General features: G+C 66.2%; 200 protein-coding genes, 12 tRNA genes, 2 other RNA genes and 2 pseudogenes (1 of these 216 cut by a window edge). 141 read left to right on the top strand and 75 right to left on the bottom strand.

Going from position 1 to position 213,312, the window contains the following annotated elements; translation table 11 throughout:
• Positions 1-99 precede the first annotated feature (99 nt).
• From BMW54_RS07710 to BMW54_RS07695, 4 genes are all read right to left on the bottom strand, one after another.
• Positions 100-390, bottom strand: a complete 291-nt coding sequence (locus BMW54_RS07710) for a GIY-YIG nuclease family protein (protein WP_090054351.1) — start codon at positions 388-390, stop codon at positions 100-102.
• A 58-nt stretch (positions 391-448) separates the two neighbouring features.
• On the bottom strand, positions 449-1,837 hold the full coding sequence (locus BMW54_RS07705; protein ID WP_090054349.1) for a PhoH family protein: 1,389 nt from the start codon (positions 1,835-1,837) through the stop codon (positions 449-451).
• Between the two features lie 82 nt (positions 1,838-1,919).
• The gene (locus BMW54_RS07700; RefSeq protein ID WP_090054347.1) at positions 1,920-2,381 is read right to left on the bottom strand and encodes a peroxiredoxin; all 462 of its coding nucleotides are present in this window, start codon (positions 2,379-2,381) and stop codon (positions 1,920-1,922) included.
• 31 nt (positions 2,382-2,412) lie between these two features.
• Entirely contained in the window at positions 2,413-2,973 is a 561-nt protein-coding gene (locus tag BMW54_RS07695) for a glycine cleavage system transcriptional repressor (protein ID WP_090054345.1), read from the bottom strand.
• A 178-nt stretch (positions 2,974-3,151) separates the two neighbouring features.
• Between BMW54_RS07695 and dapA the strand changes: the two genes are divergently transcribed.
• Positions 3,152-4,045: a 4-hydroxy-tetrahydrodipicolinate synthase gene (dapA, locus tag BMW54_RS07690; protein ID WP_090054343.1), complete on the top strand. Its 894-nt coding sequence runs from the start codon at positions 3,152-3,154 to the stop codon at positions 4,043-4,045.
• Positions 4,046-4,074: 29 nt separating this feature from the next.
• Complete coding sequence (locus BMW54_RS07685; RefSeq protein ID WP_090054341.1) at positions 4,075-4,668, top strand: hypothetical protein; 594 nt, start codon at positions 4,075-4,077, stop codon at positions 4,666-4,668.
• A 62-nt stretch (positions 4,669-4,730) separates the two neighbouring features.
• Here the strand turns inward: BMW54_RS07685 and BMW54_RS07680 are convergent, their stop codons facing one another.
• From BMW54_RS07680 to BMW54_RS07665, 4 genes are all read right to left on the bottom strand, one after another.
• On the bottom strand, positions 4,731-5,708 hold the full coding sequence (locus BMW54_RS07680) for a hypothetical protein (protein ID WP_090054339.1): 978 nt from the start codon (positions 5,706-5,708) through the stop codon (positions 4,731-4,733).
• Between the two features lie 78 nt (positions 5,709-5,786).
• Positions 5,787-6,740 carry a hypothetical protein gene (locus tag BMW54_RS07675; RefSeq protein ID WP_090054338.1) on the bottom strand — a complete coding sequence of 318 codons (954 nt, stop codon included), beginning with the start codon at positions 6,738-6,740 and terminating at the stop codon, positions 5,787-5,789.
• A gap of 227 nt (positions 6,741-6,967) precedes the next feature.
• Positions 6,968-7,291 (bottom strand): ferredoxin FdxA, encoded by a 324-nt coding sequence (gene fdxA, locus BMW54_RS07670; protein ID WP_090054336.1) that lies wholly within the window; start codon positions 7,289-7,291, stop codon positions 6,968-6,970.
• A gap of 27 nt (positions 7,292-7,318) precedes the next feature.
• Positions 7,319-7,394 (bottom strand) — tRNA-Glu (locus BMW54_RS07665).
• 184 nt (positions 7,395-7,578) lie between these two features.
• On the opposite strand from BMW54_RS07665, the gene pcnB reads away from it, so the two are divergent.
• The 8 genes from pcnB to BMW54_RS07625 all read left to right on the top strand — a co-directional run bounded on the left by pcnB (position 7,579) and on the right by BMW54_RS07625 (position 15,650).
• Complete coding sequence (gene pcnB, locus BMW54_RS07660; protein ID WP_090054335.1) at positions 7,579-8,943, top strand: polynucleotide adenylyltransferase PcnB; 1,365 nt, start codon at positions 7,579-7,581, stop codon at positions 8,941-8,943.
• A complete protein-coding gene (gene folK / locus BMW54_RS07655) occupies positions 8,940-9,425 on the top strand; it encodes a 2-amino-4-hydroxy-6-hydroxymethyldihydropteridine diphosphokinase (RefSeq protein ID WP_090054333.1) in 486 nt (161 codons plus the stop codon). The genes pcnB and folK overlap by 4 nt, the downstream gene beginning before the upstream one ends.
• A 58-nt stretch (positions 9,426-9,483) precedes the next feature.
• Complete coding sequence (locus BMW54_RS07650; RefSeq protein WP_090054331.1) at positions 9,484-10,569, top strand: GlcNAc-transferase family protein; 1,086 nt, start codon at positions 9,484-9,486, stop codon at positions 10,567-10,569.
• Positions 10,570-10,624: 55 nt separating this feature from the next.
• Positions 10,625-11,452, top strand: a complete 828-nt coding sequence (gene panB, locus BMW54_RS07645; RefSeq protein ID WP_090054328.1) for a 3-methyl-2-oxobutanoate hydroxymethyltransferase — start codon at positions 10,625-10,627, stop codon at positions 11,450-11,452.
• 10 nt (positions 11,453-11,462) lie between these two features.
• On the top strand, positions 11,463-12,308 hold the full coding sequence (gene panC, locus BMW54_RS07640) for a pantoate--beta-alanine ligase (RefSeq protein WP_090054326.1): 846 nt from the start codon (positions 11,463-11,465) through the stop codon (positions 12,306-12,308).
• A 137-nt stretch (positions 12,309-12,445) separates the two neighbouring features.
• On the top strand, positions 12,446-12,826 hold the full coding sequence (gene panD / locus BMW54_RS07635; protein WP_090054324.1) for an aspartate 1-decarboxylase: 381 nt from the start codon (positions 12,446-12,448) through the stop codon (positions 12,824-12,826).
• 129 nt (positions 12,827-12,955) lie between these two features.
• Positions 12,956-14,590 (top strand): glucose-6-phosphate isomerase, encoded by a 1,635-nt coding sequence (gene pgi / locus BMW54_RS07630; RefSeq protein WP_090054322.1) that lies wholly within the window; start codon positions 12,956-12,958, stop codon positions 14,588-14,590.
• Between the two features lie 184 nt (positions 14,591-14,774).
• Positions 14,775-15,650, top strand: coding sequence for a hypothetical protein (locus BMW54_RS07625; RefSeq protein WP_090054320.1), 876 nt, complete (start codon positions 14,775-14,777; stop codon positions 15,648-15,650).
• 297 nt (positions 15,651-15,947) lie between these two features.
• On the opposite strand, the gene BMW54_RS07620 is transcribed toward BMW54_RS07625, so the two are convergent.
• Entirely contained in the window at positions 15,948-16,154 is a 207-nt protein-coding gene (locus tag BMW54_RS07620; RefSeq protein WP_090054318.1) for a hypothetical protein, read from the bottom strand.
• A gap of 163 nt (positions 16,155-16,317) precedes the next feature.
• Between BMW54_RS07620 and BMW54_RS18915 the strand changes: the two genes are divergently transcribed.
• The 6 genes and pseudogenes from BMW54_RS18915 to BMW54_RS07590 all read left to right on the top strand — a co-directional run bounded on the left by BMW54_RS18915 (position 16,318) and on the right by BMW54_RS07590 (position 20,035).
• The gene (locus BMW54_RS18915; protein ID WP_139206065.1) at positions 16,318-17,568 is read left to right on the top strand and encodes a hypothetical protein; all 1,251 of its coding nucleotides are present in this window, start codon (positions 16,318-16,320) and stop codon (positions 17,566-17,568) included.
• Positions 17,568-18,041 carry a hypothetical protein gene (locus BMW54_RS07615; RefSeq protein ID WP_090054316.1) on the top strand — a complete coding sequence of 158 codons (474 nt, stop codon included), beginning with the start codon at positions 17,568-17,570 and terminating at the stop codon, positions 18,039-18,041. Before BMW54_RS18915 ends, BMW54_RS07615 begins: the two co-directional genes overlap by 1 nt.
• A 29-nt stretch (positions 18,042-18,070) precedes the next feature.
• Positions 18,071-18,277 carry an MbcA/ParS/Xre antitoxin family protein gene (locus BMW54_RS07610; RefSeq protein ID WP_175472803.1) on the top strand — a complete coding sequence of 69 codons (207 nt, stop codon included), beginning with the start codon at positions 18,071-18,073 and terminating at the stop codon, positions 18,275-18,277.
• Between the two features lie 121 nt (positions 18,278-18,398).
• Positions 18,399-18,740, top strand: a complete 342-nt coding sequence (locus tag BMW54_RS07605) for a hypothetical protein (protein ID WP_090054313.1) — start codon at positions 18,399-18,401, stop codon at positions 18,738-18,740.
• 225 nt (positions 18,741-18,965) lie between these two features.
• A pseudogene (locus tag BMW54_RS07595) lies at positions 18,966-19,576 on the top strand (IS3 family transposase); the annotation flags it as partial.
• A gap of 102 nt (positions 19,577-19,678) precedes the next feature.
• Positions 19,679-20,035: a hypothetical protein gene (locus BMW54_RS07590; RefSeq protein WP_090054308.1), complete on the top strand. Its 357-nt coding sequence runs from the start codon at positions 19,679-19,681 to the stop codon at positions 20,033-20,035.
• Here the strand turns inward: BMW54_RS07590 and BMW54_RS07585 are convergent.
• The 3 genes from BMW54_RS07585 to BMW54_RS07575 all read right to left on the bottom strand — a co-directional run bounded on the left by BMW54_RS07585 (position 20,025) and on the right by BMW54_RS07575 (position 24,490).
• Positions 20,025-20,498 carry a lytic transglycosylase domain-containing protein gene (locus tag BMW54_RS07585; protein ID WP_090054305.1) on the bottom strand — a complete coding sequence of 158 codons (474 nt, stop codon included), beginning with the start codon at positions 20,496-20,498 and terminating at the stop codon, positions 20,025-20,027. The two genes, BMW54_RS07590 and BMW54_RS07585, sit on opposite strands and share 11 nt — an antisense overlap.
• 108 nt (positions 20,499-20,606) lie before the next feature.
• Entirely contained in the window at positions 20,607-22,496 is a 1,890-nt protein-coding gene (gene parE, locus BMW54_RS07580; RefSeq protein ID WP_090054303.1) for a DNA topoisomerase IV subunit B, read from the bottom strand.
• A 194-nt stretch (positions 22,497-22,690) separates the two neighbouring features.
• Positions 22,691-24,490: an aminopeptidase P family protein gene (locus BMW54_RS07575; protein ID WP_090054301.1), complete on the bottom strand. Its 1,800-nt coding sequence runs from the start codon at positions 24,488-24,490 to the stop codon at positions 22,691-22,693.
• 240 nt (positions 24,491-24,730) lie between these two features.
• Between BMW54_RS07575 and BMW54_RS07570 the strand changes: the two genes are divergently transcribed.
• From BMW54_RS07570 to truD, 8 genes are all read left to right on the top strand, one after another.
• The gene (locus BMW54_RS07570; protein WP_090054299.1) at positions 24,731-26,410 is read left to right on the top strand and encodes a CTP synthase; all 1,680 of its coding nucleotides are present in this window, start codon (positions 24,731-24,733) and stop codon (positions 26,408-26,410) included.
• 118 nt (positions 26,411-26,528) lie between these two features.
• Positions 26,529-26,912, top strand: a complete 384-nt coding sequence (locus BMW54_RS07565) for a hypothetical protein (protein ID WP_090054296.1) — start codon at positions 26,529-26,531, stop codon at positions 26,910-26,912.
• A gap of 10 nt (positions 26,913-26,922) precedes the next feature.
• The gene (eno, locus tag BMW54_RS07560; protein ID WP_090054294.1) at positions 26,923-28,221 is read left to right on the top strand and encodes a phosphopyruvate hydratase; all 1,299 of its coding nucleotides are present in this window, start codon (positions 26,923-26,925) and stop codon (positions 28,219-28,221) included.
• A 23-nt stretch (positions 28,222-28,244) separates the two neighbouring features.
• Positions 28,245-28,574 carry a cell division protein FtsB gene (gene ftsB / locus BMW54_RS07555; protein WP_090055805.1) on the top strand — a complete coding sequence of 110 codons (330 nt, stop codon included), beginning with the start codon at positions 28,245-28,247 and terminating at the stop codon, positions 28,572-28,574.
• Positions 28,574-29,263, top strand: coding sequence for a 2-C-methyl-D-erythritol 4-phosphate cytidylyltransferase (gene ispD / locus BMW54_RS07550; protein WP_090054292.1), 690 nt, complete (start codon positions 28,574-28,576; stop codon positions 29,261-29,263). The genes ftsB and ispD overlap by 1 nt, the downstream gene beginning before the upstream one ends.
• Entirely contained in the window at positions 29,263-29,736 is a 474-nt protein-coding gene (gene ispF, locus BMW54_RS07545; protein WP_090054290.1) for a 2-C-methyl-D-erythritol 2,4-cyclodiphosphate synthase, read from the top strand. Before ispD ends, ispF begins: the two co-directional genes overlap by 1 nt.
• Positions 29,733-31,160, top strand: a complete 1,428-nt coding sequence (gene mgtE, locus BMW54_RS07540; protein ID WP_090054288.1) for a magnesium transporter — start codon at positions 29,733-29,735, stop codon at positions 31,158-31,160. The genes ispF and mgtE overlap by 4 nt, the downstream gene beginning before the upstream one ends.
• Before the next feature lie 8 nt (positions 31,161-31,168).
• A complete protein-coding gene (gene truD, locus BMW54_RS07535; protein ID WP_090054286.1) occupies positions 31,169-32,185 on the top strand; it encodes a tRNA pseudouridine(13) synthase TruD in 1,017 nt (338 codons plus the stop codon).
• 129 nt (positions 32,186-32,314) lie between these two features.
• On the opposite strand, the gene BMW54_RS07530 is transcribed toward truD, so the two are convergent.
• Positions 32,315-32,857 carry a Smr/MutS family protein gene (locus BMW54_RS07530; protein ID WP_090054283.1) on the bottom strand — a complete coding sequence of 181 codons (543 nt, stop codon included), beginning with the start codon at positions 32,855-32,857 and terminating at the stop codon, positions 32,315-32,317.
• 166 nt (positions 32,858-33,023) lie between these two features.
• On the opposite strand from BMW54_RS07530, the gene surE reads away from it, so the two are divergent.
• The 4 genes from surE to BMW54_RS07510 are packed head-to-tail and all read left to right on the top strand — an operon-like array spanning position 33,024 to position 36,157.
• Complete coding sequence (gene surE / locus BMW54_RS07525; RefSeq protein WP_090054281.1) at positions 33,024-33,806, top strand: 5'/3'-nucleotidase SurE; 783 nt, start codon at positions 33,024-33,026, stop codon at positions 33,804-33,806.
• 4 nt (positions 33,807-33,810) lie between these two features.
• Entirely contained in the window at positions 33,811-34,491 is a 681-nt protein-coding gene (locus tag BMW54_RS07520; protein ID WP_254779251.1) for a protein-L-isoaspartate(D-aspartate) O-methyltransferase, read from the top strand.
• Positions 34,492-34,520: 29 nt separating this feature from the next.
• Positions 34,521-35,129, top strand: coding sequence for a YqaA family protein (locus tag BMW54_RS07515; RefSeq protein WP_090054279.1), 609 nt, complete (start codon positions 34,521-34,523; stop codon positions 35,127-35,129).
• Positions 35,130-35,158: 29 nt separating this feature from the next.
• The gene (locus tag BMW54_RS07510) at positions 35,159-36,157 is read left to right on the top strand and encodes a peptidoglycan DD-metalloendopeptidase family protein (protein WP_090055802.1); all 999 of its coding nucleotides are present in this window, start codon (positions 35,159-35,161) and stop codon (positions 36,155-36,157) included.
• Between the two features lie 13 nt (positions 36,158-36,170).
• Here the strand turns inward: BMW54_RS07510 and panE are convergent, their stop codons facing one another.
• From panE to BMW54_RS07495, 3 genes are read right to left on the bottom strand one after another with little or no spacing between them, the layout of a single operon-like run.
• The gene (gene panE / locus BMW54_RS07505; protein WP_090054278.1) at positions 36,171-37,109 is read right to left on the bottom strand and encodes a 2-dehydropantoate 2-reductase; all 939 of its coding nucleotides are present in this window, start codon (positions 37,107-37,109) and stop codon (positions 36,171-36,173) included.
• A gap of 11 nt (positions 37,110-37,120) precedes the next feature.
• Positions 37,121-37,492 (bottom strand): Mth938-like domain-containing protein, encoded by a 372-nt coding sequence (locus tag BMW54_RS07500; RefSeq protein ID WP_090054276.1) that lies wholly within the window; start codon positions 37,490-37,492, stop codon positions 37,121-37,123.
• 4 nt (positions 37,493-37,496) lie between these two features.
• Positions 37,497-37,793: a YhbY family RNA-binding protein gene (locus BMW54_RS07495; protein ID WP_090054274.1), complete on the bottom strand. Its 297-nt coding sequence runs from the start codon at positions 37,791-37,793 to the stop codon at positions 37,497-37,499.
• Between the two features lie 84 nt (positions 37,794-37,877).
• Between BMW54_RS07495 and rlmE the strand changes: the two genes are divergently transcribed.
• From rlmE to BMW54_RS07450, 9 genes are all read left to right on the top strand, one after another.
• The gene (gene rlmE / locus BMW54_RS07490) at positions 37,878-38,528 is read left to right on the top strand and encodes a 23S rRNA (uridine(2552)-2'-O)-methyltransferase RlmE (protein WP_090054272.1); all 651 of its coding nucleotides are present in this window, start codon (positions 37,878-37,880) and stop codon (positions 38,526-38,528) included.
• Positions 38,525-40,456: an ATP-dependent zinc metalloprotease FtsH gene (gene ftsH / locus BMW54_RS07485; RefSeq protein WP_175472802.1), complete on the top strand. Its 1,932-nt coding sequence runs from the start codon at positions 38,525-38,527 to the stop codon at positions 40,454-40,456. The genes rlmE and ftsH overlap by 4 nt, the downstream gene beginning before the upstream one ends.
• Positions 40,457-40,754: 298 nt before the next feature.
• Positions 40,755-40,831 (top strand) — tRNA-Arg (locus BMW54_RS07480).
• Positions 40,832-40,970: 139 nt separating this feature from the next.
• Positions 40,971-41,047, top strand: a tRNA-Pro gene (locus BMW54_RS07475).
• A gap of 24 nt (positions 41,048-41,071) precedes the next feature.
• Positions 41,072-41,148, top strand: a tRNA-Arg gene (locus BMW54_RS07470).
• Between the two features lie 14 nt (positions 41,149-41,162).
• A tRNA-His gene (locus BMW54_RS07465) sits at positions 41,163-41,239 on the top strand.
• Between the two features lie 21 nt (positions 41,240-41,260).
• Positions 41,261-41,336 (top strand) — tRNA-Lys (locus BMW54_RS07460).
• 157 nt (positions 41,337-41,493) lie between these two features.
• Positions 41,494-43,161 carry a phosphoethanolamine transferase gene (locus tag BMW54_RS07455; protein WP_090054270.1) on the top strand — a complete coding sequence of 556 codons (1,668 nt, stop codon included), beginning with the start codon at positions 41,494-41,496 and terminating at the stop codon, positions 43,159-43,161.
• A gap of 60 nt (positions 43,162-43,221) precedes the next feature.
• Positions 43,222-43,306, top strand: a tRNA-Leu gene (locus BMW54_RS07450).
• A gap of 4 nt (positions 43,307-43,310) precedes the next feature.
• On the opposite strand, the gene BMW54_RS07445 is transcribed toward BMW54_RS07450, so the two are convergent.
• Both BMW54_RS07445 and BMW54_RS07440 read right to left on the bottom strand, forming a co-directional pair.
• On the bottom strand, positions 43,311-43,529 hold the full coding sequence (locus BMW54_RS07445) for a hypothetical protein (protein WP_139206063.1): 219 nt from the start codon (positions 43,527-43,529) through the stop codon (positions 43,311-43,313).
• Between the two features lie 203 nt (positions 43,530-43,732).
• Positions 43,733-45,112: an MFS transporter gene (locus BMW54_RS07440; RefSeq protein ID WP_090054267.1), complete on the bottom strand. Its 1,380-nt coding sequence runs from the start codon at positions 45,110-45,112 to the stop codon at positions 43,733-43,735.
• A 92-nt stretch (positions 45,113-45,204) separates the two neighbouring features.
• Between BMW54_RS07440 and soxR the strand changes: the two genes are divergently transcribed.
• From soxR to fabV, 10 genes are all read left to right on the top strand, one after another.
• On the top strand, positions 45,205-45,639 hold the full coding sequence (gene soxR, locus BMW54_RS07435) for a redox-sensitive transcriptional activator SoxR (RefSeq protein ID WP_090054265.1): 435 nt from the start codon (positions 45,205-45,207) through the stop codon (positions 45,637-45,639).
• 177 nt (positions 45,640-45,816) lie between these two features.
• Complete coding sequence (gene tig / locus BMW54_RS07430) at positions 45,817-47,109, top strand: trigger factor (protein WP_090054263.1); 1,293 nt, start codon at positions 45,817-45,819, stop codon at positions 47,107-47,109.
• Between the two features lie 47 nt (positions 47,110-47,156).
• Positions 47,157-47,789 carry an ATP-dependent Clp endopeptidase proteolytic subunit ClpP gene (gene clpP / locus BMW54_RS07425; protein WP_090054261.1) on the top strand — a complete coding sequence of 211 codons (633 nt, stop codon included), beginning with the start codon at positions 47,157-47,159 and terminating at the stop codon, positions 47,787-47,789.
• Positions 47,790-47,892: 103 nt separating this feature from the next.
• Positions 47,893-49,188, top strand: coding sequence for an ATP-dependent Clp protease ATP-binding subunit ClpX (gene clpX, locus BMW54_RS07420; RefSeq protein WP_090054259.1), 1,296 nt, complete (start codon positions 47,893-47,895; stop codon positions 49,186-49,188).
• A gap of 183 nt (positions 49,189-49,371) precedes the next feature.
• Complete coding sequence (gene lon / locus BMW54_RS07415; protein WP_090054257.1) at positions 49,372-51,879, top strand: endopeptidase La; 2,508 nt, start codon at positions 49,372-49,374, stop codon at positions 51,877-51,879.
• Between the two features lie 342 nt (positions 51,880-52,221).
• The gene (locus tag BMW54_RS07410) at positions 52,222-52,494 is read left to right on the top strand and encodes an HU family DNA-binding protein (RefSeq protein ID WP_090054255.1); all 273 of its coding nucleotides are present in this window, start codon (positions 52,222-52,224) and stop codon (positions 52,492-52,494) included.
• A 16-nt stretch (positions 52,495-52,510) separates the two neighbouring features.
• Positions 52,511-52,585 (top strand) — tRNA-Val (locus BMW54_RS07405).
• A 9-nt stretch (positions 52,586-52,594) separates the two neighbouring features.
• A tRNA-Asp gene (locus BMW54_RS07400) sits at positions 52,595-52,671 on the top strand.
• An 84-nt stretch (positions 52,672-52,755) separates the two neighbouring features.
• Positions 52,756-54,666 carry a SurA N-terminal domain-containing protein gene (locus BMW54_RS07395; protein WP_090054253.1) on the top strand — a complete coding sequence of 637 codons (1,911 nt, stop codon included), beginning with the start codon at positions 52,756-52,758 and terminating at the stop codon, positions 54,664-54,666.
• Between the two features lie 117 nt (positions 54,667-54,783).
• On the top strand, positions 54,784-56,001 hold the full coding sequence (gene fabV, locus BMW54_RS07390) for an enoyl-ACP reductase FabV (protein WP_090055798.1): 1,218 nt from the start codon (positions 54,784-54,786) through the stop codon (positions 55,999-56,001).
• A gap of 19 nt (positions 56,002-56,020) precedes the next feature.
• Here fabV and BMW54_RS07385 read toward each other — a convergent pair whose 3' ends face one another.
• Together BMW54_RS07385 and gloB are read right to left on the bottom strand one after the other, a co-directional pair.
• Positions 56,021-57,283 (bottom strand): transglycosylase SLT domain-containing protein, encoded by a 1,263-nt coding sequence (locus BMW54_RS07385; protein WP_090054251.1) that lies wholly within the window; start codon positions 57,281-57,283, stop codon positions 56,021-56,023.
• Entirely contained in the window at positions 57,280-58,047 is a 768-nt protein-coding gene (gloB, locus tag BMW54_RS07380; protein ID WP_090054249.1) for a hydroxyacylglutathione hydrolase, read from the bottom strand. Before gloB ends, BMW54_RS07385 begins: the two co-directional genes overlap by 4 nt.
• Before the next feature lie 168 nt (positions 58,048-58,215).
• On the opposite strand from gloB, the gene BMW54_RS07375 reads away from it, so the two are divergent.
• The 3 genes from BMW54_RS07375 to dnaQ are packed head-to-tail and all read left to right on the top strand — an operon-like array spanning position 58,216 to position 60,092.
• The gene (locus BMW54_RS07375) at positions 58,216-58,908 is read left to right on the top strand and encodes a methyltransferase domain-containing protein (protein WP_090054247.1); all 693 of its coding nucleotides are present in this window, start codon (positions 58,216-58,218) and stop codon (positions 58,906-58,908) included.
• Positions 58,909-58,911: 3 nt separating this feature from the next.
• A complete protein-coding gene (gene rnhA / locus BMW54_RS07370; RefSeq protein ID WP_090054245.1) occupies positions 58,912-59,373 on the top strand; it encodes a ribonuclease HI in 462 nt (153 codons plus the stop codon).
• Entirely contained in the window at positions 59,370-60,092 is a 723-nt protein-coding gene (gene dnaQ, locus BMW54_RS07365) for a DNA polymerase III subunit epsilon (protein ID WP_090054243.1), read from the top strand. Before rnhA ends, dnaQ begins: the two co-directional genes overlap by 4 nt.
• A gap of 74 nt (positions 60,093-60,166) precedes the next feature.
• Here dnaQ and BMW54_RS07360 read toward each other — a convergent pair whose 3' ends face one another.
• The gene (locus BMW54_RS07360) at positions 60,167-60,871 is read right to left on the bottom strand and encodes a PP2C family protein-serine/threonine phosphatase (RefSeq protein WP_090054241.1); all 705 of its coding nucleotides are present in this window, start codon (positions 60,869-60,871) and stop codon (positions 60,167-60,169) included.
• A gap of 146 nt (positions 60,872-61,017) precedes the next feature.
• On the opposite strand from BMW54_RS07360, the gene BMW54_RS07355 reads away from it, so the two are divergent.
• A tRNA-Ser gene (locus tag BMW54_RS07355) sits at positions 61,018-61,107 on the top strand.
• A gap of 86 nt (positions 61,108-61,193) precedes the next feature.
• Here BMW54_RS07355 and BMW54_RS07350 read toward each other — a convergent pair.
• A complete protein-coding gene (locus tag BMW54_RS07350; RefSeq protein WP_090054239.1) occupies positions 61,194-61,436 on the bottom strand; it encodes a hypothetical protein in 243 nt (80 codons plus the stop codon).
• 153 nt (positions 61,437-61,589) lie between these two features.
• Between BMW54_RS07350 and BMW54_RS18790 the strand changes: the two genes are divergently transcribed.
• The 4 genes from BMW54_RS18790 (at position 61,590) to BMW54_RS07335 (ending at position 64,573) form a co-directional block, all read left to right on the top strand.
• A complete protein-coding gene (locus BMW54_RS18790) occupies positions 61,590-61,751 on the top strand; it encodes a hypothetical protein (RefSeq protein ID WP_175472801.1) in 162 nt (53 codons plus the stop codon).
• A gap of 106 nt (positions 61,752-61,857) precedes the next feature.
• On the top strand, positions 61,858-62,769 hold the full coding sequence (locus BMW54_RS07345; protein WP_254779147.1) for a YihY/virulence factor BrkB family protein: 912 nt from the start codon (positions 61,858-61,860) through the stop codon (positions 62,767-62,769).
• Between the two features lie 45 nt (positions 62,770-62,814).
• Positions 62,815-64,104 carry an Nramp family divalent metal transporter gene (locus tag BMW54_RS07340; protein ID WP_090054237.1) on the top strand — a complete coding sequence of 430 codons (1,290 nt, stop codon included), beginning with the start codon at positions 62,815-62,817 and terminating at the stop codon, positions 64,102-64,104.
• Between the two features lie 64 nt (positions 64,105-64,168).
• Complete coding sequence (locus tag BMW54_RS07335; RefSeq protein ID WP_090054235.1) at positions 64,169-64,573, top strand: DUF6165 family protein; 405 nt, start codon at positions 64,169-64,171, stop codon at positions 64,571-64,573.
• An 88-nt stretch (positions 64,574-64,661) separates the two neighbouring features.
• On the opposite strand, the gene BMW54_RS07330 is transcribed toward BMW54_RS07335, so the two are convergent.
• On the bottom strand, positions 64,662-65,687 hold the full coding sequence (locus BMW54_RS07330; RefSeq protein WP_090054233.1) for a glycosyltransferase family 9 protein: 1,026 nt from the start codon (positions 65,685-65,687) through the stop codon (positions 64,662-64,664).
• Between the two features lie 97 nt (positions 65,688-65,784).
• Here BMW54_RS07330 and BMW54_RS07325 point away from each other — a divergent pair, with 97 nt between their 5' ends.
• The 8 genes from BMW54_RS07325 to BMW54_RS07290 all read left to right on the top strand — a co-directional run bounded on the left by BMW54_RS07325 (position 65,785) and on the right by BMW54_RS07290 (position 70,934).
• Positions 65,785-66,513: a 3-deoxy-D-manno-octulosonic acid kinase gene (locus BMW54_RS07325; protein ID WP_090054231.1), complete on the top strand. Its 729-nt coding sequence runs from the start codon at positions 65,785-65,787 to the stop codon at positions 66,511-66,513.
• The gene (locus BMW54_RS07320; protein WP_090054230.1) at positions 66,510-67,268 is read left to right on the top strand and encodes an MBL fold metallo-hydrolase; all 759 of its coding nucleotides are present in this window, start codon (positions 66,510-66,512) and stop codon (positions 67,266-67,268) included. The genes BMW54_RS07325 and BMW54_RS07320 overlap by 4 nt, the downstream gene beginning before the upstream one ends.
• A gap of 151 nt (positions 67,269-67,419) precedes the next feature.
• Positions 67,420-67,510, top strand: a tRNA-Ser gene (locus BMW54_RS07315).
• 274 nt (positions 67,511-67,784) lie between these two features.
• Positions 67,785-67,881, top strand: an RNA gene (gene ffs, locus BMW54_RS07310) — signal recognition particle sRNA small type.
• 76 nt (positions 67,882-67,957) lie between these two features.
• Positions 67,958-69,628: a DNA polymerase III subunit gamma/tau gene (gene dnaX, locus BMW54_RS07305; protein ID WP_090054228.1), complete on the top strand. Its 1,671-nt coding sequence runs from the start codon at positions 67,958-67,960 to the stop codon at positions 69,626-69,628.
• On the top strand, positions 69,625-69,948 hold the full coding sequence (locus tag BMW54_RS07300) for a YbaB/EbfC family nucleoid-associated protein (protein ID WP_090054226.1): 324 nt from the start codon (positions 69,625-69,627) through the stop codon (positions 69,946-69,948). The genes dnaX and BMW54_RS07300 overlap by 4 nt, the downstream gene beginning before the upstream one ends.
• Before the next feature lie 19 nt (positions 69,949-69,967).
• On the top strand, positions 69,968-70,570 hold the full coding sequence (recR, locus tag BMW54_RS07295) for a recombination mediator RecR (RefSeq protein ID WP_090054224.1): 603 nt from the start codon (positions 69,968-69,970) through the stop codon (positions 70,568-70,570).
• Between the two features lie 19 nt (positions 70,571-70,589).
• Positions 70,590-70,934, top strand: coding sequence for a histidine triad nucleotide-binding protein (locus BMW54_RS07290; RefSeq protein WP_090054222.1), 345 nt, complete (start codon positions 70,590-70,592; stop codon positions 70,932-70,934).
• Between the two features lie 77 nt (positions 70,935-71,011).
• Here BMW54_RS07290 and BMW54_RS07285 read toward each other — a convergent pair whose 3' ends face one another.
• The 4 genes from BMW54_RS07285 to BMW54_RS07270 are packed head-to-tail and all read right to left on the bottom strand — an operon-like array spanning position 71,012 to position 75,540.
• The gene (locus tag BMW54_RS07285) at positions 71,012-71,614 is read right to left on the bottom strand and encodes a Slp family lipoprotein (RefSeq protein ID WP_090054221.1); all 603 of its coding nucleotides are present in this window, start codon (positions 71,612-71,614) and stop codon (positions 71,012-71,014) included.
• Between the two features lie 43 nt (positions 71,615-71,657).
• Positions 71,658-73,646 (bottom strand): transglutaminase TgpA family protein, encoded by a 1,989-nt coding sequence (locus tag BMW54_RS07280; RefSeq protein ID WP_090054219.1) that lies wholly within the window; start codon positions 73,644-73,646, stop codon positions 71,658-71,660.
• On the bottom strand, positions 73,643-74,599 hold the full coding sequence (locus tag BMW54_RS07275) for a DUF58 domain-containing protein (protein ID WP_090054217.1): 957 nt from the start codon (positions 74,597-74,599) through the stop codon (positions 73,643-73,645). Before BMW54_RS07275 ends, BMW54_RS07280 begins: the two co-directional genes overlap by 4 nt.
• On the bottom strand, positions 74,599-75,540 hold the full coding sequence (locus tag BMW54_RS07270; protein WP_090054215.1) for an AAA family ATPase: 942 nt from the start codon (positions 75,538-75,540) through the stop codon (positions 74,599-74,601). The genes BMW54_RS07275 and BMW54_RS07270 overlap by 1 nt, the downstream gene beginning before the upstream one ends.
• 5 nt (positions 75,541-75,545) lie before the next feature.
• On the opposite strand from BMW54_RS07270, the gene BMW54_RS07265 reads away from it, so the two are divergent.
• On the top strand, positions 75,546-77,159 hold the full coding sequence (locus BMW54_RS07265; RefSeq protein WP_254779144.1) for an ArnT family glycosyltransferase: 1,614 nt from the start codon (positions 75,546-75,548) through the stop codon (positions 77,157-77,159).
• 4 nt (positions 77,160-77,163) lie between these two features.
• Here the strand turns inward: BMW54_RS07265 and BMW54_RS07260 are convergent, their stop codons facing one another.
• Together BMW54_RS07260 and BMW54_RS07255 are read right to left on the bottom strand one after the other, a co-directional pair.
• A complete protein-coding gene (locus tag BMW54_RS07260) occupies positions 77,164-77,748 on the bottom strand; it encodes a Maf family protein (protein ID WP_090054214.1) in 585 nt (194 codons plus the stop codon).
• Position 77,749: 1 nt separating this feature from the next.
• Entirely contained in the window at positions 77,750-78,196 is a 447-nt protein-coding gene (locus BMW54_RS07255) for a hypothetical protein (RefSeq protein ID WP_254779140.1), read from the bottom strand.
• Positions 78,197-78,353: 157 nt separating this feature from the next.
• On the opposite strand from BMW54_RS07255, the gene BMW54_RS07250 reads away from it, so the two are divergent.
• From BMW54_RS07250 to BMW54_RS07100, 31 genes and pseudogenes are all read left to right on the top strand, one after another.
• Entirely contained in the window at positions 78,354-78,872 is a 519-nt protein-coding gene (locus tag BMW54_RS07250) for a YceD family protein (protein ID WP_090054212.1), read from the top strand.
• Positions 78,873-78,890: 18 nt separating this feature from the next.
• Complete coding sequence (gene rpmF / locus BMW54_RS07245; protein ID WP_090054210.1) at positions 78,891-79,085, top strand: 50S ribosomal protein L32; 195 nt, start codon at positions 78,891-78,893, stop codon at positions 79,083-79,085.
• A 136-nt stretch (positions 79,086-79,221) separates the two neighbouring features.
• The gene (locus tag BMW54_RS07240; protein WP_090054207.1) at positions 79,222-80,190 is read left to right on the top strand and encodes a beta-ketoacyl-ACP synthase III; all 969 of its coding nucleotides are present in this window, start codon (positions 79,222-79,224) and stop codon (positions 80,188-80,190) included.
• Between the two features lie 208 nt (positions 80,191-80,398).
• Entirely contained in the window at positions 80,399-81,346 is a 948-nt protein-coding gene (fabD, locus tag BMW54_RS07235; protein WP_090054205.1) for an ACP S-malonyltransferase, read from the top strand.
• Positions 81,347-81,369: 23 nt separating this feature from the next.
• Complete coding sequence (gene fabG, locus BMW54_RS07230; RefSeq protein WP_090054203.1) at positions 81,370-82,113, top strand: 3-oxoacyl-ACP reductase FabG; 744 nt, start codon at positions 81,370-81,372, stop codon at positions 82,111-82,113.
• 169 nt (positions 82,114-82,282) lie between these two features.
• Complete coding sequence (gene acpP, locus BMW54_RS07225) at positions 82,283-82,522, top strand: acyl carrier protein (protein ID WP_090054201.1); 240 nt, start codon at positions 82,283-82,285, stop codon at positions 82,520-82,522.
• A 149-nt stretch (positions 82,523-82,671) separates the two neighbouring features.
• Positions 82,672-83,961, top strand: coding sequence for a beta-ketoacyl-ACP synthase II (gene fabF / locus BMW54_RS07220; RefSeq protein WP_090054200.1), 1,290 nt, complete (start codon positions 82,672-82,674; stop codon positions 83,959-83,961).
• 25 nt (positions 83,962-83,986) lie between these two features.
• On the top strand, positions 83,987-85,315 hold the full coding sequence (locus tag BMW54_RS07215; protein ID WP_090055788.1) for an aminodeoxychorismate synthase component I: 1,329 nt from the start codon (positions 83,987-83,989) through the stop codon (positions 85,313-85,315).
• Positions 85,312-86,148, top strand: a complete 837-nt coding sequence (gene pabC, locus BMW54_RS07210) for an aminodeoxychorismate lyase (RefSeq protein WP_090054198.1) — start codon at positions 85,312-85,314, stop codon at positions 86,146-86,148. Before BMW54_RS07215 ends, pabC begins: the two co-directional genes overlap by 4 nt.
• Complete coding sequence (mltG, locus tag BMW54_RS07205) at positions 86,145-87,173, top strand: endolytic transglycosylase MltG (protein ID WP_090054196.1); 1,029 nt, start codon at positions 86,145-86,147, stop codon at positions 87,171-87,173. The genes pabC and mltG overlap by 4 nt, the downstream gene beginning before the upstream one ends.
• On the top strand, positions 87,164-87,814 hold the full coding sequence (gene tmk / locus BMW54_RS07200; RefSeq protein WP_090054194.1) for a dTMP kinase: 651 nt from the start codon (positions 87,164-87,166) through the stop codon (positions 87,812-87,814). The genes mltG and tmk overlap by 10 nt, the downstream gene beginning before the upstream one ends.
• Positions 87,811-88,746: a DNA polymerase III subunit delta' gene (gene holB / locus BMW54_RS07195; protein ID WP_090054192.1), complete on the top strand. Its 936-nt coding sequence runs from the start codon at positions 87,811-87,813 to the stop codon at positions 88,744-88,746. The genes tmk and holB overlap by 4 nt, the downstream gene beginning before the upstream one ends.
• A 59-nt stretch (positions 88,747-88,805) precedes the next feature.
• Positions 88,806-89,768, top strand: coding sequence for a PIG-L deacetylase family protein (locus tag BMW54_RS07190; protein WP_175472800.1), 963 nt, complete (start codon positions 88,806-88,808; stop codon positions 89,766-89,768).
• A gap of 34 nt (positions 89,769-89,802) precedes the next feature.
• A complete protein-coding gene (locus tag BMW54_RS07185; RefSeq protein ID WP_090054189.1) occupies positions 89,803-90,162 on the top strand; it encodes a PilZ domain-containing protein in 360 nt (119 codons plus the stop codon).
• A gap of 282 nt (positions 90,163-90,444) precedes the next feature.
• Positions 90,445-90,801 carry an NADH-quinone oxidoreductase subunit A gene (locus BMW54_RS07180; RefSeq protein ID WP_090054187.1) on the top strand — a complete coding sequence of 119 codons (357 nt, stop codon included), beginning with the start codon at positions 90,445-90,447 and terminating at the stop codon, positions 90,799-90,801.
• Complete coding sequence (locus tag BMW54_RS07175; RefSeq protein WP_090054185.1) at positions 90,792-91,346, top strand: NuoB/complex I 20 kDa subunit family protein; 555 nt, start codon at positions 90,792-90,794, stop codon at positions 91,344-91,346. Before BMW54_RS07180 ends, BMW54_RS07175 begins: the two co-directional genes overlap by 10 nt.
• Positions 91,347-91,359: 13 nt before the next feature.
• Positions 91,360-92,088, top strand: a complete 729-nt coding sequence (locus BMW54_RS07170) for an NADH-quinone oxidoreductase subunit C (RefSeq protein WP_090054183.1) — start codon at positions 91,360-91,362, stop codon at positions 92,086-92,088.
• A gap of 27 nt (positions 92,089-92,115) precedes the next feature.
• Positions 92,116-93,345: an NADH-quinone oxidoreductase subunit D gene (locus BMW54_RS07165; protein WP_254779249.1), complete on the top strand. Its 1,230-nt coding sequence runs from the start codon at positions 92,116-92,118 to the stop codon at positions 93,343-93,345.
• A 21-nt stretch (positions 93,346-93,366) separates the two neighbouring features.
• Positions 93,367-93,894, top strand: coding sequence for an NADH-quinone oxidoreductase subunit NuoE (gene nuoE / locus BMW54_RS07160; protein ID WP_090054179.1), 528 nt, complete (start codon positions 93,367-93,369; stop codon positions 93,892-93,894).
• Between the two features lie 10 nt (positions 93,895-93,904).
• On the top strand, positions 93,905-95,248 hold the full coding sequence (nuoF, locus tag BMW54_RS07155; protein ID WP_090054177.1) for an NADH-quinone oxidoreductase subunit NuoF: 1,344 nt from the start codon (positions 93,905-93,907) through the stop codon (positions 95,246-95,248).
• Entirely contained in the window at positions 95,245-97,560 is a 2,316-nt protein-coding gene (gene nuoG, locus BMW54_RS07150) for an NADH-quinone oxidoreductase subunit NuoG (protein WP_090054175.1), read from the top strand. Before nuoF ends, nuoG begins: the two co-directional genes overlap by 4 nt.
• Positions 97,561-97,563: 3 nt before the next feature.
• Positions 97,564-98,586: an NADH-quinone oxidoreductase subunit NuoH gene (gene nuoH, locus BMW54_RS07145; protein ID WP_090054173.1), complete on the top strand. Its 1,023-nt coding sequence runs from the start codon at positions 97,564-97,566 to the stop codon at positions 98,584-98,586.
• A 6-nt stretch (positions 98,587-98,592) separates the two neighbouring features.
• A complete protein-coding gene (gene nuoI / locus BMW54_RS07140) occupies positions 98,593-99,084 on the top strand; it encodes an NADH-quinone oxidoreductase subunit NuoI (protein WP_090054171.1) in 492 nt (163 codons plus the stop codon).
• A 19-nt stretch (positions 99,085-99,103) separates the two neighbouring features.
• A complete protein-coding gene (locus tag BMW54_RS07135; protein ID WP_090054169.1) occupies positions 99,104-99,757 on the top strand; it encodes an NADH-quinone oxidoreductase subunit J in 654 nt (217 codons plus the stop codon).
• Complete coding sequence (gene nuoK / locus BMW54_RS07130) at positions 99,754-100,059, top strand: NADH-quinone oxidoreductase subunit NuoK (RefSeq protein ID WP_036112219.1); 306 nt, start codon at positions 99,754-99,756, stop codon at positions 100,057-100,059. Before BMW54_RS07135 ends, nuoK begins: the two co-directional genes overlap by 4 nt.
• Before the next feature lie 4 nt (positions 100,060-100,063).
• Positions 100,064-102,118, top strand: coding sequence for an NADH-quinone oxidoreductase subunit L (nuoL, locus tag BMW54_RS07125; protein WP_090054167.1), 2,055 nt, complete (start codon positions 100,064-100,066; stop codon positions 102,116-102,118).
• A 14-nt stretch (positions 102,119-102,132) separates the two neighbouring features.
• Positions 102,133-103,644, top strand: a complete 1,512-nt coding sequence (locus tag BMW54_RS07120) for an NADH-quinone oxidoreductase subunit M (RefSeq protein WP_090054165.1) — start codon at positions 102,133-102,135, stop codon at positions 103,642-103,644.
• 12 nt (positions 103,645-103,656) lie between these two features.
• Positions 103,657-105,117 (top strand): NADH-quinone oxidoreductase subunit NuoN, encoded by a 1,461-nt coding sequence (nuoN, locus tag BMW54_RS07115; protein WP_090054163.1) that lies wholly within the window; start codon positions 103,657-103,659, stop codon positions 105,115-105,117.
• A gap of 836 nt (positions 105,118-105,953) precedes the next feature.
• Positions 105,954-106,030, top strand: a tRNA-Met gene (locus tag BMW54_RS07110).
• Positions 106,031-106,092: 62 nt separating this feature from the next.
• Positions 106,093-106,338 carry a hypothetical protein gene (locus BMW54_RS07105; RefSeq protein ID WP_090054161.1) on the top strand — a complete coding sequence of 82 codons (246 nt, stop codon included), beginning with the start codon at positions 106,093-106,095 and terminating at the stop codon, positions 106,336-106,338.
• Positions 106,339-106,381: 43 nt separating this feature from the next.
• Positions 106,382-107,214, top strand: a pseudogene (locus BMW54_RS07100) (SulP family inorganic anion transporter).
• A 50-nt stretch (positions 107,215-107,264) separates the two neighbouring features.
• On the opposite strand, the gene BMW54_RS07095 reads toward BMW54_RS07100, so the two are convergent.
• Positions 107,265-108,356: a glycosyltransferase family 4 protein gene (locus BMW54_RS07095; RefSeq protein WP_090054159.1), complete on the bottom strand. Its 1,092-nt coding sequence runs from the start codon at positions 108,354-108,356 to the stop codon at positions 107,265-107,267.
• A 332-nt stretch (positions 108,357-108,688) separates the two neighbouring features.
• Here BMW54_RS07095 and BMW54_RS07090 point away from each other — a divergent pair, with 332 nt between their 5' ends.
• Together BMW54_RS07090 and BMW54_RS07085 are read left to right on the top strand one after the other, a co-directional pair.
• Positions 108,689-109,276, top strand: a complete 588-nt coding sequence (locus tag BMW54_RS07090) for a YccF domain-containing protein (RefSeq protein ID WP_254779137.1) — start codon at positions 108,689-108,691, stop codon at positions 109,274-109,276.
• Positions 109,277-109,278: 2 nt separating this feature from the next.
• Positions 109,279-110,082, top strand: a complete 804-nt coding sequence (locus BMW54_RS07085) for a hypothetical protein (RefSeq protein WP_090054155.1) — start codon at positions 109,279-109,281, stop codon at positions 110,080-110,082.
• Here the strand turns inward: BMW54_RS07085 and BMW54_RS07080 are convergent.
• Complete coding sequence (locus tag BMW54_RS07080) at positions 110,079-111,575, bottom strand: GGDEF domain-containing protein (RefSeq protein ID WP_090054153.1); 1,497 nt, start codon at positions 111,573-111,575, stop codon at positions 110,079-110,081. The genes BMW54_RS07085 and BMW54_RS07080 overlap by 4 nt on opposite strands.
• Positions 111,576-111,770: 195 nt before the next feature.
• Between BMW54_RS07080 and BMW54_RS07075 the strand changes: the two genes are divergently transcribed.
• A complete protein-coding gene (locus BMW54_RS07075; protein ID WP_090054151.1) occupies positions 111,771-112,658 on the top strand; it encodes an AraC family transcriptional regulator in 888 nt (295 codons plus the stop codon).
• A 37-nt stretch (positions 112,659-112,695) separates the two neighbouring features.
• Positions 112,696-113,217, top strand: a complete 522-nt coding sequence (locus tag BMW54_RS07070) for a 2'-5' RNA ligase family protein (protein WP_175472799.1) — start codon at positions 112,696-112,698, stop codon at positions 113,215-113,217.
• Here the strand turns inward: BMW54_RS07070 and BMW54_RS07065 are convergent.
• Positions 113,214-113,846, bottom strand: coding sequence for a GIY-YIG nuclease family protein (locus BMW54_RS07065; RefSeq protein ID WP_090054147.1), 633 nt, complete (start codon positions 113,844-113,846; stop codon positions 113,214-113,216). The genes BMW54_RS07070 and BMW54_RS07065 overlap by 4 nt on opposite strands.
• A gap of 378 nt (positions 113,847-114,224) precedes the next feature.
• Between BMW54_RS07065 and rimP the strand changes: the two genes are divergently transcribed.
• The 12 genes from rimP (at position 114,225) to gyrA (ending at position 129,869) form a co-directional block, all read left to right on the top strand.
• Positions 114,225-114,767, top strand: coding sequence for a ribosome maturation factor RimP (gene rimP, locus BMW54_RS07060; RefSeq protein WP_090054145.1), 543 nt, complete (start codon positions 114,225-114,227; stop codon positions 114,765-114,767).
• A gap of 46 nt (positions 114,768-114,813) precedes the next feature.
• Positions 114,814-116,328 carry a transcription termination factor NusA gene (gene nusA, locus BMW54_RS07055; RefSeq protein WP_090054143.1) on the top strand — a complete coding sequence of 505 codons (1,515 nt, stop codon included), beginning with the start codon at positions 114,814-114,816 and terminating at the stop codon, positions 116,326-116,328.
• A gap of 133 nt (positions 116,329-116,461) precedes the next feature.
• Positions 116,462-119,338 carry a translation initiation factor IF-2 gene (gene infB, locus BMW54_RS07050; protein WP_090054141.1) on the top strand — a complete coding sequence of 959 codons (2,877 nt, stop codon included), beginning with the start codon at positions 116,462-116,464 and terminating at the stop codon, positions 119,336-119,338.
• A gap of 171 nt (positions 119,339-119,509) precedes the next feature.
• Positions 119,510-119,881, top strand: coding sequence for a 30S ribosome-binding factor RbfA (gene rbfA / locus BMW54_RS07045; RefSeq protein WP_090054139.1), 372 nt, complete (start codon positions 119,510-119,512; stop codon positions 119,879-119,881).
• 16 nt (positions 119,882-119,897) lie between these two features.
• Positions 119,898-120,815 (top strand): tRNA pseudouridine(55) synthase TruB, encoded by a 918-nt coding sequence (gene truB, locus BMW54_RS07040; protein ID WP_090054136.1) that lies wholly within the window; start codon positions 119,898-119,900, stop codon positions 120,813-120,815.
• A gap of 143 nt (positions 120,816-120,958) precedes the next feature.
• The gene (rpsO, locus tag BMW54_RS07035; protein WP_090054134.1) at positions 120,959-121,228 is read left to right on the top strand and encodes a 30S ribosomal protein S15; all 270 of its coding nucleotides are present in this window, start codon (positions 120,959-120,961) and stop codon (positions 121,226-121,228) included.
• 30 nt (positions 121,229-121,258) lie between these two features.
• The gene (pnp, locus tag BMW54_RS07030; RefSeq protein ID WP_090054132.1) at positions 121,259-123,364 is read left to right on the top strand and encodes a polyribonucleotide nucleotidyltransferase; all 2,106 of its coding nucleotides are present in this window, start codon (positions 121,259-121,261) and stop codon (positions 123,362-123,364) included.
• A gap of 254 nt (positions 123,365-123,618) precedes the next feature.
• Positions 123,619-124,509: a poly(R)-hydroxyalkanoic acid synthase subunit PhaE gene (locus BMW54_RS07025; protein WP_090054129.1), complete on the top strand. Its 891-nt coding sequence runs from the start codon at positions 123,619-123,621 to the stop codon at positions 124,507-124,509.
• Entirely contained in the window at positions 124,506-125,573 is a 1,068-nt protein-coding gene (locus tag BMW54_RS07020) for a class III poly(R)-hydroxyalkanoic acid synthase subunit PhaC (RefSeq protein ID WP_090054127.1), read from the top strand. Before BMW54_RS07025 ends, BMW54_RS07020 begins: the two co-directional genes overlap by 4 nt.
• Positions 125,574-125,679: 106 nt before the next feature.
• The gene (gene mtnA / locus BMW54_RS07015) at positions 125,680-126,693 is read left to right on the top strand and encodes an S-methyl-5-thioribose-1-phosphate isomerase (protein WP_090055785.1); all 1,014 of its coding nucleotides are present in this window, start codon (positions 125,680-125,682) and stop codon (positions 126,691-126,693) included.
• A complete protein-coding gene (locus BMW54_RS07010; protein ID WP_254779135.1) occupies positions 126,690-127,103 on the top strand; it encodes a GtrA family protein in 414 nt (137 codons plus the stop codon). The genes mtnA and BMW54_RS07010 overlap by 4 nt, the downstream gene beginning before the upstream one ends.
• Positions 127,104-127,241: 138 nt before the next feature.
• Complete coding sequence (gene gyrA, locus BMW54_RS07005; RefSeq protein WP_090054125.1) at positions 127,242-129,869, top strand: DNA gyrase subunit A; 2,628 nt, start codon at positions 127,242-127,244, stop codon at positions 129,867-129,869.
• 53 nt (positions 129,870-129,922) lie between these two features.
• Here the strand turns inward: gyrA and BMW54_RS07000 are convergent, their stop codons facing one another.
• Complete coding sequence (locus BMW54_RS07000; RefSeq protein WP_090054123.1) at positions 129,923-130,405, bottom strand: peroxiredoxin; 483 nt, start codon at positions 130,403-130,405, stop codon at positions 129,923-129,925.
• A 160-nt stretch (positions 130,406-130,565) separates the two neighbouring features.
• Here BMW54_RS07000 and BMW54_RS06995 point away from each other — a divergent pair, with 160 nt between their 5' ends.
• Positions 130,566-131,015, top strand: a complete 450-nt coding sequence (locus BMW54_RS06995; protein ID WP_090054121.1) for an Hsp20/alpha crystallin family protein — start codon at positions 130,566-130,568, stop codon at positions 131,013-131,015.
• Positions 131,016-131,108: 93 nt separating this feature from the next.
• The gene (locus BMW54_RS06990; protein ID WP_090054119.1) at positions 131,109-132,020 is read left to right on the top strand and encodes a DnaJ C-terminal domain-containing protein; all 912 of its coding nucleotides are present in this window, start codon (positions 131,109-131,111) and stop codon (positions 132,018-132,020) included.
• A gap of 122 nt (positions 132,021-132,142) precedes the next feature.
• Here BMW54_RS06990 and pilH read toward each other — a convergent pair whose 3' ends face one another.
• From pilH to purB, 9 genes are all read right to left on the bottom strand, one after another.
• Positions 132,143-132,508: a twitching motility response regulator PilH gene (pilH, locus tag BMW54_RS06985; protein WP_090054116.1), complete on the bottom strand. Its 366-nt coding sequence runs from the start codon at positions 132,506-132,508 to the stop codon at positions 132,143-132,145.
• Between the two features lie 178 nt (positions 132,509-132,686).
• On the bottom strand, positions 132,687-133,679 hold the full coding sequence (locus BMW54_RS06980; protein ID WP_090054114.1) for an acrylyl-CoA reductase family protein: 993 nt from the start codon (positions 133,677-133,679) through the stop codon (positions 132,687-132,689).
• Positions 133,680-133,702: 23 nt separating this feature from the next.
• On the bottom strand, positions 133,703-134,305 hold the full coding sequence (locus BMW54_RS06975) for an LOG family protein (RefSeq protein WP_090054112.1): 603 nt from the start codon (positions 134,303-134,305) through the stop codon (positions 133,703-133,705).
• A 223-nt stretch (positions 134,306-134,528) separates the two neighbouring features.
• Positions 134,529-135,956 (bottom strand): dihydrolipoyl dehydrogenase, encoded by a 1,428-nt coding sequence (lpdA, locus tag BMW54_RS06970; RefSeq protein ID WP_090054110.1) that lies wholly within the window; start codon positions 135,954-135,956, stop codon positions 134,529-134,531.
• Between the two features lie 110 nt (positions 135,957-136,066).
• Positions 136,067-137,275: a 2-oxoglutarate dehydrogenase complex dihydrolipoyllysine-residue succinyltransferase gene (odhB, locus tag BMW54_RS06965; RefSeq protein WP_090054108.1), complete on the bottom strand. Its 1,209-nt coding sequence runs from the start codon at positions 137,273-137,275 to the stop codon at positions 136,067-136,069.
• A gap of 7 nt (positions 137,276-137,282) precedes the next feature.
• Entirely contained in the window at positions 137,283-140,135 is a 2,853-nt protein-coding gene (locus tag BMW54_RS06960) for a 2-oxoglutarate dehydrogenase E1 component (protein ID WP_090054106.1), read from the bottom strand.
• A gap of 132 nt (positions 140,136-140,267) precedes the next feature.
• Positions 140,268-140,759, bottom strand: a complete 492-nt coding sequence (locus BMW54_RS06955; RefSeq protein WP_090054104.1) for a DUF7931 domain-containing protein — start codon at positions 140,757-140,759, stop codon at positions 140,268-140,270.
• Positions 140,756-141,958 (bottom strand): cupin domain-containing protein, encoded by a 1,203-nt coding sequence (locus tag BMW54_RS06950; RefSeq protein WP_090054102.1) that lies wholly within the window; start codon positions 141,956-141,958, stop codon positions 140,756-140,758. Before BMW54_RS06950 ends, BMW54_RS06955 begins: the two co-directional genes overlap by 4 nt.
• 5 nt (positions 141,959-141,963) lie before the next feature.
• The gene (gene purB / locus BMW54_RS06945) at positions 141,964-143,331 is read right to left on the bottom strand and encodes an adenylosuccinate lyase (protein WP_090054100.1); all 1,368 of its coding nucleotides are present in this window, start codon (positions 143,329-143,331) and stop codon (positions 141,964-141,966) included.
• Positions 143,332-143,534: 203 nt separating this feature from the next.
• Between purB and BMW54_RS06940 the strand changes: the two genes are divergently transcribed.
• Positions 143,535-144,932 carry a class II fumarate hydratase gene (locus BMW54_RS06940; protein WP_090054098.1) on the top strand — a complete coding sequence of 466 codons (1,398 nt, stop codon included), beginning with the start codon at positions 143,535-143,537 and terminating at the stop codon, positions 144,930-144,932.
• Positions 144,933-145,128: 196 nt separating this feature from the next.
• Here the strand turns inward: BMW54_RS06940 and BMW54_RS06935 are convergent, their stop codons facing one another.
• From BMW54_RS06935 to BMW54_RS06905, 7 genes are all read right to left on the bottom strand, one after another.
• On the bottom strand, positions 145,129-146,331 hold the full coding sequence (locus BMW54_RS06935; protein ID WP_254779132.1) for a serine hydrolase domain-containing protein: 1,203 nt from the start codon (positions 146,329-146,331) through the stop codon (positions 145,129-145,131).
• 55 nt (positions 146,332-146,386) lie between these two features.
• On the bottom strand, positions 146,387-147,361 hold the full coding sequence (locus BMW54_RS06930; protein WP_090054096.1) for a hypothetical protein: 975 nt from the start codon (positions 147,359-147,361) through the stop codon (positions 146,387-146,389).
• Positions 147,358-148,215, bottom strand: a complete 858-nt coding sequence (locus BMW54_RS06925) for an ABC transporter ATP-binding protein (RefSeq protein ID WP_090054094.1) — start codon at positions 148,213-148,215, stop codon at positions 147,358-147,360. The genes BMW54_RS06930 and BMW54_RS06925 overlap by 4 nt, the downstream gene beginning before the upstream one ends.
• Complete coding sequence (locus BMW54_RS06920; protein ID WP_029213371.1) at positions 148,212-148,586, bottom strand: GntR family transcriptional regulator; 375 nt, start codon at positions 148,584-148,586, stop codon at positions 148,212-148,214. Before BMW54_RS06920 ends, BMW54_RS06925 begins: the two co-directional genes overlap by 4 nt.
• A gap of 5 nt (positions 148,587-148,591) precedes the next feature.
• Positions 148,592-148,927: a hypothetical protein gene (locus BMW54_RS06915; RefSeq protein ID WP_090054092.1), complete on the bottom strand. Its 336-nt coding sequence runs from the start codon at positions 148,925-148,927 to the stop codon at positions 148,592-148,594.
• A 35-nt stretch (positions 148,928-148,962) separates the two neighbouring features.
• On the bottom strand, positions 148,963-149,145 hold the full coding sequence (locus BMW54_RS06910) for a hypothetical protein (RefSeq protein ID WP_090054091.1): 183 nt from the start codon (positions 149,143-149,145) through the stop codon (positions 148,963-148,965).
• Positions 149,146-149,412: 267 nt separating this feature from the next.
• On the bottom strand, positions 149,413-151,680 hold the full coding sequence (locus BMW54_RS06905; protein ID WP_090054089.1) for a TonB-dependent receptor: 2,268 nt from the start codon (positions 151,678-151,680) through the stop codon (positions 149,413-149,415).
• A gap of 295 nt (positions 151,681-151,975) precedes the next feature.
• Between BMW54_RS06905 and BMW54_RS06900 the strand changes: the two genes are divergently transcribed.
• Positions 151,976-153,382, top strand: coding sequence for a porin (locus BMW54_RS06900; RefSeq protein WP_254779129.1), 1,407 nt, complete (start codon positions 151,976-151,978; stop codon positions 153,380-153,382).
• A 211-nt stretch (positions 153,383-153,593) separates the two neighbouring features.
• Here the strand turns inward: BMW54_RS06900 and BMW54_RS06895 are convergent, their stop codons facing one another.
• On the bottom strand, positions 153,594-155,342 hold the full coding sequence (locus BMW54_RS06895) for a M28 family metallopeptidase (RefSeq protein WP_254779126.1): 1,749 nt from the start codon (positions 155,340-155,342) through the stop codon (positions 153,594-153,596).
• 407 nt (positions 155,343-155,749) lie between these two features.
• Here BMW54_RS06895 and BMW54_RS06890 point away from each other — a divergent pair, with 407 nt between their 5' ends.
• Both BMW54_RS06890 and BMW54_RS06885 read left to right on the top strand, forming a co-directional pair.
• Positions 155,750-156,730, top strand: a complete 981-nt coding sequence (locus tag BMW54_RS06890) for a helix-turn-helix domain-containing protein (RefSeq protein WP_175472798.1) — start codon at positions 155,750-155,752, stop codon at positions 156,728-156,730.
• Positions 156,731-156,851: 121 nt separating this feature from the next.
• Entirely contained in the window at positions 156,852-157,811 is a 960-nt protein-coding gene (locus BMW54_RS06885; protein ID WP_090054085.1) for an LD-carboxypeptidase, read from the top strand.
• A 58-nt stretch (positions 157,812-157,869) separates the two neighbouring features.
• Here BMW54_RS06885 and BMW54_RS06880 read toward each other — a convergent pair whose 3' ends face one another.
• Positions 157,870-158,211, bottom strand: coding sequence for a hypothetical protein (locus tag BMW54_RS06880; RefSeq protein WP_139206062.1), 342 nt, complete (start codon positions 158,209-158,211; stop codon positions 157,870-157,872).
• A 232-nt stretch (positions 158,212-158,443) separates the two neighbouring features.
• Here BMW54_RS06880 and BMW54_RS06875 point away from each other — a divergent pair, with 232 nt between their 5' ends.
• The 3 genes from BMW54_RS06875 to BMW54_RS06865 are packed head-to-tail and all read left to right on the top strand — an operon-like array spanning position 158,444 to position 160,789.
• Positions 158,444-159,685, top strand: coding sequence for a sensor histidine kinase (locus BMW54_RS06875; RefSeq protein ID WP_090054081.1), 1,242 nt, complete (start codon positions 158,444-158,446; stop codon positions 159,683-159,685).
• Complete coding sequence (locus BMW54_RS06870; RefSeq protein ID WP_090054079.1) at positions 159,678-160,445, top strand: LytR/AlgR family response regulator transcription factor; 768 nt, start codon at positions 159,678-159,680, stop codon at positions 160,443-160,445. Before BMW54_RS06875 ends, BMW54_RS06870 begins: the two co-directional genes overlap by 8 nt.
• Positions 160,446-160,459: 14 nt before the next feature.
• Positions 160,460-160,789: a hypothetical protein gene (locus BMW54_RS06865; protein WP_090054078.1), complete on the top strand. Its 330-nt coding sequence runs from the start codon at positions 160,460-160,462 to the stop codon at positions 160,787-160,789.
• A gap of 142 nt (positions 160,790-160,931) precedes the next feature.
• Here the strand turns inward: BMW54_RS06865 and BMW54_RS06860 are convergent, their stop codons facing one another.
• On the bottom strand, positions 160,932-162,926 hold the full coding sequence (locus BMW54_RS06860; RefSeq protein ID WP_090054076.1) for a CocE/NonD family hydrolase: 1,995 nt from the start codon (positions 162,924-162,926) through the stop codon (positions 160,932-160,934).
• Positions 162,927-163,101: 175 nt separating this feature from the next.
• Between BMW54_RS06860 and BMW54_RS06855 the strand changes: the two genes are divergently transcribed.
• Both BMW54_RS06855 and BMW54_RS06850 read left to right on the top strand, forming a co-directional pair.
• Positions 163,102-164,697, top strand: coding sequence for a Na+/H+ antiporter (locus BMW54_RS06855; protein ID WP_090054074.1), 1,596 nt, complete (start codon positions 163,102-163,104; stop codon positions 164,695-164,697).
• A gap of 22 nt (positions 164,698-164,719) precedes the next feature.
• Positions 164,720-165,415 (top strand): glutamine amidotransferase, encoded by a 696-nt coding sequence (locus BMW54_RS06850; protein WP_090054072.1) that lies wholly within the window; start codon positions 164,720-164,722, stop codon positions 165,413-165,415.
• A gap of 33 nt (positions 165,416-165,448) precedes the next feature.
• Here BMW54_RS06850 and BMW54_RS06845 read toward each other — a convergent pair whose 3' ends face one another.
• The gene (locus BMW54_RS06845; RefSeq protein WP_090054070.1) at positions 165,449-166,618 is read right to left on the bottom strand and encodes a Fic family protein; all 1,170 of its coding nucleotides are present in this window, start codon (positions 166,616-166,618) and stop codon (positions 165,449-165,451) included.
• 173 nt (positions 166,619-166,791) lie between these two features.
• On the opposite strand from BMW54_RS06845, the gene BMW54_RS06840 reads away from it, so the two are divergent.
• Entirely contained in the window at positions 166,792-167,493 is a 702-nt protein-coding gene (locus tag BMW54_RS06840; protein ID WP_090054068.1) for an SOS response-associated peptidase, read from the top strand.
• A gap of 400 nt (positions 167,494-167,893) precedes the next feature.
• On the opposite strand, the gene BMW54_RS06835 is transcribed toward BMW54_RS06840, so the two are convergent.
• Positions 167,894-169,663: a sensor domain-containing diguanylate cyclase gene (locus tag BMW54_RS06835; RefSeq protein ID WP_090054066.1), complete on the bottom strand. Its 1,770-nt coding sequence runs from the start codon at positions 169,661-169,663 to the stop codon at positions 167,894-167,896.
• A 157-nt stretch (positions 169,664-169,820) separates the two neighbouring features.
• Here BMW54_RS06835 and BMW54_RS18785 point away from each other — a divergent pair, with 157 nt between their 5' ends.
• The gene (locus tag BMW54_RS18785; RefSeq protein ID WP_175472797.1) at positions 169,821-170,324 is read left to right on the top strand and encodes a PAS domain-containing protein; all 504 of its coding nucleotides are present in this window, start codon (positions 169,821-169,823) and stop codon (positions 170,322-170,324) included.
• Between the two features lie 217 nt (positions 170,325-170,541).
• Here the strand turns inward: BMW54_RS18785 and kdsA are convergent, their stop codons facing one another.
• Entirely contained in the window at positions 170,542-171,387 is an 846-nt protein-coding gene (gene kdsA / locus BMW54_RS06825) for a 3-deoxy-8-phosphooctulonate synthase (protein ID WP_090054062.1), read from the bottom strand.
• A gap of 169 nt (positions 171,388-171,556) precedes the next feature.
• On the opposite strand from kdsA, the gene BMW54_RS06820 reads away from it, so the two are divergent.
• The 3 genes from BMW54_RS06820 (at position 171,557) to BMW54_RS06810 (ending at position 174,846) form a co-directional block, all read left to right on the top strand.
• Entirely contained in the window at positions 171,557-173,176 is a 1,620-nt protein-coding gene (locus BMW54_RS06820) for an NAD-dependent malic enzyme (RefSeq protein ID WP_090054060.1), read from the top strand.
• 2 nt (positions 173,177-173,178) lie between these two features.
• A complete protein-coding gene (locus BMW54_RS06815) occupies positions 173,179-174,429 on the top strand; it encodes a threonine/serine exporter family protein (protein WP_090054058.1) in 1,251 nt (416 codons plus the stop codon).
• Positions 174,430-174,495: 66 nt separating this feature from the next.
• Positions 174,496-174,846 carry a hypothetical protein gene (locus BMW54_RS06810; RefSeq protein ID WP_090054056.1) on the top strand — a complete coding sequence of 117 codons (351 nt, stop codon included), beginning with the start codon at positions 174,496-174,498 and terminating at the stop codon, positions 174,844-174,846.
• A 10-nt stretch (positions 174,847-174,856) separates the two neighbouring features.
• On the opposite strand, the gene BMW54_RS06805 is transcribed toward BMW54_RS06810, so the two are convergent.
• The 5 genes from BMW54_RS06805 to BMW54_RS06785 all read right to left on the bottom strand — a co-directional run bounded on the left by BMW54_RS06805 (position 174,857) and on the right by BMW54_RS06785 (position 180,262).
• Positions 174,857-175,633, bottom strand: coding sequence for a molybdopterin-binding protein (locus BMW54_RS06805; protein WP_090054055.1), 777 nt, complete (start codon positions 175,631-175,633; stop codon positions 174,857-174,859).
• Entirely contained in the window at positions 175,630-176,502 is an 873-nt protein-coding gene (locus BMW54_RS06800) for a cytochrome b/b6 domain-containing protein (RefSeq protein WP_090054053.1), read from the bottom strand. Before BMW54_RS06800 ends, BMW54_RS06805 begins: the two co-directional genes overlap by 4 nt.
• Positions 176,503-176,551: 49 nt before the next feature.
• Positions 176,552-177,175 carry a hypothetical protein gene (locus tag BMW54_RS06795; RefSeq protein ID WP_090054051.1) on the bottom strand — a complete coding sequence of 208 codons (624 nt, stop codon included), beginning with the start codon at positions 177,173-177,175 and terminating at the stop codon, positions 176,552-176,554.
• Between the two features lie 74 nt (positions 177,176-177,249).
• On the bottom strand, positions 177,250-177,705 hold the full coding sequence (locus tag BMW54_RS06790) for a PaaI family thioesterase (protein ID WP_090054049.1): 456 nt from the start codon (positions 177,703-177,705) through the stop codon (positions 177,250-177,252).
• A gap of 130 nt (positions 177,706-177,835) precedes the next feature.
• Positions 177,836-180,262 (bottom strand): glycosyl hydrolase family 95 catalytic domain-containing protein, encoded by a 2,427-nt coding sequence (locus BMW54_RS06785; protein ID WP_090054047.1) that lies wholly within the window; start codon positions 180,260-180,262, stop codon positions 177,836-177,838.
• 293 nt (positions 180,263-180,555) lie between these two features.
• On the opposite strand from BMW54_RS06785, the gene BMW54_RS06780 reads away from it, so the two are divergent.
• Positions 180,556-183,447 carry a TonB-dependent receptor gene (locus BMW54_RS06780; protein ID WP_090054045.1) on the top strand — a complete coding sequence of 964 codons (2,892 nt, stop codon included), beginning with the start codon at positions 180,556-180,558 and terminating at the stop codon, positions 183,445-183,447.
• A 20-nt stretch (positions 183,448-183,467) separates the two neighbouring features.
• Positions 183,468-184,646, top strand: a complete 1,179-nt coding sequence (locus BMW54_RS06775; protein WP_254779123.1) for a glycoside hydrolase family 27 protein — start codon at positions 183,468-183,470, stop codon at positions 184,644-184,646.
• A gap of 123 nt (positions 184,647-184,769) precedes the next feature.
• On the opposite strand, the gene BMW54_RS06770 is transcribed toward BMW54_RS06775, so the two are convergent.
• Positions 184,770-185,867 (bottom strand): sterol desaturase family protein, encoded by a 1,098-nt coding sequence (locus BMW54_RS06770; protein WP_090054041.1) that lies wholly within the window; start codon positions 185,865-185,867, stop codon positions 184,770-184,772.
• A 236-nt stretch (positions 185,868-186,103) separates the two neighbouring features.
• Here BMW54_RS06770 and BMW54_RS06765 point away from each other — a divergent pair, with 236 nt between their 5' ends.
• The gene (locus BMW54_RS06765) at positions 186,104-186,688 is read left to right on the top strand and encodes a hypothetical protein (protein ID WP_090054039.1); all 585 of its coding nucleotides are present in this window, start codon (positions 186,104-186,106) and stop codon (positions 186,686-186,688) included.
• A gap of 33 nt (positions 186,689-186,721) precedes the next feature.
• Here the strand turns inward: BMW54_RS06765 and BMW54_RS06760 are convergent, their stop codons facing one another.
• A complete protein-coding gene (locus tag BMW54_RS06760; RefSeq protein WP_090054037.1) occupies positions 186,722-188,050 on the bottom strand; it encodes an XVIPCD domain-containing protein in 1,329 nt (442 codons plus the stop codon).
• A 9-nt stretch (positions 188,051-188,059) separates the two neighbouring features.
• Positions 188,060-188,737 (bottom strand): hypothetical protein, encoded by a 678-nt coding sequence (locus tag BMW54_RS06755; protein WP_090054035.1) that lies wholly within the window; start codon positions 188,735-188,737, stop codon positions 188,060-188,062.
• Positions 188,738-189,352: 615 nt separating this feature from the next.
• Between BMW54_RS06755 and BMW54_RS06750 the strand changes: the two genes are divergently transcribed.
• From BMW54_RS06750 to BMW54_RS06735, 4 genes are all read left to right on the top strand, one after another.
• The gene (locus BMW54_RS06750; protein WP_090054033.1) at positions 189,353-191,140 is read left to right on the top strand and encodes an ATP-dependent nuclease; all 1,788 of its coding nucleotides are present in this window, start codon (positions 189,353-189,355) and stop codon (positions 191,138-191,140) included.
• Positions 191,141-191,310: 170 nt separating this feature from the next.
• Entirely contained in the window at positions 191,311-193,053 is a 1,743-nt protein-coding gene (locus BMW54_RS06745) for an Eco57I restriction-modification methylase domain-containing protein (protein WP_254779119.1), read from the top strand.
• Positions 193,050-193,781: a PaeR7I family type II restriction endonuclease gene (locus BMW54_RS06740; protein WP_090054029.1), complete on the top strand. Its 732-nt coding sequence runs from the start codon at positions 193,050-193,052 to the stop codon at positions 193,779-193,781. Before BMW54_RS06745 ends, BMW54_RS06740 begins: the two co-directional genes overlap by 4 nt.
• A gap of 865 nt (positions 193,782-194,646) precedes the next feature.
• Positions 194,647-196,383 carry a MobA/MobL family protein gene (locus BMW54_RS06735; protein ID WP_175472796.1) on the top strand — a complete coding sequence of 579 codons (1,737 nt, stop codon included), beginning with the start codon at positions 194,647-194,649 and terminating at the stop codon, positions 196,381-196,383.
• A 153-nt stretch (positions 196,384-196,536) separates the two neighbouring features.
• On the opposite strand, the gene BMW54_RS06730 is transcribed toward BMW54_RS06735, so the two are convergent.
• Together BMW54_RS06730 and BMW54_RS06725 are read right to left on the bottom strand one after the other, a co-directional pair.
• Entirely contained in the window at positions 196,537-197,418 is an 882-nt protein-coding gene (locus BMW54_RS06730) for a hypothetical protein (protein WP_090054025.1), read from the bottom strand.
• Between the two features lie 32 nt (positions 197,419-197,450).
• Positions 197,451-197,792, bottom strand: a complete 342-nt coding sequence (locus tag BMW54_RS06725; RefSeq protein ID WP_090054023.1) for a hypothetical protein — start codon at positions 197,790-197,792, stop codon at positions 197,451-197,453.
• A 166-nt stretch (positions 197,793-197,958) separates the two neighbouring features.
• Between BMW54_RS06725 and BMW54_RS06720 the strand changes: the two genes are divergently transcribed.
• The gene (locus BMW54_RS06720; protein ID WP_090054022.1) at positions 197,959-198,309 is read left to right on the top strand and encodes a helix-turn-helix domain-containing protein; all 351 of its coding nucleotides are present in this window, start codon (positions 197,959-197,961) and stop codon (positions 198,307-198,309) included.
• 85 nt (positions 198,310-198,394) lie between these two features.
• Here the strand turns inward: BMW54_RS06720 and BMW54_RS06715 are convergent, their stop codons facing one another.
• The 3 genes from BMW54_RS06715 to BMW54_RS06705 form a co-directional block, all read right to left on the bottom strand.
• Positions 198,395-199,078, bottom strand: coding sequence for a DUF6988 family protein (locus tag BMW54_RS06715; protein WP_139206059.1), 684 nt, complete (start codon positions 199,076-199,078; stop codon positions 198,395-198,397).
• Between the two features lie 8 nt (positions 199,079-199,086).
• Positions 199,087-200,469 carry a hypothetical protein gene (locus BMW54_RS06710; protein WP_090054018.1) on the bottom strand — a complete coding sequence of 461 codons (1,383 nt, stop codon included), beginning with the start codon at positions 200,467-200,469 and terminating at the stop codon, positions 199,087-199,089.
• A gap of 113 nt (positions 200,470-200,582) precedes the next feature.
• A complete protein-coding gene (locus BMW54_RS06705; RefSeq protein ID WP_175472795.1) occupies positions 200,583-201,758 on the bottom strand; it encodes a site-specific integrase in 1,176 nt (391 codons plus the stop codon).
• A gap of 930 nt (positions 201,759-202,688) precedes the next feature.
• Here BMW54_RS06705 and BMW54_RS18495 point away from each other — a divergent pair.
• On the top strand, positions 202,689-203,336 hold the full coding sequence (locus BMW54_RS18495) for a hypothetical protein (protein WP_139206058.1): 648 nt from the start codon (positions 202,689-202,691) through the stop codon (positions 203,334-203,336).
• A 216-nt stretch (positions 203,337-203,552) separates the two neighbouring features.
• Here BMW54_RS18495 and BMW54_RS06695 read toward each other — a convergent pair whose 3' ends face one another.
• Positions 203,553-204,137 (bottom strand): hypothetical protein, encoded by a 585-nt coding sequence (locus BMW54_RS06695; RefSeq protein WP_139206057.1) that lies wholly within the window; start codon positions 204,135-204,137, stop codon positions 203,553-203,555.
• A gap of 110 nt (positions 204,138-204,247) precedes the next feature.
• Here BMW54_RS06695 and BMW54_RS06690 point away from each other — a divergent pair, with 110 nt between their 5' ends.
• The 4 genes from BMW54_RS06690 (at position 204,248) to BMW54_RS06680 (ending at position 206,972) form a co-directional block, all read left to right on the top strand.
• Positions 204,248-204,583 (top strand): ankyrin repeat domain-containing protein, encoded by a 336-nt coding sequence (locus BMW54_RS06690; RefSeq protein ID WP_090054010.1) that lies wholly within the window; start codon positions 204,248-204,250, stop codon positions 204,581-204,583.
• A 212-nt stretch (positions 204,584-204,795) separates the two neighbouring features.
• Positions 204,796-205,167 (top strand): hypothetical protein, encoded by a 372-nt coding sequence (locus BMW54_RS18490; protein WP_139206056.1) that lies wholly within the window; start codon positions 204,796-204,798, stop codon positions 205,165-205,167.
• Positions 205,164-205,622 (top strand): hypothetical protein, encoded by a 459-nt coding sequence (locus BMW54_RS06685; protein WP_090054008.1) that lies wholly within the window; start codon positions 205,164-205,166, stop codon positions 205,620-205,622. Before BMW54_RS18490 ends, BMW54_RS06685 begins: the two co-directional genes overlap by 4 nt.
• 648 nt (positions 205,623-206,270) lie before the next feature.
• Complete coding sequence (locus BMW54_RS06680) at positions 206,271-206,972, top strand: hypothetical protein (protein WP_090054006.1); 702 nt, start codon at positions 206,271-206,273, stop codon at positions 206,970-206,972.
• Positions 206,973-207,102: 130 nt separating this feature from the next.
• Here BMW54_RS06680 and BMW54_RS06675 read toward each other — a convergent pair whose 3' ends face one another.
• Positions 207,103-207,378 carry a hypothetical protein gene (locus BMW54_RS06675; protein ID WP_090054003.1) on the bottom strand — a complete coding sequence of 92 codons (276 nt, stop codon included), beginning with the start codon at positions 207,376-207,378 and terminating at the stop codon, positions 207,103-207,105.
• 13 nt (positions 207,379-207,391) lie between these two features.
• Complete coding sequence (locus tag BMW54_RS06670) at positions 207,392-208,414, bottom strand: hypothetical protein (RefSeq protein ID WP_090054001.1); 1,023 nt, start codon at positions 208,412-208,414, stop codon at positions 207,392-207,394.
• A 377-nt stretch (positions 208,415-208,791) separates the two neighbouring features.
• Here BMW54_RS06670 and BMW54_RS06665 point away from each other — a divergent pair, with 377 nt between their 5' ends.
• The gene (locus tag BMW54_RS06665; protein ID WP_139206055.1) at positions 208,792-209,490 is read left to right on the top strand and encodes a hypothetical protein; all 699 of its coding nucleotides are present in this window, start codon (positions 208,792-208,794) and stop codon (positions 209,488-209,490) included.
• Between the two features lie 114 nt (positions 209,491-209,604).
• On the opposite strand, the gene BMW54_RS06660 is transcribed toward BMW54_RS06665, so the two are convergent.
• The 4 genes from BMW54_RS06660 to smpB all read right to left on the bottom strand — a co-directional run.
• Positions 209,605-211,068 carry a hypothetical protein gene (locus tag BMW54_RS06660; RefSeq protein ID WP_090053997.1) on the bottom strand — a complete coding sequence of 488 codons (1,464 nt, stop codon included), beginning with the start codon at positions 211,066-211,068 and terminating at the stop codon, positions 209,605-209,607.
• A gap of 53 nt (positions 211,069-211,121) precedes the next feature.
• Complete coding sequence (locus BMW54_RS06655) at positions 211,122-212,651, bottom strand: site-specific integrase (RefSeq protein ID WP_139206054.1); 1,530 nt, start codon at positions 212,649-212,651, stop codon at positions 211,122-211,124.
• A 78-nt stretch (positions 212,652-212,729) separates the two neighbouring features.
• Positions 212,730-213,083, bottom strand: a transfer-messenger RNA (tmRNA) gene (gene ssrA, locus BMW54_RS06650).
• 81 nt (positions 213,084-213,164) lie between these two features.
• On the bottom strand, positions 213,165-213,312 hold the 3' end of the coding sequence (smpB, locus tag BMW54_RS06645) for an SsrA-binding protein SmpB (protein ID WP_090053994.1). It continues 353 nt past the right edge of the window; only the last 148 of its 501 coding nucleotides appear in the window; the start codon falls outside the window, past its right edge — the gene reads right to left on this strand; its stop codon occupies positions 213,165-213,167.

The raw sequence follows: 213,312 nt of genomic DNA, 5'->3' as shown, positions 1-213,312 counted from the left end.
GTCGCCGTGGATACCGGCGTTCGCCGGTATGACGACACTTCACCGTCGTACCGGCGTGCGGCGGTACCCACGTCCCCGGTTCATGGCAGGCGGGCTTTCTCACAAGAGGCTTTCGTACAGATCGGCCCACGCGGGATTTTCCGCTTCGATCAGTTCCAGCTTCCATGCGCGCCGCCAACGCTTCAATGCCTTTTCGCGGCGGATGGCCGATTCCATCGTCACGTGCGGCTCGAACCAGACGAGCCGGGTCACCCCGTAGCGACGGGTGAACCCGTCGACGTCGGCGTGTCGATGCTGCCAGATGCGTTGGACGAGCCGGCTGGTGACGCCGACATACAGGGTTCCGCGGTATCCGCTCGCCAGTACGTACACACAAGGATGCCGTTCCACGTCTTGCTGCCTCCATGCAGTGCGGCGCGGGCTTCATGCCCGCGCCGTGGCTTTCCTTTTACAACGCTTCGGACGCGAAATCCGCCAGCCTGGACCGCTCGCCGCGCTTCAGCGTGATGTGCCCCGAGTGGGCCCACAGCTTGAAGCGATCGACCGCGTAGGTGAGGCCGGAGGTGGTTTCCGTCAGGTAGGGCGTATCGATCTGCTCCACGTTGCCGAGACAGACGATCTTCGTTCCCGGGCCGGCGCGCGTGATCAGCGTCTTCATCTGCTTCGGCGTGAGGTTCTGCGCCTCGTCGATGATGAGGTAGCGGCTGAGGAACGTGCGGCCGCGCATGAAGTTCAGCGAGCGGATCTTCACGCGCGACGCGAGCAGGTCGTTCGTCGCCTGCCTTCCCCACGAGCCGCCTTCTTCCGGATTGGCGAGCACTTCCAGGTTGTCGGTCAGCGCGCCCATCCAGGGCGTCATCTTTTCTTCCTCCGTGCCGGGGAGGAAGCCGATGTCCTCGCCGACGGACACGGTGGCGCGCGTCATGATGATCTCGCGGTAGCGCTGCTGGTCCATCACCTGGGCGAGACCGGCCGCGAGCGCGAGGAGCGTCTTGCCGGTGCCCGCGGTGCCGAGCAGGGTGACGAAGTCCACGTCGGGATCCATCAGCAGGTTCAGCGCGAAGTTCTGCTCGCGGTTGCGCGCCGCGATGCCCCAGACGCCGTGTGCCGCGTGGCTGTGGTCGTCGAGCAGCACGAGCTTCGCCTTGCGCGCGTCCTCGTCGCCACGGATCTCCAGCACCCGCAATTCGACGTCGTTCTCGCCCGGCATGTACAGGCACTGGTTCGGATACCACTGCTCGTCGTCGTGCACGTCGAGTTCGTAGAACGTGCGACCGCGCTCGTTCCACGAGCGCACTTCGGGATGCCTGTTCCAGAAATCCTCGGGGAGCGCATCGGAGCCGGTGAAGAGCAGGGCGAAATCGTCGAGCGCGCGATCGTTCTCGTAATCCTCGGCGGTGATGCCGTAGATCGACGCCTTGATGCGAAGGTTGATGTCCTTGGTGACCAGGATGACCGGGCGGTCGGGGAACTGGTCGCGAAGGTCGATGACGGAAGCGAGGATCTGGTTGTCGGCCTTGCCGTTGCCGTGGCTCGTGCGCTGCTGGAAGAACAGGCGCCCGACCGCGCCGCGCTTGAGCTTGATGCCTTGCGGGTTGACCAGTTCGAGGCCGTCGCGGATGCCCTGGCCGCCGCCGCGCTCGATCAGTTCGTTGAGGAAGCGGCTGACCTGTCGGCCGTTGCGCGAGACTTCCGAGCCGCCTTTCTTCTTCTCGTCCAGTTCCTCCAGCACCGTCATCGGTATGAAGACGTCATGCTCCTCGAAACGGAACAGCGACGTCGGGTCGTGCAGCAGCACGTTGGTGTCGAGGGCGTAGATGCGTTTGCTTCCGGTCATGCGGAAGTGACCTCATGGTGAGGTTGCAAAACCCGGCCGCACGGCGACGGCCGGGGGAGGGAGCCGCGGGACGCGGTATCCGTCACGCGGTGGGAACACTCTCTAGCACCGCCTGCGCGTGGCCGGGGATCTTGATGCCCCGCCACTCCGCGGCGAGCCTGCCGTCGGGATCGATCAGGAAGGTGCTGCGTACGACGCCCATGTAGCGCTTGCCGTAGAGCACTTTTTCGTGGATGACGTCGAACGCCTCGCACCACGCCTCGTCGGCATCCGAGACGAGCGGGAAGGGGAGTTCGTGCTTCGTGGCGAAGTTCGCGTGCGAGCGCACGGAGTCGCGGGAGACGCCGATCACCTCGGCGCCGCGGGCCTGGAACGCCGCGTACAGATCGCGGAAGTCCTTCGCCTCGTTGGTGCAGCCGGGCGTGTTGTCCTTGGGATAGAAGAACACGACGACCCATCTGCCTTTCAGTGACGACAGCGACAGCGTGCCGCCGTCGCCGAGCGCGCCTTTCAGATTCGGAACCTTCTTGCCCTTGCCGGTCATGCGTTGCGTCCGCTCCTCCTTGCCGGGGTGTTCAGAACTTGACGGGATCCATGATGGCGTCGAGGTTCAGGCCATCGCACAGTTCGAGGAAATCGTCGCGCAGGGCGGCGATGTGCGTTTCCGCGGGGATGCCGATGGTGATCTGCGCCTGGAACATCTCGGCGCCGGTCTGCATCGCCTGGTAACGCATCGACGAGAGCTGCTCCACGCTGATGTCGCGGCGCGAGAAGAACTCGATGATCTTCACGAGGATGCCCGGCCGGTCGGCCGCGATCACCTCGACGAGGTAGGGCAGCAGGTGCGCCGTCGGCTCGCGCGGCGTGGTCCGGTAGTGGACGATCTGCAATTCCTCGTCGCGGGCGAGCTTGCCCAGCGAGGTTTCCAGCTTCGCCACGGCGTCCCAGGCGCCCGCGGCGAGCAGCATCACGGACGTGTCGTTGCCGATCGTGGAGACGCGCGCGTCGGCCAGGTTGCAGCCCGAATCGGCGATCCGCTTGGCCAGCGCGAGGATGGGCGCGCGGTGCGCCGGCGACAGCGTCGATATGAGGAGCTGGTTATCGGTGGCGGCGTTGCGTGCTGCGGAACGATTCAAGGCGTACTACCCATGGCGCGTCCCGCGGGGCGCGGAACCAACGCTTCGGGGGCAGCTTACTTGCCCGTATCGCGGACAGGCAAGACGCCGACGCCCGGAGGCGGCGAATCCTGCCGAATGGACTCCCCGGAAACGCCCCGGTAACATGCGAAGGGCTGATTTCACAACGGGTTCCACCTTGGATATCTCAGGAAGCATCACCGCGCTGGCGACGCCGTTCGCCGCCGACGGGTCCCTCGACCTGGACGCCTTCGGGCGCCTGCTCGACCAGCAGCTGGCCGGCGGCACGCAGGCGGTGGTCGTCGCGGGTTCGACGGGCGAATCGCATTTCCTGGAGCACGACGAATACGACCGCCTGCTCGCCTTCGCCGTGAAGCATGTGAGCGGCCGCATACCGGTCATCGCCGGCACGGGCGAGGCGGGCACCGCGAAGACGATCGCCGCGACGCGCCGCGCGAAGGCGCTGGGCGCGGACGCCGCGCTGGTCGTGGCGCCGTTCTACGTGCGTCCGACGCAGGAAGGCATGCGCCGGCACTTCGTCGCCGTGGCCGACGAGGGCGGCCTCCCCGTCATCCTCTACAACGTGCCCCCGCGCACCGGCTGCGACATCGCGCCGGAAACGGTGGCGGTGCTGCGCGACCATCCGGGCATCATCGGCATCAAGGAAGCGCGTGGCGACGCCGGCCGCATCGCGGCCCTCGCGGAACTTATCCGTGCCGATTTCGTCTACCTCAGCGGCGACGACGGCTCGGCCCACGAGGCCATGCTGGCGGGCGCCGCGGGGACGATCTCCGTCGTGTCGAACCTGGTGCCCGGTCCGTTCCGCGCGATGTGCGATGCCGCCCGTTCGGGCGACGCGCAGCGCACGGCGATCGAGGTCGCCCGTCTCGCGCCGTTGATCGAGGCCCTGAACTGCGCCCCGAACCCCATCCCGGTCAAGGCCGGCCTGGCCGCTCTGGGGCTGGGTTCGGCCGCGCCGCGGCTGCCGCTGGTCGAGCTGGAATCCGGCCCGGCGCTGGCGACGCTGCGCGAAACCCTCGCGGCTCTGGCACCATTGGCCTCCGCTGCCTGAAACAATCTTCCCAACGGAACCGAAAGTTCATGAAGAAAACCTCGTACGCGCTGGTCGTCCCGGCACTGCTCCTCTCCGTCCTGGTCGTTTCCGGTTGCGGCGCGTTCCGCTCCAAGAAGGATTGGGAAAGGGCACAGCAGGAAGCTCCGCTGGAGATCCCGCCGGGCCTCGATACCCCGTCGACCAGCGCCGCGCTCGTCATCCCCGATGTCGGTTCCGGCGCGGCCGGTGGCGCGTCGACCGCTCCGGCGGCCGCGCCCGTCTCGGACGGCTTCGTGCTCGCCGACGACGCCGATGCCGCCTACCGCCGCATCGGCGAACTGCTGAGCGTCGGCGACCTGGGCAAGGTCACCGCCCATGACGACGCGACGCACACCTATCAGCTGGCCGTGAACCGCGGCAAGCCGGAAGGCCGTCCGGGCCTGTTCCGTCGCATGTTCGGCGGCGGCAAGAATGCGCCGCAGGATGCCGGCAACGGTTCCTCGGCGACGCAGGGCGGCACGCATGCGGTCGTGCTCACGATCAACGCCAGCGGCACGGGCAGCGAAGTGCGCGCACAGGGCGATGCCGATGGCGTGCGTCGCGTGATCGACGCGCTGAAGTCGCGCTTGGGTAGCAAGTAAGCGCCGCGTCGTTCGTCGCGCGACGAAAACGCCGCCTTCGGGCGGCGTTTTCGCGTCAGGGGTCATGGAAGGTCGGGGTTCTGGTCCGATGGCTCGTAGTGAAAAGTCGCGCGCGCGTCGATCGATTCGGGCATGTCGAAGCGAATGATCGGCAGCCACTTGCCGGACGCCTCGCGGAAATCGGCCTGATCGAGGCGGGCGCTGTCGCGTCCCGATGTTCCGGACTGGTAGAAGAAGGCCTCCAGCGGGATCGTCGTGTGGATGTCCTGCGGCCACTGGCGGATGAGCAACTCGTTCCACTGGTTGAACGACGTGTCGCCAAGGCCGCGGATGGTGTCGATGAACATCGTGAAGTTCGCCGAGGTGTTCGCGTCGCCGATCGCGACAGGGATGCTGCACGAATACGCGTAGGGCGGCTCCGCCCGATAGTGCTCCACGTAGTCGGCAGCGGAATCGATCCCTATCTCGAAGCAGGGTGCGCTGGTGTCTGGATAACTGACATGCGCGCCGCAGCCGTTCCGGTCGCGGCGATCCGTCTGCGCATCGATCGGGTAGACGCATACGACCTCCATCTTGTGGTACGGATCGAGACGCGCCGCGCGGTCCGCGTAGAACAACGGGATCAGAACGAAACCGTGGGTGTAGCGGGCGAGAAAGAGGCTATGGAACTGCGCATCGTGTCGCAGCCATGAGAAAGACACCGTGCCCTTCGGGTTGTTGGGGTTCGGATTCCAGGCGTGATAGTCCGGGCTGTACACCGTGGCCCGGAACAGTATTCCCGAGCAAAGGACCACGGGGCGGCTCGGCCCGCCACAGTCGATCTGCGAGTCGTCGTAACGCTCCTGGAGATCGGTGGCGATTTTCTCGCCATAGGCATCGTCCTGGCTGACCGGCTCGTCGCCGTTGGCTCGCACCCAGCCGGGGTGAATTCGCTCGGCCGCGTGCCGGGGCAGGCAGCCCGACGTGGCAAGGGCGGTGACGAGGATGGCGAGCAGTAGCGGCGTCGCCGACCACAGCGAGCGAAAGCGCTTCCGTGACATGACTCCTCCCTGAGTGTCGTCTCGTCCGATCGGGCATCCGTGCCCTCGGCGCGTTTCCGGCGCGCCGCCCTGGCCGGATCACGGGATCGCCTGATCCGATTCGTAGTACTCGAAATGGGCTTCGCCGTTCGGCTCCCGCGGAAGGGTGACGCGGATGATGGGTCGCCAGATGCCTTTGCTGGTGACATAGAAGTCGTTCTGGTCGCCTTTCGAGTCCAGATGCCCATCCGTCCCGGCGAGGAAGATGAAGGACTCCAGCGGTATGGTCTTTTCCAGTCCGGTCTCCCACGTGGCGATGATGGCCTCGTCCTGACTTTCGAAGAACGCCCCGCGGTAGAGGTGCTGGACGTGCATCGCCTCCTTGAACAGGGCCGCCGAATTCGAGGTGCCGCTCACCATCGTGAATCCGCACGACTGATCGCGCTTGCTCGTCCCGGCGGGCGCGTCGTTGTAGTCGGCGAGCCACGCCGCACCGGTCAGGATCGGCGGATCCTTCTGCTGGCAAGGCACGCTTTCGGTCGGATGGTCGCGGTGCGGTCCGCAGCCGGCATCCGAGCGCAGGTCCGTGGCGCCGTCCATGGGGAAGTAGCACAGCACTTCCATCTCGAACTTGCCCTGGGGCAGGTGGAAGACCGGCCACACCGTGAACCCATGGTTGTAGCCGTACGCAAGCTTTATGTACGACGCGTCCCGACGAAGGAACGAGAATGAAACGCCACCCGGTTTGGTGCTGTTCGGGTTGGGATTCCAGGCATGGTAGGCCTCGCTGAATTTCCCCGTGCCTCGCAGCAGGATGCCGCTGCACAGGAAGACCGGCGTTCGCGGTCCGTCACAACTGGCGTTCAGTGGATCGCTGTCCAGCACGGCATCGAAACGTGCCTGCATCGCCGCCGCGGTGGCCTCTCCCTCAGCCGTGTGCGCGGCGCGCACCTCCTCCGACGGCGTCCGTCGCGGGTTCACGGCGCATCCCGCGGACGCGATGCAGAGCCCGAACAGAAATATGCGAGCGATCCGGTAAGTGGGCGAATTCATCGTGGCCTCCTGGCGGACGAACTTCCTTGCGGGTGCGGGTCGGCGGCTGGCGGTTCAGACGCTGCCACCCACCGACCTCCGTCCCGGGGGAGCGGATTCAAACCCCGGTGACTGCGCGCAGCTTCGCGCAGGAGCCCTCATGACCCAATAGCCCCTACGGTGTAGGGTGCTCATAAGCGGCCAGGATACGAACGGGAGAGCGGGCGAACATCACCCCGTGAGGAGCATCAGCGCTGGAGCAGGTCGATCTTGCCCGGCTTGTTTTCCCATTCCTTGGAATCCGGCAAGCCGTCCTTGCGCTCGGTGATCACCGGCCACTCCTTCGAGAGTTCGGCGTTAAGCGCCACGAACGACTCCTGGCCCGCGGGGACGTCGTCCTCGGGGTAGATCGCGTTGATGGGGCATTCCGGTTCGCAGAGGGTGCAGTCGATGCACTCGTCCGGATTGATCACGAGGAAGTTGGGGCCCTCGTGGAAGGCGTCCACCGGGCAGACCTCGACGCAGTCCGTGTATTTGCACTTGATGCAGTTGTCGGTGACGACAAAGGTCATGCGAACGGTTCGGCGCCGGGGGAAAGATGGCGCTCCCTACGAGGTTCGAACTCGTGTTCCCGCCTTGAGAGGGCGGTGTCCTGGACCACTAGACGAAGGGAGCGGGTCGTACTGGATGTACGGAGCGCGCTAGTATATCCAAATTCGGACGCTCGGCAACGGTTTTGCGCGCCGCTCGTCGAATTGGGTCGAATTCGTTACATTTGGCCCATTCATCCCGACACCGGCCGTCCGGTGGGGGCAGCCACTTGAACGAGCGCCGGAGCGCTCGCCAGGATCCCGACCGCTTGAATCCCGAAACCAGGAGTGAGCTCTCGCCGGCAGTGCGTATCATCCCGCGCGATCAGCACTCCATTTCCCGCAAGAACATCAGCAAGGCCGCCCTGCGCGTGCTGTATCGCCTGCACGACGCCGGTTTCGCCGCGTACCTCGTCGGCGGCGCGGTGCGCGACCTGCTGCTGGGCGGGCATCCGAAGGACTTCGACGTGGCGACCAACGCCACGCCGGACGAAGTGAAAGGGCTGTTCCGCAACTGCCGCCTGATCGGCCGGCGTTTCCGTCTCGCCCACGTCGTGTTCGGGCCCGAGATCATCGAGGTCGCCACCTTCCGCGGCACGGGGGAAGACAACGGCGAGGGCGACCGCCACATCGTCGAGGGCCGGATCGTCCGCGACAACATCTGGGGCACGATCGAGGAAGACGCGGTACGCCGCGATTTCCGCGTCAACGCGCTGTATTACGACATCGCCGACTTCAGCGTGCGCGACTACGTCGGCGGCATGCAGGATCTCGAAGACCGCACGATGCGCCTGATCGGCGACCCGGAAACGCGTTATCGCGAAGATCCGGTCCGCATGCTCCGCGCGGCGCGTCTCGCGGCGAAGCTCGGCTTCACCATCGACCCGGAGACCGCCGCCCCGTTCGCCACGCTGGGCCACTTGTTGGGTGAGGCGGCGCCTGCGCGCCTGTTCGACGAGTCGCTCAAGCTGTTCCTTGCCGGTCACGGCCTGAAGAGCTTCAAGATGCTCGAGGCCTGCGGGCTGCTCAGGTTCCTTTTCCCGGCAACGGCCCGCGCCCTCGAGCGTGGCGATCACGCGCTGCGCGCGCTGGTCGAGCAGGGTCTGGCCAACACCGACGCGCGGATCGCCGAGGGCAAGTCCGTCACCCCGGCCTTCCTGTATGCCGTGCTGCTGTGGGGCGAAGTGCGCGATCAGGCGCATGGCTGGATCGCGCAGGGTTACGACGCGAACGAGGCATGGCAGCGCGCCGCGGTGCACGTCGTCGGCGAGCAGTGCCAGCGCGTCGCCATCCCGCGTCGTTTCACCTTCACGATGGAAGAGATCTGGGCGCTGCAGCCACGCTTCGAGCAGATCCATCGCAAGCGTGTCTTCCGCCTCATGTCGCACCCGCGTTTCCGTGCGGCTTTCGATTTCCTGCTCCTGCGCGCGCACGAATCGGCGCGCATGCGCGAACTCGGCGAGTGGTGGGCGCACGCCCAACAGCTCCCGCCCGAGATGCTCGCCGCCGCCCTGGGCGGCGGTGGCGTCCCGCCCCACGAAGCGGCGCCCGCGGCCGGCGGCCCTCCGGCCCGCAAGCGCCGCCGGCGGCGCAAGCCGGCCGGACGCGGCAAGGGCGACTCGGGCGGCGCGTGAGCGTTCGCGCGTTCATCGGGCTGGGTGGCAATCTCGGCGATACCCGGGACATCCTTGAAGCAGCCATCGCGCGGCTGGACGAGCACCCGGACATCACAGTGCTGGCGCGCTCGCGGTTCTACCGGACACCACCGTGGGGTCCAGTGCCGCAGCCGGATTTCGTCAATGCCGCCATCGCGGTCGACACCTCGCTGCCGCCTCACGACCTGCTCGACGTGCTCCTCGCCACGGAGCGCGCGTTCGGCAGGGTGCGCGACGGCGAGCGCTGGGGGCCGCGCACGCTCGACCTCGACCTGCTCGTTTATGGAGACGCCCGGATCCACGACGAACGGCTCACCGTGCCACATCCGCGCATGGCCGAACGCGCCTTCGTGCTGCTTCCGCTGGCCGATCTCGATGCGGACTTTGTCGTGGACGGACAGCGGACTGTGTCCCTGTTGCTGGAAACGCTCGATACCCGCGATTGCACGGTGCTTCCTTAAGCCGGACAGCGCGGCGTAGCATCGTCTCCGACGCCAGGACGGCGATCGATGGACACCCATGGACGGGGAGCGCTACGACACGATCTTCGTGCAGATTCCCGCGTATCGGGATCCCGAACTCGTCCCGACGCTGGTCGACCTGATCGAGAAGGCGCAGGCGCCACGACGCCTTCGCGTGGGCGTGTGCTGGCAGCATGACGAGGGGGAGGGGGCGGAGCTGTTCTCCCACGCCGGCTTCAGGGTCGACACCGGCGTGCTGGGTGGACGCCTGCGTCATCGCCTCGCCCTGCGCGGCGCATCGGTGAGGGTCTTCGACTACGCCATGGGCGAGTCGCGTGGGTGCGGCTGGGCCCGCGCGATCGCGCAGCAGGCGTTCCGCGACGAAGCTTATACGCTGCAGCTCGATTCCCATCATCGGTTCGCGCCGGATTGGGACGCCGAACTCATCGCGCAGCTGGAGGCGCTGCGCGAGCGCAGTCTCCGGCCGGTGCTCGTGGCACACCCGCCGGCTTACGAACCCGGCCAGCCGGTGCCCGGGCGATGCGAGGAGGGTTACCAGATCGATTTCGTCGCCTTCGGCGGCCCCGGCGTGGTCGCGACGCGATCCACGACCATCATGTATCCGCCGGGTCCACCGGCACCGATCCGCGCGCGCTTCTTCAGCGGCGGATTCGCGTTCGCCGACGGAAGTTTCGTCCGCGACGTCCCCGCCGATCCCGATCACTACTTCAACACCGAGGAGATCACGCTCGCCGTCCGCGCCTATACCCAGGGGTACGATCTGTTCCACCCCCACCGCCACGTCGTCTGGCACTACTACGGCCGGCCGACGGCTCCGAAGGTCTGGGAAGATCAGGCGGCGGCGTTGGCGCGCGGCGAAACGACGCTCGACGGAGCGAAGCTCGGCATGCGGGCACTGGCCGACGCCCGGCAGGCGCTGGGTATGGAGGGCATCCCCCGGGTGGTCCACTGGATGGGCCGGCGACGCAGCCTCAACGAGTACGAACGCTTCGCGGGGCTCAGCTTCGCCCGTCGCGCGGCCACCGCGGAGGCGCTTTGCCACATCGAGCCCTGCGACGACGACCTGCGGCTGGACGAGGCGGCCTGGGTGGCCCGGCTTCTGCCGGCTCCGCGAATTCCTTGAGATACCGCTCAGACAGGGGGACAATTCCGGTTTCACCCAACAAGGCGACTTGAGCGTGTACGTCGAAAATACGAGTGCGCCGGCGCGCAAGCCGGTGACCGTGCCGGGCCTGAAGGCGATGAAAGCCGACGGCCGGAAGATCGTGATGCTCACCGCCTACGACGCGAGTTTCGCCGCGCAACTGGAAGCCGCCGGGGTCGACGTGGCCCTCGTGGGCGATTCGCTCGGCATGGTGGTGCAGGGGCGTTCGAGCACGTTGCCCGTCACGGTCGGCGACATGGTCTACCACACCGCCGCCGCGGCCCGCGGCCTCTCCGCGACGCTGCTGGTGGCGGACCTGCCCTTCATGAGCGACCGCGACGTCCCGTCCGCCCTGGCCGCGGCGACGCGGCTCGTGGCCGAAGGCGGTGCCGCCATGGTCAAGATCGAGGGCGCGGGCCGGATCTGCGAGGTGATCTCGGCGCTGGCCGAACGCGACATCCCGGTCTGCGCGCACCTGGGCCTGACGCCGCAGTCGGTCAACAAGTTCGGCGGCTACAAGGTGCAGGGCAAGACGCAGGAAGCGGCCGAAAAGCTGCTTGCCGACGCGAAGGCCGTCGAGGCCGCCGGCGCCGACCTGCTCGTGCTCGAATGCGTGCCCTCGGCGCTCGCCGCGCGCATCACCGCCGAGCTTTCGATCCCGACCATCGGTATCGGCGCCGGCGTCGACTGCGACGGTCAGGTACTGGTGGTCTACGACCTGCTGGGCCTGACCCCGGGCAAGCGACCGAAGTTCTCCAAGGACTTCCTCGCCGGACGCGATTCCATCCAGGGCGCCATCGGCGCCTATGTCGGCGACGTGCGCGAGAAGCGTTTTCCCGCCGCCGAGCACAGCTTCACCTGAGGGCAGCACGATGCAGACCGTCACCGACGCCGCGGCCCTCCGGGCCACCATCCGCGGCTGGCGCAGCGCCGGCCAGAACGTCGGCTTCGTGCCGACCATGGGCAACCTGCATGCGGGCCACCACTCGCTGCTGAAACTCGCCCGTGCGCGTGCCGATCGCGTCGTCGCGAGCGTCTTCGTGAATCCGACGCAGTTCGGCCCGGGCGAGGATTTCGAGCGCTACCCCCGCACCCTCGCGCAGGACCAGGCGGGGCTGGCCGAAGCCGGGTGCGACATCCTCTTCGCGCCCGAGGTGGCCACCATGTACCCGTTCGGGCCGGCCGCCAGCGTCAGCATCCACGTGCCGGTGATCACCGATACGCTGGAAGGCGCCCATCGCCCCGGCCATTTCGACGGCGTGGCGACGGTCGTCGCCAAGCTCTTCAGCCTGGTCCAGCCGGACATCGCCGTGTTCGGCCAGAAGGATTTCCAGCAGCTGAAGGTGATCGAGCGGATGGTCGCCGACCTCTCGCTCTCGGTGAAGGTGATGTCCGCGCCGACCCTACGCGACGAGGACGGCCTGGCCATGAGTTCGCGCAACCAGTACCTGTCGCCGCAGGAGCGGGCGAGGGCGCCGCAGATCTACGCCACGCTGACCCAGATGCGCGAGCTGTTCCGCCAGGGGCACGCCTGGCAGGCGCTCGAGCAGGCCGCCAGGGCGCGCCTGGAGCGGGCGGGATTCGTGCCCGACTACGTCGCGATCCGGCGCGCCGACGACCTGGGCGAACCGGCCGGCGACGAGCGCGAAGGCCTGGTGGCCCTGGTCGCGGCCCGACTCGGTTCGACGCGGTTGATCGACAACCTGCCGTTCGACTGAATCCCTTCACGAACGGGGACTTGCGTTTCCCCGCGCCGTCCCCCATAAAGCGCACCGACGGAAGGAGCCCACGCGACGGACGGGCCTGCCTCCGTTAGAATGGGCGTTTTTGCAACCCGCACACCCCAGAGACCGCCATGCACCTCAACATGCTCAAGTGCAAGATCCACCGGGCCACGGTGACTCACGCCGAGCTGAACTACGAAGGTTCGATCGCCATCGACGGCAACCTGCTCGACGCCGCGGGCATCCGCGAGTACGAACAGATCCACGCGTGGAACATCAACAATGGCGAACGCTTCGTCACGTACGCGCTGCGTGCGGACGAGGGCTCGGGCATCATCTCGGTGAACGGCAGCGCGGCCCGCCGCGTCTCGACGGGCGACCTCGTGATCATCGCCGCGTTCGTCGGCCTCTCGGAAGCCGAGATGGCGAAGTACCAGCCGGATCTCGTGTACGTCGATGCGAACAACCGCATCACCCACACGAACCACTCGATCCCGAAGCAGGCGGCGTAACGCCTGCTTTCGCGCGGCGGGCGGCAAGAAGCCACCCGCCGCCGGTCCGAAGGCGTCATCCATACAATCCACTTACGCTGCACTGCGGTACCATGGCCGCTTCCCCTCCGTTGCAGCCACGTGGAAGCCATGGAATCAAAGCACGCACCGTTGCCCTCGTTCGCAGAGCACGCCGCCCGTCTCGCAAAGACCCATCTTCGCGCCCTCGTCCAGGACGAAGCGCGCGGTGAACGCCTGCGTCGTCGCGTCGGCCCCATCCTCCTCGACATCACGCGCCAGAAGCTCGACATCGCGGCGCTGGACGCCGTCGGCGCCTACGTCGATGGCACCGGCTGGAAGGCCGCCCGCGATGCGATGTTCGAAGGCAAGCACATCAACACCTCCGAAGATCGCGCCGTGCTGCATACCGCGCTGCGTGGTGGTGCGTCGCGTCATCCCGCCGCGCCGGCCGATGTCCGCAAGGAAGTCGCCGACGCCCTGGACAAGCTCGAGCAGCTCGTCAACGCGGTGCACAAGGGAGAGGGCGAGTCGGTCGGCCTGATCGGCGGCGTCACCGATGTCGTCAACATCGGCATCGGCGGATCGGACCTCGGCCCGCGTCTCGCGGTGCACGCGCTCGAGCAGTTCCACGTCAAGGGCATCACGAGCCACTTCCTCACCAACGTCGACGGCCAGGCCGCCAACGACCTGATGAAGAAACTCGATCCCACGCGCACGCTGGTGATCCTCGTTTCCAAGAGCTTCAACACGCAGGAGACCCTCCTCAACGGCGGCGTCTTCCGCAACTGGATCCTCAAGGCGAACGGCGGCGACGAGGCGAAGACCTCGAAGCACTTCATCGCCGTGAGCTCGAACGTCGAGGCCGTCAACAAGTGGGGCGCCTCGCAGGTGCTGCCGATGTGGGATTACGTCGGCGGCCGTTTCTCGCTCTGGTCCGCCGTGGGCGCCTCGATCGCGTTCTCCATCGGCATGCAGGGCTTCCGCGATCTGCTGGCCGGCGCCGCGGAGGCCGACGATCACTTCCGCACGGCGGAGTGGCAGGACAACGTGCCGGTGCTGCTGGCCATCGCGGAGTTCTGGAACCGTAACATCCTCGGGCGCAGCAGCCGCGCCGTCGTTCCGTACGTCGATTACCTCGCCGACCTCCCGTCGTACCTGCAGCAGCTGGAGATGGAAAGCCTCGGCAAGCACGTGCATCCGGACGATGGCAGCGAAGTCGCGCAGTCGACGGTGCCCGTGGTCTGGGGCAGCATCGGCACGAACGCGCAGCACGCCTACTTCCAGGCGCTGCACCAGGGCACCGACACCGTGCCGCTGGAGTTCATCGGCGTGGTGAAGCCGGCGCATCCGCTACGCGAGAACCAGGACGTCCTGCTTTCGAACCTGCTCGCGCAGGCCGCCGCGCTTTCGCTCGGCAAGACGTTCGAGGAAGCACTCGCCGAAGCGAAGACGGGCACGGAAGCCGAGCGTCGCGCGCTCGCCGCGCAGCGCACGTTCAAGGGCGATCGTCCGAGCACGGTCTTCATGCTCGACGCGCTGACCCCGCATTCGCTCGGCGCGCTGATCGCCCTTTACGAGCACAAGGTGTTCATGCTCGGTCACCTGTGGGGCATCAACGCGTTCGACCAGTGGGGCGTGGAGCTCGGCAAGGTGATCGCCAAGCAGATCTATCCGTCCCTCGCGAACGACAAGGATCCCGGCGACCTGTCGCAGTTCGACGGCGCCACGCAGGGTCTCATCAAGGCGATTCGCGACCGCCGCTGACACTGTTTGTCCTGCACGAGAAAAACCGGCTTCGGCCGGTTTTTTTTTCGTGCGGTCGACGCATGCCGCGCCGGCGTTGGATAGTGTGCCAACTTGCGGCGGCACCTCGCGGGAAGTGAGAGGCGCGCTGCTAGGATGCGCGCGGCCAATGAGGCCGGACTCACATTCCAGGGAGGAATGATTCATGCGCCACCTGCATCCCCGTTCGCTGCTGCCGCTCGCCGCAGCCTTGCTTTTTCCCCTCCACGTCCTCGCGTCGGCGACCTCGCCGGAGGCTTTTCCACGTACGAACGCCGCCAGCATGTCGACGCGAGACGGTCAGGCCGTCGCCGCGGAACTGCAACGCCGTTTCGACGACTTGCGAGAAGACTGTGGCTCGCCGACGGCCGCGCCCGTCGAATGCTCCGGCGTGCTCCTGCGGGCGACCGCATGGAAGCCCGGCGAGCACTCGTGGCTCGCTCCGGGCCGACCGGCGGGCGTCTCGTTCTCGTGGCTGCGCCAGGATGCGAACTTCACCGGCGCGTATGCCGTGAACGGTTTCATCGTGCATCCGGCGCAGGTCGCGGCTGCGCTGGGGTACGCGCCCCTCGTTTCCCGTTGCGTCTATTACATCAACGCGGTGACCAGCGGTGAGACGGTCGACCGTTGCCGCACGCAGTGCGACGAGTGGGGCGTGATGACCGCCGAACAGTTCGTCGAGCGCTTCCCCGTGCAGACCTACGGTTGCGCCTTCCGCGCGGTCGCGCGTCCATTGATGGAGGACCGGCCGGCCCACGCCTGGATGCAGATGGTCGGGGTGCGGCGCATCTATGCCTACGGGGGCATCGACGAGGTGATCGTGGCTCCGTACGACGACATCGGTGACGCCATGCCCGTCGAAGCCTTCTTCTATTACGTCGATTCGCTCGGCAGCGGTCTCGACAGTGCGCAGAAAGACCAGGTCGACTTCCGCGAGACGGTCGGGCGGTGGGTCCCGCTCATCCGCTGGATGCCGGCGCCTGCCGTCGGCGAGAGAGCGACATTCGAATTCATCGAGGCCGATCAGGCCATCGCCGAGTGAATGGAAAGACGACGCGTCTATTGATGGCGTCGTGAAAGGAACAGGCGTCAGCGGCCCGCACCGCGCGTCGCCGTGCAACAAGAGAAATCGGCTTCGGCCGGTTTCTTTCTTCGTGCCGGAATGACGCCTGACGCCTACGCCCATGGCGGATCGCCAACGAGCGCCATTGATGGAAGGTGCAACTGGCAGCGATATACCACGCACGGGTGGGCCATGATGAAACCCGAGCAAGATGACGAGCCATGAGCGCTTTGCCTGGACTTGTCGCCGAGGGTAACAAATGAGACATGTTTTCCTTCAGTGTCGAGTCTGGCCTGACAGGTAATCGGACAGCAGGAAATGGGTCATGCTTGCGTCGGGCGCTGCCGACGTGTTCTCTGGCTCGCCAAGGTTGCTCAGCAGTTTTTCGATGTGATCGCGGACGGCGGCGCCGGATTCACGGCTGCGCGCCGTTTCGAGGCGCCGACGGGCTGAGACGGGATCGCCCTCCAGCAGGTGCAGCATCGCCGCGCAACGTGCGGCGACCTCCTTCGCCTCGGGTGCGTCGAGCGCGGCCGTCTACGGGAATTTCTCGCAGAACTGGCAGAACATCGCGACCAATGCGGCGGGTAACACGATTGGCAATACGATCGCTAGCACCCTCAGAAGTCGGTCGGACTTCAGTCGCGTGGACCCGCAAGCGCGCCGCGATATGCTCGATGAGATGGACGCCGAAGCGTTCCGGTTCTCGGGTACAGGAACCTCGCAGCTGCCTGTGGCGGGCGACATCGTTCCGCCGCTTGACCTATCGGGCGGGGTCAGTGAGTCCGAGATCGAACTCTCGACGGCCGGGGAAAGGCCGTTCGCGAGCTATGCGGCACGGTATTTCAACTACGTTGATTCCTATGCGGCTGATCGGAACGGCGGTCAGGCTACCGGGCTGAATTTCACCTATACGTTCCGGGCGCCCGACGAGCAACGCGCGCTGATGACCAACCTGGCGCTTACCGAGCCGCCCCCGGAGCAAGGCACCGCAATCGATCGACTTCTGGTTGGTGGGACCAAATGGTTCGAAGGTCTTCGCGAACAATCGCGGGAGAACATCGGAAACTCTAGCTCTGCAGTCGAGGCAGCGTTCAACTCGGGCGTCTATGCAGTCAATTCGCTCACCTCGGCGGTTGTCGGTGGAGCCGTGGCGGGCGGACGAATCTTCACTAACGGCGGGGTAAGAAACCAGTTCCTTCAAGGTATGGGGGTGCTCGTCACGACCGATCCTCGAACGACGGCATCGGTCGCATGGGATCACTGGCGCGAAATGTCAACGGAAGACCAGTTGATAGCGGCAGGTTCGGCGCTTGTGACCCTGGGGGCCGGCGCGACGAAGGCCGGTGAGTTGGGGGCTGTAGCGAGAGAGGTGCGGATCCTTGATGAGGTCAGTGATACACGTCGGTTAACTCTAGAGCCTACATCGGGTATCGTTCCAAACACAGCAGATGCTTTGACTGCAGGCGCTGATGTTCGTGTAAGTAGTCGACCCCAGTGGCTGCAGCGCCTTGATGCCGGAAATGATTTCAACACGGAACGCGCATCGGCCTACCCGTATAACGAGGTTTACGTCAATAAGGCGGATGGCTTGGGTTACTATCGGCTGGACTCGTATGATCCGGCTGCGGGTGAGATCGTATCGCGCAAATTCACTCAGCTGTCGGATGTGCAAGAGAACACCGCTGTTCGTTATATCAACGAGATTTCAGCGAAGTACCCGGTCAACGGCGTCATAGCTGATGTTCCGTCGAGTGGTGATCTATCCGGACAGTTGTTGCGCGGTCAGTATTACCTAGAGGTACCGGTGCAAGCTCGCCCAATTCCTCAGCCGGTATTGGATGCTGCTAACCGGCAGGGCGTTTTGATTCGTGACATTAATGGCAGGGTGTACTGATGAGTAGGCAGGTTTTCTATTGCAAATCTTGGTTCCGTGCCAAGAAGCGCCCGACTGAGCTTTGGTCGGAAGCGGATGCGAAGGCTGCTCACGAAAGTGGGCAGGCTTACGTTGCGCTTGTGGACTCGATAGAGCGCCCCTTTTGTTTTCTCGAGATCACGCAAAAGGCCGTGGGTGTTGGCTTTCTCGACGAGTTCCTTCGCGAATCCTTGTCGTACGACTTTCAAGAAGTCGAGCCGGGGGTGTTATTTTTGACCATGGGCACTCATCGAGAATTTGAGGGCGATACTGATACGGTGGTTAGTGGCTCGTCCTACATCTTTAGTCGCGATGGCCAGGTTCGGATTAGGAGAGAGCTTTTCAATCCGCACCGTCTCGAAACGGCCTCGTCATCTGCAGATGTGAGCGCAAATTACGCGCCGGTGCCTGTGTTTGGTGGGTATGAGGACCTTATCCGCGTGGAGCGCGGCTGAACCCTTTGTCGACCAGGGCCGTGATCACGATGACCGATGTCGAAATGGCCGACGGCAAGAGCCGCGTCGTCGCTGCTGTAGAAGCAATATCGGGCGATCGCGATAAAGCGGTTGCCTGGCTGCAGGAACCGATTGCGACGTTCGGCGGCAAGACTCCTTTAGAGCTTGTCGCCGAAGGCCGCACCGATGACCTGCTGGGCTACATCCAATCCTTCGAGTCCGGTTACGTTGGTTGAGTCGATGGCCAACGACGGGCACGTGACATCGGGAGCACTATTACTATCGTGGGGCCAACCGAGCTTGGTGGCTCTTACAGCGTTTTGGTGCCGCGTTGAGGTCTGAGCGTGAGGATTATTTATGGCACAGAGGATCAATAAGCTTTCAGACTTGAGTGATCGAATTGGATTCACTCTCCTGTCGGCCCCAGATCGATTCCCGGCGGTTGGGGCATTCGGCAGCGATCAAAAGAAAAATCTTCTGATCGCGTTCGATATCCTCCAAGAAGGGTTTCCTTTGGTCGAGAAGAAGATCAAAGATCCTGCTCAGTTGGAGAAACTGCAGCAGCTTCTCAAGGATGCCCTGTTGGCCTACCAGCAGGGTGAGAGGAAGAAAGGGGCGCACTTGCTGCAGGATTTTGAGGAAATTGTGTTTCCAAATCGGTTCAAAGAGTACGAGGAACGTAAAGGCGATAACGCCTAGCGAACTACCAGGACGCCCGCCTTGTGCGGGCGTTTCTCTTTATGATTACCTTCGGTTTGCCGATGGAGCGTTGTGTGGCCACTACCCCTGATCTGGCTGTGAAACGTGTCCTGCGGGCAGCCGAGGCGATATCGGGCGATAGCGATAACGCGGTTGCCTGGCTGCAGGAACCGATTGCAGCGTTCGGTGGCAAGACTGCTCTAGAGCTTGTCGCCGAAGGCCGCGTATCAGGAGGCCCAACTGTCCGTGCGCCGTCGCCGCAAGGCCAAGCGCCCGGTCGGCGAGCGCCAGAAGCTGCAGGCGTCGTGTCGTCCGAACGACACCTGGAGCATGGACTTCGTCTTCGATGCCCTGGCCAACGGGAGCTGGATCAAATGTCTGACCGTGGTCGATGACTTCACTCGCGAGAGCGTCGACATCGCGGTGGATCACGTATCAGCGGTGCCTACGTCCTACGGCTTCTCGATCAGGCAGCCTGCTTTCGTGGCTATCCGCGCGCCGTACGCACCGACAAAGGGCCCGAATTCACCAGCCGCGCTTTCATCGCCTGGACGCAGCAGCATGGCATCGAGCACATCCTGATCGAACCGGGCTGCCCCACGCAGAACGGCTATATCGATAGCTTCAACGGCAAGTTCCGCGACGAATGTGTCAACGAGCACTGGTTCACGTCACTGCCCCACGCACGTGACGTGATCGCGGACTGGCGTCGAGATTACAACGAGATTCGGCCCCATAGCAGCTGTGGCCGCATCCCTCCGTCGCAATTTGCTGCCCATCACCGCGCACAACAGGACAACAACGCAGTAACCTTCAGCCCCGGACTTTGGCAGTAATCATGGGTACGGCAGCTGGGGGCAGGTCATCTGCGCCAGCGTGCGCTCTATACTTACCGCACTCTCCCTGTCCACGCCCCCTCCAGCCATGACGACATTCGCATGACGGACATCACGCGCACTTCGCGACTGCTCGATGACTTGCGTCTTCGGGTCAAGGCGGACCGAGGGGCGTCCGCGGCGGCGCCTACCGTAAAGACGCCGGCGGCGTCGGCCGGCGAGCCGCGTGGCGGTTCGGTGTCCCCGTTGGCCAGGGCCCGGCGTCTCCACGATGCCGGGGTGTCGGATGAGAAGGTGCTGGTCGGTCGCCTCGTCGAGGGACTGATGCTGGAGGAGTTCGGCGAGAACGCCCAGGGTGCCGACTTTCAGTTTGTCCTGAGCCAGGTAGTGCAGGCGCTCGAGCAGGATGCTGAGGCTTGGGCGCTCTGTCGCGCCTGCGTTGCCGAGGCTATCGGCTGACAGGCGCGCGTAGCGTGGGGTCGAGCACGCCCCAGCGGGCGAGCACCGAGCGGATAGCGTTGGCATAGGCCGCCCCGAGAGCCGGCGTTTCCGAATGATAGGCGGCCACCGCGCGCCAGGTGTTGCCGTATTTGTCGATCTTCCGGCGCAGGTAATAGGCGCCAATGTAGGCGTTGGTACAGCCGTCGCGGAGGTGGGTCGGCCGTATGCCGTAGCCCGCAAGCTCGCCGAAGTGCACCGAATTGATGCCCATCACGCCGACGTCGACGCTTCCATTGAGATTGCGGTTGAGCGTGGCCGGGCGCATGCGGGATTCGTGATAGGCGATGGCCCGGAGCACCAGCGGGTCGACGCGCTGGTACCGTGCGGCGTCGTCGATGCAGTCCGCGAACGCGCCCGTCGGCAGTATCGCGACGCCGACAAGTAGCCCGAAAACAGCAATCCGAAGGTTGCGCAGATCCATGGTCGCATCCCCTTGCTCGCGGCGTCCCTCGCCGATCTTAGCGTCTCCCGGCGCTGGCGGTCGCCGGACACTCAGGGGAGGGGTCTCTGCCGGGACAGAGGCGTACCGTCAGACCTCGAGGGTCGCCAGGTCGCCCTTGTCTTCGAGCCACTGCTTGCGATCGCCGGCGCGCTTCTTCGCCAGCAGCATGTCCATGAGTTTCTGCGTGCCGTCGTCCGGATCGACCGTGAGCTGCACGAGGCGGCGTGTGTCCGGATGGATGGTCGACTCGCGCAACTGAGCCGGGTTCATCTCGCCGAGGCCCTTGAAGCGCGTGACCGAGACGGCGCCCTTCATCTTTTCGCGCTCGACTTTCTCCAGCATCAGGCGCTTTTCTTCCTCGTCCAGGCAGTAGAACACCTGCTTGCCCACGTCGACGCGGAACAGCGGCGGCATGGCGACGAACACGTGGCCCTCGCGGACCAGCGCGGGGAAGTGGCGGAGGAACAGCGCGGAGAGCAGCGTGGCGATGTGCAGGCCGTCCGAGTCGGCGTCGGCGAGGATCACCACCTTGCCGTAACGCAGACCGGTGAGGTCGTCCTTGCCGGGATCGCAACCGATCGCCACCGCGAGGTCGTGCACTTCCTGCGAGGCGAGCACCGCGCCGGACTCGACTTCCCAGGTGTTGAGGATCTTGCCGCGCAAGGGGAGGATCGCCTGGAAATCCTTGTCGCGGGCCTGCTTCGCGGAACCGCCCGCGGAATCGCCTTCGACGAGGAAGAGCTCGGTGCGCGTGAGGTCGGTCGCCGCGCAATCGGCGAGCTTGCCGGGCAGGGCGGGTCCCTGGGTGATCTTCTTGCGCACGACCTGCTTGGCCGCCTTCAGGCGCGCGCTCGCGCGCTCAATCGCCAGCTGGGCGATCTTCTCGCCGAGGTCGACGTGCTGGTTGAGCCAGAGGCTGAACGCGTCGTGCACCACGCCCTCGACGATGCCGGCGGCGTTGCGCGAGGACAGGCGTTCCTTCGTCTGCCCGGCGAACTGGGCGTCCTGCAGCTTGATGCTCAGCACGAACGCGAGACGCTCCCAGACGTCTTCCGGCGCCAGCTTCACGCCGCGCGGCAGCAGGTTGCGCAGGTCGCAGAATTCACGGATGGCGTTGGTCAGGCCGGAGCGCAGCCCATTCACGTGCGTGCCGCCCTGGGCCGTCGGGATGAGGTTGACGTAGCTCTCCTGCACCAGCTCGCCCTCGGGCAGCCAGGCCAGCGCGACGTCCACCGCGTCGGTTTCGCGCGCGAAGTGCTTGACGAAGAGATCGGCGGGCAGCGCTTCGGCGCCCTGCAGTTCGCCGCGCAGGTAATCGGGCAGGCCGTCCTCGAAATACCACTCGGTCGTCTCGCCGGTGGACTCGTCGAGCAGGCGCACCGTCAGGCCCGCGCAGAGCACGGCCTTGGCGCGGAGCAGGTGCTTCAGGCGCGAGACGAGGATCTTCGGCGTGTCGAAGTATTTCGGATCGGGCCAGAAGCGCAGCGTCGTGCCGGTCTTCTTCTTGGGCACGCTGCCGATGACCTCGAGCTCGCTGGCGCGGTCGCCGTTGGCGAAGCTCATGCGGTATTCCTGCGCGTCGCGACGGATCGTGACGTCGACGCGCGTCGACAGCGCGTTGACCACCGAGACGCCGACGCCGTGCAGGCCGCCCGAGAACGCGTAGTTCTTGTTCGAGAACTTGCCGCCCGCGTGCAGGCGCGTGAGGATCAGCTCGACGCCCGGCACCTTCTCTTCCGGGTGGATGTCGACCGGCATGCCGCGACCGTCGTCGGTGACTTCGACCGAGCCGTCGTTGAACACGGTGACCTCGATCGTCTTCGCGTGACCGGCGAGCGCCTCGTCGACCGAGTTGTCGATGACCTCCTGCGCGAGATGGTTCGGCCGCGCGGTGTCCGTGTACATGCCGGGACGGCGCTTGACGGGGTCGAGACCGCTGAGGACTTCGATGTCTGAGGCGTTGTAGCGAGTATTCATGGGGTATCGAGGCCGTTCGTAGCCGGGCAGGATGGGGTTTGCCCCACCGGATGGTCAAGGGTCGCAGCGATGCGTATCAGGCGATGAGACGCGACGCGGCGCCGGATCGCCGATACGATCGGCTCCCACCCTTTGGTAGAGACGCTGCTACCAGAGGGTGGGAGCCGATCGTATCGGCGATTTCCCGCACGGTTTCACAAGGGAGCGCAGTGCCACTCCAGCCATTCGCGGTCCGCGCCGTCGAGCAGGGGCGACAGGGCGGCTCGTACGGTGGCGTGGTAATCGTCCAGCCACGCGCGCTCGGACGGTTCGAGCAGGCGGGGCTCGAGGCCGCGTCGGTCGAACGGGCAGAGCGTGAGGGTCTCGAAGGCGTAGAACTCGCCGAACTCGGTGCTGTCCGCCTGCGTCACCACGGCCAGGTTCTCGTGGCGGATGCCGTAACGGCCCGGTTTGTAGAGACCCGGTTCGATCGAGGTGATCATGCCCGTCTCCAGCGGAACGAGCGCGCCACCCGCCACCGGTGGCCGGATCCCGTGCGGACCTTCGTGCACGTTCAGGAAGTAACCCACGCCGTGTCCGGTGCCATGGCCGAAGTCCATGCCCGCGGCCCACAGCGGCGCGCGCGCCAGCGCGTCGAGCTGCGGGCCGCTCGCGCCCTTGGGAAAACGGGCCCGTGACAGGGCGATCATGCCCTTGAGCACCAGCGTGGAGTCTCGCCGCTGCTCGTCGGTCACCGGGCCGAGGGCGAGCACGCGCGTGATGTCGGTGGTGCCGCCCAGATACTGGCCGCCCGAATCGACCAGGAGCAAACCGCGCGCGGCCAGCGGGCTGAAGCCGGCTGGCGTGGCGCGATAGTGCGGCAGCGCGCCGTTCGCCTGGTAGCCGGCGATGGTGGAGAAACTCTCGCCGACAAAGCCCGTCTGGGCGGCACGCGCATCGCGGACGATCGTGTCCACGTCGAGTTCCGTGAGGGGCTCGCCAGCGGCCAGGCCGGTTTCGATCCGGCGGAAGGCGCGCACGAGCGCCGCGCCATCCCGGCGCATCACGTCGCGGATGTGGTCCAGCTCCTCCGGCGTCTTGCGCGCCTTCTGCGCGGTCGACGGGCTCGCGGCCCGGAGGGAGGTGACGCCCACCGGCAGGCCTTCCAGCAGAGCGACGACGACGCGCACGGGGTCGTACATCAGGGCCGCCTCGTCGGGCAGGGCGGCGATGGCGGAGGCGGCGGTGCCGTAATCGGCCAGCGCGATCCCATCGGCGGCGAGCGCCGTCCTGACGTCCGCCGGCACCTTGGCCGCGTCGATGAACAGCGTCGCCGCCGTCTCGCCGACCAGCAGGTGGGCCACGAAGACCGGATTGAAGTCGACGTCGGCACCGCGCAGGTTCGTCAGCCAGGCGATGTCGTCGAGGCTGGAGAGCAGGTGATGGGTGGCGCCGGCGCGGCGCATCGCGCTGCGGACGTGGCGGAGCTTGTCCGCGCGCCCGATGGCCGCGAACGGCGCCGCATGGGCGAAAACGGCCGCCGAAGGCGGCGCGGGGCGATCGGCCCACGCCGAGCCGGCGAGGTCGAGGTCGGTGCGCAGGCGGGCGCCGGTGGGACCGAGGCGCTTCTCGAGGCCCTCGGCGCCCGCGACCGAGAGGCTGTCCCCGGCGATGGCGATGGTGTCGCCCTCGCCGAACCGCTCCGCCAGCCACGCCACGTGCTCCGGCGTGTGCGCCACGTTCAGCTTCATGAGGACGAGCCCGCTGCCGGCCAGTTCGGCCTCGGCCTGCGAGAAATAGCGCGAGTCGGTCCACAGTCCGCCGCCATCGGCCGTGACGACCAGCGTGCCGGCCGAACCGGTGAAGCCCGAGTACCACTCCCGGGCCTGCCAGCGGGCCGGCAGGTATTCGGAGAGGTGGGGGTCGGCGGTCGGCACGACGACGGCGGCGACGCCTTCGCGTGCCATGGCGGCGCGCAAGGCCTGGAGGCGGGCGGGGATGGGGGAAGGGCTCATGGCGCAATGGTACGGGAAGCGGGGGCGGGGGAAGGGAAATGGGGGTGCGAGCGCGGCGGGCGGTTGAGGGCGCGGGCGACTTCGCGCTGGCGGTGCGCGTTCCGGACGCCTGCGGCCCCCTCGGGCGATCGTACTTGCGCCCCCGCTTCCCATCCCCCGACCCCCACGTCCACGCGCCCCGCTACTCGCGGGCCGCCGCACACTTAGGTAAAATACAAATTTCCAGCACTGGCTGCTCGCATGACTCCCCTGATTTTCGTCACCGGCGGTGTGGTGTCTTCCCTCGGGAAAGGCATCGCAGCGGCTTCGCTTGCGTCCATTCTCGAGGCGCGCGGTCTTTCCGTGACCATGATGAAGCTCGATCCGTACATCAACGTGGATCCGGGCACCATGAGTCCCTTCCAGCACGGCGAGGTGTACGTCACCGACGACGGCGCGGAGACCGACCTCGACCTCGGCCACTACGAGCGTTTCGTCCGCACGCGCCTGACGGGCAAGAATTCGATCACCGCCGGCAAGATCTACGAATCGGTGATCCGCAAGGAGCGCCGCGGCGACTACCTCGGCGCCACCGTGCAGGTGATCCCGCACATCACCGACGAGATCAAGCACTCCATCCACGAGGCCACCCGCGGCTTCGACGTCGCGCTGGTCGAGATCGGCGGCACCGTCGGCGACATCGAATCGCTGCCGTTCCTCGAGGCCATCCGTCAGCTGCGCATCGAGCACGGCCCCGAGAAGTGCATGTTCGTGCACCTCACGCTCGTGCCGTTCATCAAGGCCGCGGGCGAGATCAAGACGAAGCCGACGCAGCACTCCGTGAAGGAGCTGCGCTCGATCGGTATCCAGCCCGACGTCCTCCTGTGCCGCTGCGAAGAGCCGCTGCCCGACGGCGAGCGCCACAAGATCGCGCTGTTCACCAACGTGCCGAAGAACGCCGTCATCAGCACGGTCGACGTCGACGTCATCTACAAGCTGCCGATGTGGCTGCACGAGCAGGGCCTCGACGAGCTCGTCATCAAGCGCCTCGGCCTCGACGCCGGTCCGGCCGATCTCACGAGCTGGACGCGCACGGTCGAGGCCGTGGAGCATCCGCGCGACGAGATCACCGTCGCGATCGTCGGCAAGTACGTCGAGCACAAGGACGCCTACAAGTCGCTTGGCGAAGCGCTGCGTCACGGCGGCATCAAGCAGTCGACGCGCGTCAATCTGGAATGGGTCGATTCCGAGGACGTCGAGGCGCGCGGCGCCCGCGCGGTGCTCGGCGGCGCGGACGCGATCCTCGTGCCCGGCGGCTTCGGCAAGCGCGGCTTCGAGGGCAAGATCCTCGCCGCGCAGTTCGCCCGCGAAGCCGGCGTGCCGTATTTCGGCATCTGCTACGGCATGCACGCCGCGGTCGTTGAGTTCGCGCGGAACACCGCCGGCCTGACGCAGGCGGATTCGAGCGAGAACGACCGCAACACGCCGGATCCGGTCATCGCGCTGATCACCGAATGGACCACGGCCACGGGCGAGACCGAAGTGCGCAGCGAGCGCTCCGATCTCGGCGGCACCATGCGCCTCGGCGCGCAGGAATGCCGTCTGAAGTCCGGCACGCTGGCCCGCGAGCTCTACGGCGAGGACGTCGTGCGCGAGCGTCACCGTCACCGCTACGAGTTCAACAATCGCTACCGCCAGTCGTTCGAAGACCTCGGCCTCGTGATCTCGGGCAAGTCGATGGACGACCTGCTGGTGGAGATCGTCGAGCTGCCGCGCCAGGTCCACCCGTGGTTCCTCGGTTGCCAGGCGCATCCGGAGTTCACCTCCACGCCGCGCGAAGGCCATCCGCTGTTCATCGGCTTCGTGCGCGCCGCGCGCGAGTACAAGGCGGTCCGCGAGGGCGAGAAGCTCGCCGTCCGCTCCGAAGAGTCCGCGGCGTAAGACGCCGCACCGGGAGCGGCGTCCGATCGCTCCCGGGAACGGTATGATTGACGGGATCCGGCGCGCCTGCGCCGGCCATGCCAACGGTGGGGCCACGTGCCCCGGGGAGACGGGCTGGATGAGCGACGACAACGGGATCCACGACGCGGGCGCGGGGCGCCAGCGTGCGGCGCGTCTGCCGCAGTCGGGTCACGGCATCGCGTCGTTCGTCATCGCCATCGTCTCCGGCCTCGTCGTCGTCGCCGGCATCGGCTTTTCCGCGCTCATGATCGCGTCGGGCGAGTCGGACCAGCACCTGCCGGTGTTCGGCGTCATCGGGCTCGTCATCTGCGCCTTCCTCATCCTATCGCTCGTCGGCCTGGTGCTCGGCTTCATCGCCCTGCGCAGGCAGGATCGCCGCCGCACGTTCGGCGCGATCGGCTTCGGGCTCAACACGCTCATCCTCGTCGGGACCGCCGGCCTCGTGCTGGTCGGTACCTTCTTCAGTCATTCCAACTCGTAACGGGAACCGCATGACCACGTCCATCACCAAGATCCACGCCCGCGAAATCCTCGATTCCCGCGGCAATCCGACCCTCGAAGCCGAGGTCACCCTCGCCGACGGTTCGTTCGGCCGCGCGGCCGTTCCCAGCGGCGCCTCGACCGGCACGCGCGAGGCCGTCGAACTGCGCGACGGCGACAAGGGCCGCTACGGCGGCAAGGGCGTGACGAAGGCGGTCGCCAACGTCAACGGCGAGATCGCGAAGGCGCTCGCGGGCTACGACGCGGCCGACCAGAAGGGCCTCGACGACAAGCTCATCGCCCTCGACGGCACGGACAACAAGGGCAAGCTCGGCGCGAACGCGCTGCTCGGCGTGTCGATGGCCGCCGCGCACGCCGTGGCCGCGTCGAAGAAGCAGGCCCTGTGGCAGTACCTGATGGTCGACGGCGGCGGTTCGCTGCCGGTGCCGATGATGAACATCATCAACGGCGGCGCCCACGCGGACAACAACGTCGACGTCCAGGAGTTCATGGTGCTGCCGGTCGGCGCGCCGAGCTTCGCGGAGGCGCTGCGCTACGGCGCCGAGATCTTCCACGCGCTGAAGGCGGTGCTGAAGGACCGCGGCCTCAACACGGCGGTGGGCGACGAGGGCGGCTTCGCGCCGAACCTGAAGTCGAACGTCGAGGCGCTCGACACGATCCTCGAAGCCGTGAACAAGGCCGGCTACAAGGTCGGTAGCGACATCCTCCTCGGACTCGACGTCGCCAGTTCGGAATTCTTCAAGAACGGCAAGTACGACCTCGAAGGCGAGGGCAAGGTGTTCACGCCGGAGCAGTGGGTCGACACGCTGGCGTCGTGGGCGAAGCAGTATCCGATCGTCACGATCGAGGACGGCATGGCCGAGGGCGACTGGGACGGCTGGGCGCACCTCACGAAGGTCGTGGACGGCGGCATCCAGCTCGTCGGCGACGATCTGTTCGTGACCAATCCGAAGATCTTCCAGGAAGGCATCGACAAGAAGATCGCCAACGCCATCCTGATCAAGGTCAACCAGATCGGCACGCTGTCCGAGACGCTCGAAGCCATCGCGATGGCCCACCGCGCGAAGTACGCCGCGATCGTCTCGCACCGCTCCGGCGAAACCGAGGACACCACGATCTCCGACATCGCCGTGGCCACCACCGCGACGCAGATCAAGACCGGTTCGCTCTGCCGCACGGATCGCGTGGCCAAGTACAACCAGCTGCTGCGCATCGAGGAAGCCCTCGGCGCGAAGGCGACGTACGCCGGTCGCAACGCGTTCCCGAACCTGTCCAAGCTGCCTGGCTGAGCCTTGTCTTGAGCAACGCGGCCATCCTGCGCTGGATCGGACTGATCCTCGTCGTCGTCCTCATCGCGCTGCAGCTGAAGCTGTGGGTCGGCGGTGGGGGCGTCGCCGAGGTCGAATCGCTGCGTGCCTCGGTCGCGAAACAGACCGAGGAGAACGAGGGGCTGCAGAAGCGTAACCAGGCGCTCGCCGCCGACGTCGAAGACCTCAAGCACGGCGAACAGGCGACGGAAGCGCGCGCGCGTCAGGAGCTGGGGCTCGTGAAACCGGGCGAAACGTTCTATCAGGTGGTGGAGCCGGGCGCCGCGACGAGCGCGCCGCCGCCTCCGCCGCCCGTCACCGCCGGCGACCAGTGATGGACGCGCTCTGGTGTGTGATTCCGGCCGCCGGTCGCGGCGTCCGGGCCGGCGGCGACCGGCCGAAGCAATACCAGCCGATCGGCGGCAAGCCGATGATCCGGCACACGCTCGAGCGACTGGCGGCCCATCCGCGCATCGCCGGGATCGTCGTCGCGCTGGCGGCGGGCGATACCGCGTTCGAGGGCGTCGAGGCGGTCGGCGGCAAACCGCTGCGCACCGCGACCGGGGGCGGCGAACGCAGCGACTCCGTGCTGGCCGGGCTGCTGGCGCTGCCCGCGTCCGTGCCCGACGAGGCATTCGTCCTGGTGCACGACGCCGCGCGTCCGTGCGTGCGCGCGGCCGACATCACGCGATTGATCGAGGACGCCTCGCAGCGTGACGGCGGCCTGCTGGGAGCGCCCTTGCGCGACACGCTCAAGCGCGCCGACGCGGGCTGTCACAGCGTCGCCACCGAACCGCGCGAAGGTCGCTGGCGGGCCTTCACGCCGCAGATGTTCCGGCGTGGCGAGCTGACCCGTGCACTCCGCCTTGCCGCCGGCGCGGGTATCGTGGTGAGCGACGAGGCGATGGCCATGGAGCGGGCGGGCATCGCGCCGCTCCTGGTGGAAGGATCGGAAGACAACATCAAGGTCACGACGCCGGCGGATTTCGCGCTGGCGGAATTCCTGCTGGAGAGGACACGGTAATGCGCATCGGCCAGGGATTCGACGTCCACGCGTTCGGCGAAGGCGACCACGTCATGCTGGGCGGCGTGCGCGTGCCGCACGGGCAGGGCGTGCTGGCGCACTCGGACGGTGACGTCGTGCTGCACGCGCTCTGCGACGCGCTGCTCGGCGCGCTCGCGCTCGGCGACATCGGCAAGCACTTTCCCCCGTCGGACGAGAAGTGGCGCGGTGCCGACAGCCGCGTGTTCGTGCGCGAGGTCGCCGCCATGCTGGCGGAGCGCGGTTACGAGCTCGGCAACGCCGACATCACGGTGATCTGCGAGGCGCCGAAGGTCGGCCCGCACGCGCATGCCATGCGCACGATCGTCGCCGACGACCTCGGTGTGGACATCGACCGCATCAGCATCAAGGCCACCACCACCGAGACGCTCGGCTTCACGGGGCGCCGCGAAGGCATCGCGGCGCTCGCGACGGTGCTGGTGCTGCGCGCATGAGCGAGAACGAACCGCGGGCCTCGACGCCACGCCTGCACGACAGGCTCGAGGCCATCACGGAGTTGCTGCGCCGTCGTGAAGGCCTGCTCGAGTTCGCGGGCGGTGCGCCGGACGGCGACGACGCCGCGCTCGAAGCCACCGACGCGGAGCTCCAGGCGCGCCTCGACGAACTGCATCCCGCGGACCTCGCCGACGTCCTCGAATCGCTGCCGCTCGAAGATCGACTCGCGGTCTGGCAGCGCGTGCGCTCCGATCGCGACGGCGAGATCCTCCTCGAAGTCTCGGACTCCGTCCGCGAATCGCTGATCGCGGACATGGACGACCGCGAGATCCTCGCGGCGGTCGAGCCGCTGGACGCGGACGAACTCGCCGATCTCGTCGACGACCTGCCGACCGAGGTGCTGCCGGAACTGATGGCGAGCCTCGACGCGACGGAACGCGAACGCGTGCAGGCCGCGATGTCCTACGAGGACGACCAGGTCGGCGCGCTGATGGACTTCGACATGGTCACCATCCGCGAGGACATCAGCCTCGAAGTGGTGCTGCGCTACCTGCGCCGGTTCGAGGAACTTCCCGCGCAGACGGACAAGCTCTTCGTGGTCAATGCCGAGAGCGTGCTGACGGGCGTGCTTCCGCTGCACTGGCTGCTGGTCAATTCGCCAGAGAAGATGGTCCACGAGATCATGGCGCCGGACGTGAACACGTTCCGGCCCGAGGATGACGCGTACGACGTGGCGCAGGCATTCGAACGTTACGACCTCGTCACGGCGCCGGTCGTCGACTCGCAGCAGCGCCTCATCGGGCGTATCGCGGTGGACGCGATGCTCGATTTCATCCGCGAGGAAAGCGAGACCGAGGCGCTGTCGCGTGGCGGTCTGCGCGAGGAAGAAGACATCTTCGCCTCCGTGTGGAAGTCGGTGCGCAACCGCTGGGCGTGGCTGGCGATCAACCTCGTCACCGCGTTCATCGCCTCGCGCGTGATCGGCCTGTTCGAGCACTCGATCGAGAAGCTGGTGGCGCTCGCCGCGCTGATGCCGATCGTCGCGGGTATCGGCGGCAATTCGGGCAACCAGACCATCACCATGATCGTGCGCGCGATGGCGCTCGAACAGGTCGGCGTGTCGCAGGCCAAACGCCTGTGGCGCAAGGAGTTGGGCGTCTCCCTCGTCAACGGCATCGTCTGGGGTGGCGCGATCGGCATCGTCGCGTGGCTGCTCTACGGCAGCGTGTCGCTCGGCCTCGTGATGACCGCCGCGATGACGCTGAACCTTCTGCTGGCCGCGTTCATGGGCGTCGGTATCCCGATGCTGATGGTCAAGCTCGGCCGCGATCCCGCGCTTGGCTCCAGCGTGCTCATCACCGCCATGACCGATAGCGGCGGTTTCTTCATCTTCCTCGGTCTCGCCACGCTGTTCCTGCTGTAGGTCTATCCATGAGCGACAACGAACTTCCCTTCGCTTTCGGCGCGCCACCGCTGAAAGGCCGCCTGCGTTCGACGCCCGACGATTTCTTCGTCGAAGAGGTGTCGGGCTACGAGGCCGACGGCACGGGCGAGCATGCCTTCCTCGTGGTGGAGAAGCGCGGGGCGAACACGGAGTGGGTGGCTCGCGAGCTGGCGAAGTTCGCCGGCGTCCAGGCGATGAATGTCGGCTACGCCGGCATGAAGGACCGGCACGCCGTGACCCGGCAGGTGTTCACCGTGCACCTGCCCGGCAAGGCGGATCCGGACTGGTCCGCGTTCCCGGCCGAGGGTGTGACGATCCTTTCGTCGGCGCGTCATTCGCGCAAGATCAAACGCGGCGCGCTGCGCGGCAACCGCTTCGTGCTGGTGCTGCGCGAGGTGGAAGGCGACCGCGACGAAGCGGAAGGTCGTCTGGCGGCTATCGCGGCGCGTGGCGTGCCGAATTATTTCGGCGAGCAGCGGTTCGGCCTGGGCGGGAACAACGTCGCGCAGGCGAAGGCCATGTTCGCCGGCCGCCGCGTCGATCGCGACAAGCGCTCAATCCTGCTCTCCGCGGCGCGGTCCCACATCTTCAACGGCGTGCTGGCCGAGCGTGTCGCGGCGGGGCGGTGGGATTCGCCGATGGACGGCGAGATCTGGTCGCTGGAAGGTTCCCGCTCGTGGTTCGGTCCGGAAGCGTTCGACGTGACGCTCGCCGAGCGTCTCGCCCGTTTCGACATCCATCCGTCGGGACCGTTGTGGGGCAGCGGCGATACGCCGGCAGGTGGCGCGGCTGGTGAACTGGAACGCGCGGTCGCCGCTCGCGACGAGGATCTCGCGAAAGGCCTCGCCGGGGCGCGCATGGACCAGGAGCGCAGGGCGCTGCGCCTGCGTCCGCGCGACCTCGCCTGGCGCTGGCTCGACAACGGTGCGCTCGAAGTCGCGTTCGGTCTGCCGGCGGGCGCGTACGCCACGACTGTGCTGCGCGAGGTCGCCGCGACCCTCTAGCGCCTGTCGCCGATACGATCGGCTCCCACTCCTTCGGTAGCCAGGTCGATACGAAGGGTGGGAGCCGATCGTATCGGCGATCCCGCGAAAGCGGGCCCGAAGCCGGTGATGCCGTTCCTCCTGGAGCACTCACCCCTTCAGCAACACCACCACAGCGCCGGTGCCGCCCTGCATCGGTCGCGCCGACGCGAACGCCACGACATCGTCGCGACGCCGCAGCAGTCGATCGGTCAGCCCCTTCAACACCGGCCCCGCCGCCTTCGAGCGGAGTCCCTTGCCGTGGATGATCCGTACGCAGCGGAGGCCGTCGTGGCGGCACTCCGCCAGGAACTCCGCGATCGTCAGTTGCGCGGCGGCCGCATTCATCTGATGGAGATCGACGTCGGCCTGGATGCTGAACTGGCCACGCTTGAGCTGCTTGAGGAGTTTTGGTGGGTACCCGTCGCGCAGGAACGACAGTTCCTCGCCGACCTCGAGATCCGCCGGATCGTAGTCGAAGAGCATCGATTCGGCGGGCACGGCCGCTTCGTCGGCGTCGCGCATGTGCGGATGAGGCTCGGGCCGCGGCCGCTCCGGCGGCGCGTGGCTCGTCGTCACCGGACGTACGTCGCCGATCGCCTCGCGGAAGAGCCGGCTATCGTCCTCGTGGATTTTCGGCGGGCGTCGCGTCATGAGCGTGATCCTACGGGATGCGCCGGATCGGCGTAACGGTGTCCCGGGTCGCGATGGCCGCGAGACGTGGTCGTCGTGAATCCCGTGGGCCGGTCCGGTAGACTTGGGCGGTCGGGCGGTTCCCTCACGATGGGACCGCCGCACCCGTTTTTCGATCTGGATCAGCATGCAAGTTCTGGTTAGCAACGACGACGGCGTGGAGGCTCCTGGCATCCAGGTGCTGGCCGAGCGTCTGGCCGAGTTCGGTACGGTGACCGTGGTCGCCCCCGATCGCGATCGTTCCGGCGCGAGCAACTCGCTTACCCTCGACGCGCCGATCCGCGTGAAACGTCTCGACAACGGCGCGTACCGCGTCGCCGGTACGCCGACGGACTGCGTCCATCTCGCGCTGTCCGGGCTGCTCGATCACGACACCGACATCGTGGTCTCGGGTATCAACAGCGTCTCCAATCTGGGGGACGACGTCATCTATTCCGGCACGGTGTCCGCCGCGATGGAAGGGCGCTTCCTCGGCCTGCCGGCCATCGCCGTCTCGCTCGTGACGCGCGAGGATTCGGGCCGTCATTACGCTTCGGCCGCCAGCGCCGTGCTGATGCTGATGCGCCGCCTGATCGTCGATCCGCTGCCGGCCGACACGATCCTCAACGTCAACGTGCCCGATCTTCCGTGGGGCGAGATTCGCGGCTTCGAGGTCACGCGCCTCGGCAAGCGCCATCGTTCCGCGCCGGCCATCCGCGCGCACGACCCACGCGGCCGCGAGATGTGGTGGATCGGGCCGCCGGGCGAGATCGACGACGACGGCCCGGGTACCGATTTCGACGCGGTGCGCCGCGGCTACGTCTCGGTGACCCCGATCCACACCGACCTCACGCGCGTGCAGGCGCTGGAGAAGGTCGGCAGCTGGATGCTTTCGTTGACCCCCGGCATGGGCAACGAGGAGGCCGCCTGACGTGGTGAACCTCCATGCGCTTCCACCATCGGCGCTGCGCGGCGAAGGCATGACCTCGCAGCGCGCGCGCGACCGCCTCGTGGCGCGGCTCGCCGAGGAGGGCATCCGCGACGAGCGCGTGCTCGAGGTCATCCGCCAGTTGCCGCGCCACCACTTCATCGACCAGGCGCTGCATTCGCGCGCCTACGAGAACACCGCGTTGCCGATCGGCCACGGCCAGACGATCTCCCAGCCATGGATCGTCGCGCGCATGACCGAAGCCCTGATCGAGCACGGCGTGCCCGAACGGGTGCTGGAGATCGGCACCGGTTCCGGTTACCAGGCCGCCGTGCTGGCGGGCGTCGTCCCGACGGTCTACACCGTCGAGCGCATCGAGGAACTCCTGCGCCAGGCACGTCGCCGCTTCCGTCAGCTCGGCATCGAGAACCTCCGCTCGCGTCACGACGACGGCAAGCTGGGCTGGGAATCGGATGCGCCCTTCGACGGGATCATCCTCACCGCCGCGGGCGACCGCGTCCCGGCGAAGCTACTCGACCAGCTGAAGCCCGGGGGCGTGCTCGTGGCGCCCGTCGGCAGTCCCAGCCAGCAGGTGCTCATCCGCCTGCGCAAGGAGGCCAACGGCGAGGTGCTGCGCGAAGACCTTGGCGCCGTGAGTTTCGTCCCGCTACTCGGCGGCATCGGCTGATGCCGTCCCCTCATAAGGAAAACCGCTGAATGCGGCTGTTCGCTTCGCTCTACGAGCGCGCCATCACCTGGGCACGCCATCGCCATGCGGTGCGCTATCTCGCCGGCCTTTCCTTCGTCGAAGCCTTCATCTTTCCGGTGATGCCGGAGGTGATGCTGGCGCCGATGATGCTCGCCGAGCCGCGCAAGGCGTTCCGTTTCGCCAACTGGAGCCTGCTATTTTCGCTGCTGGGCTCCGTGGTCGGTTACGCGCTGGGGCATTTCGCCTTCGAGGCGCTGAAGCCGTTGCTCGACTCGCTGCACCTGCTCGCGCCGATCCTGAAGGGCGTGGAGAACCTGCAGAAAGACATGCAGGCGCATGCGCTCGGCCTGTACATCGTCCTCGCGATGGCCGCGCTCCAGCCTGTCGTGCCGATGAAGTTCGTCACCTGGGCCGCCGGCATCGTCGGCGTGCCGCTGCTGCCGTTCCTGCTGTGCATGCTCATCGGCCGTGGCAAGCGCGTCTGGCTGCTGGCGCTGCTGGTGCGCATCTTCGGTGAACGCGCGGAGCAGATGCTGCGCAAACACATCGAATGGATAGGGTGGGCTGTTATCGTAGCCATCGTCCTGCTGGCCGCCTGGTGGTTCCTGTTGCGATGAGTGACCGTGAAAGGAGATCCGCGATGCTCATGACCCGAGCGCTGCCGCTGGCCGCCACCCTGGCGGCCGTCCTCGTCCTGAGCGGTTGCGGCATCGAGCGCAGTTCCGTCGTGGTGACCCGAAGCCCGGGGTCGTATCAACCGGCCCGCGCCGCCACGCCGCCGCCCCCACCGGGCGGCAGCTATCGCGTCAGCAAGGGCGATACGCTCTACAGCATCGCCTTCCGCAACAAGGTCGACTTCCGCGACCTCGCCAGCTGGAACGGCATCGCCTCGCCTTACACGATCTGGCCCGGCCAGGAGCTGCGTCTGTCGCCGCCGGGCCGCGCGTCGCACGCGGCGACGCCGGCACCGGTCGTGGCCGCGACGCCGCCTCCGTCAGCTACGCCTGCGCCCCATGCGGCGCCACCGCCAGCCGGCGCGCAGCCGGGCTTCGCGCCCGTGACCGAGGCGGAGAGCGCACCGCCGCCGGCCGTCGTGTCGGCTCCCGCGCCGGCGACCACCACGAACACGCCCGTCGTCGTCGCCGGCAAGCCGGCCGAATCGGTGGTCCCGCCGCCGCCCGCGCCCTCGGCGCCCGCGACGCAGCCGCCTCCGCCGGTCGAGAATCCGCCGGCGTCCACGCCGATCGTCGCCAGTGGCGCCACGCGTAGCGCGGGTGGCATCACCTGGCGCTGGCCGGCCGATGGTGCGCTCATCAAGAAGTTCTCGTCGGGCGACGCGATCCCCGGCATCGAGGTCGGCGGCAAGGCGGGCGATCCGATCCGCGCCGCGGCAGATGGCGTCGTGGTGTACAGCGGCAACGGTCTCGTCGGCTACGGCGAACTCGTGATCATCAAGCACAGCGACAGCTTCCTCTCCGCGTACGGGCACAACCGCAAGCGCCTGGTAAAGGAAGGCGAGAAGGTGAAGGCCGGTCAGACGGTGGCCGAGATGGGCTCGTCCGGGGCCACCCGCGACGAACTCCAGTTCCAGATCCGTCGCGACGGCAACCCGGTCGATCCGCTGCAATACCTGCCGCCGAAATAACCCGGCGGGCGACTCAGAGCCCGCCGCGGGCCTTGCGCGCCTCGTAGGCCTGCAGGTGCGTCAGCGCGACCTGCAACAGGGGCGCAGGCACGTCGGCGTCGCGCGCGCGGCGGAGCATGTCGCCGACGATGTGGTCGCCTTCGATGCGCTGGCCCGATTCCAGGTCGCGCAGCATCGACGCCGTGAGCGGCGAGCCTTCCTGGGTCAGCGTCTTCCAGGCGAACGAACGCGCCTTGTCGGGTACTGGATGGCCGCAGGCGCGAGCCACGCCGAGGCACTCCTCGTACATGCGCTCGACGAGCAGCCGGCCGTCGTCGGTGGCGATGATGTCGCCGACGCTGCCGCGGAACAGGCAAGTTGCCCCCGCCAGGGTGGCGAGGAAGGTGAACTTGGCCCAGAGGTCGCGGTGGATGTCCTCGGCGTGCGTGTGGTCGATCCGTGCGCTGGCGAGCGTCGCCGCGATGGCGTCGCAGCGTCCGCCGTGCGTGGCGCCGTCGCGTTCGCCGAAGGTGATCGAGGCGCCGTTGCCGTAATGGACGATCTCGCCGTCCGGGCCCTTGCCCGCACTGATCACGCACATGCCGCCGATGATGCGGTCGGGTCCGAAGCGGCGGTCGAGCGAGGGGTAGTGCGCCAGACCATTGAGGATCGGAAGGATGGCGGTGCCGTCGCCCACGGCCGGATCGATCGCTTCGATCGCGGAGTGCAGGTCGTAGGCCTTGCACGAGAGGAGGACGAGGTCGAAGGACCCGGCATCCCCGACGGTGTCCGCGGTGACGTGCTTCACGCGCAGGTTCGCGTCGCCGAACGGGCTGCGGATCACCAGTCCCTTGTCGTCCAGCGTGCGCGCGCGTTCCGGGCGGACGAGGAACGTCGTGTCGATACCCGCCTCGGCAAGTCGTCCGCCGAAGTAACCACCGGTTCCGCCGGCGCCGAGGACGAGGATGCGCATGGAGAGGTATCTCAGGGCAGGATGAAGGCCGCCAGGACCTTCCGGCCCTCCGCGGCCAGGAGGCTGTAGGTGCGGGCGGCCGAGCCGTTGGTCATGGCTTCGATGCCGATGCCGCGGCGCAGGAACGCAGCCATGACCTCGGCCGGCGGGAAGACCTGGCGCTCACCGGTGCCCAGCAGCACGACCTCGGGCTTCAGGGCCGCGATGGTCTCGACGTCGGTCAGGCTTAGCTGGGCGGCGTCGGTGACCGGCCAGTCCTCGACCACCTCGTTCGGCGTGACCAGCAGGCTCTTGTGGAAGTCGCGGTCGACGATCGTGACCGTCGACGGCCCGACCCGCCGCACGAAGAGGTACTCGCCCTGGTGCTCGAACGAGAGATCCATGGGCTCAGCGGGGCAGGGCGAGCTTCGGGTCCTGCTCGTTCCGGCGGAACAGGACGACGATGTGGCCGATTTCCTGGACGTTTTCGGCGCCCGTCTGGCCGGTGAGGAAGGCGATCTGCGCCTGGCGCTCGTCCTTGTCGCCCCCGGAGAGCTTCACCTTGACGAGCTCGTGGATGTCCAGGGCCTGGCCCAGTTCCTTGGCCACGGCCTCGGTGGCGCCCTTGTTGCCGAGGAGGATCACCGGGCGAAGGTCGTGGGCGAGGCTGCGCAGGTAACGGCGCTGTGTAGGGGAGAGCGACATTGCGTTCAGGTTCGATGTGCGGCTGACAGGCGGCAAAGGGTATCATCAACGGCCGGCACCTTACTTATCGATGGTCGAAAGCCCATGGCACGCAGCAAGAGCAGTTCCCGTTGGCTGCGGGAGCATTTCGACGATCCCTACGTCAAGAAGGCCCAGGCGGAGGGCATGCGCTCCCGCGCCGTCTTCAAGCTGGAGGAGCTGATCGACCGCGACCGGCTGCTGAAGCCCGGCATGACGATCGTCGACCTCGGCGCCGCCCCCGGCGGCTGGTCCCAGCTGGCCCGCCAGCGGCTCGGCGACACCGGCAAGGTGATCGCCCTGGACATCCTCCCCATGGCCAGCCTCGCCGGCGTGGAATTCATGCAGGGCGACTTCCGCGAAGAATCGGTGCTTCGAGAGCTCGAAGCGATGCTCGGAGGCCAGAAGGTCGATCTTGTCCTGTCGGACATGGCCCCCAATATGTCCGGTGTGGCACTCGCCGACCAGATCCGCGCCATGGACCTTTGCGACCTGGCCCGTCAGTTCAGCCTCGACTGGCTGAAGCCGGGCGGGTCGTTCCTGGTGAAACTGTTCCAGGGGGCGGGGTTCGACGAGTACCTGAAGAACTTGCGCGCGGACTTCAGTCGCGTGACGATGCGTAAACCGAAGGCCTCCCGCGCCCGTTCGCGAGAGGTCTATGCGCTGGCGACCGGCCTGAAGTCCGCGTCCCGGCAACCTGGCGAGAACCGCGCATGAACGAGATGGCAAAAAACCTGTTGCTCTGGCTGATCATCGCGGTGGTCCTGCTGACCGTGTTCCAGACCTTCAACCCGCATAGCGGCTCGTCGCAGGACATGTCCTACACGACCTTCGCGCAGCAGGTGGACAACGGCAACGTCGCGAGCGGCACGATCACCTCGACGGCACCGCCCACGATCACCGGCAAGCTGAAGGACGGCGGCTCCTATCGCACCGTGGTGCCGGTGGTGGGCCTGTCCACGAGCGACCTGGTCAAGCAGATGCGCGACAAGGGCGTCGAGCTTCGCCAGGAGCCCGCCGACAACGGCTTCTCGCTGCTGGGCCTCGTCTTCAACTGGCTGCCCATCATCATCTTCGTGGCGGTGCTGATCTGGTTCATGCGCCAGATGCAGGCGGGCTCCGGCGGCCGCGGCGCCATGAGCTTCGGTCGCTCGCGCGCCAAGCTGCAGGGCGAAGACCAGGTCAAGGTCAATTTCACGGACGTCGCCGGCTGCGACGAAGCCAAGGAAGAGGTCGGCGAGCTCGTCGAATTCCTCCGCGATCCCGGCAAGTTCCAGAAGCTGGGAGGCAAGATTCCGCGCGGCGTGCTGATGGTCGGCCCGCCCGGTACCGGCAAGACCCTGCTCGCCAAAGCGATCGCGGGCGAGGCCAAGGTGCCGTTCTTCTCGATCTCCGGTTCCGACTTCGTCGAGATGTTCGTGGGCGTCGGCGCGAGCCGCGTGCGCGACATGTTCGAGCAGGCGAAGAAGCACGCGCCCTGCATCATCTTCATCGACGAGATCGACGCCGTCGGCCGTCATCGCGGCGCCGGCATGGGCGGCGGTCACGACGAGCGCGAGCAGACGCTCAACCAGCTGCTCGTCGAGATGGACGGTTTCGAAGGCACCGAGGGCATCATCGTCATCGCGGCGACGAACCGTCCCGACGTGCTCGACCCCGCGCTCTTGCGCCCGGGCCGTTTCGACCGCCAGGTCGTGGTCGGCCTGCCGGACGTGAAGGGCCGTGAGCAGATCCTCAAGGTGCACATGCGCAAGGTGCCCACCGCGACGGACGTCGAACCGATGACGATCGCGCGCGGCACGCCCGGCTTCTCGGGTGCCGACCTGGCGAACCTCGTGAACGAGGCCGCGTTGTTCGCCGCGCGTGAGAACGCCCGCGAAGTGCGCATGAGCCACCTCGACCGTGCGCGCGACAAGATCCTGATGGGCACCGAGCGCCGCTCGATGGCCATGAACGACGAAGAGAAGCGGCTGACGGCGTATCACGAGGCGGGCCACGCGATCATCGGCCGCCTGGTGCCGGAACACGACCCCGTCTACAAGGTCACCATCATCCCGCGCGGCCGCGCGCTGGGCGTGACGATGTACCTGCCCGAGGGCGACCGTTACAGCATGAACAAGGTCGCCATCGAATCGCAGCTGTGCTCGCTGTACGGCGGTCGCGTGGCGGAAGAACTGATCTTCGGTCACGACAAGGTCACGACGGGCGCCTCGAACGACATCGAGCGCGCCACGAAGATGGCCCGCAACATGGCCACCAAGTGGGGCCTGTCCGACGAACTGGGTCCGGTCACGTACGGCGAGGAGGAAGACGAGGTCTTCATCGGCCGCTCCGTGACGCAGCACAAGAGCGTCTCCAACGAGACGGCGCGCAAGATCGACGAAGTGGTGCGCACGATCCTCGATCGCGCTTACGCGCGCAGCAAGGACCTGCTCACCACCAACATCGACAAGCTGCACGTGATGGCCGACGCGCTGCTGCAGTACGAAACGATCGACGCACGCCAGATCGACGACATCATGAACGGTCGCGAGCCGGGACCGCCGGCCGACTGGCAGAAGCCGGGTCCGACCCCGCCGCCGCCCCCGCGCGGTGACGCCGGCTCCGCGCCGGACAAGGTCGGTAAGCCGGCCACGCAGCTGTAAACGGGAAGGGCGGCCACGGGCCGCCCTTCTTCGTTACGGGGGCGAGCTCGCCTCAACCCGGTGGGAGCCGATCGCATCGGCGATACCGCGACAGCGGGCACGCTCGCGATGACCTCGAGGCAATCGCGAGCATCCGAATCGATCCATTCGGACGGCTATTCGCAACGCTTGTTACATCCGCGAAAAAAAAAGTTTCAGAAAAGTGTTGACGCACACCCTCGATATCTGAATAATTCCGCTTCTCGGCACGGCGCTAGCGCTTCACGGCATTAGTCACCGGGTCAAAGGTTTAAAGTGTGCGCCCGTAGCTCAGTTGGATAGAGTACCAGGCTACGAACTTGGTGGTCGGGAGTTCGAATCTCTCCGGGCGCACCATCTTTAAGCAAGGCCGCGGCGGTAACGCTTCGGTCGCGGTAGTTGAAAGTGTGGTGTGTTCATACGGATTGACGGGCTTGAGTTTGACCCGTAACATTTGAAGGCTACACCCCGGTAAATCGGGATGGTGCTTGAAGTTCGGGGTATAGCTCAGTCTGGTAGAGCGCCAGCTTTGGGAGCTGGATGTCGGGGGTTCGAATCCCTCTGCCCCGACCAATTGGCGTTCTACGTACAGTGCCTGCGCCTGTAGCTCAACCGGATAGAGCATCGGCCTTCTAAGCCGACGGTTGCAGGTTCGATTCCTGTCGGGCGCGCCAGATGGTGTTTTATGGTGGGCGTAGCTCAGCTGGTTAGAGTACCGGATTGTGATTCCGGATGTCGTGGGTTCGAGTCCCATCGTCCACCCCACTTACAACGCAAGTTTCAAACGGGCCGTTAGCTCAGTTGGTAGAGCAGTTGACTCTTAATCAATTGGTCGTAAGTTCGAATCTTACACGGCCCACCAATTCGAAGGCGCTCAGGGAAACCTGAGCGCCTTTTCTTTTTGAGGCGGATACGCACGGGCGCAGGACAGTTCCCGGAAAGGCGTGCGAGCCCATGATGGCCCCTTGATTCCACGCCTTTGACCTGCCCGCGAACGCGCCGGGCGAACGAGTTGCCCGATGTCGATCCACACCCATTCGCCCGTCCTGTCGGCAGGGCGAAGCCGTATGCGCGCCGCGCGGCGCGGCGTGCCCGCCTGGGCGCTCGGGGCCATCGTGGCCCTCTACATGCTCACGGTGCTCAACCGGGAGCTGTGGACGCAGGTCCATGACGCGCTGGCCGCATCGCGCGGCACCCCAGGATTCTGGCTGCTGAGTGTGACCGTTTGCTGTCGGCTCGTCGGGAACCTGGTGCTGACCCTCGCCCTGGTGACGTGGCCGCGCATCGGCAAGCCCATCCTCGCGTTGCTCATCCTCGTCGCGGCCGCGAGCGCTTACTACGCCGACGCGTTCGGCGTGCACCTCAACGAAGAAATCATCCAGAGCATCTTCGAGACGCAGCGCGCGGAAGCGCTCGCGCTGGTCACGTTCGGCTCCGTCGGCTGGATGCTCGCGTTCGGCGTGCTGCCGGCGGTGCTCGTCCTCCTTGTGCCGGTGCGTTTTCCGCCGATGTGGCGCAGCCTCGGTCAGCGTGTCGCCATCGTGCTTGGCGCCGCGTTGCTGATGGTGGTGCCGTCGATGCTGGCCGGCCGCAACTACGTGTACTTCGAGCGCAACCATCGCGCGTTGTACGAAGTGTTCAATCCGTATGCGGCGCTCAGCGGCACCTTTCATTACCTGCAGCGCGACGTCTTCCGTCCGAAGCGCAGCATGACGCCGATCGGCACCGACGCGACGCTCGCGCCGCAGACCGGCGACCGCAAGCGCGTCGTCGTGCTCGTGGTGGGCGAGACGGCGAGGGCGGAGAATCAGTCGCTGCAGGGATACGGGCGCGAGACGAATCCGGAGATGAAGCGCGCCGGCGCCATTTATTTCAGCGATACCTGGTCGTGCGGCACGGCGACGACGATCTCGGTGCCCTGCATGTTCTCGGACATGACGCGTGCGAAGTTCGACAAGCCGGTCGCCAAATCGCACTGGAACGCGCTGGACGTGCTCCAGCACGCCGGCGTCGACGTCTTCTGGCGCGACAACGACGAAGGCTGCAAGGACGTGTGCGCTCGCGTACCGAACGACGACCTCACCAACGCCAGGGTCGCGGGCCTGTGCGACGCCGAGGGCTGCTTCGACGATGTCCTCTTGACCGACCTTCCGGCACGCCTCGCCCGCATGCGCTCGCCGGCACTGCTGGTGCTGCACCTGAAGGGCAGTCATGGTCCGGATTACTTTCAGCGCTATCCGGCGGCGTTCAATGTGTTCGGCCCTGGCTGCGATACGGGCGAGGTCCAGACCTGCACGTACGCGCAGGCGGTGGCGAGCTACGACAACACGATCCTCTACACGGATCACATCCTCGGGCGCGTCGTGGACACCCTCAAGGCGGTGCCCGACGTCGACAGCGCGATGATGTACCTCTCCGACCACGGCGAATCGCTCGGCGAGCACGACATCTACCTGCACGGCGCGGACTGGGACACGGCGCCCAGCCAGCAGAAGCATGTGCCGATGCTGATGTGGCTTTCTCCCGGCTGGGTGCGCGACAGCGCCGTGCGCCTGGACTGCATGGAGCGGCGCCGCACCCAGCCCGCGAGCCAGGACAATCTGTTCCACACGTTGCTGGGCTTCTTCGACGTGAGGACGACGCTCTACAAGCCGGATCTGGATCTTCTGGCGGGTTGCCGGGCCTGACGCTGCCGCCAGCCGGCGCAGTGGACCGGTGCGGCCCACGCGCCTAGAATGGCGCGGCGCGCGAGAGTGGCGGAATTGGTAGACGCACCAGATTTAGGTTCTGACGGGGCAACCCGTGCGGGTTCGAGTCCCGCCTCTCGCACCATCCCTTACGAATCCGCGTAAAAGAAAAGCTTGACGATGATGGCGGTGGCGGCGCCGACGGCGCTGACGATGATCGCGCCGAAGGCGACGACCGGGTAGTAACGGGACTCTGCCTGAATCTTCGCGGTTTCGGCGCCGATTTTCATCGTCTCGGCCATGGTCTTCGAAATGTTCGCGCGGATCTCATCGATGTCGTCGGCATTCATTGCTCGCGTCTCTTCCATGTGTTCGCTCCTAGCCTACCAACCCTTTCCAGCGGTTGCACCGCAGGCAAACTGCGTGGCGCGCTAGTTTAGCGATGCAAGGCTGTCGGTCCGATGCCATGCCGCCCTGGCATGTGTGCGCGCATGTGTGTTGATTCGGAGTCAGGGGCATCCTTGGTTCTGGAGCACCATCGCGAAACACGCGGGCCCGAGGTCGACGGCGCTCAGGTGACCGCGCGCCGCGCCACCACGGTGCCGAGCACCGCGAGCAGCACGGTGATCGCGAAGTTCGCGGCGAAGGCCGCGGTGTGCGATGTCGTGAGCAGCGCGGCGAACAACGAGCCGCCGATGGCGAGCGTGGTCGCGACCATCAGCGATTCGCACAGCTGCAACGCCGAACTGTTCCTGCCCTGTTCGTGTTCCTCCGACATCGACAGCGCGAGCACCGCGACGGTGCCGTAGAGCATGCCCATGCCGAGACCGGTCAGCAGCCATCCCGCGACGGAAGCGATCACCGGCATCCACGCGAACGTGCAGAGCGCGGCGATCGTGCTGCCGATCACCATGAGCGCCGTGCCGCGCACGAGCAGCGTCCGCCGCGATACCTTCGCGTAGTGCCCCTGGTACCAGGAGCCGGAGAACCAGCCGATCGCGCCGACGCTGATCGCGACGCCCGCCCACATCGGCGAGAGGCCGTGCTGAGTCGAGAACGCGAGGGGCAGGAAGGCCTCCGTGCCGAAGAACGCGGACGCGGCGACACCTCGCAGCGCGACGACGGCCGGAAGCCCGCGCGCGGCGCGAAGCGTACCGGCCGGCAGAAGACGACGGCCGCAGAAAAGGAGCAGGGCCAGGGCCGGCAAGAGAATGGCCGCGACGCGCCACCCCTGTTCCTGGCCCGCGACGAAGAGCAGGCAGGCGCCGACCGCCGCCCCGATCGAGTACCCCATGCGGCCGGGTGCGTCCACGGCCGCGCCCTCCGGGGACGCGAGCGATCGCAGCGCACCGCGCAGGGCGACCGCGGCCGGCACCGCGAGAAGCGGCACGCCCAGGAATACCCAGCGCCAGCCGACGTGCTCGACGATCGCGCCGCTGACGGCAGGGCCGATCAGGGCAGGGACGACCCATCCCGCGGAGAAGGCTGCGAAGACCTTCGGCCGCAGTGCGTCCGGATATAGGCGCCCGACGATGACGTACAGCGCGGGCGAGAGACAGCCGGCGCCGAGGCCCTGGACCAGCCGGCCGATGAGCAGCGTCGGCATGTCGCGGGCGAAGCCGGCGATGAGCAGCCCGATCACGAAGCCGGCCAACCCCGTCCACATCGCGGGCGCCGGCCCCTTCCTGTCGCTCCAGCGGCCGGACAGGGTCATGCCGATCACGCTCGTCGCGAGGACGCCGCCGAACGCGAGTGCGTAGGCGCGCAGGCCGTCGAGCTCACGGGCGACGGTCGGCATGGCCGTCGTCACCGCCAGCGCCTCGAAGGCGATCAGAGAGATCAACGCGACCATGCCGACCGTCGCGGCCCGGTAGGGAGGCGAGAGGATGCCCGGAGCGCGGGCGGCACCGGCGTTGGCGAGGAGGTCTGGATCGGACGTGCCCACGTTCATTCGGGTTCCTTGGGGGAGGGGGAGTCTCGCACGGTTGCCCATCGACTCCGGAAGGGGCACGATGCAACCTCAACTAATGTTCAGGTCAAGCGATGAGGGAATTCAGCGTGGGCGAGGTGGCGAAGCGCGCCGGGGTCTCGGTGTCCGCTCTCCATTTCTATGAGCGCAAGGGGTTGATCCGCAGTCTCAGGACGGCCGGGAACCAGCGACGCTACGCGGCGGATGTGCTCCGCCGGATCGCGGTCATCCGGGTCGCCCAGCGCGTCGGCATGCCGCTGGAATCGGTCCGTCAGGCGCTCGCATGCCTGCCGGACCAGCGCACGCCCTCGGTGGAGGACTGGGCCACGATGTCCGCCGCCTGGCGTGCGGAGCTGGAGGAGCGGATCGCCCAGCTGACCGAACTGAGGGACCGGCTGACCGGTTGCATCGGCTGCGGCTGCCTGTCCCTCAAGGCCTGCGCCCTCGCCAATCCGGAAGATCGGCTGGCGGTCGAAGGGGCCGGTCCGAGGCGCCTGGCACCCGGCTGAGGCAGGTTGCGGCGGCGTGAAGGCAAAACGTAGAATGGGCAGTCATTTGCGGGGTTTTTCACCGCCGGGAGGCAGGTCGCGGCCATCGCCCCGGCCGATGCGGTGGAGCCCTTGTGTTCGGTTACGGCGACGGATGGTCGCCATCGCGCCACGTCCGTGGTGGTTTCAGGAGAGGTCATGCAGGTTTCGGTTGAGAATGTCGGCAAGCTCGGGCGCAAGCTCACGGTGAAGTTCCCGGCTGAGCGTCTGGAGACGCAGGTCAGCGAGCGCATCGCGGAAATGGGCCGCACGGTGCGCCTGAAGGGCTTCCGTCCGGGCAAGGTGCCCACCAACGTGATCAAGCAGCGCTTCGGCGCGCAGGTCCGTGGCGAAGCCCTGTCGGACCTGATCGGCAGCACGCTGCGCGAGGCCTTCACGCAGGAGAAGCTCCAGCCGATCGCCAACCCGTCCGTCGACACCACGGGCAACGCCGAGAACGGCGAGATCGCCTACACGGCCACCTTCGAGGTGATGCCGGAATTCCCGGCGATCGACGTCGCCGCCCTCGAGATCTCCCGTCCGAAGGCCGAAGTGACCGACGCCGACATCGACAAGATGATCGAGACCCTGCGCACGCAGCGTCGCAGCTTCGACGAAGTCAGCCGCGCCTCGAAGGAAGGCGACTTCGTGATGTTCGAATACTCCGCCGAGGCGGGTGACTACCGCTTCCCGGCCGAAGGCCTCGAGCGCGCCGGTAGCGTGCTGGGTTCGGGCACCCTGTTCAAGGCGCTCGACGACGCCCTGACCGGCCGCACCGCGGGTGACGACCTGGTCCAGGACGTCGCCTTCCCGGAAGACTTCCGCAACCCGGACCTCGCCGGCAAGACCGCGAAGGTCACCCTGAAGATCGTGAAGGTGCAGGAGCCGAACCTGCCGGCCGTCGACGCCGACTTCGTGAAGATGTTCGGTGTCGCCGACGGCGACATCGAGACCTTCCGCAAGGAAGTCCGCGCCAACCTCGAGCGCGAGCTCAAGGCGACCGTGATGGCCCGCCTGAAGTCCGAAGTGGCCGAAAAGCTGGCCGGCGCCTTCCCGGACCTCGACGTGCCGGAACTCATGGCCAACGCCGAGGCCCAGAGCCTCGCCGCCGGCAACCTCCCGCGCGGCCAGCAGCCGTCGCCGGAGATGGTGGCCGAGGCCCTGCCGTTCGCGCGCAAGCGCGTGATCGCCGCGCTCCTGATGGGCGAGATCGCCCGCAAGAACGAGCTCCGGCTGGACCGCAAGCGCACCGGCGACATGCTGGCGGCGATTGCCTCCACCTATGAAGAGCCGGAAAAGGTCATTGAACTGTATAACAGCGACCCCCAACTGATGCAGGGACTGCAGAACCGCGTGATGGAAGACCAGGTGGCGGAGTGGGTGGCCGACAACGCCAAGACCACGGACCAGAACCTGAGCTTCGACGAAGTGATGCGGCCGATCGGCGCCTGAGCGCCGTTCGCTGGCAATAACCGGGCCCCACACGAAGGAGAGACCCCATGTCCATGGCTCCGATCCAGAACCTCAACCTGGTGCCCATCGTCGTCGAACAGACCTCGCGTGGCGAGCGTTCGTACGATATCTACTCGCGCCTCCTCAAGGAGCGCGTGATCTTCGCCGTCGGCCCGGTCGACGATTACATGGCCAATGTGATCGTCGCCCAGCTGCTGTTCCTCGAGTCGGAGAACCCGGACAAGGACATCAGCCTGTACATCAACAGCCCCGGTGGTTCCGTCACCGCGGGCATGGCGATCTACGACACGATGCAGTTCGTGAAGCCGGACGTCAGCACGATGTGCATCGGCCAGGCGGCCTCGATGGGCGCGCTCCTGCTCGCCGCGGGCGCGGCCGGCAAGCGTTACTCGCTGCCGCATTCGCGCATCATGATCCATCAGCCGTGGGCAGGCGGTATTTCCGGCCAGGCGACGGACATCGAGATCCACGCGCGCGAGATCCTCACCATGCGTGAGCGTCTCAACGCGATCCTCGCCCACCACAGCGGCAAGACGGTGGAAGAGATCGCCCGCGACACCGAGCGCGACCGCTTCATGAGCGGCGCGGAAGCCCAGGCCTATGGCCTGATCGACTCGGTGCTCGACAAGCGTCTGGTCGATACCGTCCGTTCAGCTTGATTGTACTTTTCGCTTGTGAAAACCGGCACTTCGCCCCTCATTCCCGGGGCGGAGCGCTGTGCTATTCTCAAAGCGCACCTGGATTCTCAGTAGGGCCCAAAGCATGAGCGACGAGCGGCAGAGCCGTTCCAACGACGGCGGCAAGATTCTTTACTGCTCTTTCTGCGGCAAGAGCCAGCATGAAGTGCGAAAGCTGATCGCAGGCCCCAGCGTGTTCATCTGCGATGAGTGCGTTGAACTGTGCAACGACATCATCCGCGAGGAACTGGAAGAAAAGGCGGCCTCCGGTCGCACGCACCTTCCGAAGCCGCGCGAGATCATGGAAGCCCTCGATCAGTACGTGGTCGGCCAGACGCGCGCCAAGAAGGCGCTCTCCGTCGCGGTCTACAACCACTACAAGCGCATGGAATCGCGCCAGAAGAACGACGAGGTCGAACTCGGCAAGTCGAACATCCTCCTGATCGGTCCGACCGGTTCGGGCAAGACGCTCCTGGCCGAGACGCTGGCGCGCCTGCTCAACGTGCCGTTCACGATCGCGGATGCCACCACGCTGACCGAAGCCGGTTACGTGGGCGAGGACGTCGAGAACATCATCCAGAAGCTTCTGCAGAAGTGCGACTACGACGTCGAAAAGGCGCAGAGCGGCATCGTGTACATCGATGAAATCGACAAGATCTCGCGCAAGAGCGAGAACCCGTCGATCACCCGCGACGTGTCCGGCGAAGGCGTGCAGCAGGCGCTTCTGAAGCTGATCGAAGGCACGCTGGCGTCCGTGCCGCCGCAGGGCGGTCGCAAGCACCCGCAGCAGGAATTCCTGCAGGTCGACACGCGAAACATCCTGTTCATCTGCGGCGGCGCGTTCGCGGGCCTCGACAAGGTGATCCAGCAGCGTTCGGAGACCACGGGCATCGGCTTCAAGGCCGAAGTCCGCTCGAAGGAGCGCACGGAGAACGTCGGCAAGACGCTTTCGGAAGTCGAGCCCGCCGATCTGGTCCGTTTCGGCCTGATTCCGGAGTTCGTCGGCCGTCTGCCGGTGGTCGCCACGCTCGACGAGCTCGACGAGGCCGCCCTGGTGCAGATCCTCACCGAGCCGAAGAACGCGGTCACCAAGCAGTTCCGCAAGCTCTTCGACATGGAAGGCGCCGAGCTGGAGTTCCGTCCGGAAGCGTTGTCCGCCATCGCCCGTCGCGCGCTCAAGCGCAAGACCGGCGCGCGCGGCCTGCGCACGATCCTGGAGCAGGTGCTGCTCGACACGATGTTCGAACTGCCCTCGCTGGAGCATGTCAGCAAGGTCGTGGTCGACGACGCCGTGATCGACGGTCAGGCTGAGCCTTACCTTATCTACCGCGGCAACCTGCAGCAGCAGCGCATCGCGGGCGAGGGTGGCGACGCGGCCTGATCGCGTCGTCCAAGGCCCCTTATGGCGGCCCCGGCGTCCACTCGGCGCCGGGGCCGTTTTTCTTTGCGAGGGCGCTCTCGCGTCTCCCTTGATCGTTCCTTCGCGAACCACCACTTGACGTGTATGGCGGCTCCGGCGCAGTGTCGGGGCGAGCCCCATCCATCCGAGGGAAACCCCAAGAACATGGCGAAGAATCGCAGCCAAACCACGAGCGGATCCGAGCTGGACCTGTTGCCGGTCCTGCCCTTGCGCGATGTCGTCGTCTATCCGCACATGGTCATCCCGTTGTTCGTCGGGCGCGACAAGTCCATGCGCGCGCTTGAACGCGCGATGGAAGGCGAACGGCAGATCCTGCTCGTCGCGCAGAAGAGCCCCGACATCGACGATCCGGCCATCGCCGACCTGCACAACGTCGGCACGCTCGCGGGCGTGCTGCAGCTGCTGAAGCTGCCGGACGGCACCGTGAAGGTGCTCGTCGAAGGGCAGTCGCGCGTGCAGATCGACGCGTTCGAAGACGAGGCCGGCATGATGAGCGGCCGCGCGCACGTCATCGAGCCGATCTACAGCAACAACGAGCGCGAACTCGATGTCGTGTCGCGTTCGCTCGTCTCGCTGTTCGAACAGCTGGTCAAGCAGAGCCGCAAGCTGCCGCCGGAGATCCTGGCGACGCTCTCGGGCATCGACGATCCGTCGCGCCTGGCCGACTCGATCGCCGCCCATCTTTCGGTCCGCATGGCCGACAAGCAGCGCGTGCTTGAAACCGCGGACGTCGGTCAGCGCCTCGAGCTCCTCATCGGTCTGGTCGACGGCGAGATGGACCTGCAGCAGGTCGAGAAGCGCATCCGCGGCCGCGTGAAGTCGCAGATGGAGAAGAGCCAGCGCGAGTACTACCTCAACGAGCAGATGAAGGCCATCCAGAAGGAGCTGGGTGAAGGCGAGGAGGGCGCGAACGAGATCGAGGACCTCCAGAAGAAGATCGACGGCGCCGGCATGCCCAAGGCCGTGCTCGCGAAGGCGCGCCAGGAGTTCAACAAGCTCAAGCAGATGTCGCCGATGTCCGCCGAGGCCACGGTGGTGCGCAACTACCTCGACTGGGTGGTGGGCGTGCCGTGGAAGAAGCGCACGAAGGTGCGCAAGGACCTCGCGCTCGCGCAGGAAACCCTCGACGCCGATCACTTCGGGCTCGAGAAGGTCAAGGAGCGCATCCTCGAATACCTCGCGGTCCAGCAGCGCGTGAACACGATGAAGGGCCCGATCCTGTGCCTCGTCGGTCCGCCCGGCGTGGGCAAGACGTCGCTCGGCCAGTCGATCGCGAAGGCGACGAACCGCAAGTTCGTCCGCATGAGCCTGGGTGGCGTGCGCGACGAGGCCGAGATTCGCGGCCATCGCCGCACCTACATCGGTTCGATGCCGGGTCGCATCGTGCAGAACCTCAACAAGGTCGGCAGCAAGAACCCGCTGTTCGTGCTGGACGAGATCGACAAGATGTCGATGGACTTCCGCGGCGATCCGTCGTCGGCGTTGCTCGAAGTGCTCGATCCCGAGCAGAACAACGCGTTCAACGATCACTACCTCGAGGTCGACCTCGACCTTTCGGAAGTGATGTGGATCGCCACCGCGAACTCGCTGAACATTCCGGGTCCGCTGCTCGATCGCATGGAAGTCATCCGCATCCCCGGTTACACCGAGGACGAGAAGCTCAACATCGCGCAGAAGTACCTGTTGCCGAAGCAGCTGAAGGCCAACGGTCTGAAGGCCGACGAGCTGGTGGTGGGCGAAGACGCGCTGCGCGACATCGTGCGTTACTACACGCGCGAGTCGGGCGTCCGCAATCTCGAGCGCGAAATCTCGAAGATCTGTCGCAAGGTGGTGAAGGAGATCGCGCTGGGCACAGTGCCCGCGCAGGCGAAGGCCAAGGTGAAGAAGCCGGCGAAGGCGGCGAAGGGCAAGGCGCTCGCGCCCGACCACGTGCACGTCGACGGCGGCAACCTCGATCATTACCTGGGCGTGCGCCGCTTCGACTTCGGTCGCGCGGAGCAGCAGAACGAAGTCGGTCTCGTCACCGGCCTCGCCTGGACGCAGGTCGGCGGCGACCTTCTGAGCATCGAGGCCTCCGTGGTGCCGGGCAAGGGTCGCCTGGTCCACACGGGCCAGCTGGGCGACGTGATGAAGGAATCGATCCAGGCCGCGCTCAGCGTCGTGCGTGCGCGCGCCGCGGGTCTGGGCATCGAGCCGGACTTCCACGAGAAGCTCGACATCCACATCCACGTGCCGGAGGGGGCGACGCCGAAGGACGGTCCGAGCGCGGGTATCGCGATGTGCACGGCGCTCGTGTCGGCCCTGACGAAGGTGCCGGTGCGATCCGAGGTCGCGATGACGGGCGAGATCACCTTGCGCGGTCGCGTGCTGCCCATCGGTGGTCTGAAGGAGAAGCTGCTGGCGGCGCATCGCGGCGGCATCACCACGGTGATCATCCCTGAGGAGAATCGCAAGGATCTGGTCGACCTGCCGGAAAACATCACCGGCTCGCTCGACATCCACGCGGTGAAGTGGATCGACGAGGTACTCGATCTCGCGCTGGAGCGCCCGATCGGACAGGCGAAAACCGGCAACGGCGGCGAGAAGGTCGATGTGCCGCGCACGCAGGGCAAGCGTGGCAAGGGCAAGGCATCGCCGTCGCTGACGCATTGACGTAACGACACCGCATCGTTTCGTGTCACGAACAAGGGCGCACGCAAGTGCGCCCTTTTCGTTTTCGTCGTCCTGTCATCGACACGCCGCGATAATCCTTTTCGACGTCGCGCGCAAGCCTCCAAAGACCATGCATATGGCCTGAAAGCCTTGGTATTCCTTGTATTGCGATGGGGGGAGGGCGCTGGTATAAAGTCGGCTCCGCCTTCGCCCGCGCCGCAAGGGCGCGCTGGATCGCGGGGTTGCATTCGCCATGCCGAATCGGCGCGGCACCTGCGACCTGACGTCTTCGCCATGAATCGCCGACCGGCGCTTCGAATTACCTATGAAGGGAGTTACGTAATGAATAAGACCGACCTGACCGCCGCCATCGCAGAAATGGCAGAGCTCTCGAAGGCTGACGCCGGCAAGGCGCTCGATGCCCTGATCAAGGTGGTGTCCGAGACTCTGAAGAAGGGCGAAGACGTTGCCCTCGTCGGCTTCGGTACCTTCAAGCTGCGCAGCCGCGCCGCGCGCACCGGCCGCAACCCGCGCACGAACGAAGAGATCAAGATCCCGGCGTCGAAGGTCCCGGCCTTCACCGCTGGCAAGGCGCTCAAGGATCACGTAAACTAATCCGTCTTGCCGTCGGGGGTGCTTAGCTCAGCGGTAGAGCGTCGCCTTTACACGGCGCTGGTCGGGGGTTCGATCCCCTCAGCACCCACCAACGGAAAGTGGAGTGGTAGTTCAGTCGGTTAGAATGCTGGCCTGTCACGCCGGAGGTCGCGGGTTCGAGTCCCGTCCACTCCGCCAGTCATCCACAAAGGCGCCCGCGTGGCGCCTTTGTTTTATCGATCGCCGGTAAGGGTTACCGGTGCAACCATCGCGAGTCGCATCATGCTGCAAGCCCTGCGCAACAAGATCCATGGATGGCCTGCCGCCATCGTCCTCGGTGTCTGCGTGTTTGCCGTCGCGTTCTTCGGCATCGAGTCGTATTTCGTCTCCCACGTCGACACATATGTGGCGAAGGTAGGCGATCACGAGATCTCGCAGCAGGACTGGCAGAATCGCATGAACGAGCTGCGCCAGCAGGCGGCGCAGAATCCGCAGTCGCCGTTCACGGCGGCGGATCTCGAAAAGCCGGAACTGAAGCAGCGCGTGCTCGACGGCATGATCAGCCAGCAGCTGCTGCAGCAGGCGAACATCGACCTCGGCCTCACGGTCGCCGATGCCAGCGTGCGCAGCGCGATCGGCAGCGATCCGGGTTTCCAGGTCAACGGCCAGTTCAGCCCCGAGGCCTATCGCGCCATCCTCTCGATGCAGGGCATGAGCCCGGGCATGTACGAGCAGAAGGTGCGCGCGTCGCTCGCGACGCAGCTCATTCCCGAGGCGATTTCGAACACCACGCTGGTCAGCGATGCCGACGTCGACGCGTTCTTCCGCCTCCGTCTCCAGCAGCGCGACCTGAGCTTCGTCGAACTGCCGCGTCCCTCGCTGACGGACGCCACGGTGTCCGATGCCGACATCGACGCCTTCTACAAGTCGCACATCGCCGACTACACGACGCCCGAGCAGGTGTCGGTGCAGTACCTCGAAGTGAAGCAGTCGGAGCTGAAGGTGGGCGAGCCTACCGACGAGCAGCTGCACGCCTATTACGACAAGTTCAAGCAGCGCTACGCGCAGCCCGAGCAGCGCGAGGCGTCGCACATCCTCATCAACGTGCCGAAGAACGCCACGCCGGAGCAGCAGAAGGCCGCGCTCGACAAGGCGAAGAAGATCGCCGCCGAAGCGACGCCGGAAAACTTCGCCAAGCTCGCCGCGGAAAACTCGGACGACCTGGGTTCGAAGCGCACGGGTGGCGACCTCGGATGGCTCGAGAAGGGCGTCGCTAACGCGGCGTTCGATACCGCGCTGTTCGGCATGAAGAAGGGCGAAGTCACGAAGGAACCCGTCCTTTCGCCGGAAGAGGGTTACCACATCATCTGGCTGCGCGACGCCCGCGAGGGTGATGCGAAGCCGTTCGCCGAAGTGCGCGGCCAGCTCGCGTCCGATTGGGCGAAGAACGAGGGCGAGCGTCTGTACAACGAGCGCGCCGGTCAGCTCGCCGATCTCACGGAGCGCAATCCGGGCTCGCTGGAGCCGGCCGCGAAGGAGCTTGGTCTCGAGATCAAGACCTCGCCGCTGTTCGGTCGCGAGGGCGGCGAGGGCATCCCGTCGGATCCGAAGTTCGCGCTGGCCGCGTTCCAGGACGACGTCCTGGCGCAGGGCAACAACTCCTCGCTCGTGCAGCTCGGCAAGGGCGACGCGGTCGTCATGCATCTGGCGAAGCACAACGCGGCCGCGCCGAAGGCGCTGGCCGACGTGAAGGACGCCGTTCGCCAGCGCATCCTCGACGAGCGCGTCGATGCGCAGGCGAAGAAGCAGGCCGAGGACATCGCCGCGCAGCTCGCCAAGGGTGGCGATGTGGCCGCGCTGGCCAAGGCGCCGGTGCGCACGCTGGCCGGTCTCGAGCGCAGCAAGCTCGCGTCGATCACCGACGTGTCGCCGGCGATCCTGCAGCAGGCCTTCACGCTGCCGCATCCGGTCGATGGGAAGCCCGCCTGGACGACCGTCCAGACCGGCAACGGCACCTACGCGCTGGTCGCCGTGAACAAGGTCGTGGACGGCGATCCGTCGAAGGTCGAGAAGGCGCAGCGTGACGCGCTCCGCGGCCAGATGATGGACGCGATGGCACAGGCCGCCACGCTCGAATACATCGAGGCGCTCAAGAAGCGTACCGAGATAAAGATCGCCCAGGACCGCATGTAACAGGAAACCCCTCTTCGGAGGGGTTTTTTTATGCGGGTCGTCCCGCGCTCCATGCGGAAGCGCATGGCCCACGACCTTTATTACAATGGGCCCTTCATTGCGTCGAAGGGACAACCCGTGATCATCCAGCCCAAGGTCCGTGGCTTCATCTGCACCACCGCTCATCCGGTCGGCTGCGCGAAGAACGTCGAAGAACAGATCGCCATCACGAAGGCCAGCGGCACGTTCGCCGCCGGTCCGAAGAACGTGCTCGTGATCGGCGCCTCGACGGGCTACGGCCTGGCCTCGCGCATCACCGCCGCGTTCGGCCATGGTGCCGCCACGCTCGGCGTGTTCTTCGAGAAGCCCTCGAGCGAGACCAAGACCGGCACGGCCGGCTGGTACAACGCCTACGCGTTCGACAAGGCCGCACGCGAGGCGGGTCTCTTCGCGAAGTCGATCAACGGCGACGCGTTCGCGAACGAGACGCGCGCGAAGGCGATCGAGATCATCCGCGAGGAAATGGGCGGCAAGGTCGATCTCGTCGTGTATTCGCTCGCCTCGCCGGTGCGCAAGTTGCCGGAAGGCACGAAGATGGGCGAGCCCGGCACGGTGGTGCGCTCGGCGCTCAAGACCATGGGCGACACGTTCACGGCGTCCTCGGTGGACACGAACAAGAACGAAGTCGTGCAGGCCACCGTCGAGCCGGCGACGGAGCAGGAGGTCAAGGACACCGTCACCGTGATGGGCGGCGAAGACTGGGCGATGTGGATCGACGCGCTGTCCGAGGCGGGCGTGCTCGCCGAGAACGCGACGACCATCGCCTATAGCTACGTCGGCACGTCGATCACCTGGCCGATCTACTGGCACGGCACGCTCGGCCAGGCGAAGCAGCACCTCGATCGCACCGCGAAGGAACTCGGCGAGCGTCACAAGGGGCTCCGTTCGTACGTCGGCGTGATGAAGTCCGTCGTGACGCAGGCGAGCTCGGCGATTCCGGTGATCCCGCTCTACGTCTCCATGGTGTTCAAGATCATGAAGGCGAAGGGCATCCACGAGGGCACGATCGAGCAGATCAACCGCCTGTTCCACGATCGCCTCTACCGCGCCGATGGCGCGAAGGCCGAGACCGACGCCGAAGGCCGCCTGCGCCTCGACGACTGGGAACTGCGCGACGACGTGCAGGGCGAGTGCAAGGCGCTCTGGCCGACCGTCACCACCGCGAATCTCTGGGACGTCACCGACTACGCCGGTTACAAGCACGATTTCATCAAGCTGTTCGGCTTCGAGGCGTCCGGCGTCGATTACGACGCGGACGTGAGCGCCGACGTGCAGTGGGACGTGGTGCAGCTCTGAGACGGCGACCGCGTCGGCGTCAGCGCGACGCGGTCAGCTTCAGCACCTGACCCGGTTTCACCGCCTGGGTCTGCAGATCGTTCCATTTCATGAGCTGCTCGACGCTCACCTGATGCCGGCGAGCGATCGACCAGAGCGACTCGCCGTTGTTCACCTTGTGGACCACGAGCGGCTCGTCCGCGGCAGCGGACTTCGACTTCGAACGGGACGTCGTCTTCGCCTTCGCGACGGCGGTGTCCTTCGATGTCCTGGCCTTCTTTCCCTTCGCCGGCGCCTGCGCCGTGCTCAGTTCGTCGACGATGGGATCGGCCGGGTCGGCCACGGGATCGACGGGGCCGAGCTTGTACTGGTCGGCCGCCGATTTCGGCAACAGCAGGCTCGCGCTCACCGTGCCCGAGGTCGTGCGGAAGGCGGGATTGAAGCCGCGCAGGTCGTTCATCGAAAGGCCCGACTGCTTCGCCGCCTGTGCGAGCGACTGCGGGGTGGAGACCTTCACCACCTGCAGGGCGTCGTCGCCGTCCTGGCGCGGGAGGCTGACGTTGAAACGGCCCGGGTCGCGCACGATGCAGGCGATCGCCATCAGCTTGACGAGGTGTTCCTTCGTGTTCGCCTTCATCGGCACGTCGGGCAGGCCGTCGTCGTCCGAGGGTCCGCCGTGGCGATCGATCGTCTTCTTGAGACCGAATTCGCCGGCGTTGTACGCGACGTCGACCAGGCGCCAGTCGCCCAGGTCGTCGTAGTAACGGCGCATCATGTTCATCACCGACTCGGTCGACTTCGTGATGTCGAGGCGCTCGTCGTAGTTCTTCTCCACCCGCAGGCCGAGCGTGCGCGCCGTCTGCGGCATGATCTGCCACATGCCCGCCGGCCGGTTCTTCTGGCCCGGTACGTGGCGGTACTGGCTTTCAACCCACGGAAGCAGCGCGAACTCGCCGGCGACGCTGTGCTTCATCGCCGCCTTGTGCGCGTATACGATCAGCGGCAGCACTTCGTTGACCTGCTGCTCGAAGCGGTTGGGCATCTTCGTATAGGTGCGAGCCCAGGCCAGCACCTGCGGATCGGCCTCGCAGCCGGGCATCGCGAAGCTGTCGCGCATGCCCGACCAGAAATCCGCCTGCTGCGCCGGGCGCATCATCTTCGGCGACACCGTGACATCCTCGACGGGCGCCGGCGGCGCGACGACGGGGAGCGGGTGGGGCAGGGGCTTCGGCATGCCGGCGGCGCAGGCCGTCAGCAGCATCGGGATCAGGGTGGGCAGCAACCGGCGGGTGAAAGCATTCATGCGGCGAACGTGTCCTTGGCACAGCGGAGCGCGGCGAAGCGCTCCACCCGGTCGTCGACGTTCCCGGCCTGCGGCGCGAACCAGCGCGCGATCGCGTCGCTGTCGACGCGCAGGAAGGGATTGGTGGCGAACTCGTCGCCCAGGGTGCTCGGCACGCTCGGCCGGGCCTCCTCGCGAAGGCGCGCCACCTCGTCACGACGGCGGCGCAGGGCATCGTTGTCCGGGTCGACGGTGAGGGCGAACCGGATGTTGGACGCGGTGTATTCGTGCGCGCAGCAGACCTTGGTCTCCGGCGGCAGGTCGGCGAAGCGATCGAGCGAGGCCAGCATCTGCGCCGGGGTGCCCTCGAACAGGCGCCCGCAGCCGACGCTGAACAGCGTGTCGCCGCAGAACAGGAATCCTTCGCCGTAATACGCCACGTGCGAGCGCGTGTGGCCCGGCACCGCGATCACGCGGAAGCTCGCCTTCGGCGATTCGAGCTCGACGATGTCGCCATCAGCGACGAAGTGGTTCTTCGGCTGGATGCGGGGGTCGTCGGTGGCGTACACCTCGACGTCGTGCTCGCGGACGAGGTCCGACACGCCGCCGATGTGATCGGCGTGATGGTGGGTCAGCAGGATCGCCCGCAGCGTCCAGCCTCGCTCCTTCAGCGCGGCTTCCACGGGGGCGGCTTCACCGGGATCCACGACGAAGGCGTTGCCCTCGTCATCGGCGACCAGCCAGATGTAGTTGTCGCTCAAAGCCGCGACGGGGACCCAATGCATCGGGCGGACTCCGTGACGAACGATTGGGCGCGAACACCCAAGGAATGGCCGCCGGGCAGTGATGCGGACCGGGCGGGGCGGCCGGACTATATCAGCCGGGTATATCTCGCTCGTTAGCAAGTCGTTAACCCATGCGCCCCCCGTTCAACCCCACTACACTCCCCGTGCATGCCGCATTTCGCCCACGACATCTACGCCACGCCGCAGATCGGCAAGCTGCTCGCCGACGAGGCGCGCGTGCTCGGCCCCCTGCTGTCCCGCTGTACCGGGGAGCACGGCCTGCACCTGACCACGTCGGCGCCGGCCGAACCGCCCGCCATTCCGCTGCTGGGCCACTGGGCGACCGTCCGGGTCGCGGGAGCGACGCTGGGCGGGGATATCCGCGCGAGTGGCCTGGAGCCGCTCCCGTTCGCCGACGAAGCGTTCGGGGTCGTCCTGCTCCGGCACGCGCTGGAAACCACGGCGCGCCAGGACAACCTCCTCGACGAGGCGATCCGCGTGCTGGCGCCCGGAGGTATGCTGGCGATCACCGGCATCCACCCCGTGGGACTCTGGTCGCCGTGGGTCGCGCGACAGAGTCGCGGTTCCCGGCCGCGCCTCACGTGGCCATGGTGGTGGAGCCAGCGCCTGGTGCGCGACGAGTTCGAGCTCTCGATGCCGCGCCGCCTCGGCAGCGCCTGGCCCCGCGCCGGTGGCACCGCGATGGCGGAGTCGATCTTCGGCGGCGGTTACTTCCTCGTGGCGCGCAAAAAGCGTCCGTCGGCGGTACCCTTGCGCACCCGCGAGGTCGCCGTGCCGACCCCCATGCCCGGCACGCTCGCCTCCGGCGCGCGTCGCCATGCCCGTGAATCCATCAGCTGACCTATGACCGACACCGATACCGTTGAAGCCTTCACCGACGGCGCCTGCCTGGGTAACCCCGGCCCCGGCGGCTGGGCCGCGCTGCTGCGCGCGAAGGGCGTGGAAAAGATGCTCTCCGGCGGCGAGGCGGACACCACGAACAACCGCATGGAGATGATGGCCGCGATCTGCGCGCTCGAAGCGCTCACGCGCCGCTGCAACGTGCACCTGATGACCGATTCGAAGTACGTCATGCAGGGCGTGCAGGAGTGGGTGCCGAAATGGCGCCGCAACGGCTGGAAGACCGCCGACAAGAAGCCGGTGAAGAACCAGGACCTCTGGATCCGCCTCGACCAGGCCGCCGCGGCGCACACGGTCACGTGGGAATGGGTCAAGGGGCATAACGGCCACGTCGAGAACGAGCGCGTCGATGTCGCGGCGCGCGACCAGGCGATCATCTACAAGGCGAAGGGGAAGGTGGCATGAGGCAGATCGTCCTCGATACGGAAACCACCGGCCTCGAAGCGCACCTCGGTCACCGGCTCATCGAAATCGGCGCGGTCGAGATGATCGGCCGGCGCCCCACCGGCCGCCACTTCCACACCTACCTGAACCCCGAGCGCGCGATCGACGCGGAGGCGAGCGCGGTAACCGGCATCAAGGACGCCGACCTCGTCGACAAGCCGTTCTTCCGCGACAAGGTGGACGAGTTCATCGAGTTCATCCGCGGCGCGGAGCTGATCATCCACAACGCGGCGTTCGACGTCGGCTTCATCAACGCCGAGCTGAAGCGGATGGGCGACGCGTACGGCACGGTGACCGATCACGCCACGGTGCTCGACACGCTGCTCATGGCGCGGCAGATGTATCCCGGGCAGCGCAACAGCCTCGATGCACTGTGCAAGCGCCTCGGGGTCGACAACACGAAGCGCGACCTCCACGGCGGCCTGCTCGACGCCCAGCTGCTCGCCGAAGTCTATATCGCGATGACCTCGGGCCAGGTGACGCTCGACTTCGCGCTCGACGCCGGCGCCGACCATCGCGGCCCGAGCCATCTGGGCGAGATCGTGATCACGCGTCGACCCATCGTGCGTCGCGCGGATGCGCACGAACTCGAACTGCACACGAAACGCCTCGATGCGCTCGACAAGTCGTCGGGCGGCCAGAGCATCTGGCGTAAGCTGGAATCCGAAACGCTGCACTGACCCCGCCGCGCTCCTGTCCACGGGTGGGAGCGCGCTCGCGCGCGAACAGTGCCGCTACGCCAGCGAATCGCCGATCACGCCGCCGCGCGCAGCAGGATCACCGTCACGTTGTCGCGCGCACTGCCACCGAGCGCCTCGAGCAGCAGATGATCCACGCTCTCCTGCGCCGCGATGTCGGTGCGTGCGACGATCTCGCCGATCCGCGTGTCGGTGACTTCGTCGGTGAGCCCGTCGGTGCACAGCAACAACCGCGCGCCCGGCGCCAGTTCGCCACGCGCGAGGCCGATGTGCAGCTGCGCCGGCGACGTGATGCCCAGTGCCTGCGTCAGCACGCTCCGCTGCGGATGCGCACGCGCCTGCTCCTCGGTCAGCTCACCCGACTCGACGAGCGCCTCGACGATGGAATGATCGTGCGACAGGCGCCGAAGCTCGCCATCCCAGCGATAGATCCGGCTGTCGCCCACCCATGCCGCCTCGTACGAGCGACCGACGATCCGCACGGCCGCGATGGTCGTGCCCATCGGGCGCGACTCGGCCAGGCCGCTGGAACGCGCCAGCAGCGCCTCGTTCACCCGCTGGATCGCGTCGACGAGCGACTGACCGGCGGACACCTGCGCCACGACGCCGTCGCGGGCCGTGGCCGAGGCCACTTCGCCGTGCCGGTGCCCGCCCATGCCGTCCACCACCAGGAACAGGCCCAACGAGGCGTCGGCATAGTAGGTGTCCTCGTTGCGCGTACGGCGAAGTCCCGTATGCGTGCCATGTCCGAACTCGATCATGTGGGGCCTGGAATGCGAGGGGAAGGGCGCGGGAAGCGCCTGGATGCCCGGGCAGGATGCCGCATCAAAAGCCTGTTGTCACGGCTGTGAAGACCCACTATCATTGCGGGCCCGGCAGTGCTCAACCACTGCCGTCGACCGTTCACGGAGAGGTGGCAGAGTGGTCGAATGTACCTGACTCGAAATCAGGCGTACGTGTAAGCGTACCGTGGGTTCGAATCCCACCCTCTCCGCCAGTACAAAACAAAAGCCCCGCAGCGATGCGGGGCTTTTGTTTTTTCCTTCGTCTACCTGCTTGCCACGCTGAACGGCCCTTGCGGCATCACGCCTCCAGCGGGTCGTCCTCGTGCAGTTCGTCCATCCATCCACGTCGGCGATGGAACACCCATTCCACATGCTCGGAGAAGAGGACATCGATGTGGCCGCCCTGGTCCATCGCCTCGAGCCGGTGGCCCGTGACGTTGCCGAGGTGGGCGGCCTGCGCTTCGTAGCCGGAGATGCCTTCCTTCTCGAGCTGGTCGAGGATGGTGCGCAGGTTGGCATGACGTGCGTGCTGGACGGGCATGGGCGATCCCTCGGCAAGATAGTGGGTCATCGGCGCCACTCGCCCGGACTTTAGCGGCCGGCACCGGTGTGACGGACGTCGTGACATCGCGACCACGGCGCGGGCAGGCGGGGCGGCGGAGCCTCACCTGTACCCACGGCCCGGAGAAACGCCATGAACGACACATCCCGCGATCATCGCCCGCAATCGGGTGACCGTAACAACGACTACGTCGCGAACAACGACAAGCCGCAGCAGGAAAAGCGCGACCGCGAGGTCAAGGAGGGGGAGGAAAAGATGGACGAGATCAGCAAGCGCGACGAGGGAGTCCGCTAACCCGAATCCCGGAACCGTTTCGTCCGCGTCGATTTCACATCGCCTGCGCCCCGTCTTTATCGACGTCCACCGATGGTGTGGCCGACGAGATGACGGAGGCAGGGCGATGAAGGCGGTATGGGGCGGCGTCAAACGCACGGTGATGTCGGCCGTCGACGGATTCAGCGACGACGAACTGATCACCCGCGCGGCGGCGTTGTCGTTCTACGCGGCGCTGTCGTTCGCCCCGTTGTTGCTCCTGCTCGTGTGGACCGTATCCATGCTTCATCCCGCATGGCAGGGCGAACTCTCCGAGGCGCTGGCGGGCGTCGTAGGCACCAAGGCGGCCGAGGCGCTGAATGCCGTCATCGCGAGCGCGAAGTCGCATCCGAAACTCGGCGATATCGCCGGCATTATCGGCATCGGCGTGACGCTGTTCGGTGCCTCGGCCGTGTTCGCGCAGCTGCAGGGCACGCTGGATCGTGTCTGGCGCGTCAAGCCGAAGCCGGGCGCCGCACTGAGCGCATGGCTCCGCGCCCGTGCCCGCGCGTTCGCGTTGCTGGGCGGCATCGCGTTCATGATGATCATTTCCTTCGTCGTCAGCGCCGCCATCCAGACCCTCGTACGCGGCGACGGCGCCGCGTGGAAGGTCGTCGAATACGCGATCTCCGTCGTCGTCTTCATCGCCGCCTTCGCGACGATGTACAAAGTGCTGCCGGACGCCGTCATCGACTGGAACGAGGCGATCATCGGCGCCATCCTGACGACGGCGCTGTTCCTGCTGGGCAAGTACGCCATCGGTCTGTACATCCAGTACTCGGACGTCGGCGGTGCATACGGCCCGGCGGGCGCTTTCATCGTGCTGCTGACGTGGACCTATTACTCGTCGATCATCGTGCTGCTCGGTGCCGAACTGACCCGGGGCGTCGCCGATGCGCGCGGCAAGCCCATCCGGCCCAGCGTGCATGCGGTCGAGATCGAGGCGGCGCCCGCCGAGATTTCCGCGTCGCCACGGACCGAACCGGCGGGGCATTCGTAGTATGTTGGTCGCGCAGGACGGCGCCACCGCCGTCGACGGGAGCTGATGGTGCTCCAGAAGGTCACTCCGGAGCGGACCGAAGAACCGGCCATGCGCGAGGTCCTCGACGGGCGCCGCCGGGGCCTTTCGGCCCTGCTGCCGTTCGCCGGGCCGGCGGTGGTCGTGTCGGTGGCATACATCGATCCCGGCAACTTCGCCACGAACATCCAGGCCGGCGCGCGCTACGGATACGCGCTGCTCTGGGTGGTGGTGATGGCCAACCTGGTGGCCATGCTGTTCCAGAGCCTTTCCGCGCGCCTCGGCATCGTCACGGGCTACAGCCTCGCCGAGGTGTGCCGCGAGAATCTGCCGAAGCCGCTGGTGTACGTGATGTGGGTGGTCAGCGAGCTCGCCGCCATGGCGACCGACCTGGCGGAGTTCCTCGGCGGCGCGATCGGTCTCGCCTTGCTCTTCCACCTTCCGCTGCTCGTCGGCATGGGCATCACGGCGGTGGTCACCTATGGCCTGCTGTTGCTGGAGGGGAAGGGGTATCGCCGGCTGGAGCTGACGATCGGCGCGCTGGTCGGAGTCGTCGGGCTGTCGTACCTCGCGGAACTGTTCATCGCGCCGGTCGGCTGGGCGGCGCTGGGTCAGCAGATCTTCGTGCCGAACCTGCCGGACGGTGCGGCCGTGGCCATCGCCGTCGGCATCATCGGCGCCACCGTGATGCCGCATGCGTTGTTCCTGCATTCCGGTCTTACCGAGCGCCGCGCGCGGCCGAAGACGACCGACGAACGCCGGCGCATCATCCGGCTGTCGAACCTCGAAGTGGTGCTGGCGCTGTCGGTCGCGGGTCTGATCAACCTCGCGATGGTGGTGATGGCGGCAGGCGCCTTCCACGGCAGCCATCCGGACGTGGCGAAGATCGAGACCGCCTACCAGACGCTCGTGCCGCTGCTTGGCGGCGCCGCCGCCACGATCTTCCTCGTCTCGCTGATCGCCTCGGGCTTTTCCAGTTCCGTGGTGGGCACGATGGCGGGCCAGATGATCATGCAGGGCTTCGTGTCCTTCAGCATTCCGCTGTGGCTGCGTCGCGCCATCACGATGATTCCGAGCTTCGCGGTCGTCATCGCCGGTGTCGACGCGACGCGCGCCCTGGTGCTCAGCCAGATCGCGCTGAGCATCGCGTTGCCGTTTCCCATGATCGCGCTGGTCTGGTTCACCAGCCGCCGGGCGGTCATGGGGGACTTCCGCAACCGGCCGGCGGTCAGCGCCGCCGCGGTCGTCGCGGCGCTGGTCGTGCTGGCCCTCAACGTCGTGCTCCTGCTCGATACCTTCGGGGTGGTGGCGCTCTGAGGGCGCGCCGGGCGGGCCGTGAAACTGCTAACCTGCGCGGTCTGACGAACCGGAGATTTTGCCCATGAGCCTCATCCAGACCCCCGTTTCCTACGGCGAGCTGATCGACAAGATCACGATCCTCCAGATCAAGCTGCAGGAGATCAAGGACGAGGCGAAGCTGGCGAATGTCCGCAACGAACTCGAGCTGCTCGACGCCACGTGGAAGAACGACTCCGCTTCCGACACGGACATCGCCGACGAAACGGCGCGCCTGCTGGCCGTGAACCAGCGCCTCTGGAAGATCGAGGACGACATCCGCCTCAAGGAAAAGGCACAGGCCTTCGACGCCGAGTTCATCCAGCTGGCCCGTTCGGTGTACATCGAGAACGACGAGCGCGCGGCCATCAAGCGCGAGATCAACGTCAAGCTCGGTTCCACGCTGATCGAGGAGAAGTCGTACCAGGATTACCGCGCGCCGCAGGCCTGAGGCGAGCGTTTTCGTAGGAGCGCACCTGGGCGCGACAGCTGCTCGCGGCAAGACCCCAATCGCGCCCAGGTGCGCTCCAACGACGGCATTAGCGGTTCAGCGCGAGCTTCAGGTGCGCCGAGCATGCCTCGAAGCGGTCGATCATCTCGTCGACCTGCACCAGGTCCATGACGCCGGGTTTCTCGATCTTGGTGCCCCAGGGAATCTCCGAGGCCGGCTTGCCGAAGAACTTCCGTGACGCCGCGTCGTACTTGTCGACGCACCAGCGACGGTCGGAGTACGGGCCCGACCGGTCCGGGTTGCTGGCGGCATGCAGCCCGAGCACCTTTATGCCGGCCGCGTTGGCCATGTGCATGGGTCCGGAATCCGGCGTCAGGATCATGTGGCTGCGCGCGAGCAGCGCCATGAAACGCTTGAGGGTGTCCTTGCCCGTGAGGTCCATGGGCGCCTCGCGCACGGCCGCGAGGATCGCGTCCGCCAGCGCACGCTCCGGTTCCGACGGCCCGCCCACGAGCGCCACGCGCGCACCTCGCGCCATGGCGTGGTCGATCAGCGCGGCGTAGCGTTCCACGCGCCAGTTACGGACGGTATGGCTCGACATCGGACTGACCAGCAACGTGGGCGCGTCGCCGGGAAGCTGCGCCGCGGCCCATTCGTGCGCCTCGGCCGGTACCGGAATGTCCCAGCGCACCTCGGTCTGCTTCAGGCCCAGCGGTTCGATGAAGCTCGCCATGGCATCCAGCACGTGCTCGCCGCTGCGTGCCGGGATCCGCTCGTTGACGAACAGGCCGTGCAGGTCCTTCGAGCGCGCGCGGTCGTAGCCGATGCGCCGATCGGCCTTCACGGCGAGGCTGAGAAGGTTGGAGCGCAGCGCGACCTGCATGTGCAGCAGGGCGTCGAAGCGGCGACCGGCCAGCGCGTCGCGGACGGCACGGACGCCGGCCTTGCCCGCCCCCTTGTCGAACGTGACGAACTCCACTCCCGGCAGATCGCCCACCAGCTTTCGCTCCAGCTTGCCGACGATCCATGTCAGACGGGTGCCGGGCGACTTTTCCTGCAAGGTGCGCACCAGCGGCACCACATGGGTGACATCACCAATGGCCGATGTCCGCATGATGCAGAGGCTGGAGTCTCCCGGCGGGAGGGGGCGGCTTGTTAGACTGGACACGATCGGATTACCGGACAGGTGGCCGCGGAAGGCGGCCGGGCAAATGACAGAGCAGCAACTGGATGCGGGTGCGGGCGGCACGATTCTGTTCGACGCCGCCCGTGCACCTCAAGTCGACGCCGACTGGTTCTCGCCCCACCGTTGGCGCGAACGCGGTGCGCTGCGTTCGCAGGCGGGTGGGCGCGGCGGGGTCGCGATCATCGAGACCCCGGCCGGCGAGGCCGTCCTGCGCCATTATCGCCGCGGCGGGATGGTCGCGCGTCTGTTTGGCGACCACTATCTGTTCTTGGGCGGCCGAAGGACGCGAAGCGCGCGCGAATTCCGGCTGCTCGCCGAGCTGGCAAAGCGAGGCCTTCCGGTTCCCGCCCCGATCGCCTCGCGTTACGTTCGTCAGGGTTGGCGGTACTCCGCCGACCTCATCACCGCCCTCATTCCGGAGGCCGCCACGCTCGCCGAGCGACTCGCGGACGGCGCGTTCAACGCGACGCTCGCCGCGAAGGTGGGCGCGCTCGTGGCCGCGTTCCACCGCGAAGGGGCGTGGCATGCGGACCTCAACGCGCACAACATCCTCGTCAACGGCGACGGGCTGTATCTGATCGACTTCGACCGCGGCCGCCTGCGCAGGCCGTCGGCGGGCTGGCGGCGCGCCAATCTGGCGCGACTGAAACGCTCGCTGGTGAAGCTCGGCGCGCGCGATGCCGCCGGCGACACGTTCGATGCCGAATGGTGGCCCGCGCTGGAGGAACAGTACGAACGGAGCATGCGCGAATGAGCTGGGACCTGCGTTTCCTCGGTACCGGCGCCGCGCACGCGGTGGAGCTCGGTTCGTCCGCCGTGGTGCTCGAACGCGACGGCGGGCCCGTGCTGCTGGTGGATTGCGGGCCGGACACGCTGGACCGCTACATGGCCACCTACGGTGAGCCGCCACGGGCGCTGTACGTCACCCATGTGCACATGGACCACGTCGCGGGCATGGAGCGGCTGTTCTTCCGCCTCTGGTTCGACGAGGCGCTGCGCGGCAAGACCCGGGTCTTCCTGCACGCGGCACTGCTGCCCTGGCTGCAGGGTCGCGTCGCCGACTATCCGGGCGCGCTGGCGGAGGGCGGTGTGAACTACTGGGAGGCCTTTCACCTCATCCCGTGTACCCGGGGCTTCTGGCACGACGGCCTCTGGTTCGACGTCTTCCCGACCCGCCATCACGTCCAGGGCACGTCTTACGGGATCGCCCTGCGCGGCAGCTTCGTCTTCACCGGCGATACCCGGCCGGTGCCCGAGGCGCTGGCGCTGCACGGTGCCGAGGGCGAGCTGGTCGCGCACGACTGCGGCGTGATCGGCAACCCTTCCCATACGGGGGTCGACGACCTCGAACGCGAGTATCCGGACGAGGTTCGCGGGCGAATGGCGCTGTATCACTACGGGAGCGCCGAGGACGGCGAGACGCTGGTCTCGCGCGGCTACCGGATCGCGCGTCCCGGCGAGGCGCTGGCCCTGCCCGAACCGCATCCGCCGCGGCCGACGGCGGGCTGAGCGGGGCCTGGCGGATCCGTCGCGAACGGCTGTCGCGGCCGGGTCCGCTCCCACGAAAAAGTGGCGCGGCGCTTGTCTCGTTTCGGCGCTCCGGCTATCCTTCCGCTTCTTTGCCGGAACCGGAAGCCGGGAAAGAAGGATGTACCAGTGCGGAGAGGTGTCCGAGTGGTTTAAGGAGCACGCCTGGAAAGTGTGTATACGTTAATAGCGTATCGCGGGTTCGAATCCCGCCCTCTCCGCCAGTTACAAGAACTGAGGTACCCCAGATCCGCGGTCCCGTTCATCGGAGCGTCGGCCTGGGGGCGGGATTTGAACCCGCGCGGGTTCGACAAATTTGTCTGGAACAAATTTGGTCGGCCGCAGGCCGACCCCGGAGCGAAGCGGAGGGGCGAGGGCAGGACTGCCCGAGCAATCCCGGCCGGCGCACCAGGGTCGCGGCGATCTTCGCGATGCGAAGCGAGCCGTTCAGCGAAGCACGTGTGTCAGAGCGTTCAAAACTATCTTTTATGGTGGCCCTGTCGGTCCCCCCGCGACGATAGTCCGTAAACCCCGCCAGGTCCGGAAGGAAGCAACGGTAGCGGACGATTCGGGTGCCGGGGTGTGGCTGGCAGGGTCATCGCCTTTTCGGGGCACGCTTTCGTACCCCTCCGGACCTTGGCACAATCCCCTGTCGCCTCAAGGTATACGGCATGTCCTATCAGGTCCTCGCACGCAAGTGGCGCCCGCGCAAGTTCGCCGAACTCGTGGGGCAGGAGCACGTGGTCCGCGCGCTCACCAACGCGCTCGACTCCGGGCGCATGCACCATGCCTATCTTTTCACCGGCACGCGCGGCGTCGGCAAGACGACGATCGCGCGCATCTTCGCCAAGTCGCTCAACTGCGAGCGCGGTGAATCGGCCGATCCCTGCGGCGAGTGCGCCGTCTGCACCGCCGTGGACGCCGGTCGCTTCGTCGATCTGCTCGAGATCGACGCGGCGAGCAACACCGGCGTCGACGACGTGCGCGAGGTCATCGAGAACGCGCAGTACGCGCCGTCGCGAGGGCGCTTCAAGGTGTACCTCGTCGACGAGGTGCACATGCTGTCGAAGCCGGCGTTCAACGCGCTGCTGAAGACGCTCGAAGAGCCACCGCCGCACGTGAAGTTCCTGCTCGCCACCACCGACCCGCAGAAGCTGCCGGTGACGGTGCTGTCGCGCTGCCTGAAGTTCAACCTGAAGCGGCTGCTGCCCGAACAGATCTCCGGCCAGATGCGCCACATCCTCGGCGCCGAAGCCATCGAGTACGAAGAAGAGGCCATCGGCGAACTCGCGCATGGTGCCGACGGTTCGTTGCGCGACGGCCTCTCGCTGCTCGACCAGGCCATCGCCTACGGCGGTGGCTCGCTGCGCGCCGCGGACGTCCGCGCGATGCTCGGCAGCGTCGAGCGCGGCCAGGTGCTCGGCGTGCTCGACGCGCTCGCCTCGGGCGACGGCGCGGCGTTGATGGCCGAAGCGGATCGCATCGCTTCGTTCTCGCCCGATTTCGGCGGCGTGCTCGACGACCTGGCGACCGTGCTGCATCGCGTCCAGCTGATCCAGCTCGTGCCGGGCTATCGTGGCGAGGAGAGCGACGCTGGCCTCGCGGCGCTGGCCGAGCGCTTCGCGCCGGAAGACGTGCAGCTGTATTACCAGATCGCCACCAACGGCCGTCGCGAATTGCCGATGGCGCCCGACGCCCGCATCGGCTTCGAGATGGTGCTGTTGCGCATGCACGCGTTCCGACCGGCAGAGGCCGGGCAGGGCGCTCCCGCGCCACGGCCCGCCGCCGCTCCGTCGCAGCCCGCGCCGGCCAGGCCGGTGGCCGCTCCCGCCGCCGCGGCACCCGCGCCGGCACCGCGGCCGCAGGCCACCGCTCCGGCGCCTGCGCCCGCTCCGCCGCCGGCTCCGGTCCTGGCGCCGGCCGCGCAGCGCCCGCTCTCCGTCGGTGCGAACGGCCTGCCGGACTGGCACGAGATCGTGGAGCGCGCCAACCTGCGCGGCCCGATCGGCCAGCTGGCGCAGAACTGCTCGCTGCGCGAGATGGACGGTGAAGGCATGGTGCTGGCGCTGACGCCTTCGCACATGCACCTGGCCGTGGAACCGCTCACCAGCCAGATGGAAGAAAAGGTCTCGCAGGCGCTCGGCCGCCGCGTGCGCTTCCGCTTCGTGGCGGACCGGGGCAACCTCGGTACCCCCGCCGAGCGTCGCGCGCAGGCGCAGAGCGACCTGCAGGCCAACGCGGAGGCTTCGATGGAGGCCGATCCGCTCGTACAGACGCTCAAGCGTGAATTCGACGCGCGCGTCATCCCGCAATCGATCAAACCCGTGGAGCCAGGAACGTGAAAGGTCAAATCGGTCAGCTGATGCAGCAGGCCCAGCGCATGCAGGACGAAATGAAGCGTGCGCAGGACGAACTCGCCAAGACGGAAATCACCGGCAGCGCCGGCGGTGGCCTCGTCACCGTGACGATGACGGGCGGCCACGAGGTGCGTGCGGTGCACATCGATCGCCAGGCGTTCGCCGACGATCCGGAGATGGCGGAAGACCTCGTCGCCGCGGCCGTGAACGACGCGGTGAACAAGATCGCCGAAATGAGCCGCACCCGCCTCGGCGGCGTCACCGCGGGGCTGAATCTGCCCCCCGGTTTCAAGATGCCGTTCTGACGGCTGACCGCGACCCACGATGAGCAACGGCTCCCGCCTCCTCGGTGAACTGATCGACGCGCTGCGCTGCCTCCCCGGCGTCGGCGCGAAGAGCGCGCAGCGCATGGCCTTCCATCTGCTCGAACGCGAGCGGCAGGGTGGCCTGCGCCTCGCATCCGCGCTGGAATCCGCCATGCGCGACGTCGGCAACTGCACCCGCTGCCGGAATTTCAGCGAGACGCCCGTGTGCACGCTGTGCGCGGCCGCCAGCCGCGACAAGCAGGTGCTCTGCGTCGTCGAATCGCCGTCCGACCTGGCGGCGATCGAGCAGGCCACCGGGTACCGCGGCCATTACTTCGTGTTGCTCGGTCGCCTGTCGCCGCTCGACGGCCTGGGTCCCGACGAACTCGGCCTTCCGCTCCTGGCCGAGCGGCTGGGGGAGGGCGAGGTCGAGGAAATGATCATCGCGACCAACCCCACCGTCGAAGGCGAGGCCACCGCGCATTACATCGGCCAGCTCGCCAGGGCGGCGGGAATTCGCGCCACGCGCCTCGCGCACGGCGTGCCGCTGGGCGGCGAGCTGGAGTTCGTCGACCGGGGCACGCTCGCCCACGCGTTCGGCAGCCGGCAATCGCTCGGCTAACCATGCAAGGAAACCTTCGATGACCGACACCATCTTCGCGAAGATCGTGCGCCGCGAGATCCCGGCCGACATCGTCTACGAGGACGGCGACGTGCTCGCGTTCCGCGACCTCAACCCGCAGGCACCGGTGCACGTGCTGTTCATTCCCAAGCGCGCGATCGCGACGCTGGATGACGCCCGGCCCGACGACGCGACCCTGCTGGGCAAGCTGCTCCTCGCCGCGGCGGCGTATGCGCGCGCCCAGGGATTCGCGAACGACGGCTACCGCACGGTGATCAACACCAACGGCCACGGCGGCCAGACCGTGTTCCACATTCATGTGCATCTTTTGGCGGGACGACAGCTGACCTGGCCGCCGGGCTGAAACCGACCGAGCGTGCCATCGCGGCCAGGTCCGCTCCAACGAGAAAAAGCCGGCTTTCGCCGGCTTTTTCTTTTTCCTTAGCGAGCCCGCGGTGGCGGGTGCGGCACGGGGCGCGGCACGATGATCGTGCGCGGGCGGTACCAGAACGGGTCGCCCCACGGACCATAGCCGTACGGGCCCCAACCCGGACCCCAGCCCGGACCCCAGAACGGGTCGTAGAAGCCTGGCGGGTAACGCGTCACCGGGACGCGCTTGGGCCACAGGTAGACGACATCGGCCTCGACGCGCGGATAGGCGTAATCGAAGTCGCCGACCTTCTGGGTGACGGCGCCATGCAGCGTGCCGGTCACCGTGATCTCGCGACCGCGCGTGAAGACTTCCGGATCGTAGAAGCCGTCGCGGCAGGCGACGAAGCGCCCCTGCGTTTCGTTCTTGCTGGCGGTCGGGCGCGCCTCGCTGTCCAGCGGCTCGGACAGGACGAAGAAGCAGGTCTGCTGCGGACCCGGCTCGGTCTTGATGATCTCGCCACCCCAGCGCACCTTCGCCCCCGGCGCGCCGCCCTGCTGGGCCCCGGCAGTGGAAACGTCGTTGAACTGGCCCTGCAACGGTTGGGGCACCGTGGCGCATGCGCCGAGCGCGAGTGTCGCGGCGGCGAGGAGCAGCGGTTTATACATCGACATGTCACGTCTCCTTCAGGTGCCGGGCACGGCCGACACCATGCTCTTATTTGACCACGCGGCGCGGCTTTAATTCCTTCACCGCACGCCCGAATTCGGCGACCGATTCAGGCGGCGGTTCGTCATGCCCGTAACGCGACCGCAAGTAAAGCCCGCTCAACCTTTCCAACGCATTTCTATGTCCGGGCAACGCGCGCGCCGCGCGTGCCAGGTAGTGCTTCGGTCCTTCACCCGTCCGGCGCGAGACGCCGGCCCGAGCAAGTTTCCGCTGTAGACGTCTCATCCACGCATCCAGGGCATCGCCTTCACGTCGCTGGAACAGCGCCCAGCCGAGCGCGGCGGCGGCCAGCAGCGCGCACCCGATCGCGAACACGAGGGCGAGGTCCGATACCTCGGCACGGGGCACGCCGAACGGTTGCAGCAATCCCTGCTGGCGCAACGCATCGAAACCGATAACGCCCTGGTTCCACCATTGGTTGACGATGTCCCAGCGATTGCGCAGGTCGCGCAACCAGGCCATGTCGAACAGGCCGTCGCCCGCGCCGTGACCCGCCGCGGCGGCCGCCGCGCCCAGTTGCACGCGTTCGGGCCGCACCGCACCCGTCGGGTCGAAGCGGACCCATCCCCGGCCATCGAGCCACACTTCCGACCACGCATGGGCATCCGAGTGGCGAACGAGAAGGTACTTGCCCGACGCGTTCCAGTAACCGCCCTGATACCCGGTGACGACACGTGCCGGCAGTCCGGCCGCGCGCATCAGGAACGTGAAGGACGAGGCGAAATGCTCGCAGTAGCCTTCACGCGTGCCGAACAGGAAATCGTCGATGCGGTCGCGTCCGAGGGGCGGGGCGGCGAGCGAGTACGAGAAGTCGTCGTGGAAGAGCGCCAGCGCCGCGGCGGCGATCGCCGCGTGATCGCTGCCGTAGCGCTGCGCCCAGGAGGCGGCCAGCGCGCGCGCGCGGGGTCCCGTCTTCGGGGGCAGCCTGAGGTTCTCGGCGCGAACGCCCTCGTCGAGCGACGCCTCCAGTCGATACGCCGTGGCGGCCGTCGCGCTGAAGGCCAGCGTTTCATCGATCGGGCGATCGGCGACGGCAGTCTGATCGGGTCGGATGCGAACGCCGGGCGGCACCGAGAGCGGGAGGTCGAGCATCGGCACGACGCGGTCGTGGGTCGGCTCCAGCGACGCCTGGTAGCGGATCGTCCGTGCGGCCTCGACGAGCGCCGGAGGTCGCCGCGTGCCGCGGAACGAGGGACGCCACGCGGTGCCGTCGAAGACCTGCATCGTGAAGGCGCGGAAATAACGCGCGCCCGGCGGCAGCGTTCCGCCGTCGACCGTCACCCGCATCGCGGGCGTGTCGTCGGTCATGATGTCGAGCATCTCGCCGGGCGACAGCTGGTTCGACAGCCCGACCTTCGCCTGGTTGTCCTGCGGCGTGCCCCACAGCGGGGAACTGAGGCGCGGCACGAACAGGAACGCGAACAACGAAAGCGGGACGGCCGCCAGCAGCGCGATCAGCACCGGCGTGAATTCGCGCGACCAGGGCGTCGATTGCGGATCGATCTCCTCGAGCGAGCGCAGGGTCGCCAGCGCCGGCACGATGCCGAGGCTGACCACGACCGTCGCGACCAGGCCCTGATCGAAGAGCAGGGCGCTCATGAGGGCGAAGCAGGCGAACGCCACGCCCACGCGCGCGTCGCGCCGGTGCTCGCTTTCCAGAAGCTTCAGCACGAGCAGGCCCACGGCGAACGCGCTGCCGGGTTCGCGCCCGAACAACGTGCCGTTCTGCACGATCACGGCGCCGAGCAGCAGGCCGATCAACGGCAGCTTCAGCCAGGTGGGCGCATTGCGTCCGCCGCGGCGGCGTTGCCACCAGCGGGCGCCGAGCAGCACCGCGAGCGAGAGCGTCAGCCACCACGGCAGGTGCGTCGCGTGCACCAGCACGACGAAGGCCATCGTCACGGCCAGAAGGTCGAATGAGCGCCGCGCGAGGAGGGGATCGGCGACGGTCGCGACGGAGCGGCGGAAGCCCGTCATGGCCGGAGCGCCAGTGCGGTCATGCAGCGGTGGTAATGCTCGTCGCCCTGCGCGATGTCGAAATAGCCGTCGGGGAGTCGCAGGCTCCAGCGACGACCGGATTCCCGCGCCTCGTCGACCCAGCGCGCGAGCCGCGCGATGCGCGATTCGTCGTCGAGTCCGTGCATGCCGTCCCAGTCGAGCCGCCAGTCTTCTTGCGGCGCAGGCTGTTCGAGGTCTTTCACGAGCAGGCCATGATGGCGCGCGCTCAGCTTCCAGGCGATCTGCCGTCGCGGATCGCCCGGTCGGTATTCGCGCAGCGCGGCGAGTTCGTCGCCGGGACGCGGGCGGCCGCGGTCCGCGTCGCCCTCAGGCTCGTACGGCTTGGGGCCGAGCGCTTCGGGGCGGGGGTAGACGAGCACGGCGCGGTCGGGGTTCAGCCAGCTCCAGGCGCGGAACATGCCGAACGGCCAGCGGCTGTGGACACGCATCCGGGGCAGGTCGAGCCAGCCGCGGAACTCCGTGGGCAGGTCGAATTCGATCGTCGTCGAACGTCCGCCCGGCACGGCGAAGACGAACTCGCGTTGCGCCACGTCAAGTCGTACGGCCATCCGGTCGCGCTGGCTCGCGCCGATGTCGAGGGACACGCGGATCGTTTCGCCGGCACGCGCCGTGCCCGCGCGGAGGCCGCCGATCGTCAGGCCATTGAGCACGCGGAACGCGACGAGCATGCTGCCGGCCGTCGAGGCACCCAGCAGGCAGGTGAGCACGAGCGCCGCGTTGTTCGAATAATTCAGCGAGCCGACCAGCATTACGGCGAGCAGGATCGCGAAGCCGACCCCGAACGCCGTGGGGACGATGTAGATGCGGCGCCGGTGCAGGAGGATCGGTAGCGGCTCCCGCTGGCGCAGGCGGGTGAGCGAGGGCAGGCGCCGCTCCGCCCAGGCGACGACGCGCTGCGCGCCGGCGAGCATCAGGGTACCGGCGTTTCGGCCAGGATCGCGCGCGCGATCGCTTCGCGGTGGCTTCCACGCGCGGGCACGAGTCGATGCGCCGCGGCGGGAACGAACACGGTCTGCAAGTCTTCCGGAATCACGTAATCGCGGCCGCTGACCAGCGCCCAGGCACGCGCCGCCGCGAGCAGCGCGAGTCCCGCGCGCGGCGACAGGCCGACCCGCACCTCGTTGTGCTTGCGGCTCGCGGCGAGCAGCGCCTGGAGGTAGTCGAGCAGGGTGCCGCTGGTCGTCACGGACTGGGCCGCGGCATGCAGTTGTCCGATCGCCGCCATGTCGAGGCGAGGCGACAGACCGGCCATCATGTCCCGACGGTCCTCGCCTGTGAGCAGCGCACGTTCCGCGACCGGGTCCGGGTAGTCGAGGCTCAGGCGCAGCATGAACCGGTCGAGCTGCGAATCCGGCAGGGGGAACGTGCCGGCGAGATCGAGCGGATTCTGGGTCGCGACGACGAAGAAAGGCTTCGGCAGTTCGTGCGTCGTGCCGTCGACGGTCGTCTGGCCTTCGGCCATGGCCTCGAGCAGCGCGCTCTGCGACTTCGGCGTCGCACGGTTGATCTCGTCGGCGAGCAGGAGGCTGGTGAAGATCGGGCCGGGATGGAAGCGGAACTCGCCGGTCTCGCGCTCGTAGACGCTGACTCCGATAATGTCGGAAGGCAGGAGGTCGCTGGTGAACTGGATGCGCTGGAAATCGAGATCGAACGTCGCGGCGAGCGCGTGCGCGAGCGTGGTCTTGCCCACGCCGGGCACGTCTTCGAGCAGCAGGTGGCCGCCCGCGATCAGGCAGGTGAAGGCGAGCTTCACCTGGCGCGGCTTGCCCAGCAGCACGCCGTTGACCTGCGCGAGCGCGGCGTCGAGGCGGTGCTTCAGCATTTCATCGTGGAGCGGATTCGGCGCGGACATGAGCGATGCGTTTGCCCCCCGGCGTGGCCATGTCGATGGTTGAGCGTTCGAGTGTAGCCGCGCGCGCGCGTTCGTGGCGAGGCGCTTTCCTCGTCCTGTTCGCGCTGACGTGCGTGGTCAAGCTGGTGATAGCGTGCACGTTGTCGCCTTTCGGTGACGAGGCGTTCTACTGGCAGGAGAGCCTTCGGCCGGCGTGGGGCTATAGCGACCTTCCCCCGGCGACCGCGTGGCTGATCGCGCTCTCGGAAGCCTGCCTCGGTCACGGCCTGCTGGCCATGCGTTTGCCGTTCCTGCTCATCGGCGCGCTGCTGCCCTGGCAGGCCGGCGCCATCGCGGCGCGTGTCGGTGGCGAGACCGCCCGGTGGCAGGCGGCGATCGGCGTGATGCTGCTTCCGCTCGCGGGAAGCCTCGGCGTGCTCGCCTTGCCCGACGTGCCGCTCACCTTCGCCATTCTCCTCGCGACGCAGGGGCTGGTGGCGGCGCTCGACCGCGACCGCCTGGTCGACTGGTGCCTCCTGGGCGCCGGCCTCGCCATCGCCTGGACGACGCACTACCGGGCGGCCATGCCGATGCTCGCCGGGCTCGTGTTCCTCCTGATCACCGCGCGCGGCCGCGCGCTCTGGCGACGCCCGGGCCTCTGGTTCGCCCTGGCGATCGCCGCGATCGGTCTCGTTCCGATCGCGCTCTACAACATCGAAGCGCGCGGCGCGGGTGTCGCGTTCCAGGTGGTCGAGCGCAATCCCTGGCGATTCCAGGCCGACGCGCTCGTGCAGCCGCTCGAGCAGGCGCTGACGTGCACGCCGATCGCCTGGGTCGTCATGCTCTGGGCGCTGTGGCAGGCATGGCGCCGGCGCGCGGTGGCGCCGTTCGACGCGATCGGCGTCATCGGCGGCACCTTCGTGCTGGGCTACTTCCTCCTCGGCCTGTTCGCCGACGACGTGCGCTTTCGCGTGCACTGGCCGCTGCCCGGCTGGATCCTGGCGTGCACCGTGCTGCCGTCGCTGCTGCAGGAGGCCGGAAGCGGCTGGCGTCGCGCGGCGCTGGCGGGTTTCGCGCTTGCTGGCATCGGACTGGCGGCGGGTTTCGCCTGGCTGGGTCTCGCCGCCTCGACGCATGGGGCCGGCGTGCTCGCGGACGTCAAGGCGTTTCCGTCGAACTTCACGGGCTGGCGCGAAGCGTCGGAGGAGGTGCGTGCCCGTCTCGGGGCGCGACCCGGTGCGATCGTCGTCGCGGACAACTTCATGCTCGCCGCGGAACTGCGTTTCGTGCTGGGCGCGTCGGCGACCGTGTACTCGCTGGACAGCCCGTTGAACGTGAAGCACGGTCGCGCGCCGCAACTCGCGGCGTGGGGCGACGACGAGCGGGGCCTGGCGGTGCACGAGGGGCGACGGGTGCTCCTCGTGGTCGACGAGACATCGCTCCGCGAGCGCGAGCGTCCGGCATGGCTGGGCTCGATCTGCTCACGGGTCGCCGACGTCGTGCCGGTATCGCGCATCGATCTCTTCGGCGGCCGTCGACGGTTCGCGCTCTACGACGCCAGGGCAAGGGCGGGGCACGCGTCGATGGACCCCGAAGCCTGTCCGGTGTGGACGGCCTACCGCGCCGCCTACGACCGCTAGGCACCTAGGGCAACACCACTCCCGCCGCGCGCAGCAGTCGTGCGGTGGCGATCAGGGGCAGGCCGACCAGCGCCGTGGGATCTTCGTTGTCGATGCGTTCGAACAGCACGATGCCCAGGCCTTCGCACTTGAAGCTGCCCGCGCAGTCGAGCGGGCGCTCGCGCTCCACGTAGCGCGCGATGTCTTCCGCCGAGAGGTCGCGGAAGCGCACGCGGGTTTCGTCCACATGCGTGGTCGCGTCGCCGTGCAGGTCGATCACGCAGACGGCGGTATGGAAGACCACCTCCCGACCGGAACTCGCGGCAAGTTGCCGGTGCGCCACGTGTACCGTGTCGGGCTTGTCGAGCACGCGCCCGTCGAGGTCCGCGACCTGGTCGGAGCCGATGACCACCGCGCCCGGATGCGACGCCGCCACGGCCCGCGCCTTGGCTTCGGCGAGCCGGGCGGCGCGATCCGCCGGTGGCTCGTCCGGTAGCGGCGCCTCGTCGGTGCCAGGCGCCGCCTGCTCGAAATGATCGAGCAGCCGGCGCAGCAGGGCGGCGCGGTAGGGCGACGTGGAGGCGAGGACGATGGTCGGCTGCGGTGACACGCTAGAAATCCTTGTGGATGTGCTCGCGGACGGCGGTATCGAGGGCCGTCTGCGCGTCGTCGAGCGCGCGCAGGCGCGGCTCGAGCTGGTGGCGGGCGCGGACGAGGGCGTCCACGGCCTGGTCGAGTTCGCGCTGGCTCGCGTCCGGGGCGCGGTCGCGGATCCAGAGTCGTTGCTGGAGCAGGGCGCGGAGTCCGGAGTCGACGGCCTGCTGGGCCTCGACCTCGCCCGCGGCGGGGAGGTCCGGACTGACCGACATCACGGCATGGGCTCGCTGGAGCCGGTCGCGACAGTCCTTGAGATCGGACTCGAGGCGGTCCGCGTTGTCCATGAGGTCCTGCAACGCGCCATGCCGCCGGCGCGAGCGCTGGTGGCGGAGGATCCACACGCACAGCGCGGCGGCCACCAGGATGACCCCGGCAAGTGCATAATAGGCAACGGAAAACACGCTTCCTCTTCTCCCTCGCAGGCGTGTTGCGGCAGAATTCCCCGAACCTCGGCAGTCTGCCCGAAACGCGGCAGGCCGCGCAAAAGCGGCCGCGCATGCGCGTGAAGGCGCCTAACCGGTTGACTTCAGGGATGTTGATGCCTACCATTTCACGATTATGTCCGTGACCTTGCCATCGTCCGTGGACGCTTGGCGCGAAGTTCGTGCGCGGCGTTCGTTCCAGGGCCATCTTCCCGTGTCGGCGCTTGCCCGTCTCGGCGAAGTGGTCGCGTCGCCGGAAGGCGATGTCGCCTACGAGCTGGACTTCGGACGTGACGAACTGGGTGTGGCCTACGTGGCGGTGCGTGCGAACGCCTCGCTGACGGTCATCTGTCAGCGCTCGCTGGAGCCCTTCGTGCTCCCGGTGGCCGTCGACACACGCCTCGGACTGATCAAGCGGGAAGAGGAGGAAGCCGGCCTTCCCCCGGGATACGAGCCGCTGCTCCTCGAAGAGGACGGCAAGCTCGACCCCTCCGTGACGATCGAAGATGAACTGCTGTTGGCGCTGCCCCTGGTTCCGGTCAATCCGGCCTACGAGTTGCCCGACGACGTGACTGGACCCGGTGAGGACGACGAGCCCTCGCAGGAAACGACCGAAAACCCGTTCGCGGCACTCCGCGAACTCATGAAAAAGTAATTTCGCTGGAGATTTGCCATGGCCGTTGCCAAGAGCCGCAAGACCCCGTCCACCCGCGGCATGCGCCGTTCGCACGACGCGCTGAAGTCCGTGCAGCTGTCGACCGACCCGACCAGCGGTGAAGTCCACCTGCGTCACCACGTGACGAAGGACGGTTTCTACCGTGGCAAGAAGGTCATCGACACCCGCGGTGCGGTTGAAGTCGAGGACTGATCTTCCCGCCTAGGGACGATCTCGACGCAGGCGGCGCGGTGACGCGCCGCTTTGCGTTTGTGGCATACCGATTCATCCCGGCCCCGGGCCCGTTGATCGCGTCCGGGCGAATCCTCCCTGACATGGGGATACGGTCCTGAAATACGCACGCATCATCGGTACCGGCAGCGCACTTCCCGACAAGGTGCTGACCAACGCCGACCTCGAAAAAATCGTCGAAACGAGCGACGAGTGGATCCGCACGCGCACCGGCATCACCGAGCGCCACGTCGCGGCCGACGGCGAAACCACCGGCGATCTCGCCTTCCTCGCCGCGCAGCGCGCGCTCGAGGCGGCCGGCGTCAAGGCGTCCGAGATCGACCTGATCGTCCTCGGCACCACCACGCCGGACATCATTTTCCCGTCCACCGCCTGCCTCGTGCAGCACCGTCTCGGCGCCAACGGCTGCGCGGCGTTCGACGTCAACGCCGCCTGTTCCGGCTTCGTCTATGCCCTCGGCGTCGCCAACGCGTTCATCCGCAGCGGCCAGTCGAAGCGGGCGCTCGTGATCGGTGCGGAGACGCTGACCCGCATGGTCGACTGGACGGAGCGCGAGACGTGCGTGCTGTTCGGCGACGGCGCCGGTGCGGTCGTGCTGGAAGCCTCGGACGAGCCTGGCATCTTCACCACGCGCCTGCGCGCGGACGGTGGGTTCAAGCACCTCCTGTTCAATCCGGTCGGCGTGTCCGCCGGATTCAAGGACGAGCCGAACCACGGCGTGCGCATCAACATGCTCGGCCGCGAAGTGTTCAAGGTCGCCGTGAAGACGCTCGACTCCCTCGTCGGCGAAACCCTCGAGGACGCCGGCATGAAGGAAGACGAGATCGACTGGCTGATCCCCCACCAGGCGAACCTGCGCATCATCGAAGCCACGGCCAAGCGTCTGAACATGTCGATGGACCGCGTGATCGTGACCGTCGACAAGCACGCCAACACGTCCGCCGGTTCGGTGCCGCTCGCGCTCGATTACGCGGTGCGTTCGGGCAAGGTCCAGCGCGGCCAGAACCTGCTGCTCGAGGCGTTCGGCGGCGGTTTCACGTGGGCTTCGGCGCTGCTGCGTTACTGAGGCGGCATGAAATCGCCGATACGATCGGCTCCCACACCTCCGTTAGCGACCCTTCTACCGGAGGTGTGGGAGCCGATCGTATCGGCGAACCCTGCGAAGCCGTGCTTCCAGGATCAAGGCGGTGCCGCCCACCACACGCCCGCGAATGGTGCATTCGCCCACGGGTTGCTGGCACCATGCGCGGTTTGAAGTCCCGGAACCGTTTCGCATGACCTCATCCAGCGCCTCGCTCGCCTTCGTGTTTCCCGGCCAGGGCTCGCAGTCCGTCGGCATGCTCGCCGAGCTCGCGGCCATCCATCCGGAAGTGAAGGCCACCTTCGACGAAGCGTCGGAAGGTGCCGGCGTCGATCTCTGGGCCATCAGCCAGGATGGCCCGCAGGACCTCCTCAACAGCACCGAGAACACGCAGCCGGCCCTGCTGGCGGCCAGCGTCGCCGTGTGGCGCGTGTGGGTGAAGCAGGGCGGCGCCCTGCCGGCGTACCTTTCGGGCCATAGCCTTGGTGAATACAGCGCGCTGGTCGCCGCGGGCGCGCTCTCGCTGAAGGATGCCGCGGGCCTCGTGGCCGAGCGTGGCCGACTGATGCAGGCGGCGGTGCCGCCGGGCGTCGGAGCCATGGCCGCCATCCTGGGAGGCGACGACGCCCAGATCGCGCAGGTGTGCGAGGAGGTGGCGCAAGGCCAGATCGTGGCGCCCGCCAACTTCAATTCGCCGGGCCAGCTGGTGATCGCAGGACACGCCGACGCCGTGGACCGGGTCATCGCGCGCCTCGCCGAACTGGGCGTGAAGAAGGCCGTGAAGCTCGCGGTGTCCGTGCCCTCGCACTGCATGCTCATGCGCGACGCCGCGGACGCGCTCGGCGAGCGCATGGCCGCCATCGCGTGGTCCATGCCATCGATCCCCGTCGTGCAGAACGCCGACGCGAAGGTGCGCGGCACCGTCGAGGACATCCGTGGAGCGCTGATGCGCCAGCTGTACCTGCCGGTCCGCTGGACCGAGTGCGTGCAGGCGCTCGCCGCGGCAGGAATCGTCCAGACCATCGAATGTGGCCCCGGTAAGGTCCTCACCGGCCTCATCAAGCGCATCGACAAGTCGATCGAGGGCAAGGCCATCGGCACGCCCGCCGAACTCGACGCGGCGCTCGCGCCCTCCGCCTGATCACGTACAACAGGACATCCCCCATGACAGCAACCCTGCAGGGTGAAATCGCCCTCGTCACCGGCGCGAGCCGCGGCATCGGCGCCGCCATCGCCGACCGCCTCGCCGCCCTTGGCGCCACCGTCTACGGCACCGCCACCAGTGAATCCGGCGCGGAGGCCATCGGCGAGCGCCTTGCCGCCCACGGCGGCCACGGTCGCGTGCTCGACGTGACGGACCCGGCCGCGATCGAGGCGCTGATCGACGGCATCGCGAAGGAGAGCGGCGCGGTTTCCGTGCTCGTGAACAATGCGGGCATCACGCGTGACCAGCTCCTCATGCGCATGAAGGAAGACGACTGGAGCGCGATCATGGACACGAACCTCACGTCGGTGTTCCGCACCTCCAAGGCCGTGATGCGCGGCATGATGAAGGCGCGCAAGGGCCGCATCATCAGCATCGCCTCGGTCGTCGGCGTCACCGGCAACCCGGGTCAGGCCAACTACGCGGCGGCGAAGGCCGGCATCATCGCGTTCTCGAAATCGCTGGCGCGTGAGATCGGCTCCCGCGGCATCACCGTGAACGTCGTCGCGCCGGGCTTCATCGACACCGACATGACGCGCGCCCTGCCGGAGGAGCAGCGTGAAGCGCTGCTGGCGGGCATCGCGCTGGGCCACCTTGGCGAGGCCAGCGACATCGCCGAAGCCGTGGCCTTCCTGGCGTCGCCGGCCGCCCGCTACATCACGGGCGAGACCCTGCACGTCAACGGCGGCATGTACATGCCCTGACGGGCCTAGGGCCGGCGGCAGTCGCCACCGGCCCGTTTTTGAGAGACAATCGTCATTTCGCGCCCGGCGAACCAAATCGGGCGCCATCCACGTAACGGCGGTGTGTGGCGGGCCCCCGCCTTAGCCACTACAATGCCGCCGGATTTTCCCCTCGGGAGGTAAAGGCAACATGAGCACCATCGAAGAGCGCGTCAAGAAGATCGTCGTTGAGCAGCTGGGCGTGAAGGAAGACGAAGTGAACCCCAACGCTTCGTTCGTTGACGATCTGGGCGCCGACTCGCTCGACACCGTCGAGCTGGTGATGGCTCTCGAAGAAGAGTTCGAGTGCGAGATCCCGGACGAAGAAGCCGAGAAGATCACGACGGTCCAGCAGGCGGTCGACTACGTCAAGGCCCACGTCAAGGCCTGATCGAAACCGACTGGTCGTCGATCGGAGGCGCGCCTCCCGTCGATCTCCGAGCGACACGGAAGCTGCGCCTATAGGCGCAGTTTTCGTTTGCGTCTAACGCAACCTGCGCCCGCGTATGGTTGCGCGGAACAAGTGAAGGATGAGAACGCATGAGTAAGCGACGTGTGGTAGTGACCGGCATGGGAATCATCTCGCCGGTCGGCAACGATCTCGCCACCGCCTGGAAGAACGTCGTCGAAGGCAACAGCGGCATCGGCCCTGTCACCGATTTCGACGCCAGCGCCTACACCACCCGCATCGCGGGCGAGGTGAGGGATTTCGATCCCGTCGACGCGTATTTCGCCGGCACCGACACGCCGGACGACGAACGTCGCGCCATCGCGAAAGATTTCAAGCGGATGGACCCGTTCATCCACTACGGCATCGTCGCCGGCACGCATGCGTTCCGTCAGTCGGGCCTCGTCGTCACCGACGAGAACGCGGGCCGTGTCGGCATCGCGGCGGGCGCCGGTATCGGCGGCCTGCACACGATCGAAGGCACCGCGCTCGAACTGGCCGAGAAGGGCCCGCGCAAGGTGTCGCCGTTCTACGTGCCGAGCTCGATCATCAACATGGTCGCCGGCAATCTCTCCATCTACCACGGCATGAAGGGTCCGAACATCGCCCTCGTGTCCGCATGCACCACCGCCGCGCACAACATCGGCATGGCGATGCGCCTCATCCAGTACGGCGACGCCGACGCGATGCTCGCGGGCGGTGCCGAATTCGCCACCACGCCGACGGCGATGGCGGGGTTCTGCTCGGCCAAGGCCATGTCCACCCGCAACGATGATCCGACGCACGCCAGCCGTCCGTGGGACACGGGCCGCGACGGCTTCCTGCTGTCGAACGGCGCGGGCATGCTGATGCTCGAGGAGTACGAATTCGCGAAGGCGCGTGGCGCGAACATCCTCGCGGAGCTCGTCGGCTTCGGCATGAGTGGCGACGCGTACCACATCACCGCGCCGAGCGGCGACGGCGCGGAACTGGCCATGCGCAACGCGCTGCATGACGCCGGCCTGAAGCCGGAAGACGTGCAGTACGTCAACGCGCACGGCACGTCGACGCCGGTCGGCGACCTTGGCGAAGCGAAGGCCATCCGCAACGTGTTCGGCGACCACGCCACGAAGAAGGGCGAGTTCGCGGTCAGCTCGACCAAGTCGGTCACCGGCCACCTGCTGGGTGCCGCCGGCGGCGTCGAGGCGATCTTCTCGATCCTCGCGATCCGCGACGGCATCATCCCGCCGACCATGAACCTGGTCGACGTCGATCCGGAAGTCGCCGCGCTGGGCATGGACCTCGTGCCGGGCAAGGCCGAGAAGGCCGACCTCGACGTGGTGATGTCGAACTCGTTCGGTTTCGGCGGCACGAACGGCACGCTCGTCTTCCGTCGCGTCTGACGCGTTGGCTTTCGTCACGCGAACCCTGGCCGGCCGGCGCGATCTCCTCGCGCCGGCCGCGTCGTATCCGGAGCGCTATCCCGCGCTGCTCGCCAGCGCCGTCACGGGCACGCCCCAGTCCCGCTTCGACATCCTCTTCGCCGCCGGTGATGCGTCGCTCACGCTGTCGCGTGATGGCGTGACGCGCGATGCGCGTGGCGTGGCCGTGCCTGGAGGCTTCCTCGACGCGCTCGATGGCGCATGGAGCGATCGCCGTCGCCCGCGCGTCGACGACGGCCTGCCTTTCCATGGCGGCTGGGTCGTCTACCTCGCGTATGAACTCGTCGGCCAGATCGAGCCGACGTTGCGCCTTCCCGTGTCGACCGGTTCCGCACCGATCGCCTTCGCGATGCGCGCACCGGCGGCCGCCATCGTGGATCACGTCGAGCAGCGCACGATCCTCGTGGCGGAGGAGGGGGCGGAAGCATGGCTCGATGTGCTTGCGGCGGATCTCGGCGCCGTGATGCCAGACATGCCGCTCGCGCTGCCCGACGCGGTCGACGAAGACGCCCCCGGGCGTTTCCTCGATGGCGTGCGGCGCGTGCACGAGCACCTGCGCGCGGGCGATGTCTTCCAGGTCAACCTGTCGCGCCGCTGGACCGCGCGCTTCGCCACGCCGCCGGCACCCGCGAGCCTCATGCGGGCGCTGCGTGCCGCGAACCCGGCACCGTTCGCGGGGATGATCCAGCGGCCTGGCTGGGCGGTCGTCAGCTCGTCGCCCGAACGCCTGGTCGAATCGCGCGACGGCGTGTTGCAGACGCGGCCCATCGCGGGCACGCGTCCACGCGTGGCCGGCGACGACGACGCGGCGCGCATCCGCGAACTCACGACGCATCCGAAGGAGCGCGCGGAGCACGTGATGCTGATCGACCTGGAGCGCAACGACCTCGGGCGCGTCTGCGTGCCGGGCAGCGTGAAGGTCGACGAACTCATGGTCGTCGAAAGCTACGCACACGTGCACCACATCGTGTCGAACGTGCGTGGTCGCGCGCGTGCCGACGTCACGCCCGGCCAGGTCATCGCCGCGACGTTCCCGGGCGGCACCATCACGGGGTGCCCGAAAGTGCGCTGCATGGAAATCATCGGCGCCATCGAGCAGGAGCCGCGGGGTGCGTACACCGGCGCGCTCGGCTATCTCGACGACGATGGCGACATGGACCTCAACATCCTCATCCGCACCTTCGCGGTGGACGGCACGACCGTCTCGCTGCGCGCGGGAGCGGGCATCGTCACCGACTCCGTCGCCGAGCGCGAACTCGACGAAACGCGTGCGAAGGCGCGCGGCCTGTTGCGCGTGTTCGGGCAGGGGGCATGACGCCGCGGTTGTCCGTCGATTTCGTCGACGCCGGCTCGGTGCCGGCGACCGATCGCGGACTGCTCTATGGCGACGGGCTTTTCGAGACGCTGCGCATCGTCGACGGCCGCATGCCGTTGTGGGAGCGTCACACCGCACGCCTTCTCGCGGGCTGTGAACGGCTGCGCTTTCCGCCGCCCGATACGACGAGGCTGCGTGTCGAGCTCGGGCGACTTGCGGCGGGACTGCCCGATGCGGTCGCACGCGTGACGGTCACCCGTGGCGGTGGCGAGCGCGGTTACGCGCCGCCGACAACGCCGCGGCCCACCGTGGTCGTCGCGGTCTCGCCCCTCACGCTCGACGCGCGGGCCCCTTCGGAGGGCGTCGCGGTGCGTGTCTGCGACACGCGCCTCGCCGCGCAGCCGTTGCTGGCCGGACTGAAGCACATCAATCGCCTCGAGCAGGTGCTGGCGCGGGCCGAATGGGACGATCCCGCGATCGGGGAAGGCCTGCTCCGGGACATCGACGGGGACATCGTCAGCGCGACCGCCGCGAACCTCTTCGCCGTGTTCGATGGCGAGCTCGTGACGCCCGCCGTGGACCGCGCCGGCGTGGCGGGCGTCGCGCGCGCCGAGGTGCTCGCGGTGCGCGACGTCCGGGTGGTCCGGATGAACCTCGCCCGACTCCTGGAGGCCGACGAGGTCTTCCTCACGTCGGCCGTTCGCGGCATCCTCCCCGTCCGGGCCTGCGAGGGCCGGACATGGCAGGCCGGTCCCGCCGCGCGTGCGCTGCAGGCGCACTGGCGGGACATCGGCCTGCCGTCGCCCATGGGACGCAAGGATTCCGATCGATGAAAGTGCGCGGCATCGCCCTCTGGCGTGTCATTCTGCTGGTGGTGGTGCTCGCCGCGATCGTCGCGGGAGCGTGGCTGTGGTTCGACTGGGCGCGGTTCGCCCGTTCGCCGCTGAACGTTCCGGTGGCGGGTCAGAGCATCGATGTCGCGCGTGGCGCCTCCTTCAAGGACATCGTCCGCGACCTGCGCAACCGCAAGGCCACGCAGGCCTCGCCGCTCTACTGGCGCGTGCTCGCGACGCAGATGCACGCGTCGGGTCGCCTGCACGCGGGCGAATACGCGTTGCGGCCCGGCATGACGCCGCGCGACCTGATCGCCGACATGGCCAGCGGCAAGGTCATGCAGCGCAATTTCACCATCGTCGATGGCTGGACGTTCGCCGACCTGCGCCGTGCGCTCGCCGCGGTCGAAACGCTCAGGCACGACACGGCGGACGTGGACGACGCCGCGCTCATGACGTCGCTGGGCGCGCCCGGCGAACATCCCGAAGGGCGCTTCCTCCCCGAGACGTATGCTTACGTGAAGGGCGATGCGGAATCGAGCATCCTCAAGCGCTCGTACGCCGCGATGACGAAGACGCTGGATGCCGCGTGGAGCGATCGCGACAAGGACGTGCCGCTCGCGACGCCTTACGAGGCGCTGATCCTCGCGTCCATCGTCGAGAAGGAGACGGGCAGGGCGGACGAGCGCCCGCGCATCGCCGGCGTGTTCGTGCGCCGGCTGCGGCAGCACATCCTCCTGCAGACCGATCCCACGGTGATCTACGGCATGGGCGCGGGGTATGCCGGGAACATCCACAAGAGCGACCTGACCACCGACACTCCCTACAATACGTACACGCGCGCCGGCCTGCCGCCGACGCCGATCGCCCTCCCGGGGCGCGCGGCGATCCAGGCGGCGCTGCATCCGGCGGCGGGTGACGAGCTGTACTTCGTGGCGCGTGGCGATGGCAGCCATGTCTTCTCGTCGTCCCTCTCCGACCATAACCGGGCCGTGGCCTGCTACCAGTTGAAGCGATGCCAGTGACCACTCTCCAGCGCGGCCGTTTGATCACCCTCGAAGGAGGCGAAGGCGCCGGCAAGAGCACGCTGCTGCGCGGGCTCGAAGCCCATCTGCGCGCGCAGGGCGTCGACCTGGTGGTGACGCGCGAGCCGGGCGGCACGGCCGTCGGCGAATCCGTGCGCGCCCTCGTGCTCGACGCGGCGAACAACGAACTGACGGCCGAGGCCGAGTTGCTTCTCATGTTCGCCTCCCGGGCGCAGCTCGTGCGGCAGGTGATCGAGCCCGCGCTCGCGGCGGGCCGCTGGGTGCTGTGCGACCGCTTCACGGATGCCAGCTACGCCTACCAGGGCGGCGGGCGTCGCCAGCCGGTCGAGCGCATCGCGGATCTCGAGCGTTGGGCGGCCGAAGGCCTCGTGCCCGACGTGACGCTCCTGCTCGACCTGCCGGTGGCCACCGGCCGTGCGCGAGCCGCGGGTCGCGGCGAGGTCGATCGCATCGAAGTCGAAAGCGACGCGTTTTTCGAGCGCGTGCGCGACACCTATCGCGCGCGCGCCGCGGCGGAGCCCGCGCGGTTCCGCGTGCTCGACGCCAGCGCGCCCGCCGAAGCCGTTCTCGACCAGGCCGTGGCCGGCCTCGCCGGCCTCTTCGCGCGGGTGGCGCCGTGAGCCTGCGCCCGTGGCACGCGGATGCCTGGGCGCGGCTGCAGTCGCGGCGCGAGCGCGATGCGCTGCCGCATGCGCTCCTGCTCGCAGGGCCCGCCGGGCTTGGCAAGCGCGACTTCCTCGCCGCGTTCGTCAAAGGGCTGCTGTGCCAGCAGCCCGTCGACGGCGTGGCGTGCGGTACCTGCCGCAGTTGCCAGTTGATCGCGGCCGGCACGCATCCGGACGTCGTCACGTTGTCGTTCGGGCTGCGCAAGGACGGCGTCACGCGCAGCGAGATCGTGGTCGACCAGATACGAGATCTTTCTCAACGCCTGTCGATGGCCAGTCAGTTCGGCGGCTGGCAGGTCGTGACGATCGATCCGGCCGACGCCATGAACGCGGCCGCCGCAAACGCGTTACTGAAGACACTCGAAGAGCCGACGCCGTCGACGCTGCTCGTGCTCGTGGCCGACGAGCCCGCGCGCCTGCCGGCGACGATCCGCAGCCGTTGCCAGCGCATCGATTTCCTCGTCCCGTCGCGGGATGCCTCGCTCGCGTGGCTGCGTGGGGAGGGCGTCGCCGATGCGCCGGCGGCGCTGGAAGCGGCAGGCGGCAATCCCGGCATGGCGCGGGCGTGGGCCACGGACGGCGCGCTGAAGCAGCGCGGCGAGGTGCGGAACGACCTGAAAGCGCTCGCCGCCGGCCGTGGCGACGCCATGGAGGTGGTGAAGCGCTGGCAGGCCGCCGATCCGGCGCGCTACCTGTGGTTCGCCGCGCAGGCCGCCACCGACGAACTTCGCGCCCGCGCCGCGGGCACGGCGCCGCCGCTCGACAGTCAGCTCGACGACGAATCGCTCGACACCTGGTACGGCAAGGCCAACCGCGCGCGCGACGCGCTGCGCGGCCCGCTCCGCGCCGATCTGGTGCTGCTCGAGCTGATCGCGGCCTGGCGTTGACGCGCCCTTATCGCGGATTCGGTCCTAATCGGCCCGACGTGTCGCCCAAGGATCCCTCCGTGTCCCGCCACCCGACCATCGACGGCAGCACCCGTCTCCTCGTCGTCGCGCCCCATCCGGACGACGAGTCGCTGGCGGCCGGTCTGCTGATCCAGCGCACGCTCGCGTCCGGCGGACGGGTGGACGTGCTCCTCCTGACCGACGGCGACGACAATCCCTGGCCCCAGCGCTGGCTCGAACGGCGGATCGTCGTGGGCGCGACGGACCGCGCGCGATGGGGCGCCCGTCGTCGTCGCGAGGTCGCCGCGGCACTCGCTCGTCTCGGCGTCGGCCCCGATCACCTCCATGCGCTGGGGTGGCACGACATGCAGGTGACTTCGGAGCTCCGTGAACGGCATGGCCAGGCGTTGAGCGCCGTGCGCCGCGTCGTCGAGCGGACCCGTCCCAATCTCGTCGTCATCCCCGATCTGGGCGACACCCACCCCGACCACGGTTCGGCGCACGTGCTGGCGCGGCTGGCCCTGGCAGCCGCCGGCAGCACCGCTGACGTCCTTACCTACATGGTCCACGGTACCGAGCGGTCGGCTCCCGAGGACCTGATCGTCCCGGATGCCGACGCCCAGCGGCAGGCGACCAAGACGGCCGCCGTGCTGGAGCATCACACGCAGATGGCGCTCAGCCGTAAGCGGATGCTCCGCGTCGCGTCGCGGCCCGAACGCTTCGATCGTCCGCCGCCCGCCCTGACCGGCGGTACCGTCCGGCTGCCGTGGCACCCCGGCCCGCTCGCCCGTGCCCGGGTCCGGATCGTGCTGGCGGACGGGCAGGGCGTGGCGGTGTGGCCATGGCGCCGCGCGCCGCTGGAACGCTCCGGCGAGGGCTGGGTGCTGGCGCTGCGCCATGCGGCGGGCCCGGCCTTCGTGAAACTCACGGCCGACCTGTCGACCCCGTGGATCTACGACCGCTACGGCTGGGTGGGGGCGGATCCCGAGCCGGTCGGGCTTGTCGCCCGGCCCGCCGCCTAGTTAGCATGCCTCGACTCCAGGGAATCCATCGTCCATGAATGCCACAGCCTCCTCGCCGCGACAGGGCATCCTCTCGCTGAAGATCAAGGACGTGAATTCCCTGTACATCTCGTACATGCCCTACCTGAAGACCGGCGGCCTGTTCGCCCCCACGGCCCAGCGCTACAGCCTGGGCGACGAGGTCGCGCTGCTGGTCACCCTGATCGACGAGAACGAGCGCCTCTCCGTGGCCGGCAGGGTGGTCTGGATCACGCCGGTGGGTGCACAGGGCAATCGCACCGCCGGCGTCGGCGTGCAATTCAACGAGTCCCCCGAGAGCGAAGCCGCGCGGCAGCGCATCGAGGGGCTGCTCGCGGGAACGCTCGCCTCGGAGCGTCCGACCCAGACCATGTGACGGCGGCGGTCCGTCCGATGGGGCGAAAACCCTGCGATTGCACCATCCCGATGCAGTTTTTCCGCCGTTAAGGCTTGTCGGGATACCTGCACGCACTGGTACAATAGATCGGTTCCCCAACGTGAGATTGTGGATATCCGGAGTCGTTGGCGCGCAACCTGCGCCGGCACGGATCGGACCATTTGGATCGATTCGATAAAAGCTCCGGCGACACTAGCCGGACCGCTCGTCCCCGCCGACGGTCACTGATGCGCCCAGTGAGGCGCGGAGGTACGCAGCATCGTGCTTGCCCAATATTGGCCCGTCCTGTTGTTCATCGCCGTGGCCGCAGGCCTAGGTATCGTCCTCATGGTGCTCGGCATGCTCGCCGGGCCGCGCCGCCCCGACGCCGAGAAGCTCTCGCCCTACGAGTGCGGCTTCGAGGCCTTCGAGGACGCGCGCATGAAGTTCGACGTGCGCTACTACCTGATCGCGATCCTCTTCATCATTTTCGACCTCGAAATTGCCTTCCTGTTTCCCTGGGCGGTGGTGTTCGACAAGATCGGCGCGATCGCGCTGATCGAGATGGCCCTGTTCCTGGCCCTGCTCGTGGTCGGTTTCGCCTACGTCTGGAAGAAGGGAGCACTCGAATGGGAGTGATGACCACCATCGACCGGGTGATGCACAACCCGGAACCGCTGAACCTCGTCGACGACATCATTCGTCCCAACGGCGACGCGCCGGTCCCGCAGCGCGGCTTCGGCGTCACCAGCGTCGACGCCCTCATGAACTGGGCGCGTACCGGCTCGATGTGGCCGATGACCTTCGGCCTCGCCTGCTGCGCGGTCGAAATGATGCACGCCGGCGCGGCGCGCCTCGATCTCGATCGCTTCGGCGTCGTGTTCCGTCCCAGCCCGCGCCAGTCCGACGTGATGATCGTCGCCGGCACGCTGGTCAACAAGATGGCCCCCGCGCTGCGCAAGGTCTACGACCAGATGCCCGAGCCGAAGTGGGTCATCTCGATGGGGTCGTGCGCCAATGGCGGCGGCTACTACCACTACTCCTATTCGGTCGTGCGCGGCTGTGATCGCATCGTTCCGGTCGACATCTACGTGCCGGGCTGCCCGCCGACCGCCGAAGCGCTGATCCACGGCATCCTGCAGCTGCAGAAAAAGATCCGCCGCACCCACACGATCGCGCGTTAACAGGGCTTCGCACATGAGCGTTACTAACGAGACCTCGCTGGTCGAACGCCTCGGCGCGCGCTTCGGCGACATGCTGACGGTGAAGGTCGAGCGCAACGAAGTCACCGCCGAGGTGGCCCCGCGTGACCTGATCGCCGTCGCCACGGCGCTGCGCGACGAGGCGGGCTTCCGCTTCACGACCGTCATCGACGTCTGTGGCGTCGACTACCTCAGCTACGGCCAGACCGAGTGGGACACCGATACCGCGCAGGGCGAGAGCTTCTCCCGCGGCGTCGAAGGCCAGGCCGTCGGCCGCTTCACGTGGGCCGAGCGTCCGCGCGGCGTCGAGCAGCCGCGCCGCTACGCGGCCGTGATCCACCTGCTGTCGGTCGAACTCAACCAGCGCATCCGCCTGCGCGCGTTCTGCGAGGACGACGCGTTCCCGGTCGTGCCGTCGATCACGCCGATCTGGCCGGGCGCCGACTGGTTCGAGCGCGAGACGTTCGATCTGTACGGCATCATCTTCGATGGTCATCCGGATCTTCGCCGCATCCTCACCGACTACGGTTTCGTGGGTCATCCGTTCCGCAAGGACTTCCCGCTGATCGGCAACGTCGAGGTCCGCTACGACCCCGAGCAGAAGCGCGTCGTCTATGAACCGGTCTCGATCGAGCCGCGCGTGCTGGTGCCGCGCACGATCCGCAACGACGCCGACCTCGATCAGGCCAGGGCGGAATCCGCCGATCACTGGCGGGAGAATTAAGCCGTGGAAGAAATCCGCAATTACACGATGAACTTCGGTCCGCAGCATCCCGCTGCGCACGGCGTGCTGCGCCTCGTGCTGGAAATGGACGGCGAGACGATCGTCCGTGCCGATCCGCACATCGGCCTGCTGCACCGTGGCACCGAGAAGCTCGCCGAGTCGAAGCCGTTCAACCAGTCGATCGGTTACATGGACCGTCTCGACTACGTGTCGATGATGTGCAACGAGCACGCCTACGTGCGCGCCATCGAGAACCTCCTGGGGATCGAGGCGCCCGTCCGCGCGCAGTACATCCGCACGATGTTCGACGAGATCACCCGTATCCTGAACCACCTCATGTGGGTGGGCTCGAACGCGCTCGATCTCGGCGCGATGGCCGTGTTCCTCTACGCGTTCCGCGAACGCGAAGAACTGATGGACGTCTACGAGGCCGTGTCGGGCGCGCGCATGCACGCCACGTACTACCGCCCGGGCGGCGTCTACCGCGACCTGCCGGAGCAGATGCCGCAGTATCGCGAGTCGCCGTGGCACAAGGGCGGTGACCTGAAGCGCCTGAACGCGTGGCGCGAGGGGTCGATGCTCGATTACCTCACCGAGTTCACGAACGACTTCCCGAAGCGCGTCGACGAATACGAGGCGCTGCTCACCAACAACCGCATCTGGAAGCAGCGCACGGTCGGCATCGGCGTCATCGATCCCGAGAAGGCGCAGGCCTGGGGCATGACCGGCGCGATGCTGCGCGGTTCGGGCATCGCATGGGATCTGCGCAAGAAGCAGCCCTACGCCGCCTACGACAAGATGGACTTTGACATCCCCGTCGGCGTCAACGGCGACTGCTACGACCGCTACCTCGTGCGCGTCGAGGAAATGCGCCAGTCCAACCGCATCATCCGCCAGTGCGTCGAGTGGCTGAAGGCCAATCCGGGCCCGGTCATGGTGCAGAACTACAAGGTCGCGCCGCCCAGTCGTGAAGAAATGAAAAACGACATGGAAGCGCTCATCCACCACTTCAAGCTCTTCACCGAGGGCTATGGCGTGCCGGCCGGCGAGACATATTCCGCCGTCGAGGCACCGAAGGGTGAATTCGGCTGCTACCTCGTGTCCGACGGTGCGAACAAGCCCTTCCGCGTGCACCTGCGCGCGCCCGGCTTCGCGCACCTGTCCTCGATGGACGCGATCGTACGGGGCCACATGCTCGCCGACGTCGTCGCGATGATCGGCACCTACGATCTCGTCTTCGGCGAAGTCGACCGCTAAGTCGACGGAGTGAACTGAATCATGAAAGCCACCGGTCATTTCGAGCAGGTGAAGGACGTCGATCCTCTCGTCGCGCTCAACGATCACACCCGCAGCCACATCGACCACTGGGTGTCCAAGTTCCCGCCGGATCGCAAGCGTTCGGCGCTGATCCAGTCGCTCATGGGCGCGCAGGAACAGAACCAGGGTTACCTCACGGATGAACTGATCACGGCGGTCGCGAAGTACCTCGACCTGCCGCCTATCTGGGCGTACGAAGTCGCGAGCTTCTACTCGATGTTCGAGACCACGCCCGTGGGCCGCAACAACGTCGCCATCTGCACCAACATCTCCTGCTGGCTCAACGGCGCCGAAGGCCTCGTCCGCCATTGCGAGAAGAAGCTCGGTATCCGCACCGGCGAGAGCACGGCCGACGGCCGTATCTACCTCAAGCAGGAAGAGGAGTGCCTGGCGGCATGCGCCGGCGCCCCGATGATGGTCGTCAACGGTCACTACCACGAGAAGCTGACGACCGAATCGGTCGACGCGATCCTCGACGGTCTGAAGTGAGGTAAGGGCAATGGCTAGCACTACCGGTCCCGTCGGACCCGCTCCGCAGGAACACCAGGTCGTCTACACGACCCTGCATTTCGAAAAGCCCTGGGCCCTCGAGAACTACGAGAAGGTCGACGGTTACAAGGCGTGGCGCAAGATCCTGGCCGAGAAGCCGGATCCGGCCGCGCTGATCGAAGAGATCAAGAAGAGCTCGCTGCGCGGTCGCGGCGGCGCAGGCTTCCCCACGGGCCTGAAATGGTCGTTCATGCCGCGCAACGCGCCGGGGCAGAAGTACATCCTGTGCAACTCGGACGAATCCGAGCCGGGCACCTGCAAGGACCGTGACATCCTGCGGTTCAATCCGCACGCGGTCATCGAAGGCCTGGCGATCGCGTGCTACTGCACGGGCTCGACCGTCGCCTACAACTACCTGCGTGGCGAGTTCCATCACGAGCCGTTCGAGCACATCGAAGAGGCGCTGAAGGAAGCCTACGCCGCGGGCCTGCTCGGCAAGGACATCGCCGGTTCGGGCATCGACGTCGACATCTACAACGCCCTCGGCGCCGGCGCGTACATCTGCGGCGAAGAAACCGCGTTGATGGAATCGCTGGAAGGCAAGAAGGGCCAGCCGCGCTTCAAGCCGCCGTTCCCGGCCGGCTTCGGCCTGTACGGCCGTCCGACCACGATCAACAACACCGAGACGTACGCCTCGGTGCCGGCGATCCTGCGCAACGGCGCGGAGTGGTTCCTCAACATCGGCAAGCCGAACAACGGCGGCCCGAAGATCTTCTCGGTCTCCGGCCACGTCAACAACCCGGGCAACTTCGAGATCAGGCTGGGCACGTCGTTCGCCGACCTGCTGCAGCTGGCCGGCGGCGTTCGCGGCGGCAACAAGCTCAAGGCGGTCATCCCGGGCGGCTCCTCGATGAAGGTGCTGCCGGCCGAGAAGATCATGGAATGCACCATGGACTACGACTCGCTGCAGAAGGCGGGTTCGGGCCTGGGTTCCGGCGCCGTGATCGTGATGGACGAGACGACCTGCATGGTCCGTGCCTGCCATCGCATCTCGCGCTTCTACAAGGCGGAGTCGTGCGGCCAGTGCACCCCGTGCCGCGAAGGCACCGGCTGGATGTACCGCGTGCTCTCGCGCATCGTGGAAGGCAGGGGCACGGAAGACGACCTGCATCGCCTGAAGGCCGTGGCCGGCCAGATCGAAGGCCACACCATTTGCGCGTTCGGCGAAGCCGCCGCGTGGCCGGTGCAGGGCTTCCTGTACCACTTCTGGCACGAATTCGAATACTACGTGAAGCACGGCCGTTCCATCGTCGACGGCCCGGCTGACACGGTCACCACTGGAGTCGCTGCATGAGTGCGCAGCCCGTAGCCAATGCCGCGCCGGACCTCGTCAACATCGAGATCGACGGCGTTCCGGTGCAGGTAGCCAAGGGGTCGATGATCATCCAGGCGGCCGACGCCGTCGGCATCCCCATCCCGCGCTTCTGCTACCACCGCAAGCTCCCGATCGCCGCCAACTGCCGCATGTGCCTGGTGGAGATCGAGAAGATGCCGAAGCCCGCGCCGGCCTGCGCCACGCCGGTGGGCGAGGGCATGAAGGTCTTCACGCGTTCGGACAAGGCGCTCAAGTCGCAGCGCAACGTGATGGAGTTCCTGCTCATCAACCATCCGCTCGACTGCCCGATCTGCGACCAGGGCGGCGAGTGCGAACTGCAGGACGTCTCCCTCGGTTACGGCCGTTCCGTGTCGCGCTACAACGAGCGCAAGCGCACCGTCGCCGACGAGAACATCGGGCCGCTGATCGCGACCGAGATGACGCGCTGCATCCAGTGCACGCGCTGCGTCCGCTTCACCAGCGAGATCGCCGGCACGTACGAACTCGGCGGCATGAGCCGTGGCGAAGGCCTGGAGATCGGTACCTATATCGGCAAGACGATCGAGAGCGAACTGTCGGGCAACATCATCGACGTCTGCCCGGTCGGCGCGCTGACCAACAAGCCGTTCCAGTTCCAGGCGCGCGCCTGGGAACTGATCGCCCGCCCGTCCGTCGGTTACCACGACGCGCTGGGCTCCAACCTGTGGATGCACACGCGTCGCGGCGAAGTGCTGCGCAACGTGCCGCGCGACAACGAGACGATCAACGAGTGCTGGCTCTCGGACCGTGACCGCTACAGCCACCAGGGCCTGTACGCGGCCGATCGCGTCAAGGCGCCGATGGTCAAGCGCAACGGCCAGTGGTCGACCACCACGTGGGACGACGCGCTGTCCGTCGCCCGCGAGGCGCTCAAGAGCGTCGCCGGTTCGGATCTGGGCGTGCTCGTGCACGGCGCCACCTCGAACGAGGAGGGCGAGCTCATCGTCCGTCTCGCGCGCGGCCTCGGCAGCGCGCACGTCGACCATCGCCTGCGTCAGCTCGACTTCGCCGACAACGCGTTCGCGAAGCCGTTCGCCTCGACCATCGCGTCGTTCGACACCGTGAAGTCCGCGCTGCTCGTGGGCTCCGACCTGCGCCACGAAGTCCCGCTCCTCAACCACCGCATCCGCCAGGCGGTGAAGAAGGGCGCGAAGGTGTACGCCGTCAACCCGGCGCACTTCAACTTCAACTACCCGCTGGCCGGTGAGTCCGTCGCCGCGCCGCACGCGCTGGTGAACGAACTCCTCGTCCTGGCGAAGGCCGCCGGCGAGAACGGCGCGACCGTGCCGGAGTCGATCGCCGCCGCGCTCGCGGGCGTCGAGACCACCGACGCGCATCGCGACGCCTTCAAGGCGCTGTCGACCGATGGCGCGGTCGTGATCCTCGGCCAGGCCGCGGTCACGCACCCGGAAGCGTCGTGGCTGCGCGCCATCGCCCGCTTCATCGCGCAGGCCGCCGGCGCGGCGTTCAACGAGATCCCGGTCGGCGCCAACGCGCTCGGTCTCGCCTCGGTCGGCGTGCTGCCGACGGCGGGCGGTCTCGACGCGCGCGCCATGCTGGCGCAGCCGCGCAAGGGCTACATCCTCTACAACGTGGAGCCGCCGCACGACTTCGCCGACGGCGCGCTCGCGCAGCAGGCGATGCACTCGGCGCAGACCGTCGTCGCGTTCGCCGCCTATGCGAGCGACGCGCTGAAGGACTCCGCGGACGTCATCCTGCCGATCGGCCTCACGCCGGAAATCGACGGCACGCTGGTCAACGTCGAAGGCAACGCGCAGGCCGTCGTGGCCGGCGCGAAGGCGCCGGGCGAGGCACGCGCGGGCTGGAAGGTGCTGCGTGCGCTGGGCGGTTCGCTGGGTCTGCCGGGCTTCGAGTTCGACGATCTCGCGGGACTGCGCGAGGGCCTCACGGAGCGCGCTTCCGAGGCTCGCGCGCAGCTGGCGACGCGTGGGTCCGGCGTAACGTTCTCGCGCCTGGCCACCACGCCGATCTATCGCGGCGACGCGGTGCTGCGTCGTGCCGGCGCGCTCAACGCGCATCCGCTGAACCGTCCGGCCGCCATCCGCATCAACGCGGATGACGCCGCCACGCTCGGCCTCGCCGCCGGTGGCAACGCCCGCATCGGCGACGCCGTCCTGCCGGTGGCGATCGATGCCGCGGTGCCCAACGGCGCCGCGTGGATCGAGGCCGCGCATTCCGAAACCGCGATGCTGCCCCCGTACGGCGCGGCCATCACCCTGAGCAAGGCGTAAACCATGGCCGATCAACTCTTCGACCACCTCTTGCTGCCGGTGCTCTTCATCCTGGCGATCGTGCTGCCGCTGGTCATCGGCGTCGCACTCTACGTCTGGTGGGAACGCAAGGTGCTGGGCTGGATGCACGTGCGCATGGGGCCCAACAAGGTCGGCCCCGCCGGCCTGCTGCAGGCCTTCGCGGACGTCGTCAAGCTGCTGCTGAAGGAAGTGGTCCTCCCGACCAACGCGAACAAGTTCCTGTACTACCTGGCGCCGATGTTGGCCCTGGTGCCGGCGCTGTGCGCGTGGGCCGTGGTGCCCTTCAGCCCGGGCGTGGTGCTCGCGAACGTCAACGCCGGCGTGCTCTACCTGCTGGCCATGACCTCGATGGGCGTCTACGGCATCATCCTGGCCGGCTGGGCGTCCAACTCGCGTTACGCCATGCTCGGCGCCATGCGCGCCGCGGCGCAGGTGATCTCGTACGAGCTGGCGATGGGCATGTCCATCGTCTGCGTGCTGGTGCTGACGGGCAGCCTGAACCTGACGGCCATCGTCGACGCCCAGGCGGGCGGGGCGCTCAGCTGGTACTGGATCCCGCTGCTGCCGGTCTTCGTCATCTACTTCGTGTCCGGCGTGGCCGAAACCAACCGCGCGCCGTTCGACGTCGCGGAAGGCGAATCGGAGATCGTCGCCGGTTTCCACGTGGAGTACTCCGGCTCGCCGTTCGCGCTGTTCTTCCTGGCCGAATACGCCAACATGATCCTCGTGAGCTTCCTCGCCTCGATCCTGTTCGTCGGCGGCTGGCTCTCGCCGTTCCCCGAGTCGTGGGGCGTCCTCGGCCACGCCAGCTTCCTCTGGCTGTTCGCCAAGGTCTTCGTCTTCGCCTTCCTGTTCCTGTGGTTCCGCGCGAGCTTCCCGCGCTACCGCTACGACCAGATCATGCGTCTCGGCTGGAAGGTCTTCATCCCCATCACCATCGTCTGGGTCCTCGTCGCCGGCTGCATGAAGTATTTCGGCTGGGTCCACATCGGCACGGGAGCCTAAAGAGCCATGTCCCGCGTAACCCATTATTTCAAGAGCCTGCTGCTGCTCGAGCTGTTCAAGGGCATGGGCCTGACCATGCGCTACATGTTCAGCCCCAAGTACACGATGCGTTATCCCTTCGAGCACATCCCGAAGTCGAACCGCTTCCGTGGCCTGCATGCCCTTCGCCGTTACGCCAACGGTGAAGAACGCTGCATCGCGTGCAAGCTGTGCGAGGCCGTGTGCCCCGCGCTGGCGATCACCATCGACTCGGCGCCGCGCCCGGAAGACGGCCAGCGCCGCACGACGCGTTACGACATCGACCTGTTCAAGTGCATCTTCTGCGGTTTCTGCGAAGAGAGCTGCCCGGTCGACTCGATCGTCGAGACGCACGTGCACGAGTACCACTTCGAGCACCGTGGCGAGAACGTGGTGACCAAGGCCCAGCTGCTGGCCATCGGTGACCGCTTCGAGCAGGACATCGCCGCCGCCCGCGCGCAAGACGCGGCTTACCGCTGAGCGCACGGAGACCTACGCGATGAATACCGATCTGCTCCAACTCATCTGTTTCTACCTTTTCGGTGGGGTGGCCGTCATCGGCGCCCTGATGGTCATTGCCGTGAAGAACTCGGTCCACGCCGTGCTCTCGCTGGTGCTGACCTTCTTCAGCATGGCCTGCGTCTGGCTGCTGGCCGAAGCCGAGTTCCTCGCCATCGCCCTCGTGGTCGTCTACGTGGGCGCGGTGATGGTGCTGTTCCTGTTCGTGGTCATGATGCTCGACATCAAGCAGGAGGTCGTCCGCGAGGGCTTCATCCGCTACCTGCCGGTCGGCATCGTCGTGGCCGTGGTCATGCTGGTCGAGATGCTGGCGATGATCGGCGTGAAGTCGATGCACGCCCACACGCTGGGTCCCAATCCGGCGGGCGAGTCCAACGTCGCCTGGCTCGGCAAGGCGCTCTACACCGACTTCCTGCTGCCGTTCGAGATCGCCGCGCTGATCCTCACCGTCGGCATCGTCGCCGCCGTCGCCCTGACGCTGCGCCAGCGCCTCGGCGTCCGTCATCAGTCGGCGTCGCAGCAGGTCGTGGTCCAGGCCACCGACCGCGTCCGCGTCGTGAAGGTCCCGGTCGAACAGCCGGCCTCGGTCTCGCCGGCCCCGGTCGTCGCGCCCCCGCAGGAGAATGCCCCGTGATCACGCTTTCCCATTACATCGTCCTCGGCGCGATCCTCTTCTGTATCGCGGTCGCCGGACTCTTCATCAACCGCAAGAACGTGATCGTGCTGCTGATGGCGATCGAGCTGATGCTCCTGGCGGTGAACACCAACTTCGTGGCCTTCTCGCGCTTCTTCGGCGACGTCGGCGGCCAGGTCTTCGTGTTCTTCATCCTCACCGTGGCCGCGGCGGAATCCGCCATCGGCCTGGCGATCCTGGTCCTGCTGTTCCGCAATCGCAGCACGATCAACGTCGCCGAAATCGACAGCATGAAGGGTTGATCCGATGAGTCTCTCGCTTTCAATCCTGCTGACGATCGCGCTCGCACCGCTGGCGGGCTCGATCCTGGCCGGCCTCTTCGGCAAGCTGATCGGCCGGGCAGGGGCGCACACCGCGACCATCCTCGGTGTCGCCATCGCCTGCGGCCTGTCGTTCCACGTGCTCTACCAGCTCGTCTGGGGCGGCGCGCAGAACTTCAACCAGGATGTCTACACCTGGTTCGAGATCGGCAACTTCCACGCGTCGGTCGGCTTCATGGTCGACCGCCTCACCGCCATGATGATGGTGGTGGTCACCTTCGTGTCGCTGCTGGTGCACCTGTACACCATCGGCTACATGTCGGACGACCCGGGCTACCAGCGCTTCTTCAGCTACATCTCCCTGTTCACCTTCTCGATGCTGATGCTCGTCATGAGCAACAACTTCATGCAGCTGTTCTTCGGCTGGGAAGCGGTGGGCCTGGTGTCGTACCTGCTGATCGGCTTCTGGTACAAGCGCTCGACGGCGATCTTCGCGAACCTCAAGGCGTTCCTGGTCAACCGCGTCGGCGACTTCGGCTTCCTGCTCGGCATCGCCGCGATCCTGTTCTTCCTGAAGACGCTCGACTACCAGACCGCGTTCGACGCGGCGCCGACGCTGGTCGGCAAGACGCTGCAGATCACGCAGAACCACGCGTGGGATGCCGCCACCGTGATCGGCATCCTGCTGTTCATCGGCGCCATGGGCAAATCCGCCCAGGTCCCGCTGCACGTGTGGCTGCCGGACTCCATGGAAGGCCCGACCCCCATCTCGGCGCTGATCCATGCCGCCACGATGGTGACCGCGGGCATCTTCATGGTCGCGCGCATGTCGCCGATCTTCGAGCTGACCGAGGGCGCGCTCTCGTTCATCCTCGTCATCGGTTCCACGACCGCCCTGTTCACGGGCCTCATCGGCATCGTGCAGAACGACATCAAGCGCGTCATCGCGTACTCCACGCTCTCGCAGCTGGGCTACATGACCGTCGCGCTGGGCGTGTCCGCCTATAGCGGGGCCGTGTTCCACCTGATGACCCACGCCTTCTTCAAGGCGCTGCTGTTCCTCGGCGCGGGTTCGGTGATCATCGGCATGCACCACGAGCAGGACATGCGCTACATGGGCGGCCTGCGCAAGTACATGCCGGTCACGTGGATCACGATGTGGATCGGCTCGCTGGCCCTCGCCGGCACGCCGTTCTTCTCGGGCTTCTACTCGAAGGACGCCATCATCGAGGCCGTCGGCGAGTCGCATCGCTGGGGCGCGAACTACGCATACTTCTGCGTGCTGGCGGGTGTGTTCGTCACTTCGCTGTACAGCTTCCGCCTGCTCTACATGACCTTCCATGGCAAGGAGCGCTTCACGGTGGAGCACAAGGCGCATGGCCACGGCCACGACGCCCATGCGGACCATCACGACGACGCGCACGACGACCATGGCCATCACACGCCGGGCGTCCTCGAGCACGCGCCGCACGAATCGCCCTGGGTCGTCACGGTGCCGCTGGTGTTGCTGGCCATCCCGTCGATCCTCATCGGCTTCTTCACCGTTGGCCCGATGCTCTTCGGCGACTGGTTCGGCAAGGCGATCCACGTCGACGAGGCGAACAACGTCCTGGGCGAACTCGCGCACGAGTTCCACGGCGCCTTCGGCATGGGCCTGCACGGTTTCACGGCCGCGCCGTTCTGGCTGGCGTTCGCCGGCTTCGCGGTGGCGACCTACGTGTACCTGTTCAACCCGACCGTCGCCGACAAGGCGAAGAGCGCGCTGAAGCCGGTGTACGAGGTGCTGAACCAAAAGTACTGGATCGATGAACTCTACTTCGCGGTGTTCGCGAAGGGTGGCGTGAAGCTCGGCGAAGGCCTCTCGAAGGTGGGCGACGCCGCCATCATCGACGGCGCCATCGTGAACGGCTCGGCCGGCCTGGTGCAGCGCATCGCGAGCGGCACCCGCCGCCTGCAATCCGGATTCCTCTTCCACTACGCCTTCGCCATGATCCTCGGCCTCATCCTGCTTCTCGGCGGGTACTGGCTGATCGGGCAATAAGGGAAACGAGCTCTATGTCGAATCACTTGCTCAGCCTGCTGATCTGGCTTCCGGTCGTCGGCGCCATCCCGGTGCTGCTGGCCGGCGCCGGTCGCCCAGGCCTCGCCCGCTGGATCTCGCTCCTGGTCGCGGTCGCCACGTTCGCCGCCAGCCTGGCCCTCCTGCCCGCCTACGATGCCGCCACCGGCACGCTCCAGCTCTCGGAATCGATGAGCTGGATCCCGTCGCTGGGCATCAACTACTCGCTCGCGGTCGACGGCATCTCCGTCGCCCTGATCGTCCTCACCACCTTCGTCCAGATCCTGGTCATCGTCGGCGCGTGGGAAGTCATCCAGAACAAGCCGCACCAGTACATGGCCGCGATGCTGGTTCTCGAGGGCGCGATGGTCGGCGTGTTCTGCGCGACGGACGCGATGCTGTTCTACGTGTTCTTCGAAGCGATGCTGATCCCGATGTTCATCCTCATCGGTATCTGGGGCGGCCCGCGCCGCGTCTACGCGACGCTGAAGTTCTTCATCTACACGTTCTTCGGCTCGATCTTCATGCTGATCGGCCTGATCTACCTGTATCACAAGACCGGCGGCAGCTTCGCCATGTCGGACATGGCCAACGTCCACCTGACGATGACCGAGCAGACCTGGCTGTTCTTCGCCTTCCTGCTGGGCTTCGCGATCAAGGTGCCGATGGTGCCGGTGCACACCTGGCTGCCCGACGCCCACGTCGAAGCGCCCACCGGCGGTTCGGTGGTGCTGGCGGCCGTGATGCTGAAGATCGGTGGCTACGGCTTCCTGCGCTTCAGCCTGCCGATCACGCCGGACGCCTCGCACGAGTTCGCGTGGCTGATCATCGTGCTCAGCCTGATCGCCGTCTGCTACATCGGCTACATCGCGCTCGTGCAGCAGGACATGAAGAAGCTGGTGGCGTACTCGTCCATCGCGCACATGGGTTTCGTCACCCTGGGCATCTTCATGGGCTTCCTGCTGGTCCGTGAGACCAACGATCCGGATGCCGCGCGTCTCGGCATGCAGGGTGCGATGGTCCAGATGATCTCGCACGGCTTCATCTCCGGCGCGATGTTCAGCTGCATCGGCGTGCTCTACGACCGCCTGCATTCGCGCCAGATCAAGGACTACGGCGGCGTCATCAACGTGATGCCGGTCTTCGCCCCGTTCTACGTCCTGTTCGCCATGGCCAACAGCGGTCTGCCGGGTACGAGCGGCTTCGTCGGCGAGTTCATGGTCATCCTCGCCGCCTTCAGCGCCAATCCGTGGATCGCGCTGTTCGCCGCGTTCACGCTGATCATCGGCGCCGCGTACACGCTATGGATGGTGAAGCGTGTCCTCTGGGGCGACATCACCAACAAGCACGTGGCGGAACTGAAGGACGTCAACGGTCGCGAGATCTTCATGCTGAGCGCGTTCGCCGCGGGCGTGCTGCTCTTCGGCATCTGGCCCGAACCGCTGGTCCACCTGATGGACGCCTCGGTCGCTCGTATCGTCGAGCAGCTGGCCATCACCAAAGTCTGATCGGGAATAATCATGCCGAGTATCAACGACATCCTGATCCTGCTCCCCGAGGTCTACCTCGTGGTCGCGGCCTGCGTGCTGCTCCTGCTGGATGCGTACCTCAAGCCGGGCCAGAAGGGCACGGTCCACTGGCTCTCCATCCTCGTGCTGCTGGTCGGCGCGTATCTGGTCGTCAGCGGGTCGCCGACGCCGCCGGTCACCGCGTTCAGCGGCATGTTCGTCCGCGACGGTGTCGCGGAGGTGCTGAAGCTGTTCTCGCTGCTGATCACCGCGGTGATCTTCGTCTACGCGCGTCCGTACCTTAAGGAGCGGGCGATCCCGTTCGGCGAGTTCTACACGCTGACGATCTTCGCCACCGTCGGCATCATGTTCCTGGTGTCCGCCGGTAGCCTGGTCACCGTCTACCTGGGCCTCGAACTCCTGACGCTGTCGTCGTACGCCCTGGTCGCGCTCAACCGCGATTCGCGCCTGTCGTCCGAAGCGGCGATCAAGTACTTCGTCCTGGGCGCGCTCGCCTCCGGCATGCTGCTGTACGGCATGTCCATGGTGTATGGCGCCACCCACAGCCTCGACCTGCACGCGATCCACGCCGCGATCGTCGGCGCCGAGTGGAAGACGCTGCTGCTGTTCGGCCTGGTCTTCATGATCGTCGGCATCGGCTTCAAGCTCGGCGCGGCGCCTTTCCACATGTGGATTCCGGACGTCTATCAGGGCTCGCCGACCGCCGTCACCGTGTTCATCGGTTCGGCGCAGAAGCTGGCCGCGTTCGGCATGGCCTACCGCCTGCTGTCGACCGGCATGGGCGACATCGCCGGCGGCACGTCGGGTCTCGCGCCGCAGTGGCAGCTGATGCTGGCCGTGCTCGCGGTGCTGTCGCTCGCGATCGGTAACCTCGTCGCCATCGTGCAGACCAACCTGAAGCGCCTGCTGGCTTATTCGACCATCTCGCACATGGGTTACCTCCTGCTCGGCCTGGTGAACGCCGGTCCGGAGGGCTATTCGGCCGCGATGTTCTACGCCGTGAGCTACGCGCTGACCAGCGCCGCCGCGTTCGGCATGATCCTCGTGCTCTCGCGCTCGGGCTTCGAGTGCGAGGAGATCGACGACCTGCGCGGCCTGAACCAGCGTTCGCCGTGGTTCGCCTTCATGATGCTGCTGGTGATGTTCTCGCTCGCCGGCGTGCCGCCGCTGTTCGGCTTCTTCGGCAAGCTGCTGGTCCTGAAGGCCGCGGTCGACGCGGGCATGCTGTGGCTCGCCATCGTCGGCGCGGTCGCGGCCATCATCGGTCTCTACTACTACCTGCGCGTGGTCAAGGTCATGTACTTCGACGCGCCGGCCGAAGGCACCGACGTCCACGCCACCGCCGATGCCCCGGCCCGTTGGGTGCTGTCGATCAACGCCCTCGCGCTGCTGATCCTTGGCTTCACGTGGGCACCGCTCCTGGCCTGGTGCCAGCGCGCCTTCGGCGGCTGATCGATCCGCCAATGTCGAAAAGGGGGCGCCGCGAGGCGCCCCCTTTTCGTTTCAGCCTCGCCGAAACCGCAACCCTCACCGTCATACCGGCGCACGCCGGTATCCACGGCCTCGGTGCACGGTTTTCGCGACACGCCACACGCCAGAAACGTCGTCGCGAAAACCGATCGCCTCGCCGTGGACCCCGACGTGCGCCGGGGTGACGAGCCGGAGGAGTCGCGGCATCCCTCACCGTCACGGCGGCACAAGTGGAACGTCGCGGCGCCCCTCACCGTCATACCGGCGCACGCCGGTATCCACGTCCTCGGTGCACGGCTTTCGCGACACGTCACACGCCAGAAACGTCGTCGCGACAACCGATCCCCCCGCCGTGGACCCCGGCGTGCGCCGGGGTGACGAGCCGGAGGAGTCGCGGCACCCCTCACCGTCATGTCAGCAAAAGCGGAACGTCGCGGCATTCCTCACCGTCATACCGGCGCACGCCGGTATCCACGGCCTCGGTGCACGGTTTTCGCGACACGCCACACGCCAGAAACGTCGTCGCGAAAACCGATCGTCTCGCCGTTGACCCCGGCGTGCGCCGGGGTGACGAGCCGGAGAGTCATGGCACCCCTCACCGTCATACCGGCGCACGCCGGTATCCACGGCCTCGGTGCACGGTTTTCGCGACACGCCATACGAGGGCAGGTCATCACGACAACCGGTCGCGCCGGTGCGCGCCGGGGTGACGATGACGACGGGTGGCAAACAACCTCGCTTCGAGCCCCTTGTCACAAAAATGTATGACGAAGGGCTTGCAAGAATTCGGCCACGTCGCTATACTTTTTTGACTCTGATGCGGGGTGGAGCAGTCTGGCAGCTCGTCGGGCTCATAACCCGAAGGTCGTAGGTTCGAATCCTACCCCCGCTACCAGTTTTCCTAAAAAGCGCGAACCTCACGGTTCGCGCTTTTTTCTTGTGAGCGAGGATCCGCCCATGGCCTGGGAACACATCCTTTCGGAGAACCTCACGACGACCGCCGTCGGCGTGCTGATCGTGGTGGTGTCGTTCAACCGGTTGCTCGCACTCCTCTGGCCGTTCGCGCTGCTGATGCCGCTCGTGCCGATCTTCTCGCTCGCGTACTCGGGTTACCCCGACGGCGTGTTCATGTGGAGCTACGTGCCCATCGGGATCGCGATCTACGCGCGGCGGAAGATCGGCACCTTCCCAAAAAACCCTTGAAACATGGCGGGGCGAGGCCCTCCCGAAGACGACGAACGTGTCGATGACTTCCCGCCTGGGCCAGGAATGGTTCGGCGATATCCGTGGCGACGTACTGTCGGGTCTCGTCGTCGCGCTCGCCCTGATTCCCGAGGCGATCGCGTTCTCCGTTATCGCCGGTGTGGATCCGAAGGTGGGCGTACTCCAGGTGATCATCGGTGCGCTGAAGCTCGACTCGCTGATGCGTTTCGCCTCGCGCGTTCGGTTTTGACGGGGTTCGTCAACGCGCTTGCTTTCCTCATCTTCATGGCACAGCTGCCCGAGCTGATCGGCGTGCCGTGGCCGGTCTATCCGGTGACCGTGGCGGGCCTTGCGATCATCTCTTTGTTCCCATACGTCGCGCGCGCGATACCGTCCCCGCTCGTGGCGATCGTCGTGCTGACGATCGTGGCCGTCGTATTTGGCATGGACATCCATCGCGTCGGCGACATCGGCGCGTTGCCCGATTCCCTGCCGCATTTCCTCTTGGCCGACGTGCCGCTGAACTGGGAGACGGCGAAGATCGTGCTGCCGACGGCGGCGACGCTCGCCGTGGTAGGCCTGCTCGGATCGATGATGACGCTGCAGATCGTCAACGACATGACCGATACGCGCGCCGACAAGAATCGCGAATGCATGGGACAGGGGCTGGCGAACATCGTCACCGAGGTGCACGTCGACGTGTCGGAGGCCCACTTCTGGGATCTGACCGCGGTTGGCTTCTTCGAGAAAGTGATGTCGAAGTTCCGCCTTGCGGGCGAGCGCATCGAGATCGTCGGTATGAACGAAGCGAGCGCAGCGCTCGTGAAGCAGTTGGGAGCCGCATGTTCCGACGGCGCGCCTGCGGGCGCGCATTGAACCTGCGGCCGTCGGGTGCATCGGCGCGCTCGGTACGAACTATCGACCGGTCACCTTGCGTCGAACGAGCGCTCGTCAGAGCCAATGGCATCGGCGAATCGCTTTGCGACCATTTTCCAGTCGTACCTTTGCACGTGCGCCAGGCCCTGCCTGCCATACGCTTCCCGTCGCGAAGGATCCGTCAGGAGTCGAATCAGCGCGTGTGCGAGAGAGGCTACGTCGCCGGGCGGCACCAGCCATCCGGCGCGTCCATGAGGCACGACTTCCGGGATGGCGCATGCACTCGTCGCGACGATGGGCAATTCGCTCGCCATGGCTTCGAGGAACACGATTCCAAAGCCCTCCTGGATGCTTGGTAAACAGAACACGTCGGCATGCCGGTAAAGGCGGATCAGCGTGTCATCGTCGGCTACGTTGCCTAGCAGCGTTGTGACGTCGCCGAGCCTGAGTTCGTCGCGCATGCGCATCAGGTTGCCGTGCTCCGGGCCGTTGCCGACGATGACTGCGCGGGCCCCAGGTATCACTCGCCGGATCAACGGCATGGCGTGAAGAAGATCGGCCACATGTTTTCGTGGGTACTGTCGCGCTACGCAGAGAATGGTTGCGCCAGTGTCTCGACGATGTTCAGACAAGAGAACCCGTCGCCAGTGGTCGAGGTCGATACCTTCCGGCACGAGGCGGATGCGTTTCTCCAGTACGCCGTAGTGCTCGACGATAGCCTTGCGGCAATAGTGCGATGTCGTAACGACGATATCCGCGCGGCGGGCGTTATGCCGTTCCAATAGCGATAGCGCCCGTAGTACAGCGCGGGTCCGGCCTCGCTCGTGGCGGGCTTCTTCTGCGAGCACACCTTTGATACTCACGATGTAGGGAACCTTTCGCGTTCGGCCAGAGCAGAGGAATCCGTCATAGTCGAACCCCACGACAATGTCGTGCTTCGAGACGTCGAGACGAAGCGGAAGTGCTGCATTGAAAAAAAGGCGTCGCGCTGTCGTGTTCCGAGGCCAGGTGCCTCGAGGAGACATGACGGAGACTCGTTCGCCTTGATCGGTCAACGCGTTCCGGAGGCCTCGAATGCCGATGGCGGTTCCGCTCCCCTCGATACTGCTCTGCGGCCATGAGTCTATGAAAGCGATCTTCACGGCTCTTTTCTCCAATCCGATGGATCGACTGGCGCGATGGACCCGCGCCGTGCATGCGAGAAACGATCTAACCGAGGACGTACATCGTCGTCCGGATTCGACCTCCGTACTGATCGACCTCGCAGAGGGTGCGTTCCGACGCTGCCTTCAGGTGGAAGGGGGCTTCAGTGAGGACGACGCCACTGTGGTAGGGCAGGCGCGTCTCCGCGCCCATGACCTTGTCGACATGGGGGGTGAACGCCATCTTTCGATGGCATGCCGTCGAATCATGGAAGGTCCTTTTCTCCGGTCGCTGGTTCGGCCTTCCGCGGCATCGCTTGCCCCGGGAGTGCGTGTCCAAGGTCGCGTTCGGGCACCGGTCGCGCAATCTGTCGAAGGTCGTAAGGCGAGCAGGCGCGCTTTCGGCACTTGATCCGACGCGTCGCGAACGCTACGTTCGCGCCTCCATCCACAAGGAGTGCGGCGTGAAGACCATCGGAAACATCATCTGGTTCGTGTTCGGCGGGCTCGTCATGGGCCTGGGCTGGTGGCTTGCCGGCCTGATCTGCTTCATCACCATCGTCGGCATTCCCTGGGGCCGTTCCTGCTTCGTGATCGGCTCGTTCGCGTTCTGGCCGTTCGGCAAGGAAGCGGTTGACCGCCGCGACCTCACGGGGCGCGGCGACATCGGCACCAGCGTGTTCGGCACGGTCGGCAACATCGTCTGGTTTGTCTTTGCCGGCATCTGGCTGGCCATAGGCCACGTGTGCTCGGCCATCGCCTGCTGCGTCACGATCATCGGCATTCCGTTCGGCTGGCAGCACCTCAAGCTTGCAGGCATCGCGCTCGCGCCGATCGGCAAGACGGTGGTGAGCACCGACGTTGCCGAAGCCTCGCGCCGGATGAACGCGGAAGCCGCCGTTCTTCGGGCACGCGCCTGAGCATGGCTGCACGGTTCATGCGCCTGCTCCGGAGCGGGCTGGCGGTTATCGCCATCACCGTGTCGATCAGCGGTTGCACCCGCGATGCGATGATCGAGAAGTTCACGCCGCACCCGGAAGCCGAGCAGGCGAAGAAGGCGATCGACGACTGGCGCATGGGGCGCCTGGCGGACCTCCGCCCGCAACTATCGCAGGAACTCGCAGCTCAGGTCACGGACGAGCAGCTCGCCGTCATGGCGGTCGGGTTCCCGCGTGGCGAGCCGCGCTCCGTCAGAGTGATCGGAGCGACGACACATTTCCAGTCCGATACCCGTCGCTACGACGTCACGTATGAGTATGACTTCGACGGTCGCTGGTTCGTGGCGAGCGCCGTGATCCTGAAGGTTGGCGACATCGCCCGGATCGCCGGACTGCACGGGCAGATGCGTTCGCAGTCGATGGAGCAGGTCAACGCGTTCACGCTCGCGCACAAGGGCGGACTGCATTGGCTGATGCTGTGCCTTGCCATCGCCGCCCCGGTGTTCTGTCTGGCGGTTTTCGTGATCTGCATCAGGACGCCCTTCCGTCGCCGGAAGGTGTGGTGGGCGCTGTTCACGCTCGTCGGTGTGTGCACGGTGCATTTCAACTGGACGACGGGGCAGGCGGACTTCACCCCGCTCTCGTTTCAGCTGCTGGCGGCGTCCACGGCGGCCGTACCGTTCGGCCCATGGATCCTCGGCGTTTCGGTGCCGTTCGGCGCCATCATGTTCCTGATTCGTCGCAAGGCTCTCGTCGCGAGGGCCAGAGCCGAATCTACGGCTGCCTAACCGGGCAGGGGCAGGGCGACCTCGGGTTCGCCGCTGGTCGCATAGCGGTTACGGCCCGCGCTCTTCGCGAGATAGAGCGCCTGGTCCGCGTGACGGACGAGGTCGCGTGCGTCGGCGGACACCGCGGTAGCGACCCCGATGCTCACCGTGACCCGGCCGTCGATGCCGTGGTCGTATTCGAGCAGGGCGTCGTACACGGCGCGCGTCATGCGTCGCGCGACGACCTGCGCGCCCTCCGCTGGGGCCAGCGGCAGCAGGGCGATGAATTCCTCGCCGCCGTAGCGCGCGATGAAATCGGCCGGTCGGCGCAAGGCGCCCGCGAGGAGGCGTGCGACCGCTTTCAGGGCGATGTCGCCTTCGGGGTGGCCGCGCGTGTCGTTGAAGGTCTTGAAGAGGTCGACGTCGATCATCAGCGCGCTGATCGGTTTGCCGTCGCGCGAGGCCTCGCGGACACGCTCCGCGAAGGCCTGTTCGAACGCGCGGCGGTTAGGGATGCCCGTGAGCTCGTCGAGCAGCGAGACGCGCTCGACCGCGGTCAGCGCGTCGGACAACCGGTCGCGCGTGGCGGCGAACCAGAACTGCGTCTGCACCACACGGACGACGTAGCAGAGCATGGCCAGCGCCATGACGATGCGTCCGAACATCCCTTGCGAGTCGCGGATGCCGAGGCTCAGCGCGAAGATGGCCGCCAGCAGGAGGCCGGGCGCGAATCCGGCCGCCAGCTGCCGCGCCCATAGCCTTCCCGCAGGATCGAATGCGCGCGGCGTGCGGCCGTGGTGGAGCAGGCAGAGCAACGCGGCGAAGGGCAGGGTGGGCAACACGTCCGCGAGCTGGCGGAGGACGGGCAGGTCCGGGTAGAGCTCGTCGTGATTGTGGATGCCCGCCGAGAGGGCGTACAGGCCGAGGAAGATCGTCGTCAGCCGGAAGAACCGGTACTCCTTCTCGTCCTGCGCGGCGAAGGTGCGGATGAGGAACGTCAGGAAGAGGAAGACGTTCTCGACGTCGAAGGCGACGACGACCCAGACCATGTCCTCGTTCTTCAGGAAGCCGTTCCCGTCGCTGAGGTCGCGCACGCCGAGGTAGCAGAGGATGACGAGCAGAATGAGAAGCGCCCCGTCCACGACGCGGCGCGCCGGGGTGGTGGGTTCGTCGCGCGTCGCGACGGCCGCGTAGAGCAGCGGCAGCCCGAAGCTGACGAACAGCACATAGGTGGATATGAGGTTCTGTTCCGTGCCGGACCGGGCGATGGCGTAGCCCATGCCGGCGACCCAGCAGGCGAGGCCGAGCGCGAGGCAGGCCATGGTCCGCCGGTCGTACGAGGGCCATCGCAAGGCGGCCACCGCGGCGAGGCAGGCAAGCCCGGACGCCGTGAGCATCAGGTAATAAGCCAGTTCCGGAAGATCGCGACCCGCGACCAGCGGCGCCAGGACCTGCACCAACGGAAAGGCGAGGAGCACGGCCCCATAGCCCAGGTATCGCCCCAGCGTTCGCATACCTGTGCTTCCTCCCCCTCAAGTGGCGCGCAGGCGTGCATCGTGCCACGAGACGCGGACGTCGGCGATGCCCCGGGGTGTCACATCGTCGCGTTGCCGAAAACGCGGTGATATGCCCGGAGGCCGGGTAGGCGACCGGGCCATGTGCGCAAGATCGGTCGTGCGCCATCCCATCGCGCTCGCTACGCTTGTTCCATGACCGATTCCTCGCACCTTCGCTTTCGCCGCGTCCTCGACCACATGGACGTCCATCTCGACGGCGATCTTTCGCTGGAGACGCTCGCGCGTGTCGCGGCATGGTCGCCGTTCCACTTCCACCGGCGGTTCTCGGCGCTGACGGGCATGACCGTGCATCGCTACGTGCAGCTGTCGCGCTTCAAGCGCGCCGCGTGGCAGGCGGCGTTCCGTCCGGACGCGTCGATGACGACGATCGCGCTGGACGCCGGCTATGAAAGTCCGGACGCGTTCACCCGCGCGTTCCGGCAGCGGCTGGGCCAGTCGCCCTCCGCATTCCGCGAGGCACCCGATTGGCGCGTCTGGGCAACGGCCTGGCGCGAACTCGACGAAGTAAGGAGGTTCCACATGCCTGCAGGCCATCGTCTCGACGAGGTTCGGATCGTCGATGTCTCCCCGGTGCGCGTCGCGTGCCTGCCGCACGTCGGCGATCCGGCCCGCATCGGCGAGTCGGTGCGTCGCTTCATCGCGTGGCGTCGCGCCACCGGACTCTCGCCATCCCGGAGTGCGACCTGGAACGTGCTTCACGACGATCCCGAGACCACGCCTCCCGAGCGGTGCCGCCTCGACATCTGCGCGTCGTGCGACGTCGTGGAAGCGAACGATGCCGGTATCGTGGCCGCGACGATCGAAGGGGGACGCTGCGCGGTGCTGCGGCATACCGGTTCCGACGCGTTGCTCGGCGACGCCATCCGTTTCCTTTACGCCGACTGGCTGACCGCGAGCGACGAGGAGCCGCGCGATGCGCCGCTGTTCCTTCAGCGCGTCGCGTTCTTTCCGGATGTGCCGGAGCACGAGGCGGTGACGGATATCTACCTGCCGCTCGGAAGGGCCTCGAGCCCGGCGTAGGGTACCGATGAGTGACGGGGCGCGTTACAGTCGGCCCATGCCCCGGACCTTGCTCGCCTTGCTGGTTCCCGAAGCCGAACCGCTCGTCGGCGACCTCCGCGCGCGGATGGACCCGTCGGCGCGGCGCGGGCTGGGCGCGCACATCACGCTCGTCTATCCGTTCATCGACAGCCCGTCGGTGACGCCAGAGGTCCTCGATCGCCTGCGCGGCGTGACCGCGCGTCACGCCGCTTTTTCGTTCCGCCTCGCCGATGTCGGGACGTTCCCTTCGACGGTCTGGCTCGGGCCCACGCCGGCCGACGCGATCGCGCGTCTCGTGGTCGATCTGGAGGCCTCGTTTCCGGACCGTCCCCGTGCCGGCCCCGTCTTCGATGGCTTCGTGCCGCACCTTTCCGTCGCGCGTAACGTCCGCCGCGATCACGACGCGATCGTGGCGACTTGCCGGGGCCGCCTCCTCGCCAGCGGCGAGGTCGCCTGCCGGGCGCGCGAGGTCCACGTGATGGAGCGCGCCGATGCGGGCTGGCGCGTTTTCGCGGCGGCGCCGCTCTCGGAGGCCTAGTCCGCCGGGAACAGGCGGCGGTGATCGCCGTCGCGGTACCAGCCGGCCACCGCGTCCGGCACCAGCCCGCAGGGATCGATGCCGGCCGCGGCGAACAGGTCGAGCGTGTCGAGCAGCGCCCGCCGCATCCGGACGGCGCCGGGATCGTCCGGCGCGTTGTGCCTCGCCCATTCGAGCGTCTCGTGGAGCCGCAGGGACCAGTCGTGGAGCAGGTCGGCTCGCGCGGCGAGGTGCTGGCGGAGCCAGGGCCGGATGGATTGCAGCGGAAACGCGTCGGTCGCCGCGATCCCGGCGAGCAGCTCGCCGATGGGCTCCGCGGCGCCTCGGAACCACTCGGTATGGCCCGCTGCCGAGTCGGGAACGACCAACGGCGCCATCGCCTGGTGGGTGGCGAAGGTCTCGATCAGCCGCCGTTCCACTCGCCGTGCCTCGGCGACACGCCCGGCGTCGAGCAGCAGGCCCCGGTCCAGGTCGAAGAAGTCGAAGAACCGGCGGTGCAGGGTGCTGAACCGGGTGAAAGGCTCGCGGGAGAACCCCACCTTCAGGAGATCCTCGTCCCGGCAGGGCAACACGTAGACGAAAGCACGGCCACGGGAGGCGAAGCGGGGGTAGGGCGTTTCTTCTTCCATCCCGGCAGTATGGGTGGCGGCGGTCTCATGGAGCGCGTCAGCCGCGGGGGATTTCAGGCTGGCGGCGCCCTGCGGCGCAGCCAGTGGCGACCTTGCAGGGAAGTGCGCTTTTACGATAGAATCAGTGAATCTTAAGCGGTGTTGGTGACGGTTTCGGCCTTTCACCGGTGGGCGCTTCAGGAACTTTCTTTTTACAAGAAAGCCTCCTCGTGAGGCTTTTTTGTTGGGCGCACGGAGGCGTCCTGCGACACGACTGTGAGCGCCGTCAGGGCATCGCGGCGCGCGCGGGAGGAAAGTGTCGGATACATCGGCGAACGAAAGGAATGGGCCGTTCGCGCCCTTTTTTTGTTTCTGGCCACCGGAAAAACCGCAGGTAACGTGGACACCAAAGCACTTTCCCAACGATTCAGCGACATCGTGGCCGAACGCGGCCTCGAGGTTCTGGGCATCGAATTCCTGCCGGTCGACGGCCAGCAGACGCTGCGCGTCTACCTCGACGTCGTCGAGGCCGAGCGCGAGCGCCGCGAAGCGGCGGAGATCCCGCCCGAGGTGAACGTCAACGACTGCGAGGACGCCAGCCGCGAGTTTTCGGCGTTCCTGGACGTTGAAGACCCGATCCCGGGCAACTATGTACTGGAAGTCTCCTCGCCCGGTATCGACCGCCCCCTGTTCACGGCGGAGCAGTTCGCCCGCGTGGCCGGCCAGGAGGTCAAGGTGGTGCTCAAGGCCCCGATCGACGGCCGTCGCCGCCTCAAGGGCAACGTCGTTGAAGTAAACGGCGAGCACATTGTGGTGCAGGGCGAAGCGGGCCGGTTCGAATTCGAGCATGCGGACGTCGAGAGCGCCCGCGTGGTTCCCGACTGGGTGGCACTCGGCTATGCGCCGCAGCCGAAGCCCACGGGCGGAAAGAAATCCAAATAACAGAAACGACGGGGTGCCGCGGGGCATCCTTACGGGAGTAGCGGCAATGAGCAAAGAACTTTTGCTGGTAGTCGACGCGGTCGCCAACGAGAAGGGCGTGCCGCGCGAAGTCATTTTCGAAGCCATGGAAGCGGCGCTGGCCTCGGCCGCCAAGAAGCGCTACCCCGATGAGGATCCGGACATCCGGGTCGAAATCGATCGCAACAGCGGCGATTACGAGACCTTCCGTCGCTGGGAGATCATCGCGGACGACGGCGAGATGGAGGATCCGTCCTTCCAGATCCGTCTGATGGACGCCCAGGACGAGGCCGGTGAGGACGAAGTCGCCGAGGTCGGCGGCTGGATCGAGCACCAGATCGAGAACGCCGAGTTCGGCCGCATCGCCGCGCAGGCCGCGAAGCAGGTGATCGTGCAGCGCGTGCGCGAAGCCGAGCGCCAGCAGGTCGTGGACGCCTTCCGCGACCGCGTCGGCGAACTGGTCACCGGTATCGTCAAGCGCGTCGAGCGCGGCAACGTGTACCTCGACCTCGGCAGCAACGCCGAGGCCTTCATCCCGCGCGACAAGACGATTCCTCGCGAATCGGCGCGCGTCGGCGACCGCGTCCGCGGTTACCTGTACGAAGTGAAGTCGGAAATCCGTGGTCCGCAGCTGTTCGTCTCGCGCAGCGCGCCGGAGTTCATGATCGAACTGTTCAAGCTCGAAGTGCCGGAAGTCGGCCAGGGTCTCGTCGAGATCAAGGGCTGCGCCCGCGATCCGGGCGATCGCGCCAAGATCGCCGTCGTCGCCCACGACAGCCGCACCGATCCCATCGGCGCGTGCATCGGCATGCGCGGTTCGCGCGTGCAGGCGGTGTCGAACGAGCTCAACGGCGAGCGCGTCGACATCATCCTGTGGCACGAGAACCAGGCGCAGTACGTCATCAACGCGATGGCGCCGGCCGAAGTCCAGTCGATCATCATGGACGAGGAAAAGCACTCGATGGACATCGCGGTCGCCGAGGACAAGCTGTCCCAGGCGATCGGCCGCGGCGGCCAGAACGTGCGCCTCGCCAGCAAGCTCACCGGCTGGCAGCTCAACGTGATGACGCAGGACCAGGTCACCGCGAAGTCGGAAGCCGAACAGCAGGCCGCGCTGCAGCTGTTCATGGACCGCCTGGAAGTCGACGAGGAAATCGCCGGCATCCTGGTCTCGGAAGGCTTCTCCTCGGTCGAGGAAATCGCCTATGTCCCGGCCGGCGAACTGCTGGCCGTGGAAGGTTTCGACGAGGACATCGTCGAGGAACTCCGCGCCCGCGCCCGCGACGCGCTGCTCACCGACGCCCTCGCGGTGGAGGAAGGCATCGACGAGAACGGTCCGGCGGCCGAGCTGCTCGAACTGGAAGGCATGGACGAACCCACCGCCTTCGCGCTCGCGGAGCGCAACGTGAAGACGCTCGACGACCTGGGCGACCTCGCCGTCGACGAACTGATCGATATCGAAGGCATGACCGAGGAACGCGCTTCGCAGCTGATCATGGCCGCGCGCGCTCCGATGATCGCCCGACTGGAGAAGGGCGGCTAAGCGCGAATCCGGAAGCGCCCTGGACGGGCGCCTCGAGGGAAGCCGAGAGGTTTCCCGCCAGGGATGGAGGCAGCCGTACGGGTCATCGACGGCACGTATGGTTACGCGCGGGAACGGCGGAGAATAAAGAACGATGTCGGACGTCACTATCAAACAACTGGCACAGGTCCTGGAAATGCCAGTCGAGAAGCTCCTTGGGCAGCTCGACCAGGCCGGGATGAAATTCAACAACGCGGATCAGGTGATCAGCAGCACCGAGAAGGTGAAGCTGCTCGGTTTCCTGCGTCGCACGCATGGCAAGAACGAGCCGGCTCCGGAAGCGGACGACTCGGCGCCGCGCCAGATCACCCTGAAGCGCCGCACGGTCGGCGAGCTGAAGGTGAACTCGGGCTCGGGCCGTGGCGCCGGTCCGGCCAAGACGGTCAACGTCGAGGTCCGCGCCAAGCGCACCTACGTCAAGCGCAGTGCGATCGCGGAAGACGCGTCGCACGATCCGGAACGCGAGGAGGCCACGCGCAAGCTGGCCGAGTCGCAGGCCCAGCGCGAGCACGAAGAGGCCCAGCGCCACGAGGAAGCCGAGCGCCGCCGCGAGGCCGAAGAGGCACGCGTGCAGGCCGAGGCCGAAGCCCGTCGCCAGGAAGAGGCCGCCGCCGAGGCGCGCCGCCAGGCGGAAGCCGCCGCGGCGGAACAGGCCCGTGCTGAACAGGCGCGCGCCGAGGCTTCGTCTGCCGTCGACACCGAGGCGCCGGCGACCCCGGCCGCCACGGCTCCCGCGGCCGGCGACGATGGCGTGGGCCATCAGACGGCCAAGCTCGACACGCGCTCGCTGGGCATGATCCTGCCGCGCATCCACGAGCCGCGTAAGCGCGAGCGCGTGGTCTCCAAGCCTGCGCCGCCCCCGGCTCCCGCGCCGGCACCCGCTCCCGCCCCGGCGGCAGCGGCGCGTCCGGCCGGCCCGTCCGCGGCCCGTCCGGCGCCGACCTCGACGGCCGCGCCGTCGGGCGATCGTGGCGCCGCGCGTCCGAAGCACGGCGGTGGCGGTCCGGGTAACGGCGGTCGTGGCGAGCGCGAGCCGGGCGGCAAGCGTTTCGCCGCCGGCGAGCTGCACCTGTCCGACGCCGATCGCGCGCGTCGCTCCAGCGGCGGCAACCGTCGCGGTGGCGGCAAGGTGCGCGGTCGTGCCGAAGCCCCGCGTGGCGGTTCCGCGCCGACGGGTCCGCACGGCTTCACGCGTCCCACCGCCGCGGTGGTGCGCGACGTCGTGATCGGCGACAACAACCTCGTTGCCGACCTCGCGCAGAAGATGGCCGTGAAGGGCGCCGAGGTGGTCAAGGCGCTGTTCAAGATGGGCGTCATGGCGACCATCAACCAGACGATCGACCACGACACGGCCGCGCTCGTCGTCGAGGAGCTGGGCCACAACCCGGTCCGCGCCACGGACAACGACGCCGAAGCCGCGCTGGCTTCCCACACCCAGAGCGTGGAGCTCGACGGCGAGAAGGTCACGCGTCCGCCGGTCGTCACGATCATGGGTCACGTCGACCACGGCAAGACCTCGCTGCTCGACTACATCCGCCGTACCAAGGTGGCGTCGGGCGAGGCGGGTGGCATCACGCAGCACATCGGCGCGTACCACGTCGAAACCAGCCGTGGCGTCATCACGTTCCTCGATACCCCGGGCCATGCCGCGTTCACGTCGATGCGTGCGCGTGGCGCGCAGTCCACGGACATCGTGGTGCTCGTGGTCGCCGCAGACGACGGCGTCATGCCGCAGACGCAGGAAGCCGTGAAGCACGCGCGCGCCGCCAAGGTGCCGCTGATCGTCGCGCTCAACAAGATGGACAAGTCCGACGCCAACCCGGACAACGTGAAGCAGGGCCTCGCCAACCTGGAAGTCATTCCGGAAGAGTGGGGCGGCGACACGCCGTTCGTGCCGCTCTCGGCGAAGACCGGCGACGGTGTCGACGCGCTGCTCGACGCGATCTCGATCCAGGCCGAGATCATGGAACTCAAGGCGGTGGCCGACGGCCGCGCTTCGGGTGTCGTGATCGAATCGAGCCTCGACCGCGGTCGTGGTCCGGTGGCCACGGTGCTGGTGCAGCAGGGCACGCTGAAGAAGGGCGACTTCGTCGTTTGCGGTGTCGAATACGGCCGCATGCGCGCGCTCGTCGACGAGACCGGCAAGCAGGTCAACGAAGCCGGCCCGTCGATCCCGGTGCAGGTGCTCGGTCTGTCGGGCGTGCCGGAGTCGGGTGACGACTTCGTCGCCGTGAAGGATGAGCGCCTGGCCCGCGAAGTCGCGGCCGAGCGTCAGCTGAAGCGTCGCGAGAACCGGCTGGTGTCGAAGTCCAACCGCCTGGAAGACATCATGGCCCAGATGGGCCAGGGCGAAGGCCAGCAGACCCTCAACATCCTGGTCAAGGCCGATGTGCAGGGTTCGGTGGAAGCGCTGCGCGACTCGCTCACCCAGATCGGCAACGACCTGGTGAAGGTGAACGTGATCTCGTCCGGCGTGGGCGGCATCACGGAGTCGGAAGCGACGCTGGCGGCGGCCTCGAAGGCGCTGATCATCGGCTTCAACGTCCGTGCCGACGCCTCGGCGCGCAAGGTGATCGATACGAACGGCCTCGATGTCCGTTACTTCTCGATCATCTACGACGTCATCGACCAGGTGAAGCAGGCGGCCTCGGGCCTCCTGGGCGTGGAGATCCGCGAAGAGATCATCGGTATCGCGCAGGTTCGCGACGTGTTCCGTTCGTCGAAGTTCGGCGCGGTCGCGGGTTGCATGGTCACCGAAGGCTTCGTCAAGCGCTCCAAGCCGATCCGCGTGCTGCGGGACAACGTCGTGGTGTTCCAGGGCGAGCTGGAATCGCTCCGCCGCTTCAAGGAGCTGGTGGACGAGGTCCGCAACGGCATGGAATGCGGTATTGCCGTGAAGCAGTACAACGACGTGAAGGTCGGCGACCAGATCGAGTGCTTCGAGCGCATCGAAGTGGCCCGCACGTTGTAAGAAAAGCGGAGATGGGGGGTGGGAAGTGGGGGCGCATGGATGCGTCGTGAGCGGTACGGCTAGCGCCGCGTGGCGTATCCGGTTCCCTCAGGCGCACGTACATGCGCCCCCACTTCCCATCTCCCATCTCCTTCTTGGCCTCAGGCCGATGGTTCCCGGAGTGCCCTCCCCATGCCTTCCCGCGATTTCAAGCGCACCGACCGCGTGTCCGCCGAGCTCCGCCGTGAAATCGGCCTGCTCGTCCACGCCGCCGTGCGCGACCACGCGCTGCCCTCGGTCAGCGTGTCCGACGTCGAGGTCACCAAGGATCTCGACTGGGCCACCGTGTGGGTCACCACGCTGATGCCCGAACGGTCCGCCGAGGCCGTCAAGGCCCTGAAAGAGCTCGCCCCCGAATTCCGCCGGACGCTGTCGCGTTCGATGCGCCTGCGTCGCGTGCCCGAGCTGAAGTTCAAGTACGACGAGTCGGTCGACACCGGCGAGCGCATCGAGCGCCTGCTGCGCGAGAACCCCGTGCCGCCGGCGGATGCCGACGAAACCTGATCGCCATCCTTCGCGCATGAATCGCCGCTCGTTCCGCGACATCCACGGCATCCTCCTCCTCGACAAGCCGCTCGGTCTCAGCTCCAACCAGGCGTTGCAGACGGCGCGCCGGCTCGTCGGAGCGGCCAAGGGCGGCCACACCGGCAGCCTCGACCCGCTGGCCACGGGCCTGCTTCCCCTCTGCTTCGGCGAGGCGACCAAGATCGCCGGCTGGCTGCTGGGCTCGCGGAAGGCGTACGAGGCCGAGGTGAAGCTGGGCCAGACGACGACCACGGCCGACCTCGAGGGCGAGGTCGTCGAAACGCGTCCCGTGCCCGAGCTCGACGACGCGGCGATCGACGCCGCGCTGGCGCCGCTGCGCGGCCGCATCGTCCAGGTTCCGCCCGCCTATTCGGCCATCAAGCAGGACGGTGTTCCTCTGTATGTCCGCGCCCGCCGCGGCGAGGCGGTGGACGTCCCCTCCCGCGAGGTCGACGTCTACCGGCTCGACGTGATCGGGCGGACGGGCGACACCGTCCGCCTCCATGTCGAATGTGGTTCGGGCACCTACGTCCGGAGCCTGGCGGTCGATTTCGGCGCGAACCTGGGCTGCGGTGCCCACCTGACCGGCCTGCGCCGGCTCTGGGTCGACCCGTTCCTGGCGCCCGCCATGGTGACGCTCGACCAGCTCCGCGAGGCGGCCGAGGCCGGCCCGGACCCGCTCGACGCCTGCCTGCTGCCCGTCGAGGCGGGGCTGGCGCATATCCCCCGGGTGGATCTCGACCCCGAACAGACGCGCGTGCTCGGTTTCGGCCAGCCCGTGCCGCTGGGCCCGGGTCCGTCGGCGGGGCGTTGCGGCGTCCGCGGCGCCGACGGGCGCCTGATGGCCCTGGGCGAGGTGGGCGGGGACGGTATCCTGCGGGTCCTGCGCGGGTTCAACCTGCCGCCCGTCTGACCGGGCTTGTTGCCGCTACGCGCAGGACGTTACAATTACGTGCTCGTTTAACGGCTTTCATCAAAAGCGAGGCTTGCGCAACTTCATCGGCAGTCGTTGAGGTTGCGCAAGTCTCGCATCCGCTTTTTAAGGAATCGATACACATGTCGCTCACCGTCGAACAGACCAGCCAGATCATCAAGGACTTCGGTCGCAAGGAAAACGACACCGGCTCGACCGAAGTCCAGGTCGCGCTGCTGTCCGCGAACATCACCGCGCTGCAGGATCACTTCCAGGCGCACAAGCAGGACCACCACTCGCGTCGCGGTCTGCTGAAGATGGTCAACAAGCGCAAGACGCTGCTGGCCTACCTCAAGAAGAGCGACCTCGCTCGCTACCAGTCCCTGATCGAACGCCTCGGCCTGCGCCGCTAAACCACCGGAACAGGACGAGGAGACATCGAAGTGGCGAAAGTAACCAAGTCATTCCAGTACGGTAGTCATGAAGTCACACTGGAGACGGGCGAAATCGCCCGGCAGGCCTCCGGTGCCGTCATGGTCAGCATGGGCGGCACGGTCGTCCTGGTGACGGTCGTCGCCGCGCCGAAGGCGCGCGAAGGCCAGGACTTCTTCCCGCTCACGGTCGACTACATGGAGAAGTTCTACTCCGCGGGTCGCATCCCGGGTGGCTTCTTCAAGCGTGAAGGCCGCCCGACCGAGAAGGAGACGCTGACCTCGCGCCTCATCGATCGTCCGCTCCGTCCGCTGTTCCCGGAAGAGTTCCGCAACGAGATCCAGGTCATCGCGCAGGTCGTGTCGCTGAACCCGGAAGTCGACGGTGACATCCCGGCGCTGATCGGCGCCTCGGCCGCCATGACGCTTGCCGGCGTCCCGTTCAAGGGTCCGATCGGCGCCGCCCGCGTCGGTTACGCCAACGGTCAGTACATCCTGAACCCGACCGCCACCCAGCTGAAGACCTCGGACCTCGACCTCGTCGTCGCCGGCACCTCCAGCGCCGTGATGATGGTCGAGTCGGAAGCCAAGCTGCTCAGCGAGGACGTCATGCTCGGCGCGGTGGTCTTCGGCCACCAGCAGATGCAGGCCGCGATCTCCACGATCAACGCGTTCGTCGCCGAAGCCGGCGCGAAGACCTTCAAGTGGGAAGCTCCGGCCCCGAAGACCGCGCTGTACGACGCCGTCAAGGCGGCCGTCGGCACGCGTTTCGCCGAAGCCTTCCAGATCCGCGACAAGCTCGCCCGCCGCGACGTCATCAGCGCGCTGAAGTCGGACGTCAAGACGGCGATCGCCGCCGACGCCGAAGCCAACGGCTGGACCGATGGCGACATCGGCGCCGCCTTCGGCGAAGTGGAATATCGCACGCTGCGCGACGGCGTCCTGTCGACCAAGGTCCGCATCGACGGCCGCCAGCTCGACGACGTCCGCCCGATCTCGGTGCGCGTCGGCGTCCTGCCGCGCACGCACGGCTCGGCGCTGTTCACGCGCGGCGAGACGCAGGCCCTCGTGGTCGCCACCCTTGGCACCACGCGCGACTCGCAGATCATCGACGCGCCGGAAGGCGAGTGGAAGGACACGTTCCTGTTCCACTACAACTTCCCTCCGTTCTCGGTCGGTGAAACCGGTCGTGTCGGCAGCCCGAAGCGTCGCGAGATCGGCCATGGCCGCCTCGCCAAGCGCGGCGTGCAGGCCGTCAAGCCGACGATCGAAGAGTTCCCGTACGTCGTGCGCGTCGTCTCGGAAATCACCGAGTCGAACGGCTCGTCGTCGATGGCCTCGGTCTGCGGTTCGTCGCTGGCCATGATGGACGCGGGCGTTCCGCTGAAGTCGCCGGTCGCCGGTATCGCCATGGGCCTCGTGAAGGAAGGCAACGACTTCGTCGTGCTCTCCGACATCCTGGGTGACGAAGATCACCTCGGCGACATGGACTTCAAGGTGGCCGGTACCGCCGATGGCGTGTCCGCGCTGCAGATGGACATCAAGGTCGACGGCATCACCGAAGAGATCATGCGCACGGCGCTGGCCCAGGCCAAGCGCGGTCGCCTGCACATCCTCGGCGAGATGGCGAAGGTGATCAGCACGGCCCGTTCGGAAATGAGCGAGTTCGCGCCGCGCCTGCTGACGATCAAGATCCACCCGGACAAGATCCGCGAAGTGATCGGCAAGGGTGGCGCGACCATCCGTTCGATCACGGAAGAGACCGGCACCACGATCGACATCACGGACGACGGCAACGTCGTCATCGCCTCGGTCAACCGCGAAGCGGCCGAAGCCGCGCGCAAGCGCATCGAGCAGATCGTTTCGGACGTCGAGCCGGGCCGCATCTACGAGGGCAAGGTCGCCAAGCTGATGGACTTCGGCGCGTTCGTCACGATCATGCCGGGCAAGGACGGCCTCGTTCACGTCTCGCAGATCTCCAGCGAGCGCGTGGAGAAGGTCTCCGACAAGCTGAAGGAAGGCGATATCGTCAAGGTGAAGGTGCTGGAAGTCGACAAGCAGGGCCGCATCCGCCTGTCGATGAAGGCCGTCACTGAAGAAGAAAGCGCCGCGGGCTGATCCATCGCCTGCATCGCGATAAAGAACCCGGCATCGCGAGATGCCGGGTTTTTTTATGCGCTGATGCCCTTCGGGTGGGAGCCGATCGTATCGGCGATCCCGCGGCAGCGGGCCCGACGGTGAGGGTGTCTGCGCCATGGGTGGGAGCCGATCGCATCGGCGATCCCGCGGCAGCGGGCCCGGAGCCGGTGTCGCGCCGCCGCTCGGAAACCGCCGCCTCGGCGCATCGGCCCCCCTCGCGGTACGATGCGCACATGTCCGATAAACCCAACGATTTCATCGATCAGTACCAGGCCTGGGTCCGCGAAGGCGTCGAGGCGTGGTCGCGGCAGTTCGACCCGAAAGCCTCGCCGGCGGAAGCGATGCCGTCCGCCGACATCATGGCCCGGCTCTTCGCCGGCCTCGGCGGCTACGGCGACTGGATGCGTTCCTACGCAGGCGGCGAGGCGCCCTCAGGCCCGTTCGCCGGCATGCCGCCGTTGGGGCAGGGTGGCCCCGGCATGCCACCGTTCGGCTACGGGCCGCCACCTGGCGCCGCCCCGCACGAGCAGCAGCGCTTCGACGAGTGGGCCCGGGTCGCCAACGAAGCCCTGTCGCTGCCAGCCTTCGGCCTGACACGCGAGCAGCAGGAGGAACAGCAGGCCCTGCTGCGCGCCTGGATCGATTACGCGGGCCACTACCAGCGCTACCAGGCCCTTCTGCAGGGCGTTCATGAGCGCGCCAACGCGGCGCTGCGCGAGCAGGGGCCTCCGTCCGACGCCGACTCGATGCGCTCGGTGTACGACCGCTGGGTGAACCTCGCCGAGGAGAGCTACGCCGAGGCGGCGCTCTCCGCCGAGTTCCGCGAGGTCTACGCCGCGCTGGTCAACGCGCAGATGCACCTGAAGATGCTCCAGCAGCGCCAGGTGGAGCGTGCGGCGACGCAGGCAGGCATGCCCACGCGCAAGGAAGTGGACAGCCTCGGCGAGCGCCTGCAGGCCGTGCGTCGCGAGCTCCGGCACATGCAGGGGCTGAAGGCGGAAGTGGAGGCGCTCCGCGCGCAGGTCGCGACGCTCACGGGTGCCAAGGCGTCGAAGGCGGCGAAAAGCGCGAAAGCCACGAAAGCCACGAAAGCCTCCGGCTCGCCGAAGAGCCGCGGCCGATGACCACGCCTCCGTTCCCGTTCGATCCGCAGCGTGCGCAGGCGGAGATGGAGGCGTTCCGGCGCAAGCTGGAGGCCGGCATGGAATCGCTCAAGCGCGTGGGTCCGATCGAGCTCGGCACCACGCCGCGCGAAGCGGTGTACACGGAAGACAAGCTCACGCTCTGGCACTTCAGGGGCGAAAAGCCGCCGACCGCGAAGGCGCCGCTGCTGATCTGCTACGCGCTGGTCAACACGCCGTGGATGGTGGACCTGCAGGAAGACCGATCGATGGTGCGCAACCTGCTCGCGCAGGGGGAAGACGTGTACCTGGTCGACTGGGGGTATCCGGATGGCGCCGATCGCTGGCTCACGCTCGAGGATTACATCGATGGCTACCTCGACCGCTGCGTCGACGTCATCCGCGAACGGCACGACGGCGAAGCGGTGAACCTGCTGGGCATCTGCCAGGGCGGCGTGTTCTCCCTTTGCTACACGGCGCTGCATCCGGACAAGGTGCGCAACCTCGTGACGATGGTGACGCCGGTCGATTTCCACACGCCGGACAACATGCTTTCGCACTGGGCGCGCAACGTCGACATCGACCTTTTCGTCGACACCGTGGGCAACGTGCCCGCCGATGTCATGAACTTCGCATACCTCACGCTGAAGCCCGTGCGCCTGAACCAGCAGAAGTACATCGGCCTCGTCGACATCCTCGACAATCCGAAGGAGCTGGAGAACTTCCTGCGCATGGAGAAGTGGATCTTCGATTCGCCCGACCAGGCGGGTGAAGCGTTCCGCGAATTCGCGCGCGATTTCTTCCAGAAGAACCAGCTCATGAAGGGCGAGGTGCGCATCGGCGGTCGCCGCGTCGACCTGAAACGCATCGAGCAGCCCGTGCTGAACATCTACGCGGAACAGGACCACCTCGTGCCGCCCGCCGCCTCCACGCCGCTCGGCGATCTGGTCGGCAGCGACGATTACACGGCGCTGCCGTTCCAGGGTGGCCACATCGGCATCTACGTGTCCGGCCGCGCGCAGAAACTCGTGCCCCCCGCCATCCACGCGTGGCTGGCGGAGCGCTGAACCGCCCTTGCTGGTCGCCGTTCGCAGGGATGCCTCTCGAAGGATGGGAGCCGATCGCATCGGCGAACCGCCGCGCCAGCGGCGGCCGGCATGCGATAATCGGTCGATGAACGCCCTCGACTCCCACGACTCCATCCGCGCCGTGCAATGGCACGGCGACCGCCTGCGCCTGCTCGACCAGCGCCGTCTCCCGGCCGAGGAAATCTGGTTCGACTGCACCACCGCCGACGACGTCACGCGCGCCATCCGCGACCTCGCGGTGCGCGGCGCGCCGGCGATCGGCATCGCGGCCGCATGGGGCGTCGTGCTGGCCGCGCAGGCGGGTGTCGACCTGCCGACGGCCATGGCGACGCTGCGCGCCGCGCGCCCCACGGCGGTGAACCTGATGTGGGCGCTCGATCGCATGAACGCGCGGGTGCTCCAGGGTGCGGACGCTGCCGCCCTCGGGCGCGAAGCGCAGGCGATCCAGGACGAGGACCTCGCCGCCAATCGCCACATGGGCGAACTCGGCGCGGCGCTCATCGAGCCCGGCTCGCACGTTCTCACGCACTGCAATACCGGCTCGCTCGCCACCGCCGGTTACGGCACCGCACTCGGCGTGATCCGCGCCGGCGTCGCCATGGGACACATCGAGCAGGTCTTCGCCGGCGAGACGCGTCCCTGGCAGCAGGGCGCGCGCCTGACGATGTGGGAACTGGTGCGCGATGGCATCCCAGCGCGCCTCATCGCGGACTCCGCCGCCTCGCACCTGATGAAGGACGGCAAGGTGAAGTGGGTGATCGTGGGCGCCGACCGCATCGCGGCCAACGGCGACACCGCGAACAAGATCGGCACCTACCAGCTCGCGATCGCCGCGCGCCATCACGGCGTGAAGTTCATGGTCGTCGCGCCGTCGACCACCGTGGACATGGCGACGGCCGACGGTGCCGACATCGAGATCGAGCTGCGCGACGCGACGGAGCTGCTCTCAGTCGGCGGCACGCGCACGGTGATCGAAGGCGCCGAGGCCTGGAACCCCGTGTTCGACGTGACGCCGGCGGAGCTGATCGACGCGATCGTGACCGAGCGTGGCGTGATCCTGAAGCCCGACGAAGAACAGATGCGGATCATGTTCCCGTGATCCACCTGCGCCGCGAGGTCGCGCTTTTCGCGATCGGCGGCGTGCTCGGCCTCTGCGTGGACGCCGGCATCGCGCAGGCGCTGGTGGGGCTGGCGGGATGGAACGTGTACACGGCGCGCGTCGTTTCGTTCCTCAGCGCGGCGACCGTCACCTGGTGGTGGAACCGCACGCACACCTTCGCGCACCGCGATTCGGGGCGTGGCAGACACGCCGAGTGGCTGCACTGGATGGGCCTGATGGCGCTCGGCGCGGTGGTCAACAACGGCGTCTACGTGCTCGCGTTCAGGGCGTTCCCGGGGCTGCACGCGTGGCCCGCCGTGGCCGTCGCCGCCGGTTCCGCGGCCGGCTCGATCGCCAATTTCGCGCTCGCCCGCGCGGTGCTTTTCAGGGCGCCCAAAAGCTCGTCGTAAACCGCTGATTTTACGGCCTTTTTAGCTGTCATTTCCACACGCGTTGTGCTACCATCGACGGGTTGAGTCGGTGGTGCGACGCGAAGCGCGGACACCTAGCCGGCGGGGGCACTCACGCAACATCCAGGAAGCCGATTGATGGCAGAACTCGCCAAAGAAGTCATCCGCGTCAACATCGAAGACGAGATGCGCCAGAGCTATCTCGATTACGCGATGAGCGTCATCGTGGGGCGTGCGCTCCCCGATGTGCGCGACGGACTCAAGCCCGTGCATCGCCGCGTGTTGTTCGCGATGAACGAACTGGGCAACGCCTGGAACAAGCCGTACAAGAAGTCGGCCCGCGTGGTCGGTGACGTGATCGGTAAGTACCATCCGCATGGCGACGCTTCGGTCTACGACACGATCGTCCGCATGGCGCAGCCGTTCTCGCTGCGCTACATGCTCGTCGACGGCCAGGGCAACTTCGGTTCGGTCGACGGCGACAACGCGGCGGCCATGCGATACACCGAGGTGCGCATGGCGCGCCTCACGCACGAGCTGATGGCGGACATCGACAAGGAAACCGTCGACTTCGGCCCCAACTACGACGAAAGCGAGCACGAGCCGCTGGTCCTGCCGACCCGCGTGCCCAACCTGCTCGTCAACGGTTCGGCCGGCATTGCCGTCGGCATGGCGACGAACATCCCGCCGCACAACATGACCGAGGTCATCAACGCCACGCTCGCGCTCATCGAAGAGCCGTCGCTGGGCATCGATGAACTCATGACCCACATCCCGGGTCCGGACTTCCCGACCGCCGGCATCATCAACGGCTCGTCCGGCATCGTCGAGGCGTACCGCACCGGCCGCGGCCGCATCCTCGTGCGTGCGCGCACCGAGATCGAAACGGAAGCCAACGGCCGCGAGACGATCATCGTCCACGAACTGCCGTATCAGGTGAACAAGGCGCGCCTGATCGAGAAGATCGCCGAGCTGGTCAAGGAAAAGAAGCTCGAGGGCATCAGCGAGCTGCGCGACGAGTCCGACAAGGACGGCATGCGCGTGGTCATCGAGATCCGTCGCGACGCGATGGCCGACGTCGTGCTGAACAACCTGTTCCAGCAGACGCAGCTGCAGGTCACGTTCGGCATCAACATGGTCGCGCTGCTCGACGGCCAGCCGAAGCTGCTGAACCTCAAGGACATCCTCGAGGCGTTCATCCGCCACCGCCGCGAAGTCGTCACCCGCCGCACCATCTTCGAACTGCGCAAGGCCCGCCAGCGCGCCCACATCCTCGAAGGCCTCACGGTCGCGCTCGCCAACATCGACGAGATGATCGAGCTGATCCGCACGTCCGCCTCGTCGGCCGAAGCGCGCGAGCGCATGGTCGCTCGTCGCTGGGAGCCGGGCATGGTCCGGGCGCTGCTCGCGGCCACCGGCGCGGCGTCGTCGCGTCCGGAGGACATGGATCCGCGCGACGGCCTGCGCGACGACGGCTACCAGCTCTCCGAAGCCCAGGCGACCGAAATCCTGCAGATGCGCCTGCACCGCCTCACGGGGCTGGAGCAGGAGAAGCTCTCCGACGAGTATCGCGAGATACTCGACACGATCCGCGGCCTGATCGAGATCCTCGAGAACCCGGCCCGCCTGCTCGAAGTCATCCGCGAGGAACTGGAACAGATCCGCACGGATTACGGCGACGAGCGTCGCACCGAGATCCAGCATTCGCAGGAAGACCTCAACGTCCTCGACCTGATCGCGCCGGAAGACGTCGTGGTCACGCTCTCGCACACGGGTTACATCAAGCGCCAGCCGGCCAGCCTCTACCGCGCGCAGCGTCGTGGCGGCAAGGGTCGCTCGGCCTCGGCGCTGAAGGACGAAGACGTCGTGCAGCAGCTGTGGGTGGTCAACACCCACGACACGCTGCTCACCTTCACCAGCACCGGCCGCGTCTACTGGCTCAAGGTGTACCAGATGCCGGAAGCCGGTCCCGGCGCGCGCGGCAAGCCCATCGTCAACCTGCTGCCGCTGGGTGAGGGCGAGAAGGTGCAGGCGTTGCTGCCGGTGCGGGATTACGACCCGAGCTGCTTCGTGTTCTTCGCCACGCGCAACGGCACGGTGAAGAAGACGCCGCTGACCGAATTCGCGTTCCAGCTGCAGAAGGGCAAGGCCGCGATCAACCTCGACGAGGGCGACGCGCTGGTCGATGTCGCGATGACGGACGGCGAGAGCGACGTCCTGCTGTTCGCCTCGAACGGCAAGTCGGTGCGTTTCGACGAAGGCAGCGTGCGCTCGATGGGCCGTACCGCGACGGGTGTGCGCGGCATGCGCCTCGCTGACGACGCCGAAGTGGTGTCGCTGATCGTGGCGGCGGGCGAGGGCGATATCCTGACGGCGACCGAGCGTGGCTACGGCAAGCGCACGGCGCTCGAGGAGTTCCCGAAGAAGGGCCGCGGCACGCAGGGCGTCATCGCCATCCAGTGCTCGGAGCGCAACGGTAACCTGGTCGCCGCGACGCAGGTCACGGAAGCCCAGCAGCTCATGCTGATCTCCGACCAGGGCACTTTGGTGCGCACGCGCGTGTCGGAAGTCTCGCAGCTCAGCCGCAATACGCAGGGCGTCACGCTGATCAAGCTGCCGAAGGAAGAGAAGCTGATCGGAGTCGTGCGCCTCGAGGCCGAGGAAGAGATCGAAGGCGAAGGCGAAACGCCGGAAGGCGAGGCCGCTGCCGACATGCCGCCGATCGAAAGCGGCCCGGTGGACGGCGGCGACAACGCCGAAGCGTAAACAGAAAAAGCCGCCGAAAGGCGGCTTTTTCTTGGCCTGTGGGGCGGCCTAGGTTACGCGTCGATCGCTTCCAGCATCGCCTCGGCGGACGACACGCGGAACTCGCCCGGTGCTTCGATGTTCAGCACCTTCACCACGCCGTCCACGATGTACATCGCGAAGCGCTTCGCGCGGATGCCCATGCCGTTCTTGGTGCCGTCGAGTTCGAGGCCCAGCGCGCGGACGAACGCGGCATTGCCGTCGGCCAGCATGTGCAGCTTCGGCGGGATGCCGCGGTCCTTGCCCCAGGCGTCCATGACGAAGGCGTCGTTGACCGACAGGCAGAACACCTTCACGTCGCGCGATTCGAAATCCGCCATGTGCTCGATGTAGCCCGGCAGGTGCTTGTTCGAGCACGTCGGCGTGAAGGCGCCCGGGACGGCGAACACCACGACCTTGCCCTCGCCGAGCAGGTCGAGGGTGGAGTGGGTCACGATGCCGTCCTTGAAGGTGGCAACGGTGGCTTCGGGGATGCGGTCGCCGACGGCAATCGTCATGGTTCGTTCCTGCGATGGGGAAAGCCCCGAGTGTAAGCGAAGGGGGCGCCGGCTGAAGCGAAGACAACCGCGTCGGCGGGGCACTTGAATCGCGGATCGCCGGTCATATGTTTGTTTCCAGACGGCCGAGGGGCCGGAAAACTTCTTGGGAGTCAAACAGATGAACCAGCTTCGTCAGGTTTCGTTCCGTCGTGCGCCGGTGTTCGGCGGCGACGTCCGCAACGTCTTCGAGACGTTCTTCGGCAGCGATATCGCCGCCCCGACGGCGAGCGCCAGCGCTTGGGCGCCACGCGTCGACATTCGCGAGGAAGACGGCCGTTTCCTGATCCTGGCCGACGTGCCGGGCGTGGACCTCGCGGACATCGAGATCCAGATGGACAAGAACGTGCTCAGCATCAAGGGTGAGCGCAAGGCGTACGCCAGCGAGGCCGAGGGCAAGTTCAGCCGCGTCGAGCGCGCGGCCGGTGCGTTCAAGCGCAGCTTCACGCTGCCCGAGAGCGCCGACGCCGAGGGCATCACCGCGTCCGGTGGCAATGGCGTGCTCGAAATCGCGATTCCGAAGAAGGCGCAGAGCGCGCCCCGTCGCATCGCGATCAACACCGCGGGCTAAAACGGCCTAAGCTTAGGTGTCCGGCCCGCGGTGGATCCGTCCACCGCGGGCATTTCGTATTTTTGGCAGGTCGACACAAGCGCGGGAGAGCCTGTGGAGTTCAAGGATTACTACGAGACACTAGGGGTCAAGCCCGAAGCGACCGACGCCGAGATCAAGGCGGCGTACCGCAAGCTTGCCCGCAAGTATCACCCCGACAAGAACAAGGAGCCGGGGGCCGAAGAGAAGTTCAAGGCCATCAACGAGGCGAACGAGGCCCTGAAGGATCCGGAGAAGCGTCGGCAGTACGACCAGTTCCGCGCGGGCGGCTACCGGCAGGGCGAGCAGTTCCGGCCGCCTCCGGGCTGGGGACAGCAGGGCGGCGGGTTCGACTTCGGCGACATGGGTGGCCGCGGTGGCGGCGATTTCAGCGATTTCTTCGAAAGCCTGTTCGGCGGCGGCCGTGGGCGCGGCCAGCAGGCGCAGGCGCGCCGCGGCCGGGACATCCAGGCCCGGATCGAGACCGACCTGCAGACCGCGTACAACGGCGGCAAGACGCGTGTGGTGCTGAACGACTCGTCGGGTGGCGAGCGGGTGCTGGAGGTGAAGATTCCGGCCGGCATCACGTCGGGCCAGACGATCCGGCTGGGTGGCCAGGGCCATCCGGGCACCGGCGGCGGCCCCTCGGGCGACCTGCTGCTGGAAATCGCCATCCGCGACGACAGCCGGTTCCGTCTCGACGGACGCACCGTGACGCATGTGCTGCCGATCACGCCGTGGGAAGCGGCGCTCGGTGCGACCGTGCCGGTGCCCACGCTCGGCGGGCACGTGGACCTGCGCATTCCCGCGGGCTCGCAGTCGGGACGCAAGCTGCGCCTGAAGGGGCGTGGCCTGCCGGGATCGGAGCCGGGCGACCAGATCGTCGTGCTGGAGATCCGCGTGCCCGTGCCGGAAACGCACGAGGAGCAGGCGGCCTACGCGGAATTCAAGGATGCCTTCGCGGGTTTCGATCCGCGGCGGGGGTGAGGCGCGTGACGGTGGCGGCGTCGCGCCGGCCCGAATCGCCGATACGATCGGCTCCCACCCTGCGGTAGGTTGGCTACCGGAGGGTGGGAGCCGATCGCATCGGCGATACACGATGCGAAGGATCAGCCCGGCAGGTGTTCCTTCAGCGCCGCGACCAGTTCCTCTTCCTTGATCGGCTTGACGACGTAAGCCTTCGCGCCCTGGCGCAGACCCCACACCTTGTCGGTGTCCTGGTCCTTCGTGGTCACCAGGATGATGGGGATGTGCTTCGTCGTTTCTTCCTTGCTGATGGTGCGCGTGGCCTGGAAGCCGTTGAGGTTCGGCATCACGACGTCCATCAGGATCAGGTCGGGGACTTCGCGCTTCGCGACCTCGACGCCCTGCGCGCCGTCTTCGGCGGTGATGGCCTCGTGGCCCAGCTTTTCGACGATGCGCTTGATACCCAGCAGCTGCGACGGCGAGTCGTCGACGATCAGGATGCGAGCCATTCACTTTCCCCCGGGTCGGTGCCCGATGTGTTCTTTGAAGACACCTGCCGTCCCGGCAGGTGTCGCGGATCCGCGGTGACGAAAAAACGTCGCGCGTGGCGCCCTTGGCGAGCGGCCATTCTACCGGCCACCGCGCCCGTATCAATGGTGCGGCAACGCAAACGTGCCCAGGCAGGTATCAGGAAGTGATCCGGACGAGCGTGCGACCGAAGGATCCTCCCTCGAGCATCGCACCGAAGACGCCTGCCACGTCTTCAAGTGCCACTTCCTTCGTGCAGATGGTGTCGAGGTGGCGTGGCTTCCACTCCGAGGAGAGGCGCTTCCACACCTCGTCCCGAACGTCCCGCGCGGTGCCGGCCGAGGCGATGCCGAGCACGCTGACGCCGCGGATGATGAAGGGCATGACCGTCGTTTCGAGCGCCGGACTGCCGGCGAGGCCGCAGATGGCCGCATTGCCGTACGGCGCGATGGCCGGCAGGAAACCGGCGAGCGTCGCCCCGCCGACGTTGTCGAGTAGCCCGCCGTAACGGGCGGATTCCATGGGCTTGCCGCTGAAGGCGAGCTGGTGACGGTCGACGCAGGTGGTGGCGCCGATGCGGCGCAGGAAGTCGAAGCGATCGGGTTTGCCGCTGATCGCGTGGACCTCGTACCCGGCGCCGCTGAAGATGTCGATGCCGAGCATGCCGACGCCGCCCGTGGCGCCCGTGATGGCGATCGGTCCCAGGGACGGCGTCTGGCGGTTCTCGGTCATGCGTAGCAGCGCGAGGGCCGCCGTGAAGCCGGCGGTGCCGATGATCATGGCCTCGCGGGTGGTGAGCGTGGCGGGCAGGGCGACCGTCCAGGCGGCGGGCAGGCGCACGTATTCGCCGTAGCCGCCGTCGAGCGTTTCCGAGAGGCCGCTGCCCGTGGCGAGCACCTTGTCGCCCTCGCGGAAGGCGGGATCGGACGACGCGACCACCGTGCCGGCGACGTCGATGCCGCCGTTCAGCGGGTACGTTCGCAGGATCTTGCCCTTGCCGGTGCCGGCGAGGGCGTCCTTGTAATTCACCGACGACCATTCCGCGCGGACCAGCACCTCGCCTGGCGAGAGGCTATCGGTGTCCATGGTTTCGATGCCGGCGCGGTGGCCGGCGCCGTCCTGGTGGATACGGAACGCTCGGAACGATGTCATGGGTGTCTCCCTGGCCGGCTCGATCAGCCGATGCTATCGACAGAGGTCGGCGTGATCCACTTCGGGACATACGTGGACTCGTAGCCACGCATCCACGCGAAGAGCGCGTCGATGCCCTCGCCGAACCACACCTGGTCGCGCTGCACCGCCTTGACGAAGCCCTCGGACACCATGTGGTCCATGGTGGCGGCGAGGCTGCGGTAGAAGCCCCGCACGTCGAGGAACGCGCAGGGATACGTGTGCAGGCCGAGCTGTGCCCAGGTGAGCATCTCGAACATCTCGTCCATCGTGCCGAAACCGCCCGGCAGGGCGACGAACGCGTCGGACAGCTCGTACATGCGCGTCTTGCGCTGGTGCATCGTCTCGACGACGTGCAGTTCGGTGAGCCCCGTATGCGCGACTTCCTTCTCGACGAGCTGGCGCGGAATCACGCCGATGACGCGGCCGCCGCCCGCGATGACGGCATCGGCCACGGTGCCCATCAGGCCGACCTTGCCGCCGCCGTAGACCAGCGCGATGCCTTCCTGCGCCATGCGCGTGCCGAAGGCCCAGGCGGCCTCGGTGTATTCGGGGTGCGCGCCGCTGCTGGAGCCGCAGTAGACGCAGAGGGATTTAATTTCACGCATGCCGATGTCTCCGATGTGTTTACCCGACCGCACGCCCGGCCAGCCGCATCGCCGATACGATCGGCTCCCACCCCTCCGGTAGTAGCCCTCCTACCGAAGGGTGGGAGCCGATCGTATCGGCGATCTCGTGGCCGCAAGTGCGATCGGGTAAAAACACCCGCCTCGAAACGACAAAGCCCGCCCATGCGACACAGCATGAGCGGGCTTCGTTCGTGGCTTGCGATCAGTTGCCCTTGTGGATGGCGCGCTTGTCGACCGACAGGGCGGCCTCGTGCACGACTTCCGAGAGCGCCGGGTGGGCGTGGACGATGCGGGCGAGGTCTTCCGACGAGCCCTTGAACTCCATCGCCACGACGCACTCGTGGATCAGCTCGGACACCGCCGGGCCGACCATGTGCACGCCCAGGATGCGGTCGGTTTCGGCGTGGGCGATCATCTTCACCTGGCCGATGCCCTCGTTCATCGCCACGGCGCGGCCGTTGGCGGCGAACGGGAAGGCGCCCGTCCTGTACGGAATGCCTTCTTCCTTGAGCTGCTCCTCGGTCTTGCCGACCCAGGCGATTTCCGGCTCGGTGTAGATGACCCAGGGCACGGTATCCAGGTTGACGTGACCCGGCTTGCCGGCGATCAGCTCGGCGACCATCACGCCTTCCTCGGAGCCCTTGTGCGCGAGCATCGGGCCACGCACCGCGTCGCCGATCGCCCAGACGCCGTCGACGCCGGTATGGTTGTGCTCATCGACCACGATGCGGCCACGCTCGTCGAGCTTCACGCCGGTGTCGTCGGCCAGCAGGCCGGCGGTGTAGGCGCGACGGCCCACGGCGACAAGCAGCTTGTCGACGACGAGGGTCTGCGCGTTGCCGTCCTTGTCGGTGTAGCCGACGTGGACTTCGTCGCCCTTGACCTCGGCCGACGTGACCTTGGCGTTGACCTTGATGTCGAGGCCCTGCTTGGCGAACTCGCGGGCGGCCATCTTGGCGATGTCCTGGTCGGCGACCTGCAGGAACTTCGGCAGGGCTTCGAGCACGGTGGTCTCGGCGCCGAGGCGCTTCCACACGCTGCCGAGTTCCAGGCCGATCACGCCCGCACCGATCACGCCCAGGCGCTTCGGCACCTCGGCCAGATCCAGCGCGCCGGCGTTGTCGATGATGTGCTTGCCGTCGAACTTCGCGAACGGCAGCTCGATGGGCACCGAGCCGGACGCGAGGATGACGTTGGTGGCCGAGAGGGTCTGGACGCTGCCGTCGTTGCCCGTGACTTCGACCTGGTTGCCCTTGAGGAGCTTGCCTTTGCCGAAGAACGAGGTGATCTTGTTCGCCTTGAACAGCATCGTCACGCCGCCGGTGAACTGCTTGACGATCTTGTCCTTGCGGCCGATGAAGGTGCCGATGTCGATCTTCGCGTTCTCGGCGGTGATGCCGTGATCCTTGAAGTTGTGCGTCAGGTTGTGGAACTGCTTCGAGGAATCGAGCAGCGCCTTGGACGGGATGCAACCGACGTTGAGGCAGGTGCCGCCCAGGGCGGCCTTGCCGTCCTTGCCGACGAAGGCGTCGACCACGGCGGTCTTCAGGCCCAGCTGCGCGGCGCGGATCGCGGCCACATAGCCCGCGGGGCCGGCACCGATGACGATGACGTCGAACTTGTCGCTCATTGCTTAGCTCCGGATATCACTGCGGTATTGCCTACCGCCCATATATGGGGTCTGGACATGAAAACGGGAGTCTCGCGACTCCCGCCTTCACATGTGGGTTCAGCCGGCCATTACAGCCCCAGCAGCATCCGCTGCGGGTTTTCGAGCTGGTTCTTGATGTCGACCAGGAACAGCACGGCGTCGCGGCCGTCGATGATCCGGTGGTCGTACGACAGGGCGATGTACATCATCGGCGCGGCGACGATCTGGCCGTTCTCGACGACCGGGCGCTCCTTGATCGTGTGCATGCCGAGGATGGCGCTCTGCGGCGGGTTCACGATCGGGGTGGAGAGCAGCGAGCCGAAGGTGCCGCCATTGGTGATGGTGAAGGTGCCGCCCTGGAGGTCGTCCAGGCCGAGCTTGCCGTCACGGGCCTTCTTGGCGTAACCGATGATGCCCTTCTCGACGTCGGCGAACGACATGTCCTGGACGTCGCGCAGCACCGGCGTGACGAGGCCCTTGTCGGTCGACACGGCGATCGAGATGTCCTGGTAGCCGTGGTAGATGATGTCGCTGCCGTCCACCGAGGCGTTGATCACCGGGTAGCGCTTGAGCGCCTCGGTGGCCGCCTTGACGAAGAAGCTCATGAAGCCGAGCTTCACGCCGTTCGCCTTCTCGAACTGCTCGCCCAGCGACTTGCGCAGCTTGACGACCTCGGCGAGGTTCACTTCGTTGAACGAGGTGAGCATCGCGATCGAGTTCTTCGACTGCATCAGGCGCTCGGCGATGCGGGTGCGGATGCGGGTCATCGGCACGCGCTCTTCCGGGCGCGAACCCGGCGTCGGCTTCGCGGCCGGCGCGGCGGCTGCCGCCGGGGCGGCGGCGCCACCCTTGCCGGCGTTGACCAAGTCTTCCTTGGTCACGCGGCCGTCGCGGCCGGTGCCGGCGACCGTGGACGGGTCGATGTTCTCTTCCACCGCGACGCGGCGGCCGGCCGGCGAGAGCTCGTCGACGCCCTTCGGCTCGGCGGCTTCGGTCTTCGCGGCCTTCGGCGCCTCGGCGGCGGCGGGCGCGGCGGCCGGGGCGGGCGCGGCAGCGGCGGCGCCTTCCTCGATCACGGCGATCACCTGGCTGCTGGTGACCGTGGCGCCTTCCTCGAACTTGATTTCCTTCAGCACGCCGTCGACCGGCGCCGGCACTTCGAGAACGACCTTGTCGGTCTCGAGGTCGAGGAGGTTTTCATCGCGCTTGACCGCGTCGCCGGCTTTCTTGTGCCAGGTGGCGATGAGCGCGTCGGAGACCGACTCGGGCAGGACCGGGACTTTGACTTCGATGGACATGCTTGTCTTACTCCGCTGCGTGATCGGTGCCGACCGGCGCGACCAGCGCCTGTTCGACGAGCGCCGTTTGTTCGGCGATATGGGTGTTGAGGTGGCCGGCGGCCGGCGACGGGGAACGGGCACGGCCGGCGTACGACAGGCTGTGCTTCGGGCCGATGCAGGCCTGCAGGTGGTGACGGATCTGGAACCAGGCGCCCTGGTTCATCGGCTCTTCCTGGCACCACACCACTTCCTTGGCGGAAGCGTACTTTTCCAGTTCGGCCGAGACTTCCGGGCGCGGGAACGGATAGAGCTGTTCGACGCGAACGATGGCGACATCGTTCAGACCGCGCTTCTCGGCGTCTTCGAGCAGGTCGTAGTAGACCTTGCCCGAGCAGAGCACGACGCGCTTGACCTTCTTGGCCGGCAGATCGCGATGCTCGCCGATCACCAGCTGGAAACGGCCGTTGGCGAGTTCGTCGAGCGACGACACGGCGAGCTTGTGGCGCAGCAGCGACTTCGGCGTCATCACGATCAGCGGCTTGCGCACCGGGCGCACCTGCTGGCGGCGGATCATGTGGAACGCCTGCGCCGGGGTGGTTGGCACGCAAACCTGCATGTTGTCCATGGCGCACAGCTGCAGGAAGCGCTCGAGACGCGCGGAGGAGTGCTCCGGGCCCTGGCCTTCGTAGCCGTGCGGCAGGAACAGCGCGAGGCCGCAGAGGCGGTCCCACTTCGCTTCGCCCGAGCTGATGAACTGGTCGATCACGACCTGGGCGCCGTTGGCGAAGTCGCCGAACTGGCCCTCCCAGATGGTGAGCTGGTCCGGCGAGGTGGTGGCTTCGCCGTACTCGAAGGCCATGACGGCTTCTTCGGAAAGCAGCGAGTCGATGACCTCCACGCGCGCGCCCTGACGGACCTTGCGCAGCGGGATGTAGCACTCGTCGCTCTTCTGGTCGTGCAGCACCGCGTGACGGTGGAAGAACGTGCCGCGGCCGGCGTCCTGGCCCACGACGCGGAGGTCGTTGCCTTCGGCGATCAGCGTGCCGTACGCGAGGTTTTCCGCGAAGCCCCAGTCGCCCGGGAGTTCGCCGGCGGCCATCTTGCGACGGTCTTCGTAGATCTTCGCGACGCGCGGATGCAGCGTGACGTCGGTCGGGACGTCGAGCAGGGCGTCGAGCACCTTGCCCATCGTCTCGCGCGACACGCCGGTATCGACGTCCATCGACAGCTTGTTGCCGTGGAAGCGCGTCCAGTCGACCGAGATGTCGCGCTGCGGATTCGGATCGATGGAGATCAGCGGCTCGCCCTTCTCGAGGCGGCCGCGGTAGTCGTCGAGCATCTTCTGGCCGTCGTCGGCGGCGATCGTGCCGCCCTTGACCAGCGCCTGCGCGTAGAGGTCGCGCGTGGTAGGACGCTTGCGGATCACCTGGTACATCAGCGGCTGCGTGGCCGCCGGCTCGTCGGCCTCGTTGTGGCCGTGGCGGCGGTAGCAGACCAGGTCGATGACGACGTCCTTCTTGAACTGCTTGCGGAACTCGTACGCCAGGCGCGTGACCTGGATGACGGCTTCCGGGTCGTCGCCGTTCACGTGGAAGACCGGCGCGTTGACCATCTTGGCGAGGTCGGTGCAGTACAGCGTGGAGCGCGAGTCGTCGCGACGCGAGGTGGTGAAGCCGACCTGGTTGTTGACGACCATGTGCAGCGTGCCGCCGACCGCGAAGCCGCGGACCTGCGACATCTGCATCAGTTCCATGTTGACGCCCTGGCCCGCGAAGGCGGCGTCGCCGTGGATGAGCAGGGCGACCGACTTCTCGCGGGCGGTATCGCCACGGCGCGCCTGGCGCGCGTGGACCGAACCGGCGACCACGGGATTGACGATCTCCAGGTGCGACGGGTTGAACGCCAGCGCGACGTGCACGCCGCCGTTGGGCGTCTTGACGTCGGCCGAGAAGCCCATGTGGTACTTCACGTCGCCGGTGTGGATCGGGCTGTCGTCGTGCTCGAACTTGCCTTCGAACTCGTTGAAGAGCTGCGAGGGGGCCTTGCCGAGGATGTTGACCAGCACGTTGAGGCGGCCGCGGTGGGCCATGCCGATCACGATTTCCTTGACGCCGTTGTCGCCGGCGGCGCGGACGACGTCGTCGACCATCGGGATCAGGCTGTCGCCGCCTTCCAGCGAGAAACGCTTCTGGCCGACGTATTTCGTGTGCAGGTAGCGCTCGAGGCCCTCGGCCGCGGTCAGCGCTTCGAGGACGCGAACCTTCTCCGCCTTCTGCAGGCCCGGATTGCCCGCCGCCTTCTCGAGGCGCGAGTAGATCCACGAACGCTGGTCGTAGTCGGAGATGTACATGAACTCGGCACCGATGGTGCCGGTGTAGATCTGCTTGAGCTTCGCGAGCAGGTCGCGCAGCTTCATGCGCTGGCCGCCGCCCGCGAAGGTGCCGGTGTCGAACTCGGTGTCGAGGTCGGCGTCGGACAGGCCGTGGAAGGCGAGGCCGAGGTCCGGGGTGTCGATATCCGCCACGCTCAGGCCGAGCGGGTCGATCTGGGCCGCGATGTGGCCGCGCGAGCGGTAGGCGGTGAGCAGGCGGAGGACGCCGGCCTGCTTCTGCGCGTAGGCGTCGTCGGCCGAACCCGCCGCCGGTGCCGCGACCGCCGAGCGGCGCTGTTTCTGCGCGGCCTCGATGCGGGCGATGGCGCCTGAGTGGGGGACGTCGCCGGCCTCGCGGCCCTTGAAGGTCTTGAAGTAGCCGTCCCATTCCGCCGGAACCGAGCCGGGATCGGCCAGCCAGGCCTCGTAGACTTGCTCTACGTAGTCGGCGTTGCCGCCGGCGAGTTGGGAGGATTCGGAAAACTCGCGGATCAGGTTTGCGCTCACGTCACCACCGGCACACACGAAAAGGACGGGCTGCCACGGGGCATGTGGGGACTGCCCGCGGCATAAGAATCCGTTAATTATAGCGCCGTGCTGCTGCGCCGCGCCAACCCAATCTCGCGTGCCGCGGCGATCTCAGATCCCGAGTGGTCTTATCTGCCAGGCGGGCTCGGCCCGCTCCCAGACTTCGTCGAAATACGCCGTCAGGCGAGAGGTCTCACCGGGGGCGTCGAGGTCGCCGCGGGCCTCGAACCGGGTGGCGCTCGGCCTGAACAGAAAGCCACCGGCGAGATCGGTGACGAAGGCCGAGGCGTAGCGCAGATGACTCTCATCGGTCGGCACGCGGATGGTCATGGCGGTGGGCAGCCGCTGCGCGAGCGCGACCAGCCGGTGTCCTTCGCGGTGCGCGCGTTCGGCGTCGTGCGTGAGGATGCGGACCTGCGCGTGGCGGCCGCCGGTGGCGAGGCGGCGCAGTTCGGCGAGCGCGGCCTCGCTCTCGAGGATGCCCGGCTCCATCGTGGGCAGGTAGATCGCGAGGCGGTGATGGGCACCCGCCAGCAGCTGGAGAAGGGCGGCCTCGAGGCTCGCCCGGTCGTCCGCCGCCAGAGGCCTGCCCGCGGAGGTCACCGGCGGCGGCCCTTGCGGATGCCGATCTGGCCGTCGTTGATCAGGGCCAGCAGGGTCGCCCGGTCGGCCTTCGACGGCACGCGGTCGAAGGTCACCTCGCGCGCGCCGGACAGGCGTTCCGCGAGTTCGGCCGAGGTCTCGTACGCATGGCCGCTGACGTAGAGGGTGACGGCGTTCTTTCCCTTCACCCAGGCGAGGCGGGCGAACGGGTGGCGGACGAACGTCGCACCGGCGTCGATGGCCTTGTCCAGCGCCGCCTCCGTCGTGGCCTTCGGCGGCGCCGCGGCGTCCTGCGCGTTGCGGTAGCGCGTGATGAACCGGCCGAACCAGTCGGCCAGCAGGTCGCGATCGAGCGCGGCGGCGAAGGGCAGGGCCTGGCGCAGGCGGTTCAGGGCCGCGTTGTCGATCTCCCCGGCCCGCTTCGCGGGCGCGAGGTCGGGGTCGGTGTAGCGGAGCTCTTCGGGCATCCGCTCGGCGAGGAAGTCGGCGAGGTCGCCGGTCAGTTCCGCCTGCGAGGGGGCGCGCATGCCGATGGAGATCGTCATGCAGTCGCCGATCGCGACGCCGTCGTGCGGCACGCCCGGAGGCAGGTACAGCATGTCGCCCGGCTCGAGCAGCCACTCGTGCGTGGGCTCGAACGTCTTGAGCTGCTTGAGTTCGACGTCGTCGCGGAAATCGAGCGGTGCGTCCGGATCGTCGCTGATCGCCCAGTGACGCTGGCCGATGCCCTGCAGGAGGAAGACGTCGTACTGGTCGACGTGCGCACCGACGCCACCGCCGTCCTCGGCGTAGGACACCATGATGTCGTCCACGCGCCACGTGGGCAGGAACGCGAAGTGATCCAGCAGCGCGGCGACGTCGGCGTCCCACTTGTCGACGTCCTGCACGAGCAGGGTCCATTCGCGTTTCGGCGTCTTGCCGAACTCGGCTTCGTCGAACGGGCCGGTCTTCACCGTCCAGCGGTCGCGTTTCTCGTCGTGGACGATCAGGCGCGCGAGCACGCCCTCCTCGCAGGCGAGGCCGGCTAGGTCGTCGGGCTGGATCGGTGCCTCGAAGTGCGGGATCGCGTTGCGGATAAGCAGCGGGCGCTTCTGCCAGTAATCGCGCAGGAACTGCGTCGCGCTCATGCCCAGCGGCTGGCTGGCGCTGCCGCGCACTTCGATGGGGAGGGCTTTCCGGGTGGGGGTCTTGATGGCCATGGCCGTCAGATCGCCCTGGCCAGCTTGTCCGCCAGGCCGATGTAGCTGGCCGGGGTGAGTTCGGCGAGCGCCTTCTTCGCATCGGCCGGGAGGTCGAGGCCGTCGATGAACTGGCGCATCGAATCCTTCGTGATGCCCTGGCCACGCGTGAGCGCCTTCAGCTGCTCGTACGGTTCCGGCAGGCCGAAGCGGCGCATGACCGTCTGGACGGCCTCGGCCAGCACTTCCCAGCTCGCGTCGAGGTCGGCGGCGATGCGTTCGGCGTTGACGTTGAGCTTGCCGAGGCCCTTCATCAGGGATTCCAGCGCCACCAGCGAATGACCGAACGCCGTGCCGAGCGCGCGCAGCACGGTGGAATCGGTGAGGTCGCGCTGCCAGCGGCTGATCGGAAGCTTCTCGGCGAAGTGGCCGAGCAGGGCGTTGGCCAGGCCGAAGTTGCCTTCGGCGTTCTCGAAGTCGATCGGGTTGACCTTGTGCGGCATCGTCGAGGAACCGACTTCGCCGGCCTTGAGCGCCTGGCGGAAGTAGCCCAGCGAGATGTAGCCCCAGATGTCGCGCGCGAGGTCGATCAGGATGATGTTGATCCGGCGCAGCACGTCGGCGAACTCGGCGATGCCGTCGTGCGGCTCGATCTGCGTGGTGTACGGGTTGAACGTGAGGCCCAGGCCGTCGACGAAGCGGGCGGCGAGCGCGGGCCAGTCGATGGCGGGGTACGAGATCACGTGCGCGTTGTAGTTGCCGACGGCGCCGTTGATCTTGCCCGGAATCTCGATCGCCACCAGCTGGCGACGCTGGCGCTCCAGGCGCGCGACGACGTTGGCGAGTTCCTTGCCCATGGTGCTCGGGGAGGCCGTCTGGCCGTGCGTGCGCGAGAGCAGCGACAGACCGGCGTGCTCGTGCGCGAGGGCGCGCAGGGTGGCGATGACCTGGTCGATGGCCGGCAGCAGCACCGTCTCGCGCGCGTCGCGCAGCATCAGCGAGTAGGCGAGGTTGTTGATGTCCTCGCTGGTGCACGCGAAGTGGACGAACTCCTTCGCCTGGGCGAGCGCCGGGTCGTTGCCGATCTTTTCCTTGATGAAGTACTCGACCGCCTTGACGTCGTGATTGGTGGTGGCCTCGATCGCCTTGATGCGCTCGCCGTCCTCCGCGGAGAAGTCGTTAGCGATGGCGAGCAGGCGCGTCACGGCCTCCGCCGAGAACGCGGGCAGCTCGACGATGCCCGGGTCGGCGCCGAGCGCGAGCAGCCAGTGGATCTCCACGTGCACGCGGCGATGCATCAGGCCGAATTCGCTGAAGATCGGACGCAGCGGGCCGGCCTTGGCGGCGTAGCGGCCGTCCAGCGGCGAGAGGGCGGTCAGCGTGGCGTGGGACATGGGGTCGTTCCTGGGGCGGGGGCGGTCAATCGGCGATTATACCGGGCCGCCAGCGCCTTGGCCCCGTAGGAGCGCGCCTCGCGCGCGACAGCCTTATCGCGGGGAACCCCGAGCTCGCGCGCCAGATCCGGGTTCGCTCGCGAAAAGATGTCGCGCGCGAGGCGCGCTCCTACAATGGGGCGTCCCCCTCCGGAGTTCTGCGCATGACGAAGTTCCGTACCGAACGCGACAGCATGGGCGAGTTGAAGGTCCCCGCCAAAGCCCTCTACGGGGCCCAGACCCAGCGGGCCGTGGACAACTTCCCCGTGTCGGGGCTGACGATGCCGCGCGAGTTCATCCGCGCGCTGGGCCTCGTGAAATCGGCCGCCGCCGACGCCAACGTGAAGCTGGGACACCTCGACAAGGCCTCGGCCAGGGCGATCCGCGACGCCGCGGCCCGGGTCGCCGCCGGCGAGGTGGACGAACATTTCCCGATCGACGTGTTCCAGACCGGCTCGGGCACCAGCTCCAACATGAACGCCAACGAGGTCATCGCGCACCTCGCCGAGACCGCGGGCACGAAGGTCCACCCGAACGACCACGTCAACGCGGGCCAGAGCTCCAACGACGTGATTCCCACCGCCATCCTCGTCAGCGCCACGCTGGCGACCACCGAGCGCCTGCTGCCGGCCCTGAAGCACCTGCGCAAGACCATCGACGGCCGGGCGAAGGAGCTGAAGAAGGTCGTCAAGACCGGCCGCACGCACCTGATGGACGCGATGCCGATCACGTTCGGCCAGGAGCTCTCGGGATGGTCGGCGCAGATCGGCGACGCCATCGAGCGCATCAACGACACCCTCAAACGCACCCGGCGCCTGCCGCAGGGCGGTAGCGCCGTGGGCACGGGCATCAACGCCGATCCGAAGTTCGGCCCGTCCGTCGCGGTCGAACTGACGAAGTTGACGGGCGTGAAGTTCGAATCGTCCGACAACTACTTTTCGGGCATGGCCGCGCAGGACGGTCCGGTGGAGCTCTCCGGCCAGCTGCGCACGCTCGCCGTCGCGGTCATGAAGATCGCCAACGACCTGCGCTGGATGAATTCCGGCCCGCTCGCCGGCCTGGGCGAGATCGAACTGCCGGCATTGCAGCCGGGCTCGTCGATCATGCCGGGCAAGGTGAACCCCGTGATTCCCGAGGCGGCCGCGATGGTCGCCGCGCAGGTGATCGGCAACGACGCCACGATCGCCATCGCCGGCCAGTCGGGCAACTTCCAGCTCAACGTCATGCTGCCGGTGATCGCGTACAACCTGCTGCAGTCGATCGAGATCCTCGCCAACGTGACTACGCTGCTGGCCGACAAGGCCATCGCGGGGTTCCGCGTGAACGAGGACAACGTGCGCGCGGCGCTGGACAAGAACCCGATCCTCGTCACCGCCCTCAATCCGGTGATCGGCTACGAAAAGGGCGCGGCGACCGCGAAGCAGGCCTATAAGGAGAAGAGGCCGATCCTGGACGTGGCGCTGGAGACCACGGGCCTGTCGAAGGCGGAACTGGCGAAGCTGCTCGACCCCGCCGCGCTGACCAAGGGCGGCATCCATGGCGGCGGAGGCGGCGGTGGCTGAGCAGCGTCGGCGCCGTCGCGAGCCCGACGACCGGGGCCGTGGATCCCGGCGTACGCCGGGATGACGGCGAGGGGTCTCGTGCGTTCAGCGCACCGGCCCCCTCACGTCGCACCGGCGCACGCCGGTGCCTACGGCGAGGTGCCGTGTGGTCGCGACGAGGCTGCCGGCAACCGCCGTTGAAGCCACGGAAGACCGATCACTTCTTACACGCCGGCGTGGCGTTGGCGTCGTCGGGTCGGTCGTAGCGCACGTAGCCGTTCCAGGCCACGGGGAAACACGTCCGTCCCAACACATCGTCGATCACATACGGAAAGATCGACTCGCCGCGCGAGCTGTTGCTCATCATCAGCAGGCAGGTCTTCGATCGCTCGAGGCAGACGAACAGGTTGTTCGTGCCGTCGTCGTGACCGCCCTTGAAGAACGCGGGGCCCTGCGGCGACTGGAAGGTGACGACGCCGAGCGCCGAGCCCAGCGCGATGTCGTCATAGGCCGTCGTGTCCGGCAGACCGATCGTGGGGAACTGCTTCGGCGAGCGGATGCGGGCGACGGGCGTGAGCCACATGCGATACGTGGCGGCGTCGAGGCCATCGCCCCGCGACATCGCCGCCACCAGCCGCGCGAAGTCGGCGATCGTCGTATCCATCGAGCCTGCCGCCCGGACGGACTCGCGCTCGTCGTGCCCGAGCGCCTTGCCGTTCTCGTCGTAACCGATCGCAAGGTTCGATGCGAAGTCCGGCCGCCACGTCATGCTCGTCCGCGTCATCCCGAAGGGCACGAACAGGCGGTCCTTCATCAGGGTGGCGACATCGATGCCCTTGCCGTTCTCGAGCACGAACTGCAGCAGGTTGATGCCTTCGCCCGAGTAACCGTAGCGCGTGCCCGGATCGAACCAGAACGAGAGCTTGCCGTCCGGGTCGTACGCCTTCCCCGGCTGCCAGAAACGAAAGTTGGGAAAGCCGCTGCGATGACTCAACAGGATCGCCGGCGTGAGCTTGCGCCAGCGCTCGTCGCCGGCGAGGTCGGCGTATTTCTTGTACTCGGGCAGAGGCTTCGGCAGATCGGCGGCGATGCTTTCGTCGAGGCTCAGTTTCCCGGCTTGCACCAGCGACATCGTGGCGTAGGCGAACGCGGCCTTGGTCAGCGACGCCGCGTACATGACGGTGTCGGTGGTCAGCGGCAGGCGCTTTTCGACGTCACGCATGCCATAGGCCTTGACCGAGGCCACCTTGCCGTCGTCGATGACGGCGATCGCGAAGCCGGGCACGTTGGCGTCCTTCATGAGTTGCGTGATCCGCGCGTCCAGCGCGGCCCCGCGCAGCGGCGGTCTTTCGGCGGCGGTCGCGCCGGTGGCGGTGACAGCGAAGAGCAGCGATCCGAGCAGCGTCGAGCGAAGCATCATGCGTCCTCCCCAGATGGAGACGGCTCCCGAGGGAGCCGTCCATGTCGATTCACGATCAGGTGTCGTCGCGCCAGCGGCGGAACCAGATGGCACCGGCGATCATCGCCGCACCCGCCAGGGCGCCGATCCAGAGCGCGGGGCTGGCCAGTGCGCTGTAGTGAAAGGCCAGGTCCATGCCCTTCACGAGCGACGCCGGGTTGTCGTCGTCCAGGCCCGCCAGTGACGAGGTGTTGCCGATCCAGCCACCGGGCATCAGGCTGCCGAGGAGGCGGCCGACCACGTTCTTCCAGAACCAGTTGCTCGACAGGCCGGCGATGCCCATGAGTCCGAACCAGGAGACGATCACGCCGGCGCCGACGGGCAGGGCGATCGCCCAGAGGAACGGCTTGCCTCGTGCCCAGGCGGAGCAGAGCAGCAGCCAGCCGACGGTCGGCAGCGCCCAGATCGCATAGAGCGGGATCAGCAGGATCATGTTGACCACGACGCGGATCGGATGCGAAGCCATCAGCAGCGACCAGACGCCGACGCCGTGGATCGCGGCGACGATGGCGATCAGGATGCCGAGCACGAGCGCCACGATCACGCCCACCACCACCGCGATGGCCGGGGCCAGGAGCAGCGCGCTGGCGACCTTCGACAGCACCGTCGAGGTATCGGACAGCGGCAGCGACTTCCAGAACAGGATGCTGCGGTCGCGGCGGTCGTCGTAGAGGGCGCCGAGGCAATAGAAGAAGATCACGATCGCGGTGACGCAGAGGATCACGCCCGCGACGGCGTAGAACATGATGTCGACGCCGGCGGCGACCTGCTGGAGGTCTTCCGGGCGCATGTGCGCCTGCAGCTGCGCGTCGCCGCCGAAGCGGAGTCCGCCCCACCAGTGCGGGTTCTCCCGGCGTCCGAACACCTCGCCGAGCACCAGCCCCATGCCGTTGAGCACCAGGAACACGATGCCGGTGACGACCGGCGCCCAGAAGAAACCGCCCTTGGTTTCCCAGAACTCGCGTTTGACCAGCCAGTAGAAGGTTTTCATGCGTAGGTGCCCTTCATGGTGGCGACGAAGAGGTCGCCGATCGACGGTCGCCGTACCTCGCCCAGCCGTTCGAGCTGCGGGCGGCTGACGTTGTCGAAGAGGAAGATGCTCTTGCCGAAGACCTGGCGCTCGTCCAGGGGCTTCAGTTCGCGCGCGGCGGCGGCCAGTTCCGAGCCCACGAGGACTTCGGAGAACCGTTCGCCGAGGCTGTCCATGTCGGTATCGAGCACGATCTTTCCATCGCGGATGAACATCAGGTCGGTGAGGATGTGTTCGATCTCCTCGACCTGGTGGGTGGTGACCAGGATCGTCTTCTCCTCGTCGAAATAGTCTTCCAGCAGGCTCTGGTAGAACTGCTTGCGGTAGAGGATGTCCAGACCCAGCGTCGGCTCGTCCAGCACCAGCAGCTTCGCGTCGATCGACATCACCAGCGCGAGGTGCAGCTGCACGATCATGCCCTTGGAGAGCTGCTTCACCTTCTGCCCCGGCTGCAGCTTCGTGCGGGCCAGGAAGGCGTCGCACTTGGCGCGGTCGAAGCGGGGATGGGTGTTGGCGACGAAATCCACGGCGTCGCGCACCTTCAGCCAGCGCGGCAGCACCGCGACGTCGGCGATGAAGCAGACCTGCTCCATCAGCTTGCCGCGATCCTTGCGCGGGTCGAGGCCGAGGACGCTGAGCTGACCGTCGAACGTGGTCAGGCCCAGGATCGCCTTGAGGGCGGTCGTCTTGCCGGCGCCGTTCGGGCCGATCAGGCCGACGATGCGGCCGGCGCCGATCTGGAAGCTGGCGCCGTCCAGCGCCAGGGACGATTTGTAGCGCTTGGTCAGGCCGGTGGCGGTAACGACCGCGGTCATGACGGGTCCTCCGTGGAGCCGTTGGCTTCACGCATCAGGGTTTTGAGGTCGAGGCCCATGCGCTGCAGGCGGGCGAACAGGGCCGGCCATTCCTCGCGCAGGAAGCGCTCCCTTTCACTTTTCAGCAGCGCGTCGCGCGCGCCATCGATAACGAACATGCCAAGACCCCTCCGTTTCTCAACCAGTTGTTCGTCGACCAGCTCCTGGTACGCCTTCGATACGGTCAGCGGGTTGATCTGGAAATCCCCCGCGACCTGGCGGACCGACGGCAGCGGATCGCCTTCGTTCAAGGCGCCATCCAGGATCATCGCCACCACGCGTTCGCGGAGCTGGCGGTAGATCGGGACGCTGTCGTTCCAGGTGATGGACATGTAGTTCATTCCTTCGCCGTGTGGCGCAGTGCGTTACCGAACGAATAGTAGGGCATGGCCAGCTGCGCGCCGATGAGCGCTGCGGCGCGATCTTCGGCGCTGCGCTTGATGGCGGCCGCGGCCGAATCCAGGGTGTCTTCGCTCGCCAGCATGGCCTGGCGCACTTCGGCGTCCGTGGGCCGCACTTCGATCGGGGCCAGGTCGACGACGCGGGTGCCGTTGACGAAGTGCGGCGCGGCGAGCATGGAGGCGGCGCGGTCATCGAAGGAGCGCAGGGCGAACACGCTGGTGCCGGCAATCAGAAGGGAAGCGGTCAGGGCGATGAGGTTCGGCGCTTTCATGGAAGTACTCCGATGACGTGTGGAGGCTCTTGGGGTTACAGGGAGGCGACATCCGCGCCGGCATCGGCGTAGACGACGATCGGGGCGAGGTCGGTGACCTTGGCGCCGTTGATCTCGGTCAGCGGGGCGGCGGTGGTCGAGGTGCTGTGGAAGCCGACCAGGGCGGAAGCGGCGATGGCGAAGGAGGCGGCCAGGGCGATGTAGTTCGGGCTTTTCATGGTGTCTGCTCCTGTGGTGCTGTGGGTGACCGGTGTTGTAGTGAACTATAACACCAGATTTTTAGCCGTCAACGGAAATTTCGTTGATTTCCATATGACTTATGGCCTATGCCTTGCCGGGGTGTGCTGGTGGGCAGGCACGGTAGAGATGCGCTGAACGCCTAAAAGGTTGCAGGCATGCTCGCCGTCGTACCGGCATGCGCCCCGGTGCGACGAGCAAAAAAAACGGGCCCCGAAGGGCCCGTCATCGTCACGCCGCGGAGCGACTTACAGCTCCGCGCGGAACTCCACGCCGATGATGCGCGGGTCGTTCACGAACGCCGTGCGGTTGTTGAAGTCGATGCCGCCGGTGATCACCTTCTTGTTGGTGATGTTGCGGCCGTAGAACGCGACCTCGCGCTTGCCGAAGTCCCAGTTGTAGCCGATGCGGATGCCGCCTTCGAGGAACGGCTTGCTGCGGAACTCTTCCGATTCGTACAGGAAGAAGTTCACCTCGCTGCGGTAGTTCCAGTCGGTGTAGACGAAGAACTCGCCGCTCTCGCCGTACGGGATGCCGTAGCGGGCGGTCCACGTGCCGATCCACTTCGGCGCGTTCGGCAGCACGTTGCCGTCGATCAGCGCGTTGCCGGTGGCGTTGAGCGGATCGATGACCGTGCAGCCGCCGCCGCACGGAGCGACCGCGAGGTTACGGTCCTTCAGTTCCGTGTGGTTGTAGCTGCCGCCGGCGGTCATGTAGAAGTTCGGCGTCAGGTAGGCCTCGAGATCGAACTCGGCGCCGTAGCCTTCGGTCTTCTTCGCGTTGATCAGCTGCGTGACGTTGGTGGCACCACCCACGGCCGTCAGCTGCTGGTTGTGCATGTTGTACTTGTACACGTCGGCGTTGAAACGCAGCTTGTTGTCGTCCGACGTGGACTTGTAGCCGATCTCGTAGGACGTGATCGTCTCCGGCTTGGCCGTCGAGATGCTGTTGGCGAAGTTGATGCGGCCCTGCACGCTGGGTGCGCGGAAACCGTTCGCGACGCGCGCGTAGACATTCGAATTCTTCGACAGCTGCCAGGTGCCGGTGACGTCGCCGCTCCAGCGAGAGTCGGTCGGATCCGAGGTGAGCGGGCCGACCGGGCCGGTGAAGCCGAGGAAGCGCTCGGCCTTGAAGTCACGCTTGTCGTGCGACCAGCGCGCGCCGGCGCGCACGTCGAATTCGTCGGTGAACTGGTAGTCGGCCGAACCGAACACCGCCCACGCCTTCGTGCGCTGGCTCTGGTCGACCCAGCCGTTGAGCACGTGGTTGTTGAGCGTGTCGTAGCTGAAGTTCGTGATCGCGATGTCTTCGTCGAAGTAGTACGTGCCCACCTGCCACTTCAGGCGCTCGGCCGAGTCGTTCGACAGGCGGAATTCCTGGGTGATCTGGCGATCCTTCGGCAGCGCGTCCGCCGTTTCGGAGTAGAACGGGGTGACGCGGTTGGTGAAGCTCGGTTTCGCCGGCGTCTCGGACGCGTCGTAGCCGCCGTCGACGTCGCCGAGGCTGTACGTGGTGGCGCGCTCGAGGCCGGTGATCGACGCGAAGTTGAGATCGCCGAAGTGCCAGTTCAGGTGCAGGTTGCTGCCCCAGGTGAACAGGTGCTGCTTGTTGCGGCCATCCTGCGATACCGAATCGCGATCGAAGCCCGGCACGAACTGGTCGCCGCCGAGGGTGATCGAGTTGGCGCGGTTGACCATGGCGCTGCCGTCGAGCCAGCGGCCGTGGACGTTGATCAGGGCGTCGAAGTCTTCCGAGGCCTTGTAAAGGGCCTGCAGGCGCACGGCGCGGTCGTTGTAGCCGCCGAGATCGTCCTTCTTGCCGGTGTAGTCGTTGTCGATCCAGCCGTCGCGGTGCTGGGCGAGGGCGGAGACGCGGCCCGACCAGTTCGACGCCAGCTTGCCGCCGATCGCGGCCTCGGCGTTGGCCGTGCCATAGGAGCCGTAGGAGACGCGGGCGTAGCCCTCGGTTTCCTGGGTCGGCTTGCGCGATTCGAACTTGATCACGCCGGCCGGCGAGTTGCGGCCGAAGAGCGTGCCCTGCGGGCCGCGCAGCACTTCCACCTGCTCGAGGTCGAACAGCGGGAAGCCCTTGAGGATCGGGTTCTCCTGGACGATGTCGTCGTAGACCATCGAGACCGGCTGCGACGCGTTGAGGTCGAAGTCGCTGTTGCCGAGGCCGCGGATGTAGAAACGCGGGAATTCGCGGCCGTAGGAGGTTTCGGCGTAGACGCTGGGCGCGCGCGAGGCGAGCTGCAGCACGCCGTCGCCGGCCTGGCCGAAGGCCTCCAGCTTCTCGGCGGTGACCACGGTCATGGAGATGGGCACCTTCTGCAGGTCTTCCGTGCGCTTCTCGGCGGTCACGTTGATGGTCTGCAGGGTGGCCGTCTTGGTCGGAGCGGACGTCTGCGTGTCCTGCGTGGCGTCCTGGGCGATGGCCGTGCCAGCGGTGAGCGCCGTGGCGATGGACAGGGCAATGACGAGACGTCGCGGCATGCGGCGCGTGCTTGCGAAAGACATGGTTTTGGTTCCGCCTGGGAGGTCCTGGGGTGGGAGAGTGCCTCGCCAACTGCGGTCGAGCCGGTCCCCTGGCGAGGGCGCGTCTGGCCGAATTATCCCCCGTTACGTGGTCATGACGAAAGTGTTGCGGCGCAGTAACGGTTCGCGGCGTGGCTCGAGCGCGCGGCTGTCATGGAAGTGACACAGACCCGGCATAACGTGCGCGGCGTAAGCGGCGTCGGACGTGTTGGCCACATTTAATCGCACAATCGCCGACGTTTGAGTATTTTCTCAATCCATTCGGAGCAAGCACGCGATGAAGAAGTTCCTCCCCGCAGCCGCCTTCTGGACGATGTGCGGGACCGCGGCGGCCGACGGCGCGCCCCAGGCGGCCATCGAGCTGTACGTCGACACGGCTACGCGGCAGATCTTCGCGGAGCCGGGGCCCGGACGGACGCGGCTCGGCAAGTTCGTCCAGGCCAGCGACGAGGCGGCGCCCGCGGTCGCATCCGCCACCAGACCGGCGCCATCGGCGGCCACGAATGCCGTCGCCGCGGCACCCGCGGTGGCGAGCGCGAAGCCGTCGACGAAGGCCTGGTACGAGAAGATCGGCATCCGGGGATACGTGCAGATGCGCTACAACCATGAGCTGGGCGAAGACGCGAAGGACCTGAAATCGCCGGGCGACCGCTTCATCGGCCGCGAACAGGGCTTCGGCATCCGTCGCGCCCGCGTCGTCATCAGCGGCGACGTCACCGACAACATGTCGATCTACATCCAGCCCGATCTGGCCAGCACGCCGTCCGGGTCGAGCACCACGAACTTCGCGCAGCTGCGCGACGCCTACGCCGATCTTTGGCTCGACAAGGAAAAGACCTGGCGCATCCGCGCCGGCCAGTCGAAGATCCCGTACGGCTGGGAAGACCTGCAATCCAGCCAGAACCGCCTCGCTTTCGATCGCGCCGACGCGCTGAATTCCGCCGTGCGCGACGAGCGCGATCTGGGTGTGTTCGCCTACTGGTCGCCGCTCGTGGCGAAGGAGCGCTTCGCCTACCTCGTCAAATCCGGGCTGAAGGGCTCGGGCGATTACGGCGTCGTCGGCTTCGGCGTGTACAACGGGCAGGGCGCCAATCGCCCGGACCGCAACGACAAGCTCCATTCGGTGGTGCACTTCTCCTATCCCTTCAAGTTCGCCAACGGCCAGTTCCTCGAAATCGGCGCCGATGCCTACACGGGCCGCTACAAGGTCTCCACCGCGTCCGCGACGATCGACGGCCGGACCTTCACGCCGGGCGTCGACGGCACCGTGGACGGTTCGGAGGATCGCCGCGTCGCCGCGCACGTCGTGTACTACCCGCAGCCGTTCGGCTTCCAGGCGGAGTGGACCGTGGGCAAGGGACCGGAGCTCGACGTCGCGCGTCGCACGATCCGCACGAAGTCGCTGCGCGGCGGCTATGCGCAGGTGATGTACAAGTTCGACGGCGGATACGGTTCGCTGATTCCCTACGCGAAGTGGCAGACGTATCGCGGTGCCGCGAAGTTCGACACCAATGCGCCTCGCATGGAGGTCGACGAGGTGGAGGCCGGCGTCGAGTGGCAGCCGTCGAGCGCGATCGAACTCGCGGTGGCGTACGCCAACATGCGCCGCACGGACGTCAGCGCCGCACCGTATCGCCGTATCGATGGCCAGCTGCTGCGCGTGCAGCTGCAGGTCAACTACTGAGGACTGCGGTACCCCGGACCGTCGTACCGGCGTACGCCGGTATCCACGGCCTCGGTGCACGGTTTTCGCGAGGCGTCACACGCAGTGAGCGTCGTCGCGACAACCGATCGTCCCGCCGTGGACCCCGGCGTGCGCCGGGGTGACGAGCTGGAACGTCGCGGCACCCCTCACCGTCATACCGGCGCACGCCGGTATCCACGGCGACGACGCATCACTTCGCCTTCTTCGAAGCTCCCGAAGCCAGTGATTTCTCCCGCACCGCCTTGAACTCGCTGCCTTCCTTCCACACGGGCCAGACGTCGCTGTTCGCGAGCTTCTCGCCCAGCGCGTAGAACGCTTTCACGTTCTGCGTCACGCCGTCGAAGTTCCAGCGCATGTCGTACACGTCGGTCGGCTGGTGGTAGCGATTCTTCGTGTAATCCTCTTCGGCGGCCAGGCCCGCGGCCTTGCCACCCTGGACCATGTCGGTACCGCCGCCCGCCGACAGCGCCGGCACGCCGGCCTTGGCGAAGTTGAAGTGGTCGGAGCGGAAGTAGTGGCCCTTCTCCGGCGACGCGTCGCCGCTGACGACGCGGCCGTCGGCCTTGAGCACGTCGGCGAACATGTCCTCCAGATCGCCCTGGCCCAGGCCGGTCACTTCCATGTCGCGCGTGGCGCCCGTGATCGGCAGCGCGTCCATGTTGATGTCGGCCACCGTCTTGTCGAGCGGGAACGGCGGATGCGCGACGTAGTACTTGGAACCCAGCAGGCCCGATTCCTCCATCGTCACCGCGGCGAAGATCACCGAGCGCTTCGGCTTTTCCTCCGCGAACTTGCCGGCGATCTCGAGCATCGCGGCGATGCCGGTGCCGTTGTCGATGGCGCCGTTGTAGATCTGGTGACCCTTCAGCGCCGGGTCGTGGCCGAGGTGGTCCCAGTGCGCCGAGTAGACGATCGCCTCGCCGGGCTCCGAGGTGCCCTTGACCATGCCGATCACGTTGTTGCTCAGCGAGTGGGAAATCGTGCTCTGCAGGTGGATCGATGCCTTCGCATCGAGCGGCACGGCCCTGAAGCCGCGTACGTCCGCCTGCTTCGCCAGCTCGTCGAAGTTCTTGCCCGCCTTCGCGAACAGCCGCTGCGCCGATTCGTGCGTCAGCCAGCCGGCGATGGGCAGACGCGGGGCGGGATCCTCGCTCTCGGGCAGATCGAGGCGGGGCGTCGTCCAGCCGCTGCGGACGACATTCCAGCCGTACGCGGCGGGTTCCGTCTGGTGGACGATGAACGCCGCGGCCGCGCCCTTGCGCGCGGCCTCTTCGAACTTGTACGTCCAGCGACCGTAGTAGGTCATCTCGCGACCCTTGAACAATGCCTTGTCCGCGCCGTTCCAGCCCGGGTCGTTCACCAGGATCACCAGCGTCTTGCCCTTGACGTCGATGCCGTCGAAGTCGTTCCACTGCGCTTCCGGCGCGTCGACGCCGTAGCCGACGAAGACGATGTCCGAGTCCTTCAGATCGACATCGGACTTCGCCTGGAGCGTGCCGACGACCATGTCGTTTCCGAATGCGAACTTCTCGGTGCCGCCGCCTTCCGCGACATCGAGGGCCAGCGTGTCCTGCCCGTTCAGCGTGGTGGAGACGGCGGGCACCGTCTGGATCCAGTCGCCCTTGTTGCCGGGCTCCAGCCCCATGCGCTTGAACTGTTCGATGATGTAGTTCGTCGTCAGGCGTTCCCCGAGGGTCCCGGGCTTGCGCCCGTCGTATTCGTCGGACGAGATCACGCGCAGGTGCGCCGCGAAGTCGTCGCCCGTGATTTCCGGGCTGAAGTCGTGATGCTCGTTGGCCACCGCGGGCATCGGAGGCGGGGGCGAGGTGGAGGCGCGGGCCGGTGCCGTCGAGGCGGCGGCCGGGGTCTTTTCTTCGTCGTGGGACTGGCAGGCCGCCAGTGTCAGGGCCGTGAGGCAGGCAAGGGCGAGGCGTCGCATCGGCGGAGGAGTTCCTTCGTGGCTCGTCGTCCAACGAGTGTAGCGGGTGCGGGTGTCGCCCTGCCGGAAATGCTCTTCTAGCAGCAAATTTGCCAAATTCGTCAAATACTTCTGCCACTCGCTACGCCGAATCGGCAAATTCACAAAGTGCTGGCATTTGGTCCCATACACCGTTAGTTATAGGCGTCGGCGGACAGTTTCCCTCTCGGGGAATCCGATTCGGCGTAGGGACGAGGCGGGTGAGCAACCCGCGGGGAATGAGCGCGGGGGTGCGTGATGGTGTGGGTGCGAATCGAAGGGAACTGTACGGGCAGCGATAGGGGCGTTGCCGGGAATGGCTCGCGGGTGACCGCGCCACTCCCGCCGATGCGGAACGCATGGGTTGCACATGGCAGGGAGATAACGGCATGAGTCGTCCTTCCGACGTTCACGGCCTGGAAGACTACGATCTGGTCACTCTCGGTGCGGCGCTCGGCCTCTGCGAGGTCGATCTGCTCACGCTGAGCCCGGCGCGACCTCGCGCCGCCATCGCATCCACGACCCACGAGGGCGTGACGTACCTGACCGCGCACATCGACTTCGACGTGCGCGGCTCGCTGACCGTTCCCGAAGACGCCTGCATGCTGGTCTACCTGCACGAGGCCGGCGAGCGCAGCTGGTGCCAGGGCGTCAGCGTCGAATCGGACATGGCGGTGACGCTGCTGCGAGGCACGCCCACGGATTTCATGTTCGAGCGCGGCACGCGCCTCACCCTGGTGGTGGCACCGTACGCCCGCTTCCGTGCGCGCTTCCTCGCATCGGACCATGCGGACGTCGACATGGCCGCCCAGCGGCTGCGGCTGTTCTCGGTCCGGTCGGAGCACCTCCGGCGCGCCTACCGGCAGATCGCCGCGCAGGTGCGGGAGCAGGGCGAACCGGCGATGGGGCCGATCGAAGACCTGCTCGACGAACACATCCGTGTCGCGCTCTCGTCGTCGTCGGAGGATCGACCGGTCGCATCGCGCGGACGCCGTGCCCATTACCAGGTCGTGCGCCGGGCCGAGCGGTTCATGCGCGCGAACCTCCGTCGCGACATCTATTCGCTCGAGCTCTGCCAGGCGGCGGGCGCGAGCGAGCGGGGCCTTCGCTACGCCTTCGACGACCTGCTCGGCATCCCGCCGAACCGCTACCTGGCCATGCTTCGCCTGTGCACGGCGCATCGCAGCCTGGTCACGGCGGAAGCCGGCCGTCGCTCGGTGAAGTCCGTCGCGCTGAGTTGCGGCATGTGGGATCTGTCCCGCTTCGCTGAGAAGTATCGCAGCGTGTTCGGCGAGCAGCCCCGCGAGACGTTGACCCGCAGCGCCGGGGCCGAGGACCTCGCCCCTGCCGAGGAATACGACGGCTGGTAGGCTCAGGCCCGTCGTAGCCCGACACCGGACCCTTCCCGCCATGCCCTTGCCAAGGGGAGGGGAGGGTCCGCAGCAACTTATGGTTGCCTTCGGACATGCGGGGAGCGATGCTTTGCTCCACATGCCAAAACGACTCGATATACGGCTCATCGCGCCTTCCGGCTACGCGGACGACCACGCGGCGCGTGAGCGCGGCGTCGAACGACTCCTGGCTGCCGGCCACACGGTGCACGGTGCCGACGTCCTCGAGCGGGTGATGCTGCGTTTCGCGGGCACCGACGCCGAACGCGCGGCCGACCTCAACCAGCTCGCGGACCCGGGCGTGCCGTTGCCGCATCTCGTCATGGCCACCTGCGGCGGTTATGGCGCGATCTCCCTGCTCGATCGCATCGACTTCGACGGCCTGGCCGCGCGGTTCCTCGACGAGTCCTGCGTGCTGGTCGGACACGGTGACTTCACGGTGCTGCAGTGCGCGCTCTACGCCCGCAGCGCGATCGGATCGCTTCACGGGCCCATGCTGGTCGCCGATTTCGGGGCCCCCTACCTGCGCGAGAACACGTGGCGGCATTTCTGGCATACGGTGCTCTCGCCGCGCACGGACATGAGCTGGACGTGCGCCGACGATCAGCGCGATCTCCTGGTGGAAGGCACGCTCTGGGGTGGCAATCTCTCCGCGTTGTGCAGTCTCGTCGGCACGTCGTACCTGCCGCGGATCGACGGCGGCATTCTCTTCGTCGAAGAAGTCGGCGAGCAGGCGTGGCGCATCGAACGCATGCTCTACGAGCTGAAACTCGCCGGGGTGCTGGAGCGGCAGCGCGCCATCGTGATCGGCGGGCTTGGCGGCCAGCGCGTCAGCGAATACGACAACGGCTACGACATCGATCACGCCCTGCAACGCTTCGGCAAGGCCTGCAATCTGCCGATCCTTCGCGGCCTCTCGTTCGGTCATGGCGGCGACAAATGGACGCTGCCGTTCGGCGCGCACGCCGTGCTCGAGTGCGTCGCGGGCACCGCCACGCTTTCCGCGTTCGACTACGCGTATGCCGGTGCGGCCAACGGCGGGCCCGTCGCGTCCGCCTGATTCGCTGGAGGGAGCGATGTACGAATGCGGCCCACGCGGGCCGCATCGTTCCTTTTCCTCAGGAAAGCGCCGTGACCTGCGTGGCGCCGATGACGCCGATGAAGACGATCGACAGCATCCAGAAGCGCGCCGGGTCACGCCAGACGCAGACGCCGAGGCACACGATGCCGAGCACGCACGACACGATGCCGGCCGCGGTCAGGCCGACCGCGACGAGCGACGGATCACCACCGCCGGACGCGAGCAACATGGGTCGGAAAATCGCATACCAGGCCAGGACGAGGCAGGCACCGCCGACGATGCCGAGCAGCCAGTTGGCGGGATGGTTCTTCGGCAACATCTGGATGCCGAGGTAGATGGCGAGTACGACGACAGCGAAAACGACGAGCAATAAAGCCATGCGTTAACCCCTTGAAGTGTGTCGTGGCCCGCGGTCCCCACCGCTGGCCGTTTCCCGAGCATGGACCATGGGGGCCGCGAGGTCATGCTGCGCCGCGCAAGCCACCGTGCGGAAAGCGCGGCACGCACGGCAGGCGTTTCGTCGGCCCAGGCGCCGTTTCGTCGGAAACGCCGTGATCCGCGCGATGACTGCATCGTATGCTCCCGGCCACTCGAAGACGGAAGCTCCCCCGATGGCAAGCCTGAAGTTCGTGATCCGACTCGTCGTGGCATGGCTGGCCGCATGGTGCGTGCTCCTCGTCGCGCTCAATGCGATCGGCTGGGGCGAGCGGCTCCTGCCGTGGGTCTTCACGCTTTGGTTCGTCGGTCTGCTCGTCGCGCTTGCACGCGGCGCCACGCATCTCTATCGCGTACGCGTGCTCGCCGGGCGCATCGACGGGGAGACGGTGTCCAATCGGCAGCGCCGTCGCGTCGAGGTACCTTATCCGGCGGACGAGGCGTTCGCCATCGTCGAGGCGGTGGTCCGCGAACTGCCCAACGTGCGCGATGTCGGCAGCACGCGCGGTGGCTTGCAGGTGAGGGCGGAGATACCGCCCGATCTTCCGCAGAAGCAGCAGCGCGGGCGCCTGTCGAGGCTGTATTCGATCGTCGTGCGGAGCACGAAGGTGGTGGCCACCGTGACGCCCGGGGACGGTTCGAGCAGCGTCATGTACGTCTGCGAGCCCGACGGCGGCGCGTGGATCGACTGGTTCAATCCCGACGGCGGCGCGTCGCTCGAATACGTCGAGACGCTGGTGCGCGCCACGACGCAGCGCCTCGCCGAGCGGCGCAACCGCGAACGCGACGACGTGCGCCAGAGCAAGATGGAGAAGGAGCTCACGGCCGCGCAGCTCGGCCTGTTGCAGGCGCAGGTCGAGCCGCATTTCCTCTACAACACGCTCGCCAGCGCGCAGGAACTCGTGCGCACCGACCCGGCACGCGCCGACCGCATGCTTGGCCACCTCATCGCCTACCTGCGCCGTTCGCTGCCGCGCACGGATGGGTCGCTGTCGACGCTGGGCGAAGAGCTCGAACGCTCGACGGCCTGGCTGGAGATCATGCAGCTGCGGATGGGCGAGCGCCTGGCGATCCATGTCGACGTTCCGGCGCACCCGCAGAACGTGCCGATGCCGTCGATGATGCTGCAGACGCTCGTCGAGAACGCGATCAAGCACGGTCTCGAGCCGAAGCCTGGCGGTGGCGGCGTCTGGATCCGCGCGGGCGTCGACGGGGCGCGCCTGTCGCTCACGGTGGCCGACGATGGACTCGGCTTCCGCAGCGACGGCGCGGGCACCGGCATCGGCCTGAAGAACCTGCGCGAACGACTGCGGCTGATGTACGGGAGCGCGGCGACGTTCTCCATCGGTAACAATTTTCCGAACGGTGTCGCGGCGACGATCACGTTGCCCGTGACGGGAGTGGCCGACCATGCCTAAGTGCATCGTTGCCGAAGACGAGAAGCTGCTCGCCGCGGCGCTCCAGCGCGAACTCGCGCAGGCGTGGCCGGACCTCGAGGTGGCCGAGGTGGCCGAAGACGGCGGCGCGGCGCTGGAGGCCATCGCCACGCATCGACCCGACGTCGCGTTCCTCGACATTCGCATGCCGGGCCTGACGGGCATGGAGGTCGCCGCCGCGGCCGCGGACGTGAGTCCGGCGACGCTGGTGGTGTTCATCACGGCGTACGACCAGTACGCCGTCGACGCCTTCGAACGCGGCGCGGTGGACTATCTGCTCAAGCCGGTGACGCAGGATCGCCTCGCGCAGACGGTGACCCGCCTGCGCGGACGCCTCGCCGACGCGGTGCGCCATGCGGGCCGCACGGCGCAGCTGGCCAGGGACCTCGGGCCGCGCTTCGATACGTCGCCCGACGAGCCGCTGACCTGGGTGACCGCGAGCGCGGGCAGGGCGACGCGCCTGATCCTCGTGGAGGACGTGATCTATTTCCGTGCCGACAACAAGTACACGCTCGTCGCGACGGCCGATGGCGACGCGCTGCTGACGCGGCCCATCCGGGATCTGCTTCGTCAGCTCGATCCGCGGATCTTTCGCCAGATCCACCGCTCCACGATCGTCAACCTGCGTCAGGTCGCATCCGTCGAACGCGACGACACCGGCAAGGGCTGCCTGCACCTGCGCGGCCGCCCGGAAACCCTGGGCGTCAGCCAGCCCTTCATGACCATCTTCCGGGCCATGTAGGCGAGGAGTCCACCATGCGTCTGTTCCTCTCCATCATCTACTGCTTCCTGAACCTCGCCGGCTGCACGGACGCAGGCAACCGCACGCTCACCGCGAGCGCCCGCGAGAACGGCACCGTCACGCTGGAAAGCCGCACCGAGGTACGCATGGGGCGCGCGCGCTTCGCCTGCGAGGCGAGCCGCGCCGATCGCTGCTGGTACACCGTGTTCGACGCGGGCAGGGAAGTACGCGCATTTTCGCTGGCGGCACGGGAGGAACGCCTCGTCGACGGACTGCCGCCCGGGTTTACCCTGTGCGTGACGACGAACGCCGACAAGGTGACGAAAGACTGCAAACCCGCGTGAGCGTGTTACTCCTGTAGGAGCGCGCCCTGCGCGCGACATCTTTCGGCCAGGGCCCGGAGCTGGCGCGTTCGCCCGAAGACTGGCGCGAAAACATGTCGCGCGCAGGGCGCGCTCCTACCCGAAGGCAGGAGCGCACTCACGCTCACGGCGTGTTCCGCGGCACCACCGTGTAGACGATCTTCGACGGATGCGCCGCGTCGTGATGCACCACGTTGTGCGCGATCACGCCCTTGGCTTCGTCGTAATTGTTGCCGCCGGTGTTGAGGTTGCGGTCGAAGCGCGGGAAGTTGCTGCTCGTCACCGCCACGCGAAGCTTGTGGCCGGCGGCGAAGAAGTTGCTGGTGTCGATCGGCTGGAACGTGACCTTGTAGGTCTCGCCGTCCTTCATCCACACCGGCGGCTTCCCGTAGCCGTCGCGATAGCGCATGCGCTGGATGTTCTCCGTGATGTTGTACGCCTTGCCGTCCGGGTACACGTCCATCACCTTGAAGGTGAAGTCGGTGTCCTTCGCGTCCGACGAGACATACAGCGTCACCGTGATCGGGCCGCTGACCTCGGTGCCCTCCTTGAAGGGTTCGGAGTCGTACACGAGGATGTCGTTGCGCGTGAGCTGCGGATTCTGGTCGAACGAGCCGAACTTCACCGCGGTGCCCTGGCAGCAACCGCCGCCGCCCAGCGTGGTGACCGGATTGGCGGGATCGTAGAGGAAGCTGTCCGGCTGGTCGGTGTCGGCCGGCTTTTCAGCGAGCTCGCCGTCGCCGTAGAGCGTGTTCGCCTTGCCGCCACTGGTGAAGTAGAGCTCGCGCGTGGTGGCGCCGACGGGCGGCCACGTGGGCGAGTTACGCCACTTGTTCTCGCCCATCACGTAGTACATCACCTTGGGCTGCTTGTCGACGACCGGGCTGTCCACGCCCTTGAGGAACTTGTCGAACCAGCCGAACACGAGGCCCTCGTAGTCGAACCGGGCATCGCCCACGTCGAGATCGCCGATCATGGTGTGCTCGGTGGCGCGGGTGAACGCGCAGTGCAGCACCGGCGCGATCACGGCGTATTGCTGATCGGCGACGGCTTTGGACGCGGTCTCGCGAACGTGGTTGTAAGCCGCGAGGTTCGGCGACACCGAGACATCGAACCAGCTCATGAACCACAGGCCCGGCTTGTCGATCTTCATGTTCTCGTGCCACAGGCCGCCCTTGTACCAGTTCGGGCTGTTCGGCGTGCGCGCGATCATGTTGCCGCCCGTCGGCACGTCCATGGCATCGGCGAAGATGCCCTTCGGGCCGTCGATCGCCTTCATGATGTCCTTCTCGGGCAGCGTCCAGAACGCCTTGTCCCAGTCGACCGGCGGCATGGCGGCGGCGAGATCGAACGCCTTCGACGCGCGGATCAGGTCCGCCTGCGACGTGCCGGGCGGGAACATCGGGCGCACCTGGTTCTGCTCGCCGTAGAGCCACGAGATGAAGAGCATCTGCACGGCGCCGCCGCGGTACCAGTTGCCCTGCTCGTAATACGGGCCGACCTTGCCGACGCCGGCACCGAAACCCTGCACGTTGAACGTGGCCAGGCCGGGCTCGTTCTCGGCGACCACGGCCATCTGCCATTCGGCGGTGGACGAACAGCCCGTGGTGCCGACCTTGCCGTTGGACCATGGCTGCGAGGTCATCCAGCGCACGGCGTCGACACCGTCGCTGAGCGGCGCGCCGAGGATCTCGTAATTGCCTTCGGAGAAGAAGTGGCCGCGCTCGTTCATGTCGACATAGGCGTAACCGCGCTTCACCGCGGCGAGCTGCCGGCTCATGTCGCGCGGCGCGCCGAGCTTCACGTCCCAGAAGTTGAAGTTGTACGGCGTGCGCACGAAGATCGTCGGCACCTTGCCGCCGGCGTTCTTCGGCCGGTAGACGTCGGCCGCCATGCGCTTGCCGTCGCGCATCTTCACCATCACCTTGCGATCGATGATCGCGACGTCCTCGAGCTGGCGCTCGATGTCGTTGCGCTTGTCGACCATGGCCTTCTGCTCGGGCGTCAGCGTCGTCTGCTGCGCGGCGACGGGGCCGGCGGCGAGCGCCAGGCAGAACGTGGCGACGCCGACCGACAACGCGGTCCTGGCATCGTGGAGGGCAGGGCGCTTCGATCGCATCGGCAGGCTCGTTTTTTCAGGGACGGTTCATCGAGTCTGGCAAATCGATCGGGGCAGGACAATGCATGACTTCCGGCACGGTGTCTTGTCCGTCTGTCGGCAGCGTGCGTGGCTCCTTCAATCCGGAAGGGGCCACGGGCGCTAAGATGCATCGTTGGCAAAGGGGACCAGACGCATGGCGTCGACCGAGACATTCAAGTTCATCCTGATCCTGCTGGTGGCGATCCTCGCCCTCGAGCTGATCGCGAGACGGCTGCGCCTTCCGTCCGCGGCTGCGCTGCTGGCCGGTGGCATCGCCATCGCGTTCCTGCCGGGCATCCCGGCAGTGAGCTTCGATCCCGAGCTCGTGCTGACGGTTTTCCTGCCGCCGCTGCTCATGGATGGGGCGTTCTACACCGTGTGGTCCGAATTCCGCAAATACCTCGGCGGCATCCTCTGGCTCGCGGTGGGCGCCGTGGTGTTCACGACCTTCGTCGTGGGCGTCACGGTGCACTGGGTGTTGCCGTCGCTGCCGTGGGCCGCGTGCTTCGCGCTGGGTGCCGTGGTGTCGCCGCCGGATGCGGTCGCGGCGAAGGCGGTGCTGGGCAAGGTCCGCCTGCCGCGGCGCCTGCTCGTGCTGCTCGAAGGCGAGAGCCTGCTCAACGACGCGACCGGACTGGTGCTGTTCCGCTTCGCGGTCGCGGCCGCGCTCACCGGCGCCTTCAGCACGCAGGCCGCCGTGCTGAGCTTCGCGGGGCTCGCCGTCGGCGGCATCGTCGTCGGTCTCGTGGTGGGCGGATTGCTCGTTCTCGCCCTGCGCTACATCGACCACGTGTTCCTGGCGATCACCGCGTCGTGCCTGTCGCCGTGGGCCGCGTACATCGGCGGCGAATCGCTGCACGTCTCGGGCGTGATGTCGGTCGTCGCGTGCGGCATCGTGTTCGGCTGGTACCAGCACGACGTGTTCACGGCGAACATCCGCGTGCGCAGCACGGCGTTCTGGGAGGTCATGATCTTCCTGCTCGAGGCGCTGGTCTTCATCCTGATCGGGTTCTCGCTGCGTGGCGTCGTCGAGCGTCTCGGTGGCCTGGGCAACGCCATCGACTCCCTTGGCGTCCCCCTGCTGGCCGTGCTCGCCGCCGTGATCCTCTCGCGATTCTTCTGGATCTACGCCACGGATTACCTGCGCGTGCCGCTCGGGCGCCTGGTCGGCAGGCATCCCGCGCCGCCATCGCCGAAGGCGTCGTTCCTGCTCAGCTGGGCCGGCATGCGAGGCGTGGTGACGCTGGCGATCGCCCTGTCCCTGCCCGAAGCGGTGCCCGGTCGCGACCTCACGCTCGCCGCCGCCTTCGCGGTGATCCTCGTCACCGTCGTGGTGCAGGGCGGGACGATCGCGCCGGTGATCCGCTGGCTGGGCCTCGATCGCGTGGAGCGCTCGGCGTCGGAACACCTCACCGAGGCGCAGGCGCTCGTGCTCGTCGACGCCGCGCAACTCGAAGCCGTCAAGGCGCGTGCCTACGACGAGACGGGTGCGCTCATCCACCCGCGCCTGCTCGAGCAATACACGTACCGGGTATCGATCGCGGAGCGCTACGCGAAGGCGCCGGAAACGCTCGGCACCGGTCGCATGGACCACTACGACGTGGTGCTGGCCGCCATCGCCGCCGGCCGTGCGGAACTGCTGCGCCTGCATCGCTCCGGGCGCATCCACGACGAACTCCTGCACTATCTCGAGCGCGATCTCGATTTCCAGCAGATCGAAGCCGAGAACGACCGGCAGAGCCCTCCCTGACGGCATCACGGAAACCCGAACCATGACGACGTGCGTCGCCCTGCGCCACATCCATTTCGAAGACCTGGGCTACATCGAGCCGCTGCTGCGCGAGCGCGGCTACGACGTCCGTTACGTCGACGCGCCGGTGGCGAACCTCGCCGCGTTCGACCCGCTCGCCGACGACCTCATGGTCGTGCTCGGCGGTCCGGTCGGTGTGTACGACGACGACACGTACCCGTTCCTGCGCGCGGAGATCGACCTCATCCGGCGGCGCCTCGCCGCGGGCAAGCCGATCCTGGGCGTGTGCCTCGGCGCGCAGCTGATCGCCAGCGCGCTCGGGGCGAAGGTGTATGCGCTCGGCGTCAAGGAGATCGGTTTCGGTCCGCTCACGTTGACCGATGCCGGGCGCGCGTCGCCGCTCGCCGCGGTGGGCGCCGCGCCGGTGCTGCACTGGCATGGCGACCAGTTCGACATCCCGGAGGGGATGCGCCATCTCGCGAGCACGCCGGTCGGCGCGAACCAGGCGTTCGGCGATGGCAAGGGCGTCCTCGGCCTGCAGTTCCATCTCGAGGCGGACCTCGCGCACATCGAGCGCTGGCTCGTCGGCCACGCGTCGGAACTCGCGCAGGCCGGCATCGATCCGCGCACCCTCCGCGCGCAGGCGGCCGACGCGGCGGCGCTTCCCGACACCTGTCGCGCCGTCGTCGCGGCGTGGCTCGACGAAGCGTATGCATGAGTGGAAGGCCCGGCCGAGCCAGCCGGCCGCGACTCACTGCCGATCGAGGCGATCGAGCATTTCTCTGGCGTAGAAGATGCGCCCACGCTTCACGGAGGCCGGCGGTGCGTGGAGGATGCCACGTGCCACGAGTACATCCACGGCTGTGGAAGCTGTCTGGAACGAGGAGCCGAGCAACATGGCGAGTTCATTGATGGTGATGACGGGATGACCCAGCAGGAGGCGAGTGACCTTCTTCGCGGCGGCGTCGGCTCGCAAATCGTCGAGCATATGTTCCCACCGGGCGGCGATGGCATTCAGATCGTTCGCGATGTCGATCGATGTATCGCATGCCTCGACGATCGCGCGACACAAGAACGCGGTCCATACGACCCACTCCTCGCGGAGCTGGACGCCTGCGAGCGCCGCGTAGTAGGCCTGCCGGTGCCGTAACAGGTAGCCGGATAAATAAAGAGGTGGATATCCCGCGTCCTCAAGCATCAGAGGCATGAGCAGGCGTCCGACGCGACCGTTACCGTCCGCGAAGGGGTGGATCGTTTCGAACTGCGCGTGAGCGATGACGAGCCTCGCCGCGATCGGAAGTTCCCACTGTTCGTCCTCACGTGCTTCGTAGCGAAGCATCGACGTCTCCAGCTCGCGCATGCATCGGTCGATGGCATCGGGTGGGGGTGGAACGAAGATGGCGTCCTCGATACGTCCGCTGCCGATCCACGCTTGCGTATCGCGCCATTCGCCTGGACGCAGTCGTTCGTGCGCCTCGCTCATGAGTGTTTTATGCACGCTTTTGATCAAGGCAAGCGTCGGGCCTTTCATTTCGTGGCGCTGGGCGCGAAGGCCCTGATCGAGCGCGATCACATAGCGTTCGGTGACCTTCGCGTCGGCAGTGGCGCCAGCAAGTGTCCGGGTCGCTTCATAGGCGAGCAACTCACTGAGCTGAGTACGCGTACCTTCGATCTGCGAACTTTGCACCGCCTCGCGTCTGGTAAGTGTGCGGGTGATCAGATCGGTGTTGGAAAGATGCGTCGCGGCCGTGCTGAGCCGGGCCAGCGCTTCGGACGCCTCACGCAACGCGGTGGCCACCCCAGGGGTTGGCGGCAGGGAGCGCGGTGTCGGAGGCGGCACCAGCGCCTTGCAATTTGCGTGCGGAGGGGGACACGCGACGAGCTGACGCCTGCGTGCCGGCGTGAGATCCTGCTGCCGCATAAGCCTTGCTCCTGAAACGTTAAGCTTGAATAAGGGTGCGGCCTATTCAAGTTTAATGCAATATCCTTGAATAAGAGCTGGCGTTATTCAAGGATATCGTTCCGCCGATCGGGCCGCGTGGGCCTCTTGGTTCTCCCCGCGTCATCAGCAGGCAGATGATGTAGCTTGGTTCCATGTGCGGCCGCTACGCCACCTTCGGACCTGCCAGCCTCAGTCGGGAGGCGCGGATGGTGCTGGAAGAACTCGAGGTCGACATCATCAGCGAGATCAACCAGCGCGAGCCGGCGTACAACATCGCGCCGACGGCGCGCGGCCTGGTGCTGGGCCATGGCGCCGGCGGGTTCGAGACGAAGCTCTATCGCTGGGGTCTCGTGCCGTCCTGGGCGAAGGACGCGAAGGGTGGCGCGAAGCTGTTCAACGCGCGCTCGGAAACGGTGGCGACGACGCCGTCGTTCCGCAACGCGTTCCGCAAGCGTCGTTGCCTGGTCCCGGCATCCGGCTACTTCGAATGGCGCACGGAGGACGGCGCCAAGCAGCCGTACTTCCTGCACCACCCGGAAGGTCACCTGATGATGTTCGCCGGCCTGTGGGAGGGCTGGCGCGCGTCGCCCGACGACGACTGGCTGCATACGTACACCATCGTCACCGGCGAGCCGGGCAAGGTCTCGGCCGACATCCACCAGCGCCAGCCGGTGATCCTGCCGCCGGACCTCTGGCGCGTGTGGATGACCGGGGAGCCTGACGAAGCGTCGGCCGTGCTGGCCGCCGTGCCCGAGGCCGAGCTGGCCTACCACCCGGTCACGAAGGCCGTGAACTCCTCGAGGAACCAGGGCTCCGGACTGGTCGAACCGACCGGACGGGACCGACCGGCCTGACGGTCGCCTCGTAGTCGACCTCGTCGGCGCGGAAGAGCGCTTCCCAGTCGTCGTCGCGCGGTACCCGATAGGGATCCGGCGGCATCTGCCGGCGGATGTGCGCGGCGTGGTGTCTCGCGTACGCCTCGACGCTGCGCTCGAGCGCGACGGCGACCTTCGCCCGGGTCGGGCGCCAGCACGCCGGGCCGTACAGCCAGACGAGTTCCCAGCGTGGTCCGGTCTCCAGCGCGAGGCGGCGCAATCGTGCGAACGGGCGTCCGCGGCGCGACAGCCGGGCTTCGTATCCATACCCGTAGTTCGACCAGACGACGTGGCCTTCGGGTACTCCGCGTGGTGGTTTCATGGCATGCCCCCTTCGACATGGGCGGAGCATGGCGGTGCCGGGTCTCAGGGCCTTGGATCAGGTTTCCTGGCGATCGCGCGAACGGTGGTGGCGACCCTCCCGGCCCGCGTAGAGATCGCCGTCCGCGCGGGCGATGACGGTATCCACGGCTTCGCCGGGTTCGCTGACCGTGCCGCCGATGCTGAGCGCGATCTCCGCGATCGCGGCTTCCTCTTCGATCATGGCGCGCGTCTCGCCGAGCCTGGCGGGATCGTCGATCACCATCAGGAATTCGTCGCCGCCGAGACGCACCACGGCATCGCGCTCGGCGGCGCACCGATGGAGCAGGCCGACGGTGGCGACGAGGATCTCGTCGCCACGCTGGTGCCCGAACGTGTCGTTGATGGCCTTGAAGTGGTTCAGGTCGATGACGATGCACGCCCAGGGGCGATGCGCCTTCACGCGTTGTTCCAGCCGCTCCAGGTAACGCCGGTTGAAGGCCCGGGTGAGGGGATCCTTCGTCGACCATTCCACCAGCAGCTGCTCGTAGCGGTGCTGTTCCGTGACGTCCTGGGCGTGGCCCAGGACGTAGGACTCGTCGACGTCCTTCTCCACCGCGTTCTGGTAGCGCCAGTACCGCAACCCGCCGTCCGAGCCGATCAGCTCGAGCAGCCCCCGATCGATGCCTTCGCGCTGGATGCGTTCCAGGTACGCCTCGAACGCCGGTCGTCGCGCGGGCATCATGAACTCGGCGAGGTTGCGTCCGAGCATGGCGCTGATGTCGAAGCCGAGCGACGCCGCGGCGGCCGGATTGATCGACAGGAGGGTACCGTCGAAGTCGTGCGTGCAGATGAGACCGAGCGAAAGCTCGAAGATCTGCCGGAAACGCCTCTCGCTCGACTGCAGCGCCTCGATCGCGCGGCGACGGTCGGTGACGTCCTGGAAGGCGCCGGCGAGACGGACGGGCACGTCGTTTTCCCGCTCCAGCGCGCCCACCGTGCGCACCCAGATGGGCCGTCCCTTCGCGGTCACGAAGGGCAGCTCGAGGTCCCACGGCGTGTCGTGCAGTATCGCGGCGTCGATCGCCTGCCTGAGCACTTCGCGCGCGTCGGGCGGGTAGTAGGTGAGGGCATCCTCCAGGCGCGGATCGACGTCCGGCGGGAGGTCATGGATCACATAGGTCTGTTCCGACCAGCGCAGGTCGCCGTTGCGCAGGTCGAGCTCCCATCCGCCGATGCCGGCGACGCGGCCGGTGCGCTGGAGGAACTGCTGGCTGCCGCGCAGTTCGGCTTCCAGGGCCTGCGAGACCTGCGCCAGCCGCCGCGCCTCGGCGGCATCCTGTTCGGCGGATTCGCGTCGTTCGAGCAGTTCCCGGCGGCGTTCCAGTGCGACGGATGCGGCTTCCGCGAGATGGGCGAGGGCTTCCAGTTGCTGCGGCGTGAGTTGCCGCGGCTCCTTGTCCAGCACGCAGAGCGCGCCGAGCGTCACGCCATCCGCGGTCTGCACCGGGAAGCCCGTGTACGCGCGGACATCCGGCGCGCCGGTGACGAACGGGTTGTCTTCGAAGCGCGGGTCCTTCGTGGCGTCGTGCACCTCCAGCGGGCCCGACGCCGCGACGACGTGCTGGCAGAACGAGTACTCGCGAGGCGTCTCGTGCACTCCAGGCAGCCCGACGTTCGCCTTGAACCACTGGCGGTTCTCGTCGATCAGGCTGAGCAGGGACATGGGCATGCCGGTGACGGCCGCGGCGGCGAGCACGATGGCATCGAACATGTCCTCGGGCGCGCTGTCCAGCACCCGGAGTGCGCGGAGCCGGGAGAGGCGGGCCTGCTCGTCGATCGGAGTCATGACTGGGTACGTCGCTCCCTCTCGTGATGGGCGAAGCTTGCATGCGCCGGAAGCGAGGTCAAGCGCGATTCCTTCACGATTTGCACATGCGTGCCGGTGCGATAAATCGGGCGCAACGCATGCGTCATGCGCCACCGGTTTCCGTAGGGGGGGAACTTTGGGCCGACCCGCACCAGCAAGCATCCATCCGGTTCTCGACGGCGCGTGGTCGGGCACGCGACTCGACGCGCTGGCGGCGCTGCCGCAGGCCGTCGTCCTGGCGGACCGGGAGGGCCGGATCGTCTTCGCGAACGCCGCCGCCGACGCGATCCTCGGCCGCGTCCGCCGCGGCGCCGGCATCGATGATTACAGTTCCATGCACGGCATCTTCACGCTCGAGGGCCGCCCGTTTCCCACGACGGATCTGCCGCTGTCCCGCGCCATCCTGCGTCGCGAGACCACCCACGATGTCGTGATGAAGGTGCGCCGAAGCGACGGCGAATCGGCCTGGATTTCGGTGTCCGGGCAGCCCCTCCTCGACAAGGACGGTGCGCTGGTCGGCGGCGTCGTGCTGTTCGAGGCGGTGACGGAGGAACCGCGCACCGTGCAGCCCGCCCGGGCGGTGTCGAGCCACTCGTCAGGAACCCACCTCCGGCGGAGCAGGGTTCTGTCCAGTCCCTGATGGCCATCGCGTTAGACTTGGCGCCGCCGATCCATCAGCAAGCCGCCATGCACGAAAGCGACCCGACCGAACGCAACGACGACGCGCCGACATCCGTCCCGGATGAAGCCCCTGCGCGCGTGCCGGATGAGGGCGAGCTACCACGGCCGCGCCGCCCGGACGTGCCGGGCGGTCCGCTGATCCGGAAGGGCCGGTTGCGCTCGGGGCAGTAGCCTCTTCAGCGGATATCGAGCGCCGGGAAACCCTTGACCAGGTCGTCGATGGCCTTGATCTGCTTCAGGAACGGCTCGAGCTTGTCCAGCGGGAGCGCACTCGGGCCGTCGCAGCGGGCGTGGTCGGGATCTTCGTGGGCTTCGAGGAACAGGCCGGCCAGACCGACCGCCATGCCGGCGCGGGCCAGTTCGGCCACCTGGCGGCGGCGGCCGCCGCTCGCCGAGCTGGTGGACTCGCGCCGCTGCAGGCTGTGGGTGACGTCGAAGATCACCGGGCAGTTGTCGCTCCCTTCGATCATCTCGCGGAACCCGAGCATGTCGACGACGAGGTTGTCGTAGCCGAACTGCGTCCCGCGCTCGCAGAGGATGATGCGGTCGTTGCCGGACTCGCGGATCTTCTCCGTCATCAGGCGCGTCTGGCCCGGGCTCATGAACTGCGGCTTCTTCACGTTGACGACGCGGCCCGTCTTCGCGATGGCGACCACGAGGTCAGTCTGGCGGGCGAGGAACGCCGGCACCTGCAGCACGTCCACGATCTCCGCCGCCACGGCCGCCTGGTCGATCTCGTGGATGTCCGTGATGATCGGCACGCCGAACTCGCCCTTCACGCGCTCGAAGATGCGCATGCCTTCCTCGAGGCCAACCCCGCGGAACGAGTGGATCGACGAGCGGTTGGCCTTGTCGAAACTCGCCTTGAAGACGTACGGGATGCCCAGCCGTCCCGTCACGTCGACGTAATGCGCGACGGCGCGCAGGGTCGAGTCGAGGTCTTCCAGCACGTTGATGCCGCCGAAGAGCACGAAGGGCAGGGCGTTGCCGACGTCGACGCCGGGGGTGATGGTGATGTTCATCGCTTAGCGTTCCGGATGCGCGGGTAATGACAAAAAGCATAGCATTCGTCCGCGTCGCGCCGCTGCGACCGGCCGTCCCCGGCGCGCATCTACAAAACCGGTGTCTTCCGCGCAATAGGGTGGAGAACGGGTTGCCTACCCTTCGCGGATGTCCCCGGAGGAACCCGCCATGAGCACGTCGCTGACCGGTTACAGCCTGCTTCGCGATCCCCGCTTCAACCGCGGCACGGCGTTCCCGCTGGAAGAACGTAAGGCGCTGGGTATCGAGGGCCTGTTGCCTCCCGCGCCCAGTTCGCTCGAACACCAGATCGCACGTATCCACCTCGAACTTTCGCGCCTCGAGACCGACCTGCTCAAGTACCTGCTGCTGTCCGACCTGCAGGCGCGCAACGAGACGCTCTACTACGCGGTGCTGATGTCGGATCCCGCGACGTTCATGCCGATCGTCTACACGCCGACCGTCGGCGAGGCGTGCCAGAAATTCGATCACATCTTTCGCGCGGCCCGCGGCGTCTACCTTCCCATCAGCGCGAAGGGCCGCCTGAACGAGCTGCTGTCGCACTGGCCGGTGAAGGACGTGCGTTTCATCGTCGTCACCGATGGCGAGCGCATCCTGGGCCTGGGCGACCTCGGCGTCGGCGGGATGGGCATTCCGATCGGCAAGCTGTCGCTCTACACGGCGTGCGCCGGCGTGCCGCCGGAGGTCTGCCTGCCCGTGACGCTCGACGTGGGCACCAACAACACGACCCTGCGCGAGGATCCGCTCTACCTTGGCCTTCGCCAGGATCGCGTGCGCGGCGAGGACTACCACGCCTTCATCGACGAGTTCGTCGACGCCGTGCAGGAGCGCTTCCCGAACTGCTGCATCCAGTGGGAGGATTTCGCCAACATCAACGCCGTGCCGATCCTCGCGCGCTTTCGCGACAAGGTATGCACCTATAACGACGACATCCAGGGCACCGCCGCCATCGCGCTGGCAGGCATCCTCGGCGCCATCCGGATCACCGGGCAGAAGCTGGTGGATCAGCGTGTCCTGTTCCTCGGCGCGGGTTCCGCCGCGACGGGCATCGCGGAGATCGTGTCGCTGGCGATGACGCAGGAAGGGATGGACGCCGCCGACGCCCGCGCGAGGAACGTGCTGTTCGACGTCAACGGCCTCGTCACGACGGCGCGGAAGGACATCGCGGACTTCCAGCGCGTGTTCGCCATCGACCACGTGCCCGTCGACGACTTCGCGGAGGCGGTGCGGGCCATCCGGCCCACGGTGATCATCGGCGTCAGCGCCGTGCCGAAACTCTTCAACCGCGCCGTGATCGAGGCGATGAGCGAAGTCAACGAACGGCCGGTCATCTTTCCGTACTCCAATCCGACGTCACGCTCGGAATGCACGGCCGAGGAGGCCTACCGCTGGTCGAAGGGCAAGGCGGTGTTCGCCAGCGGCAGCCCGTTCCCGCCGGTGACCGTCGACGGCGTGGAGTTCGTCCCTGGGCAGGGCAACAACGTCTACATCTTCCCGGCGATGGGCATGGCGGTGTACGCGACCCGAGCACGTCGCGTGACGCAGGACATGTTCATCGTCGCCGCGCGCGCCGTCGCGTCGCAGGTTTCCGACGACGACCTCGCCAGGGGGCTCATCTACCCGCCACAGAGCAACATCTTCGACGCCTCGCTCGAGGTGGCGGTGAAGGTCGCGGAGTACGTGTTCGATCACGGGCTCGCCGGCGTCGAGCGGTTCGACGATATCCGTGAGGCGATCGCCGGCATGGCCTACAAAGCGGAATACCGCTGACGATGGCCGACGATCGCGTCGCCGTGCACGTGCTGGCCCGTGCCGGCGACCTCTTCCAGACATCCGGCGCGGACACGGCGCATGCGTTGCGGCACGTCCGCGAGGCGTCGTCGCGGCTGGGCATCGACAGCGACGTGATGATCACGATGGAGAACATCGTCGTGACGGTGGAACAGGGGGATCGTTTCGCCACCCGGGTCGGTCCGCGGCTCGCGCCGCCGGGCGTGGACATGGGGCGACTGATCGCGTTGCGTGCCGCCATCGCCGACATCGTGCCCGGTACGTCGCCCGCCGCGTTCGACGCGAGCCTCGATCGCGTGGACCATTCGCCGCGTTATCCCGGCTGGCTCGTGGTACTCGGCATGGCGACGACCGCCGCCGCGCTTGCGCGGCTCTTCGGCGCCACCTGGACGGTCGTCGCCGCGTCCTTCGTGGCGGGGCTGGTGAATCTGCTCCTGCGGACGCGGCTCGGCAAATCCGGCATGAACGGCATCGCCGTCGCCGCGATCACCGCGTTCGTCAGCGGCGTGGCGGGCGTCCTCGTGTTGAAGCCGTTTCCCGGCGTGTCGCCCGTGCTGTGCCTGACGGCGGCGGGGATGATCCTCGTTCCCGGCGTGCCGCTGATCAACGGGGTGCGCGATCTGGTGACCGGCCACGCGGCCAACGGCATCAGCCGCCTTGCCACCGGCGTCGCCACGCTGATGGCGATCGGCCTCGCGCTGCTGGCCGCGGCGGCATCTACCGGGGGAACGCTGCCCGTCGACGCCGCGCCGGTCGCGCTCGGTCTTGCCGAAGACGTCGCGTTCGCCGGCATCGCGGCCCTCGGCTTCGCGCTCCTGTTCAACGTGCCGGCGCATGCCATCTGGATCTGCGTCGTCTGCGGCATGGCCAGCCACGGGTTGCGAACGGCGTTGCAGCACGCCGGCCTCGATCTCGCCGCGGCGTCGCTCGCCGGCACGCTGGCCGCCGGAGCGATCGCTCGCGTCGCGACGCGCCGCATCGCCGCCCCGGCCGTGGCGTTCGCCTTCGCGGGCACGGTGGCGCTGATTCCGGGCTCTTACGGCTTCCGTACCGCGGTGGGAGCGATCGAAATCATGCAGGCGGGCGGGGCGGCGACGCCCGGACTCCTCGCCACCACGGTATCGCTCGCGATCACCACCCTCGTCGTGACGCTCGCGATCGCGACCGGGCTTTGCGTGGCACTGGCCGGCGAGTCCGCCCATCGACACGGTCGCGCGCCAAGCTTGCCATGACAGCCATTCGGTGGTCTGATCGAAAGGCAACCGATCGATGTCGCCGTCCGTACCAGGGAGAGTGTCATGCGCGCAGTCCTGATCGTCAGCCTCGTCCTCGCCACCGGCATCGCCAATGCGGCGACACCCCAACCGATCACGCGCGCCACGCCGCGTGCCGGCTTCGGCACGCGACAGAACAGCGCCGAGTTCTCGCAGTGCCTGCTCGATACGGTCAGGCCGGCCTATCCGGTGACCCGCGTGGAGCAAACGAAGAATGGCTTGCTGATCACGGTGGCGAGCGCCGCGCAGGTCGCTGCGATCGTCGCGGTCGGCGATTACATGGAAGGTAACGGCGCGGCCGTCACCGTACGCTCCTCCGGCGCGCGGCAACCCGAGAAGGACCCTGTCTACAAGGCCGCGCTGGGCTGCGCCTGACGTCGCATCGTCAGATGCCGCCGTACCACTCGTAACCGCGATCTTCCCAGTAACCGCCCTTGCCGCCGAAGAAGGCCGCGAACGAATCGACGACCTCGATGCGCATGAGGTATTTCGCCTGCTTGTAACCCAGTTGGCGCTCGACACGGAGACGCAGCGGCGCGCCGTGGGCGACCGGCAGGTCCTTGCCGTTCATGCCGTAGGCGAGGATGGTCTGCGGGTGGTACGCGTCGACCAGGTCGATGCTTTCGTAATAGCGGCCGCTGCCGTCCAGCGTCTGTTCGAGTTCGTCGGCGCAGTGGAACACCACGTAGCGCGCGCCGGGTTTGAGGCCCGCCACGTCGAGGATGCGTCCCAGGGGCACGCCCTGCCACTTGCCGATGGCGCTCCACCCTTCGACGCAATCGTGGCGGGTGATCTGCGTGCGCGAGGCGAAACGCTTCAGTTCGTCGAGCGAGATGCTCTGCGGGTGCTGAACCAGGCCGTCGACCTTCAGGCGCCAGTCGGCGAAGTGGTTCTCGAGCAGGCTGGCGTATTCGTCCGAATCCGGCATCTGCGTGCCATTGGCGCGGAAGACGGGCGAGAGGTCGGCTTCCGTGTATTCCTTCGCCAGGGCATGCCGGCCCTGCAACGCGCGCTGCGCGCGCAGGGTGAGCTTCTCCGTTTCGCGCAACAGCGCATCGAAACTGCCGCCCTGCGCGAGCCGGTCGCAGGAGGCGAGGGCGAGGGCGCTGCCACCGAGCGCGAGGCTCCGGAGGAACCGGCGGCGTGAGTTGTCGAGCGTCATGGCGACGTGTCCTCGTCGGTGATGGAGTAGCGCCCGGTGATCATCGAGCGCAGGTTGTTCCACAGGCCCGACAGGATGACCATCGCCACATGGACGACCACGAAGGCCACCAGCAGCGACGCCGTGATGAAATGGATCGACCGCGCCGACGGTCGGCCGCCGAAGAGCCCGGGCAGGAAGGGAAACACCGCGTCGACGCCGGGCGACATCGTCAGGCCCGTGAGCACCATCAGCGGTAGCAGCACGAACGCCACCGCCATGTAACTCAGCTTCTGCAACGCGTTGTAGCGGCGCGCCTCCTCGCCATGCGCGAAGCGCAGGCGCGCGTGGTCGACGATCTCGCGCCAGAGGTGACGCGGCGACAACTGATCGCGATCGGGCAGCAGGTCGCGACGGAAGTGGCCGCGCAGGAGGCCGTGGCCCAGGTAGATCAGCCCGTTGAAGAACAGGATCCACGCGAAGAAGAAATGCCAGCGGCGGCCCGCGCCGAGGTCGTGGTACGAAGGGATCGTGATCCATGTCGGGAACGCGCGCGCGGTGGGGCTGCCGTCTTCGTTCGACACGCCGAGCACGCCCGTCGTATCGATGCGCAGGGGGCCGGCCCGAAGGAAACCGTGCAGGGTGTCGCCGTCCGCCCGATTGCCGATCTCGAAGAAGGCGTGGTCGGCGTCGGCACCGTACTGGCCCCAGTAGAGCCGGGGATGGGCGTTGAAGATCTGCAGGCCGCTGAGCAGCAGGAACGACAGGCACGTGACGTTGAGCCAGTGCGTCAGGCGCACGACGAGCGAATGTCGACGGATCAGGCGACGGCGCGGCGCGACGGGGGTGTCGTTGCCGGCGTCGGCGCCGGCGAGAACGGGCGTGGTCATCGAAACACTCCATGCGCCGGCCAGCGCGGGGCTGGCCGGCGCTCGGGCCTTACATGGGCGGCACGACGCCGTTCTTGCCGATGATCAGCTGGTTCGAGGTCAGGCTGCCGTCGGCGGCCTTTTCAGCGCTGACAAAGACGACAGTGCCCGGCTTGACGTCCGCCACGGTGGCCGGCGCCAGCGTCACGACGGGCGTCCCGTTGGGGATGGCGATCTTCTTGTCCTGGCCGTGGTAGTTCACGGTCACGGTGCTCCCGTCGACCGACTTCACCGAGTCGGCCACCGTGGCATTCGTCATCGTGCTGTGCGGCTTCAGGTCCCACGGGTAGCTGCCTTCGCCGAGGCCCTTCAGCTGCGGGGGGAGGATCAGCACTTCCAGCGCGCCGTCGCCGCCTTCCGACTTCGGCATCGAGGCGATGCCCACGAAGTCGCCCTGCTTGATGTCGCCGATGCTCGCCTTCGCGACGCCCGAGAGCTTGTAGCCCTCGACGAGGGTGATCGTCACGTCCTTGCCTTCGCGCGACTTCACCTGCAGGTGGTCGCCGGACAAGGCGGTGACCGTGCCGCGAACGCGGACCTTCTCGGCGCCGTTATCGGCGAAGGCGGGCGACACGGCGCCGGCGACGAGCGCGGCGGTCGCGCCGAGGATGAACAGCTTGGAGCGGTGGGACATCGGAGGTTCCTTTGCGACAGCCGTCGCGGGTGAGGGAGTCCTCAGTCTACCAACTAGTAGGGTGGTGTCAATCGTCAGATGAGGGGCGCCGAGATCGCGAACGTTCCCGTGGCATGGGCGTAGAGAACGCCGTCGGCATCCGTGATCCGCGCCTCGGCCAGTGCCAGCGTGCGTCCGCGATGCAGGATGGAGCCGGTGCCATAGACCACGCCGGCACGCGGCATGACGGGTCTGACGTAGCTGATGTTGAGGTCGGTCGTGACGAAGCGCGTGCCGACGTCCACCTGCGTCTGCACGGCCAGGGCCATGGCGCCGTCCAGCATCGTGGCCAGATATCCGCCGTGCACGGAGCCCATGGGATTTCCGTGTTCGGGGCCGGGCGAGGCTTCGATCACCACGCGCCCGTCCTCGATGTCGCCGAGGGTCATGCCGAGGGTTTCACCGATGCCGACGCCGAGGCCGCCGGTGCGCCTGGCGGTAAGGAGGAAGTCGAGTCCGGTGGCGGTGTGTTGGTCTGTGCGGGTGGTCATGTCGGGCCTTTGGAAGCGAGAAAGGAGTTAGCTACCTAATAGTAGGTAGACTCGGCGGCTTGCGCCAGACCCGACGACGTGATCGCTTCGCGATGCTCAATGAGGGACGAGCTGGCGGCGCGGCGTTCGCCTAGCGGCTGTCACCCGTGTCGGGGGCAAGCGTCACCGCCGCGCCGCGACGCAGCGCGAGCGTCTTCGTCCATGCGCCGATCTTCAGACGCGTCGTCTCACCACCGACGCTCCGCACCGTCACCGACGTGACCTTGCCGTCCTTCCACGAGAGATCGACGACGAAGCCGCCGCGCGCGCCGATGCCGGTGACGCTGCCTGCCGCCGCCCATGCCTTCGGCAGCGCCGGCAGCAACGCGATCTCGCCCGGCCACGACTGCACCAGCATTTCCAGCATGGCGGTCGGCGTGCCGTAGTTCGCGTCGATCTGGAACGCGTCGCTGGTCGCGTCGAGGTTGTACATGTCGAACAGGTTCTGCGCGGTGCCGTTGGTCAGGTGATGCGACGACGTCAGATTGATGCGGATGAGGTCGTACGCCTTCTCGGCCTCGCCCAGACGCGCCCAGCACATCGCGCGCCACGCGCAGGCCCAGCCGTAGCCGCCGGTCCCACGCGCCTCCAGCAGCTTCGTCACGCCTGCGATCAACGCGGGCGGGCTGCTGTCCTTGCGGATGCGGTCGCCGGGAAAGAAGCCGATCAACGGCGAGAGGTGGCGGTGCCCCGGCTCGCCCAGATCGTCGGGCGTCATCCATTCCTCGAGCCAGCCGGTCTTGCCGCTCACCCGCGGCAGGTACAGGCGCGACTGGAGTCCGGCGATCGTCGCGGCGTAGCGGGCATCCTTGCCGAGCAGCGCGCTGGCCTGGCGATAGTTTTCGAACAGGTCCCAGACCAGTTCCTGCGAATACGTGTTGCCCTTGGCGTCGGTGGGGCCGTGCTCGGGGGACCAGTCGGCGTCGTCGATCAGTACTTCGCGCATCCGCCCCGTGGCCGGGTCTCGCACGCTGACGGTAAGCAGGCGCGCTTCCCAGAACTCGCAGGCGCCCTTGAGCACGGGGTGGATACGGGCGAGGTATGCCTTGTCGGGCCGGTATTGATAGTGCTGCCACAGGTTGTTGCACAGCCACGCGTTGCCGGCGGGATGCCATCGCCAGCCTCCGCCGCCGTAGATGTTGGTGGAGATGCCGACGGTCCAGCCGGCGATCTTTCCCGAGCTGTTGCGATAGCTGCTGCGTGGATCGTTGAAGTGCTTCTTCGTGATCCGCGTCCATCCTTCGACCTGGCTGAGGCAGTACTCGGTGAAGGGATCGAAGCACGCGGACAGGCCGGCCCTGTCGGGCAGCCAGTAGTTCATCTGGATGTTGATGTCGTTGTGGTAATCGGCCATCCACGCCGACGTGTTGCTGTCGAGCCAGGGGCCTTGCAGCCCGGTGGGCAGGCCGCCTCGCGAACCGGCGATCGTGAGGTAGCGGCCGTATTGCAGATAGGTCGCTTCGAGCTCCGCGTCCGGTGCTGCTCCGCCGGCGTGCGCCTGCAGACGCGACCATGTGTCCATCCCGCGCTGCGCTTCCGTCGACGCGCCCAGATCCACGCGCATGGTGTCGAACAGCGAGCGGTGGTCGGCGACGTGCGTGTGCAACAGCGTGGCGGGTGCCACCAATGCGGCGGCCTTCGCTTTTTGCAGCGCGAGCGTCAGGGGATCGAGCGACCCATCCATGTAGTTCCGCGAAACGTCCGGTGTGTAATTCGTGCCGCCACAGACGATCACCGACAGTGTGGTGCAGTTCTCAAATCGGAGAACTCGCGTATCGGTGCGGATCCGACCGGATGCCGATACCGTGACGCCCGTCGCGTATCGAAGGCCATTCGGCAGAGTGCCGGCGAAATGCGTCGACGCCATGGAGGGCGTTTCGGGCGCCATCCCGACACGCGTGGCGTTCTCGTGCATCCCCCGCAGGTCGATCGATCCGCTGTACGCGCCGCCGCCGCTCTGCGATAGCTGGATCGCGATCATGTCGTCGGGGTGGCTGGCGAAGATAGTCCACGTGTAGGCGACGCCGTCCTTCCGGTACGTGACGCGCAGCGTGCCCTGCCCGAGATCGAGCTCCCGGCGGTAATCGGTGATGTGGGCCGCATCGTGGCCGTCGATCGCGAGATACAGCTTCGCCAGCATCACCAGGCCGCCGAAATGATCGGCGGTGTATTCGAACTGGCCGTCCTCGCCCAACGGCACGTCGCGCTCTCCCAGCCACATCGAGGCGTCGGTGAGGTAGAGGAACGTCGACGCAGGGTCGCCACCGACCAGGGCCCCGAGGCGTCCATTGCCGATCGGCAAGGCTTCGCGTATCGCGTTCGATTCCGGTGCGGGCGTGTCGTAGCGAAGCACGTGTCGCCCCGACGACGCGGGAACGGGACCGGGCGGACGCCGCACCGGCCCGCCGTGCGCGAAGGGGGAGAGCGAAAGCCATGGGAGGGTGGCCGCCGCGATGCCGGTCATGCGCAGGAAACGGCGCCGATCCATCGCCGCGAGGCGCGCCTCGTTCAGGTCCATCCGTCGATCCCCGTCGCTCGTCATAGGCACTGCCAGGCCGTTGAGAACTGATTTGTAAGACAAATCAAGCTAACCCGATGCGATGAGGCTTGTCATGCTGCGGCGCAGCTTGTTGGAACCTCCGAAAAAGCGCAACGATGAATATGTACGACAAATGACGGTGAGCTGCTGACCGCTTTGCGGGACTGAACAACGGAGCTTCGTGGTGCCGTCTTGGGGATCGGCGCCTGTGAGCCTCGGGCGGCAACCGTGTGTGCTCGTTGGGGTGTCCACAAAGTCGGGGAGTGAAAGTCATGCAGCTAACGAAGTTGGCGGTCGCCGTGCGTCGGTCGCTTGTGGCAACGGGTGTCGCCTGGATGGTGGGGTATGGCGCACCGGGGTTTGCGCAGGCGGCGACGGGGGCGGCCCCGGCCGATGCGGCATCGTCCGCGACACCGGCGCAAGCCGCCGGTCCGCAGACGACGAAGGAAGAAGACAAGAAGAAGGTCACCGAACTCGGTGCCGTGGCCGTGACCGGCCAGCTCGCCGCGCTCCAGCGCGCACAGGCGATCAAGCAGGACTCGGTCAACGTCGTCGATTCCATCTCCGCCGAAGAGGCGGGCAAGTTTCCCGATCCGAACGTCGCCGATGCGCTCCAGCGCGTGCCGGGCGTGTCGGTGAACCGCAGCGGCGGTGAGTCGAGCCAGATCGCGGTGCGTGGCTTCGGTCCCGACTTCGTGGCCGTCACGATCAACGGACGCCCGATGGCCACGGCCTCCGGTTCGCGCGCCTTCAACTTCGACGTGCTGCCGTCCGAGATCATCAGCGTCGCGCAGGTCAACAAGACGTCCTCGGCGGACATTTCCGAAGTGGACATCGGCGGCGTCGTGGACATCCAGACGGCGCGTCCGCTCGATTTCGGCGGCTACCACGGCGCCTGGAGCGCCGCGGGCGTGAACAGCAACCTGACCGGCGACTGGAAGGGCAAGACGACGCCGAAAGCTTCGGGCCTGTTCGGCTGGACGAACGCCGACCACACCTTCGGCTGGATGGCCTCGGCCTCGTACTACAAGCGCAAGGACACGCAGCTCAACACGCAGGCGGGTTCGTGGTACGAGAACCAGAACATCTCACAGCTCTCGAACCTGAGCGACCCGCGCTTCACCAACGTGGCGGTGCCCGAAACGCTCTCCAGCAACGTCGTTGACGAGACGCGCGTGCGCAAGGGCGTCAGCGGCGCCATCGACTGGAAGCCGATCGACCAGCTCACCGTGCAGTTCGATTCGCTGTATTCGAGCTACAAGGTGGACCCGTTCATCCACTACTTCGGTGAATACGGCAACACCGGCGACATCCAGTCGCTGACCACCGACGCCAACAACACGGTGACCAGCTTCGTCCGTAACGGCTCGGGCCCGAACGTGATGGCGAACGACTATGTGCAGTCGTACCAGCCCACGTACGAGAAGAGCTACCAGAACGGCCTCAACGTCGCGTTCGACTTCGACCAGTCGACCAAGCTAAGCCTCGACGTCTCCAATTCCAAGGCGTGGAACAAGGAGAGTCCGAACGGCTATTTCCTCGTCGTGGGTACCAAGAATTTCGGAACCAATCCGACCTGGACCAACAACGGCAACGACACGCCGCCTAGCTACTCGAACATCCTGTCGCCCACCAGCCTCGACGGGCTCAAGGCGCACTGCTGCAATGCCGGCTCCGGCAACAACGTGACCGACAAGGTGGACAACTACCAGCTCAAGCTGGACAAGTCGTTCACCGACGGCACGCTCTCCCGCTTGCTGGTGGGCGTGCAGTACACGAAGGACACCGTGAAGCAGACGAGCTGGGGCACGCCGAACAGCATCCTCTGCAACGCTTACTGCGGTTACAACGTGGACGTTCCGCCCGAGGCGATCGGCGCCTACGTCTACACCGCGCCGCCGAAGATCCACGGCGTTTCCTCGCCCGGCCAACCGGAGCAGTGGATCCAGTACGATCCGCGCGCCTATCTGAACTACCTGGCCTCGCCCGCCGCGTACAACCAGCTCCCGGACGACAAGCGCGCCGCGCTGCTCGCCGGCCTGGCCGCCAACGGCGGCACCCTCGATGCCGCCCCGAACCCGGGCAGCTTCAACGAGGTGAGCGAGAAGAAGAAGGCGTTCTTCGCCAAGGCCGTCTTCGAAGGCACGATGTGGGACATGCCCTGGGCGGTGGACGTAGGCGCGCGGTACCTGCATGTCGCCTCGACGTCGACGGCGGTCAACCAACCGCCGATCGCGTACCGCATCGATCCGAACGACACCAGCAACGGTCAGGTGACCCTCGGACCGCTGGCGCCGCAGTCGGATACCGGCGGTTACCACAAGTGGCTGCCGTCGCTGAACTTCAAGTGGAACCTGCTGGAGAACCTGATCTACCGCTTCTCGTGGTCGAAGTCGCTGACGCCGCCGGCGCTCAGCAATCTCTACTACAACCGCAGCTTCGGCACCCGCCCGAACTCGCTGACCATCTCGCAGGGCAATCCGCAGCTGCAGCCGTACACGTCGCGTAACTTCGACATGGGCCTGGAGTGGTACATCAACGACGCGAGCTACATCGCGGTCGAGGGTTTCGTGAAGCGGGTGGGCAACTTCAGCACGATCGTGAGCACGCCGGTGCCGTTCCTGACGAACGAAAACACCGGACAGCCGTTCATCTGGTCGCTGACCCAGCCCATCAACCTGAACTCGTCGAAGATCTACGGCGAGGAAGCCACGTTCAACTACCAGTTCAAGAACGTGCTGCCCGATCCGTTCGACGGCCTGGGCATGGCGGTGAACTACACGCATGTGAAGAGCAGCACCCAGCTCAATCAGGGCGTGATCGCCTCTTCGGGCAAGTTCGCGGTGCCGGGCATCGGCGATTCGGCCAATGCGAGCCTTTATTACGAGAAGGGCCCGGTGCAGGTGCGCGTCGCGTACAACTGGCGCGGCAAGTACCTGGAGAGCATCTCGTACGGTGCGGGCTCGACGCCGGCCACGCGTAGCGCCTATGGCCAGGTGGACCTGAGCGCGAGCTACGACATCAACAAGCACCTGACGGTGTTCGCCTCCGGCACGAACCTCACGCACGAGCACCTGTACGATTATTCGGTGTATCGCAACCGCTTCCTGTACGCCGAAGCCAACGGCACCGTCTACACCGTCGGCCTGCGGGGTACGTTCTGATGCGGCGCGATGTCAGGTTCATGCGAAGCGCGGCTCTCGGGATGCTGGTGTGCGCGGCGGGTATCGCCACCGCGCCGGTGCAGGCGGAGGAGGCCGCGGGTGCGTTGCCGCAGATGGGCTTCAACAACTGGAACTCGACGCACTGCCGCGCCGAGTTCGACGAGGCGATGATCCGCGGCGTGGCCGACAAGGTCATCAGCCTCGGGCTGCGCGATGCCGGCTACACGTACGTCAACATCGACGATTGCTGGGCCAACTGGCAGCGCGACAAGGACGGCCGCCTGCAGCCGAGTCCGAAGCGCTTCCCGAGCGGCATCGCGGCGCTCGCCGACTACATCCACGCGCACGGGCTGAAGTTCGGCCTGTACTCCAGCGCGGGTACGTCCACCTGCGAGCCGCTGCAGGAGAACCGCGGCTTCCCGGGCGGCCTGGGCCACGAGAAGGAGGACGCGAAGTCCTTCGCATCGTGGAAGGTGGATTACCTCAAGTACGACAACTGCAACAACCAGAAGCTCGACGCGCACAAACGCTATACGGACATGGCCGAGGCACTGCGCAACAGCGGCCGCACGATCTTCTTCAGCATGTGCGAATGGGGCGAGAACAAGCCCTGGCTCTGGGCGGGCAAGCCGCCGGTGGACGCCGGTTCCTGGCGTACCACGGGCGACATCAGCGACAACTACGCCTCCATGCTGAAGATCTTCAAGGAGAACGTGGTTCTCGACAAATACGCCAGCCTCGGCCACTGGAACGACCCGGACATGCTCGAGGTCGGTAACGGCGGCATGACCGACGTCGAGTACCGCAGCCACTTCAGCCTCTGGTCGATCATGGCGGCGCCGCTGCTCATCGGCACCGACCTGCGCACCATCAAGCCGGACGCCCTGGCCATCCTGCTCAACAAGGACGTGATCGCCATCGACCAGGATCCGCTTGGCGTGCAGGGTCACCAGGTGCGCGACAAGGATGGCATCCACGTCATCGTCAAGCCGCTCAAGGACGGCGGCCGCGCGGTCGCGGTGTTCAACGAAGGCGACAAGGCGAAGGACGTGACGGTGCCGGCCACCGAGATCGGCCTGAAGGCCGGTGGCAGCTACACGATGCGCGATCTCTGGGCGCATACGGACGCGAAGGGCGATGGCTCGATCAAGACCAGCCTCGCGCCGCATGCGACGGTGATGTACCGCATCAGTCAGTGACGAACCGGTGCCGGCCGGGCCAGGCCCGGCCGGCACCCCAGCACAAGTCAGGACCGGGTGGGAGCCGATCGCATCGGCGATCCCGCGCCAGCGGGCAACGTGCGAGAGGCGCGGCCACCTCTCTCAGGCCGCGGCTTCCTTCGTCGGCGCATCGACCAGCCCGGAAACACCGCTCGTCACCGGACGATGCCCCACGCCCTGCGCCTCCCATTCCGAGACAGGCACGGGTCGATAGTCCTCGGTGAACGCCACCTCGCCCAGACGCCAACCCGCCGGGCGTCGCACGGCACCCCAGAAGCGCTTCAGCGCGTTCCAGTGCAGTCCGATCAGGCCATGGTTGTTGTCGTCGTCGACCATCGGATCGCCCACGCCCGTAGGGCGCACCGGCTCGCCATACAGGGCGGTACCGAACACCACGTCCCAGAGGGAAAACACCTGGCCGAAGTTGCAGTCGTGCAATCCGGGCCGGTCGGGATCGACCAGCATGTGGTGCAGGCGATGGAAGGGCGGGTCGACGAAGACGCGACCGAGCACCCGGCCGAAGTGGATGCGCACGTTCGCGTGCGAGAAGTTCTGCACCAGCTCGCCGAGCAGCATCAGCCACGCGAATTCGTCGGGCTCCACGCCCATCACGATCCCCACGGTCGCGAGGATGATCGACTGGATGAAACCGTCGACGGGACTGCCCCGGTCGTTCGTCCAGCAGCTCATCTGCCGCGTGCTGTGATGCATGCTGTGCAGCGCCCACCACCACGGCAGCGCGTGCTGCAGGCGATGCATCCAGTAATAGACCAGGTCGTAGACCAGGTAATAGATGCCGAACAGCACATACGGATGCTGTTTCAGCACGGGAAACCAGTGTGTGAGCGCGAGAGGCGACGCGCTGGCGTCGGAGGGGCCGGTATCCACGCCTCCGATCCAATTCGCGAGTGGCGTGAGAATGAGGAAGCTGAAGAGCGGAAAGATGCCGACCAGCATCATCACCGTATAGGTGAAGTCCACGCGGGTGAGCTTGCGGTCCTTCCAGCGCTCGGCGGGCACCCAGCTTTCGAGGGGGCGAAAGACGAAGCCGATGATGCACAGCTGCAGCGTCGCGATCAGGAGCGCCGCGGCGATGTCCTTCGGATCGCCCGCCAGACGCCCCAGGTGCAGGACGTCAAGGACCGGCACGACCGCGTGCGCGCTGAACCAGTCGACCAGATGGGACCAAAGCTGAAGCATCGCGGCACCGTAACAGCGTGAGGCGGCGCGCCCGTGAGGGCACGCCGGTTCGCGACCAGCCTGAACCAACCGGGTTTCGCGGCGCTTTCGGCCGTGTCGGAGGTTCCCGAGCACGATACCTACTATCGGGAGTCGCGCGACCCGGCGCCAGAACGCTGGTTTCAGATGTCGCAAATTGCGCATGCCGACCTGGATTCTTGCGCCATGCTATGGGGCCCCGGCACCGGAGCTCGCGGATGCGTGTTGCACGGAGTCTCAAGATCGCGGCGGTCATCCTGTCACATGCCGGGACAGCCGCTTGTACGCTGCCCATGGGTCACGTGTCGGCAATACGCATCCAGCGTGTCGAGTGGAGCGCGGTCGACAAAGGCGGCCTGCGGGGCGATTGCTGCAGTCGGATGGAATGGATGCGTGTCGATTTCGTGTCCGACATGGATTACGCACGCGTTGCCAGGCGAGACATCCACAGCTACATCTACTATGGCTGGTGTCCCATCGACATCGACCACCGGCTCGGGGTGGCGCGGCTCCTGACTGAAAACGGTCCGCTGGATGAAAAAACGGCCGTCGTTCCGACCTCGAGCGATGCCGGACATCCGCTGTATGCCTACCATGGTTTTTTCCCGGTGTCGGTGCCGGCACGCCGCTACGTAAGGCCCGGAGAAGGTGACGGGGCCTATGACTTGCGGCAGGCGAAGCAGGACTTCTGCATCGCCGTGGCTGGCGGCAAGATGTGGACCGGTCGGCATGGTCAGTCGACGGGCGGGGTCGTACCGAAGGCTGCGCTGAACAACGCGACGCACGCCAGCAGGAGAGAGTAGGGCAGCCATGCTGCCCTGCGGGACGGAAGGCCTCTATCGCACCATGACAGGGCCGGCCGCCTGTTGCGCCTGGTCTTGCTGCTGCGTTTGCTGTTGCTGGGCCATCGCCTGCTGCTGGGCGCCGTTTTGCACATGCATCGCCGCTTCCTGACTGCTCTGTGCGAGCGGGGTCTGGATGGCCTGCATCACATCAACCTCGGTGTACTTCTTGAAAGGCGAGTTCAAGTCGCCCTGCACGGCCCATCCCCGGCTTGCATCGTCGTTTAAGACCACGTGGTCGACGCGATTGAGTCCGGCTGCTGTCGCAGCAGAAGTCAGAGCGCCCGCGAAGTTCTGGGTCATAAGGCCCGGTGCGCGGCCCTGCTGCTCATCAAGTCGTGCTACGCACGCATGAGCCTGTTCGTACATGCCGTGGGCCGGGTGACGGGCATCAAGGAGGTTGGAGGCGGCGAACGCCTCAGCAGGCGCCTTGGCTGCCTGGATGGCGGCGAGGGTGACCGGCCCGGCGACCCCATCCGGGGTGAGTTGATGGTCCCTCTGAAATTGCCGCACCGCCGCCTCGGTTCCGGGGCCGAAGGCGTGGTCGGCAGCGAGGGGCCGACCGTGACCGTCGGTGTAGCCGAGAGCGCCAAGCTGAGTTTGAAGGGCGCCGACGGCATCCGATTGGTCGTGTAGGCGAAGGCTTGTTCCGTGCCCGTGGTGCGCACCCTTGTGAGGACTGTTGCCCATCGTTTGCAGCTGTTCAAGCGAGATGGAACCCTCTTTTACCCCCTGTATGAGCTCGGGGGTAATGAGGGTCGCCCACAGTTTGGAGCGGTCGATGCGCGCATCCGCCCCGTTTTCACCGCCGTTGATGGCGAAGCCGGCCGCATAGGCATCCGTGCGGTCAGCCTCGGGTACCCTGTCTTTCCAGTAGGCAATGGCAAGCGCTGCCGCCATTTCCGGGTCGGCAGCGAGCTCCGGATGATTCTTGAGATCCACCCCGAACTTTTGGCCAAAGTGCTCGTAGTTGTCTCGGCCCGTGTACTGGAAGTACCCGCGCCCGTGGAAAACCCAACCGTCTCCGGGGTTGGTGTTTCCGAGGTCAGCCCGGTTGTCGTAGAGAATGTGGGCCATCTGCTCCGGGTCACCGCTGTCGATGGCGGCCTGGATCTCCTCCCGCGTGTTTCGCGTGCCGGCACTCTTTACGGCGCCGACGACCTGCTCGACGCTGCGATAGCCGAGCCCCTCGTTCATGGTGGTGAAGCTGCCGGTTTCCACAGACGCGTTGCCCATCACATTGGCCAACTCATCAGGGGACGTGACGCCGGCTTCAACGAAGCGCTTGAACAGAAGAGCGGAACTGGCATTGAACTGCGGCATGGGCGACCCCTAGTGAACGACGGAGCGGTGGGTACGAAGGGAGTCACGGATGACTTTTGGCGAAAACGCATCCACCGTCAGCCACGGCAGGGTCCCGGGGTAATCCAGCACCGATTTCGACACGATGACGCCCGACTCGCCGTTTTCCACGGTCGTTGCCTCGACATGTTGCAGGTGCCAGGCGCGCTTTTGTCCATCCCATGCAAATGCGTAAGTGGTGCCGCCGCGTTGCAGTTCGTTGAAGTAGGTCACCGACGTCGAGTCGACCGTCAGGTTGCGGGTCAGCGCCATGGGGCCAGCATTCTTGGCCGACTCGTTGTATCGGCAATCGACGACCTCTCCGTTCTTGGCCGTCACGGCGTAGGTGGCGTCAATAGCGCGCAGCAGCCACAGTTCACAGGCGTTACCGGTCAAGGGGTCAGGCTCCGCGTGACGCACGACAAGAGCGCCGCCCGCATTTTCAGCACCGAACGGATTGACAGGGATGAAGGCAAGCACCGTGTCGGCGGGAGCCATCAACACTTGGACGTTTGCCGGAACGTGGTCGGAATTGGCCGCCCTCGCAAACGGGGCAAGGACGCCAGATAGCGCCAAGGCAGCGGTAACGGCCAAGGCAGAAACGCGCCCTATGCCGTTGCTGTTGGAGACCGGATGGTGAGACTGAAACCCTGGGCGGTGAATGGTCATCTAGACTCCTCGTTCTGACCGGTCATGCCATGGCTCAATCCATGGCCGCAGCCAAGGTTAACCCGCTTGGCAGATCCGAGGTGCGGGCGGTGCTGGAGAAGTCGGGCAAGCTCACTTCGCCCATTGCTCATTGTGCTGGCACCATGGCTGGAGGCCCTCGTGGATGGGTGTCCACATCGAAATCGAACCTCAAAAACGCAATCGGGCCAAGAGGTGAGTCTTGGCCCGAGCGTCGAGATGGTGGAGGTGGCGGGACAAATCCGGCGGATTCAGGCAAGTGCCTGATTTCCCTGCATTGGCCCAGGGCCAGTGCCTCGAAACTGTCCCACCCGTGGTACCTGGGCTGTGACCTTAGTTTTGATCGTTTCCGGTCTGCGGGCAACCCTATATTGCCTAGGGCACCAAGTCGGTCATTCGGGTTGCCGGAGCCCGCCCCGGCGCTGGGGATGGATAACGGCGGTCACGCTATCCCAGACAGGTTCATGGCGACTTTTAACCCTAGAAGGAGTAGATGCCGCAATTGTGTAGGCGCTCCCTGACAGACGCAGCAAGACTACCAACGCGATGATTGGTGAATCCGGTATGCCTGCCGGAGCGTCCTGAGGGGGAATCATCATGGCAGCAAAGAAGGGGGCGGTGGCCGAGGACACCGTTGCACCGCGTGCGCGGATGCACAAACTCACCATCCGGAATTTCCGGGCAATCGGCAAGCAGCCGGTTGAGATTGAACTTGACGACATCGTGGTTCTTGTCGGCGCCAACAACACCGGCAAGAGCTCCATCCTTCGAGCCTATGAGCTGGTCATGGAGGTGGGCAAGAAGGGAGAGATGGCCCTCGACGATTTCCCGGGAGGCACCATCCCGGAAGGCGGCCTTGCCGATGACGAGCTGCCTACAATCGAACTCGAAACCGTTCTCTATGAGGACAGCAAGCCGCCGGCCGAAAAATGGATAGCGACCAAGGAGAACGGAGACCGCCATGTTCGTGAGCGGTGGGTATGGAAGGCCCCCGGGAAACCCGAAAAGCGCGGCTTTGACGTCGAGGCTGGTGAATGGGACCCAGAGCATGGCCCTTGGGGTGTTGCCTCGGTCGCTCAGTTCAATCGTCCCGCAGCACACCGCATTGAAGCGTTCGACGACCCTAAAAAGCAGGCAGAGGCAATCATCGAACTTCTTGTTGAGGCGACGAAGCAGCGCGTCAAGGAGCTCACGGAAGCTCAGGGAGAGGAGGGCGCCTATAGCAAGCTTTTAGAGGGGGTCGCGGAGTTGCAGCGTACCGTTGCAAAGGAGGCTCTGGAGGCCGTTGAGTCAGTCCGCGACGAGTTGGGGAAGGCCATGGCCCACGTCTTTCCCAATTACAGCATCACCCTCGACGCAAGGCCCGAAGACGACCTCAACAAGGTCATCTCCCTGTTTAAGGCGCCGCCTACCCTTCGCATGGGGCCGACCGATGGTCACCAGTCAGACTTGGAGCGGCAGGGAAGCGGCACCAGACGCACCCTTATGTGGAACGCGCTTCGCATCCTGGCCGACCACCGAGGTGGAAAGGCCGACAAAGCGACCGACCGACCAAACGTTCTTCTCCTCGACGAGCCCGAACTGTGTCTGCATCCGGCAGCCGTCCGTGATGCTTGCAATGTTCTTTACTCTCTTCCGGAGGGAAAGACCTGGCAGGTGATGGTGACCACGCACTCGCCTGCCTTTATAGACCTGTCCCGTAACAACACGTCCATCGTCCGGGTCGAGCGGGCGGAAAACGGCACGGTGTCTGGCACAACCATATTCCGGCCGGAGAAAGCAAAGCTCAGCGACGACGACAAAGAGCGTCTGAAGCTCCTCAATATGTATGACCCTTACGTGGCCGAGTTCTTCTTTGGCGGTCGGACCGTCATCGTAGAAGGTGACACCGAATACACGGCCTTCCGAGAAGTGATTGCGGAGTTCCCCGACAAGTTCCGGAATGTCCACGTCATCCGAGCGCGTGGGAAATTCACCATCGTGGCGCTGTGCAAAATCCTGAATCAGTTCAATTGCCCGTATGCGGTTCTCCACGATGCCGACACCCAGTACGTCAAGGGGAAGGCGGCGGAAGAGAAAAGGAGGAATTCCGCTTGGTCTGCCAACTCCCAAATCCTCGCTGAGACGGCCAAGGCACCGGCCGGACGTGTGCGCCTTGCGGCGTCGGTGCACACGTTCGAGGTCGGCATGTTTGGTGAAATCGTGGCTGGTGAGAAGCCCTACAGCGCATGGGTCAAGGTCAAGGAGGATGCTGAGTCAAAACAGCGCATTGTTGACCTGCTCGATTTCCTGGTAGGAAACTCAGAAAAGTGTCCAGACGGTGCCTTGGCCTGGACCGACGAGGCTGCGCTGGCGGCTGCCGTCGCGCCGTATGAACCGGCCTGAGGGTGTGGTTTCGATGGGCCATGTGGCGCTGTCGCAGGTCGCTCTAGCGGGCTGGGTCCCTCCAACGTGTCCGGGCCCGCCGAGCGGCTTTCTTCACCGCCGGCTACCCGGTACTGTTCCTGTTTTGGCTCTGACGTCTTTGGGCGGGGCCAGCGCAGGAGTTGACCGACGTGATTGCAAAACAGGTTCGCAGGGGCTCACCGAGCCCCGATTTTGCGAACGCCGCCAGCGAGTATGCAATGGCGGATGAGGCTGCCCGGGGGGCCGTCTTCACCCGGCGTGAGGTCGTCGACCTCATTTTGGACCTGGTTGGCTATACGGCCGACCTGGACCTGTCGCACATGCGTCTGTTGGAGCCGGCCGCAGGACATGGTGATTTCCTTATCCCGGCCGTGGAGCGTCTGATTGAATCCTACAGGCGGAAGGCCGGGGGTCTTAGCGGTATCGCCGAGGCTCTGTCGGGGTCGTTCCTCGCATTTGAGGTCAACCCCGATGCGTTGGGCGAGGCCACCCGGCAGGTGGTCGAGAAGCTTACGGCGGAAGGCGTTGCCCGGAACGAAGCCGGTTCTCTGGCCAAGCGCTGGCTCGCTGTGGGTGACTTCCTGACAGCTGACATTGCGGGTTCCTTTACTCATGTGGTCGGTAACCCGCCATACGTCAGACAGGAAGCCATTCCCGGTCCACTTCTGGCCCATTACCGGGAACGGTACCCGACCATGTTCGACCGGGCCGACCTGTACATCCCCTTTTTCGAGCGCTCCTTCGAGCTCCTTGCCCCCGGCGGCAGCCTTGGCTTCATCTGCACCGACCGCTGGACGAAAAACCGGTATGGCGGCCCGCTGAGGCAGCTGATATCCGAGCACATGGAACTGCGCCATTTTGTCGACCTTGTCGGCACTCAGCCATTCACCACCGAGGTGATGACCTATCCAGCCATCACCGTCATCGAGCGACCGGCGAAGAAGGCAAAGAACGGGACCGAGACCCGCGTTTCCATCCGGCCAGAGATTGATGCTGATGGGCTTCGCCAGCTTGCGCGGGACATGCGTTCGGTCAAGATTCCGAAGAAGTCCTCGGTTATTGGGATGCTGGGCGTCGTCAATGGACGCGAACCCTGGGTCATCGGCGAGCCTGGGCGGCTCGACCTTGTCCGTCGGCTTGAATCGACCCTTCCCACCCTTGCCGAGGCGGGATGCAAGGTAGGCATCGGTGTGGCGACTGGGGCCGATGCGGTTTACATCCAACCCCTGGCCGAGCTGGATGTCGAACCGTCGCGGAAGCTGCCCTTGGTTCAGTCGGGAGACCTGGTCAATGGCGGGATTACCTGGCGGGGGGCTGGTGTGCTCAACCCATTCGGAGAGGATGGCAAGGTCGTGGACCTCGCCGCATTCCCCCGGTTTGCTAAGTACATTGAAGCTCATGCGGAAGCCATCTCCCGCAGGAACGTAGCCAAGAAGAACAAGGCGGGCTGGTTCCGCACCATTGACCGCATATATCCCGAGCTTGTTGGCCAGCCGAAACTGTTGATTCCCGACATCAAGGGAGGCGCACACATCACTTTTGATGAGGGCAAGTATTACCCCCACCACAACCTGTATTTCATTACCTCGGACGACTGGGACCTGCGTGCATTGCAGGCCGTCCTCCTTTCAGGCATTGCCACCCTGTTCGTTGCCACCTACTCGACCACGATGAGGGGTGGGTATCTGCGCTTTCAGGCGCAGTACCTCCGTCGTATTCGGGTGCCCTTATGGGAGACGGTGCCGGACCACCTTCGGAAGGCGCTTCACGACGCCGGTGTTGAGCAGGACCGAACGGCCGCCAACGCCTCGACGGCTGAGCTGTACGGTGTGACTGTCGGCGAGCTCGAAGCCATCTCCAATTCATACAAAGCAAAGGATGCAAAGCGATGACGCTGGACCTCGCTGATTTTGAAAACAGGGCCCGTGAGGCGGTCAAAGCCTTTTGGACGGGTCGGTCTGCGGCCATCCAAAAGCAGCTTGAAGCCGGAGTTGAGGGGCAGGGCGGACGTGCCGCCGTTGTGGGCGGAAAGAACATGGATGGATTCCTTCTGCTCATCCAAGAGATTGTCCGCGCCAACGGCCTGGGACGCGCCCAGATTCTTTTGAAGAAGGGTGTGGTGACGCTGCCTGGCTACTTCCGGCCCACGAAAATGTGGGACCTACTGGTCGTCAACGATGGCCGGCTGGTTGCCGCGCTCGAACTCAAAAGCCAGGTCGGCTCTTTTGGCAATAACTTCAACAACCGGACTGAAGAAGCCATAGGTACGGCACACGACTTCTGGACGGCGTATAGGGAGGGCGCGCTAGGCGACCAAGCGCCGCCCTTTGTTGGGTGGCTGATGCTGGTGGAAGACTCTCAGGGCTCGTCCACACCCGTGCGGGACAAGTCCCCACACTTTCCGGTGTTCCCCGAATTTCAAGGGGCGTCTTACGCCAAGCGCTACGAAATTCTCTGCCGCCGACTGGTACAGGAAAAGCTTTATTCCCAGGCGGCTTTGATGCTTTCTCCCGAAACAGCCGGTGAGGATGGCGCATATTCGAGCCTATCCGACATAACTAGTTTGCGGAATTTTGTGGCCGCGTTTGCTGCCCACTGCGCGGCGGAAGCCGCCCGCTGAATACAGAATTCATACACACCAAACTTCGGCCGAATAGGTGTAGGGTCTTTCTGACAGACAACAGCGCGGCTTCCCCGCAAGATTGGGTCACAATCAAATCAGGGGAAAAAATGAAGCCGCCGCTGTTCTTCTATCCGCTGTTCCTCCTTGGGTATGCCCTGTTTCTTATCGTCTGGTGGTGGGTCTCGGTAGCCCTGACTCATCCGTGGCCAGCGTCAGCGTTGGGCCTGGGGTACGGAGTTCTTTTTGCCTTTCCTTGCGCGCTAATTGGCGGATGGTTCATCGGAAGGGCAGCTCAGTCCAAACGTCAAAATAGGCTTTATTGGACAGCTCTGGTGATAGCCGTGTTCGGAGGAATCGCTGCTTGGCTCGGGGCCACGCTGACTTGAGTGGACGCCGCGTCGGTCAAGTATTTTTAGTCTGACCACCAAGCCAGTGGCGCCCGAGGAATCCGGCGATGAACGCAAGGATGATGAATGCAGAGCCGATATTCGATAGTGTATTCATGGTAATTCTCTTGATGGGGTATTCAGATCTAACTGAGTTTTCATTCCTGTCAATAGGGTTCTAAAAAGATTTTGCGAGGTGAGAGCGCGTCTTAGTGTTCGGCTTTGCCCAACACGACACTAAAGCGTTGCAGGCCCCGTTCCGCTCCGCTCCGTGACCCGCCCAGGAGCAGAAAAGCCTTCAATGCAGGGGCGCCGTCAACCCGGCGCCCCTTTCTTTTGGGTGAAGGACTGCGCGCTCCGCGCTGATTCCCTCAATTCATTTGGACGTCCAAACGCTTGACAGACGGCCATCCTCTGCTTTGATGGGGCGAGCCGGGCACCCGCCCGCGCGACAAATTGCCCAGCCAAGGATGGCCATGACCCAGACCACCAGCCCCACCCCCGCGAAACATGCCCGCCCGCATCTTGAGACCCACAACCGTGCCGCAGGCCATTCAGCCGTGGCGGGCGCCGCCTATCGCCTCGGGCTAAAGCTGACGGATGAGCTCACGGGCAAGACCCACGATTTCCGGAAACGCAAAGTCGGAGAGGAAATCGTCCGCGCCGTCACGGTGGCGCCCGCCGGCGCCCCATCATGGGCCACCGACCCGCAGCAGCTCTGGAACCGGGTCGAAGCCTCGGAAAACAGGAAAGACGCCCAGGTCGCGCGGGACTACCGCGTGCCCATCCCCCGTGGCCTGACGGATGAGCAAGCGGGAGATCTCGCGGTCGACCTCGCAGAACACATCCGGGACGCCCTGGGTGTTCCCGTCTCTGTCGGCCTGCACCGCGATGCCGACCGGGATGCCCTCGGCAACGTCAAACCGGACCATCTCCAGGGGTTCCACGCACATCTGTATTTCCCCACTCGTCCGTTGGCCGTTGGCGCTGGGGCAGGGGGCGGAGAGGGTGGCAGTGACAACGGTCATGGCTTCGGGCCGAAGCTCGCCATGCTGTCCAACAAACGGCAGTCAGCCGAATGGGTTGAGTCCTTTAATCAGGCATGGGGAGAGCTGTCCAACGACTACCTGGCGGCGGCCGGCCTGCCGCCGGTCTTCGACCACCGCAGCTATGCCCGCCAAGGTGTGGAAGCGCTGCCCCAGCCGAAGATGGGCCAGGCCGCGACCGCTATGGAACGGAAGGGCATCAGTACTGCACGGGGTGATGTCCTGCGTGAGGCCTTGGCGATGGCCGAAGTCCACCGCCGGGTCCGGACGGCGACCGCCACGGCAGCCGCAACGGCATCACTGGCCGGCGCGCCCCTTTCGGCCATCAAGCCGGCTGTGGCGAGCGGCACGACACAGCGCATTCCCGTCCAGATTCCTGCCGCTGTTCCGGCGCCGGGAAGGGCACCAAAGCGAAGCACACCGAGGGACGTCGAACCACGCCGGGTACGGACCGGCGTCCGCATCAGGGCCGGTGGTGGTGCCGTGGGCATCAAGACGTCTCTGGCGCAGAAGGTCGCGGCCGCAGGGACATCGCCCACGACTGAGGCTGAGCGGTTGGCATTAGAACGGGCCATTGAATTTGCAGCCATCCTCGATGCCGTCCTGCAAACCTACAGTGCGCAGCTGAAAGAGCACGCCCACCTTGTCGAACAAGCCCGCCGTGCGCAGCAGCATGCGCTGGAACTGTCACACCGGATTGAAGACAGCCGGAAGAAACGCGAGCGCGCCCGTCAGGCCGCGCGGGACCTTGCCACCATGCATCCTGTCCGCATGCGCCTGTCGAATGCAGGTTTTCCGGTGAAAGACCCCCGTCTTGCCAAACTGGCGCTTGCCCAAAAGCACGACCAGCATGTCCAGGAAGACAAACGCGCACATCGAACTCTGAGGGTGCAGGAAGGTGTGGCGTGGGAAGCGGTCAAGGCCGCGCGCGCCGAGCTCGACCGTCGGAAGGCCGCGTTGCACGAGACCGTGGTCAACCTTTCCCACGAGAACCTGCCGGCGCTCCAGCAGGTCATCGGGTTCCTGCCCGAAGATGCAGCAGGGTGGGTGCGTGAGGCCACGGAGGTGACGCTGGCGGCGGTGGACGCGAAACCGGACGAGACGGCGCCGGAACCCCTTGCAGCCATCCCCCGTACGGGACCGAGGCCCAGGCCGTCGACACCATGAGGTCCGAGGGGAGGAGGGGGAGTTTCACTGGTTGCCTACACATCGGTCGCCAACCTTCGGATGCCGGACGTTACGCCATCCCCCGACGCCCGGCCTTACTGCCGCCCCTGTCATCAGCAGGGGCGGCTTTTTATTGGGCCGCCCCCGTGGGGGTCAAAAAGACAATCGTCCCTTCCGGACAAGCTTCTGGAGGGCCTTGATGTCATCAGGGGTGAGGTCGAAGGTCATCTCCTGGGAGCAGTTCCGGAGGACCGTCAGTCGCTCGCCTTCGAGCGCCCGGGATGTTCCAACGTCGGTAAGGAGCGGGGCATCCCCTCGGGCAGCCAGAATCGCCCCTGAGTCTTCGACAGCGAGGTACCGGATGCCGTCGTGGCAGAAGCGGAAACACTCAACCACGGGCTTTCCTTGCCCAGTCCGCTGCCGCCGACAGGTAGACAGCCATACATCGCACTGCTGCCTCCACTGGCCCCGCAGGCGGTCGACATCCGGCCGCAGGACCTTGGCGTGCCGCCGCAGCCAGCGCTCGAAGGCTTCCGCCTCGCCGCCCTTGAGGCTGGCAAGGAACACCTGCCGGGTCTGCGCCTTCGTGTCTTCCCCGCACCACTGCCGGTGGAGGGCTTCGGGTACATCAATGACGGACAGCGTAGCGTTGGTCAGTCCCGTGTGGTGGGTCTCGGTGACCGTCTGCGACCAGCCACCCGAACCCTCGTACGTCCGGCCGTTGAATGCGCCGCCCGGCCCGATGCTCCCGAAAGTTCGGGCCGGCGCGCCGTCGTGGTGGACCCGCCTTGCTTCGACATAGGTCTGCGGCTTGAAGTCGAAGGCGAGTCGACCGAAGGGAATGGCATAAGTTCTGGCCTCCCCCCTCGGCATCACCCGCAAGCACTGTGCGTCGTTATCGAGCCATGCTTCGACTGTCTTGCCCTTGAACGACGGGCGGTTCGGGAGAGCGATATGTGCACGCCAGACCATGGCGACCAGGAACAGGAAGACCACAGCGCCGCCAAGGGCGAGCTGGATGGGTGTAATAGGCATGGCGAGGTCCGTTTGGCCTGGGAGGGGCGACGTTACTGGTGCTGGTAGCTCGAATAGCTGGTGTACCGGCCGGCTTTGTCAAAGTTGACGCCTGTGTACTCGACCGAAGACGTCGTGCCCTTCCCGATGAAGCCGCCCACGATGGGAATCATGGATTTTCCGTCCGTCTGCACCGACGAAAACTGGTAGCCAAGGGTCGTGCTGCCGTCGGGATGCCGGCTGACCGATTGCGGCTGACCGAGGAGCCGCTCGGCATCATCAATGGTCGAGACACCGGGCTTGAGCTGGTCGAGCTTTGACGTGTCCATGCGAGCGCCCTGCGTCGCGCACCCGGCGAGCAGGAGGGCAAGGGTCGGAATCAAAAAGCGCTTCATTGTGGTCCCCTGTGAATGACGCCGGGCGGGGTGCCGCCCGCTGCCCGGCGGCCCGGTGAGGGCCGGGCGGGAGGCATTAACGCATATTTGGAAAGCGTATAAATGAAAATCGACTAAACGGGATGCGGTTTTAGGTTGCGAGGCCACCGACACGGGGCAATGCGCCATGAGCCGACAAACGCCAAAGCCGGAACCGGAAGACCAGGACAGCCCCGACCGGAAGACGCTCTACCAGACCCGGCACCGCATCTTCGGCGAGTTGCTCCGGGATGTGCGACTGCGGGCGGGACTGACCCAGCTTGAGCTTGTCGACATGCTGGGCAAGGCCCAGACTTTTGCCAGTGAGGCCGAGCGGGCGATGCGCCGGCTGGATGTCGTGCAGATTGAAGACTGGGCTGAGGCGTGCGGGACAAGTCTCGAAGCCCTCATGGCCGAATATGCTGCCCGCCAGCTCGACGAGAAGTTCGCCCAGCCGACAGAACCCGATGGCCGGAAGCGTGAGGCCAAGCGACTCTGACGTCTTCCGTCCGGCCCGTTTAAACGCACGCCCTGGCGTTGCTCGGAGCTCTACACAACACGTTTTCGTGTCCTTGTACCGGTTCTCATCCGGCGCGGCTTGCCTTCATAGCGGCCTCGGTCAAGACATCCACGTTCCCGGCCGCGCGAATCTTCGGCATGCAGCCAAGGTGAGCAGCCTGCACTGCAAACAGCGCATGGTTCGCCTCCACGCTGTTGGCCATCTCGGCCAGAAGAGTGGCACCCAGACCGGCGAGGCCATTGGAAATGCGGACAATCTGGCAAAGGAACGAATCTGGCAGTCCCCGGTGGAGGGTCGACAGCGCAGAGATGCCGCTGTGGATGAACGAATTCAGCGGCTTGAGGTTGCTCTGCTCGAACTCCCGCAACTGGATACCAACGAGGGGATGGGCGGTCTTTTGGAGAGCCGTGAGCATCTCATTGACGGTTTTGCCGGGCGGCTCGACCGGCCGGTTGTCTTTCAACACGACCGTTGCGGCCTTTCCTATCCATTCGTCGGTGGCTGCATAGTTCACCCAGAACCCTTTTACTGTCGCCTCAAATTGAAGGCGGAGCAGGGGAATGGCAGAGTGGGTCAGCCGTCCTGCCATAAGACAACGGAAGGCAAAGGCGTGCTGCTGCGCAAGCTCCAGGAAGATTGTGCTCACCTTGCCCCGGGCCGTTCCATCATGATGGCATCCCTCCAGCGCCTCCCAAAGCTCCGCATGCAGCTGGTGAGACTCTTCGATGAGCGCCTCTAGTTCTTCCATGAGCACGGTTACTCCCGGATTTCCTCTGGGCCCGAATCGGCGACCGCCGGCATTCGGAATGGGCTGATGGCGGGGTCCGGCTGTCCGAACTCTATTTCGAGGTCATCGTCGTCGCGTCCCTCTCCGGGGACCACGGTCACTGTCTTTATCATCTGGCCGCGATGAAGGAAGCGAAGAAAATCCTGTTGCCAGTTCGGCGGAGGAGGCGGGTCTCCCGGCGAGCTATCCAAGGGTGTCACCCCACGGGAAGGGATACCGGCCAGTGTTTCGAGTACCTGACGAGATGATATTTTCACCTTGTTCCCCGAAATGGTAATGCCACCGTGGATGCCAAAGAGAAGGTTGTCTTTGTTGAGGCGGTGCACTGCATTGGTAGCGCTGATACAAGGCCTAGGGATGTTTTCAACCATCGCTTGGAGATGTTTCAGCAACGCCGCACCCAGCTCTTCGTCCATCGGAGGCCGCCGTTGGTCCTTCGTCGGTCGCCGATAGAAAAGTTGCGGATGAATGGAAACGGTACTCACCCCATTGCGGTATGACTCCACCACCGGGAGCAATAGGACCGCGTCGACAGTGGACCTCTGAGCCAGGAAGTGTTCCACGATGGCGGCAGTGCTGAAGTGGCCTCCCATCGGCGAGTGCTCCTTGAGCGTCTTGCAGTCACCATCGCAAACGACAACGATTCGGACACCATCCTCCGGCGCCGCCCTAAGCTGGTCCGCCTTGGATTTAAGAGCGGACGCCAAAGGGTTTCTGTCGATGGAGTAGGAGACTTCGTACGAGGGCCGGCTGAGCGAGAACCACATCTGGGCCGGGTTGTAACTGACGGTGAGCTCCGCGTCCGGGCGTCTTATCTCGATTGACGTCGCAGTGGCCGGGTTCTTGCCTGCGTTGGTGAGGAATTGTCCGAGTTCCGATTTCACGAGCGCGGGAACATTGCCTTTGGAGGGGAGGCTCAAAACCATGGCAGCATCGCGGTAGGGGCCGACCGTTTGTCCATGTACACGCACGGCAAGTCGGTCAGGATTCACCCCTTTCTTGCGCGCAACCCGTACCAGCTGCTCACAGAAAAAATCGACAGGATTCTTTCCGTCCAGCCCTACGTCCGACACGCAGGTGATGTCTCCGATGACTTCGAACTTTTTTCCTGAAACGGTCAGGTCCATGGAGAAGTCTGGTTTCTGACCGTCGGAAAGTGGCACTTCGTGGCGGATGGGGCCAAGTCGGGCAAGCGCATCCAGGATGACCACCTCCCAGAGTTTGATGAGGCGGTCTGCGCCGGGACGGTTCAGCCCATTGACCCATTTTCTGAGCTCGCTCACCGACGCGACGCCGGACAAGCGTTCAATGCATCCCTGGACATGGCGGCGGGTAAACAGAAGGTCGTGCATCTCCATCATCCTTGCCTGACGTTCCCATTCGTACCAGAGGAACCCGATTCGTCAAGTCGACAGGACCTCCGCGTAAGAGGCGTGCAATGGTCCAGTTCCCACCTGCAAGCCTCTCAGGGGATTTTTGCGGGTGCCTTCGGCAGCGGCCCCCGCTTGGGTTTGGGTGCTTTCCCTGCCGCCACGAGGAGTTCGTTCGACCGCCGACGCACCCCCTCATGTCTGAGGTAGTCGTCAAACCTGCCGCGTTCGTAGGGCACGACATCGAGCTCAGGGAAAGGCAGGCGGTCAAGCTCCAGGAGAACGTCGAGCGGTGTGACCTTGTCTTCATAGTGGTCTTCGGAGACCTGGTCGCCGCTGGGGTTGACCCCAGGACGTGATTTCCCACTGTGTCCAAGCAGAGCCCGGCGGATGGATGCCGGCGTCCGCGCATTCCTCATCAGGGTGGCAATGGTGTGTCGGAAACAGTGAAAGGTGACCTCCTTGTCCAAAATTCCCCAGTCCGTCCTTAGGCTTCCGTTGAACCAGTCCTCAATCGTCGCCCCTGGTCGCCCCTCGCCCGTCCGAAGTCCGGGAAACAGGTCCCTCTCACCAAATGCATCGAGGTCCTGAAGGTATTTTTCGAATCCCAAAGCGAGGACCCGCTTTGGAACGGGGACGACGCGGACCGCGTTTTTTCCCTTCCGCTTCTTACCCCGTCCGAGGTACATGCAAAGGACGTCGTGGACAACACCGTCACGGTCGGGCATCCGCTCGACGCGGATATCCGACCGTTTGAGCTGTCCGATTTCGTTGGAGCGCGAACCCGTGAACGCAGGAATCAGATGGCCGAAGAATTTCCAGGGCGCATTGGCCACCGCCATCTCCTCTTTCTGGAACGGACGTTGCCATTCCGGGTTGTTGAACGAACGCTTGGTGTGGGTTCTCTTGTCACCGAAGCGCTTTCGCCGGTTGATGAGCAGCACGGGGTTGTCGTCGCAGCGCTTCCATTTGACGAGCCGGTTGAAGAAGGCCGACAGGTGCTGCACGTACTTTTCTTGCGTGCTCACGGCAATTGCGGGCAGCTTCTTTTTCCGGGCGTGCATAACCAGTTCGGCTGGCGTCATCTTGTCGACACCCTCGATGAATTGCCGGTTGACCGGCCAGGCAGCCAGGGCATCGAGGAAACGTTCCATGTCGACGACGCCGACCTGCCTTGCGTTCTTGTTGCCATTGACCGAGATAAACAGGTCAAGACAGATGTCGATGGCCTGTTCGGTCGAGTCCGCCTCGTCCTTTCGGTACTGGAGCATGTGGATGTTTTTGAGGCCCTGGAGGTCGTGGGGCAGTTCGTCCTCGGCTGGGGTTACCCCACTTCCGGGCTGCTCAGGGACACCCGCAGTGGGCGGTACCAGTGCCGCGATGGGAGGGGGAGCGGTGACCTCAACCCGCGTTTGGGGCAAGGAGGCAGGCTGGGACTTCTCCCCCACGGACGTAGGGTGCGGCGGTTCCGGATGGAGTACATGCGCCGGGGCGGGAGGCGTCGACTGGACGGGCGTCGCGCCTGCATGACGGGCGACGTGGTCGAGCACGGGGAGGAGATGGTCGAGGAGGCAGGCGAGGGTGCCAGCGTCGTCTGACTCGGACGCGGTCAGACGCAGACCGTGGTATTCGAGCTCCCAGCGGGGGGCATGGGCGGCGGCATTGAGAATGGAGTGGATGGATGGAGTGGACATGGCGGCCAGGTAATGAATGAAATCGGCCGTCGTTTTAAAGGAAAAAGGCCCCCTGTCAAGCAAACGGGGAAGCGATCAATTAACGTTTATTTAACCGACATAAATGGCGGTCTGGCGCCATTTTCCGGTTTGGATGGGGCTAATTTGATCAAGAATGGGGGCTGATTTTTCCGACCGCATTTTCTGACGTTCAGAAAAATATGCAAATTCGGCAAACCAAGTGTGACGCCGGTCACGCAAAGACCTGCCAGCGGAGCGGGCCCAAGGCTTGACAGTCCGCGCTTTCTTGGCAGATTGGACGGAGTCATATCAGGGGGTCATCCCAGTGCCGCAACTGAGAAAAAATCTCGAAAATTGCCACTTTGGGACGAGGGGCGGAGTCTAAGCAGTCTAATGTATAAATGCGATTTCTCCTAACTAACCCTCTGATTTTGACTAATATAACCGAAAAGCTAATTAGCCACACACCTGGCTAAACTCTATCCAATCTGGAATAAGGATTTTCCATTGAACGTACCGTCCAATCCCGACCTCGCCCGTTATTTCGCCCGCGTCCGGCTTACCCTCCATTCCACCTCCCGTTTCGACGCCGAGGGGCGTCACCGCCAGTCCTGGATGCTGGCCCAGACCGAAAACTCGAAACCCTATTGGCTTGGGGAAACCAAGGTCTTTGCCACCACCCGGGACCTCTGGACAGCTTGGAAGGCCCATCAGCTCAGCCTCCACCTCCAGCACGCCCAGGCTCTCCGCCTGGTCCGCTATTACCTCCGCCATGAGCACGAGCACCATGCACCCTTTACCGCCTGGCTCGACTACCGCGCCGTGGCCCGCCATGCACAATTCGACGAGGTCGACACCCAGTGCTGGCCATGGACAGCGGCAACTGCCTCCCTCGACCGACGGGACCGCCTGAGCACGCCCGGCTGGCCCTGGTGCGACGACCCGTCACCGGCGGTCATCCGTCGATGCATGAAGCGCTCGGGCGGAAACGGGTGGGCACGACGCGCCCTGGCGGTGGCTGACTTTGACCGTCAGAGTGCCACGAGGTACACCGCAGCCGTGCGCGGGCTGGTTGAGCGGGAACGACGACGAATGTTCGACCGGAAGATGCCACGGGCACCCGCATCGACAACCAGGCGGATGGGGCGACTCTGAGATGCCACAGGGACGATTTGTGGGCAGGGATGCCCTCTTTGCCCGGCCGGTTGACAGATGGACAACCCGCGCCAGGATGGAGACAGAATATTCTGGGAGACAAGCATGGCGACCTCAGGCAAACACGACGACCCGCATGACGGGCATCAGAAGCAGCCCTTACGGGACATTCCGGATTGGGTCGTGCACGTCTTTCTAGGGACTCTGTGCGCGCTGCTAATTGGGACCTTGATTGTGGGTGGGCTCGCAACACGCGGCTGAGCACGCTGACTTGGTATGTTCCCGGTCGAGCAGGTGCTCGTGCCGTGCTGCAAGTGCTGCCATCACAGCAATGCCGAGAAGGGCAACGATGAATCCAATCCGGACGACTTTCCCGTACCCGCTGAAGGTGCGCCAGCTGAGAACGACAAAGGTAACGAACCCCGCCCAACAAAAGAAAGTGGCCAATAGCACCGAGGATAGAATGAAGGGACGAGTGTTCTTGTGGGCAATGGCATACGACAACAGGCCAATGAGCAATAGCACGAGAGACCAGAAAAAATAGGCTTTGTCCTTGCTTCGGTCTCCCATGTAAAACGCCCCACCCGCCACGCCAGCAGCAATACATGGGCAGACGTAGGCGAGATAGTCAAACGTCTCGGTCCATTCGCTGTAGTGCGCAAAAATACCTACGGTGCACGTCAAAAAGGCGCCGAGTCCAATCATGAGCGCCTTGACCTGAGGGTCTGTCAGAGGAGTAGCTCCATGGAACAGCCCGGTGAATATATGTCCAGAGGGCGGATTGGGCGTCGTGTTTGTCATGCCTTTCCCATTTGGTTGCTGACCGGCGTCAACAATGACACATCGGGTTCACGCCGGGAAAAACCGGCGCGCACCATATTCGGAAACGTCCCTGGGCAAGGAGGCCCTGCATGAACCTGACACTTCAACGACTGCTCGACGACGCATGCTGGGATGGCAATGCCAACCTGGTTGCGCAACTCATTGAGCATCCCGACGTCGACCCGGCAGCCCATCATTCCACAGCGCTGCTGCATGCTGCTCACCGGGGACATTGGCGATGTGTCGAGCTGCTGATTCCAGTCAGCAATCCCAAAGCGCGAAATTCCGAGGCATTGTGGCGGGCGTGTAAGCACCGCCACCGGACAGCCGCGCGACTTCTTCTCCCCGTGTCCGACCCCGCGAAGTGGGAGGCTTGGATGTGGGCGGAGCTCGGCGGACAAGCCGCATGGGCGAGCCAGTCGTAGTCATGACAGCGCTCACGGTACCGTCCGCCGCCCGCACACGGACGGCGGCTCAAAACCAGAAGGCGGCATGGTGAATGAGGCCATGGAACGGGGCGGGGGCGGAGCGACGCGTTTACAATGGTGTTCGTCTGCTGAGACGTTTAATTAACAGGCAAACAACCATGCTGAACACTCCGGGGGGAGTGCTCGATGGCTCATTGATGGAGCCCGACATGAACGAGCAACACCTGATGCCGCCGCTGGCGTTTGTCCCATTGTCTAACCGGCCTGTACGGGTTGCCGTGCAATGCCACCGGTTTATGACTGCCCGGGCCGGCGAGCGGTTCGACTGTGGCCTCACTTGGATGACCTACGGGGGTGGTGCCCTGTGGACCGTGCCCAGCAAAGGGGGCATCCAGCATACGCCTGGCATGATTCCGACCGGATATACCCTCAACGCACGGAATTGCCATCGCGATAACGGGGCGATTGAAAGGGATGTCTGCGCAGGCATCACCGCAGCACTTGTCCATTCGGAAGTAAAAATGCACTCGCTTGATGGGATGCGGGACAATGACCGGTTGTCGCTGTGGACTAGTCGATGAAAGACGCGAAGCACATCATCGTGGTGCATCCCCATCGTTTGGTGGCTGAAGCTCTGGAGGTTGCCCTCTCCGGGCAGGGTTTTATCGTCCATCCAGCCCTGACCTATTCACAGGCCCGCACACTCGTTGCGCATCTCAAGGTTGGCCTTGAGGCGTTGGTTGCGTATCCCGACATGCCAGACGAGCCACATCCTGGAACGCTTCTCCGTGCGGTCGGGGGGGTGCATCCGGAGGCGGCCCTGGTCGTCGTCTCAAGCCGATTCCAGGGTGAGATCGGCCCCTTGCCGCAGCGGGCCGTCTTGCTGCCCGAGCCGTTCGACCGGGAGGCCCTCATTGCGGCCATCAGGCAAGCATCCGGTGCGTCCGTCCCGAACGTGGAAGAGTCGGCCACTGCCGAGTCCGGGAGATGGCCCCAAGCGGCGCCAGGGTCACCTTGGGCGGATGGCCCTGCATAGCGCGGCGACCATGCCCATGAGGTTCTCCCGGGCAACCGGGGTGATGAGGATGGCAGCGGCGCAAAGGTCCGCTCGTGCCCCGTCCTCCGTTGGTGCGATGAAAAGGCAGGGTGCACCACGTTAGGCCAACCAACCATCTGGGATGCATCCCTGGAATGGTTGTCGAGGACGGCCATCAGGTCCTGGCGGCAGCCTTGACCGTCGAAACAGGTGCCTGGAGCGCTGCTTCGGCATCTCGATGCACGCCGGCAATCCAAGCCCCCCTGTGTTCGCAGGCCAACGCCGGGATTGATGAAAAGCCGGCAGCCGGGGACCAGTGTTCATGCGATGCGGTCGGTGGGGCACCCCAACCACCTCAAGGCGAGAGTCGAGGGCTCAGGGCGAGAGTCGAAAATGGTTTCAACCGACGTCTCTTCTGCGCGTGTTGAACCATGGGCCCCGCGTTTGCCAAATCCGGCCCCTTCACCGGTTCCGGATTTCGGATGAGCTCGGCCCGCCTGCGTGCGCAGGCGAGTGCCATCCCGCGATGGAGGCCCGGAATTGTGTAGGAAACCCCTGACAGAAACGCTTGTCCCTGCGTGGTCCAATGTCCATGCGGCGCCGGGGCTTTCCGCACTGGCCACCACAGGGAAACAGGGGAACACACACATGGCAGTTCCGGAATACAGCGTTGAATCGATGGTCGAACCGGCCGATGTCCTGATGCGCATCGAAACGTTCGACGACCCGCGTGCGGAGATGATGGTCGCTTTTCATCGGGCGACCCATCTTGATGCTGTCGACTACGGCACGGGCCAGGAAGTCGTGACCTATGCCGCCCTCCTTCGGGACTTGGTGACACGCAGGACGACGGAGGTCATGCCGCATTCGAGCCTTGAGACGTACGCGGTCGACGAGAGGTGGTTCGAACGTGTGACTGACCTCGACCTTCAGTTCCTCCTTGCGCCGGCCGTCGACGCCCTTGAGCGGACGGTCAGTGGAGCATCCGCGTTGCGGGCTGATGCAGCCAAGAGTGAGGAAATCCTCCATCTGTTTGAAGATGAAAACGCCCAACTCCTTGAAGACCTCCGGGCCGAAGCGGAGGAGCGGGTACCCGAACGCCTGGTGTTCGGCGAACTGGAGTTTGAGCTGAGCATCTCGGCGACGACCGACGCCTTCGTGGGCGACAACCCGCACATCGGCCAACCCGCCGTGTCGGGGACCGAACTCGCCCGCATCCTGCGGAAGCTCGCGGACAGCATCGACACCATTCCCGGCCGCAGGCTGCAAGGCAAGTCCTGGACCCTGTACGACCTGCCAGGGCGGCCCGTCGGCAAAGCGCAGGCCCTTCCCATCGATGCAAGGGATTAGGAGATGGCGCAAGGAGGCCCGGGGCGCCTGTATGCCCTGGGTCTCTTAGAGGCTGCCTTCGGCGGGTCAGCGCCACGCAACCGGTGCCCGTTTGCCCGACGCCGACCTCAAGGAGTTTCAGCGCAGCGTCTTACCTGAGTTCCTGTGCGCGGTCGATGGCAATGGACAACGCCTCGATGGCCTCCCCGCAACCGTGGGCAGGCAATTCAGCTATGTCTCCCAACCGGTCCACGACGTGCAGCGCAGCATGGGCTACGTCGGGAAAGCCCGCTGCCACAGCCAGTGAATGCACGCGGCGAGCGCGGAAGCGCGCCTCCAAAATATCCCTGTCGAGCATCGATTCACTGAGTGCGACGGCCTCAAGAATGATTTCGGCGTGCTGGAGGATGACATCTTCATCAGGCATCGCAGTCACTCTCTCAGCTATTCCGGTCGATGAGGAGTGCGCCTGTCAGCGTCACCGCATCAAAGCTGTAGACGTGTTCCCTTGGGCTGTCGGAGCAACAGCCGACCAGCCTCCCCGGAAACGCCTTGCCGCCGTCCCTTATTTCGACCATGCCGGCGCAGATGGGGCACGTGCTCCAGTGCCGGACAAGGCTGAAGCGTCCGCCAGTCTTCTTCCTCTTCTCATCGTGGCTGAGCCGGAACTGTCCGTATATCTGGCTCATCGCCAGCATCAGGTCCGGCGCCACGGTGACCCGCAGCATGGGCAGGGACCAGAAAGGACGAAGTCGCCATGTCAGAAGCCCGCCGACTGCCGCCACGGTCACCAGTGGGGAAAAGCTGGCTTTCAGCGAAGGGCTGTGCGCCAGGACCAAGGCCGCCGCACCAAGAGCACAAAAGAGGCAAGCCGCAAACGGAATGGCCAGGGAAAGGATGAAGAAGACACCCCGCCACGACCGGATGGCGAAGGGGCGTCCGATGAACGGGCGCAGGAGAAGGGTCGCGCGGGCTTCTTCGACCTCGTATGCCAACCGGAAGCCGGTCCCGGGTCGGAGACGTTCCTTGTCTTCCAAAGGGGGCTCCCCCTCGGACGGCTCAAAAGCCAGGAACCCGTACCGGTAAAGGGTGGCATTGCCCCGTCCGCCGCCCTTGTCCACCGAGAGGACGACGTCGAGGTGACAGCCGTGGGAGGCCAGAAACTGTCGGCGACTGATTTGGCGGGTTTCCCACCATGTCCTCGACTGCTCGGAGGGCAGCCAGCGTCCAGTAGCCGTCTGATGCTTCCAGGGCCCCCCAAACCGGTCGCTGTGCCATGCCGCGAGCTGGGCGACATCCGCCTCCGGGATGTCCTTTCCTTGTTCGAGGCGTGCCTGGGTTTGCTCGGCGAGAACGGTCAGCGCCTGCCGGACCTTCCCGTTGGAGGTCTCCTCCTGCATCCAGCGGATGACAAGGCCGAGCGCCCGAACAGTCTCCAAACCGGTTTGGTCCTCTTTGGCCATTTTTCCGCTGTCCGTTGCCGACAAACCTTGGCCCTCCTTCATAGCGGCGGGGCGTGGGCATGGCAAGACAGATTGGTTCAATAGCAGCAGCGGCACCCCAGAGTGGGGAGACGATGCAGGTGCCTTTCGGCCTGCGGGACGGGCGCCTGTGGTCGCCTTTGGAGGTCGCACGTGGCGCGCAGTGTGGGTGCCAATGTCCAGGTTGTGGCGCCGCACTTGTTGCCCGCCAGGGCACGGGCCGGCGACGGCCCCACTTCGCTCACCTTGGAGAGGTTGGCCGGGCTGGATGCCTTGAGTCGGCGGTCCACCGATTCGCCAAGCAAGTCCTCATCGAGGCGACCCGCCTTTGGCTGCCTCCATGGGATGGTGCAGAGGGCATGCCGAATCCGCCGGAAATGCTCGATGACGATGGCCTGTTGCATCGGGGCGAGGCAGTCGGTTGGCCGGCGCGCTGGTTTTCCATCGGTGAAGGGCGGATGGAAGTGGCCATGGATGAGCTTCGCCCGGACGTCGTGCTGGAGGGTGGAGAAGGGCAGTTGCTTGTCGAGGTGCGCGTCACCCATCCGGTTGGACCGGACAAAGCGCTGACCGCAAGGATGCGTGGCCTCCGGATGGTGGAGCTCGACTTGTCGGCCTGTCCGCCAGATGTGCTCGCCGAGCCCTCGACCTTCAGGGACTGGGTGGTTGAGGGGGCGCCCCGCCACTGGATTTGGGAGCCGGCAGCTGCCGCTGCCTGGCAAGGGAAGGCTGATGCGCTCGCCGACCAATTGCCTCGGCACGTCCTCCCGGAAGTCCCGCCTGCGGGCCCTATGGACTGGGAGGCGTTTCGAGGCCTGTTCGAAGAGCGGGAAATCGTGCCCATCAGCCAGCCGCCTTTTATTGATGACCCGCTGATTGGATGCTGGGTTTGGCTCGATGACGAGGGAGCCGCCGAAGTCGTTCAGCGCCTTACCCGGTCAGGTGGGGTCTACCGGGTTCGGCTAGAGGACGAAAGGATGTGCATTGCCTATTTATGGTGTGAGAACGGAGAGCATTCTTTGCCGCGTACTTATGGTCAGCGAGTCCGAGCGCGTTAACGTCTTCCATTCGGATGCTCAGTTGGTGCGAGCGGCTGATTCGACGCCGACCTTCGCCGACATGGACAGCAACATCAGCGGAGGTCAGTGTCGGGACGACGCAAAGGAGCACGACTATCGTGCCTTCGACCCAGATGGCTTGTTGTCTCTGCGGGCGTCAATCAAGACAAGGTGGGGGCCAGCGGAAACTTTGAGCTTTTTGAGAATTCCGTTGACACGACCCAGTTCTGCCGCAGTGAAGTAGAAGATGACCTTGATGGACTTCTTGGTTTCGTTTGCAGCTTCGTAGATGGCGATTTGCTTCCGCAGATTCGCCTCAAGCTGACTGTTTTTTGCGAGTTTGAACTCTACGAGCGTCTTGTCCTTTGAACCCCGAGAAATCTTGAAGTCCACTGGACCCCGGCCGTTGTTGACCTCTGCATTGAGGTCATCCTGCGAGGCGTACCAAGTCAGGCGATAGATGACATGGAGGTCCGTCTCTCGGGAAATGGGCTCGCCCTTTGCGGTCCAGAAGAATCGATATCCATCGTTGTTCTCAACGACCTGCTTGAGGTACTGAACTCGTTTTGCCGCTTCTTCGAGCGTGTCGCCTGGGGTCTTGTAAAAGGCATCTTTACTGATAAGGATATCGACGAGTTCACCAACACGTTTGACCAGCACGGACTCCACGTCATCCAGGTTGGCAGCGCTCATGGCCCTTGCCAGGTCTTTTCTGTCTTCCTTGGAACGGATGTACCTGTCGATGAGTTCGGGGAACTTTGCAATAGTCTTCGATTTTGCCCTAGCGCGGTCTTTTGAGGTTGGTTTGGTTGGCATGCTCTTGATGAAGAAGTTCTCGACCTGAGCCCTTAATTGGTCGTTGGGCATTGCCTCCACCAGACCATCGAATTCCCCCATGAGACCCTGACGGCTTATCCAAGTGTCGTCCTTGGTAAGAATATCTCTTGGCGTCAGCAGCACGTAGTCTCCGTCGATGTATGGAAGCGTGTATTCCTTGGCTTCCCATCGTTCAGTTTTGTAATCGAAGTACGCATGGTTCACCTGAACTTTTTTCGTGCGGTTGGGCTTCAAGTGTTTGCTGGCGAACTCCTCGGTGTACTCGCAGAGGTATCCTTTGATGAGATTGGTGGTGAAGTCGCTGATGTTGTCCTTGCCAACCCCGTCCTTGATGAGGCAAATCTTCTCAAGGTGACTGCCTTTGGTGATTTTCTCCTTGCCGAAATCGGTGAAGATGGTCGACAGCCCATCATTCATTGCGGTGGCAAATTCCTTCCCTAGTCCCGACCCACTATTTCCTGACTTGCTGAAACCGAGCCAGTTCTGCTTGACCTCCTTGAACTGAAACCAGTGGTTGACCAGGCCTGGGTGGATGGGGCCTTGCTTGGACTTGTCACGCAGGAACGCGACGTAGGCAATCATTTCATCATGGAGTTTCCGGTATTCCTTTTTCTTGCTGGCAAAAAGCAAGAAGGGGTCAATGAATACAGGCAGGTCATTGATGAGAGAGACGTTGAACGCACCGTAGTCCTTCAATGCCTTCGACGTGACGCTGAAAAAGTCGCTGAAAAATACCTTCATGGCTTGCTTCTCCTGGATTCGTTGAAGTCAACACTTCGCTGAGCTGTTACGACCTACTCTTGCTTGCTGCTCACATTTGCACCGGCTGACCTTCGAAGTCGACTGTCGAGTGCATGTTGCCGGCGCAGATATGGCTCGAAAAATCCTGGTTTCTTTGCTTTGAGTTGGACCTCTGGAAATGCCACCTTGCTGATGTCGTCGAGCCGGCGGGGCAAATCGGCCACATGGATGTAGTGCTGACGCAGCACAGTCGAACCCGTGCTGTGGCCGGTCAGTTGCGCAATGCGACCGTCCGGAATGCCGGCGCGCTCGGCGGCTGTGGCGAAGGTATGGCGGAAGGAATGGAAGACCTTGGCGGGGTTCGTGATACCGCAGGTCTTCCGAAGATAAGTGCGGTTGAACCAGTCGCTGACGACGTCGCCCGGACCGTTCTCGCCCCACGTCAGGCCGGGGAAAATATGCTCGAAACGGGCCTGCCTGACATCGTTGACGTAATCGAGGAATCCGAGGCGGATGAGTTCGGGGTGCAGGGGAACGAAGCGGCGGGACGCTTTGTTCTTCGTTTGCCGCCGGATATGCATGCCCCAGATGCCCGCGATTTCCTCGATGTCATCGACAAAGAGTTGCGCAATCTCGTTGACGCGGGCCCCGGAGTAGAGGGCAAGGATGGGGGGCCAGTATTTGTGTGGTTGGGTGTGGGGAATGCGCTCAGGCGAGAAGATGGCCTTGAGGTCTTCGGATGAGAACGGCTCTCTCTTCCGTGCTTCGTCCTGTGCTTTGTTCGTGACCTGGAAACCGTCGCACGGATTAAAGGCAATCAGCCTTCGTTTGACCCAGATGCCGAAAAAGAGGCGAAGTCGGTCGAGATGCTTTTCCCGCGTGCGGGGTGCAAGTCCAGGCGAGCCTTCCCGTCTTGCCTTGGCGACAATTTCGGTCGGGGTCATCCCCTTGTAGGACGGTTTTTTCGAGGCGTTGGCCGGCCACACCCGCATTGCCCCCATGAAGGCGTCGATGTCGTCGGCCGTGACCGCTTGGATGGGCTTGTCGCCGCCCAGCGCGAGGAAGAGCCGAAGGGTGTGCTCCGTATCGAGCAGGTTCTTGCCGCTGCGATTCTGGCCGTCAATGTGTTCGATGAACTTGCCGATGCGAAAAGACAAAAGGTCTTCCGGACTTGGCGTCGAAGAAGGAAGCGCGGCTGGAGGGGGAGGGAGGCTCCCGAGGCGGAGCGCTTCGAGCTCCAGGGCCAAGGCACGGGCCTCACCGTTCTCCCGCTCGGACCCGTCGGTGACGATTCGGACACCGCCCGGGAGCTCAATCGTCAGGTCGACGTGGGGACCCCGTGCTGCGGCGAGCGCGGTCTCCAACAGGTTCTTATGGTCTGCCACGGCGGCCCCCCGCATCCGTTCATAGGCTTGGCCCAGAACATACCCGATTTGCGCCGCTCGGAGCCGGGCAGCGTCCCCGGTCTGGCCACGCAGGCTCAGGACGATATAGCGCCGGCCGAGGGACCGTTGCAGGAAGGCAGGCACGAAAAAGCGGACGTGGAGTCCGCTTGGTCGGTGCAGCAGCAATGGCTTTGGCACGTGATACCTCGCGTGATACCCGAAGGAATCAGCCGAGGCAGGTCATTTCCCCCGATGCACCGGGGGGATGAGCCATATTGGTGGAGGTGGCGGGAGTCGAACCCGCGTCCGAAGGCGTTTGATCCCCGGATCTACATGCTTAGCTCACCGTTGGATCTCGTTTGCCGACAGCACGGCGTGCTAAGCGCGCCGACAAACCAGCCTGTTAGGTCTAGTCGTAGGCTGAGAGGCGACAGCCATTGACGATCTCGTGATAGTGACCCTACACCGACGAGCACGAGCACAAGTCGGTTCGGGGCTTACGCCTTAAGCGGCGAGAGCGTAGTTGTCGTCGTTGGCAACTATGAGTTTGCTGCTGGATTAACGAGGAAAGCGGCCCCCTCGGCATGCACCAAGCAATCGCACTACCCCCGTCGAAACCAGTACACCCCCGGGGAAAACGTTGTGTGACTACCTTCCCAGTATAGGGTCGGGGGCAGGGCGCCACAATGGGCGGCCTGCCCGGTGTTCAGGTCAGCCGAGCTTGTTGTGGGCGCGCATGACGCGCTGCTTGTCGACGGCCCACTCGCGCTCCTTCTCGGCGTTGCGCTTGTCGTGATCCTGCTTGCCCTTGGCCAGGCCGATTTCGCATTTGACCTTGTTGTTCTTCCAGTAGAGGGCG

Origin of the sequence: Luteibacter sp. 329MFSha (genome assembly GCF_900111665.1) — a bacterium.
Lineage (GTDB): Bacteria > Pseudomonadota > Gammaproteobacteria > Xanthomonadales > Rhodanobacteraceae > Luteibacter.
The sequence above is the reverse complement of the archived record's forward strand: the minus strand, read 5'-3'. Positions and strand labels throughout refer to the sequence as shown.

What these genes read in the sequence shown, in the direction of transcription:
- BMW54_RS07625 (WP_090054320.1), top strand. Translation starts at nt 14,775, where the DNA reads ATGCGCCACCTGCATCCCCGTTCGCTGCTGCCGCTCGCCGCAGCCTTG.
- BMW54_RS07610 (WP_175472803.1), top strand. Translation starts at nt 18,071, where the DNA reads ATGACCGATGTCGAAATGGCCGACGGCAAGAGCCGCGTCGTCGCTGCT.
- BMW54_RS07495 (WP_090054274.1), bottom strand. Translation starts at nt 37,793, where the DNA reads ATGTCGCTCTCCCCTACACAGCGCCGTTACCTGCGCAGCCTCGCCCAC.
- BMW54_RS07375 (WP_090054247.1), top strand. Translation starts at nt 58,216, where the DNA reads ATGCCGCATTTCGCCCACGACATCTACGCCACGCCGCAGATCGGCAAG.
- tmk (WP_090054194.1), top strand. Translation starts at nt 87,164, where the DNA reads ATGCCAGTGACCACTCTCCAGCGCGGCCGTTTGATCACCCTCGAAGGA.
- BMW54_RS07330 (WP_090054233.1), bottom strand. Translation starts at nt 65,687, where the DNA reads ATGCGGACATCGGCCATTGGTGATGTCACCCATGTGGTGCCGCTGGTG.
- BMW54_RS07335 (WP_090054235.1), top strand. Translation starts at nt 64,169, where the DNA reads ATGAGCCTCATCCAGACCCCCGTTTCCTACGGCGAGCTGATCGACAAG.
- BMW54_RS18490 (WP_139206056.1), top strand. Translation starts at nt 204,796, where the DNA reads ATGAACGAGCAACACCTGATGCCGCCGCTGGCGTTTGTCCCATTGTCT.
- BMW54_RS07285 (WP_090054221.1), bottom strand. Translation starts at nt 71,614, where the DNA reads ATGTCGATGTATAAACCGCTGCTCCTCGCCGCCGCGACACTCGCGCTC.
- BMW54_RS06705 (WP_175472795.1), bottom strand. Translation starts at nt 201,758, where the DNA reads ATGCTCCAGTACCGAAAGGACGAGGCGGACTCGACCGAACAGGCCATC.
- BMW54_RS07575 (WP_090054301.1), bottom strand. Translation starts at nt 24,490, where the DNA reads ATGAGCCCTTCCCCCATCCCCGCCCGCCTCCAGGCCTTGCGCGCCGCC.
- BMW54_RS07440 (WP_090054267.1), bottom strand. Translation starts at nt 45,112, where the DNA reads ATGAACGTGGGCACGTCCGATCCAGACCTCCTCGCCAACGCCGGTGCC.
- BMW54_RS07175 (WP_090054185.1), top strand. Translation starts at nt 90,792, where the DNA reads ATGGGAGTGATGACCACCATCGACCGGGTGATGCACAACCCGGAACCG.
- BMW54_RS06850 (WP_090054072.1), top strand. Translation starts at nt 164,720, where the DNA reads ATGACGACGTGCGTCGCCCTGCGCCACATCCATTTCGAAGACCTGGGC.
- BMW54_RS07280 (WP_090054219.1), bottom strand. Translation starts at nt 73,646, where the DNA reads ATGACGGGCTTCCGCCGCTCCGTCGCGACCGTCGCCGATCCCCTCCTC.
- BMW54_RS06735 (WP_175472796.1), top strand. Translation starts at nt 194,647, where the DNA reads ATGACCCAGACCACCAGCCCCACCCCCGCGAAACATGCCCGCCCGCAT.
- fdxA (WP_090054336.1), bottom strand. Translation starts at nt 7,291, where the DNA reads ATGACCTTTGTCGTCACCGACAACTGCATCAAGTGCAAATACACGGAC.
- BMW54_RS06885 (WP_090054085.1), top strand. Translation starts at nt 156,852, where the DNA reads ATGCCAAAACGACTCGATATACGGCTCATCGCGCCTTCCGGCTACGCG.
- BMW54_RS07615 (WP_090054316.1), top strand. Translation starts at nt 17,568, where the DNA reads ATGAGTAGGCAGGTTTTCTATTGCAAATCTTGGTTCCGTGCCAAGAAG.
- BMW54_RS07325 (WP_090054231.1), top strand. Translation starts at nt 65,785, where the DNA reads ATGACAGAGCAGCAACTGGATGCGGGTGCGGGCGGCACGATTCTGTTC.
- BMW54_RS06710 (WP_090054018.1), bottom strand. Translation starts at nt 200,469, where the DNA reads ATGCACGACCTTCTGTTTACCCGCCGCCATGTCCAGGGATGCATTGAA.
- rlmE (WP_090054272.1), top strand. Translation starts at nt 37,878, where the DNA reads ATGGCACGCAGCAAGAGCAGTTCCCGTTGGCTGCGGGAGCATTTCGAC.
- BMW54_RS07165 (WP_254779249.1), top strand. Translation starts at nt 92,116, where the DNA reads ATGAACTTCGGTCCGCAGCATCCCGCTGCGCACGGCGTGCTGCGCCTC.
- BMW54_RS06920 (WP_029213371.1), bottom strand. Translation starts at nt 148,586, where the DNA reads ATGTCCATCACCTGGAACGACAGCGTCCCGATCTACCGCCAGCTCCGC.
- BMW54_RS06890 (WP_175472798.1), top strand. Translation starts at nt 155,750, where the DNA reads ATGAGTCGTCCTTCCGACGTTCACGGCCTGGAAGACTACGATCTGGTC.
- BMW54_RS07025 (WP_090054129.1), top strand. Translation starts at nt 123,619, where the DNA reads ATGTCCGATAAACCCAACGATTTCATCGATCAGTACCAGGCCTGGGTC.
- BMW54_RS07075 (WP_090054151.1), top strand. Translation starts at nt 111,771, where the DNA reads ATGACCGATTCCTCGCACCTTCGCTTTCGCCGCGTCCTCGACCACATG.
- BMW54_RS07565 (WP_090054296.1), top strand. Translation starts at nt 26,529, where the DNA reads ATGAGCGACGACAACGGGATCCACGACGCGGGCGCGGGGCGCCAGCGT.
- BMW54_RS06915 (WP_090054092.1), bottom strand. Translation starts at nt 148,927, where the DNA reads ATGAAAGCGCCGAACCTCATCGCCCTGACCGCTTCCCTTCTGATTGCC.
- BMW54_RS06895 (WP_254779126.1), bottom strand. Translation starts at nt 155,342, where the DNA reads ATGCGACGCCTCGCCCTTGCCTGCCTCACGGCCCTGACACTGGCGGCC.
- infB (WP_090054141.1), top strand. Translation starts at nt 116,462, where the DNA reads ATGTCGGACGTCACTATCAAACAACTGGCACAGGTCCTGGAAATGCCA.
- BMW54_RS06665 (WP_139206055.1), top strand. Translation starts at nt 208,792, where the DNA reads ATGCCGAATCCGCCGGAAATGCTCGATGACGATGGCCTGTTGCATCGG.
- recR (WP_090054224.1), top strand. Translation starts at nt 69,968, where the DNA reads ATGAGCAACGGCTCCCGCCTCCTCGGTGAACTGATCGACGCGCTGCGC.
- parE (WP_090054303.1), bottom strand. Translation starts at nt 22,496, where the DNA reads ATGAATACTCGCTACAACGCCTCAGACATCGAAGTCCTCAGCGGTCTC.
- BMW54_RS06660 (WP_090053997.1), bottom strand. Translation starts at nt 211,068, where the DNA reads ATGAAGGTATTTTTCAGCGACTTTTTCAGCGTCACGTCGAAGGCATTG.
- BMW54_RS07275 (WP_090054217.1), bottom strand. Translation starts at nt 74,599, where the DNA reads ATGCTCGCCGGCGCGCAGCGCGTCGTCGCCTGGGCGGAGCGGCGCCTG.
- BMW54_RS06750 (WP_090054033.1), top strand. Translation starts at nt 189,353, where the DNA reads ATGGCAGCAAAGAAGGGGGCGGTGGCCGAGGACACCGTTGCACCGCGT.
- nusA (WP_090054143.1), top strand. Translation starts at nt 114,814, where the DNA reads ATGAGCAAAGAACTTTTGCTGGTAGTCGACGCGGTCGCCAACGAGAAG.
- rbfA (WP_090054139.1), top strand. Translation starts at nt 119,510, where the DNA reads ATGCCTTCCCGCGATTTCAAGCGCACCGACCGCGTGTCCGCCGAGCTC.
- fabF (WP_090054200.1), top strand. Translation starts at nt 82,672, where the DNA reads ATGAGTAAGCGACGTGTGGTAGTGACCGGCATGGGAATCATCTCGCCG.
- BMW54_RS07120 (WP_090054165.1), top strand. Translation starts at nt 102,133, where the DNA reads ATGTCGAATCACTTGCTCAGCCTGCTGATCTGGCTTCCGGTCGTCGGC.
- BMW54_RS06675 (WP_090054003.1), bottom strand. Translation starts at nt 207,378, where the DNA reads ATGCCTGATGAAGATGTCATCCTCCAGCACGCCGAAATCATTCTTGAG.
- panC (WP_090054326.1), top strand. Translation starts at nt 11,463, where the DNA reads ATGCAGACCGTCACCGACGCCGCGGCCCTCCGGGCCACCATCCGCGGC.
- gloB (WP_090054249.1), bottom strand. Translation starts at nt 58,047, where the DNA reads ATGCATTGGGTCCCCGTCGCGGCTTTGAGCGACAACTACATCTGGCTG.
- BMW54_RS07445 (WP_139206063.1), bottom strand. Translation starts at nt 43,529, where the DNA reads ATGGAAGAGACGCGAGCAATGAATGCCGACGACATCGATGAGATCCGC.
- BMW54_RS06900 (WP_254779129.1), top strand. Translation starts at nt 151,976, where the DNA reads ATGAAGAAGTTCCTCCCCGCAGCCGCCTTCTGGACGATGTGCGGGACC.
- BMW54_RS06880 (WP_139206062.1), bottom strand. Translation starts at nt 158,211, where the DNA reads ATGGCTTTATTGCTCGTCGTTTTCGCTGTCGTCGTACTCGCCATCTAC.
- surE (WP_090054281.1), top strand. Translation starts at nt 33,024, where the DNA reads ATGCAAGTTCTGGTTAGCAACGACGACGGCGTGGAGGCTCCTGGCATC.
- BMW54_RS07620 (WP_090054318.1), bottom strand. Translation starts at nt 16,154, where the DNA reads ATGCTGCACCTGCTGGAGGGCGATCCCGTCTCAGCCCGTCGGCGCCTC.
- BMW54_RS07345 (WP_254779147.1), top strand. Translation starts at nt 61,858, where the DNA reads ATGAAGGCGGTATGGGGCGGCGTCAAACGCACGGTGATGTCGGCCGTC.
- panE (WP_090054278.1), bottom strand. Translation starts at nt 37,109, where the DNA reads ATGCGCATCCTCGTCCTCGGCGCCGGCGGAACCGGTGGTTACTTCGGC.
- BMW54_RS07570 (WP_090054299.1), top strand. Translation starts at nt 24,731, where the DNA reads ATGACTCCCCTGATTTTCGTCACCGGCGGTGTGGTGTCTTCCCTCGGG.
- BMW54_RS07340 (WP_090054237.1), top strand. Translation starts at nt 62,815, where the DNA reads ATGGTGCTCCAGAAGGTCACTCCGGAGCGGACCGAAGAACCGGCCATG.
- BMW54_RS06980 (WP_090054114.1), bottom strand. Translation starts at nt 133,679, where the DNA reads ATGACATCGTTCCGAGCGTTCCGTATCCACCAGGACGGCGCCGGCCAC.
- BMW54_RS07250 (WP_090054212.1), top strand. Translation starts at nt 78,354, where the DNA reads ATGTCCGTGACCTTGCCATCGTCCGTGGACGCTTGGCGCGAAGTTCGT.
- BMW54_RS07020 (WP_090054127.1), top strand. Translation starts at nt 124,506, where the DNA reads ATGACCACGCCTCCGTTCCCGTTCGATCCGCAGCGTGCGCAGGCGGAG.
- tig (WP_090054263.1), top strand. Translation starts at nt 45,817, where the DNA reads ATGCAGGTTTCGGTTGAGAATGTCGGCAAGCTCGGGCGCAAGCTCACG.
- BMW54_RS07605 (WP_090054313.1), top strand. Translation starts at nt 18,399, where the DNA reads ATGGCACAGAGGATCAATAAGCTTTCAGACTTGAGTGATCGAATTGGA.
- BMW54_RS06685 (WP_090054008.1), top strand. Translation starts at nt 205,164, where the DNA reads ATGAAAGACGCGAAGCACATCATCGTGGTGCATCCCCATCGTTTGGTG.
- BMW54_RS07650 (WP_090054331.1), top strand. Translation starts at nt 9,484, where the DNA reads ATGGACGGGGAGCGCTACGACACGATCTTCGTGCAGATTCCCGCGTAT.
- BMW54_RS07065 (WP_090054147.1), bottom strand. Translation starts at nt 113,846, where the DNA reads ATGGAAGAAGAAACGCCCTACCCCCGCTTCGCCTCCCGTGGCCGTGCT.
- kdsA (WP_090054062.1), bottom strand. Translation starts at nt 171,387, where the DNA reads ATGAACATCACCATCACCCCCGGCGTCGACGTCGGCAACGCCCTGCCC.
- BMW54_RS06930 (WP_090054096.1), bottom strand. Translation starts at nt 147,361, where the DNA reads ATGAAAACCTTCTACTGGCTGGTCAAACGCGAGTTCTGGGAAACCAAG.
- BMW54_RS06835 (WP_090054066.1), bottom strand. Translation starts at nt 169,663, where the DNA reads ATGACTCCGATCGACGAGCAGGCCCGCCTCTCCCGGCTCCGCGCACTC.
- BMW54_RS06800 (WP_090054053.1), bottom strand. Translation starts at nt 176,502, where the DNA reads ATGACCACGCCCGTTCTCGCCGGCGCCGACGCCGGCAACGACACCCCC.
- BMW54_RS07135 (WP_090054169.1), top strand. Translation starts at nt 99,104, where the DNA reads ATGAATACCGATCTGCTCCAACTCATCTGTTTCTACCTTTTCGGTGGG.
- BMW54_RS07675 (WP_090054338.1), bottom strand. Translation starts at nt 6,740, where the DNA reads ATGAATTCGCCCACTTACCGGATCGCTCGCATATTTCTGTTCGGGCTC.
- BMW54_RS06760 (WP_090054037.1), bottom strand. Translation starts at nt 188,050, where the DNA reads ATGCCGCAGTTCAATGCCAGTTCCGCTCTTCTGTTCAAGCGCTTCGTT.
- ftsH (WP_175472802.1), top strand. Translation starts at nt 38,525, where the DNA reads ATGAACGAGATGGCAAAAAACCTGTTGCTCTGGCTGATCATCGCGGTG.
- dnaX (WP_090054228.1), top strand. Translation starts at nt 67,958, where the DNA reads ATGTCCTATCAGGTCCTCGCACGCAAGTGGCGCCCGCGCAAGTTCGCC.
- BMW54_RS06865 (WP_090054078.1), top strand. Translation starts at nt 160,460, where the DNA reads ATGCGTCTGTTCCTCTCCATCATCTACTGCTTCCTGAACCTCGCCGGC.
- nuoG (WP_090054175.1), top strand. Translation starts at nt 95,245, where the DNA reads ATGAGTGCGCAGCCCGTAGCCAATGCCGCGCCGGACCTCGTCAACATC.
- BMW54_RS07360 (WP_090054241.1), bottom strand. Translation starts at nt 60,871, where the DNA reads ATGATCGAGTTCGGACATGGCACGCATACGGGACTTCGCCGTACGCGC.
- BMW54_RS06755 (WP_090054035.1), bottom strand. Translation starts at nt 188,737, where the DNA reads ATGACCATTCACCGCCCAGGGTTTCAGTCTCACCATCCGGTCTCCAAC.
- BMW54_RS07265 (WP_254779144.1), top strand. Translation starts at nt 75,546, where the DNA reads ATGCGTTTGCCCCCCGGCGTGGCCATGTCGATGGTTGAGCGTTCGAGT.
- BMW54_RS06715 (WP_139206059.1), bottom strand. Translation starts at nt 199,078, where the DNA reads ATGGAAGAACTAGAGGCGCTCATCGAAGAGTCTCACCAGCTGCATGCG.
- BMW54_RS06995 (WP_090054121.1), top strand. Translation starts at nt 130,566, where the DNA reads ATGAACCAGCTTCGTCAGGTTTCGTTCCGTCGTGCGCCGGTGTTCGGC.
- BMW54_RS06670 (WP_090054001.1), bottom strand. Translation starts at nt 208,414, where the DNA reads ATGGCCAAAGAGGACCAAACCGGTTTGGAGACTGTTCGGGCGCTCGGC.
- BMW54_RS07085 (WP_090054155.1), top strand. Translation starts at nt 109,279, where the DNA reads ATGGCTGCACGGTTCATGCGCCTGCTCCGGAGCGGGCTGGCGGTTATC.
- BMW54_RS07510 (WP_090055802.1), top strand. Translation starts at nt 35,159, where the DNA reads ATGACCCGAGCGCTGCCGCTGGCCGCCACCCTGGCGGCCGTCCTCGTC.
- BMW54_RS06775 (WP_254779123.1), top strand. Translation starts at nt 183,468, where the DNA reads ATGCGAAGCGCGGCTCTCGGGATGCTGGTGTGCGCGGCGGGTATCGCC.
- nuoI (WP_090054171.1), top strand. Translation starts at nt 98,593, where the DNA reads ATGTCCCGCGTAACCCATTATTTCAAGAGCCTGCTGCTGCTCGAGCTG.
- BMW54_RS06935 (WP_254779132.1), bottom strand. Translation starts at nt 146,331, where the DNA reads ATGATGCTTCGCTCGACGCTGCTCGGATCGCTGCTCTTCGCTGTCACC.
- BMW54_RS06740 (WP_090054029.1), top strand. Translation starts at nt 193,050, where the DNA reads ATGACGCTGGACCTCGCTGATTTTGAAAACAGGGCCCGTGAGGCGGTC.
- BMW54_RS06875 (WP_090054081.1), top strand. Translation starts at nt 158,444, where the DNA reads ATGGCAAGCCTGAAGTTCGTGATCCGACTCGTCGTGGCATGGCTGGCC.
- nuoE (WP_090054179.1), top strand. Translation starts at nt 93,367, where the DNA reads ATGAAAGCCACCGGTCATTTCGAGCAGGTGAAGGACGTCGATCCTCTC.
- ispF (WP_090054290.1), top strand. Translation starts at nt 29,263, where the DNA reads ATGCGCATCGGCCAGGGATTCGACGTCCACGCGTTCGGCGAAGGCGAC.
- BMW54_RS06805 (WP_090054055.1), bottom strand. Translation starts at nt 175,633, where the DNA reads ATGACGCTCGACAACTCACGCCGCCGGTTCCTCCGGAGCCTCGCGCTC.
- BMW54_RS07385 (WP_090054251.1), bottom strand. Translation starts at nt 57,283, where the DNA reads ATGAATGCTTTCACCCGCCGGTTGCTGCCCACCCTGATCCCGATGCTG.
- BMW54_RS18790 (WP_175472801.1), top strand. Translation starts at nt 61,590, where the DNA reads ATGAACGACACATCCCGCGATCATCGCCCGCAATCGGGTGACCGTAAC.
- pgi (WP_090054322.1), top strand. Translation starts at nt 12,956, where the DNA reads ATGGAATCAAAGCACGCACCGTTGCCCTCGTTCGCAGAGCACGCCGCC.
- BMW54_RS06905 (WP_090054089.1), bottom strand. Translation starts at nt 151,680, where the DNA reads ATGTCTTTCGCAAGCACGCGCCGCATGCCGCGACGTCTCGTCATTGCC.
- gyrA (WP_090054125.1), top strand. Translation starts at nt 127,242, where the DNA reads ATGGCAGAACTCGCCAAAGAAGTCATCCGCGTCAACATCGAAGACGAG.
- mltG (WP_090054196.1), top strand. Translation starts at nt 86,145, where the DNA reads ATGAAAGTGCGCGGCATCGCCCTCTGGCGTGTCATTCTGCTGGTGGTG.
- acpP (WP_090054201.1), top strand. Translation starts at nt 82,283, where the DNA reads ATGAGCACCATCGAAGAGCGCGTCAAGAAGATCGTCGTTGAGCAGCTG.
- mgtE (WP_090054288.1), top strand. Translation starts at nt 29,733, where the DNA reads ATGAGCGAGAACGAACCGCGGGCCTCGACGCCACGCCTGCACGACAGG.
- BMW54_RS07410 (WP_090054255.1), top strand. Translation starts at nt 52,222, where the DNA reads ATGAATAAGACCGACCTGACCGCCGCCATCGCAGAAATGGCAGAGCTC.
- BMW54_RS07530 (WP_090054283.1), bottom strand. Translation starts at nt 32,857, where the DNA reads ATGACGCGACGCCCGCCGAAAATCCACGAGGACGATAGCCGGCTCTTC.
- BMW54_RS07590 (WP_090054308.1), top strand. Translation starts at nt 19,679, where the DNA reads ATGACGGACATCACGCGCACTTCGCGACTGCTCGATGACTTGCGTCTT.
- BMW54_RS07350 (WP_090054239.1), bottom strand. Translation starts at nt 61,436, where the DNA reads ATGCCCGTCCAGCACGCACGTCATGCCAACCTGCGCACCATCCTCGAC.
- soxR (WP_090054265.1), top strand. Translation starts at nt 45,205, where the DNA reads ATGAGGGAATTCAGCGTGGGCGAGGTGGCGAAGCGCGCCGGGGTCTCG.
- fabD (WP_090054205.1), top strand. Translation starts at nt 80,399, where the DNA reads ATGACCTCATCCAGCGCCTCGCTCGCCTTCGTGTTTCCCGGCCAGGGC.
- rnhA (WP_090054245.1), top strand. Translation starts at nt 58,912, where the DNA reads ATGACCGACACCGATACCGTTGAAGCCTTCACCGACGGCGCCTGCCTG.
- BMW54_RS06855 (WP_090054074.1), top strand. Translation starts at nt 163,102, where the DNA reads ATGGCGTCGACCGAGACATTCAAGTTCATCCTGATCCTGCTGGTGGCG.
- BMW54_RS07455 (WP_090054270.1), top strand. Translation starts at nt 41,494, where the DNA reads ATGTCGATCCACACCCATTCGCCCGTCCTGTCGGCAGGGCGAAGCCGT.
- BMW54_RS07680 (WP_090054339.1), bottom strand. Translation starts at nt 5,708, where the DNA reads ATGTCACGGAAGCGCTTTCGCTCGCTGTGGTCGGCGACGCCGCTACTG.
- odhB (WP_090054108.1), bottom strand. Translation starts at nt 137,275, where the DNA reads ATGTCCATCGAAGTCAAAGTCCCGGTCCTGCCCGAGTCGGTCTCCGAC.
- BMW54_RS07395 (WP_090054253.1), top strand. Translation starts at nt 52,756, where the DNA reads ATGCTGCAAGCCCTGCGCAACAAGATCCATGGATGGCCTGCCGCCATC.
- fabG (WP_090054203.1), top strand. Translation starts at nt 81,370, where the DNA reads ATGACAGCAACCCTGCAGGGTGAAATCGCCCTCGTCACCGGCGCGAGC.
- BMW54_RS07705 (WP_090054349.1), bottom strand. Translation starts at nt 1,837, where the DNA reads ATGACCGGAAGCAAACGCATCTACGCCCTCGACACCAACGTGCTGCTG.
- rpmF (WP_090054210.1), top strand. Translation starts at nt 78,891, where the DNA reads ATGGCCGTTGCCAAGAGCCGCAAGACCCCGTCCACCCGCGGCATGCGC.
- BMW54_RS06925 (WP_090054094.1), bottom strand. Translation starts at nt 148,215, where the DNA reads ATGACCGCGGTCGTTACCGCCACCGGCCTGACCAAGCGCTACAAATCG.
- truB (WP_090054136.1), top strand. Translation starts at nt 119,898, where the DNA reads ATGAATCGCCGCTCGTTCCGCGACATCCACGGCATCCTCCTCCTCGAC.
- BMW54_RS07685 (WP_090054341.1), top strand. Translation starts at nt 4,075, where the DNA reads ATGAAGAAAACCTCGTACGCGCTGGTCGTCCCGGCACTGCTCCTCTCC.
- BMW54_RS06785 (WP_090054047.1), bottom strand. Translation starts at nt 180,262, where the DNA reads ATGGACCTGAACGAGGCGCGCCTCGCGGCGATGGATCGGCGCCGTTTC.
- BMW54_RS06810 (WP_090054056.1), top strand. Translation starts at nt 174,496, where the DNA reads ATGCGCGCAGTCCTGATCGTCAGCCTCGTCCTCGCCACCGGCATCGCC.
- mtnA (WP_090055785.1), top strand. Translation starts at nt 125,680, where the DNA reads ATGAACGCCCTCGACTCCCACGACTCCATCCGCGCCGTGCAATGGCAC.
- lon (WP_090054257.1), top strand. Translation starts at nt 49,372, where the DNA reads ATGGCGAAGAATCGCAGCCAAACCACGAGCGGATCCGAGCTGGACCTG.
- nuoN (WP_090054163.1), top strand. Translation starts at nt 103,657, where the DNA reads ATGCCGAGTATCAACGACATCCTGATCCTGCTCCCCGAGGTCTACCTC.
- BMW54_RS06840 (WP_090054068.1), top strand. Translation starts at nt 166,792, where the DNA reads ATGTGCGGCCGCTACGCCACCTTCGGACCTGCCAGCCTCAGTCGGGAG.
- BMW54_RS06950 (WP_090054102.1), bottom strand. Translation starts at nt 141,958, where the DNA reads ATGGCCATCAAGACCCCCACCCGGAAAGCCCTCCCCATCGAAGTGCGC.
- BMW54_RS07500 (WP_090054276.1), bottom strand. Translation starts at nt 37,492, where the DNA reads ATGGATCTCTCGTTCGAGCACCAGGGCGAGTACCTCTTCGTGCGGCGG.
- eno (WP_090054294.1), top strand. Translation starts at nt 26,923, where the DNA reads ATGACCACGTCCATCACCAAGATCCACGCCCGCGAAATCCTCGATTCC.
- BMW54_RS06870 (WP_090054079.1), top strand. Translation starts at nt 159,678, where the DNA reads ATGCCTAAGTGCATCGTTGCCGAAGACGAGAAGCTGCTCGCCGCGGCG.
- BMW54_RS06820 (WP_090054060.1), top strand. Translation starts at nt 171,557, where the DNA reads ATGAGCACGTCGCTGACCGGTTACAGCCTGCTTCGCGATCCCCGCTTC.
- BMW54_RS07185 (WP_090054189.1), top strand. Translation starts at nt 89,803, where the DNA reads ATGAATGCCACAGCCTCCTCGCCGCGACAGGGCATCCTCTCGCTGAAG.
- BMW54_RS07585 (WP_090054305.1), bottom strand. Translation starts at nt 20,498, where the DNA reads ATGGATCTGCGCAACCTTCGGATTGCTGTTTTCGGGCTACTTGTCGGC.
- clpX (WP_090054259.1), top strand. Translation starts at nt 47,893, where the DNA reads ATGAGCGACGAGCGGCAGAGCCGTTCCAACGACGGCGGCAAGATTCTT.
- BMW54_RS07105 (WP_090054161.1), top strand. Translation starts at nt 106,093, where the DNA reads ATGGCCTGGGAACACATCCTTTCGGAGAACCTCACGACGACCGCCGTC.
- BMW54_RS06815 (WP_090054058.1), top strand. Translation starts at nt 173,179, where the DNA reads ATGGCCGACGATCGCGTCGCCGTGCACGTGCTGGCCCGTGCCGGCGAC.
- BMW54_RS07080 (WP_090054153.1), bottom strand. Translation starts at nt 111,575, where the DNA reads ATGCGAACGCTGGGGCGATACCTGGGCTATGGGGCCGTGCTCCTCGCC.
- purB (WP_090054100.1), bottom strand. Translation starts at nt 143,331, where the DNA reads ATGTCCCACGCCACGCTGACCGCCCTCTCGCCGCTGGACGGCCGCTAC.
- BMW54_RS06730 (WP_090054025.1), bottom strand. Translation starts at nt 197,418, where the DNA reads ATGCCTATTACACCCATCCAGCTCGCCCTTGGCGGCGCTGTGGTCTTC.
- lpdA (WP_090054110.1), bottom strand. Translation starts at nt 135,956, where the DNA reads ATGAGCGACAAGTTCGACGTCATCGTCATCGGTGCCGGCCCCGCGGGC.
- BMW54_RS06860 (WP_090054076.1), bottom strand. Translation starts at nt 162,926, where the DNA reads ATGCGATCGAAGCGCCCTGCCCTCCACGATGCCAGGACCGCGTTGTCG.
- BMW54_RS07515 (WP_090054279.1), top strand. Translation starts at nt 34,521, where the DNA reads ATGCGGCTGTTCGCTTCGCTCTACGAGCGCGCCATCACCTGGGCACGC.
- BMW54_RS06695 (WP_139206057.1), bottom strand. Translation starts at nt 204,137, where the DNA reads ATGACAAACACGACGCCCAATCCGCCCTCTGGACATATATTCACCGGG.
- pilH (WP_090054116.1), bottom strand. Translation starts at nt 132,508, where the DNA reads ATGGCTCGCATCCTGATCGTCGACGACTCGCCGTCGCAGCTGCTGGGT.
- BMW54_RS06770 (WP_090054041.1), bottom strand. Translation starts at nt 185,867, where the DNA reads ATGCTTCAGCTTTGGTCCCATCTGGTCGACTGGTTCAGCGCGCACGCG.
- BMW54_RS06720 (WP_090054022.1), top strand. Translation starts at nt 197,959, where the DNA reads ATGAGCCGACAAACGCCAAAGCCGGAACCGGAAGACCAGGACAGCCCC.
- clpP (WP_090054261.1), top strand. Translation starts at nt 47,157, where the DNA reads ATGTCCATGGCTCCGATCCAGAACCTCAACCTGGTGCCCATCGTCGTC.
- rpsO (WP_090054134.1), top strand. Translation starts at nt 120,959, where the DNA reads ATGTCGCTCACCGTCGAACAGACCAGCCAGATCATCAAGGACTTCGGT.
- BMW54_RS06795 (WP_090054051.1), bottom strand. Translation starts at nt 177,175, where the DNA reads ATGTCCCACCGCTCCAAGCTGTTCATCCTCGGCGCGACCGCCGCGCTC.
- BMW54_RS07700 (WP_090054347.1), bottom strand. Translation starts at nt 2,381, where the DNA reads ATGACCGGCAAGGGCAAGAAGGTTCCGAATCTGAAAGGCGCGCTCGGC.
- BMW54_RS06780 (WP_090054045.1), top strand. Translation starts at nt 180,556, where the DNA reads ATGCAGCTAACGAAGTTGGCGGTCGCCGTGCGTCGGTCGCTTGTGGCA.
- ispD (WP_090054292.1), top strand. Translation starts at nt 28,574, where the DNA reads ATGGACGCGCTCTGGTGTGTGATTCCGGCCGCCGGTCGCGGCGTCCGG.
- nuoH (WP_090054173.1), top strand. Translation starts at nt 97,564, where the DNA reads ATGGCCGATCAACTCTTCGACCACCTCTTGCTGCCGGTGCTCTTCATC.
- truD (WP_090054286.1), top strand. Translation starts at nt 31,169, where the DNA reads ATGAGCGACAACGAACTTCCCTTCGCTTTCGGCGCGCCACCGCTGAAA.
- BMW54_RS06690 (WP_090054010.1), top strand. Translation starts at nt 204,248, where the DNA reads ATGAACCTGACACTTCAACGACTGCTCGACGACGCATGCTGGGATGGC.
- BMW54_RS06725 (WP_090054023.1), bottom strand. Translation starts at nt 197,792, where the DNA reads ATGAAGCGCTTTTTGATTCCGACCCTTGCCCTCCTGCTCGCCGGGTGC.
- BMW54_RS06845 (WP_090054070.1), bottom strand. Translation starts at nt 166,618, where the DNA reads ATGCGGCAGCAGGATCTCACGCCGGCACGCAGGCGTCAGCTCGTCGCG.
- BMW54_RS07170 (WP_090054183.1), top strand. Translation starts at nt 91,360, where the DNA reads ATGAGCGTTACTAACGAGACCTCGCTGGTCGAACGCCTCGGCGCGCGC.
- nuoF (WP_090054177.1), top strand. Translation starts at nt 93,905, where the DNA reads ATGGCTAGCACTACCGGTCCCGTCGGACCCGCTCCGCAGGAACACCAG.
- panD (WP_090054324.1), top strand. Translation starts at nt 12,446, where the DNA reads ATGCACCTCAACATGCTCAAGTGCAAGATCCACCGGGCCACGGTGACT.
- BMW54_RS06910 (WP_090054091.1), bottom strand. Translation starts at nt 149,145, where the DNA reads ATGAAAAGCCCGAACTACATCGCCCTGGCCGCCTCCTTCGCCATCGCC.
- BMW54_RS07000 (WP_090054123.1), bottom strand. Translation starts at nt 130,405, where the DNA reads ATGACGATTGCCGTCGGCGACCGCATCCCCGAAGCCACCGTTGCCACC.
- BMW54_RS06940 (WP_090054098.1), top strand. Translation starts at nt 143,535, where the DNA reads ATGACGAAGTTCCGTACCGAACGCGACAGCATGGGCGAGTTGAAGGTC.
- BMW54_RS06765 (WP_090054039.1), top strand. Translation starts at nt 186,104, where the DNA reads ATGCGTGTTGCACGGAGTCTCAAGATCGCGGCGGTCATCCTGTCACAT.
- BMW54_RS07290 (WP_090054222.1), top strand. Translation starts at nt 70,590, where the DNA reads ATGACCGACACCATCTTCGCGAAGATCGTGCGCCGCGAGATCCCGGCC.
- dnaQ (WP_090054243.1), top strand. Translation starts at nt 59,370, where the DNA reads ATGAGGCAGATCGTCCTCGATACGGAAACCACCGGCCTCGAAGCGCAC.
- BMW54_RS06680 (WP_090054006.1), top strand. Translation starts at nt 206,271, where the DNA reads ATGGCAGTTCCGGAATACAGCGTTGAATCGATGGTCGAACCGGCCGAT.
- BMW54_RS07070 (WP_175472799.1), top strand. Translation starts at nt 112,696, where the DNA reads ATGCCCCGGACCTTGCTCGCCTTGCTGGTTCCCGAAGCCGAACCGCTC.
- BMW54_RS07320 (WP_090054230.1), top strand. Translation starts at nt 66,510, where the DNA reads ATGAGCTGGGACCTGCGTTTCCTCGGTACCGGCGCCGCGCACGCGGTG.
- pabC (WP_090054198.1), top strand. Translation starts at nt 85,312, where the DNA reads ATGACGCCGCGGTTGTCCGTCGATTTCGTCGACGCCGGCTCGGTGCCG.
- nuoL (WP_090054167.1), top strand. Translation starts at nt 100,064, where the DNA reads ATGAGTCTCTCGCTTTCAATCCTGCTGACGATCGCGCTCGCACCGCTG.
- BMW54_RS07270 (WP_090054215.1), bottom strand. Translation starts at nt 75,540, where the DNA reads ATGTCCGCGCCGAATCCGCTCCACGATGAAATGCTGAAGCACCGCCTC.
- BMW54_RS06790 (WP_090054049.1), bottom strand. Translation starts at nt 177,705, where the DNA reads ATGACCACCCGCACAGACCAACACACCGCCACCGGACTCGACTTCCTC.
- BMW54_RS06975 (WP_090054112.1), bottom strand. Translation starts at nt 134,305, where the DNA reads ATGCGTGAAATTAAATCCCTCTGCGTCTACTGCGGCTCCAGCAGCGGC.